Consider the following 228,546-nt stretch of genomic DNA (forward strand, 5'->3'; position numbering starts at 1 on the left):
CAGGGGTAATTGTTACGTTGAAAGTTATATGGTGATAATCCTCCTCAAGATGGGGTAGTTCTTTGCCAGCCTCGATCTCAAAGAAACGTTTTAAAAATTGATTATTATTCATAAAGACCCTTTCACCAAACTCTATAGCATACAATGAGTTTATAGCCGAGTTGCTCACTCATATATCTTAAAGCTACATAAACTTGCTAAGTAACAATTTGATTTAAAATTATTTTAAAGTTCTTTCAATTATATCTAACAACCTAACTTTCTCGAGAAGTAAATCTGAAATTGCATCCAGTCTATTTTCTGCTGAACACCAGTAAATACATAGCCAACGTTCGGTACCTCTACGATAATTCTCAACTTTCTGATCTAGATACCGCGCATCAGATTGGGTACCTAAAATAGAAAAGGCTTCTTTTTCTCGCTCAGGAGATAGATTTAAGATGTAAGTAATTACTTTTATGACCGTTTGTCCATCCTCTTGTTTGACAAGAATGGTAATTTTAACAGGTTATTGATTTATTTAATCTAATTTACAAAAATAAAAAGTTATAATAAAAGTTAAAGGATTTAGCTATAAATGCAAGCTACGAACCGATTGAAAAAGATCGGATCGACCTTCTTAAACTTTTCGAACTAACGTTTGAGTATAAGGCCGATATTTACTCTGGTTACGACTGCCCTTTACTTTTTAGTAACAATGGCAATATATAATGGCGACAAGTAAAGTTCGGTATGATTCCATCATGGCAACATGATCTTAAATTTTCTAAATACACTTACAATACAAGAACTGAGATTGTAGATAAAAAATCTAACTTTTATTAAAAAACCTAATTAAAAATTTTACCATTAAAATGCAAAAATAATGCAATTTACAGAAACATTATGCAAAAAACGCATTGGAAATAACTACATATTAATTAAAAAATTTTAAAATCAAAAGGTTATGCTTTATTTTCAAATTACTATAATAATTTATTATGCAATTTTCAGATTACTTATCTATTTTTCGCAATTTCATAAGATTTTTTTCTGTAAAGCTACACACATATGTTAGTTAAAGGAAATACTTATGAATAAACCAATAGGAATTTTAGGGGGGATGGGCCCTCAAGCCACTGTTGATGCTATGAGTAAGATTATTAAGAATACCATGGCGAAGTGTGATCAAGAACATATTCCTGTTATCACGGTTTCTATTCCAGATATACCTGATAGAACAGAATCTATTTTAAATCATAATGATAAACCTCTTAAAAAAATGAGTGAATACTTAAAGATCTTAGAAAATGCCAATGTGGGATGTATTATTATTCCATGTAACACTGCTCACTTTTGGTTTAATCAATTGCAAGAACGCACTCACACAAAAATGATCAGCATCATTGAGTCTGCTGTTAAGCACATTGAAAAAACTGATACCAGAGAAGTTTGTATTCTGGCAACTTCTGCCACTATCTCGACACAGCTTTATCAAAATAAATTTGCTGAAAATAATATGAAATTCTCAACTCCTTCTTCTGAAGTCCAACAAAAAATAATGGATAGTATTTATAAATACAAATCAGGAAACTATGAGGAGTCCAAAGAAATAATAAATCAAGTTATTAATTTATATGAATTAAATTCAGATAGAAAATTTTTACTTGCGTGTACGGAACTTCCTTTAATTTTAGAAGAATGGATTAAAAGCTATCCAGATTTATTCATTGATGCAACTGATCTCTTAATTCGTAATGCTATTTATTGGTATCAATACGAGCAAAAAATATGAACTTTTATATAGACCAACTCCTATGCACTTTATGCATAGGTGTTGGTCTATATGCATGAGGCTGCGATAAAAAGCTGTCATAACTAAAAAAGGACATTTTAGTTCTTAAGCAAATATGTAGGTAAAACATGAAAAAGGAAACCACTGTACGTTATGTATTCATAGCTATTTTTCTTGGTGCAATAATTGGATTTATTTGTCACAACTTAGCATCTACTCCAGAAGAGGCAAAGGAAATATCATCTTATTTCAATCTTTTGACGGATATATTTCTAAGATTGATTAAAATGATAATTGCACCATTAATTTTTTCAACAATTGTAGTTGGGATAGTGTCCATGGGCCGCTCTTCTTCTATTGGAAAAATTACATTCAAAGCTATGGCTTGGTTCATCTCAGCTTCCTTAATTTCTCTAGGACTGGGCATGCTATTTGCAAATATTTTTCAACCTGGTGCTGGATTAAACTTAACAACGGATCATGTGTCTAATGTATTACCAACTTCAATTAATACTGAAGGGTTTACACTAAGTGGGTTTATTACACATCTTTTTCCACGAAGCTTTGCTGAAGCTATGGCAAACAATGAAATTTTACAGATATTAATTTTTTCAATTTTTTTTGGTAAAGCTTTAAGTTTTGTGAACTCCCAGTATGCATCTATCATTTTTAAAATTGTTGAAGAACTCAGCAATATTATGTTTAAGATTACAGAATATGTAATGAAATTCGCACCTGTAGCTGCTTTCTCAGCTATTGCATCAGCTATTACAGTACAAGGTGTAGCAGTTTTCGCAAATTATGCGACATTCCTTGGTTCATTCTTTTTAGCATTGTTAGTGCTGTTATTCATTTTATTCTCTTTTTCTTATCTTTTCTTAAAGAAAGACACTTTCACTTTGGCTAAACTCATCCGCGAACCTGTTATGCTTGCTTTTGTAACTACAAGTAGTGAATCAGCATATCCTAAAACTATGGATGCATTAAATAAGTTTGGAGTTCCTAAACAAGTAACTAGCTTTGTTCTTCCATTAGGTTATTCATTTAATCTAGATGGTTCAATGATGTATGCTGCTTTTGCAATTTTATTTATTGCTCAAGCTTATAATATTGATTTGAGTATTATGCAACAAGTTTTAATTCTCCTAACACTTATGATTACAAGTAAGGGGATTGCAGGGGTATCAAAAGCTTCTATTGTTGTAGTGGCAGCAACATTAAGCTTATTTAAATTACCTGAAGCTGGTTTATTACTAATTTTAGCAATTGACCAATTTTTAGATATGGGACGTACAGCTACAAATGTTGTAGGAAATAGTATTGCTACAGCAGTTATCGCTAGAACTACGCAATTAGATGAACTTTCAGAAGAAGTCAACACTAGTACACAAGTGATCATGAGTACTGAGCAACAAACTTCTTAATAAAAGTTTAGTAAGAGGGAGATAAAAATTAATAATTTATCTCCCTCTTAAATTTAAACGATTGCCCAATCAATTGCTTTAATAAAGCTCCATAATCCTTCTGAGGCCGTATTTAATCGAGAACTACTTCTATAGAGATAAATATCAACTGATAACACGGATTCTTTTAATGGAATAATTATTAGTTCATTCTCTTTCAATTCTTCTTGAATACTGTAATCTGGTAACCACCCAACTCCATAGCCTCCCTTAATCATATCTTTTAATAAGATACTCATAGACGAAACAAAGGTTGTACTAAAATAAGTTGATTGATTATCTTGAAGAAATTTATTTACTTTTTTCCCCATGTAACTATCATCAGTATAATTCATTAATGGAAGAGAATTATCCTCAAGTGAAAATTTAGGGCGCCCTAAATGATTTGCAGCTGTTACTAAGTATAATTTAGCTGAAAAAAGCTTATGACATAAAAATTGTGGATTCATAAGCTCATCATCATAAAAAGAAGCAATAAAATCACATTTGCCATTTCTTAAATGATCAACTGTCTCATTTACATTAATCGATTCAACATGAAATATTTTTTCCTCATAGTTTTTTAAGTTTCCTAATATTTTTGGGAAAATAAAACCCGCTAAAGAATGTGCTGAAGCTATTGTAACTTTACTTCTTAAATCGTTAGTTCCTTTAATTTTATCTATATTGTATTCAAAATCATCTAGAAAACTTCTTACATGTAAAAGGAATAATTTACCCTTTTCTGTTAATTGTAAAGGAGATATATCTCTATCAAAAATTTCAAATCCTAAAGAATTTTCTAGTGTTTGAATACGTCTACTTAAGGAAGACTGTGAGATATTTCGTATATCAGCAGCAATAGTAAAGTTTCGATATTTTTCTAATATGATAAGATCATACAACCATTTTAACTCTATATTTTGTATCATTAAAATCCTGCCACTAATTTGAATCTAAATCAAAATTTAGAATAATAAATAATTATAAGCTTAACGTACCAACGCAAGGATTTTAAGATGAAATTGCACCATCCATCATCCAAATAAAACCATATCTACAAAATGGTATTGTTTTATCTGAGGACTTATCAATCAATGCAGCTTTACCTATGCATAACGACGACTACTCCAATTAAATCTTGAATGCTCATTGAGGGCACTGCTCAAACAGTGTCCCAAGATGAGCTTTGTCTAATTATCCAAAATACATCATCCAACTTGTAGGTATATATCTATGAACCACTGCATTACCAAACCAAACTTAGCGTCTGATGCCCTCGAAAGCATGATCAGTCGCACCTCAAGCTCTCTTCTGCCCCTTCTTAGCTGCATGTTGAGAGTGCATCTTCCCATCATGATCTTAGCCTTAGTCCGCCTAGAGAGGTCTAAGGCTGTTCAAGCCAACTTGTCCTTAAGTTAAACAATATTATGTTCCAGCTCTTGAAATAATTAAAAATAAAACAATATATTAATTTATAATACTTCTAAAAGAGCAGCAAATACATGGACATTGAAATAACAGACAAAGAACGCTTAATTCTTGCTAACCAATATGAAATCTTGGGTCTCCTTAAAAAAGAGGATTACTACCTAGATTTGGCAGAACAATTACGAGATGGGCACAAATGGCTCTATCGACAAAGTTTTGATACCTTTTCTGACAATCTTTCAGATGAAGATGCTGAATTAGTACTCAATATTCTTGAGGTATATGAAGCATTACAAGATAGCTATGATGCTTTAAGTGATACATCAGGCATCTCACCTCAAGATGTAAAGTTTGCTGGTTTTGACGGTAATAATGAATCAGAATTTATGCGCTTTGTTGATGCCCTCAAAAAATCGAATCGTTTTGTTGATGTCATTAACGATGGGGTAAGAAATTCCCACATGCCAAAAGTTGGCAGATATCAGAATATGATTCAGAAATGGCATGAGCTAGATCGCTCGTACTCCTTAACAAAGGACCAAATTTTATATATTTTAGGTCGATAAAACGCTCACTGAGTAAAGCCCTAGTTGGGCTTTACTCTAGGGTTAGACTATCTAGTTCGTCAGAATTTTTTTAAACATTTCAGATAGATTTTGCATTTTTGAATGCTAATCGAGCTTCAATATACGCAAATCTCGCGGCCCAAGTAAAAATTAAAATTATCCCCAACGCTAGGAACGTTTTATCAAGCGTAAGAACATTTTTTTTGAGTATAAACATTAAAACTGAACTTACTGAAAGTGCAGAAAAAATTAGACATCCATAAACTAAAGCGGCACCAACGGCATACGCACCAACCTTTTTGATTTTTCTATTTATTGTCCACGGCTCTATCCCATCCCGAAGTTGTACACTAGTACGCACTCCACTCAAAATTCCTTTAATAATTTTTTCAAATGAAAGTTTGTTCTCTGTTAGTTTCTGGAGACGCTCATTGCTATAAACTAAAAGAGCAAGAATAATAGACAAAGCAACTAACCAATCCATTACAGGCACTACACTCGTCGGAATTGTAACAAATGGAAGAATTTCTTTTAAAAAGCTCATAATTAACGATATCTCCTCGTGAAAACGCTAATTTATCAAAAAAATAAAAAATGCATTGAAATCCGTGGAAAAGTTAAAAAAATTATTAATTTTTTTGTTGAGCAGATCAAATCAGATAAAAATTTATGTAAAGGATTTACTAAAGTTCTTTTTTTTATGCACTCCACTTGAGTTTTTAAGTAACCCAACTCCACTATCAAAAATCCCATTAAACAACTAAAATTACGACATACTGACCAATATAAGAATAGCCTGCATCTAAGTGAATGATGTTTCACAAACATAAAAAATTCTTTTCTATTATAAAGTTAGTATTACTCTACTCATTATTATCGCTTATATTACTTACTTAACTTTTCATCAAATTATGATGCTTGAGAATAACGGTAATGAATAATAGCGAAACAGATCATCTCTATAGCCCCCCGCCATTTACAGGATTTGACCCAAGTCATTTTGAAGATATAGATGATGAAGAGAATGAGGAGAGCGATGATCTAACTCCTTACATCCTTGAACAGCTTGGTATCTATGAAAGCTTCGTTCTTTACTACTATAAGTGTCAGAAAGTAGGCAATAGTGATTTATTGCTAACTCATCCAGACGACTTTGCAATTGCAGCCGAAGATAAGGCTATTATGTATCAAGCCACTTATTGCATGTCAGAACAAATGGAGGTCTTGAGCCCTTATGATGACTATCTGTACCTCAGAGACGAGCTATCAAAAAACCCCTTTGAAATTGCTCAAAAACCTGAAGAGTTACTTTTAGCGTATATGTTCTGTCTTTGTAAGGATACCCGTAAAGAACTCTGGGATGGTGAGATAGAAAAATGTAAAAGCAATATTGAATATATCAAATATATCTTTATGAAATTACAGGACTTAACACGTAGTATTTATGAGCTATGGTCCAAAAATCCACATGAAATACCTACGACTCATAATGAAATAGCCTATAACTATCCAATTGCAAATGAGCTTCGGTATATCGTTGATCCTGACTATGATAAGAGTATCCATGTAGCCTTAGGTAAAAAGAAGACTTCTCTTTTAAGTGAATGGCATATTTTCCAATTCAAAGAACTCCTTAAAAAAAATGCTGCCAAGAAAGGAGGCTGGAAATCTGTACATGCAGCGGTTGAAGCAATGGCAAGTATTTTTATTTGTCAGTTAGAAAAACAAGTATTTCTAACAGCTGAATTATTTAAAATAGGCCGCAAAGAATTCATTAAATTGTATCAACATACTCACAATCGGCTACAAATAGAATTAGAAGATAATGCATGGCTTAATAGTCACCCCTCCAATCAAGAACGCCGTGAATTAGCTGAACAAAAGATGATTCACCTCGATATGTTAATCGAAGAGCAGCAAAACCTATGTGATGCCTTAAAACGAAAGAAATGGAAGCTAAATATTGATGGTTATAAAAATTTATTAAAAACGTATTATAGCGTAGATACCCTTTCTAATTGGATTCGGGGAGATAAAGTTCTTCTTGAACAAATTCTGCTAAAACCAAATTCAAGCAAGAAAAAAATATAATCTAAAAAAAGCAAATAATTTAAAGATTAAACTCAAAGCCCCTATCTTCGGATAGGGGCTTTGTTTTATGTCATAAATATTTAAAAATATAAAAAACAATAACTTAATAGGCAACCCGAAAAAATCCACTCTATCTTTCATTACTCTCTATCACATGTTCAGCCATACAGGATTTTAGGAATACGTATTAGAGAAGGATTTGCCAGCTCCTTCTCTAGTCTCAACAGAATGATGATGAGTTTCAGCATAGGACCCTTAACTCATGTCAAACACGGGTATGACAGAAATGATACAGCTAAGCAGGTATTTGCTTAGCTCAGCAGCAGTAGAGAGATGACGGAGTTTAAAGCTAAGAAATTGAGGACATTGATCTGTGAAAATCAGGTCACCCTTGCACCATCTGATGTTTATCAGTCACGGTTTTTATACAGTGACTTTCGGTTAGATCGGATGATGGATATCCCCTGCTTTGTTCAGGAATGTAATAAGACCCAGTTGCCAGCTGCAACGGTCAAACAGACAGATCAAGGGAGAGAATATTTTGAATATGAGGACTGGTTCAGACCATTCATCAAGAAGATTGATGACCTGATAAACACCAATCCTGATTTCTTAAAGCCTTTCGATGTATGTGTAGAGACTCAATGTTTCTTCAAAACATTAGATGCAATGAGTAGCCCTCCAAGCCTATACGGCTTGTTTGAAAGAAATTTGAGAGGAAGAAACCCAAGTAATTTGAAACAACGAATCGAATTACTTAATGAATTTATTGAATTGTTACGTAAGGAGCTAAACAGCCCAACCGTTAAAGATGTTATTCGGAAAAGAGAGGAGCAACACAAAGAGAACTTTACGTCATGTAAGTTGCTAGTAAGCAAGTTACTCCAGAAGTACGGTCAGCTAAGGGTTATACCTGTAGATTTTGCTTATACACCAGATCAGCAAGATTTACTGCACAGCAATCCAACCGACCTGAAACAGGAGTTTCATGGGTCTCATCGACTTGAGCTACTTAAACATCAGATAGCTCAACTCCTTGAGAACCGACGGCGTAATAAAACCCTGAAACAAATTGTAGGGTATCTCTTTAGCTTTGGACATAGCCTTAAAAAAGGCTTCTTTGTCAAAGTGATCTTTTTTCTGGATGGCAATTCTCATGGTCAGGCTAAGGATTACGTCGAGTACTTGTCTCAATACTGGAGCAGGCTGACGGATCAACAAGGCTGTACGTATTTCTGTGATGGTGACTTAAGCCAATCCCCTACTCTGGGGATTAGCCTGGTCAAAGAAACGGATAAAGAACAACGGGAGAATCTCATGTTGGGGATTCAATATCGCTGTCAGTTAGAACAGTTTTTTAGATTGAAATATTTAGCTACGAACTCTTATAGAAGACTACAGATGAGCCAACCTCCTGTAATCAATAAGAGAAAGCTTAAAACAAATGGTTTAAATCAGAATTTGAATGTGAAGAAGGGCAAATAGAATGTTAACCCAAAGTCAACGTATACAAAGTCAGGCAATTGCTGCTATAGCTCAAATGCCTTATAGCCCAACTACATGCATCAACAGCATCGTACACAGTTGCCAGGAAATATTGAAAACTAAATCTGTTTACTCACCACAAGTCGATGAAGATGGTGTGAAAAGGATGTATTTAAATCAATATGGGCATAAACTTGTTTCAACTATGCCAATCATCAAAGACTGCCCTTTTATAAATGGACGAATAGCTCATGCAAAAGTACATCCGTTCTTAGAAGCAATCTATCCCTTTTTAAGCCAGACAGGACTCATCTGCATCCAACCCAATCAGGAGCTTAACCAGAGTTTTATTCTGGAAAAGATTCAACAGTTCCTGAATTATCTGTTAACACGCCAATATGCTCAACTCATTCAAGACTGGAATGAGCTATTGCTTGAGGCTAAAGCACAATTTGATGCCTATATCAAATGTCTCAAAAAAATAGTGTCTGGCTATGATGTCCATGAATTGTTGTGTTACTACCCGATCAATCAAGACATGTACCCCAATGCTGCTTTAGCCAATCAGTCTGATTTTGCGAAATCAATGGATAAAGAAATCACCCGACTCATCTGCCAGAGTGAGGAAAATAAGGTGTGTGGCGTATTAGTCAAACGAGAGCTGACTATTCATCACCAACTCGTACACCGTTATTTAATCTTTACAGAATGTCAGTACATTGATGACCCATCTAGTTTTACCAATCTGGGATTTATGGAAGAGGTTAAACATTTGATAGAACCGAACAGCCAGAATCGTATTGGATTAACACCCAATCACCTCAATGGATTTTTATTGAGCAACCGATTCATTAAGAAATCCTCTGACTTCATAGAACAGATGAAACTATTGAAAGCATATGTGGTTAGTACAGATCAATTCATCAGAGTTGGTGGAATACAGCCTACTTTTGATGTTTTGTTTTCTAAAGCTCAAAAAGATTGATTATTGAACAACCCAAGAACTGAAAATACCATGGCTTATTTAACCTCAAAAGAAGTACGAGAGCGTTTAAAAGGTTGTTCAACAGCAACACTATGGCGCTATCAACAGCCGAAACAAAAGTTATTCGTGAAACCCATGCCCCCACCTGCAAAAAAGGGGGCTGGTTCCATGAGTTTATGGGATGAAGATACTTTTAACGAATGGGAAGAAAAGTACTTCAAAAACAATATGAAGAGTCTGGCTATGTAGCCAGACTCTTCAATTTATCCCACCACAATTGATATGCTTTAGCTTGAGGCTCAAGATAGTCATAAAGATCATATGTCCCCTGTTCTCCCGGCATAGCATGACCTACCATTAGCTCAGCAACATCACGAGATGTAAAAGCACTAAAATTGGTACGAGCCGTACGACGCAAATCATGTATAGACCAATGTGGCATATTGATATCATACTTTCTACGGGCATACTGCATAATGTTATATGGCAAACTTCCCGGACTCTTAAGACTCATCATCTCAGTCGTCCCGTCATTAACAAACATAAATTTTGAATCATTCAAGGACATAGCTTGTTCAATCAATGGCACTATTTCTGGAATAATAGGCCTTACCAAAGGAAGCCCTGTATTTTTACCAGTCTTATGTAATTCTGGTGGAACAGTCCAGATCATTTTGTTCAAATCAAAGAATGTCTTCTCTGATGTTCTTAATTCACCATTACGGCAACCAAAAAATAGACACAATTTTATAAAAAGTGCATTTTTCAAAGTCATTCTGGACTCATCACAAATACACCACGTCAGCGTAATTTCCTCATCTGTTAAAATTCGTGTTCCTCGACGCTTTTTAATACCTAAATCATTTTTCCCAGAAATATGACGAATAGGGTTATTTTCTATAAGTTTTCGTTTGATACCCCACTCTAAACACTGCTTCGTATTTACCAAAATACGTTCAGTAATAGATTCAGATTTCTCCAAGTGAGCTTCTAATAGCTCCAACCAAGCATGTAAAGTAATAGAATCCACAGGTAAAGCACCAAACACAGGAAATACATAAAGTTCAAATGTTCTATAAATTTCTTCAGCCTGCTTTTTTTCTCTTAAGCAGTATTTTTCATGCCACGTTTCATACAGTTCTTTAAATGTAACAGCTTCAGCAATTTTTACTTTCTCTACTTTTTTGTGAATCCGCGGATCATACCCCTGCTCCAATACAGCCTTCATTTTCAATAATTCAGCTCGGGCATCTTTTAAGCTCAATAACGGATAACTACCAAAATCTAAACGTGCTTGCTTTCCATTATAACGGAATCGCATTTGAAATGTAATTTTACCTTTAGGAGAAACTCGAACACTCAATCCATCTTGATCAGATTCAACAAGTGTATCTTCACGTTCTTTTCCTAAATTCTTCTTAAGCCATGTATCCGTAAGCGCCATAAGCAGACCTGTGTACAAATTTTTCACGATTCAATTCCAAATCTAAATTTTGTACACAACAATGTACACAAATTAGATGAATTAGCTTGAATAACGATGAAATGGGTTGAATGACTATATTCAATAATTATGATTCAGAATCAAATAAAAATATATATTTGCGATTATTATTCTAGGAAAATGAATGAAGATGAAAGGGGATGAATTGGACTCAAGCATTCGGGTGGGAAATGATGGCAAATGTGCGGCGTTGAGCAACCTGTGCCGCTAACTCATCTTTAAAACTCATGAAATACACCTACTGCGGAGATTGCAGTGCCAAAGACCTAAAGTCGATCAAAATAAAAATTGGCGTAATTGTAGCAGATTTATAGAACTGTTTAATGTTTGTTGATAAGCCATGAGTTACTCATAATCTTTTTTAAGAATGTAGCTTAACTTTTTAGAAATTTTACAATTAAAAAAGCCCACCTGTTTATAGATGGGGCTTGATTAAGACTTAACAGAATCTTTACGCCAATTTCTTTTCTTCAATGAATTGAACATCGGCAATTTGTGCATCCCAGAACTCATTCCATAAAGCACAGTAATCAATACATAGCTTGGTTAAGCTTTCATAATCATCTTTTGTAATTGCTTGTGCTAATGCAAACCACAAGTCATCTTCATGATCGTCATCAGCGGCCTCAGATGTTTCATCCGTAGATACCCCATGTACATGGTAATAACCACCACCTTCAACATCGATATTTACGAATTTAGTTGCTTGACGTAATGGAGGACTAAAAAGAATGACTTCCTCCTCTGCAACAGCTAATAATGCCACGACATTAATATAACTATCATAAGAAGATTCTAAAAATGATCTAACCTGATCTGCAAATTTTGATGGTTTATAATTACGACGGTCATGTTCCGTTAAACCATAATCATTAAGTAAATCTTCATATAAAGGATAATGAGCATATTCAGGATTACCCAGATAGTAATTATCTTTGTCTAAACCAGGGCGAAAGCCAAACTCATCAAGTATATTTAAACTTAATAATACCCGTGGATACATCTTCGCTCCAGAGTGGAGTTTAGGTTCCAATTGTTTTGTTAAAAATTGAGCCTTTAATAGAGCGTCAGTAAAAATTTGTACAATCGCATGACGATATTCTAAATGGATAAGAGTCAAACGTTGTTTATCAAGATATCCACCGTTTAACAGCTCAATAGCAGGATGATTACAAACTGGTAACTCTGCAATTGTTTTTCTTAACTGTTTAAGAAATTGTAAATTTTCATCCCATTGTTTTGCAGGAATACTATTTTTCATCCCCTGCAATGCTTTTTCTCTTGGATTATTAAAGTCTTCAAATTTTTTTAACATAATGATTCTCTGTAAAAAGTTTTTCTTATAGTTAAGTTATAGGCTCTGTCTTTATTACAATTTTGCATTCAATTGCTAAAATAAATTCCGCACACCCATACTTAACAAGTTGATACTATGTGTATTATCTCAACAAATCAACGGATTAATTAATAATATTTAAAAAAGTAAACTATTGCCAATTAAATATATAATATGTTGTTTTTTAAATTAACCAAGCTATTGAATAAATATAATTTTTTAAATACTATAAAATAAGTTTTATTTAAGCTTATACACTTTACAATAGCAAAGTTAATCAAAAAATATCCGCAACGGGGAACCCGATGACAAAAAGAGAAACTATTATAACAACTGCAACATCCCTCTTTAACCAAAAAAGCTATACTTCTATTGGTGTTGATCGCATTATTGCTGAGTCAAATGTTGCAAAAATGACTTTTTATAAATACTTTTCTTCTAAAGAAGCCTTAATTGAAGAATGTCTTTATAAAAGAAATTTAGAGATACAATATTCAATATTGGAAAAAATTAAAAATACCACTAACCCACTGATTAAATTAAAAAAAATATTTAATTGGTATATCGATTGGATTAATACAGATGACTTTAATGGCTGTTTATTTAAAAAAGCGACCATCGAAGTCATGCAATTGTACCCCTCTATTAAGCATCAAATTAATGAGTATCGGGAGTGGATTTACTCATTAGTTTTCTCAGCTCTTTCGGAGTTAGAAGTAGAAAACACAAAAATCCTAACAGGGCTCTTTCTTAACATTGTAGATGGAATCATTATTGATGGCACTATAAATAAAGGAAAGATTAATCCAGAACAAACGTGGTCTTATATAAACAAAATTATTGAACTAGAATCAGTTCAAGAGTATGCAACTATTTAATTTATAAATTAATTAAATATTTATATTTTAATAAAGATAAAAAGTATTCTTTAATTCGGTGGAGTCTACCCTCCAACTCCACCCAAAATCTATTCAATGCCTAAAAATTAATATATTTATATTTTATAAAAATTAATATTTTTATTTAGTTCTATCTTCATTAATTCTAATTATTATATAAACTTCACAATATTTTATAATAACCCTTTTAACTCGTTATATTTTATAAAATACAAACATCAATTTATTAGAATTACTTTATACTTACAGTATAAATTTATAAATTATTATATATTAAATACTCAACTAACTGAGAAACTAATACTATTCACTATTACAAATATATAGGTGTGTTTTAGAAGATAGATTTATTTTAATTAATTGTTCTTTAAAGAAAAAAAATAAAAAGGAAATGTTAGTTTTTAAAATCGATATAGAAAAGATTAAGCGAAGTGAGCGCCTTGAGATTCAATCAGTTGATCGACGTGAACAGGCATTCCTAATAAATAACCCTGAAATTGCTGACAACCTAAACGGGTTAAAATCTCAACTTGCTGTTGAGTTTCCACCCCTTCCGCTGTTACGGTTAAACCTAACTTTTTAGCTAAATGTATTATACTTTCTAATATAACTTCTTCTTTAGAACCTGGCTTTAAATCGACAATAAAGCCGCGATCAATTTTCAATTCATCTACTGGTAAATCTTTTAAATACAAAAAGCTCGAATGCCCTGTTCCAAAATCGTCAATTGCGACTCGAATACCCATATCACGTAGTCGCTCACAAGCACGAATACTTAAATCAATATGTCGCATTGCAGTTGATTCAGTAATCTCAACAATTAAGTGATGAGCTTGAATTTGATATTTTTTCAATAACGCTTCGAGTGTACTAAATAATTTTTTATTTTCGAACTGTAGTGCAGATAGGTTTACTGCGACTGGATAAAATGGAGTGTTACTGCGTTCCCACTCTTGAATTTGCAGGCAAGCTTGCTCAAGTGCCCAATATCCCATTGGAATGATCAAACCCGTTTTTTCTGCACCTTCTATAAACATATGCGGTGTGAGTATTCCTAAAGCTGGATGATTCCAACGGATTAATGCTTCAACACCACAGACCTCAAGATTCGTATTAAATTTTGGTTGGTAATATAGGATGAACTGCTTTTCTTCTACGGCCTTATAAAGATCATTGATCAGTTTTGACTGACTTCTCGTTTCTTGTTGATGGGTTGAATAACTAAAGATGGTGTAAGTATTTCGGCCTTGTTCTTTAGACATGAGCATCGCGGCATCAGCGTTCATGAGTAAGTCCTGAACATTTTGTCCGTGCTCAGGAAATAGTGCCACTCCTAAGCTTGCAGAGATATTAATTTCTTTACCAGAAATCTGATAACTCTCTTGAATCAGCTGTAAAACTTTCTCAGCCAAAATAACTGCTTCATCGGCATTTGTATTTTCGGCAATAAGCAAAAACTCATCACCGCCAATTCTAAGCAGTTTGCACTTCTCATTGAGTTGCCAATGTAAGCGGTTCGCCATCTGAATAAGTAATTGATCACCCACATGATGTCCAAATGCATCATTCACCGATTTAAATCGATCTAAATCAATGTATAAGAAAGCAATTTTCTGGTCTTTGTATCGATGATCTGAAAGTAATACTTCAGCATAATCCACTAAATAAAGGCGGTTAGGTAATTTGGTTAAATTGTCTTGTATAGATAGGTTAGCTAATTCTTTATTTGCCTTACGCAGCTCTAAATTCTGTTGAGTAAGGCGTTGCTCTAACATTGCAACAATAAAACTTGCTACGAGTACCAAACAGGTGACTAGAATAATTGTAAATAATAATAAGTCATGTTCAGCCTGATATTGGCTAATAAATTTATCAGTAATATTCGTCGCAATAAGCGCTGTGTAGTGCATCCCCATAATACTTAAGGTCATCATAACCGAAAATGCGATTTTTAAAGTTAAGCGATATCGTTCAGTGTCTTTTAATTTATAGGCTAATAAAAACGCTAGCCCTGAACCACTCATCGCAATTAATACAGAAAATAAAAGTAAAAACGAAGTGTAATCTTTTTTATAAACATTAATATTCCAGCCCAGCATGCTAATGTAATATGAAGCTGAAATTCCGATTCCCATAATAATCGAGCTCAAAATGAGTCTAAATAAAGGGAGTGTAAAACGCGAAGTCAACCACATCGCAATGCAAGATAACAATGCACTAATAGCATAAGATATTGCAATTAAAGGAATATTAGAGTGAGCTGTATCAAATAGATGATAAGCTTGTATACCAACAATATGGACGATGCTAATTGCTAAGGCGAGTAGCAGTCCATTAATCAATAAAATTAAGGACTCAAATTTCTTATAGACTTGCTTGAATATTAGCTGCTCCATGGAAATTACAATATAACAAATGAAGCCAGCTGCAATAAAAGAGCCGACGATCAATGTGCTATCGTAATCAACATGACCCATATTGGACTTCCATGATTATTCAATACTTTTTTTTATTTTGTTCAACTCATTGCCCAAAATACAATTAAACATGTTAAAGAAATTTTAGTAAATTTGACTTATTCAGTCAGTTATAAACAATAACATTATCTATCTTTTGGTCAAGTATTTTTTACTTTATAAATCAATAAAGTAAATAAAAATTAAGCAGCCAATTATATGAAAAATATAGAATTTATTTAATCTAGTCAAGTTGACCTAATCGCAATTTTCACATTCAAATAAAATAGTATAAATAAAGAACCCTGCTTAAAGCAGGGTTCTTTTAAAACATTAGATAAAGAAAATTAGTTCTTTTCTTTGTCTACGATTTTGTTTGCTTGAATCCAAGGCATCATTGCACGCAACTTATTACCAGTTACTTCAATACCATGTGCAGCATTTTGACGACGACGAGCAGTCATAGATGGGTAGTTTAACGCACCTTCTTGAATGAACATCTTAGCGTACTCACCAGATTGAATACGTTTCAATGCATTACGCATTGCTTCACGAGATTGTTCGTTGATTACTTCAACACCAGTTACATATTCGCCGTACTCAGCATTGTTAGAAACTGAGTAGTTCATGTCAGCGATACCGCCCTCGAACATTAAGTCAACGATCAATTTAAGTTCGTGTAAACATTCGAAGTAAGCCATTTCTGGTGCATAACCAGCTTCAACTAAAGTTTCGAAGCCCATTTTCACTAATTCAACCGCACCACCACAAAGAACTGCTTGCTCACCGAATAAGTCAGTTTCAGTTTCTTCACGGAATGAAGTTTCGATAATACCTGTACGGCCGCCACCTACGCCAGAAGCATAAGAAAGAGCAACGTTACGAGCATTACCAGAAGCATCTTGGTGAATTGCGATTAGGTCAGGAACACCTGAACCACGTTGGAACTCTGAACGTACAGTGTGACCAGGTGCTTTTGGAGCAACCATGATTACGTCTAAATCTTTACGTGGAACAACTTGGTTGTAAAGAACAGAGAAACCATGAGCAAATGCAAGAGTCGCGCCTTCTTTGATGTTTGGCTCAATCACGTCACGGTAAAGTTGTGATTGGAATTCATCTGGAGTCAAAATCATTACGAGGTCAGCTTGCTTAACAGCAGCAGGAACTTCTGCAACTTTAAGACCTGCATTTTCAGCTTTCTTCCAAGAAGCTGAATCTGCACGTAAACCTACAGTTACGTCTACGCCTGAATCTTTAAGGTTAAGTGCATGAGCATGACCTTGAGAACCGTAACCAATAATCGCTACTTTCTTGCCTTGGATGATTGATAAGTCACAGTCTTTATCGTAAAAAATTTGCATTTGTGTTCTCCGCTAAAATACTTTTTAAAAAATTAAATGGCTAATACTTTTTCGCCACGGGCGATACCAGATACACCTGAACGAACGACTTCTAGAATAGTGTTTTCTGCAAGCGCATCGATAAAACCATCTAATTTTTCAGTTGTCCCTGCTATTTGAATGGTATAGGTAGTTGGTGTCACGTCTACAATCTGCGCACGGAAAATATCCGCTGTTCGCTTAATTTCAGCACGTGAAGCACCTAACGCTTTTACTTTAATCAACATGAGTTCACGCTCAATATGTGAACCTTCTGATAAATCAACTACTTTTACAACTTCAACAAGTTTATTGAGCTGCTTTGTAATCTGTTCAATCTTATGATCATCACCATAAGTTGTTAATGTTAAGCGTGACAAAGTTGGATCTTCGGTTGGCGCAACATTCAGTGTTTCAATGTTATATCCACGTTGGCTAAACAAACCAACAAGGCGAGAAAGCGCACCAGCTTCGTTTTCAACGAGTACAGAAATAATATGTCTCATTATGTACGCTCCCCTTTCCCTAACCACATATCCTTCATAGACTGACCTGCGATCAGCATTGGATAAACATGTTCCGTGCGGTCAACCATGACATTAATGAATACACATTTATCATTAATCGCCATTGCTTCAGCAAGCTTCGACTCTAGTTCATCAGCATGATCAATTTGGATACCAACGTGACCATAAGCTTCCATTAACTTGCCAAAATCAGGCAATGATTCAACGTATGAGCTTGAGTGACGGCCCTCATAGTTCATATCTTGCCACTGCTTCACCATACCTAAAGCACGGTTATTCAAGCACAAGATCTTCACATTCATGCCATATTGCTTACACGTTGAAAGCTCTTGAATACACATTTGAATTGAAGCTTCACCAGTAATACAAACAACTTGTTGATCTGGGAAAGCGAGCTTCGCAGCCATTGCATAAGGTAAACCTACGCCCATGGTGCCCAATCCGCCTGAGTTAATCCATTGACGTGGACGTTTGTATTTGTAATACAACGCACCAAACATTTGGTGTTGGCCCACATCTGAAGTAATGATGGCATCACCGTTAGTGACTTTATATAAAGCTTCAACAACTTGCTGTGGCTTCATTGTTCCATCGGTCGGGGTTTCAAACTTTAAGCCATGAACTTTACGCCATTCATTAATTTGATCCCACCACGCAGCAATTGCTTCAGGGTTTGGCTTAGACACATTTAATTGTTTCAATTGCGTCAACATTTCCTGAAGTACAGGCTCAACTGCCCCTACAATTGGAATGTGCGCCATAATTGTTTTTGAAATGCTCGCCGGATCAATATCAATATGAATAACTTTAGCATTCACACAGAATTTTGCTGGGTTATTGGTTACTCGGTCATCAAAACGCGCACCAATTGCAAGAATGACGTCAGCATTATGCATCGCCATATTTGCTTCATAAGTACCGTGCATGCCTAACATGCCCACGAATTGTGGATCATCACCGGGGAAGCCACCAAGGCCCATAAGTGTGTTAGTCACCGGATAACCAAGTAAATGAGCGAGTTCAGTCAATAATGCTGATGCATTACCTTGAACAACACCACCACCCGTATAAATTACAGGGCGTTTTGCACTTAAAAGCTCATCAATCGCTTTACGAATTTGGCCAGAATGACCACGTGAAGGTGGCTGATAAGAACGCATCTTCACTTTTTCAGGATATTCGTACGCAAATTTTTCTGCAGGATTTGTTGCATCTTTAGGAATATCGACGACAACTGGACCAGGGCGACCACTTGCTGCGATATAAAATGCTTTTTTGATAATTGCAGGAATTTCGCTTGCATGACGAACTTGGAAGCTGTGCTTCACGATAGGACGTGAAATACCCACCATATCAGTTTCTTGGAAAGCGTCTTCACCAATAAGATGTGATGCAACCTGGCCAGACAAAATCACCATCGGGATTGAGTCCATATAAGCTGTTGCAATTGGAGTCACAGTATTAGTTGCGCCAGGTCCAGAAGTGACCAGTACTACGCCAGTCTTACCTGTAGCACGCGAGTAAGCATCTGCCATATGACCAGCAGCTTGTTCATGACGTACGAGGTAATGATTAATTTTGTCTTGTTGAAATAGCGCATCATAAATATGTAATACAGCGCCGCCTGGATAACCAAAAACATGTTCAACGCCTTCGTCCGCAAGAGCACGAACGAGCATTTCACCACCAGATAAAAGTTCCAACGTGATTCACCCTAAAATCTTTATCACTATTTATGGAAGGCACAAATAGTGTTTCATTCATTGAATTGTCTGCACTGTTATAGCACACATATTGTCTAGTTTTCGTTGCAATAGAAAAATTTCTGTTTTTCAGCCGTATAAGCTTTTTTAACATTAATAAAGCATGTCTGGATATACATACTTTAAGTAAAATCAATCTCTCGGCTAGAGAGAATGTCTATTACAAAACATGACGGTTATTCGAAGGGTGATCAAATAATCGCATATAAAACTAAAGGAAGCATTTTTGTTGTTTAATTCACTAAAGTCAAGATTAAAGAAACACTTTTCTATGATTATTTTTTAACTGACTATTTTTTCATCTTATTTGATTTTTCCACTTTTCTTTTTTTTATGATTACCCCGCTTTTTTCAGGTTTATTCTTGTTTAATTTTTAACGGAAAATAAATCCATCCCAAAACTGCATTTTTGTCGATTTTGCGCTATGCTGTGCAACAATCTTTAATATCAATTTTTGTTGTATAGCTTACGTCTATGACTATTTCTCACATTGACCCCGAATATCAAGCAAACACGATTGAACCATCAGTTCAACAAGATTGGGAAAATCGTAAAGTCTTTAAAGTTGCCGACACTGTCGAAGGTAAACATCGTTACATCCTGTCAATGTTTCCTTACCCAAGCGGCAAGCTGCATATGGGGCATGTGCGTAACTATACAATTGGCGATGTGATTAGCCGTTTTTACCGTTTAAAAGGTGAAACTGTATTACAACCTATGGGTTGGGATGCATTCGGTTTACCTGCGGAAAACGCAGCAATTGCCCATAAAGTTGCTCCGGCAAAATGGACATTTGAAAACATTGCCTACATGCGTGACCAATTAAAAAAATTAGGTCTATCTGTAGACTGGGATCGTGAATTTGCAACTTGTACACCAGAGTATTATCACTGGGAACAATGGTTATTTGTTCAGCTTTATAAAAAAGGCCTGATCTACCGTAAACTTTCAACAGTAAACTGGGATCCAGTTGACCAAACTGTTTTAGCAAACGAACAAGTTGAAAATGGTCGCGGATGGCGTTCTGGTGCATTGGTTGAAAAACGCGATATTCCAATGTACTACTTCCGTATTACTGACTATGCACAAGAATTATTAGACGACCTAGACACCCTACAAGACGGCTGGCCTCAACAAGTGTTGACCATGCAACGTAACTGGATTGGTCGTTCTACAGGCATGGAAATTACTTTCCCATCTGCCAATACCGAAATTTATGCTGATGGCTTAACTGTTTATACAACACGCGCCGACACACTAATGGGTGTAACATATGTTGCTGTTGCAGCAGAACACCCTCTTGCGCTTAAAGCTGCTGAAAAGAACCCTGAATTGGCTGCATTCATTGAAGAGTGCCGCATGGGTTCAGTTGCAGAAGCGGACTTGGCAACAGCCGAGAAAAAAGGCATGGCAACAGGCTTGTTTGTAAAACATCCTGTAACTGGTGAAGAGCTTCCTGTCTGGATCGCAAACTACGTATTAATGTCTTATGGTTCTGGCGCAGTAATGGCTGTACCAGCGCATGACGAACGTGACTTCGAATTTGCAAACAAGTTCAACTTGCCTATTAAGCAAGTGATTGATGCCAAAGGCGCTGACGATGCAGATTACTCTGCAACTGAGTGGCAAGAATGGTATGGTTCAAAAGAAGGTAAACTTGTTAACTCTGGTGAGTTTGACGGTTTAGAATTCCAAGCTGCTTTCGATGCATTCCTTGCAAAATTAGAACCACAAGGTTTAGCAAATTCTAAAGTTCAATTCCGTTTACGTGACTGGGGTGTTTCTCGTCAACGTTACTGGGGTTGTCCAATTCCAATGATTAACTGTGATACTTGTGGTCAAGTCACAGTTCCAGAAGACCAGCTTCCAGTTGTATTACCAACTGACGTTGTTCCAGATGGTTCAGGTAACCCGCTTAATAAAATGCCTGAATTCTATGAAACTAAATGTCCTTGTTGTGGTGGTGATGCACGTCGTGAAACAGATACATTGGATACATTCGTAGAGTCATCTTGGTACTACGCACGCTATGCGTCTCCAGACTTCACTGGCGGAATGGTGAAACCTGAAGCTGCTCAAAACTGGCTTCCTGTAAACCAATATATTGGTGGTGTTGAACACGCGATTCTTCACTTACTTTATGCACGTTTCTTCCACAAATTAATGCGTGATGAAGGTGTAGTACAAGGTAATGAACCATTTACCAACTTGTTAACTCAAGGCATGGTGCTTGCGGATACATTCTATCGTGAAGCAGAAAATGGTAAGAAAACTTGGTTTAACCCTGCTGATATCGAATTAGAACGCGATGAAAAAGGTCGTATTCTTTCTGCAAAATATTCAGGTGACGGTCAAGAAGTTGTGATCGGCGGACAAGAAAAAATGTCTAAGTCGAAAAACAACGGTATCGACCCACAAGCGATTATTGATCAATACGGCGCAGATACAGCACGTGTATTTATGATGTTCGCTGCTCCACCAGATCAATCTTTAGAATGGTCTGATGCAGGTGTTGAAGGTGCAAACCGTTTCTTAAAACGTGTGTGGCGCCTTGTAGCAAGCTTCCTTGAAAAAGGCAACCAAGCTTCTACGATTGATACTGCTAACTTGTCTAAAGATGCTCAAGATTTACGTCGCAAAACTCACGAAACTATTCAAAAAGTAAGTGATGATATCGAACGTCGTCATGCATTCAATACTGCGATTGCTGCTTTGATGGAATTGTTAAATGCGAGCAACAAGTTTGAAGCAAAAGATGACAACGACGTTGCTGTAGAACGTGAAGCGATCACTACACTGTTAACTTTACTTGCTCCATTTGCACCACATTTAAGTCAAACGTTATTGGCTCAGTTTGGTACAGATGTAACAGAAGCAAGATTCCCTGAAGTCGATGCTTCTGCATTAACTCGTAATACACAAACGATTGTTGTACAGGTTAACGGTAAACTTCGCGGTAAACTTGAAGTTTCGGTTGATATCTCTAAAGAAGATCTATTAGCTCAAGCTAAAGCCCTTCCAGAAGTTCAACAATTCTTAACAGGACCAACAAAGAAAGAAATTGTGGTTCCAAATAAATTAGTTAACCTCGTGGTTTAATTAAAGTTATTAATGAGAGGATCAAGCATGCACTTTGCCAAACGTTTAGCCGCTGTTGTTTTGACCTTAGGCCTTAGTGCAGGCTTAGTCGGGTGTGGATTTCATTTAAAAGGAACCAACCCGACTGCAACTCCGCTTGTTTATAAAAAATTAAGCCTTGAGTTACCAGCTAAAACTGATGATTTGGAAACCCAGCTAAAAGTTTATTTAGCTGCAAATGGTGTTCAATTCAGCAATGATAATGATGCCTACGTACTCCGTGTTTTAGAGTACACACCACGTCGTCAGCTTTTAAATGGAAAACTAACGGAAGTATTATTACGCTTAACCGTAACCTTCCAGATTGAAGACCGTCAGGGTAATAAAATTACTGAACCACGTTCATTAACTGCATCTCGTAGTTACCAATATGATCTTGCAACGGTTAACACCGAAAATCAGCAAGAATCTTATTTGCAACGTATTGTGATCGATGACATTGCACAGCAAATTACTCGTCAGATTTCAGCAAACCGTTTACCAAAAGCTCAGCCTTAATCTTTATTTTTACCAGCAATGAAAATTGACTATTTACAAGCCTTAAAACGCATTCCGGAAGCACGGGGTGCGTGGATTTTACATGGCCAAGAACCTTTGCTGGAACAAAATTTATTAGATGCTTTTCGTAAAAGTTGGCAACAACAAGAAGTTGAAAGACAGCGCTACGATATTAGTAGTGTAAGCGACTGGAAGAATGTTTTTAACGCTCTTAACAGCTTATCTTTATTTTCTCAGCAGCTTGCCATTGAAGTACATGGCAATATAAAGCCTGACGCAAATGGGCTAAAACAACTTAAAAGTTATATTCAACATAATGAAACTAACCTGCTTTTAATTGTTTTACCTAAGCAAGATAGTAGTAGCTTAAAGTCTGCTTTTTTCCAAGTTGTGGAAGCAAATGGTGTTGTCGTTGCCCTAACGGCAAACTATCCGCAAGACCGTCAAAGAATTTTATCTGCTGAAGCAGAGAAACTTGAAATTCAACTCGATAATGACGCATGGCAGTGGCTCATGCAGCATCATGAGCATAATCTGCTCGCAGCTAAGAATAGCTTGATGCGTGTAAGAGATACTTTCCCAGACCAACAACTAATTCAAATTGAACAGCTGTATGCTTGTTTACAAGATCAGTCTCGTTACACCACTTACGATTTAAGTGACGCACTGTTAGAAGGTAATCTCGCTCAATCTATTAAAATTTTTCAATATTTAATTGCTGCTGGCGAACCAGAAAGTCTGATTTTATGGACACTAAGCAAAGAAATGCGTTTACTGATGCAATTATTTGAACAGCCTCATAATGCATTACAACTTGGTATCTGGAAAACTAAAGTCAGTTTATATCAACAAGCTTTAAGAAGATTAAATCCTCAACAGTTTTTAGGATGGTCTACCCTTCTATTGCAAGTTGATGCAGCAATTAAAGGAATGTCGAACGAAAATGCAGAACATCTAATGCAGCAAGCGATTGCTGAATTATGTGGAAAAACATTATTTATACAGTAATTCGGCTGAATCATTTTTCTTCATTCTTGAAATATAATAAAAATTCACGTTTTATCCTCATTTCGCTTTTATACTAAATTAAATTTTAAACTTTTCGACCTCTCGCCATGCCAAAAATAAAGCCAATCAAACTTGTTATTATCATCGTCTGTATAGTCATTATTGCTCTTTTAGCCTGGAAGTTTTTCAAGCCAAAACAGCAACAGCCACAATATATTACTGCCGAGGTAACACGCGGGGATATTGAAAATAATGTACTTGCAACGGGTACACTTGATGCAACCAAACTGATTAGTGTCGGTGCACAGGTATCTGGTCAGGTTAAAAAGATGTATGTGCAACTTGGCGATCAGGTTAAGCAAGGTCAACTTATTGCACAGATTGACTCAACGACCCAAGAAAATAGTTTAAAAACCTCTGATGCAAATATTAAAAATTTAGAAGCACAGCGTCTTCAGCAAGTTGCTTCTTTGAATGAAAAACAACTTGAATACCGCCGTCAGCAACAAATGTATGCACAAGATGCAACACCACGTGCAGATTTAGAATCGGCTGAGGCAAGCTATAAAACAGCTCAGGCACAAATCAAAGCGTTAGATGCACAAATTGAATCTGCGAAAGTCACAAAATCTACGGCGCAAACCAATATTGGTTATACGCGTATTGTTGCTCCAACAGATGGTACGGTTGTTGCGATTGTGACCGAAGAAGGTCAAACAGTAAATGCCAATCAAAGTGCGCCAACAATTGTCAAAATTGCAAAACTACAAAACATGACGATCAAGGCTCAGGTCAGTGAAGCTGACATTATGAAAGTTGAGAAAGGACAACAGGTTTATTTCACTACATTAGGTGAAGACACTAAGCGTTATGCAACTTTACGTCAAATTGAACCTGCTCCAGATTCTATTTCTAGCGAATCAACAAGTACGACAAGCTCAACAACGAGTTCAGCTGTTTACTATAATGCCTTATTCGATGTGCCAAATACCGATGGTAAATTGCGTATTGATATGACTGCACAAGTTTATATCGTATTAAACTCAGCTAAAAATGCCCTACTCGTTCCATCATCAGCACTGAGTTCTAAACAATTTTCAGGTCAAAGAAAATCAGGCCAATCATCTGATAAAGCAAGCTCTACACCTGAAGCTGTTAAAAAATCTCAAGGAAATGGAGCTCGTTTGGAGCGTCTTAACCTGACTGCTGAGCAAAAACAGTTAATTGAACAAGGTAAATTAACGTTAAGTGTTGTACGCGTATTACAAGCTGATGGCACAACTAAACCAACTCAAATTTTGGTTGGCATTAACAACCGTGTAAATGCGCAAGTTCTTGCGGGCTTAAAACAAGGTGATCAAGTTGTCATTGCCGATAGCGCAGATACTTCTGCTGCATCAGCTAATAGTAGTAATAACCGTCGCCGTAGTGGCCCAATGGGAATGTAAGCATGACAAAACAAGCTTTGCTTGAAGTCAGCAATCTAGTCCGGGAATTCCCTGCTGGCGAAAGCACGATACAAATTTTAAAAGGCATTGACCTTACCATTTACGAAGGTGAACTGGTTGCCATTGTCGGTCAGTCTGGTTCCGGTAAGTCAACACTTATGAATATTTTGGGCTGTTTAGACCGCCCTACGAGTGGTAGTTACAAGGTTAGTGGACAAGAGACTGGTAAACTCGAACCGGATCAACTCGCTCGACTACGCCGTGAATATTTTGGTTTTATTTTCCAGCGTTATCATTTACTCGGTGACTTATCTGCCGAAGGTAACGTAGAAGTTCCAGCTGTTTATGCTGGTGTTACGCCTTCTGAGCGTAAACAACGTGCAACCGCTCTACTGACTGAATTAGGGTTGGGCACAAAAACACTCAATAGACCAAGCCAACTTTCTGGTGGTCAGCAGCAACGTGTTTCTATTGCCCGTGCGCTGATGAATGGCGGTGACGTTATTCTGGCAGATGAACCGACGGGGGCACTTGACTCTCATAGTGGTGTTGAGGTGATGCGTATTTTGCGTGAACTCAATGCCGCAGGTCACACTATTATTTTAGTCACCCATGATATGCAAGTTGCAAAAAATGCGACTCGTATTATTGAGATTAGTGACGGAGAGATTATTAGTGACCGCCCTAATGTTCCAGATCAAGCAGCTGAACCAATCAAGACTGATCCTGATGCGGCGCCTGCTTTACAAGGTAAACAGAAGAAAGGCAAAAGTATTTCTGCATGGCGTTCTACTTTAGACCGTTTATCAGAAGCCTTCCAAATGGCTTTACTGTCTATGAATGCCCACCGCATGCGTACTTTTTTAACCATGCTGGGGATTATTATTGGTATTGCTTCGGTTGTTACGGTGGTCGCATTAGGTAAAGGCTCTCAACAGCAAATTTTAAGTAATATTAGTAGTCTGGGAACAAATACGATTACGGTATTTCAGGGTCGTGGTTTTGGTGATAACTCTAAAACTGCAAGTTTTAAAACCTTGGTGCCTGCCGATGCCGATGCGTTAATGACTCAACCGTATGTTAGTGCAGTCAGCCCAATCGTCAGCACATCCAAAACCATGCGTTACCAACAAAATGAAGCAAACGCGACCATTAATGGTGTAAGTAACGATTATTTCGATGTGAAAGGTTTGGTCTTTAAAGATGGACAAACTTTTGATCAACGTAGTGTTCGTGATCGCTCACAGGATGTGGTCATTGATACCAATACTCAAAAACAATTTTTTAGTGACGGTACCAACCCTATCGGTCAAGTCGTACTGCTCGGTAGTGTACCTGCTCGTATTATTGGCATTGTAGAACCGCAAACGAGTGGCATGGGCTCAGATGACACTTTAAATGTCTATATGCCTTATACAACCGTGATGAGCCGTATGTTGGGGCAAACCCATGTTCGCAATATTGTGGTTCGTATTAATGACAAATATTCAACTGCTGCCGCAGAAAATGCGATTGTAAATCTATTAACCCAGCGCCATGGTGCACAAGATATTTTCACTATGAACAGTGACAGTATCCGCCAAACCATCGAGAAAACAACCAGCACAATGACCCTTCTGGTTTCAGCAATTGCCGTAATTTCATTGGTCGTTGGTGGTATCGGGGTAATGAATATTATGTTGGTTTCGGTGACCGAACGTACTCAAGAAATTGGTGTACGTATGGCCGTCGGTGCGCGTCAAAGTGATATTCTGCAGCAATTCCTAATTGAAGCAATTTTGGTGTGTTTAATTGGTGGTGTGCTTGGCGTCTTACTATCGCTTGGCCTTGGACAACTTATTAATAAATTTGCTGGCGGTAACTTTAGCGTGGCTTATTCAAGCACTTCTATTATTGCAGCATTTGTCTGTTCAACACTGATTGGTGTCGTATTCGGTTTCTTGCCTGCTAAGAATGCCGCGAAACTTGACCCTGTTGCCGCACTCTCTCGAGAATAAGGAAAATTGCATGTCTTTCTCTACGACTAAACTCAGCACAGCACTTCTTCTCACAGGTTCTCTTGTAGGATGTGCAGCTGTAGTAAAAACACCTTATGAAACGCCTGCGGTACAAGTTCCGGGTAGCTTTCAATATGACACAGCAAAAGCAAAAAACATGTCTGCCAATCAATATTCTGACCGTTGGTGGACACTCTTTAACGATGCACAGCTCAATCAACTTGTAAGTAATGTATTAGAACGTAATAGTGATTTAGCAGTTGCAGGTATTGCTCTAAAGCAAGCCCGTCTACAAGCTGACTTAACCGCTAACAAACAAGGCTTACGTACCAGTTCTAGTGTTTCTACAGGACATTCTTTCGATTTAAATTCGGGAGATGACAGTGCTAAAGGTCTTTCCATGAGTGCTGGGGTAAGCTATGAGCTTGATTTGTTTGGCAAGCTTGCCCGCCAAACCGAAGCAAGTAAATGGGAAGCTTTAGCGACAGAACAAGACTTACAAGCTACGGGACAAAGTTTAATTGCAACTACTGCCAAACTTTATTGGCAACTGGGTTATTTAAATGAGCGTTATACGACCGCACAGCAAAGTCTAGCAACCTCTCAAAAGCTTTATGACTTGGTACAGATTCAATATAAAGCTGGTGCCGTTTCAGGTGTAGATCTGACTCAAGCAGAACAATCAGTACAAAGCCAGAAAGCGAGTTTAAGCCAGATTGAACAACAACTGGTTGAAACTCGCACAGCCATTGCGGTGTTATTGCATGAACCATTGCAGCAATTAAATATTCAAGAGCCAAAGCGTTTACCACGCACTGCTCTACCTGCAATTGGTGCTGGCTTACCTGCCGACATTTTATCGCGCCGACCTGATTTGCAAGCAAGTGAGCTCCGCTTAAGAAAAGCATTAGCAACTAAAGATGCTACTAAGGCGAGCTACTACCCTTCGATTAGCTTAACCAGCAGTCTAGGCTCAAGCAGCACATCGTTAACGGAGTTGTTACGCAACCCTGCCCTGACGCTTGGTGCAAGTTTAAGCTTACCGTTTTTGCAATATAACGATATGAAAAAAGATATCGCGATTAGCAATCTAGATTATGAAAAAGCGATTATTCAATATCGTCAAACGCTTTATCAGGCTTTTGCTGACGTAGAAAATGCTTTATCGAGTCGTACCGAACTCGACAAACAAGTAGCGTTACAAGAGCGTAATGTTGAACTTGCAGAAAAAACTGAACGTCTAACCGAAGTTCGTTACCGTTATGGTGCTGTTGCATTAAAAACACTTCTCGATGCACAGCAAACCACACGTACTGCACGTTTAAGCCTCGTTGAAACCAAGCAAAGCCAATACAACGCGTATGTCACTCTCATGCAAGCTTTAGGTGGTTCACCTGTAAAAGAACTGCCGCAATAACTTGTACCAATTAAAAAAGCCGTAGTTGAAGGACTACGGCTTTTTTATGGCTGAATAAATTTTAAAACTTATTCATCATCCATCATAGATTGGCTCATACCTACAGTATTGAAACCAGCATCTACATATAGAATTTCACCAGTAATACCTGAAGCCCAAGGTGAGCATAGGAATAATGCGGCGTTACCAACTTCTTCAATCGTTACGTTACGCTTTAACGGCGCAACTTTTTCATTGGCATCTAACATTTTACGGAAAGATTTAATACCAGAAGCAGCTAAAGTACGGATTGGGCCCGCAGAAATCGCGTTTACACGGATACCATCAACACCAAGGCTTGATGCCAAGTAACGAACACCAGCTTCTAAAGAAGCTTTTGCCATACCCATAACGTTATAGTTAGGCATAACGCGCTCAGAACCTTGGTAAGTCAAAGTCAATAAACAACCTTGGCGAGCTTGTAATAAAGGTTTTGCAGCACGAGCCATTGCAATAAAGCTGTATGCACTGATGTCATGAGCAACTTTAAAACCGTCACGGTCAGTCACGTCAGTAAAGTCACCATCAAGTGTGTGTGCAGGTGCAAAGCCAATTGAGTGTACAACACCGTCTACACCATCCCAATGTTTTGCAAGTTCTGCAAATGCATTATCAATTTCAGCATCAACAGCAACATCACATGGAAACACAAGCTTAGAACCGAATTGCTCAGCAAATTCATCCACACGTTTTTTTAATTTTTCGTTTGGATAAGTAAACGCAAGCTCTGCACCTTCACGGTGTAATGCTTGTGCAACACCAAAAGCAATTGATAATTTACTAGCAACGCCTGCAATCAAAAAGCGCTTACCTGCTAAAAGTCCTTGTGTCATGCCGATCTCACTCAAAACAATTTCAAGCATAATGCCAATATTCGGCGGTTTTCGAAATTGCATAATGCATCTTTTTTCAAAAATCGCACGAAAAAAAATCGCTCCAGATGAGGAGCGACTTCTAAATGAATTCAATCTTAGTCGTCAGACAGTAAGCCCAGTAAACGTAAGAAAGAAATATACATCCATACTAAAGTTGCAAGTAATGCGATACCACACAACCATTCCATGAATTTTGGTGCACGATATGCTGCATTAGTTTCGATTAAATCAAAATCTAAAATCAGATTAAGCGAAGCAATGACCGCGACGAATGCAGCAAAACCAATGCCTAACCAGTTACTTTCAAAAATATAAGGAACACTTGAACCAAATGCTAAACGCATGATCATCTGCACAATAAATACAATAAAGATCGCCAAAGATGCAGAGATCACAACTGACTTAAACTTTTCAGTTGCGCGGATAATTTGGAATTTATACAAACCAAACATCACCAAAGTGGTGACAAAGGTCGCTAATAAAGCCTGAAGTGGAACTCCTGGGTATTTCAACTGGAAAGTAAACGAAATACCACCTAAAAAAGCCCCTTCAAATAAGGCATACGGAATTGCCAATGTTGGCGCGGTCGTTGGTTTAAACGTTGTAATTAAAGCTAAAACCAAACCACCAATTGCACCCACAATTGAAGCCGCGTAAGCAATACCAACATTTGCAGTAAAGGCTGCATAGAAAAATAAAGCGACACCCACAGCAGCTGCAATGACTGTCAACATAACAGTTTTTTGAATCGCACCTTGCACAGTCATCGGTTGACTATAGTCACTGACCGTTTCAACGCGCGTCAGTATCGGGTTATTACTTTGCATAAATGCTCTCTTTTTATAATAAAAATTTAAAACATCATTTTAAGCAAAATGAATATGAAAGCCAAATCAGGCGATCGGCATTATTGTAACAAGGTCCTTTAAGTAATAAAAAAGGAGGCAATAGCCTCCCTTTCATATCACGTCTACAACGCAATCAATCTTTACCATCTGTATTCATGATAAAGAAATATTCGCGGTAATATTTCAACTCTGAAATTGAGTCACGAATATCATCCATTGCCAAATGTGATGCATTCTTTTTCAGGCCACTCATAATTTCAGGGCGCCAGCGTTTTGAAAGCTCTTTTACCGTAGATACATCAAGATTACGATAGTGAAAATACTGCTCAAGTTCAGGCATAAGACGGTGTAAGAAACGGCGGTCCTGACAAATCGAGTTACCGCACATTGGTGAAACTTTTGGATTCACCCATTTTTTTAGGAATTCTAAAGTTTGTAACTCAGCATCACGAGCTGTTAATTTACTGCGACGAACTCGTTCAATTAGTCCAGACTGCCCATGTTGACGAGTGTTCCATTCATCCATTGCATTTAAAATACGATCAGGTTGATGAATAGCCAAAACTGGACCTTCGGCAAGTACATTTAAATGATCATCTGTAATAATTGTTGCGATTTCAATAATTTGGTCATTATCGGTATCTAATCCGGTCATTTCCAGATCAATCCAAATTAATCGTGTATTTAAAGTACTGCTCATGAATGTACGTTCTAAAATGCCGTAAAAACATCAATAGTAGCAAATTTCTTGCTTCCGCGCTGTAATTCTATAGCTGCTTCATGCTATTTTTGCGGTCTTCAAACAATGGTTTTTTTTGGGATATGAATGGCTTTAATTCGTAAGCGTCGTTTAACTGAACAACAGCAACGTCGTATTGAAAAACAGCATAAAACTCGCCAAGAAGAGATCGATACTTCACAGGATCTAGATGGACTCGTTGTACAACATTATGGCCGTCAACTTGAAGTACAAGCTCTCTCTGTACCTGAGCATCACCCAGAAAAACCACAAGTTGCCGAAGGAGAACCAGAACCATTCTGGAAGCCGATCGAACTTAATAGTGTTTGGCGTTGCCATACTCGAACTAATCTTGAGTTACTTGTAACTGGTGATCGTGTTAAATGGCAGGCAGACCCAAATACGGGTTTAGGCATTATTACAGCCATTCACCCACGTACATCTTTACTTACCCGCCCTGACCGCTATCACAAAGTTAAACCAGTAGCCGCGAATATCAGTTTGATTGTGATTGTATTTTCACCGCTTCCTGAACCAGCTCCAACGCTAATCGATCGGTATTTAGTTGCTTGTGCAGATGCAAATATTCCTGCTCTTTTGGTCCTCAATAAGTCTGATTTACTCACTGAAAATGACCCAATTCTTACCCTATTAGAAGAATATAAAACCTTGGGTTATGAGGTGATGATTTGTCAGTCGAAGAAGGGAGATATCTCGGCTTTATCTGAGCGTTTAGATGGTGAAACCGTAGCATTTGTAGGGCAATCAGGCGTAGGAAAAAGCTCTTTAATTAATGTGCTCATTCCAGATGCAGAGCAAAAAACCAATGTTATTTCTGAAAACTCTGCACTTGGACAACACACGACAACCTCTACGCGCTTAATCAACTTCGGTAAAAATGGTGCCTTAATTGATTCTCCAGGAATTCGTGAGTTTGGGCTTTGGCATCTCGATTTAGAAAAAATTCGTATGGGCTTTCCAGACATTGCAGCCCATCTAGGATCTTGCCAATTCCGTAATTGCACTCACACTCATGAAAAGAATTGTGGGCTTAAACAGGCCGTTGAAGCGGGTGAAATTTTGCCACGACGTTTAGATAGCTTTTTGCGTTTAATCGATGAGATTCAAGAAGCGCAGCAAAAAAACTGATTTTCTGCCCTATTTGCCCTTGAAGTGGTGATTTTGATCACCATCTATATACGCTATACTCTAGGTCAATTTTGTTTTTTAATTTTTTTAGGTGACTTGTGGAACGCTGGTTAGAGTTTATGGGGAATCACCCCATTTTGTTTGGTACGCTCGGAGTCTTGATCGTGTTGTTCTTCATTTTTGAAGGTCAACGTAATGGTCGTAAAATTTCTCCACAGTCGCTTGGGATTTTAGTGAAAGCGAAAAATGCTCTTTTGATTGACTTACGCGATAGCAAAGATTTCCGCGAAGGTCACATTAGTGGCAGTCGCAATATTCCGTATAGCCAAATCGCAAGTCATGCTGACGAATTAAAAGCAAGTGACCGTCCACTGGTATTTATTTGCAACTTGGGGCAAGTTGCTGGAAGTGCTTTGCAAAAAGTTGCTCACCACGATAGCTATCGTCTTGATGGTGGTATTAGTAACTGGAAAGCACAAGGCTTACCTCTTGTTAAAAGCAAACCAAAAGCTTAAGGAGAATTATCATGGCTGCAAATGTCATTGTTTACTCAACTTCTGTATGCCCGTATTGTGTTCGTGCTAAACAGTTACTTGAGCGTAAAGGTGTTGCTTATAAAGAAGTAAATCTTTCTGTTGAAGCACCAGAAGTACGTGTTGAATTAATGCAACGCACAAATCATCGTACTGTCCCACAAATTTTCATTAACGATCAGTTTATCGGTGGTTTTGACCAACTTTATGCTTTAGAGCGTGAAGGTAAACTCGACGAATTATTGGCTTAACATCGCATCCATATTAAGGAAAAAACAATGAGCGAAGAACAACAAGTTCAACCACAATTAGCTTTAGAGCGTATTTATACAAAAGATATTTCTTTTGAGGTTCCTGGGGCGCAGGTTTTCACAAAACAATGGCAACCTGAACTTAATATCAATCTTTCTTCTGCTGCAGAAAAGATTGACCCGACTCACTTTGAATTTTTTTAAAAAGTTGTGAAAAAAGCCGATAACGACAACGAAACAGCGTTCATTGTAGATGTAACTCAATCAGGTATTTTCTTGATCGACAACATTGAAGAAGAGCGTTTACCTTATATTTTAGGCGCATACTGCCCAAATATTTTGTTCCCGTTCTTACGTGAAGCTGTAAATGATTTAGTAACTAAAGGTAGCTTCCCACAGTTACTTCTTACACCAATCAACTTTGATGCAGAGTTTGAAGCTAACATGCAACGTGCTCAAGCTGCTGCTGTTGAAGGTCAAGCTTAATTTTTTAGCTTCTCCTTTTAATAGAAAACCGCGTATTACGCGGTTTTTTTATGTGTGCTATTTAGATTATTAAAGATCAAGTGAGTGAAGCTGAATAGACGGAAACTGGAAGCCACGGCAAGATAACTCTGAACGCCATGCTACAGTTAATATCATATTGCCAACAATAAAATTCTGATAAGCAAATGTCCCATTAAGTGGATGAGAACAGACTCCGCCATGATTGGTGGGGTGTGCCTGAGTATTTAGCGTATTTAAATCTAAACGTATGCCTAATCCTGAAGCTTTTAAAACCGCTTCTTTAATGGTCCAGACTTTGAACCAATATTCTCTATCTTGGTCCAAACTTAGCCACATTGCATATTCATCGGGATGAAAAGCATGTTTTGCTAATGCATCTAAGCGTACATTTCGATCAAGTTCCTCAACATCTACACCAATATCTTTAACATGTTCACTCATGGCTAAAGCGTAGAATTGTTGGCTATGTGAGTGATTAAAATGCAAAGTATGATTTAACAAATAAGGTTTACCATGTTCATGCTTGGCAAACTCCAATTCCGTTGAATTGAGTTGTAGTTTCTCTGCGATTAGTCTATTTCTGACACTCTGTATTTGTTGTTTTTTATAATGATTAAATGAACGGAAGTCTGGAAAATCTTGTTTAGACTTTAAAAGAAGCTGAGATAATGCCTGTGTATAGACTTCAATTTTGCGCTTAGACATTATCTCAACCTTACTAGAAATTATTAAAATTTAACGACATCACCTTTTAAAGCAACACCCGCCATCATGGTGCCTTTATAGCAATCGTAAGTTGTCGTACTCGTTGTTTCATTGGCTTTAAAATAGCTCACAATATTGGTAACGGCGTTTGCCCCTTGTGCTTTAGCATTGTTTTGCATTTGGATCAGTGCTGAACGCAAAACCCAGTCACAAGACGTTGCTGCCGACTTACCAAAACCATTGGTCTTTTTATTCGTCACCGCATCTTTTTGAATAACTTTACCACCAGATTTTGTCCCCTTTAAATAAAACTTTACCGAACCATCCAAAGTCCCATCGGCAACTGCACGGTCTACAGCTTCTTTAAAATTTAACTGATGTACTTCATCTCCAGCCTGAACAGTGGCAGTAAAACCCGCACTTAGCATTGCTACAAATAAAAGTTTTTTATTTAACATTGTTGTGTTCCTTATTGTTTAACACGTTTAAAAATAAGCGAAGTATTAATTCCGCCAAAAGCAAAGTTATTGCTCATAATAATGTCAGCATCCAAATTTCTCGGCTGCTGAACGATATAATCTAGTTCACCACATAGTGGGTCGATTTCATCTAGATTTAAAGTTGGAATAAAACGGCCACGATTCATCATTTCGATGCTTAACCAAGCTTCAATAGCCCCACACGCCCCCAGCGTATGTCCAAAATAACTCTTTAAAGAGCTAATTGGTTTATAGCCTAAAACTTTTGCAGTGGCTTGGCTCTCCGCCACATCGCCCTGATCAGTTGAGGTACCATGCGCGTTTACATAGGCAATGTCTTTAGCCTCTACAGATGCATCTTTAAGCGCTAACTCCATACAGCGCCCCATCATTTCTGATTCAGGACGAGTTACATGTTGACCATCGGTATTGCTACCATAGCCAATCACTTCTGCATAAATATGAGCACCTCGTGCTTTGGCATGTTCATATTCTTCGAGAATTAAACACCCTGCCCCTTCACCAATCACTAATCCATCTCGTTTAGCATCAAATGGTCGTGGTGTTTTTTCAGGTTGATCATTCATTCCACTGGTCGCGAACAATACATCAAAAACCGCTGCACCTGCCGCACTGAGTTCCTCTGCACCACCCGCAATCATGACTTGTTGTTTGCCATATTTGATTGCTTCATACGCTTGCCCAATTGCCATGGAACCAGAGGTACATGCACTTGAGGTAGGTAAAGTTAATCCTTTTAGGCCAAAATATACGGTCATGTTCACTGCACTGGTGTGGGCCATCATGCGAATATAAGTGGTGGCATTAATCTTACTCATGCTCTGGTGAAGCAACATGCTTGCAAACTCACCCACGGCATCTACGCTACCCGCAGAAGAACCAAAGGCAACACCCGCTTCACCACTAGACAAAATTTCATGCCCGAGCAAACCAGCATTTTGTAAAGCAGTTTCGGCACAAACCACAGACATGAGCGCTACACGTCCCATTCCACGGGTAACCTTACGGTTAAAATGTTTTGGAACATGAAATGTTTCAACAGGCCCAGCAAGCTTGGTCCGAAGGTCAACATATTGCTCCCACTCCGGCATGTAGCGAATACCGCTTTTAGCAGCTTCAAATCGCGCAAAGATGTCATCGGCAGTTTCACCTAAAGAGGTAATGCCTGCCATTCCTGTCACAACTACACGCTTCATCAGATGAGTCCTCCATTTACAGAGATCACCTGTCGGGTTACATACGAGGCTTCATCTGAGCACAAAAATTTCACTACGCTCGCCACTTCATCGACCTGTCCCATGCGTTGCAACGGAATCATTTTAAGCGCATGTTCTTTGACTTCATCGGTGACCATTTCAGTTTCGATCAACCCTGGTGCAACACAGTTCACAGTAATTTTTCGCTTCGCCAATTCGAGTGCCAAAGCCTTGGTCGCACCAATCAATCCTGCTTTTGCAGCGCTGTAATTGACCTGACCACGATTACCCATAATTCCAGATACAGAAGATAAAGTGACAATACGGCCACCTTTGCGTAAGTGAATCATTGGCATGATGAGTGGTTTTAAAACATTATAGAAACCATCTAAAGAGGTCGAAATCACTTCATCCCAATCTTGATCTGTTAACGCAGGGAAAGCACCATCATGAGTAAGGCCTGCATTCAATACAACGCCATAGAATCCGCCATGCTGCTCTACATCTTGCTCTAAAATTTGTTGTACCGTCTGGCGCTCATTTACATCAAACATTAAATAATGGCTATTTTGACCTAAGGCTTGAATCTCTTGTACGACTTGCTCAGCCTCTGCCTGACGAGAACGTGCATGTACAGTTACATCAAAACCAGCCTTTGCCAGCTGTAATGCAATCGCTTTCCCAATTCCTCGGCTTGAACCCGTTACTAAAATTCGTCTTGTCACAATGTATTCCTAATTCTTTGTGGTTATTCAAATGGTGTTTCTGTAGGTTCAAATACACTTAACGTTGCCTGAATGCAGTGCTCAGCATATTGAATTTCACAGGAAAATTGCCCAAGGCCTTCATGAAAATATTGTTGCTCTATTTGAATGATCAATCGTGAACCTAAGGCGAAATAAGGGATGGGTAAATTTAATTTACGCGTTCCCAATAAGAAACCGACTTTTGGTGCTTGTTTTGACTGCTGACCCTGCCAGCCTGAATAAGCACTAATTGTTTGTGCCATAATTTCAATGCTTGCCCATGTCGGCAAACCTTCTGCTTCACAAAACATGAGCTCTGCTGTAATCGTTAGTTCTGCTTGCGCCCGCCCTTCTGCAACATCCGTTAAATGGTCAATAAATACCATCGGTTGCTCATGAGGAATATATTGAATTGCATCCAGTTTCATTAGGGTTTTACTCCAAATACAAGACTAATATTACTTCCCCCAAAAGCGAAAGAATTACTCATGACATAGCGAATGGGCTGTGTTAGCTTGGCTTCTTGCACATAGTTTTGGTCGGCCAAATCTGGATCAATCTCAACATTTTGATGTAAAGGCAACCAGCTTTGATCCTTTAGAATCTGTTCACAAATAAAAGCTTCGATGGCACCCGCTGCACCAAGACAATGTCCAGTTTTATGTTTTGTACTACTTAAAGCAACTTGGTAATCACCAAAAACTTGTCTTACAGCCTTAATTTCCATTGTGTCATTTTGTGGAGTAGCTGTTCCGTGCAAGTTAATATAACCCACCTCTTGAGCGGAAATATGTGCCATATCTAATGCACGTTGCATAGCTAAAGCGGCACCTTTACCTTCAGGGTGCGGGGCTGAAATGTGCCATGCATCCATAGATTCACCCGCTCCCATTAACATGACAGGTGCTTGTTCTTTACTCAGTACAAAAAACGCAGCAGCTTCACCAATATTAATACCATCACGGCTTATGCCGCAGGGTTGGCAAATATGTTCAGATAAACTTTCTAGACTATTAAATCCATTTAGAGTCAACTTGCACAAGGTATCGACGCCACCCACCAGCACAACATCGGCTAAATCTGCATGAAGTAATCTCTGCCCTGCTGCTAATGCTTTAGCACTCGAAGAACAAGCTGTCGAAATCGTATATATAGGTCCTTCCCACCCTAAGTACTGCTGTAATGCTTTCGCTAAACAGCTCATTTCTTGAGGATGATGTGATATCGATAGATCTGTTTGCCCTTGAAAATATTGCTTAAGTAATAATTCATTATCTGCAATACCAGAAGTAGAGGTGCCTACCACAATGGCTAAACGTTTATTTTCAAAGGAAGCAGTATAAGCTTTTAACTCTGTTTCGATTTTAGATAATGCAGTTAATGCAAAACGTAGATTACGTGAATCTACAGACTGCAAAGCATCGGGTACGTACGAACATAATGGGTGCGTATATTGTCCCACCCAACCATCACGATCAGCGATTAAATCATCCCGCAAACTCAAGGTTTGCTGCGGCTGTTGTAATGCCTGTTTAATTTGATTAAGTTCGCAGCCTAATGCAGATAAACCAACACTAAATTGTATGCCTACTGCCATTGGAGCTGCATTTTCTGAAGGTAAATGTTTCATGGCGTAGGACTTTCTTCTGTCTGTAATGTGTTCTCAATCGAACTCAGCGTCATGGTATAAGGGACTTGCTCATTAATCAATTCAATGCCTCCTTGTCCCTGTTTAAGTTGCAACACAGGTTGCTTTTCAATATAAACAACCTGCTTGTCTGCTTGTTGTTTCATCTCTACAGCTTGCTGCCCTAAATGCGAAAACTGAGGGTATGTCGCAAACAAAAGGTCACGCACTACAAACTCAAAAGGCAATAAACGCATTTGATCAATACGTTGTTCAACATGAACCCGATGCCCATCAAACTTTAACTTAAATAATTGCTGGCCTGTCAAGCTCAAAGCGACCATATCTAGTACAGCCCCCTTTTGCTGTTGATATAGCAAGAAGCTAAAACTTTGCTGCTTCCACTGAACCTCAACCTGATCTTGCCTTTGATAAGTCTGAGCCTGCCATAGTGAACTTTGTAGCCCTTTGGCATGTGGCATAACCTGACAACCATTTAAAAATATAAAGCTACTGAGTAATATCGTTGCCCATTTGCGTTGCATGGTTATCCCTCAAGTACCTGTTCTTGCGCCAAGCCTTCACGACAATATTCTGCCAAGGTGCTGAGTCTACGTTTGGCATTTTTATGAATTGGATTTTTTTCATCCCATGCATAACCAGCCAATAATGAAGAAATCATACGGCGAATACCTTCATTCTGATTTTGTGAGAACACCACATCTTGGAACTCGCCTTCGTACCATGACTCAACATAGGCACGAAATACTTGAATGCCGCGGCGTAATGGTTTTTCATATTCTTCTAACCAGTCGACTTGCTGACCTTGCAAAACTCGTTCAACCAAAGGAACAGCCAAACTGGAAGATTTAAGAGCAATCGTTACACCTGATGAAAAGACTGGATCAAGAAACTCACCCGCATTACCTAATAGCGCATAGTTGCGGTCTGCCAAGTGTTTTACATTCGCTGAGTAGCCCACCAAAGTACGCACTGGTGTATCAAAGTTTGCACGGCGCAAGACATGTGACAAGCTTGGTTCATCAGCCAAAATACGCTTAAACATTGCCTCAGGTCCATTATCTTCAGCATTTTCGACCATGTATTTATCAAAAAAATCTTGCTCTGCAACGACACCGAAAGAAGCCCGTCCATCAGCAAATGGAATTAACCAATACCATGCACGGTGATCTTTTTCATGGACAGTAATTAAAATTTTATTACGGTCAAACTCTGAGTCATCTGTAATTCCATCTTCAATATGGGTAAACAACGCACGTCGTACCGGAAAATTTGATGGACTTTCTAGATCTAATAACTTTGGCAAAATTCGTCCAAAGCCACTCGCATCTAACAAGAATTTAGTTTGAATCTGATAACGCTGTTGTTCTTCATCAATTACTGTAAGTACAGGCTGTTCAGATGCAACATCAACATCTAAAACCTCATGCCCAAAGCGTATATCAGCACCATAGGCTTGAGCCTGTTTTGCTAGCAAATTGTCAAAATCTGCACGGCGAACTTGCCAAGTTGTTCCCGGGCCATCCGTAAATTTTTCTGTAAAGTCATAAAAACTACGCTGTTTGCCACGTAAAAAAGCCGCCCCGTTTTTAAATTGAAAAGCATATTGCTCAACATGCTCACGGACTGTTTCTAATAAGCCAGCCTCTTCTAAAAACGCCATAGACTGCGGTAATAATGACTCACCAATCGAAAAACGAGGGAAATACTGTTTTTCAATGACCGTAACGGTATAGCCCTTTTTTCGAAGAAGTGCAGCAGCAGAACTACCTGATGGCCCAGCCCCAATAATCACGACATCAATTTTTTCTATAGTGCTCATAGCACAACTTCCTTTTTAATTTATTCAAATTATGAATGGTCTTGTAAATTTACAATATGTTTTTCATCTGCGGGCGTTAACAAAGTCGCATAGATAAACGAGAAAATAACCCCGAATAAAACCGTTAAACCAAAACAATGAATTGCATAAGTATGGCTAAATGAAAGTAATCCAAAGCCGAGTAAGGTCGACATCATACATAAAAATAATGCCATTCCAACTACTTGTGGGTGATCATGTCCATGTCGGTAGAAAATTGCATAGTCAACGCCAATCCCGATAATCAGAAAAATCGCCATAATACTAAACAGGTTAATCTCGACACCTAACCATGCCTGAACAGCAAAAGTGCTCAGTAATGCCAAGCTGACTGGCAGGACCAAAGGCACAATCGAACTTAATCCATAAATAAGCGCCAAACCAATTGCTAGACCAATTAAGGCATAAATCAGAAGATGTTGAGCCTGCACTCGATGTTCAGCAAACATTTGCGACATTTCGGTAATCGGTTGTTGGAAATGTATATGCTCATTCTGAAGCTGCTTTAACACTTCAGGCTGTTTTGCCCCTGTCACCATCACTAATCGTTCATTGCTTTGAGGCTGTAAAAAAGCTAATGGGTGATCTTTAAATACAGAAAAATCTAATAACGGTTGTGTCGCCAGTTGCTGTTGCCACTGTAAAACATCAGCGACATTTAGCCCCATGCTTTGTGCATATTGCTGCAAAGTCGCTTTTGGAATATTTCTTAATAGTTGTAGATTATTTTGCTGCTCTGCCAATGGTGGAATCCATTGACCTAAAGCTTGAAATGCACTGATTTTTCCGTTTGTTTGCAACTGTTGTAATTGCCCTATCAGTTGCTGCTCTTGTTGCTGCATTTCATTTGCAGATGCTGCACGCACCACAAAATAATCACTACTTTGCTGCTGGCCAAATTGCTTACGAACAGCTTGGTCCTGCTGTTTTAAGCTCGCGTCCATACCTTGTAAATTACGAATATCATCGTTACTTTTAAGATAGAAAAGACTCGAAGTACCTACTGCTAAAATGACTGCAATCAAGCCATAACGAACTTTGGCACGCTGTTGAAACCATAAGCGTGCTTGTCCAATCCACGACAGTGCTTTTATTGCTGGCTGGGCATTGAGTGCGGGTAATCTTGGTAATAGCAGTACACTGCTGATCCACGCCGCAGTTAATCCTACAATTGAAAAGACCGCAATCTGCTTAAATCCTGGAAACGGAGTAAAACTCAAAAAGATGTAAGCAACCAATGTGGTCATTAAGCCCATAAACAAACTTGGTAATAGCGGTTTTAAAATTTGAAAACCACCAAGCTTTCTATGCTGCGATTGCATCGCCATAAAATAAAATGAAAAGTCGACACAGACACCAATCAGACTTGCACCAAAGACCAATGTCATCAGGTGAATTTCACCAAACACCCAATGTGTGACCGCAAACGCCACAAAGCTTCCAGTCGAAACTGCAATAAACTCGGTCGCCAAAGGTCGTAGTGAGCGAAAGCCGAACCAAACCAGAAAAATTAAGCCCAGTGTCGAGCCAACACCAATAGTTGATATTTCCTGTTTAGCGGATTGCGTCCCAAAATTTGAAAATAAAATAGTTCCAGTCCAATGAGATTTTAATCCCATTGCAGCTAACTTTTGCTTAGTTTGCTCAATCCAAGTAGAGGTCTGTTCTTGGTAATCAATATTGTATGGGCTTTGCGTCAACTGTAATACGAAAAGCCGAGAGATACCTTGCTCATGATGAATTGTGGCAAAACCCTGTTCCATTTCAATATCTTGTTGCGACGGGGTTGCCAACTGCATGGCATAACGAGGGAACAATAATAGCGGGTCTTGCTTAAGTGACTCAGCAGTGACAGGCATGCCTGGACTCATCATCTGCATCAAACTTTGTTCAGTCAGCGCAGCATAGTCCTTTTTTTGCAATAAGGCTTGATCTTGAGCACTCAACAAACCTGCTCGATGTTGATACAACTGTTTTGCAAATTGATCAAAATCAAGTTGTGGCTTCAGTGGCTGCCACAACTGGCTTTGCTTGGCCTGCGCTGTTAAGAAATGAGTCGCTTGTTGTATCGCAGCTTCATCTTTGGCATCGACCACCACAAATACTTTATTGTTGAGTTGCTCATTCATGTACTGCTGAGTACGTGCAAGTTCTGGGTCTTGCTGAACTTTAGGCAATAACGCAAAAATATTAGTTTGAATATGAATATCTTTATTCAGCCACGTCACACCAAGCCCCACAGCAACCAATAGCAGGGCAATTAACCAAAGCGCGGTGAACTTATTTTGCCAGTTGGAAAATCGCATGCTCAGCAGCCGTTAGAGTCGTCGGTTGAGAAGTCTGGTGACTAAAGCGAATGGTCGTTAAATTATTCGCTTTCTCGGTAATCACGATTTGGTTGACGTACTGTTGCCCTTGAGCATCAACACGCACAAATAACTTTTTAAACAAGCTACTTTTCGGAGTTAAGCTCATGCTCCAACCCGCTGGACTATAATTCGCACTTACCACATTAAAATTCTTTGCTAAGGCCTGTTCATTACCAGACATAAGCTGTAAGAATAAAGTCGCGACCGAACTATATGGCGATTGATCAACTTGTATTTGGCTAAATGTACGCTGAGTTTTCTGTACCAATTTGGTTGGGGTAACAATCAAATCTGCTTGCACAGGTCGTTTGATTTGCCATGCTACACCATAAGATTTTGAGAACAACAAAGAGCCGTTCGATACAAAAGTTTTATTTAACGATGGCAATTTTTTTTGCTGTTCAAAATCAGCACGAACCGTAGGAGACTGTGATAGTTGCTGAAAAATTTGAGTGATCTGTGTTGGCTCTGCATAGACCGCACTTAAACTGCTCATCCAAACAGCAGCACCTAAACCTAAAGTTTTGATGAATTGAGACATCACGCATTCCTCTTCGGTTGAAACTCAGACCATGCATTCAAGCGATCAAACAAAACCTGTGGCGATTGAAAACACATTTCACGAGCTTCAATATTCACCGCCACCTGTGTGGTATAACCCTTGGTTAAACGTTTCCCTGACTCAGCATCAAAAATCAAATAATCAATTTTCAAACGGTTTTCCCATTCTTTTAAAATGGCCCGAACCCGAATCTTTTGTTCAAACTCAATACCGTATGCATAGCGAACATGGCTTTCAATCACAGGCCATGCATAGCCTGATTCTTTCATCTGCATATAGTTATAATGAAATTGATCGAGCAATTTACAGCGAGCAATCTCAAAATATTTTAAATAGTGTCCATGCCAAACCACATTCATGGTATCGACATCATGAAATGGAATTTCAATGATTACATCTGCATGCATTGGCTCACCTTATCCCATAAATTCTGGTTGATTAAACAATTCAAGTTGGTCTAAACGATCAACAATCTGTTGTAATTCGGTTTGTAATGGTCGGTCTTCTTCGACAAATGCAAAGCTTTGTAAGGTCCATTGCATAAATGCCTGCAATGTTGGACTTAACTGTGTAGTTAAACCTTTCAGATGAATCGCCTGCACACTCGCACAGCAAAGAGCTGCAATAACTTGCTGTGTTAAGGTAATTACACGGCTCGCATCACGTGCAGCAATGGTACCCATGCTGACTTTGTCTTGGTTATGACATTCAGTTGAACGTGAAAAAATTGAAGCTGCCAAAGTATTTTTCAAGGCTTCAGCCGTCCACGCCGACACCCCAATTTGTACCGCTTTAAAACCATGATTCAGTGGTAAACGTTCAGCTGTCGCACCTGTTAAATTACGTGGCAAACCATGATTCATTTTATGGTCAACCAACTGTGCAATTTGTCTGTCCATCAAATCAGCAATATTGGCAATCATAATTTTTAAGCTATCCATTGCCTGTGCAATATGTCCACCGTAAAAATGACCGCCATGCAACACACGCATACCGACTGGATCAATCAATGGATTGTCGTTACTTGAATTCAGTTCATTTTCAATAAACTGACGTAACCATACTTTTGAGTCTTCAAACACGCCAATAATATGCGGTGCACAACGAAGCGAATAACGGTCTTGCAAACGTGGGCTTTGATGTGCTGTTTGTACTTCACTGTTCAGCCAATCACGTAATTGCTTGGCAATTTGCTGCTGCCCTGGATGAGGTTTTTGTGCAAACAAGACTTCATCAAAATGACTAGGATTACCTTCCAAGGCCAAAACATTTAGAGCAGTAATTAAAGTACTAGCAAGTGCAATTTGCTCTGCTTTTTTATAGTTTAGACAAGCAATTGCCGTCATCACCGCTGTACCGTTCATGAGCGCCAAACCTTCTTTTGGTCTGAGCGTTAAAGGCTGCAAGCCTTTTTCAGCATACACCTGAGCAACTGGAACAATATTCCCATCAACATACACATCACGCTCACCGACTAAAGTTCCCGCAATGTAAGACAAAGGCGTTAAATCCCCGCTTGCCCCGACTGAACCTTCAGAGGGAATGACTGGAATTACATTTTCGTTCAGCAACCAAACCAAGCGCTCAAGTAATGCTATCGACACACCAGAATAACCACGAGCTAACGAACATAAACGTGTCACAACTACTGCACGTGCAGTGAGGACATCTAAATTTTCACCTAAACCACAACCATGAAAACGTGAAAGATGCAGCGGTAGTTCATTGACCTGATGTAATGGCACTTCAACCAAACATGAGTCACCATAACCCGTAGTCACACCGTAGATAACCCCTTCTTCTTCAAGGAGTTGATCGAGAAAATCAGCGCCTTTCTGAATTAGTTCACGCCACTCAGACGTTTCAGGTAAAGCAACCTGACATTCGCCTCTGGCTACAGAAACGACATCTTCAATACTCAGTGGCTGTTCACCTACGGTTAGCACACGCATGTTATTTCGTCCAAAAATTATAAAAATTAAACCATTGATAAGGGGCACGCAGACAATGCTGTTCTAGAACGGCAACATACGTTTTAGTGATGGTTTGCATACTTTCAATACGGTTAGCACGGGGTAAATTGATCTGTTCAGCAATTGAATGAATATGCACTTGAAACTGCTGTTGCACCCGATAGCAAAACACCGCAATAACAGGCACTTTGAGTAAATTTGCTAAAATCCATGCACCTTGTGGGAAAGCTGCTGACTCCCCTAAAAAATCAACATGCTGTACACGATCTGACTGTACAGGAACTCGATCTGCCGCCACAATGACCCATTCACCTTGTTGCATCTTGTCTTGCAATAGCATGGCAGTTTCAATGCCCAGCTCATCAACTGATAAAAGACAAACATCTGCCTTATCATTTATTTTTTTCAAAAACTCATTAAATTTTGTCGCGTGCTTTTGGTAAACCAGCACATTAATTTTCTGCGGATGGTCTGACTTAATTGCCCGAAGCAATTCAATATTGCCAAAGTGAGAGACAATAATCAGAGCACCTTTTTGATAATGCTGAGAGAAGTTTTCATGTCCAAAAACTTGCAGTTCCTGTTCGGGAATATTGCCTAGCCAACCCTCAATCTTATCTAAAATACATTCGCCAAATTGCATGAAATGCGCGTAGCTATTTGTCCAATTTGGTTGGTGGCTAAACGGCGACTGTGATCCAGCAAAATGATGCAGTTTTTGTAAATAAAGTAAGGAAGCCTGTCTTGCTGTGACAGCAAATAACCAGTACCACATAATGACAAAGTACATCACAAACTTGCATAACCAACGTCCACCAAAACGGTAAAACCATAACATCAGCATGAGGGGCAGCATCCCGCCTCGCTCTTTAATGTCATTCCATTTTGGTGAAGCTGAATCTGTCATAATCAACCTTGCAGCTTTTGTTTTAATAGCTTCGGTAAGCGAATCAGCATCCCCATAAACAAGGTTGCATGCGCTTTGCTTAATCCTAAATTATCTCGCCAAGCATGAAAATGAGAAATACCCTGCTCTGGATAAACCACAGGCGTTGGTACATTAATAAAAGGGGTATTTTCCCATTTTAAACGTACTAAAATTTCACTATCAAAACCCATACGCGGCTGAAATCTAGCACTATTTAACACCTTTACCGTGCTCTCGAGCGGATATACGCGAAACCCGCACATGCTATCTTTAATTTCAAAAGATAAGCTATTTAACCAGACCCAAAAATGAGTAATGTAACGGCCATATAAGCGCTTTTTAGGAATAGAGGCATCAAAGTATGGCTGACCAATCACCATTGCATCGGGATGCTGGTGAGACTGCTCAATAAATTTTGGAATGTCATCCCAGCAATGTTGACCATCCGAATCGAGTTGTAATGCATGACTTAAACCAAGCTCATAAGCCTCACGTAATCCCGTCATGACTGCCTGACCTTTACCCTTATTCACCTCATGCTCAATAAGATGAATTTGGGAATATTGCTCTGCCAACTCTTTTAAAATTTGGCTACAAGCATCATCACTTCCATCATTGACCAACACAATCGGTAGATCAAAACTGTTCAGATAAGAAATTAAATCTGCTAAATAATGTGGATGGTTATAAACCGGAACAACAAAGCCGTAATTGGTCTGCATTTTAACCCTCTACTTCCGTTTGCAAAGCAAATAATAATCGCCCTGAAGCCAGAATTTGTTCTGAATCACGTAGTTCAAAACTCACTTTATGCTCTTTTCGAGAAAACTTGAGTTGTACTACAGCATAAGGGCGAATCAGGTTTTGAAATTTTAACTGCTCATATCCCTGACACCAGCTCAAATCAGACCAAATTGATTTAGCAAATTGTTGTAAAAAGCCTATTTGCCCAACCCCAGGATAAATCGGTTGTGTTGGGAAATGCCCTTTAAAACAAGCCAACTCAGGTGGAAATTCTAACTCCCAAATGTGATCATCTGAATTTTGAGACTGTGACAGCACCACGGGTTGCAACATAGGCTTAAATAGAGTTTTCAAATAGTTTTTATTGAGTTTGGACTGAGTATTTTGTGGTAACTGACTTAAGAACCGCCACTGACGTGGAATCGCAATCGTTTCCAAGCCGTCTTTCAACTGTTGTTTTAAATGGTTAACAAAAGCTGATTTACCCTGTTGCTGTAACTGTTCACGAGCTTGTTCTGTTAGAACGACAATACAACCCAACATTTGGCGTTGCTCATGTTCAAATACCAATACATGGCATTGCTTTACGACATCTAAAGCTTGGATGCTTTGCTCGATCGCATCTAAACTTAAACGCTTTTCTTCAAGTTTTACAATTCGATCTGTACGCCCCAGCAGCTTAAAGATCTGACATGTTGCATCTGTCCATGCCGCACCGTCACCTGTGGTAATCCAGTCATTCTCATAGGCATGATTACTCTTGACCATAAGCTGTTGGTCTTCAATACGAATAGCCACATTACTAAATGCAGTCCAAGCATCTTCATCTTTAGCGCGATGGGCAATACCACCAGTTTCCGAACTTCCCAAAACTTCAATAATCGGACGATTTAGTAAAGGACGAACACCACTTTCTAGCTTGCCCCCGGAACTAAAGACCATCTGGCAGTGTTGTAAAACAACATCGGTTGTCCAGCGTTTTAATAAAGCAGGACTTGAGATCAAATAATTACTTAACCCTATTGTTTCTAATTGTTTTTGGGCTTGTACCACATCTTCAGGGAATGCCATTTGAGGATTATAAAAACTTCGACCTGTAGCAAGTGGTAGTAGTAATTTAAACAGTAATCCATAAATATGTTGATGACTAACTGTTGCAATCGCAGTTGCATGTTCATCAAAGCTAAAACTCTGACTTAATCCCTGGACTTCGTTGAGTAATTGTCTAAGTGTTCTTGGAATTTTTTTAGGTTCCCCAGTTGAACCCGAAGTATAAAAATAGAGTTGAGCCTGCTCTAAAAAAGTATCATCTAAGGTTAAAGATAAAGGTACAACTTCTCCAATTTCTTGATGCTTTAAAAAATAAATCTGTTGTGCGGCAAAATCCTGTTCTAATTCACGCACTCGATTGGGTGGCAAAAGTATTTGCTTTTTCGCTAACAAGGCAGCAAAGAATAAAACCAGAAATTCATAACTATCTGCTTCCCATAAAGCCCAAGTTAGATTTTCCATTTGAGCAATTGCAGCAGCTTGTAACGCCACATCCTGCCAAAATTGATTAAAACTGGTCGAGTTTAGAGTACCGTCTATACAAAGTGGCTGAGCTGAATCGATGAATTTCTGAAAGTGGCAATACATAGTTTTTTAATTAATGATTTGAAGAATGTAAACGCTGATGTCGCTTACGCAAAATAAATTCACCAAGGAACAAAATGCCCATCAGCACATAAGAAATAAAGCCATTATAAATGACCCAAACCTGAGTTGAGGTAAAAAGCACAGTGCTTAAAGCAATCAGTGCATTACAAAAAAAGAAAACACACCAAACTTTGGTGACCTGTCTGGTCCACTGTACGCCAGAAGCAGGTAAATCAGGTTCAACAAGTCGGGCAAAGCGCTCAATCATAGACGGCGGCTTAATGAGCGTCAGCGCAAAAATAATTAATGCACCTAAACTCATACCCACTGGATATAGCTTTAGCCAAGCATGGTCATGTGACAATAAACTCAGGCTACCGCAAACGATGGCAAAACCCGTTAATGGCCATAATAACGAGTTGCCTTTGCTAAAAAGTCTGATCACACCCAACCCGATGAGTAAAGCACTCACCCAGACAAATTGGCCATGTGTCAAACTCCAGCCCACAATAAAGGGATACAGCACAAAAAGTGCCGTCATTATCCCTTTAAGAATAAACTTCATTCAGCAGTCATATTCTGAATAACCGTCACCACATCAAGTACGGTTCTCACATTTTTAAAGTCTTCAGGTTTTACTTGCTTACCTGTTAACTCTTTAATTTTTACAACTAAATCAACCGCATCAATACTGTCCACATCAAGATCAGAATAAAGGTTCGAATCGAGTTGAACAGTCTCTGGTTCAATCTCAAACAAATCTTCCATCCATTCGCGGAGTTTAGTTAGTACTCGCTCTTGAGATAACATCATCACGCTCCTTATGACTTCTGTTGTGCTTCAACTAAAGCAACCAAGCTCTGGATTGACTTAAAATGCTGTTTGGTTTCATCCGATTCTGCATTTAAATGAATGTTGTAACGCTTTTTCAAAGCCAGTCCCAACTCAAGTGCATCAATCGAGTCTAATCCTAAACCTTCTCCAAATAATGGAGCTTCTGTATCAATATCGGCAATAGTAATATCTTCTAGTGCTAGAACATCAATAATCATTTGCTTTAGTTCATCAGCAAGATTGCTCATTTCAAGATAACTCTTCATCAAAAATTTTATAAAAACTGCGACTTAACTGACGAACTTGTTTAGGTCCTACTGTTAAATCATCTAGCAGATCTGATACTTGCACAGCATCTAATACCTTGACCTCGATATGAAATGGTTGAGATGGTACGTGGTACCATTTTTCATTCTTGGTTAAAGTTGATGGTGTACAAGTAATAATTACTGGGCGAATTGGTACATTTGCACGAATGGCAATATTGGCTGCACCTCGCTGAAACTCGTTTAGGGTCATCCCTTTTTCAGTGCGCGTTCCTTCCGGAAAAATTAAAAGAGAAGCCGCATTATTTTCTTTTAGACGCTTTACACAGTCTTCAACAAACTGCTGAGAAACTGCATTTAAAATATAGCCTGCGCTTTGTACGGGTCCTTTGGTAAATGGGTTCGACCAAAGAGACTGCTTCACGACACAATTAGCCTGCTGCATCATACCAATTAGTACTACAACATCAATCAAAGTCGGATGATTGGCAATCACGAGCTCTTGGCGACTATTTTGTAGTTTTTCTAGCCCCTCTACCGAATAAGTCATGATGCCAAGTTTGACCATCATGTCGGTAAAGCCTTTGAAACTATGTTTAATCACATTTTGCGCACGTTGCTGTCGCTTTTGCGGATCAGAAGTAGTTGCATTGAGTACGGGTGCAATCACTGAGGCAATTGCCATACCACCCAGCCCAAAACTGGCAAAGCTAAAGCCAGTAGCAGCCACACGCCAGCAATAATTACTTTTTTGCTTGAGATTTTTAAGATTTAGCATTTGTTCCACCCAAATGCAGATGTTAACTGGTCAGCATCCTGCCAAAAATGAGCAAAAGCAGGAGCATCTGCTTCATCTATATGCGTCCACGCAGTAATTTGTAAATTAGGTTGCTCTAAAGTAACAACGGTAGCCATCGCATAGGCAGAAAAATCGACTGCCTCAGCATAAATATTAAGTAATGGCTCATCATAAGCGACGACTAAGACCCGCTTAATCTCAGGCATTGACTTTAAAAGTGCATAAGCCTCAATCAAACCTTCAGTCCATGAACAGCTTAAGCTTGTAGAGGGAGTATCATCCTGACATAAAATCGAGTAGAGGCCCGAAATTGCATTATGAACAGACGTTGAAAATTGTGTTGGCGATGGAGTTTGATCATTTAAAACGTCTTGCAAGATATTTAACGTTTTTGCCTCATCACCATATTTTGATACCCAAACAATATAATCGGCCTTATTACTTTCTAATGCACCGATCGCGCTATTTAAAGCAAGTTTAGCCAATGGTGATAAACGTCTACGCTGCATAGCTGGGATGCAGTCGAGAGCCGCATAGGAAGGCTGAGCATGTGTAAATATAAGCTGAGCAAGATGTAATGTTACCATGCTAAAAAATGAACCCTAAGCCGCGTTATTCTGTCGAAATATAAATTATTTTATAAAGATGCTGATTATAGCATTCGTTATAAAATTTACAAAAAATTACGTTTATCACTCACACTTTTTCATAACTCTTCGGAGTAGCTCATTTATTTGCAAAAAAAACCCAAAGAAAACTTTGGGTTTTTGAACAGTAAAAAACTTAACGGTTAAATTTTTTCTCTGCTTTCTTAAATTTCTGAATATAACGACGGCGACGTGCAGCAGTACGTTCATCAACCTGACTCTTACGACCTTCAAACGGGTTTTCAGAAGTTTTAAAGTCAATACGAACTGGTGTACCTTCAAGTTTATATACTTTACGGAACACGTTTTCTAAATAACGACGATAATCAGCAGGTGTCTTATCAACCTTATTACCATGGATCACAATAGTCGGTGGATTCTGACCACCCATATGTGCATAACGCATTTTAATACGACGACCGCTAATCATTGGTGGCTGATGAGCTTCTGTCGCATCACTCAAAATTTGAGTCAATTTAGCTGGTGATACTTTTAAGTTCGCAGACTCATAAGCACGGTGGATAGAAGGATATAAATCACCCACCCCAGTTCCATGTAAAGCAGAAATTAAATGGATTTTTGCCCATGGAATAAAGTCAAAACGACGTTCAACATCAAGCTTACACTGCTTGCGGTCGTATTCAGACATGTTATCCCATTTGTTGATGGCAATAACCATGGCACGACCAGCTTCAAGCGCATAGCCAATTAAATGCAAGTCTTGCTCAACAATACCTTCACGCGCATCGACTACAACCACTACAACATGTGCATCTTTCATTGCTTGCAAAGTTTTAACAATTGAGAACTTCTCAATCATTTCATCAACTTTACCTTTACGACGCACACCTGCTGTATCAATTAAGGTGTATTTACGGCCTTCACGCTCAAAAGGAATGTAAATCGAGTCACGAGTTGTACCTGGTTGGTCAAATGCCACCACACGGTCTTCACCAAGCAAACGGTTGACCAGTGTTGACTTACCAACGTTAGGACGACCAATAATTGCTAAACGTAAGCCAGTATCTTTGTCATGTTCTTCAGGATTTTCATCTTCTGGAACTTCCGCAAGTACATCTTCCAGCATTTGCTGTACACCACGACCATGGCTAGCGGCAACTTGTAATGGTTCACCCATACCAAGTTTGTAGAATTCAACCAAAGCTGCTTCGGCATGAACACCATCTACCTTGTTCGCAACAAGATAAATTTTCTTACCTAAAGTACGTAGTTCACGAGCAATTTGCTCATCAGAAGCTAACAATCCCGCACGAGCGTCAACTACAAAAATAATAATATCTGCTTCGTTGATCGCTGTTTTTGACTGCTCGGCCATGTAGTTATCGATACCGCCTTCACTCTCACCGATACCACCAGTATCAACAACAATGAAAGACTTATTTTGATAAGTCGCATCACCATATTTACGGTCACGAGTCAGACCCGCGAAGTCGGCTACAAGTGCATCACGACTCTTGGTAATCTGGTTAAATAACGTTGATTTTCCGACATTCGGACGACCAATGAGCGCAATAACGGGTTTCATACAATAACCTTAATTCAAGCCCAGCCATATCTCATGGCATGAGCATTAGAAACAATACAGGAGATATATTTTAAGGTCAGATATGACCATAATAAAAGACGGGGCTTTGAACTGATTTAATTCAAACACCCCGATATTTTTTTAACAGCGTAATTTGTTAAGCGGCTATTTTAGCACAAGCAAACGAAATTAACGATTCTGCCAAATACTTAAATCGCCTTTTCTGGTCGAAACGTAAAGTTGGTTCTCAATAACACGTAATGTATTGACCTCCCCACTTGTTTTTGAACGACCAATCAACTTACCTGTTGCAGGATCAACAAGATGTAATACGCCATCTAAATCACCAACAATAAGGTCCGATCCCAACACAACAGGGTTACTTAAATGACGGTTTAATAAACTATCATTTTGCCAAACTTGTTCGCCTGTCGTTAAATCATAAGCAGTTAACTTACCATCAGTTGATGAAACAAATACTTTATTGTCATAAACTTCTGGACGCTTCGTGCTGCTTGAGTCTTCACTCCAAACTACACGTTGCGAAGCTAGATCAGTTACAGTCACTTGCCCTTGGAAACTTGTAGTTACCATAAACTGTCCAGCAACAGTAGGATCACCATCGATATCAATCAAACGTTGAATATCAGAACGACCTTCACTTACCGCAACACGACGTTGGAAACGTGGAATACCACTAATCGTATCAATTGCATAAACATACGCATTCGCAGATGCGATTAATACGGTACGCGGATCAAGACTCACCGGTGACGCCTGACCACGTAAACTAAATTGGACATTTGGTAATTTATAAGCCCAAACTTGCTGGCCTGAAGCAGCATCATGCGCAAATACAGTACCGTCGTTTGCAATGGTAATCACGCGTCCAGACTGAACTAAAGAAGGACTTAATAGCGCACCAGATAACTGTGCAGTCCACTTTTGTTCACCTGTTGCCTGATCTAAAGCAAAAAGTTGACCTTTACTATTACCAACAACAACAATTCCTTCAGCAGCTTCAACACCAGAGCTCAAGCCTAATTTGCTGACTTTTTTCTCCCAAATGCGTTCCTTGCCACGATATGCAGCGACCTCACCTTTTGGGTCAAGCGTAAAGACCACGCCCTCACTTGCGTCAAGCTGCAAACGTAATGGATCTGCCTTATCAGTAGAAGAAACACTGCGCGAAAACACGGGTACTAGAGTCTTTTTCGACTCAGTCAATTTCGGTAGTGGATTTGGTTTTGCTTCTTTTACTTTGTTGCTAGAACATCCCACCAGTACAGCTGATGCGATTGCAATTGCCAAAGGCAGTTTGAATTTCTGATTCATTAAGACTCTTCCACCTGTGTTTCCAAAATTGGGCGCTCAATCTGTGGATCTTCAACTAAAACGCCAACACTTTCGAGTTTAATTTGTAAAATTTGTCGTTCTTGTTTACGTTCCAGTAACGAATCCCATGCTGTCTGATACGCTTTTTTAGCAGAATCAATATCTTTCTTGGCAACAAAGATATCACCACGTAACTCTTCTACTGTTGCTTTAAATGCAGGATCGACGTTACCAGACAAGGTTTTTAGTGCTTCATCATATTTGTTTTGCGCCAATTGTGCATCTGCTAAACGCAATTTTACAACCTGAATCAAACCTTCATCTTTTACTTTTGAATTTTCGACTTTCTTCAATGCTTTTTCAGCAGCGGCATAATCCTGTTTTTCATAGGCTAATTTTGCTAATACAAACTGAGTCTGTATCGCCTGAACAGAATCGATATCATCTTTTACGATTTTATCTGCCGATGCAGTGACCGAAGTTAAAGCATTAGGATTATCAACACTTGCATTTGCTTCATCCATTAACTGCTGTACTTTTGCAGTTTCTGTCTGGCTGCTCGTAAGATTTCTTTTTTGCCAATATTCCCACCCAAAAAAGGCAATCAATGCAATGAGAATCCCGCTAATCATGGCAGAACCATATTTTTTGGCGAACGACTTTAAGCTGTCGAATTGTTCTTCATCACTTACACTCATGTGATTGTCCTTTTCCAGATGTTTCAGTTTATTTTGTAAATTTTTCGATTAAGAATGGTACAAGCTCAGCCAGCGCAACTTGAGACTGCTCAGCTGTTGCTAACTCTTTGATAGCAAGTTGCTGTGCTTCCCATTCACGCTCACCTAAAATCATGGCGTAAACAGCCCCAGCCTGATCAGCTTTTTTCATCTGACTCTTCATACTGCCTTGTGAACCTGTTTTGATTCGAATACTGCTATTTGCAGCTTCTAACTGGTCACGTAATTGCTCCGCTAAAATCAAAGCTTTAGTTTGATAAGCAGGTTCTGCAACCAAGAATACTTCACAATCACGAATAACTTGAGCTTGTTCAACCTGCTCAAGTAGAAGCAATAAACGCTCCATACCCATCGCAAAACCAACAGCAGGTACAGATTGATCGGCCTTACCTTTTAGCTGACCAACTAAACCGTCGTAGCGACCGCCAGCACATACAGTACCTTGCGAACCAAGTGCAGTTGTTGTCCATTCAAAAACGGTTTTATTGTAGTAATCCAGACCACGCACCAATTTTTGATTAATGACAAATTGGATGCCAGCAGCTGTCAAATAATCTTGTAACTGCTTAAAATGATCCAAACTTTCTTCTTTCAAGAAGTCATGTAATTTTGGCGCATTTTCTAAAATTTTCTGAGTAGATTCAATTTTAGAATCCAAAATACGTAATGGATTCGTTGTTAAACGACGCTGTGAGTCTTCATCCAACGCATCTTTATGCTCGTTTAAAAATGCAACTAAAGCATTACGATACTCTGTACGCTCATCAGTTTCGCCCAAAGTATTTAACTCAAGCTGAACCTTATCAGCAACGCCCATTCGTTTCCATAAACGAGCGGTCAACATAATCAATTCAGCATCAATATCAGGAGTCGCAACACCGAAAGTTTCCACGCCAAACTGGTGGAACTGACGGTAACGCCCTTTTTGTGGTTTCTCATAACGGAACATAGGTCCCATATACCACACGCGTGGCGTAGCACCGCGCAACAAATTATGTTCAACCAAAGCACGAACACAACCTGCTGTACCCTCTGGACGTAAGGTTAATGACTCTGGTGGATTACCTTTGTCGAAAAAGGTATACATTTCTTTTTCAACAATATCGGTAGCATCACCAATAGCACGTTTAAACAAGCCCGTTTGTTCAACGATCGGCAAACGAATTTGTTGATATCCATAAGCATCCATTAAAGATGCTAAATGTTGCTCGAGACGTCTCCACGCTACTGTTTGCGTTGGCAAGATGTCATTAAAACCTTTGATTGCGACGATTGAACTCATGATGAACTACGAATAATTTCTTTAGATTTAGCTTCTTCAAGCTCTTGGACACGTTGACGAACCATAGTTTCGATTTCATCAACCAATTGATCGGTATCGATTAAATGGCTTTTTTCACCATTACGATAAACCAATGAGCGAGGCGCAGCCCCAACAACCCCGATGTCAGCTTCTTTTGCTTCACCTGGGCCGTTTACTTTACAACCAATTACCGACACATCCATTGGAGTACGAATATCTTCTAAACGCTCTTCCAATGCTTGCATTACCTGAATAACATTAAATTCTTGGCGAGAGCAACTTGGGCAAGCAATAAAGTTAATCCCGTTAGAGCGAAGCCCAAGTGATTTTAAGATATCAAAACCAATCTTGATTTCATCTTCTGGTTCGGCGGCAAGCGAAATACGCATCGTATCGCCAATACCTTCCATCAATAATCCACCAAGGGCAATCGCTGATTTCACAGTACCTGTACGGTAAATACCAGCTTCAGTTACGCCTAAATGTAATGGATTATCAATTTGCTGAGAAAGCAAGCGGTAAGCATCCATGGTTAAAAACACATTTGAGGCTTTTACACTGACTTTAAATTCATGGAAGTTGAGACGATCTAAAATATCAATATGCCGTAGTGCTGACTCAAGCAACGCCTCACCTGTAGGCTCGCCATATTTCTTTTGTAAATCTTTTTCTAAAGAACCCGCATTGACCCCAATACGCATAGAAATGCCATGATGACGTGCCGCAGCAACGACTTCACGCACTTTCTGATCTGAGCCGATATTACCTGGGTTAATACGTAAACAGTCTGCGCCATAGTCTGCAACTGCCAGAGCAATTCTATGGTCAAAGTGAATATCAGCCACCAATGGAACTGAAACACGTTTACGGATCGCACCAAATGCCTCAGCAGCCTCCATAGATGGGACCGAAACACGCATAATATCAGCACCTGCATCAACGCAACGCTCGATTTGAGCAACGGTTGCATTGACATCGCAAGTTTCGGTATTTGTCATACTTTGCACACTAATAGGTGCATCGCCACCGACATACACCGAACCAACACGGATTTTACGTGTTGGTCGACGTTTAATTGGGTTCTCTATCATTGTATCGCTCAACTCATGGTATTAGCGGGATAAACGGAATTCTGCTTTACCGTTTACCGTATATGGAGACAATGAAATCTGTTCTTGGTTTAGACTTAATGACACAGCCGTTGCATCATCAAGACGAATCTGGAATGGAGACTCACCAGTTAAGTTTAAAGTTGATGACTGACGACCTGTCGCCAAAACTTTACCTGTTGCATCAACAATATGAACAGAAGTTGGTCGGTTAAAGTTTAACACCAATTGATCACCCACTGTTGAGGTGGTAGCTCCTTGCATAGGTAAAACTTCAACATTCGATTGATTTACTTTAGGTAAATCAGCATCTTCTTTCTTTGAAGTCCATTTTTGGACACCCATAACAAGCAATGACACAACAGCAAGAATTACAACAGCAAGAAGTGCGCGCTTTAACCATTTCTTATTACGATCACTATTAGAACCTGGGAGTTTACCCATGATTTTAATTGGTGAATTATTTAAAGCATGATTTGGTAACAGCCCAGTATCATTTGCATAAATCTCATCGAAACGCTGAATAATTGCCGTCGCGTCCGTATTTAAATATTTTGCATATGAACGGTAATAACCCTTAATGAAAGTCGCTTCCGGCAATGATTTATAGTCGTCTTGCTCTAAAGCGGTCAAGGTCTTAACCGGCATATTTAAATCTGAAGAAACTTGCCCTAACTCTTTATTCTGAGCAACTCGAATTTGACGTAAATACTCACCAGGACGTTGAATATTTCCTAAAGCAGAAGTCGGTAAGCTTGAGCCAGTTGGCTGCTGTGAATTAGGATTTATTTCCATACGGCCTCAGTACTATACTGTAATTGCAAATAACGTTGATATTCTGGACTTTCTGGGAACAAAGCACGTAACTGGTTTACTAACACTTGCATTCCCATTTTATCCGCATTGGCTCGAGCCACTCTTACACCAATCCAAAGTGCTCTTGCACCCTGATTTTTCTGCCCCACTGTACGAACATATTGCTCATACATTTGTGTAGCAGCCGGAATCTGCTGCTGCAAATAAAAAATTTCCGCTAACTCTAACATTGAAATATAAGAGTCGCGGTTAGCAAGGAGTGCTTGTTTGAATGTTTTTTCAGCATTCGCAACATCACCCAATTTTAAATAAATACGCCCCAGATTTTCTAATGCCTGATAGCGTTGGTCATAACCTAATGTTGCGCCAGCAATACGAAATTGCTCAACCGCATCATTATAACGCTCCATTTGATATAAATAAGTACCATAATTATTATGTGCTTGAGCATTATCCGGTTCAGATGAAATTGCTCGTTTAAAATAATGTTCTGCTTTTTCTAAATTGGGTTTGCTACCTTCTTGCTGTAGCAAAATACCCATCATCATATTTGCAGTAGCATCGCGGCTATCTACACTTAAAGCTTGATCAAGAGCTCGCTTTGCTGAGTCCAAGTCACCCGAACGGATATGTTCAGCAGCAAGTTGTGTACGCACCTTTACCGCTTTCTCTGGATCTTTTTTTTGCGTATGCGTTGTCTGGCAACCACTTACCAGAAATGCAACTGCAATCCCCATACATAAGACCGTTTTTAACTTTGGAATACTCAAAGCCTGCCCTCAATTTATCCTTGTGTACGCAAAATCTCTTGACGCTGTGTGACTTTTTTCTGCCACTGTTCAGCACGACGGGTTCTATCAGCCACTTGACCCACTAACTGCCCACATGCAGCGTCAATATCATCACCACGTGTTTGACGAATCGTACACACAAATCCAGCATCAGACAAAGTTTTTTGGAACGAGATAATACGATTTCGGCTTGAGCGACCATATGGCGCATGCGGGAACGGGTTAAACGGAATCAAGTTAATTTTACTTGGTAAATTTTTTAATAATTTAATCATTTGCTGTGCATGTTCAGGCTGATCATTCACACCTTCTAACATTACATATTCAATCGTCACATGTTTACGCGTACTTTCATTACCATCTTTAGCAATATAACGCTGACATGCTGCAATTAACTGAGCCAATGGATATTTTTTATTAATAGGTACTAATTCGTTACGTAATTCATCGTTTGGCGCATGTAAAGAAATGGCTAAAGCCACATCAATGTCTTTCGCAAGCTGGTCAATTTTTGGTACAACACCTGACGTTGATAAAGTCACACGACGCTTTGACATGCCATAAGCAAAGTCATCAAGCATAATCTGCATTGAGCTTAATACGGCATCATAGTTGAGCAATGGCTCACCCATGCCCATCATCACAACATTGGTCACTGAACGTTCGCGCTCCGCAACAGGCACTTCTTCCATATAAGAATAGTTTGCCATCCAAAGTTGCCCAATAATTTCATCTGGCGTTAAATCACGTTGGAAACCTTGTTTACCTGTTGAACAAAATGAGCAATCTAATGCGCAGCCCACTTGAGAGGAAATACAAAGCGTTTTACGTAATCCAGTTTTATCTTCGGCAGGAATTAATACAGTTTCAACTAAAGAACCTGCACCCTCACCTACGCGAAACACCCACTTACGTGTACCATCTTTTGAGTAATGACGGTGAACCACTTCAGGGGCTTTAATTTCACAAATCTGTTCAAGCTTCGCACGTAATTTGCCTGAAATATTGGTCATTTCAGCAAAGTCAGTAACAAAGTATTGATGTATCCATTTCATGACCTGTCCGGCACGAAACTTCTTCTCACCAATATCTTCAAAGAATTTTTCTAACTCAGGACGAGACATGCCGAGTAAATTCACTTTATTTTCGGCAGCAGGGATTACCGGCGTGGACGAAGATTGCTGCTGTCCATCAAGATTTTCAGATGAAACGACCACTGCAGAACTCATGTGTATTTACCTAAACCATGTCAAAAAACTGAAGATATTGTTCAAGAATCAAACAATATTCTCTTAAGAGAATAAAAAAACCAGATAAGTAGTATACCACTTATCTGGTTTGAATGCTTTCGATTAACGAGTGCGTGGGCAGATCTCGTTGTCAGCAAAGAAGTAAGCAATTTCACGCTCTGCAGAAGCAACTGAGTCAGAACCGTGAGCAGCGTTTTCGTCGATGCTTACAGCGAAGTCAGCGCGGATAGTGCCAGGAGCAGCTTCTTTAGGGTTTGTAGCGCCTAAGATTTCACGGTGTGCAAGAACTGCATTTTCGCCTTCAAGAACAGATACTACAACTGGACCAGAAGTCATGAATGCAACTAAGTCACCAAAGAAACCACGTTCTTTATGCTCAGCATAGAAACCTTCAGCATCAGCTTGAGAAAGGTGTTTCATTTTAGTCGCAACAATTTTTAAACCCGCTTTTTCAAAACGAGCAAAAATTTCACCGATGTGGTTTTTAGACACTGCATCAGGTTTTACGATAGACAAAGTACGTTCAATAGCCATGAGTGGCTCCTTTATTTTAAGATTTAAACTTTAAAAAAATTTGCCGCATTATACCGATGTCATAGGCAATAATCAGCTTTGAATGTGTAAAAGTTGCGATTTTTCTACTATTTTTAGCGAACTTCGTCTATCCAGGCCATCTGAATGCCTTCTAGCAATCCTTCTGTCGATTTATTTGGGTCATCACTGAAGTCTGGCAATGCGCACACCCATGCATGTAAATCGGTAAAACGGATCCATTGCGGATCAACTTCTGGATGTGCTTCTGACAATTCAATGGCAATATCAATCGTATCTGTCCAACGTAAGCCCATAGCGGCTCCTATCTGTTTAATCTGCTAAATCACGAACTGTGTACTTTAGCAAATCCACAAACTTAATCGATAGCTTAAGCTGATAAAAATTACCGATGCTTATAAAGCGATGTTCAATAATGGCGCCACAAAAATAATCGTAGCCGCGACCGCTGCACCAATTAGCGCACCAACAATCACATCACTTGGATAATGAAGACCCAGTACCATACGAGACAAAGCGACAAGCACCATAAATGGGAACATAGCTGCAAGCAGAACTGGCTGGATGTAACCCAATACAATTGTCACCATGACCGCATGCAGCGTGTGACCTGATGGAAAACTAAAGTGATCAAGTGGTCTTTCACCAAGTACAATTACCTGATGCACCTGATAAGGACGTGGTCGCGTTGTTTTATGTTTTAAAAATTTATAGATTGCTGTGCCGACAGAACCACCTAGCAACAAGTAGATGATTTGCAAGCTATAGTTAATGCCTTGCATACCCCACACGATTGCCAACATTAGATACCAAAATGGACCATCACCAACACGACTGATAATTTTGAAAAAAAGGGCAACACGCTGTGAGTGAGAGAAATTGTTCAGATATAAACAGCCTCTCAAATCTAAATCGAGTATTTTTATTTTTGCATTCTTAAATTTCATGGTCATTCTCCTATCTTAGGATACTTAGGTGAAGTCCAACGAGGGCTCCTTCACTACCTGATAAAATGCCTGCTCCAATTGCTGAACCGGAAGTTGCCAACCGCTTTGCTGTACTTTATGACAGGCTTGTACGCCCATTTCTCTAAGTTGTTGTACTGAAGGAAGCTGATAAATTTGTTGTATAAAGTGGTTTTTTTGTCCAAGTGGGCTTAACCAGCCATTCACACCATGTGTTAAGTATTGATGTGCACATGCATAATCATACGCTATAACTGGTAAACCGCTTGCCATTGCCTCTAAAACTACGTTACCAAACGTTTCAACTTGACTCGCAAATACGAATACATCTGCACTCGCATAGGCAGCCGCCAAATCTTGACCTCTCAGACTTCCAGTAAAGATAACACCCTTCGCTTCAGGTAATGACTTTAAACGAGCAAAATCTGGGCCATCTCCTACAATTACTAATTTAGTTTTATGTGGCTGAATGGTTTGCAAGTTCGCATAACTTTCAATGAGAACTTGCACTTCTTTTTCGGGAGACAAACGCCCCACATAAAGCATAACGCGAGTATTCTCATCAGCATCCCATTGTTTTCGCAAATTTTCAGAGCGATGCTTCGGTGAAAATCTTGTTGTATCTACGCCACGCCCAACGACAACCAGTGGACAAGTAATACCGAAACCTCGTAATGCTTCTTGAGTATCTTTACTCGGCACACAAGTTACTTGAGTGTTATTGTGAAACCAGCACAGGTATTTTTGAATCGGTTTGACTAAAAAAGCCAAATCGAAGAATCGACTAAAATCTTGAAATGGCGAATGAAAGCCGCTCGAAACAGGAATAGCTTTTGCCTTAGCAGCCTGCATGGCGGTTAAACCTAACGGCCCTTCAGTCACGATGTGCACGACATCTGGCACAAACTTTTCAAAAGCTTTCGATACTTTTAAATATTGTGGCCAACCAAATTGTAAAGTTGGATATTTTGGAATAGCTTGTGACATCACCAGACATTCTTGCTCTGGCGTAAAGTCATGACATTTCGCTTTTTGCTCTGGGCGAATCAGTAAAATCTTATGCCCCTGTTTTTGTAAACCTTGGCATAACTGTAATAATGATAGTGCCACACCATTGATTTCGGGTGGCCAAGTTTCCGTCACAATCGCAATTTTTAAACGTGGGCGCACCAGATCATGCAATGAATGTGCATTAGATAGCTGCTGCTTTTGTTTAAAAAAGAATTGGAAGCTTTCAGGAAGTTGCTGTTGTTTTAATAGTGCTGTCGCATATGAACTTTGCATAGCGCCATCCATCAATGTATTTATTTTCATGCTTAAAGATTAAGCAGTTTTTTTGACATTTTGATGATAAATGCATGACAGTTTACTGACATGAAAAATAAAAAAAGCACACTGATGACAGCATGCTTTTTCTTAAATTCTAGTAACTCTTAGCGATTTTGCAATTTTGCATAATCCATGAGTACATTAGCAGCTTCAGTCACAAAAGTTTCCTCTTCTGGTAACGCTGGACGTTGCGATGCTTTCATTTTAGCGCGAGATTCAGCTAGAGCATCTAATGAAGCTTGATAGCTTTCCCAGTTTGCAAAAGGCTTTTGACCCGTTGCAGCACGGCGTTCATTCTCTGCATCTAAAGTTTGTTTCTCTAAACCAAGTAATTCAGCACGGCGCTTATCAATATCAAGTACAACTTGTTTTTGCTCACTTGTTACCTTAGCAATCGCAGTACGTTTATTTAGATATTTAAACTGAGCATCATTGCCAACACGTTGTTCAGAGAATTGAGACAACTTCGTAACATATGGCTGAACAGAACCTTCGCGCTTAAATGGTGCAGTAGGAATTGTGTCCCACTTCAACGCATTTTTCGATTTACGCTCACCAAACTCTTCGTTATAGATATCGACGAGTTTAATGTCTGGCACTACACCTTTATTTTGTGTACTACCACCAGTAATACGATAGAACTTACGCTGAGTTAAAGTCGCTTGACCATATGCCAGAGTATCAAGTTGTACCTGAGCTGTACCCTTACCAGTTGTTGTACTACCAATAATAATACCGCGCTCATAATCTTGAATTGCAGCAGAGTAAATCTCACTTGCCGATGCAGATGCCAAGTTCACCAATACCGCGAGTGGGCCTGTATAGATTTGCTGGCCGCCATCATTATCTTCAAAAACACTTACGTTGCCATTACCATCACGAATTTGTACCACCGGACCAGACTTAATCACCTGCCCCAACATACGTGCAACTTCTTCTAATGAGCCACCCGGGTCATTACGTAAGTCAATAATAATACCTTCTACTTTCTTCGCTTTTAGCGCTTCAAAAGCATTTGCAGTATCTTCAGAAACTGAACGGTATTGTTGACCTGCACGACGTGAACGATAGTCAAAATAGAATGATGGAATTTCAATTACGCCCAACACATGCTTTTTGCCATCACGTGTCACTTCAACTGTGCGCGAACGAACACCAGCATCTTCCTCTTGAATAACATCACGTACCAATGTCACGTTACGTGCCTGACTCATTGATGCGCCAGCGCCAAGAAGTTTTAATGTGACTTTTGTTCCGCGCTTACCACGAATAAGCCCAACAATTTCAGAACTTGTCCAGCCAATCACATCAACCATTTTTTCGCCTTCTTGGGCGACACCAATGATTCGATCTCCTGATTTCACTTGACCAGACTTACTTGCAGGACCACCTTCTACAATGGTTTCAATCTTGGTGTAATCTTCGTTGCCACGTTCTGGACGAATCGACACCCCAATACCTTCTAGTTGCAAGGTAGTTTGGCGATTAAGTTCGATCGCATCAATTGGCGGGTAATAGTTACTATGTGGATCATAGGTAGCCAACATTGCATTTAATGTTTTGTCCAAGACGTCATCGCTTTTCACACGACTAATTCTTTCAAGCTGACGCGTATAACGTTTAGTTAACGTTTGAGCTGGCGTTAAATCTTCTGGGCCAGTTAAGTCTTGACCATCAGCAAGTGAAGGATTTTCTTTAAGCGCTTTTTGTTTCGCCTGCTCTTCTTCACGGCTAATCGTTAAATTAATTAACTGTGAAACCAACATTTTGCGCCAATGATTTTGTTGCTCAGCAGTCGTTTTAAAATACGGTGCTTTTTCACGATCAACTTCAATATAACTATTCGGCTGCTTTAAATTTTGCTGTTGTTTTAACTCAGCTAACATGAACTCATAAAATTGTTTTAAGCGTTCACGATATTGCTGATGAATTGCAAACGGTCCAGTTAAATTCCCCGCTTTTAATGAAGCACCAAAATTTGAACCATATAGTTTTTTATAATTTTGAACTTCAGAATCTAGAAATAATGAGTGATCTGGATCAAGACTATCTAAATACATATCTAGAATACGATTTGATGTGGTCGCATCCAAACGCATATTTAAATAATGTTGACGATCAACTAAAGTTGCCAGTTGGCGAGCCACCAAAGCCTGTTCTTGCGTTGGCTGGATTGATTGAGAAACCGCAGCAGTATTGGTTGCCGCTCTCGCTTCATTCATCGTATGAGAGAAGAATAAACCGCCAGTCGCGATCGCTACTGCACAAGCTATAGTTTGAAGTTTCATAAATTTTTAATACTTCCTTGGGTGTTCCTATCTTACACGCTCTGTTTTCGATATGAACTAAGCAGATTCAAAATCTTAACCAACTAAATTGTTTATACCGTGTAGTTTTATCATATTCTGTACTGACAAAATGTAGCAAAACATTGCAAAATTCGCTTATTGTTTTTCAATCAAAATTCAAATGGAACCAATATGATTGGCGCATTGATGCTGGACATCGCCGGCACAGAACTTACTCAAGAAGATATTGAACTATTACGCGCTCCGCAAGTCGGTGGCATGATTTTATTTGCACGAAATATTGAATCTCCACAACAAGTCCGCGCATTAACGGACCATATGCGTCAAATTCGTCCAGATATTTTGATTGCTGTTGACCAAGAAGGTGGTCGAGTTCAGCGCCTAAGATCAGGTTTCACTCTATTACCAGCCATGGCCCGTTTCGGAGAGTTGTATTTAACTCAACCTCAAAAAGCACTTGAGCTGGCTGAACAGTGCGGTTGGTTAATGGCAACAGAAGTCCTTGCAGTCGGCATCGATTTTAGTTTTGCACCAGTTTTAGATCTTAATGCAATTAGTGACGTGATTGGCGACCGTGGCTTCTCTAAAAATATTGAAGATATTGCCCCACTTGCAGGCGCATTTATGCAAGGTATGAAAAAAGCTGGAATGGCAAATACGGGCAAGCACTTCCCTGGTCACGGCTCCGTGAAAGCAGATTCTCATGTTGCGGCCGCAATCGACAGCCGTAGCTATGACGAAATTTACAACCACGATATGCAAAGCTTCATTAAGCTTATGCCTCAGCTAGATGCACTCATGCCTGCACATGTGATTTATGATCAAGTTGATCCAAATCCAGCAGGTTTTTCACCTTTCTGGATTCAAGAAGTTCTACGCAAGCGTTTGAAGTTTGATGGTGTACTTTTCTCTGATGACTTAAGCATGCAGGCTGCATGTGTAGCAGGTGGTGCAGATGCACGTATTCAGGCTGCTCTAGCGGCTGGGGGTGACATGGGGCTGGTGTGTAATGACCGAAGTGCAGCCTGTACAGCACTTGAAGGTATTACAAACTTAGAACTACCAAACCAAGAGCGTTTAGAACGCATGCGCGGCCAAATTCCACAAATTCAGATTAGTGAAACTTTATCGCTTGGAAATGAGTGGCAAACTGTCAAAACAGCCATTGAAGAGTTTAAAAATTCGATTTAAGTTAGTAAAAATTTTAATTGGCTACAAAAACCTATTCACTATCTGATACGCGGTTAAGTCATACGCAACCTGCTCATCTGCTGAAGGATATTGATTGCTTCAATATATTTGATAGATTCAGAAAGTGAACAGGTTTTGCGTATGACAATGGTTTTGGTTACTTTTCCCGAAAGAAAAGTAACTCCAACTGAAAGTTCATCCCAAAATGCTAACCTAATTGACAGGACTCCGTCATGCAGGTTCATTCAACATCAATGCAGTAAAAATTCTTCATTTTTATAAATAATGAAGATCACACAAAAACAATAAATCGAGTTCAGGACGAATGACACAACAACTTTCAAAACACCGCCACATCTCTTTTACAGCCCACTATACGGGTTATATCTGGTATCAAATGGGGATCTCTCATGAAGCACTTGCCACAACCAAAGGCAAATCACTGGCTTATTTGGTTCATCCAATAGAATCATGGGCAGAGAAATATGTGGGCGGTAGTATGCGCACTACGCTCAAACAACGCCACACCATGCTTGACCATCATTTAGAACAACTCATTCAAGAAAGTCCTGATTTACAAGTTCTAGAAATAGCATGTGGCCTGTCTCCACGCGGTTGGTGGTTTAGACAGCATTACCCTTCTATTACCTATCGGGAGCTTGATTTACCCGATATGGCACAAATCAAACAAAATGCGTTACAGCAAATTGAAAAAAATGCACCTAAAATCTTATCAGTTGATTTATTTACAGAAGCTTTTGAACAAGCATTTGAAGTATTTGACCCTAACCGCCCATTGGTTGTAATCAGCGAAGGCTTGATTAACTATTTTGATAAAGATTTATTAAAACAGCTGATTCAATCGATTGCACACTATGGCGCTTCTTTTAAAAATTTTCATTATTTAACGGATCTCTACCCTGAACCAGTTAAAAACAAACTTGCCAGCATCATCTGGAATAGCAGTAAGTTATTGAAATTAATGTCTCGCAGTTCATTTAGTTTTCATTTCAAAAGTCCACAAGAAGTTAAAGACTTTTTTAAAGATACAGAGTTTGAGCAGATTACTATTGAACAGCCACAAATATTCTTTGGGCAAGTTTCTCAAGATAACCATGAAGAGCATTTAGGCGACTTAGTTTGGATTATTCACGCTCAAATAAAATAATAAATATAAAAAATGGAAGCTCGACATAAACGAGCTTCCATCTATAACTATATTATTAAGCTGCTTGTTTTTGACGAGCAATAAAACGGCTTAACCGATCAGCAAGCTCAAAACTACCATGTTTAAATAAAGCACGTATTCCTTGTTCAGTAGCTTCAAAGATTAAACACTCAATTGCAAAACGACCTTCTTCATCTTCTAAATGAAGTGCCAAATCACGTGGATGATCATTCACAAAATCAAGCTGCGAAACATCATCCATTTTTAAATACATCCCAAAGAAAGTCACGTCAACAATCATCACTGGCACTTCTGTTTTACATTCACGGTGGCTCAGTTGAGTGTTCGGTTGCAAAACTGGAACTCGCTCTTCACCACGGCGCTCCATGTTTTGCATTTGTTCACGTGTCATAGGAATAATCCCATCCAGATTTTGGATAGATTCACCCTTCAAGAATGAAGTGAACAAACTCATGGTTTCTTTACGACGCTGGAGCTGCGGTACATGATCAGCGTTTGCAATAAGTGCGAATTCCATATCAGGACATTGCAACGCAAAATTGGCATTTTCATGAGGCAAAGTAAAACTGTCGTACTGCCCTGCTGCTACTAGCGTTTTGCACTCTGGAATAGGTACATCTGTTAACCGTAAAAGGCGATTACAGTTAATTTCATAACGTTCTCGCTCAGTCCCCGTAAACTCGGCCATTTGTCTAAAAAATAACTTTTTAGCGGTTGGCGACATACGAGTTTTATCTAATTTTGCATGATTCACCAAATACAAAATAACAGCTTGCCCAAACTCTTCCATACGGTTTTCTTGCATGAGTTTGAGGGATTCTCCCAAAATCATTCGCCAACTTTTTCGAGTCTTTTGCATAACTCCCATCAAGATCATACGATCCATCAGGTCAGGGCGCTGATAGGCAAAACAAGAGGCAATCACGGAACCTAAAGACATTCCCATTACAGAAACTTTTTGTATTCCAACGATATCTAACCAACGTCCTAACATTTCAGATAAATCAGGAAGTTCTAAAGTACCCGCAGATACTCCTGTATCGCGATTGGTAATTTGCTGATTTGCACCCATCGAAGGTAAATCAATTAAAATAACCGGACCACTTTCAAACAATTGTTCAACACAATATTTATAAGAATTAAAATTCTGGAAAGCACCACCAACAATCACAATCGGTGTTTTGTGAATCGTTTTAGGATCGGCAATTGCCATATATTCAATTTTCCAACCGTCAATCCATGTTGTACGAGCAGGTTGTTTAAAACTATCTCTATGGTAGATATCGAAAAAGCCAAAACCGGCATAAGCTTGGTTGATCTCCGAATCCATTTGAATAATGGAATTCATATCCTTGCTTCCTCCTTGCTGTAATTTTTTTATGCTGCAAGAGTTCCTTCTTGAACACGTAATCTTTTATGCACAAAACTTTAAAATTTGTATTAGTTTGTATTGCACAATAACATTCTAAACAATTGTCTGAAATATACGCAATCGCTGAAATGACCGCTCATCTTGTTTAAGTCGCTAATAGTTTGCAAAATATTTAAATGTTTTTTTATGGCGGTCACATTTTTCAAAAAAAGCCATTCATTGTTCCGCATTTGACTGCTACTATCTTACTCATTGGTAAATGATTAAAAAATGCTATGCAAGATTCAATTGAACAATATATGCAAAAAGTTGGGCAACAAGCACGCGAGGCCTCACGCGTCTTAACAAGTGCTTCTACCTCACTAAAAAATCATGCACTCTCTGCTATTTATACTGCTTTGGAAAATAATCAAGAAGCAATCTTGGCGGCGAATCAAATCGACATGGATAAAGGTCGTAGCAACCAGCTCGACAGTGCCTTACTTGATCGTCTTGAGCTTACGCCCGCACGCTTTAAAGGGATGTTGCAAGGTTTAAAAGATGTGATCGCGCTTGTCGATCCAATTGGGGAAATTACTGATCTTGCATATCGCCCCACAGGCATTCAAATTGGAAAAATGCGTGTACCTTTAGGTGTCGTTGGTATGATTTACGAATCACGTCCAAACGTAACACTTGAAGCTGCATCTTTAGCGATTAAATCAGGCAATGCCATTATTTTACGCGGTGGTTCAGAAGCACTCGAGTCAAATAAAGCAATCGCAGAAGCAATTAAGCATGGTTTAAAAGTTGCCGGTTTACCTGAGCATTCAGTACAAGTCATTGAAACTTCTGACCGTGCAGCTGTTGGTCACCTCATTACAATGGCTGAATATGTAGATGTAATCGTTCCACGTGGTGGTAAAAGCTTAATTGAGCGCGTAACCAATGAAGCTCGTATTCCTGTCATTAAACATCTTGATGGTAACTGCCATGTATTTGTTGAAGCACAGGCCGACTTGCAAAAAGCTTTACCAATTACATTAAATGCAAAAACACATCGTTACGGTGTTTGTAATGCGATGGAAACACTGCTTGTTGATGAAAAAATTGCAGACGTTTTCTTACCACGCATTGCCGAACTGTATACTGAAAAACAAGTTGAATTACGTGGCTGCCCAGAAACACGCCGTATTTTGGGTGCCTCTGTAAAACCTGCAACAGAAGAAGATTGGTATACCGAATATTTAGGGCCAATTCTTGCTGTTAAAGTGGTTAGCGGTATTGATGAAGCAATTGACCATATCAACAAATATGGTTCACATCACACTGATGCCATTGTGACTGAAAACTATACTTTGGCTCGTCAGTTCTTGGCTCGGGTAGATTCAAGTTCAGTCGTGATTAATGCATCAACTCGTTTTGCTGATGGTTTTGAATATGGCTTAGGCGCAGAAATTGGTATCTCTACAGATAAAATCCATGCCCGCGGTCCTGTTGGCTTAGAAGGCTTAACTTCTCAAAAATGGATTGTGTTAGGTGACGGTCAAATTCGTCAATAATTAATTTATTTGTTCAAACAAAAACGCCTGATCAATATCAGGCGTTTTTTATTATTCAAGTTATTAATTAGAAAATAAAGTCAGTATTCACAAATTTAGAGTAGTGCTCAGATACCATAGAGGCCAACATGCCTTTGCTATCATCTGTCTGTTTAGCAGCAATCATAGAACGGATAGAGAATGCACGAAGAGCATCATGTACAGACAATGTACCTTCCGCGGAATCTTTACGACCACCGAACGGGAATACATCAGGACCACGCTGACATTGACAATTGATGTTTACACGACAAACCTGATGGACCAGCGGATCAACTAAATGACCAATTTGCTCAGGGTCACTACCAAAAATACTCACCTGCTGACCATGATCAGAAGTAGTAACATAATCCAAGACAGTTTCAATATCATCATAAACAGCAACTGGCACCACTGGACCAAACTGTTCTTCGCGATACAGTCTCATCCCCTCAGTCACTGGATAAACTACAGCTGGATAGAACATGGTTTTGCAGAATTCACCACCTTCCGGATTAACTACTTTTGCTCCTTTTGCCACAGCATCTTCAATCACTTCAGTCATGTAGGCTGTACGGTGCATGCCTGGTAGCGGCGTAATAGAGACACCTTTTTCCCACGGCATACCTACTCTCAGTTTAGCCAGCTCAGTCGTTAAACGGTTAACAAATTCATCGGCTATCGAACGGTGCACCATCAGCATTTTTAAAGCTGTACAACGCTGACCATTGAATGACAATGCTCCCAACAGACACTCTTTCACTGTCAAGCCCAAATCAGCATCTGGCAAAATGATAGCTGCATTCTTTGCATCCAATCCCAGAATCGCACGCAGACGGTGAGATTTAGGATGTTGTTTCTTCAAGTGATCAGCCACTTTACTAGAGCCAATCAGTGCCAGTACATTAATTTGCCCAGATGCTAATAGATGGGGTACCACTAGAGAGCCTGGTGCATAAATGGTATTGATCACACCTTTTGGAAATGAGTCACGGAACGCTTCTAGTAATGGTTCAAACAACAAGGTCCCAAATTGAGGTGGTTTAAAAATAATGGTATTACCCATCAGCATAGCGGGGATTAGGGTTGCGAAGGTTTCGTTCAGCGGGTAGTTATATGGTCCCATACACAACACGACACCTAGTGGAGTTCGACGGATTTGACCAATCGTACCTTCAGCAATTACAAAGCGGGAGTTGGCATTATCCAAATCTTTCAGGGCATCAATCGTTTGACGCATGTAGGTAATCGTACGGTCAAACTCTTTCTCTGAATCTGCCAAGCTTTTGCCAATTTCCCACATGATCAGCTTAATAATCAGATCTCGTTGCTCTACCATGCGCTGAATAAATTTTTGCATACATGCAATACGCTCACTCACCTTCATCATTGGCCATTCGCCACGACCATTGTTATAAGCCCGCACCGCTGCTTCTAATGCTTCATCGCTTTCTTTTTCACCCATGACTGGATAACTACCAAGTTCAACTTGCTGTAGGCTACCGTCAGGCTGCTGAATCCAGATCGGAGATAATGTTTTCTTGGTTGCACCAGCCCATAGCTTCAATTCACCATCCACTAATGAGACACGCTGATGAATTTGGGAAGGCAGACGCACACTTTCAGGAATACTGTCCACTACTGGGAATTTAAGCTGTAGATTATTTAACTGATTCATTCTTCTTAATACCTTATTATTCGTATGTCTTTTATATATTCCCGAACTCTCCACTGTAATCAGGTTTTATTCGGGTCAATATCACTATTATTATCAGTACTCACCTTGCTTGAACCGTAGACCACAAGGTGAATTCTTAAAGCATTGATAGTTTCGATATTTTTTAGATGAATTTACCCCCGACACACACTATCAGTTACCCCTAGCTTCTGGATAACTTGTTCAATGATCTGTTCTGGTGTGAGAGCAATATCAATAGCAATTGCTTCATTCACATCAGGTTCCTCTAATGTATCTAGCTGGGTTTGTAACAATGCTGGATCAAAAAAATGACCAGATCTTTCTGCAAGTCTTTGCTGTAATAGCTCATAAGAACCTTTTAGGTATACAAACTTAACATTCTGGTCCTGCCCTCTTAAAATATCGCGATACATCCGCTTTAAAGAGGAGCATGTAAATACAGCCGTTTCACCATCTCTTTGTTTGGTTTCAATGACCTGACGAATTGCTTGTAACCATGGCAAGCGGTCTTCATCAGTTAAAGGAATACCTTGACTCATCTTACTTTTATTTGCAGCTGAATGAAGCGTATCACCATCAAGGAACTCACAAGCCAAACGCTCTGATAACAACTCACCAATCAGCGTTTTACCTGTTCCACAGACACCCATTGCAATCACAATCATGGATTACTCACCTTTAATTATAAAATAGTGCTAAGCAGTAGCGTGAAAGATAAACCCAACACTGAAATGATCGTTTCTAATACTGACCAAGTTTTGAGTGTCTGCCCTACTGTCATACCGAAATATTCTTTGATTAACCAGAATCCTGCGTCATTTACATGTGAGAAAACTAATGAACCGGAACCTGTGGCAAGTACCAAAAGCTCGGGCCTAACTGCAACACCCGCCGTAGCTGCAATTGGAGCGACAATACTACACGCTGTAGCCATAGCCACCGTTGCCGATCCTGTTGCCAAACGAATTAATGCTGCAACAAACCAACCCAACAATAACGGCGACAGGTTTGCCTTCAACGCTGTAGAAACAATCTCATTAGAAATACCAGTGTCACGCAAAATACCGCCAAAACCACCACCAGCACCTACAATCAACATAATCCCAGCAATAGAAGCTAAACACCCACCGCAGAATTTTTCAATTTGTTCACGGTTAAAACCCTGCATCGTACCAAAGGTAATAAAGCTGACCAGCACGGCAATGAGTAATGCGATATCAGAAGTACCAATGAAACGTAGCAAATCATTTGCGAAAGTCTGTGGTGCAAAGAATAGATCAGCCCAGCTACCAACCAACATTAATACTACAGGCAGCATAATTGTGAATAAGGTAATCCCAAAGCTTGGTAGCTCACGAGTTCTATTGGTATCTGCTTCAATAAACTGCTTCGCTAACGGGTTATTCTCAGGCAATTTGACGTATTTGTTGATCCACAGTGCATACAGTGGTCCAGCAACAATTGCCGTTGGCACACCCACTATCAGACTATAAGCAATCGTTTTACCAATATCAGCATGGTAAGCCTGTACTGCCAACAGTGCTGCTGGATGTGGTGGAATTAAGCCATGCACAACTGACAAACCTGCAACCATTGGCAAACCCACAACCAGTAAGGATTTACCTGTTCTTTTTGCGATATTGAATGCAATTGGAATGAGTAGAACGAAACCTACTTCGAAAAATACGGGAAGACCAACAATAAGGGCAATAAACATCATGGCCCAGTGAATATTTTTCTCACCAAACCACTTAATTAAAGTAATTGCTATTCGCTCTGCGCCACCAGACTCAGCCATCATTTTACCGAGCATCGTTCCTAGTGCGATTACAATCGCGAGGTGACCTAAGGTTTTACCTGTACCGGCTTCATATGACTTAACAATATCACCCATTGGCATGCCAACAGCCAAGGCTAAACCGAGTGAAACAATAATGAGAACTAAAAATGGATAAATTCTAAACTTCGCGATCATGACCACTAAAGCAATAATCGCGATTACAGTGTAGATCAGTAACATGCCACCCTGAACCGTCTCCATGGGACACTTCTCCTTGGAATAATTATTTAGGCACACTGCCTAAACAAGGGTCTTCAACCACAGTAATTCCTACTGTTAAGACATTAAATTTTTATATTTAGGTGTGACCAGCAAAAACTGGTCACATCAATACAGCCTTTAAAGCACATAAAATGCACTTCATTTTTTATAAATATCGACTACATCTACAGTGCTCTCAACTGACTCGCAATTTGTGCCAAGCGAGTAATTTCAGCCCAGTCTTGGGCAGCTACAGTAGCTTTAGGTGTTAACCATGAACCACCTACACAAACCACGTTAGGTTGCTTTAAGAAGTCTGGTGCTGACTCTGCAGTAATTCCACCTGTAGGGCAAAAACGTAGGTTTGGAAATGGACCATAAAATGCTTTTAGCATCTCAACACCACCTGCCTGTTGAGCTGGAAAGAACTTCACAATGTCATAACCCAATTCAATCGCTTGAATCAGGTCACTTGGTGTCATTACACCCGGCAATAGAGGTAAGCCAGCATCTTGCGCAGCCAAATGCAAATCTTTAGTTAAACCAGGAGATACACCAAATTGAGCACCTGCTTTTTTGGCTTGCGCACAGTGTTCTGGTTTGGTAATCGTACCTACACCCACCACAATGTCATCGGCCAACTGGCTAGCACGCTCAATAGCAGCAAGACCTGCAGCGGTACGTAACGTAATCTCAAGAACTTTCACACCACCCGCATGTAAAGCACGTGATACCTCTTCACCTTGCTCGGCAGAATCAAATGCCAATACAGGAATGACTGGGCCTAATTTGACGATATCTTCAATTTTAATCATTATTTTTCAGTTCCTTTGATTCAAATCTGCTCTGGTGAATTTTCACCAACCAATGCACCAAATACAGATGCTCCATGTTCAGCTGGCGCAGCAGCAGCACGGAAAACACCAAATAATTCACGGCCAAAGCCAACTTCGTTTTCTGCCTGATGTTCTGGCTGTGCAACAGGGCGTGACTGCCATACATCGTCATCTATTTCAACATCGAGTCCGCCAGCCTCAGCATCAATGATTAACATATCGCCTGTTTGCACTTTAGCAATCGGCCCATTTAGTAAGGCCTCTGGAGATAAATGAATCACTGCAGGAACTTTACCTGAAGCACCAGACATACGCCCATCAGTGACTAAAGCAACGTGGAAACCTTGATCTTGTAAAACACCCAACACAGGCGTTAAACGATGCAATTCAGGCATACCATTAGCACGCGCACCTTGGAAACGAACAACTGCAATAAAGTCTCGATGTAATTCACCACGATCAAATGCAGCTTGCACTGCTTCTTGAGAATCAAACACAATTGCCGGAGCTTTAACTTTACGGTGTTCTGGCGCAACAGCAGAAATCTTGATCACACCACGGCCAAGGCGACCTTGCATTAAGCGCAAGCCACCATCTGGTTGAAACGGCGCATCAATACTTCGTAAAACTTTGTCATCGAGGCTTTGAACCACACCGTCAACCCAAGTGAGCTTACCGTCAATCAGTTTTGGTTCTTTGGTGTAGTGCTGTAACCCTTTCCCAGCCACAGTCGTTACGTCGTTATGCAACAAGCCAGCTTCAAGTAAGTTACGAATGAGGAAAGCTACCCCACCCGCAGCTTGGAAATGGTTTACATCGGCCTTACCATTTGGATAGATTTTTGCGAGCAAAGGAACAACAGCAGATAACTCATCAAAGTCATCCCAATCAATCAAGATGCCAGCGGCACGAGCAATCGCAATCAAATGCAAAGTATGGTTGGTTGAACCACCAGTCGCGAGTAAAGCCACAATACCGTTTATAATTGCTTTTTCATCGACCACATGACCAATCGGCGTGTAGTTTCCACGCTCAACTGTTAAATCAAGTACACGAATCGCTGCTTCTGCGGTGAGTGCATCACGTAATGGTGTATGAGGATGAACAAATGCGGCACTTGGCAAATGTAAGCCCATAACTTCCATCAGCATCTGGTTACTGTTGGCTGTACCGTAAAAAGTACAAGTCCCTTGCCCATGATAAGCAGCTGACTCAGCTTCTAGCAAAGCATCTCGGCCAACCTGACCCGTTGCAAATTGCTGACGAATTTTGGCTTTCTCATCGTTAGATAGACCACTGGTCATTGGGCCAGCTGGCACAAAAATAGTAGGTAAATAGCCAAACTGCAAAGCACCAATGAGCAAGCCCGGCACGATCTTGTCACAAACACCAAGACATAAAGCTGCGTCAAACATGTTATGAGACAATGCAATCGCTGTACTCATCGCAATGGTTTCACGAGAAAACAATGACAGTTCCATGCCAGCATTACCTTGGGTAATACCGTCACACATCGCAGGAACACCACCTGCAAATTGTGCTACTCCCCCATTTTCGCGAGCGGCATTTTTAATTAAATCTGGAAATGTTTTATATGGTGCGTGAGCCGACAGCATTTCGTTATATGAAGATACGATGCCAATATTTGGTTCACGGCCTACTTTAATAATTAATTTTTCATTATCGTCCATACTGGCAAAACCATGAGCCAGATTGGCACATGAAAGTGCTCCACGAGCAGGAAATTTGCCTTGTGCATGTTCAATACGTTGTAAATATGCAGAACGAGTTTTTTGACTACGTGCGATTACACGCTCGGTCACTTTTGCCAATACTGGATTCGGCAAGTCCATGCTGGACGCTCCTGTACAACCGGATAAGCCGGAACATAAAAATAGACCAAATGATATATTTCATCATCATTTGATAAGGGGAAGGAACAATATTATTAAGGCAAAAAGCGACATGCAAGCCCTAGTCAATTTTACGGTAATACCCGAGCATGGATATTAAATACAAATTATGTTTAAGTTTTAAACAAGAAGCTGGTTTTATTTTTGACTATATTTACTGGTATATTAGCTTCTAATAACTACGAGAAAATTCTCATAATATCAAAGCAATAAAATATTCTTATAAATGTATTAATACTGGCTTTTTTATACTAAGTTTTATATTAAAAATGTTTATGACTTATATATTTTAACCTATATATAAACGATTAAAATTTAATTTCATTTACGTATATTATTTGTAATACTCCCCTCTAGTTTGATTAAAATAACAGCACTTCTTTTTTCTTTAAAAATTTATACAAAATTATTTGAAAAATACATTAAATAGAAATTTACCTTTCATAAATATATACAAAAAACTCGTTTCTACACGTATAAAAAAACAAGGAATACAGTGGTTAAGCTTTATACTGGACAAATATTAGTTACAAATAATTTGATGGTCGATAGTGCTTAAGTCTAATGGGCTAAAGTCTATCTTGGACAGAAAAACAACACATGTTAAAACATGACAACCCGTTCAATCTGTATCGAAAAATAATACATGTTGAACAGGAAGTTAGGAAAACTATTTTAAATCAGGACTTGGGTATTTCAACGTGGCTACATCAGTATTAGTTATCAATTGCGGCTCTTCATCTATTAAATACGCACTGGTTTCAGAGCGTCGTGAAGATCGTATTTACGGTTTAGCAGAAAACTTGGGGGCAGCTGATGCTCGTATTAAGGGAATTACAGTAGGTGGTGAACCACTTGAACTCTCAATCCCTTATGCTGACCATGCCAAAGCTTTAGAAACTTTACTTGCACGTCTTGCCAACTACAAACCGCAAGCAATCGGACATCGTGTTGTACACGGTGGCAGTTTAACCAAAGCAGAATTACTCACTCCTGAAATTATTGAACGTATTCGTGCTGCGACACCTTTAGCTCCACTTCATAACCCAGCACATTTAATTGGTATTGACGCAACCGTACGTCTATTTCCTGAATTACCGCAAGTTGCCGTATTCGACACTGCATTCCATCAAACCATGCCACCGCATGCATACCGTTATGCAATTCCTAAATTTTTATATACTGACCACAACGTCCGCCGTTATGGCTTCCATGGTACAAGCCATGCGTATGTGTCTGATAAAGCGAGTGAGCTGGCAGGTAGCCTGAAAAAAGGTGGATGGTTAACAGCCCACTTAGGAAACGGCAGTTCAACTTGCGCAGTATGGAATGGACAAAGTGTTGATACTTCTATGGGTCTCACTCCACTTGAAGGCGTAGTGATGGGAACGCGTAGTGGTGACGTCGACCCAAGCTTACATAGCTTCCTTGCGAAAAACCTCGGTTGGGATTTAGCAAAAATTGATAAAGTTTTAAATAATGAAAGTGGTTTACTAGGCTTATCTCAACTGTCTAACGACATGCGTACAGTGATTGAAGCAGCCGAAAATGGCAATGAAGATGCTTGTCTTGCAATTGAAGTCTTTAGCTATCGCCTTGCAAAATCACTTGCTGCATTAAGCTGTGGTTTACCAACTTTAGACGGTCTAATCTTCACGGGTGGTATTGGCGAAAACTCAGCTTATATTCGTGAAAAAACCTTAGCGTATTTACCTCATTTTGGTTTGCAGCTTGATAAAGATCAAAACAACAACCTAAAACGTGGCACTGAAGGCCGAATCGACAACGGAACAGGACCTCAAATTTGGGTCATTCCTACAGATGAAGAAGGCCGTATTGCCAAAGAAACTCGTCAAGTTGTTGAAGCGGCAGAAAATACAGCATCCGTAGCAAGCCTTGCTTAATTAGAGCTTAGCGAAAACTCGATATTCGTTTATTTATAGGTTTATATGAATACAATTTTATTGATTCCTACAGGTGAAGGGGTTGGCTTAACCTCTGCCTGCTTAGGTATGATTTACGCTCTTGATTGCAACGGCATTAAAGCAGGCTTTTTAAAACCATTTTCTCAAGAAGACCAAGAGCATCTTGACCGAACCACTTCATTATTCGGTCATTTATTTCAAAGTAAAACCGTTCAATCTATTTCGCATGAAAAATTAACTCAGCTTATTGCCGCTGGGGAAGTAGATGAATTACTTGAAGAAGCGGTTAGCCTTCATCGTAGTGTTGCAGCAGACCACGATGTCATTATTGTGGAAGGCTTATTACCTAACGGACAAGACCACTTCGCCAGTGAGCTCAACGCAAGTCTTGCACAAGCGCTTGATGCAGAAGTTGTATTAGTTAGTACAGCAGATATTCAAAACCCGAAAAAAGCCGCAGAAAAAGTAGATGCTCATTTACGCCAGTTTGGTGGAGCAACATCAAATCGTACTGCTGGTGTACTGTTTATGCGTACCCGTGGATTAACCGAAGAAACAGCTCAAATTCCTGTTGCGTTTGATCCATCGTTACGACCGACTGAAGAAATCGCAAAATTTACGACTGAACTGCAAAAATATAATCGTTATTTTGGTTCTAGTGATTTACCGATTATTGGGCTGGTTCCATTTAGCAACACGTTAAGCGTACCAAGAACACTTGATATTGCAAATGTCATTGATGGGCAATGGATACATCAAGGTGAAGCTAAAACACGTCGTATTTTGCATTCGAGTTTAATTGCTTCAAGCATTGAATATGAACTGAATAAATTCATTGCAGGCGAATTAATTATTAGCGCATCTGAGCGTACCGACGTTTTACTTGCAAGTAGTTTGGCAACCAGCAATGGTATTCCTCTTGCAGGTTTAGTTCTTACCGAAAGAGAAGCGCCAGCACCAGAGCTTTTAGACTTTTGTCAAAGTGCAATTAAACAAGGGTTACCGATTTTACATACCCGTTTAAACACACTTGAAACTGCTCAGCGTTTATCTAATTTTGGCAATGAAATTCCAACAGATGATACCGAACGAGCTGAGCAAGTGACTCGATTTGTTTCAAGTCATATTGATGTTGAATGGCTTAAACAGCATAGCAATAATGCCACTACTCCTCGCCTGTCGCCATCGGCTTTCCGTCATGAATTGGTGCAAAAATCAATTGCAGCGAAAAAACGGATTGTGCTACCTGAAGGTGATGAACCGCGCACCATTCAAGCTGCGGCAATTTGTCAGGCACGTGGTATTGCTGACTGTATTTTGTTAGCTAAACCAGATGCTGTGCACGATGTTGCAAAAGCACGTGGTATTGAATTACCGGCCGAATTGGCAATTGTCGACCCTGATAGTATTCGTGATCAATACGTTGTACCAATGGTTGAGCTACGTAAAGGCAAACTCAACGAGCTGCAAGCGAAAGAACAGCTTCAAGATACCGTAGTGCTTGGCACCATGATGTTAGCCTTAGATCAAGTCGACGGTTTAGTTTCAGGTGCGGTACACACCACAGCAAATACGGTCCGCCCAGCATTCCAGCTCATCAAAACAGCACCTGAATATTCACTAGTTTCATCTATATTCTTTATGCTTTTACCAGATGAAGTTTATGTATATGGCGACTGTGCGATTAATCCAGACCCGACAGCAGAACAACTTGCTGAAATTGCAATTCAGTCTGCTGATTCAGCGAAAGCTTTTGGAATTGACCCGCGTATTGCCATGATCAGTTACTCAACTGGTACTTCGGGAACAGGTGCTGATGTTGAAAAAGTACAGCAAGCAACACAAATTGCTCAGCAGCGTCGTCCTGATTTACTGATTGATGGTCCACTTCAATACGACGCAGCTTCAGTTGAAAGTGTGGGACGTCAAAAGGCACCAGACTCACGCGTTGCTGGCCGTGCCAATGTATTTATTTTCCCAGACTTAAATACAGGTAATACGACATATAAAGCAGTACAGCGTGCTGCAAATGTTGTGAGCGTTGGACCAATGCTGCAAGGCCTAAACAAGCCTGTTAATGACTTGTCTCGTGGAGCATTGGTAGATGACATCGTCTTTACCATTGCGTTAACGGCAATTCAGGCAGAGCAGCAAGCCGCTGCCAAATAATTAATAAATTCACCTTTACTACCTCTCGCCATTTGATATCCGCTCAAATGGCTTTTTTTATTTTAGTCATTCAAAAATAATTAATTTTCCGATCTGTCTATTTTAAATCACATCAATATCTTCTTATGCGACTTTCGGTCAAAAGATTAACCAATCTCCCACAACGCTGTCTTTTTGTCATATAATTTAGCCCGCTAGCTAACAGCCCGCTCAAGAGATTTTTTGGTATGACAACGATTATCAAACAAGATGACTTGATTACATCGATCAAGGACGCCCTACAGTTTATTTCGTACTATCCCCCGCAAGACTTTATCCAAGCGATGAGCCGTGCTTATGATCGCGAAGAAAACAAAGCCGCAAAGGATGCAATAGCACAGATTCTAATTAACTCTCGCATGTGTGCGGAAGGTCATCGTCCAATTTGCCAAGATACTGGTATTGTTAACGTTTTCCTTGAAGTGGGCTTAGATGTTAAATTTGACTTAACAATGAGCTTAGACGATGCAGTAAATGAAGGTGTTCGCCAAGGTTACCTTGAAAACAGCAACGTTCTTCGTGCTTCTGTACTTGCTGACCCTGCATTTGGTCGTAAAAATACAAAAGATAATACCCCTGCTGTAATTCACTACAAACTCGTTCCGGGTAACAAAGTAGATATTACTGTTGCTGCTAAAGGTGGCGGTTCAGAAAACAAATCTAAACTTGCGATGCTTAACCCATCTGACTCGATTGTTGATTGGGTACTTAAAACTGTTCCAACTATGGGTGCAGGCTGGTGTCCTCCAGGTATGCTCGGTATTGGTATTGGTGGTACTGCTGAAAAAGCCATGATGCTTGCTAAAGAAGCACTCATGGAAGAAATCAACATGGACGAATTACTTCGCCGTGGACCAGAGAACAAAATCGAAGAACTTCGTATCGAAATCTTTGAAAAAGTAAATGCACTTGGTATTGGTGCTCAAGGTCTTGGCGGTTTAACGACTGTTCTTGATATTAAGATTAAAGATTACCCATGTCACGCTGCTGGTAAACCAGTAGGTATGATTCCTAACTGTGCTGCTACTCGTCATGCTCACTTCCAGCTTGATGGTACAGGTGTAGCTCATATTCAAGCACCAAAACTTGAAGACTACCCATCTGTAACTTGGGACTCTTCACAATCTAAACGCGTAAACCTTGATACCATTACTCAAGAAGAAATGGATTCTTGGAAACCAGGTGATACCTTACTTCTTAGCGGAACAATGTACACAGGTCGTGATGCTGCGCACAAACGTATGGTTGAAATGATCGACAATGGTGAAGAATTACCAGTTGATCTTAAAGGTAAGTTTATTTACTACGTTGGCCCTGTTGATCCAGTGGGTGATGAAGTCGTTGGTCCTGCTGGCCCTACAACTGCAACACGTATGGATAAATTCACCCGTAAAGTATTAGAACATACTGGCCTATTCGGTATGATCGGTAAAGCTGACCGTGGTCCTACAGCAATTGAAGCAATCAAAGACAACAAAGCAACTTACTTAATGGCAGTTGGTGGTGCGGCTTACCTCGTATCTAAAGCTGTTCGTGAAGCTGAAGTTGTTGCATTTGCAGACTTAGGTATGGAAGCCATCTACAAATTCGTAGTTGAAGATATGCCTGTTTCTGTTGCAGTTGATGTAAACGGTACTTCAATTCACGCAGTAGCTCCAAAAATCTGGCAAGCGAAAATTGGAAAAATTCCAGTAGTCGATGCAGCAGCTGGCTAATCAAGAAAAGCACCGAATTCGGTGCTTTTTTTATACATTCTTTTTTTATTTTAAAATCTGAAAAGAATTGTAACAATTACTTCGTCAATCTGTGCTATTAATGAAAGCACCCTCTCGCCAAATATTGAATATAGGTCATTTCATGACTATTCGCCCTATTCTTAAAAACCTCTCAATCAGCCTTTGCCTAAGCTGTATTACCACAAGCTTATTTGCCTCTCCTGCCAAATTAAGTTCAGTTAAAGAACTCATGCAAATGAGCCAAATTGATTACCTGCTTAAAGAATCAATTAATGAATTAACACCTTACTATGATCAACAGGCAGAACAGATCGTTAGTAATATCACGGGTATCAAAACTTTAGGTCCAAAAGAAAAAGAGGCCGCGAAGAAGTTAGGTTCTCTCCTAAAAGATTCGAGCAATCAGCTGATTAGCAACCCCAAAACAGCTCAAGCCTTACAGGATATTTATCTTAAGACTTATACTGAAGAGGAAATTCAGGCTAATCTGAAATTTTTAAAAACTCCAGAAGGCCAATCAATTACGCGCAAGAACGTACAGATTATGGGGCAAATTTCAGAATATATGATGGAGTTGGGACAGCAAACATTTAATGACCCTAAAGCACGAGATCATATGCAAGAAGAGATGCTTAAAATTCTTGCACCGTTGATGAAAGATAAAGAAAAGTCTTAAACTTTTCTTTATCTTTTGCAGCTCATTACCAAGTTAAAGGATTCCATAATTTAAATGGCTTAATCAGATGTACATCTGATTTTTCATCATATTTGGCTGGCTTTAATTCTTGTGGTTTATGACGGATCTTTCCTGAAGCATCTTCAGCCACAAAATTATAGCTAGAAGATTTCAACTCGGTAAATGCTATCTCTCTACGTCCAATATTGTCTTGCATTAACATAAATGGACCAGTATGTTCACTTCGGTCCATTTTATTTTCTTCATCATATTTCAAATAATAAGACGTTCCCGCCTCAACAGTGATATCAATATATTTTGGTTCTTGAAAATGGATACCAAGTAAAGGGCGACTCGCAGAAAGACGATACGTTCCTGCTGGCAACTCAATCCAGTAATAATGATTATGTAATAGACTTGGAATGCGTTTACCATTTACAAAGAGATTAATCGCTGCAATTTCCTGACGATTCCATTTCGTGTCTGGTCGATATAGATAAACTACAGCTGCCTGTTCATTTTGTGGTTTGATTGGCGCAAAAGTCTGACCCAATTTTTGGTTGACCCACCCTCCCACAGTAAAACCGCCTAAATGATATTGATCTAATAAACCAGGTTCTTTTTCAACATCAACTTTAGGTAGAGTCGCGGTCAATTCACTTGGATTTTTTTCTAAATGAGATGAACTTTGACAGCCCACAAATAGTCCTGCACAGCACAAAGATACGATTAAATAACGCATGGCATCCCTCAAAGCGTTTTGTTTTTGATTTATTTTTTACACCGCAAAACTATGCGTATTTTGTATTTTTAAGATTAACACTACCCATATAAATTGAAAACAAAAAAAGCATGAATCACTAACGCGATTCATGCTTTTTAGATGAATGAAATCTATGCAGACTTCGAATCAATAACCTTTAAATCTGCCTTAGCAACACTTTCATGCGTTGCAGCTTCTTTAGGTTGGCGTTCAGCCTGATAAACAGGTTCTGCTTCACCATTAATGACTGCTTCATTAATAATGACTGTTCCAACATCTGTACGACTTGGTAAATCATACATAGTTTCAAGCAGTACGTTTTCCATAATAGAACGTAGACCACGCGCACCCGTATTACGTTCAAGCGCTTTTTTAGCAACAGCACGTAATGCAGAGTCTTCAAAGATCAGATCAACATTTTCCATAGTGAAAAGATATTGATACTGGCGTGTTAATGCATTTTTTGGCTCAGTCAAAATTTGCATTAAAGCTTCTTCGTCTAGCTCTTCAAGTGTCGCAATCACTGGTAAACGACCAATGAATTCTGGAATCAAACCAAATTTCACTAAGTCAGTTGGCTCAACCTGACGGAACAATTCAGCAAGCTTTTTGGTTTCATCTTTGTTTTTAACGTCAGCTGTAAAACCAATACCGCCTTTCTCTTGACGCTGTTGTACAATTTTTTCCAAACCAGAAAATGCACCACCACAAATAAATAAGATATTTGAGGTGTCAATTTGGATAAACTCTTGCTGTGGATGCTTACGACCACCTTGCGGAGGAATCGAAGCAACTGTACCTTCAATCATTTTTAATAATGCTTGTTGTACACCTTCACCAGACACATCACGCGTAATTGATGGATTTTCAGATTTACGAGTAATCTTATCAATCTCATCAATATAGATAATGCCCTTCTGAGCCTTTTCTACATCGTAGTCTGCTTTTTGCAAAAGCTTTTGTACAATATTTTCAACATCTTCACCCACATAACCAGCTTCGGTTAATGTTGTTGCATCTGCCATCGCAAATGGAACATCTAAAAGGCGAGCTAATGTTTGTGCAAGTAAAGTTTTACCTGAACCAGTAGGTCCAATCAGTAGAATGTTACTTTTAGCAATTTCCACTTCTTTAGACACATGGCCATTATGACCAACTTTCAAGCGTTTATAATGGTTATAAACCGCAACAGAGAGTGTCTTTTTGGCAAGATCTTGACCAATAACATATTGATCAAGCGCAGCACGTATTTCATGTGGTTTTGGCAATGCCTTGCTCGCCCAGTCACCTGCTTCAACCTGTTGGCTGGTTTGTACAAGGTCTAAGCAGACATCCACACATTCATTACAAATATATGCGTCCTCACCCGCAATCAGTTTCCCGACTTCAGACTGCGTTTTACCGCAAAATGAACAATGTTTTTGTCCTTGAGGATGTTCGGACATATTCACTCCACAAATAGAATCTTAAATATTAGGGCAAGATGCACTGCATAAATAACTAAATGGAGATGTTTTTCAACATCTCAAGTTATTTATATAAGAAGGTCCTTATGGACGCTTACTTAACACCTGATCAACCAGACCATATTCTTTAGCAGCTTGGGCTGTCATAAAGTTATCGCGGTCAGTATCACGAGCAACGGTTTCATAGTCTTGACCACTGTGCTCTGCCATTAAGCGGTTCAAGCGCTCTTTAATAAAGAGAATTTCACGCGCATGGATTTCAATATCCGATTCTTGACCACGGAAACCACCCAATGGTTGATGAATCATGACACGGGCATTTTCTAAACAATAGCGTTTGCCTTTGGCACCCGCATTTAATAAGAATGCACCCATTGAAGCAGCTTGACCCATACAATATGTCACGACATCAGGCTTAATAAACTGCATCGTGTCATAAATGGCCATGCCCGCTGTCACAGATCCACCTGGAGAGTTGATATAAAGGTGGATATCTTTATCAGGATTTTCAGCTTCTAAAAACAACATTTGGGCAACAATCAGATTTGCCATGTTATCTTCAACTTCACCTGTCAAAAAAATGACGCGCTCACGTAAAAGTCGTGAATAAATATCAAAAGAACGTTCGCCGCGAGAAGATTGTTCAACCACAACAGGAACTAAAGCATTTTCAATTGTTGGAACATACATACGTTATTTATTCCTAAATTTTTTGTGACTTAACCTATGGCAACAATATGCGGGATAATTTCTCAAATTGCAAAAGGTTCGCACTGAAATATTATATTATTTATACCTAAGTACTTAATGCCGCACTCTAATTGACCACATAAAGAAAAACAAAAAAGGCGCCTCAGGCGCCTTTTTCTGACTTCTTAAAAGATTAGCCCATACGGCGAGCTTGTTGTTCTTTCAATAAGTCATCATAAGATACAGCTTTGTCAGTCACTTTAGCACCAGCTAAGATGTGATCAACAACTTGATCTTCTAATACAACTGCTTCGATTTGAGCACGTTGTTGAGCATCATTTTTGAAGTATTCGATCACTTCAGTTGGATCTTCGTAAGAAGAAGCCATGTCGTCAATGTAAGCATCAACGCGAGCTTGGTCAACTTCAAGTTTAGCATCAGCTAAAACTTTGCTTACCAATACGCCAAGCTTAACAGAACGCTCTGCTTGTTCTTTGAACAATTCGTCAGGAAGCATGCTCTTGTCAAAAGATTGCGCGCCTGCACCACCAAATTGTTGAGTGAACTGTTGAACCATTTGTTGACGTTGACGGTCAATTTCTTGAGCAACCATTGCAGTTGGAACTTCAACTTCATTCGCAGCAACAAGAGCATCAAAAGCAGCTTGTTTAACTTGGTTACGTAAACCATTGCGAACTTCACGTTCCATATTCTTACGAACGTCAGCTTTTAACTTCTCAACGCCTTCTTCTTCAGTTACACCGAAGATTTTTAAGAATTCAGCATCAATTTCTGGAAGTTTAGATTTTTCAACTTGCTTCACAGTGATTTTGAACTGAGCTGCTTTACCAGCCAAGTTTTCAGCTTGGTAATCTTCAGGGAAAGTAACATCAATTACTTTCTCTTCACCAGCTTTCATGCCAATGATGCCATCTTCGAAGCCAGGGATCATACGACCTGAACCTAACACAAGTTTAAAGTCTTCAGCAGAACCGCCTTCAAACTTCTCACCATCGATAGTGCCTTCAAAGTCAAAAGTCACTTGCATGTCTTTTTTCGCCATACCCTTGGTTACAGCCCAAGTTTGACGTTGTTTTTGCAAGTTTTCGATCATAGCGTCAACGTCAGCGTCTTTGATTTCAGCTGATTTACGTTCAACTTCTAAGCCGTCAAATGCTTTTACTTCAACTTCTGGATAAACTTCTACAGTTGCTTCAAAAACTAAAGCGTCTTCTTTATGTTCAACTTTCTCAATGTTCGGCATACCTACCGCATTGATTTTTTCTTGTTGAATTGCTTCAAAAACGCTATCACGAATGATGTCATTTACAACTTCTTGATAAATGCTTGCACCGTATTCGCGACGAACAACGTTTTCAGGTACTTTACCTGGACGGAAGCCGTTGATCTTCACAGTTTTGGCAGTGCGCTTCAAACGAGCTTCAAATTGCTCGTTAATACGGCTCGTCGGTACAGACACATTTAAACGACGGGCAACGCCCGAAACCGCTTCAGTCGTTACTTGCATGGCTTCCTCGATAAAAATTAGTTAGTAGGAACAGTTTTTAAAAAAGTGCTGTATTATATGACAACTTTCAAGATATACAAAATTAACCGATCACTTCATGTAAGTGAAGGACATTATTCTAGTAAATTTCACAGTAATTTTATGATTCTTTAAATTTTTTTTATAAGTACTTAAGTAAAACTAATTTTTTAGTTATTCTTTATAAATCTAAAATTACAATTAAACTTTGAATTTAATCGCTTTAATAAACAATTACCAATAATCAGTAGATTAGCTACATAAAAGTACATTTCCCCATTCAATCATTCACTTTTCCTTCACAATTCAATTGGCAAATCCAATTAACACAAACTGTACATATAAATAAGAATTATTATTATTCGCATAACCTTTTAGTTTTAGAGTCCTGAAGTTATGTCTTTGATTAGAACACGTAAAAAAATTGTTTCTTCTGCAATAGCTTCATCGCTATCAATGATTGCAACAACAGCCATGGCGCAAGAAACAGTTTCACAATTACCAACAATTCATACTAAAGCGACTCAAGAAGAATCTTTAAAAGTAGATCAGTCTGCAAACTCTAAATTCGTAGCTCCTCTCAAAGACACACCAAAATCAGTCTCTATTCTTTCTCAAAAATTAATTAAAGATACAAACTCTAATACCCTACTCGAAGCGTTACGCTATGAACCTGGTATTACATTAGGTGCTGGTGAAGGCGGCACACCTTTTACAGATATGCCTTACATTCGTGGTTATAGCGGTCAATCTTCTATTTATGTCGATGGCGTTCGTAATACGACTTCCCAAAACCGCGACATGTTTGCCATTGAACAAGTTGAAGTTATTAAAGGCTCTTCTTCTGCCCTTGGTGGTGGCGGTAGCGTGGGTGGAAGCATTAACTTAATCCCTAAAGTAGCTCATGAAGGTGACGTTTACCAAGGTAGTGTTCAAGGTGGTACTGACAACTATCGTCATATCCAACTTGATGCCAACAAAGACTTTGGCAACGGAGTTGCTGGTCGTGTTGTTATTATGGGTCACGAAAATGAAAAAGCTGGTCAAAGTAACGGTGCAGAATATGCCCGTGCCGGTATTGCCTCAAGTCTTGCATTTGGTTTAGATACGGCAACTCGTGGAACACTAAGCTACTACTATTTACGTAGTAACGATGAACCTGATGCAGGTATTCCGTTTAACAATGCAAACCCAACCAAACCTCCTGTTGGAGTTATTGTAACTCCTGGTGACGGCAAGCCTGTTGATGTAAAAGCTGGAACCTACTATGGCTGGAAAGCGCGTGATTTCGACAAACGCGAAAACCACATTGGTACGTTTAAGCTAGAACATGATTTTAATGAAAATCTTACCTTGTCTAATATAGCAACCTACAACAAATCTAAATCTGATTATGTTTATACGAATGCTGATGACTCTAAGGGTAATATTTACAGAGGCACAATCGCTCGCCGTGCGTTAAGCCGTATCTTAGATAGCGATGCTTATAGCGATCAGCTTTCTTTAAGAGGTAAATTCAACACAGGTAGCCTAAAGCATTCTTTTAATGTTGGTACCGAGTGGAGCTTCCAAGAAACTGATCAGGGTGTACATACTTTTACTAATGCTGCTGGTGAAACCACATCGACCATTTTAGACAGCAATATTCAAAACTGTACTTCAGCTGCTGCTGTGGCAAATGGCTGGGGTACGAGTTTAAATAATCCTGGAAATGGTGCCTTCACAGATAAGCGTGGATCTATCACTGCACAATCGACCACTCGTAGTCATAATGTAGGCGTGTATGCTTTAGATAGTATCGAATTTAATCCACAATGGTTACTTAACTTAGGTGTTCGTTGGGATAAATTTGAAACTGAGAAAAAATATAATAAGGACGTAAGTGGACGTACTCCTCATAAAGCTGGTGATAAATTAGAAAGCGATACAGATTACTTCTCTTACCAAGCTGGTTTAGTTTTTAAACCAACAGAAGATGGTAGTATTTATTTAAGCTATGCTACGTCAGCAAACCCAGTAGGCGTGCTTGCTGAAGGTGACACAGGTTCAGATTCTATTAGCGACTCAGGTGCTGCAAGTGCGAGTGCAAATGATCTAAAACCAGAAGAAGCTCGTACTTTCGAGTTAGGAACTAAATGGGATCTGTTTAATAACCGTGCTAATTTAACAGCAGCAGTTTTCCGTACTGAAAAGCAAAATACACGTATCCAAATTGATCCGAACACGACAGCCAATGCTGGTAAAAGTAAAGTTGATGGATTTGAAATTAGTTTGAACGGGAAAATTACCGACAAATGGGATGTTTCTACAGGCTATAGCTATTTAGATAGCGAAATCACAGAAGCTGCATATAATGCGGTTGCTCAAGAAGGTAAACCATTACCATTTGTAGCGAAAAACAGTGCTACACTTTGGTCTACTTACAGAGTAATGCCTCAATTGACTTTAGGCGCTGGTGTTGAATATCGTGATCAAGTCTTTGTAAACACAACCGCACCTAAATATTTGCCAACTTATACCATTTACAATGCTATGGCTAAATACGACGTGAACAAGAACGTAAACTTACAGCTTAATATTAATAATATTTCTGATAAGCGTTATTTCACAAGTGCACATGCAGCTCACTACGCGTTTGAAGGTAATGGCCGTAATGCTGTCTTAGCGATTAACTTTAAGTACTAAGGTTAAATTCCATAATTTATTTATGGAATTAATTGAAGTTCATATAAAATAGCCTCGTCATGAGGCTATTTTTACAAATGAAGTATCTATTAAAAAGGTGTTTGCCGTGATTCATCATATCCCCAATGTTTTAAACAAAGAGCAAGTTGCCGAGTTTCGTAAGCTCATGAAAGACGCCAATTGGGTAGGTGGGAAAGTGACTGCCGGCACCTTGTCTGCTTCTGTGAAAAGAAATCAGCAACTCTCAGAACAGGACCCGCTTACTCATCATTTAAGTGATCTTGTCATCAAAGCAATTTGGCAAAATCCAGTGTTTCAGGCTGCTGCTCTACCCCACAAAATTATTCCACCGCTTTTTAATCGTTATGATGAACATGAAAGCTTTGGTTTCCATGTAGATAACTCAATTCGCCTTATCCGTGGAACTTCTGAACAGCTCCGCACTGATTTATCTTGTACATTATTTTTAAGTGAACCCGATGAATATGAAGGTGGTGACCTAGTGATTGAAGATACTTATGGTTATCACGAAGTTAAATTACCAGCAGGTGATGTCGTGCTCTACCCGTCTACTAGCCTGCACGAAGTCAGTAGCATTACCTCAGGTACTCGTTTTGCTTCTTTTTTCTGGGTACAAAGTTTGGTCCGTGACGATAGTAAACGCCATCTTTTATTTAATCTTGATGAGAGCATTCGAGAACTACGTAAATCACACGGTGATAACTATCCAGAAGTCATGAAGCTGACCAACATTTATCATAATTTAATTCGTATGTGGTCAGAACTGTAACTATATTTATTTTTGCCTTTTTAAGACTGGATAATCTTTTTTACCTTAATAAGGCAAAAATATGAAAATTATTTCCCACAAAAAACAAAACAGCGCAAAATTAGAAAATTATTTTCTAAACAACTTAACTAAAATTATGATAAGAATTTTGCACAAGGTGTAATCATTGTTTAGATGTGATATATCTAAATAACAAGATTACCTGCAAACCACCAAACTTATTATTTCACGGTCTAGAGATGAAAACGAATTACTTGTTTGCCCCGCCTACTCAAGCAAGACATCATCTGCAACTCCTGATGCTGCGCCAAGCGCGCGTATAAAAATTTTGTCTGCTTTTTAAAGCAGCACTTTGAAATTCCCTTTAATTTTTTTGAATTAGATACCATATATATTAAGTAGAGACGTTGCCTTTTAAATATATCCAGAGCAACCGCGCTACGAGACAAGGAGTTTTCTCATGATGTTGGCTGACCCTAGCAAAAAATACCGCCGTATGTACCAGCGTGTGGATTTACCAGATCGCCAATGGCCAAATAACGAAATTACAAAAGCGCCAATCTGGATGAGTACGGATTTACGTGACGGTAACCAAGCAATTTTTGAACCGATGAACATGGAACAAAAATTTAAAATGTTCAAAATGCTTGTGAAAATCGGTTTTAAACATATTGAAATCGGTTTCCCTTCTGCATCTCAAATTGACTTCGATTTTACTCGTATGTTGATCGAAGAAAATCATATTCCTGATGACGTATACATTGAAGTTTTGGTTCAAGCACGTGACCATTTAATTGAACGTACTTTTGAATCTTTGGCAGGTGCTAAACGAGCGATTGTACATATTTATAACTCCAACTCTCCAACCTTCCGTCAAAAGGTGTTGAATGTAGATGTTGATGGCGCAAAACAATTAGCAATTAATGCTGCTCAAAAAGTTAAAGAGTATGCAGCTCAATATCCTCAAACAGACTGGATTTTCCAATACAGCCCAGAATGTTTCTCTGCAACTGAATTGGAAGTGGCTAAAGATGTCTGTGATGCCGTCACAGAAATCTGGGATGCACGTCCAGATCATAAAGTTATTTTAAACTTGCCAGCGACTGTCGAGGTTTCTACACCAAATGTTTATGCAGACCAAATTGAATGGATGCATCGTAATTTGGCACGTCGTGATGGTGTAATTATTTCTGTTCACTGCCACAATGACCGCGGCTGTGGTATTGCTGCATCAGAACTTGCCATTATGGCAGGGGCTGACCGTGTTGAAGGCTGTGTGTTCGGTAATGGTGAACGTACAGGTAACGTTGACGTTGCAGCAATTGCATTGAACATGTATACCCAAGGTGTAGCACCAGAGTTAGATTTTTCTAATATTAATGAAGTGATTGCAACGGTTGAAGAATGTACTGGTTTACCTGTACACCCTCGTCATCCATATGCAGGTGACTTGGTATTTACTGCATTCTCTGGTTCACATCAGGATGCGATTAAAAAAGGCTTCGAGTACCAGAAAAACGAAGAAATCTGGGATATGCCTTACTTACCAATCGACCCGAAAGATTTGGGCCGTGACTACGATGCTGTAATTCGTGTAAATAGTCAGTCTGGTAAAGGTGGTATCGCTTATTTATTAGAATCAAACTACAACGTTGTGTTGCCACGTCGTTTGCAAATCGAATTCAGTCAGGTTGTTCAACAATATGCTGATGAGAACGGTACAGAAATTAACGCTAAAGAAATCTGGACGTTATTTAAAGACGCGTATGTTGATGTGAAGAATCATCACTACACAGTCAAACACTACAAGTTATCTGACATTAATGGCACTCAAATTATCGAACTTGATATTGATGTCGAAGGTGAAACGCAACAACTTCGTGGTGAAGGTAATGGACCAATTTCTGCATTCTTAAATGCTCTTCAATTACCAATTGACGTATTGAACTATGAAGAACGTAGTATTAGTTCAGGTGCAAATGCGAAAGCATTAACCTTAATTGAACTTCAAGTAAAAGGTACAGGTAAAGGTTCGTTTGGTGCCGGTGTCCATGACAATACAGTCACCTCATCAATTGAAGCAATTATTGCGTGTACCAACCGTTTGATTGATCAAGGTGTTTTAAGTACAGATCAGGTTGTTGCCGCCGCTGTTTAATTAAAAAAAAGACTTTGGAAAGGATACCTAGCTTGGTATCCTTTCTTTTTATTCCTGAAAGATTTAAAAGGCGAAATGTTCCCGTGTCTTTTCCAGCTGATTCAGTGGGGTTAGTCACTCCGCAAAAGTTCCAATTTGAAGAACCATTACACCTTGAATGTGATCGTGTTTTGCCACGTTTTGAACTAATGGTCGAAACTTACGGCACTTTAAATGCTGATAAATCAAATGCAATTTTAATCTGTCATGCTCTTTCCGGACATCATCATGCAGCGGGTTATCACCACGAAGATGATAAAAAAGCTGGATGGTGGGATAGTTGTATTGGCCCGGGTAAGGCAATCGATACAAATAAGTTTTTTGTAGTTTCGCTAAATAATATTGGTGGTTGTAATGGCTCAACTGGCCCGACCTCACCAAATCCTGAAAATGACAACCGTCCTTATGGACCTGATTTTCCATTAGTAACGGTACGTGACTGGGTTAAAACTCAGGCCATGCTTTCTGACCGTTTGGGTGTAGATGTCTGGTATGCAGTGGTTGGTGGATCATTAGGAGGCATGCAAGCACTACAATGGTCCGTAGACTACCCTGACCGCCTACAAAAATGTGTGATTATTGCCAGTGCACCAAAGCTTTCAGCACAGAATATTGCATTTAATGAGGTTGCTCGTCAGTCAATCTTGTCTGATCCAGACTTCCATCATGGCCGTTATTTAGAAAATGATAGTTATCCGAAACGCGGACTAATTCTGGCTCGCATGGTCGGTCATATCACCTATCTTTCAGAAGAAGCCATGAAACAAAAATTTGGCCGTGATTTAAAATCTGGCAAATTTATGTACGGTTTTGATGTCGAGTTTCAGGTCGAAAGCTATCTACGTTATCAAGGTGAACAGTTCAGCCGTAACTTTGATGCCAATACCTATCTCATCATGACTAAAGCTTTAGATTATTTTGACCCATCTCGTGAGTACGGTCATTCTTTAACTGAAGCGATGGGTAAAACTAAATGCCAGTTCTTGATTGTCTCGTTCACAACTGACTGGCGTTTTGCACCAAGCCGCTCACAAGAAATTGTAGATGCACTGATTACCAATCATAAGCCAGTAAGTTATCTCGACATTGATGCTGAACAAGGCCATGACTCGTTCTTATTCCCGATTCCACTGTATGTCAAAACCATGCGCGCTTTCTTAGGCGGTGAAGAACACTTAAAATCGACATCACTGGAGGCAAGCTAATGCGTATTGATCAACAACTGGCAGAAAAGTGGATTAAACCCGGCTCAAGCGTACTCGACTTAGGGTGTGGTGACGGTGAATTACTCGCTCATATGAGCCAAAAGCATCAAATTCGTGCTTATGGCTTAGAAATTGATCAAGAAAAGATTGCAATTGCCGTCAGTCGCGGGTTAAATATTATTCAACAAGATTTGAATCTCGGCTTAAGCCGCTTTGCAGACCAGTCCTTCGACTATGTGGTTATGGCACAAGCTTTGAAAGCCGTAGATGCACCCGATGTTTTATTAAGAGACATGGTGCGTGTGGGTAAGCAGGCAATTATTACTTTTCCAAACTTTGCGCATTGGAAGACTCGCTCTTTTCTTGCATTAAAAGGAATGATGCCTGTATCGGATGCTCTACCATATATGTGGTATAACACCCCCAACATTCATTTATGTACATTTAAAGATTTCGAAGCACTATGTGCTGAAAATCAGATACAAATTATTAATCGACTCGCCGTCAATGGAAATCAGCAGGGAAGCCTGTTAAGCAAACATGTTCCGAATTTGTTTGGTGAAGTCGCTATTTATCGAGTGAGTGCACTATGAAAAAGACATTATTTAGCACACTATTTGCAGGACTGCTAAGTATGCAGGCTCATGCAGATTATATCGCCCAGCCACAATCGGTTGCGAGTCAGGCTGCACGTTTTTCAACAATGGGGATTAACGATCTTCAGAAAGCTGCAAAAGCTGGTCAAGCAGGCGCACAGTTTTATCTTGGTACGCATTATCAATATGGTAAAGACGTAGCAAAAGATGACAAACAGGCTTTCGCATGGTTTAAAGCAGCAGCGGATCAAGGTTTATCGCCAGCACAATTAAACGTAGGCCGCATGTATGCCGACGGTATTGGTGTTAAAAAAGATGAGTCTATGGCTCGTAAATACTTTGAAAAAGCAGCAAGCAATGGTGATAACCGTGCAAGCTATAACCTTGCGATGATGGAAGAGCAAAAGAAAAACTACGTTGGTGCTTACCAATGGTATGAGCTTTCAACTCGTGATGGCATGCTCGACAATAAAGTGATTAGCCTATCTGAAGGTAAGAAAACTGCTCTAGCAGCGAACTTAACTCAAGAACAAATCCGTACAGCACGTGACCGTGCGGACAAATGGATTCAAGCACAATAATAACGGTTCATCCGTAAAAAACCTTACTCGACTGAAGCCACATTGTATGCTCTACAAGGTGGCTTCAGTTTAGGTTATCCCATTTTATATTCTATTTGTTTTCCTCTATATCCCCTTCCAAAAAACACGTAACATAACTGATGTTCGATATTAGCTATAAAGTTTGGTTTTATTATGTCTACCCCACATTGGTTTGATCAGGGCAGTTTAGTTCTTGCCAGCAATAACAAAGGTAAAGTCGCAGAGTTTGAAAAACTTTTTGAACAGCTTAAGTTACCAGTAGAAATTATTCCTCAAGGTCGCCTTAATATTCCTGATGCAATTGAAGATGGTTTAAGCTTTATTGAAAATGCCATTATCAAAGCTCGTCATGCCTCTAAAATTTCAGGTAAACCTGCTATGGCTGACGACTCTGGTATTTGTATTCCTGTCTTAGGCGGTGCACCTGGCATTTATTCAGCACGCTATGCTGGAGAACATGGTGACGATGCAGCGAACAATGCCAAATTATTAAATGACCTTTTACCCTACCGTAAAAATGGTGAAGTGATTGAAGGTATGTTTGTGTGCGTACTTGCTTTAGTCACTCATGCAGAAGATCCATTACCACAAATTTTCCAAGGTATCTGGCACGGTGAAATTTTAGAAGCTGCACGTGGTGAAAATGGCTTCGGCTATGACCCATTGTTCTGGTTGCCTGAGCTACAAGTGTCTAGCGCTGAATTGTCTAAAGAAGACAAGAATAAGATTAGTCATCGTGGGCAAGCGATGCAGTTATTTAAAGAGAGCTTGCAGAAGTAAGCTGATCACATGGCCACAATATGCAGCGTTAGAATATATTAAACTTTGTATAGGCAGACCTTACTTTTCAAAGATGAAAAGTAAGCAAAAATCTTTTGTTAGACTGATGGTACGTTCATGTACCACCGTCTAACTGGCGGCATCCATGCCGCCTTCGTACAAGCAGATGTAGGGGAAAAATTTTTAAATTAATTATAGTGGGAAATGCAAAAAAACAGCATAAATCGCAATACACACACAACTTACAATCGTCCCCGAAGCAATATAAGCCGCAGATCTACCAGTTCCTTGATAATGTGTTTCTAGCGCTACAATATTGGCTGCTGGTGGCAGACAGAACATTAAAAACATCACTCCAATTTGCTGAGAAATATTTGGAATGGGTAAAAATCTATAAGTTAAGCCACAGAGAATAAATCCGCACACTACTTTAAATGCTTGAGCTTTAGTACTGTAAATTAAGTCTTTCAAATGCACTCGAGTACGGCGTAGCCACATTCCCAGCACACACATACCAGCAAAAGTCATGACAAACTTGGCAACTTCATATACCCAATGTATAGCAGGATGCTCGATATGTTGAGCACCTAACGACCTAAGTAAAAGTGCACAGAATATTGAAATACACGGTGGAGAAGTTAAAACCTTTTTTAATATATTGAGCTTACTTTGTGGTGCAGTGGTGACTGCCGTAACAGCCCATGCATTTCCAAAAAGAGACATACCAATATATAAAGCCACAATAGGTGCCGTAGCATCAGGGCCAAATAAAGCCATGGCAAAGGGAAAGCCAAGCCACCCCATGTTGGTATAACTCACGCATAGCGCTAATAATCTATCTTTAAATAGAGCTAAATAGGCAAAGAAAATAAGAAATGCTGAACCGAAGCTAAACAGCATCAAACTCAAACTACCTGGCTGATAAAATACCATGTTGTAAATAATAACAATTGGAATCAGGAGTCGTGCAAGCCAAGCTGAAAGAATAGGTTTTATGGTTTCTGCAATGGAAGTCTGAGCAAGTAAAAGTCCAGTGATAAATGCCAATATAGGCAGTAGTAGCGCCATGCTCTCTCCTCTTGCTCATTAAAACCAGCTTGCTATGCTACACCTTTTCAAAATGAAATGTATTCTCCATTTCAAGTAAATTAAGTGACTCTTTTCAAACTATGTATAAATAAAAAAAGAAGATATTCAGTTTATAAAATGAACTTTTTAGGTTTTGAAAGTCATTCATTGTCTTAAAAATGACATATAAATGTCACATTCCTGTCATGGCAACCTGTTGATATAAAGCAAACTGAAAAGAGGTATAAGATCATGGCCGGTTTATCTATTTGGCATGTCGTTATTTTTGCAATTGTCGTTATTTTATTATTTGGTACGTCGAAATTAAAAAATATCGGTAAAGACGTAGGCGGTGCAGTAAAAGACTTTAAAAAATCAGTTCGTGAAGAAGATGAGACTACTGCTCTTAATACTCCACGTACAATTGATGCCCAAGTCAAAACACCTGACAGCACATCAGTAAAAAGCTAAAGGTTTTCGACCATGCTTGATGTAGGAATGACAGAGCTACTCTGTTTTGCAATTATTGCAATTTTAGTTTTAGGTCCAGATAAACTTCCAGAAGCTGCACGCTTTGCTGGTCGTTGGTATGTTCGCCTAAAACGTTATATTACCAATTTGCAAAATGAGATTGATCAAGAGTTGCGTCTTTCTGAGTTTCGAAAAGAAATGCAAGAAGAACTCAACCGCATTGAAGCACTAGAACGAAAAGTACAACAACAGCTTGAAGAAATTCAAAAGCAGAATATTTCTGAAAATATAGATAAGACTGAGGCAACCAAATCAGTGCCCCAACCTATTCGGATATGTCTTCCTATATCAGGCCATTATAAAGTCCCATACATTAGAAAATTTATGCCTTTAGCATCATCAACTGATATTTCAGAGACATCACCTGTTAAATTGAAGATTGCCGTATGAACCAACTGCCTTCAACCACTGTAAATAATCAGGAAAATTTAGACCAAATGCCAATCATGAGCCATTTGGTCGTTTTACGACGTCATTTATTTAGGATTGTCGGAGTAACCTTATTTTTATTTTTTTGCTTATTACCTTTTAGAAATAATACTTACCAATTACTATCCGAACCTTTGAGGCTGCAACTTCCAACCTCCTCGTCAATGATTGCAACCGATGTCACTGCAACATTCATGGCGCCTTTTAAACTCAATTTATTTGTCGCACTTGTGCTGGCAATGCCATTTATTCTGTATGAAATCTGGTCATTTGTTCGTCCAGCGCTGTATCAAAAAGAACGTCATTTAGCACTACCATTACTCATCGGTAGTATTGTCTTGTTTTATGCGGGTGTTGCTTTTGCATATTACATTACTCTTCCAGCAATTTTACATTTCTTTATTAGTGTATCACCTGAAACTGTTGCACCGATGACGGATATTAATAGCTACCTAAGCTTCTGCTTAAAGTTATTTTTAGTATTTGGACTGACTTTTGAAATTCCAATCGCGACGCTCCTCCTTATTTTAATCGGTGTGGTAAATACAAAAAGCCTTGCTGAAAAGCGACGTTTTATCATTGTTGGATGCTTTTTTGTAGCGATGTTTATTACCCCACCAGATGCAATTTCAATGGTGATGTTAGCCATCCCAATGTGGTTGCTTTTCGAACTTGGCCTACTCTTTGGTAAAATTCTTGAGAAAAGAAAAAGCCATTCTGCTGAATAAAATGATTTCTAAGAAAAAGCCTGAGCCTACAAGTTCAGGCTTTTTTATATAGAACACTTTTTAATCTACAAAGCAATAAACTGTCTTCAAAGTGACTTAAAAATGTAAGAAAAGTGTCATTTTCAGTCCATAGAATCAACTCAACAAATATACCCACAAAATTTACGGATTTCTTATGACAACTGCTTCTACTCAACCAACGCGTCGCGAAATTTTAAAATGGTTTTCGGGGATTCCTTTTCTACCATTAGGAGCGATGGCTACGGCAGCAACATTAGCAGGTTGTAATGATAGTGATGACAGCTCAGTAGTCACTCCAACACCACAACCAAGCAAATTTAAAAATGCAAAATTCACAGCAATGCCAGCGCCAACAACTGCAGCTGATCGTGCAACAACTGTAGTGAATTCTAAATTAAAAATTGATTGGGAAAATTCAACCAGTACTGAATACCAACTCGCTTATAAACCTTTCTTTAAAACTGGTGATAGCGTACCAAAACTTGGTGGTGGGACGATTATCGCGGGTGGTTATTTTGATGTTAATGGCAATCCAATTATGGATAAGTCAGTTGCTGGTAAAGAACGTCAATTCTTTTCAGACTGTCCAGATGGTTCATCTCTAATTCAATTAGAAGGTGCGAAAGTTGATGGTGTAGCAAATCCTGTGTTCCATGTTGTTCAATTTGAATACAACTCTAAAGACCAAGCAGGTGGTGATACTTACGGTCAATTACCTTCACCAATCGCAATTTTGACTTTAGATCAAGACCAAAAAACAGGTCACCTAGAACTTAAAAAATACTTCAACGTTGATACTGCACCAGTACACGGTTTATGGATTACTTGCGGTGCTAGCCTATCACCTTGGAACACTCACTTATCAAGTGAAGAATACGAGCCAGATGCATTCAATCAAGGTATTGGCGGTACAGATCCAAAATATCTTGGTAAATACTTCTTTGGTGATGAAACTAAAGCAAACCCATATAACTACGGTCATTTGCCAGAAGTAACAGTTAACCTTGATGGTACTGGTAGCATTAAAAAACACTATTGTTTAGGTCGTATTTCTCACGAACTTATCCATGTTATGCCAGACAACCGTACAGCGCTTATGGGAGATGACTACACCAACGGTGGCTTCTTCATGTTCGTTGCAGATAAAGAAAAAGATTTATCAGCAGGGACACTATATGTTGCTAAATACATCAATACTCTAACTGAAACCTCAACTGCTAGCATTCAATGGATCAAACTTGGCCATGCGACTAGTAAAGAAATTGAGGATTTAGTTGCTGGTGGGATTAAGTCAACTGACATCATGGAAAGTTTAACAACCAATCCAAATGATGCGAGCTATACTGAAATCACTTTGGCAAAGAAACAGCTTTGGGTCAAACTTAAACCAGGCATGGAAAAAGCAGCAGCTTTCTTGGAAACACATCGTTATGCAGCACTAAAAGGTGCAAGTATGGCGTTCACCAAGATGGAAGGTACTAACGTAAATATTAAAGATAAAGTTGCTTACTCTGCTTTAGCTAATATTCAAGATTCAATGGTCATTGGCGGTAAAGGTTATGTCGCTGGACATAATGTCGCGTTCTCTAAAAAGATTACTGCTGGTGGCGTGCTTGCACACAAGTTAGGTAATAGCTTTACAGACAATGAAGGCAGCGCAATTAATAGTGAGTGGGTTCCTCTTTACTCATATATGCTGCTCATGGGTGAAGATCTTGCTGCGAAAGATAGTCTAGGTAATACAGCGAACCCAGACAAAATTGCTAGCCCAGACAATCTGAAGTTCTCTGAAACTTTACGCACATTATTCATTGGTGAAGACTCAGGTAACCACGTGAACAACTTCTTGTGGGCATACAATGTAGATACCAAAGAGTTAACACGTTTACTTTCTACACCGGCAGGTGCAGAGTCAACAGGTTTACATGCGGTAGATTCAATCAACGGTTGGACTTACATCATGAGCAACTTCCAACATCCAGGCGATAGTAGTAGTGTACCTGAGGATGTTAAGGCATTAATTAACCAAAATTACAACAATGGTTATAGTGCTAACGTCGGCTATATTACAGCTGACCCAATTGCCCCTTCAGTCACAACTAAATAATTTTTCATAATCTCTCTAAATATTAAAGCTGGCTAAGGTCAGCTTTAATATTTTTACATTCAACTTTTAATTTTTATGAAAATTAAATGAAAAATTACAGAACTTTTCATTAACTTATCATCAAAACGTCAACGCCTCGTCACATTCACAAACTAAGCTCATGAAGAATTTTAGAACAATCTCTTTATTTACTTAGGAATTTCCCATGACAGAGCTGACGCCATATCATGAAGACCAAGAATTGGATAATAATACTTCTGACAATATCCACTTCCGCGACATTTTAGAACAACACATCAGTCGCCGTAGTTTAATTACTAAAGCAGCAAGTGGTGCTGTAGCGTTAACTTTAGCCTCTACATTAACAGGCTGTAATGATAGCGATGATGATTCAGGTTCTAACAACGGTGGAACCACACCTGTAGATCCAAATAAAAAACCAGAAAAATTAACTTTTACCGCAGTTGCGAAAAACCATAATGATATTGTGACTGTACCTGAAGGTTACGAAGCGAATGTCATTTATGCATTGGGTGATTCAATCAACCCTAATTTTGGCGAATGGGACGATAATAATATTCCATCAGGCCCAAGCTTTCAGTTCCGTTCAGGCGACTGTCATGATGGTATGCATTATTTTGGTTTAAATACTTCAACAAACCGCTTTGACGAGAGTGCTTCAACGCAAGGTTTGTTGGTCATGAATCATGAATATATTAATCAGACTTTCCTTCACCCCAAAGGCCCAACAAAAGTTGATGGACACCGCCCTGAAGATGAAGTTATTCGTGAAACCAATGCGCATGGCGTTTCTATTGTTTACATCAAAAAAGATGCTGCAACTCAAAAAGTAACAATTGATAAAAATTCTATTTTTAACCGCCGTATTACAGCATCAACAGAAATGGATTTTGCAGGTGCTGCAGCTGGTTCTGGCTTGCTTGCAACTCGCTTCTCCCCGACTGCTCGTAAAACACGTGGTACCCATAATAACTGCGGTAACGGTTATACGCCTTGGGGCACATACTTAACCACTGAAGAAAACTTTATTGGTTACTTTGCTCGTAGTACGACTGATGACGCGTTACGTACTCCAGAAGAAATTATTGCACTGAAACGCTATGGCTTAAAAGCAGGATCTGGCTCACGTTATGGCTGGGAAACAGCAATTGGTCAAGTAGAGTCACAAGACTTATATGACCGCTGGAATGCCGACGTAAAAGCTGCACAAGCTACCCAAGATTATCGTAACGGTCCAAATACATTCGGCTGGATGGTCGAGATTGATCCGTTTGATGTTCGCCTAAATCCGGTTAAACGTACCTCATTGGGACGTTTTGCACATGAAGATAGTGCTTGTCGTGCCGTAGCAGGTCAACCATTAGCATTTTATATGGGCGATGATTCTCGCGGTGAGTACATCTATAAATTCGTCTCTACCGCAGTGTGGGATGTCAAAGATGTAAATCGTGGTTATGCGGCTGGCGACAAATACATGAACGCAGGTAAATTGTATGTTGCCAAGTTTAATAACGATGGTTCAGGTCAATGGATTGAACTTGCCTATGGCAAAAATGGCTTAAATGAAAGCAACACGACCTACCCATTTAAATCTCAAGCTGACGTTGTCACATTTGCACGTTTAGCTGCCGATGCAGTCGGTGCTACAAAAATGGACCGCCCAGAATGGTGTACGGTCAACCCAGTAAACGGTGAAGTCTATGTGACCCTAACCAACAACTCAAATCGTGGTAAAGATTACGCGACCGATGCTGCAAACCCACGTAACTACACAGACCTCTACAACGGCACTAAAGAGCAAAAGGGTAACGTGAACGGTCATATCATCCGTTTTAAAGAAACGGATGACAAAACCACTGCTGAAACCTTCAAATGGGATATTTACCTATTTGGTGCAGAAGCATCTATGGCTTCAAACATCAACTTATCAGGTTTAACAGACAACAATGATTTGTCATCTCCAGATGGTATGTGGTTTGACCCACGTGGCGTACTTTGGATTCAAACAGATGATGGCGCATACACTGATGTCACTAACTGTATGATGCTTGCTGCGCTGCCAGGCCAGATTGGAGATGGTGCTCCTGCAACTACGTCAAATGGTCAGCAAACTTTAGTCGGTGCTAAAGTTACAGACTCAACTTTGCGCCGTTTCTTAGTGGGACCTAAGCAATGTGAGATTACAGGTATTGCGATGACACCTGACTACAAAGCAATTTTCATTAATGTTCAACATCCTGGTGAAGATTCTGCAAGTTACTCGACACCAGAAAGTAACTGGCCAGCAACCCAAAAAGATCCAAGCAACAAAACTGCGCGTCCACGCTCAGCAACTGTTGTGATTACCCGTAAAGATGGCGGTGTGATCGTGGGTTAATTCTTAGATGATTAAAAATGCCGGTCGATTGATCGGCATTTTTATTATCATCGATTTAAGAGAACCTGCTGCTGAACAATTTGCCCACTATGCTCGCCTTGTTGGGTCTTTTCCAACCAAAGCCATTCGTTATTGGTCATTCTTAGAAAATTTGAACACCGTGTGCCATACACAGGGCTTTGAATAAAAGTCGATGACAATAACTCTTCCATCTCTGGCTGAATGCCGGTATTGGGTAATAATGCCGTTGTGACCTTACGTTCATCTTCAAGAATATCCCATGCAGCATGTTGCAAAGTTAACTCTTCCGTCTGGTGCTGAAGCATAGGCAAAAACTCTTGCGTAAAACGTGTTCTTAAATGTCTGGTTTTTTCCCAATGTTCAGACATTAAACCATTTGAAACCACATAAACACCATTTGCTAATACTTGCGGGGCTTCACCACGATTACTCATATAAACTGCTTGATCAGCATTTCCCATAAACAGGTTAAAGCCAGCAAAATTCTTTTGCTGCTGTTCTAATTGTTGAGCAAATCGAATCGGCAATAAATCTGACTCTAAAAAAGCCTGAACTAAGTGCCCCCGAGAAGTTTCATATGATTTTTGATCTCGTCCATCACGAAAATTGGTCAAGACAGCCCATCGGCCTTCAGGTGTAACGCCCATCCAAGTCCCACCCGACTGTAAATCTTGCCCAGCAATAATCGGTGTATGTTGCCACTGATGTAACAATGCTGTTGGTCGATGATAGAACTCATCCCGATTTGACATAAGACATAAGGGCATATCATCCAGAACATGCCATGCTAAAGCCACAATACACATCTTTTCTTATTCCCTATCTTTACACATTGAATGTACAACATTTTTCACATCATTCCGCTACAATCTGTCAAAACGTAAGATCAAGGAGCAGCAATGCTGACCTATCCTAATATCGATCCGGTCGCAATACATCTAGGACCTCTTCAAGTCCATTGGTATGGACTCATGTATTTATTGGCATTTTTATGTGCTTGGGGGCTTGCTTCCTACCGTGCCAAACAGCGTGATGGCTGGACATCAGAAATGGTTTCCGATCTGGTGTTTTACGGTGCTTTAGGTGTCGTTCTGGGCGGTCGTGTCGGCTATGTCCTTTTCTATGAGTTTGATAAATTCCTTGAAAATCCGATTTGGTTATTCCAAGTCTGGACAGGTGGTATGAGTTTCCACGGCGGCTTTTTAGGCGTCATGATTGCGATGTTATTTTGGTGTAAAAAATATCAAAAAACATGGTTCCAAACCCTCGACTTTATCGCCCCATGTGTACCGACTGGCTTAATGTTTGGTCGCTTTGGTAACTTCATTGGTGGAGAGTTATATGGTCGTGCAGTAACTGACCCAAATTATCCATTCGGTATGATCTTCCCAACTGACCCATTACAACTGGTACGCCATCCATCACAAATTTATCAAGCAATTTGTGAAGGCTTAATCCTATTTATTGTCTTGTGGTGGTTTAGTTCAAAACCACGTCCACGCATGGCAGTTTCTGCCCTATTTTTAATGGGCTACGGTGTTGCACGCTTCGTAATGGAATTCTTCCGTCAACCAGATGCCGACCAAGGTTTTATTTTGTTTGGCTGGATGACTAAAGGTCAGATCCTCACCGTTCCAATGCTATTAATTGGCCTTTGGATGATGTGGTATGCCTACCAAAAGAAAATCTATGACTGGGGCCCACAAAAGAACAGTTAATATGATAAATCAGAGGAGTTTCGGCTCCTCTTTTCTTTTTTATGCTACAGTTTTTACTCTCCAAAAAATGAAGATACGACATGCTGGAATTCTGGTTTAACACTCAAGTCCCGACATTTAAAAAATTAGTAATTTTAATTATTACACTGTTGATCTGTATTGGGTTATATCAGTATCAACCACTGCCTTTAGATACCATTCTAATGTTTACAGGAACTGGGGTTATTTTTTTAATCTGCCGCTATTTTAAATTGCATTTTGCTCAAAAAAATCCAACTGGCCTACTTTATCGCCTGCTGACGTGGATACCTATCGCTCTTTTATTTGCACTTATTTTTGTTAAAACAATGCCGAACTTGCTGATCTGGGGTGTGCAAGGAATCGCTTTTATGGCGCTTGCAGCTTTTATCTTTTCACCTCAATCACTTTTTAATAAATAGGCCCAATATATGTTGGCTTATTGGTACAACGCACCACGTCACATCAAACTTATCTTCATTATTGTTGTTTGTGTTGTAGTTTACGCTGCTAATCAAGTTCAGTCCTTATCTCCTATTTATACAATACTCAGCCTTCTTTTCGGGTTTGGTTTACATGTTGGGCATTACTTATATACCAAACTTTCAAATAACACATCAGGCAAATCGAGCTTGGGACTTTTAATCAAAACTTATCCTATTTTGATCATTATTATTTTGATGTATTTGCTTCCTGTTCAGCATAAATGGATTCATCTCATACAAGCTTTAGGCTTTGTACTGATTGGCTTTTTCCTTGTCTCGATTTATCAAAATCGCGCTAAACGATTTTAATTACAAACTATTGCTCGCTTTCCTACCTGTCATTAAACCATGTTATTATCTTCCACGGTTTATTGATCCAGAAACCATCTCCCCTTCTATTTTATGGAATTAATCCGAACTCGAGAGTGTTATGCGTGCATATTTAGACCTACTACAACATATCCTTGATAATGGCGGTGACAAAGGCGACCGTACAGGCACAGGAACCCGTTCTGTATTTGGTCATCAAATGCGTTTTGATCTCTCTAAAGGTTTTCCTTTACTCACCACAAAAAAAGTACATTTCCGCTCGATTGTGATTGAGTTACTTTGGTTTTTAAAAGGCGACACCAACGTCCAATATCTAAAAGACAATAAAGTTTCAATTTGGGATGAATGGGCAACAGCAGAACAAACTGCTCGCTTTGGCCGTCCAGAGCATGAACTTGGACCAGTCTATGGTCATCAATGGCGTAATTTCGGCGCAACTAAAAATGCTGACGGTACTTATAATCAAGATGGTTTTGACCAGATTAAATGGTTAATTAACGAAATTAAGACCAATCCAAACTCGCGCCGTTTAATTGTTTCTGGCTGGAACCCGAATGAAGCTGGACAAGTTGCCTTACCGCCTTGCCATACGCTCTTCCAATTTTTCGTACAAGACAACAAGTTGTCATGCCAGCTTTATCAACGTAGTGCCGACGTGTTTTTAGGCGTACCTTTTAATATTGCGAGTTATGCTCTACTCACCCATATGATTGCTCAAGTGTGCGGTTTAGGTGTAGGTGATTTTGTCTGGACTGGTGGTGATACGCATCTTTATGCCAACCATTTTGAACAAGCTAAACTTCAATTGACACGTGAGCCTTTACCGCTATGCCAATTGAAACTAAATCCAGAAATAACTGACTTATTTGATTTCAAATTTGAAGATATCGAGATTGTAGGTTACGAGTCACATCCGGCAATTAAAGCACCAGTTGCAGTATAACGACGGCTTAAATTTCATTAGATTACGGTTTAGAGAATAAGATTATGGCATGGCAAAATGTAGAAGTTGTCCACGTTGTGGCAATGGACAAAAATCACTGTATTGGTAAAGGCAATGCGTTGCCATGGCATATTTCTGCCGACTTAAAACATTTTAAAGAAATCACACAAGGTGGCGTGGTCGTGATGGGTCGTAAAACCCTTGAGTCTATGGGCCGTGCTCTACCAAACCGTGTGAACTGGGTGATTACCCGTGACATTAACTGGCAATTTGATGGCGTTAAAGTTGCGTATTCAATTGAAGATGCTTTAAATGCAGCTTTAGAAGATGTAAAGAATACCGAAAAACAAGCATTATTCATCATTGGTGGCGGCGAGATATTCAAGCAAACCTTATCGATTGCAGACCGTCTTGAACTTACTCATGTTGACTTAGATGTGCAAGGTGATGCACATTATCCAACAATACCGAGTGAATTTCATAAAATTGCGAGTGAACAGCAAGTTGATGAAAAATCAGGTACTTCATTCGAGTTTGCTACTTATAAAAAATAATTTTATGGATGCCTATGCACAATATCGGAACACGTGAATTTATTATTGCTCTACTTTTTGGGCTATTACATAGTTTATTCACGCTGTTTATAGTGTTCTCTAGCATTTGGGTATGCGTAGCGCTTTGGGTTCAACAACCTTTTGGCTGGTTAGGCAGCCGCATACTCATTGGCATTTGGATTGCTTTTGCACTCAGCATGGCTGGCTTATATGTTGAAGGTCATATTATTAGCCGCCGTACCGATATCCTGATTTATCTTTTAGCGTTTGCCTGCTCTCTTATTTGGTATTTTTCCATTACCGCACGTCAAGACCGTGACTGGAACCCTGAAGTTGCCAATATGCTGAGCTATGAAAAGCACGGCGATGTAATCACCTTACACAATATTCGTAACTTTAACTGGCATCCTGATGGAACCTATGATGTGCGATGGGAAACCCAAACATTTGATCTTAAGCAGTTGAATGGCATAAACATCATTGCCTCTTACTGGATGGGACCACAAATTGCTCATACACTGGTAAGCTTCGAATTTAAGAATCAGCAACCTTTGGTCTTCTCAATCGAGATTCGCAAAGAAAAAACCGAAGAGTTTTCGGCAATTGGCGGTTTTTTTAGAAAATATGAACTTAGCTTAATTGCTTCTGATGAAAAAGATATCGTCTACACACGCAGCAACATCCGTAAAGAGCAGGTTTATAATTTTCCAGTCAATATGCCGCGTAGCGAACAAAAAGCGCTATTTTTAGAATATCTTAAGAAATCGGATGAGCTACGTGCAGAACCGAAGTGGTACAATACGCTTACGAGTAACTGTACAACTTTAATTTTTGATATGGTTCAAGCAATTAACCCCTATGAACTTCCTAAAGATTATCGTTTAATCGCTTCAGGTTACTTACCTAATTATTTATATGATCTTAAAGCGCTTAATCAAAATATCAGTTTAAAACAGTGGTATCAAATTGCGCATATCAACCCAAGAACTGAAAATTTTGAACAGCTTTCAGATCAGAGTAGTCAACACTTCTCTCAAATCGTTCGACAAGGTTTACCTAAAGCTAAATGAAATAAGTAATCCACTTTTCTTTACTTTTTTATACATGCTTTACTTTGTATTTTAAATACATAAACCCTATTGTAATAGGCAGGAAATAGAGGGAAAAACAATGCAACAGGCATTATTTGGCGGCGGCTGTTTTTGGTGCGTCGAAGCTGTATTTTTACAAATACGCGGTGTAGAAAAAGTAACGAGTGGTTATGCAGGTGGACACACCACTAACCCTACCTACGAGCAAGTATGTCAAGGAGACACCCAGCACGCTGAGGTGATCTTAGTCGACTTTGATGAAGAACAAGTAACTTACTCCCAGTTACTCGACGTGTTCTTTGCGACTCATGATCCAACGACTTTAAACCGTCAAGGTAATGATATTGGCACGCAATACCGCTCTGTTATTTACTATTATAATGAAGAGCAAAAGCAGGCAGCGGAACACACGATTCAGACTCTAAAAAATGACGATCTTGATATTGTGACTGAGCTGTCCCCTGTTCCGACATTCTATCCAGCAGAAGAATATCATCAGAATTACTATGCAAAGAACCCTTCACAAGGTTATTGCAACTTTGCGATTCCACCAAAGCTGCTCAAGCTATATAGTAAATTCCAGCATCTGATGAAAGATCAATAAATCAGAACAATAAAAAAGCAACCAGTTTGGTTGCTTTTTTATTGAGTAAACTAAATTTTAGTTTTCACTTACAAAGGCAATATCGCTCAGTCCGGCTTCACTGGCGCGAGACATTACCTGAGCAACAGTATCGTACTTCGACTCTTTATCAGCACGAAGTTGAACTGTTGGTTTAACATCGCCTTGACCTACTTCTTGAAAACGTTTTTGAAGCTCATCTAGGCTAATTACTTGAGTATCCCAAGCCACTTCACCATTTGCATTGATACTAATCGTAATTGCTTTTGGTGGTGGATCAATAATTTCAGCAGTTGTTTTAGGAAGCGTTAATGGAATCGATGGGTTGGCAACTGTTGCTGTGACCAAAAAGATGATCATTAACACCAACATAATGTCGATTAGCGGAATGAGATTCATCTCATTCATGCCACTATCGTGGTCTTCACCCAATTGAAAAGCCATTAAGCTTGACCTCCAACGTAACTTTGCTGTGCAGTTTTAACATCAGACTTTACAGTTGAGTCTTGCTGCAACATCGTGTCAATTAACAAGCTGTGCGCTTGGTCTTGTAAGTCGTGAGCAAGACCACGGTTTGCACGTACACAAATGTTATAAGCCAATACCGCTGGAATCGCAACTGCAAGACCAAGACCAGTCATAATCAGTGCTTCACCTACTGGTGTAGCCACTTGAGCCAAACCTGCTTGTCCGCTTTTACCTACGGCAACAAGCGCATGGAAAATACCCCAAACTGTACCAAACAAACCTACGAATGGTGCAATTGAAGCAATCGTTCCTAAAACAGATATACCTTTATCAGCATTGGCCTTTTCAGCAGAAATCTGACGAAGTAATGCCTGCTCTGCAACCGCTTTACGCTGTTCAAAACTCAAAGGTTGTAACTTTGCTTTTAGCGAAGTGATAGCCTGAGAAAGTTGAGCATAAGCTTGTTGTTTTAGTTGGCGAGTCCCCATCAAACGTAAGATGAAAACTGTCCAGGTAGCAATCGACATTGCCAATAAGATGAAATACAGGGTTTTACTCACTGCATCTGCATGTTGCCAATAGATTGAAAAGTTCATATTGAACTCCTGATTAAGGTTAGCCGTTGGGACTCAAATTCATTTAAGGGGTTAAATCAAAGGGTTGCTCTGCTTTAATTGGATAAGCAACACCATTTTCCATATAAGGTTTAAATTTCGCACCGCGAACAGCACGTACAACTTTGTCATCTAGACTTGAAATACCACTACTTCTAGTCACTCGTACATTAATAATTTTGCCTTTCTCATCGGCTTCAATAAGTACCATGACAGAGCGTGCTTCGCCTTGTAAATCTTTTGAAGAAACTGTTAAACGTGGTGAGCGGCTCCACTGTACACCCGAACCACCAATTGAAACGCGTTTCGGTGATGGATCTGGGGCAGGTTGAGCTTTAGGCGCTTCTTGTACCACTGGTTTTGGTTTTTCGATAACTTTTTCAGTAACAGTTGTCGTTACCACTTTGGTTTCAACTTTAGGTTCTGTCTTTACTGTTTCTTTTGGTGTTTCAGCTTTTTTCACCTGTTGAATTTTTTCCACTTTTTTAGGTGGTGTCACAGGTTTTTCAACAACTTTAACTTCTTTTACCTCTTTTTTAGGTTCCGGCTTTTTAGGCGGTTCCTTTGGCTTAGGAGGTAGTGGTTTTGGTTGCTCTTGAATTTTTACGAAACGTACCTGTAAAGGCTTCTTCTCGATTGGCTTTAATTCAGCAGGCTTAATATGGCTGACCGCCCATAAGACCCCGATATGACCAATTGCAACCGCAATTAGTGCCGTGATGACTTTCTTTTTCATCGGATTGGGAGAGTTTAAGGCTGCGGAAGATTGACTCATAAGAATCTAATTACCTAATGGATGATGATTTCAGATTTCTATTTGTAGAAACGATTTCAAACATCGGATAGAACAATAAAGTGCCACAATAATAAATGAGAAGTGTTTTCATTTGCAACTATTTTTTGAGAAAAACATTTGCTCAATATCACTAATTTGTATCAGTTGAGTGTCTTTGCTTTTGTTTTCTCATAGTTACATGAACGCGTATCTCTTGTTCACAAAGTGTTTAATCTAACTTATATAGTTAGGCTAATTTCACTATGAAGAGATCGAATCCTACCATAAATTCATTCAATATTGTTACGTTATATCATTTCAATATTTTTTTTGATATAAAAAAACACGCATAAAGCGTGCTTTTTTAAAATAAGCGTTATTTAAAAAACAACCGTCTTGTTACCATCAACAATAATACGGTCTTCTAAATGCCATTTTACTGCACGAGCCAATACATTACGCTCGACATCTTCACCTAGCTCACGAAGTTGCTCAACATTATAGTCATGGCTTACACGCTCAACGTCTTGCTCAATAATTGGGCCTTGGTCTAGATCAGCCGTCACATAATGAGCTGTCGCACCAATCAACTTCACACCTTTTTCATAAGCTTGCTTGTATGGATTAGCACCCACGAAAGCTGGCAAGAAAGAATGGTGGATATTGATGATTTTCATTTCCCATTTCGCAACAAAATCTTCGCTTAAAATCTGCATATAGCGTGCAAGAACTAATAAGTCATTGCCCTGCATCATTTCATCAATTTGTGCATAAGCTTCAGCTTTATTGTCTTTAGTTACTTTAATTACAGTAAATGGAATACCGAAGTTCTCAACAGATTCACGTAAATCTTCGTGGTTAGAAATCACGTGTGTAATTTCACAAGGTAACGACCCACGTGCATGACGCCACAATAACTCAAGTAAAGCATGGTCGACTTTAGAAACTAAAATACCAACCTTTTTAATTTCATTTACGAAAGCAAGACGCCATTGCATGCCATAACGCTCAGCAACGTTGGCAGCAAATGTTTGAATTAATGCATCTTTACGTGACTGTAAATGGTCAAGTTCAAACTCAACACGCATGAAATAACGTCCACCCTGAGCTTCCGTCGCATACTGATCAAGCGCGGTAATGTTTGCACCTTGGTGGTACAAAAAGCTCGATACAGCCTGTACGATCCCAGGCTTGTCTTCACAAGTAATCAGTAAACGGGCTGTATTGGCAGTGGTCATATTCATTTGGTTAATATCACTTAATTGAGTCAAATTTTTAATAAGCCGAGTATTCTAGCGCTCTAAATAGGCAAGTACAACTATTCATCTTTTAATGACGACAAGCTGGCAAATAGATCAGAAGGCCCCAGTGAATCAAGCAACTGCTCGTAAGTTGCTCGGCTTTCCCCCATAAGATAAGGACCTTCAAGGAAAACCATTTGACGTAATGCCTGCCAAACCCATTTTTCTTCTAAGTGGTTATTGTCACTAATGTGGCCAGACATATATAAAAAGTTTGTCCAGTTTGTTAATACAATCCATAAGTTAATAATGAGCGCTTCAATTTCAGATGGTGTCATTTTCATAAGGCCGGCATCGACAAAGGCTTGATAAATCTTTTGCCCCTGTTGCATGACCTGTCCAGCAAACCGTGGATAAATCTTTTTAAAGTCTTCGTTACTTTCAACTAAATGATAGACATCACGATGGATAAAACGGTAACTCCAGAGTTGACCACTTAATACTTGAAAATAGTTGATTTTGTCATTGGTCGTTAATGGTCTGTCTTCAGGTAAAGAAAGCATGTCCAAAGTCTCAACCTGATATTGGTACATTAATTCTTTAATAATTTCATGCTTATTCCGGAAATGGTAATACAAGTTTCCAGGACTAATACCTAACTCCGCCGCAATATGATTGGTTGTAACCGACCGTTCACCTCGCTCGTTAAAAAGCTGCAAACTGATTTGTAAAATCCGGTCTTTTGTCTTCAGAGCTTTAGGTAGAGACATTTTAATAACCTTTAATAATTCACATGGTTAAGACTTAAACACATAAACCGACTTGACTATTTAGAGTATTTACTCTAAAAAATAAGTATATCAGTATATTTGGTAAGTACCGATGAACAGTCAAACAAAAACAAATCCAGAGACTCAGCTTCCTTATGATGTTAAGCATTTACATGATTTGCTTGAACAACAAAAGCTCGCTTATTTACGTCATCCGGTACCCACTGCTAAAGAGCGTATTGATCGTTTAGCTCGTCTTAAAAGAGTCTTGGTAAAATATCAAGATCAGATTGCCGAAGCAATTAACCTTGATTATGGCAATCGTGCAGTTATGGAAACAAAAATTGGTGAACTACTCACGAGTTTGGAACAAATCAAGTATTACAGTAAACATCTGACTGCGTGGATGAAACCATCAAAACGCCACATCAGTGTATTACATCAGCCAGCAAAAGGTTGGGTACAATATCAACCTATGGGCGTCATTGGTATTATTACACCATGGAATTACCCATTATTGCTTTCAGTGGGGCCACTAATCTGCGCACTAGCTGCGGGCAACCATGCCATGATCAAAATTTCTAGCGCCTCACCAAACTTTGGACGTGTCCTTGAAAGTGCATTGGCAGAAGCATTTCCACAAGAATTAGTTGCTGTTGTAAATGGTGGTGGCGTTATTTCAGATGCGTTTAGTCATTTGCCTTTTGACAAAATGATTTTCACAGGCTCAACTTCTGTTGGTAAAACAGTGATGGCAGCCGCAGCTCAAAACCTAGTTCCAGTAATTCTCGAGTTAGGCGGAAAATCTCCTGCCCTAGTACATGCATCAATGGACATGAAAGATGTGGCTCAACGTATTGCTGTAGGAAAATTATGGAATGCAGGACAAACTTGTGTTGCACCTGATCATATTTTCTTACCACGCGGCAAAACTGCCGAGTTCATCGAAAACTTTAAATTGATTGTAGCTGGAATGTACCCTCATTTCCGAAACAACCAAGACTACACTTCTATTATTAATGATAAACAGTACAACCGCATTCAGGGTTATCTTGAAAATGCCCGTGATCAAGGCGCACGTATTGTTGAAATTAATCCGCAAAATGAAATTTTAGATGATGTCCGTAAAATTGCACCGACTTTGGTCACTGGTGTGACAACTGCAATGGATATTATGCAAAATGAAATCTTCGGGCCTATTCTGCCAATTTTAGAATATGACCAAATAGAAGAAGTCGTCGAATTCATTAATAGTCGTCCACGTCCTTTAGCGATGTATTATTTTGACTATGATCAAGCGCGTGCTGACTATATTGCACAGCACACCCATTCAGGGCATTTTGGAATTAACATGGTGATTACTCATGTTGCACAAGATGATTTACCGTTTGGCGGAATTGGCGCATCAGGTATGGGTAAATATCACGGACCAGAGGGCTTTTTTAGCCTTTCTCATGAGCGTTCGGTGATGTCAAATCCAAAACTTTATAGCCTTAAATACATTCTTCCACCGTTCAATAAGCCGATTCATCGATTCATTTCGAAAACCTTGTTGCGCTAACTGATCAAGGCATGATCTGTTATACTAAATCATGCCTCGTTTTTACCAATTTCGCTTGTCTTTTAATCGTATTTTTGGTATAAAACGCCCCTTGAATGAATTCATCCGTTTACATTTAGTATGACTGGCCACAGATTTGCTGTTGGCTGAATCAATGGAGTTACACCATGTCTAAGGTTTGCCAAGTTACCGGCAAGCGTCCAGTCGTTGGTAACAACGTCTCACACGCCAACAACAAAACCAAGCGCCGGTTCGAGCCGAACCTGCACCACCACCGTTTCTGGTTAGAAAGCGAAAAACGTTTTGTACGTCTTCGTTTAACCACTAAAGGTATGCGTATTATTGACAAATTGGGTATCGAAAAGGTTGTTGCAGACCTTCGTGCTCAAGGTCAAAAGATCTAAGGAGTCTGAGCAATGCGTGATAAGATTCGCCTCGTTTCTTCAGCTGGTACAGGTTACTTCTATACCACGACTAAAAACAAACGTACTATGCCGGAAAAAATGGAAATCAAAAAATTTGATCCAAAAATCCGTCAACACGTGATTTTCAAAGAAGCTAAAATCAAATAATTTTAGCCTCGAAAAAAACGACTTCTTTATGAAGTCGTTTTTTTTTGCATTTTTTTTATACCTACCTTTTTGTTAAACTTTCTCTACATTCCGCCTTGGCATTTTTTATGCTTGTTTTTAGCCTAACTCACGTAAAAGGAGTTTTTAGTGCCGCATGACGTAGATTTAATTATTTTACTTGCTGTTGGTTTCGGCGTTGCCCTCATTTTTGGCTATATTGCAGCCCGATTACGACTCCCCCCTCTTATCGGCTATTTAATTGCCGGAATTATTATTAGCCCAAATACACCCGGTATAGAAGCAGATATCCACCTCGCCAACCAGCTTGCAGAACTCGGGGTCATGTTCCTGATGTTTGGTGTAGGGATGCACTTTTCATTAAAAGACTTATTACTGGTTCGTCGTATTGCCTTGCCTGGCGCAATTCTACAAATCGCTGTTGCAACCTTACTTGGTATTGGCGTTTCAATGCTATGGGGATGGAGTTTCGGGTCTGCACTCGTTTTTGGCTTAAGTCTATCGTGTGCGAGTACAGTTGTATTATTAAAAGCATTAGGAGACCGAGGTCTTTTAGACTCAGTTAACGGCAAAATTGCTGTGGGTTGGCTGTTAGTCGAAGATTTAGTGATGGTGCTAGTTTTAGTACTTCTTCCGGCTACAGCTGTTTTACTCGGTGGAAAAGCACCAGCAGGTGCAGACGGTAATATCTGGTTAACCCTTGGAATTACCTTATTAAAGGTGATTGGCTTTATTGCCTTTATGCTCATTGTAGGCAAACGCGTTGTGCCTATTATTATGCAATTTGTTGCTCGTTTAGGATCAAGAGAGCTATTTACGCTGACCGTCGTCGCTGCTGCTGTTTCGATCGCTTACGGTTCTTATGCCATCTTTGGGGTTTCAATGGCTTTAGGGGCATTCTTTGCGGGTATGGTCGTTAAAGAATCAGACTTCAGCCATCGTGCAGAGGAAGAAACTCTCCCACTACGTGAAATTTTCTCGATTTTATTTTTCGTTTCTGTAGGTATGCTGTTTGATCCACATATTCTTGTGGAGAGTCCGCTCCATATTTTAGCTGTTATCGCGATTATTATGGTGGGTAAGACACTTGCTGCAATGGCATTGGTTTTATTCTTCCGCTATCCAATCAATACAGCTTTAACAGTCGGGGCAAGCCTTGCACAGATTGGTGAGTTTTCATTTATTTTAGCGACACTTGGTGTTTCTTTAGGCTTATTAAGCTTAGAAGCTCAGAATCTAATTCTAGCAGGCGCTTTATTTTCAATTACGCTTAACTCTTTCATCTTCTCAGCAATTGAACCTGTACAACGCTGGATTCGTGAACGCTCTCACTTAGCTCGACTGCTTGAACGTAGTGGTGACCCATTGGCAATGTTACCCGATGAAGTTGATCAAGCTTACTTACGTGATCAGGTCGTAATTGTGGGATATGGCGGTGTAGGAAGACGCATCACTGAAAATCTAATTAATGAGAATATTAAGGTCGTTATTGCTGAAGAGAATCGTGAAATCGTAGAAAAACTACGTAATGCAAATATTGCTGCTGTGAGTGGTGTTGCTACTGAACCGAGTGTTTTAATTCAAGCACATATCATGCATGCACGTCTCTTAGTAATCTCACCTATGGATATTTTAGATATCCACCGTATTGTGACCATTGCCAAGCAATTAAATCCTCAGATTCAGGTGTTAATTTGCGCAGAAAGCAAAGAAGAAGCAGCGGTTATCCGTGATGAAAATATTGGCGAAGTGTTCTATGCAAAAGAAGAAATGGCAAAGAATATGAGTCACCACATCTTAAATCAGATCGAGCTTGCTCATCAGTCAACAATTCATTAACCCATATAAAAAGCGTACTCAAGAGTACGCTTTTTTTAACTCAAGAATTTAGGCTGTTCGTCTAATACCTCAGCCTGCCACTCGTTTACCTGCTTTTCCAGCAGTCCAAACAATGCAGCCTGAATCATATGCTGAGCAACAACTGGAGTCTGCTCACCCAAGATTGCTTTGACTTCATCGCTAAATTGAATTTTAACCAAGGGTTCATTCTCAGAACCTGCATTACGCAAGGCGAGTTCACCACCTTCGAGTTGAACTAATTCCAACACTGCTTCTTGATTTCCAAATAACTCTTTCAATTGCTGTATAGACATATACTTCCTCCATGTTTCAACATGGTGGCAAAGCACCCTTGCACTTTGCATCTCTTGTCTTATTTATATAGGCACACCTAGTCTAAATTTCAAGCATCTAGGCAGTTTAATTTTAGAACTCGACCATTTCGTTACGAAAACCATCAATTAAATGACTTAATTCTCGGTGCCATTCACGCAAGATTTTAACATCTGGCAACCAAGACTGAGGCCCTTGTGTCACTTTAATAATAAGGTTAGAAGAAGTTTCTTCTTCAGGAGTCGGTTCTTTGGGTTCTGGGGCGTATTGGCACATACGATAAGCTCGTTTTAATTCTGCAACAAAACCATCTTTTGCCAATTGCTGCAAAACGGACACTTCAGGGGAAACCTGTCCTTTTGCCGCCATATGTTCCTCAATAGATTTTAAGGTGGGTTGCAAATCATTTAAACGGTAATAACGTACCAATTCTTGTAAGAACGCTAACATTGCGCCATGTAAATGAAATACAGCTGCTTCACGGTAAGCTTGTACCTGCTGCACATGATCAGTCTGCTCTGCCTGTTGACACGCTAGACGTGCAAAATAGAGCTTCTGATTGGTACGATCGGCATGATAACGAGCAACACGTGACATAACTAAACTTTCCTGTTCTAAAATCGCCATTGCAATAGCTATTCTTAGCTTAACGACTCCATTGATAAAATCAACGTTATTTATGGTAAATCCAGCTCAACTTGATAAATTTTACGTTTAGCTAAAATTTTCACTGGCTGTTTTATAGGACGAACATTACTTAAGACCCAAGCAAAATAGCCTTCACTCCAAGCAGATGCGCAGGCTAAATTGACCTCGTCATTTCGCCAAGTATGAACTGAGTCGACATCAACTAAAGCGACAGCAACTCCCTCCTCTTCATCAGTATCTTTAACCAGAAAGTTCTAGTTTTCGACAATTAATAGATCTTTCACTGGTAACTGCGTAGGTATCCATGAACGCACTTCAAGTGTTTTTATACCTTCAGCAATACGAGTACCATTCGGCGTTACAATCGAGAGAGCTAAAAATTGTCTTTTCATCAGAAAAACTTATTCTTCGGCTGCTTTAACTCGAATTCCATAGCCTTTAACTTTAAGCGTATTTAAGCCTTTAATTGCCTTAATCGCTTCACGGGGATTAGGCATTTCAACAAAACCAAAGCCCTTCGATTTACCTGTATCTTTATCAGTCACCAGAACACATGTATCAACTTTACCATATGCCTTGAATAACTCTAAAACTTCAGCTTCACTTACAGCACGATCTAAATTACGAACTAATATCTTCATTTTCTAACCTTAATTGGCAATAAAAGGGAGGGCCAATATACATTTAAGTAATCACAGCGTCTTATACAGTAGTTTAGTCCAGATCGATACCAAAACCTAAATTTACTGCAGGAGATCTGTTCCATTGTTTTTTAGTAAATTGCTGATGTACTTGCCTATGAATTTTTGCTTGAACCAAGTGTGAAGGCAGATCATTTAAGAAATAACTCTCAATTTTACGACCTTGCTCATCATAGGTGTCTTGCGACCACGTATTAAGATTTTGCTTCGTCAAGATTAATTCATTTTCAGCACGCGTTAAGGCGACATACAGCACACGGCGCTCTTCCTCAACATCATCAAAATCACCCTGTGCTCTTGCATAAGGATATTGATTTGGCGATACGTGAGGTACATAACAAACTTTCTGTTCGGCACCCTTAGCTGAATGAATCGTAATTAAAGTTACCAAATCTTGATCAGCAGCTTTTTCAATTTCAGAAACTGAAATCGGCTCAAGTACATATTCTTCAAGGAATTCACCTAACGACGCATGTTTGCGTGCAAGTTGCTTAACCAAATCAAAGTCTTTTAAACGGCGCGACCAATCTTTAGTTTTATAATTTTGCTCTAGCTGTTCACCTAAAGCATCGAGGGCCAAGCCAATACTTGCCTCGACATGCTGCTGTAATACATCTAGTTGTTTTAAAATTAAAATCGCTTGTAGAGGTACCTTGCCATGACGTTCAAGTCGCTGACAGCGCTCCTCGACATCAACAATTCCCATCAGCTCTTGGGCTAACTTACTGGCACCAACATCACCGATCCCATCCCACAAGGTTAGAAAGCGCATCCAAGCCAAATCATCGTGAGGGTTACTCACAATACGTAGCAGGCTCAGTACATCTTTTACATGGGCCGACTCAAGAAGCTTTACCCCACCAATAAAACGATAAGGTATTTCAGCAGCAATAAAAGCCCCTTCTAGATATCGGGCACTATAACCAGAACGAACTAACACCATATGGTCATGCCAGTTTGCACCTTGCTGATGGCGCGTTATTAAATCTTGTGCAATCCAGTTTGCTTCTTCAAACTCATTACCAAACAAATGTAGCTGTGGCTTTTGCCCTTGGCCACGATGCGCTTGTAGCTGTTTTTGATAATCGATTGGGCTATGTGCCAACAACCAATTTGATAAATCTAGAATTTCTTGAGTCGAGCGATAATTTAAAGCAAGTGTAAGTACTTCTGCATCAGGTATTCGTTCTTTAAAAGAATGAATATTTTCAAAGTCTGCGCCACGAAAGCCATAAATGGACTGCGCATCATCACCCACGCAAAATAACTTCACTTTACCAATTAAGGGCTGCAATAAAGCCCATTGCAAAGGGTTTGTATCTTGCATTTCATCAACTAGCAATGCCTGACAAAAACCTGCAACCCAATTGGTTAACGCTTCTGAGTTTTGTAAATGAACAGCCACAATCGACAAGATATCGTCGTAATCTAAAAAATTACGCTCTCTTTTGCGTTGCTCATAAGTTTTCATCAACTCAGCAATTTGAGTTTTATGCTCATATGCATCTGGAAGCTGTTTGATTAATGCTTCAGAAAGCTTTGTTTGAGTATTTCTTGCATAGGAATATAGATCACACAGCTCTGCCGCTTTAGGTAAAACATTATCTTTGTCTTTACCTCTTAATAAACGGAACATCAGCAACTGATCATCACGATCAATAATACTAAATTGATTTAAGCCAAAAGCTTGTGGATTACGGCGCAGTAAATACATACAAAAAGTATGAAAAGTTGAAGCTCTTAGACCCTTTGCCTGTGCTCCTACATGCTGCTCTACTCTTGCAACAATTTCACTCGCAGCACGTCGAGTAAACGTTAAAATCTGAATTTGGTTTGCTGGTAAGCCTTGATCAATTAAATAGGCAGCACGGGCAACAATCGTCTTAGTCTTGCCACAGCCAGCACCTGCTAAAACTAAACAGTTCTGCGCAGACGTTGTGGCTGCTTTTTTTTGCTGAGCATTTAGTTCATTAATTAATTTTGCAAGACTCATAACACATATCGCTAAAACACCAAGACATAGTTTAACAGACCCAAACACTGATGCGTCTGCCCGTCCTAAAAACAAAAAGAGCACCTAAAGTGCTCTTTGATTCAATATTCTTATTTAAGATACTGTTTTTGAACTAGATGGCAGATGCTTAATCGCAGAAGCCAGACCTAGAAAATTAATTCCTTGAAATAAGATATCTATGGCAAGGAACATGCCTAACACCCAAAAAGGTGAATCTTTAGAAACCAAAATTAAAATACCCGTAGCGAGTGTTAATAATCCTGAGAATAAGGTCCAACCCCACCCAGTAATTGGTTTAAGTAAAATCGCGTTTACTGTACGTATAGCTCCAGCAATAATCAGCGCTATTGATAATAAGCTCGTCAAAACTACCGCTGTCGTTACGGGAGTAGAAAAAGCATAATAGCCCGCCATTAGATAAAGCGCACCAAAAAGTGCCCATAACCAACGGCTTGCACCTTTAAAGACACTAATGGCCGCGACAAGATGTAAAACACCTCCGACCATCATGAGTATTCCAAATAAAAAAACCACAGAAAAGGTCGCAAATGGCAATGAACTAAACAAAATTAGACCGAAGCCAATAAGCACAAAGCCTAATATCAAATACCACTTACGATCAGCATGTAACTGATTACGCACCAAATCATTACCGACAGTTTTCATCATGGCTACTCTTATTATCAGGTATTAGAATTTCATCTACCTAATAATAGTGATCCACTTCACATTTTTTGTCTGTATAAGATCTGCATCGTTTCTTATCAATTAATGTGGATAAAGCAGTATTTATCCACAATTTTATTTCACCCAACCAATTTCTTGAGCTGTAGGTAAACCTATTATTGTTTCATGTAAACCATTCGGCATTTTACTGCTCTGCTCAGATAATGGTGTTCGACCACCCATGATTTCAGCGTCAGTTTGCGGATATAAAGGCACTTTTTCAGGTTGCGCATAACCTAGAGGGTAAAGCGGTTGACCAGTTTCTAAATCATATTTGTCTTGTGCCCCAAAGCCATGTAATAGCTCATGAACAATCACAACCTGATTTTGGGAAGCTTGTGTTTTAGTCGCAAATAAATTCACACTACCAATACGACCTTTTTCCAAAGCAGTCGAATGGATCAAAACTTTTTGATAATTTGGGTCGTAATAGTTTAAGTAAAGTTTGAGTGATGCCCCATTGTCTTCAGATTGTTGATGTCGCCATGCATAAAAACGGAACTTTAAACTCCACCACATCACATGAAAGATATTGGCATTTTGAGGAACCTCAGGAGGTCGTTGCTGTAATGGCTGACCTAAACGAATTACAAAGTTTCCTGATTGACCACGATAGTGTTGCGACCATTCTGCCAAATAATTTCTTATTCCCTCAAAATCAGTGTATTGCAATTGATGAATATAGCTCTGCGTTGTCTGCAAACCATCTGCATTAATAGGATGTAAAACGACAACAATAGGTTGATTCCAGTCTTGGTTTTGATCTCGCCATGCCTGAACAGCAACAATCAATAAAATAATTAACAAACATAAAACTCGAATGTTTTTCCACATTCTTTTTCCCCATACATTTAAAATTTTCTTTTATTGTTTTAGATATAAAAAATGCTAGCTGAGCTAGCATTTTTTATTGTGGACTTAATTAGCCCTCAACCCATTTACCATTTTGATAAATTAGGCTCCATTTGGTTTGTTTACCTTCTGGAGTTTCCGAGCCTACATATTGTGATTGATTCTTACGACTGAATTTCACAACTGTCGGATTACCTTCAGGGTCTACGTCTGGTGCTTGTAAAATAAATTGATATTTAGGATCAAGCTGAGCGGCAACACTACGCAATTCCGCAACTTTTGGCGCACGTGTTTCACGAATTTTCGGGAATTTACTTGCAGCCAAGAATAAACCAGCAGCACCATCACGCAACACAAAATAGTCATCATGCTTTGTTGAGCGCAAATGTTCCATTTTGATCGGTTCTACACGTGGAGGTGCAGGCTGACCACTTTTCAAGACTTTACGAGTATTGTCACAGCTTGTACAAGCGAAATACGGACCAAAACGGCCAGTTTTAAGCTGCATTTCACCATCACATTTATCACACGGAATGGTTGGGCCATCGTAGCCTTTAATCTTGAACTCGCCTTCTTCAAGCTCAAAACCGTCACAGTCAGGGTTGTTACCACATACATGTAGTTTACGACCACCATCAATCACATAGCTGTCCATGGCTGTGCCACATTTTGCACAACGATGTTTTGACATCAAGTCTGCGGTTTCAGCACCATCATCATCAGAAAGAGCAGCTAAGGACTCAACAGGCGTTAAGTTCAAAGTACCTTTACAACGCTCTTTAGGCGGTAAGTTATACCCAGAACAACCTAAGAATACACCTGTTGTACCTGTACGAATCTGCATTGGACGTGAACATTCAGGACAATGTACCGCGGGCACTTCAACTGGTTGGTTACGGCGCATGCCGTGCTCGCCCTGAGCATTGGTAAGACGTTTCTTGAAGTCACCATAGAAAGTATCAAGTAACTCTTTCCAGTTACGCTCACCTGTTGCAACTTTATCGAGCTGCCCTTCAAGGTCTGCGGTAAAGGCATAGTTCATCAAGTTATTGAAACTTTCATCAAGTCGATCCGTGACAATTTCACCCATTTTTTCGGCGAAAAGACGGCGGTTTTCTAACTTAACGTAGCCACGTTCTTGAATTGTAGAAATAATCGCTGCATAAGTCGAAGGACGACCAATACTACGTTTTTCGAGTTCTTTAACCAAAGAAGCTTCAGTAAAACGTGCAGGTGGTTTAGTAAAGTGCTGACTTGGGTCTAACTTCTCTAATTTTAAAATTTCACCTACTTTAATTGCAGGCAAAATAATATCGTCATCAGACTTGTTAGCACCACGCACTCGTGTAAAACCATCAAATACAAGCGTACGGCCTTTTGCCTTCAATTCAACATTTGCAGCTTCAACCGTTAAAGTTGAAGATAAATATTCTGCTGGAGTCATTTGACAAGCAACAAACTGACGCCAAATCAAATCATACAAACGCTGAGCATCACGCTCTACACCTGCAAGTTGGTCACCTGTAAGTGCAACATTTGAAGGACGAATTGCTTCATGGGCTTCTTGAGCACCGGCTTTGTTACCATAGCGGTTTGGTTTTGCAGGTAAATACTTCTCACCAAATTGGCTTTCAATATGAGCACGTACCATGCTTACTGCATCATCACTCAAGAACGTTGAGTCAGTACGCATATAGGTAATAAAACCTGCTTCATATAGACGCTGTGCCAGCATCATGGTTTTCTTTACAGAAAAACCTAAACGTGTACTTGCAGCTTGTTGCAGCGTTGAAGTGATATACGGTGCACTTGGATTTACCTTAGTCGGTTTATCTTCACGCTGTGCAACTTTATATTCAGCACCTTTTAAAACATCCAATAAAGCATCAGTTTCAGCTTTATTTTTCAGTTTAAGGGTTTTACCAGCTTGCTTAACTGCTTCAAGACGAATGTCATCTTTCTTGGCTTGAGTATCTGCAAAAACTTGCCAGTATTCTTCCGGAATAAAAGCACGAATTTCTCTTTCACGCTCTACAACCAGTTTCACTGCTACAGACTGTACACGACCTGCAGATAAACCACGGGCAATCTTTTCCCACAGCAATGGTGAAACCATAAAGCCAACAACACGGTCTAAGAAACGGCGTGCTTGCTGAGCATTAACTCGGTTTAAATCTAGGCGCGTAGGTTGTTTAAATGCTTCTTGAATGGCATTTTTAGTAATTTCGTTAAATACCACGCGATGATAACGACTGTCATCACCACCAATAACTTCTCTTAGGTGCCAAGCAATGGCTTCCCCTTCTCTATCCAAGTCCGTTGCGAGATAGATTGCATCGGCATCTTTGGCGAGTTTTTTTAGTTCAGCAACAACATTTTCCTTACCTGGCAGAACTTCGTAATGAGCTTCCCAACCGTGTTCAGGATCAACCCCCATACGATTAACTAAAGCCTGACTGGCTTTTTGTTCTTTTTCTGCTTCAGTGAGTTTCGTCCGGGCAGCCGGCTTTTTCTCAGTTGATTTACTGCCACCTGTTGGCAAATCACGCACGTGACCTACAGAAGACTTTACAATGTATTGCGAACCCAGATATTTATTGATGGTTTTCGCTTTGGCAGGCGACTCCACAATCACTAAGGCACGTTTATGTGCAGCAGGTGCAGTAGATGCTGTGCTTTGAGATGCAGAGCGCGAGGTATTCGCCATATAAAATGTTATTCCTATACCAATAAATTTAAAAATCAGGCTTTAGCCAAGTTCAACAGATAAGCCTTCATCTCATCTAATTGTGTTGCTCTCAGGTCTGATTCCTCATCCCAATAAAGCCCTACACAGTTTGCCTGCATATCAATAGCATAAATCCCTTTTAATGCAATGGGAGAATCATTAAATTTCTCATCACCCTGAACCACTTTTAATTTGCCGTCTACAACACGAGCACGCATTAAAGATAAACGGGCATCGGGAATCAATACACTATAATAAGCAACCATGCTGGCACGCTTTTCAGTCGCCATTGGGACATGTGTCCATTCAGGTGCAACGATTACACGTGGGTGTAAACCCATTTTACGAGCTTTATCACGCATAATACCAAGTGCCTTTTCACGTGGACTCACTCTTAAACCAAAAATGGAGCCTAGTACGAAAAGAACAATGATAACGGTAACCCAAATTCCCATATTGTCCATAGCAAAACCTATTAATCTCTTTTATTAGAGTTGCATAAGCTGACCAGAAAACGCAAGTTTCATCATAAAAATAATGCCCGATACAGGGGCAAGCTTCAAAATAGTCAGATTTCACCATGCAAATTGCAATGAGTGGACTCAAATATCATTAAGGATTCGGATGTCCATCAACAAGTGTCAACTTTCCAAACTGGTCAATATGAGCATCCCCCCACTGTTTTAAAGCAAACAGAATTTTCTCAAGACTTTGTCCCAAATCAGTCAGGCAGTATTCTACTTTAGGTGGTACCTGAGGATAGACTTCCCGATGAATAATTCCATCTTGTTCCAATTCACGTAGCTGATTTGTCAGCATTCTTTGGGTAATACTTGGAACACGCTTTCGTATTTCATTAAACCTCAAGGTGCCTTCATTAAATAAATGCCAAAGAATGACGCATTTCCATTTTCCATCAATCAAGCTAATCGCTGCCTCCACTGAACAACCCGGAGAGCAATCAAAACTTGAATGTCTTGCCTTTGCCATTTTACAGTATCCTTTTTGACACTATGAGCGTTATTTGTCTGTAGTCACTTATTTTAAGCTTACGTTATGATCAAACTCTCAACAAGAGGAAGGATAATTATGAAAGCTGTGGCATATCAAAAAGCTGGTTCCATTACATCGCCAGAAGCACTCGTTGATATTGAACTCGATGCTCCTATTGCTGAAGGACATGATTTACTTGTTCGTGTACAAGCTGTCTCAGTAAATCCGGTAGATACTAAAATTCGAAAGAATGTAAACCCTGAGAATAATCAGTGGAAAACGCTTGGCTGGGACGCAGTAGGTGTAGTTGAAGCGATTGGAGATAAAGTTTCACAATTTAAGATTGGCGATATTGTTTGGTATGCAGGTGCTTTAAATCGTCAAGGTAGTAATAGCGAATTACAACTCGTTGATGAACGCATTGTTGGCCATAAACCAAAAACTTTAGAAGTAACCGAGGCTGCAGCTCTCCCTTTAACTGCAATCACGGCTTGGGAAATGTTATTTGATCGCCTGCAAGTTCCAAAGAACGCGCCAGAAAACACAACAATATTAGTGATTGGTGGAGCTGGCGGTGTTGGCTCAATCACCATTCAACTTCTTAAACAGCTGACTAACCTAACAATTATTGCAACAGCTTCACGAGCAGAAACTCAAGACTGGGTTAAGCAACTTGGAGCAGATTATGTGTTAGATCATAGTCAACCTTTAACAACACAAATCAAGCAATTAGGTTTAAATGCACCTTTATATGTGTTCTCGACTACCCAAACTGATCAACATTTATCAGACATCGTAGAGTTGATTGCACCGCAAGGCCATTTTGGCTTAATTGATGATCCGGCACAGTTAGACATTAAATCTTTTAAATCTAAGTCGGTATCAGTGCACTGGGAGTTTATGTTCACTCGCTCCATGTATCAAACCCAAGACATGGTTAAACAAAGTGAATTACTCAATGAGGTTGCCGAACTTGTTGACGCGGGTAAAATCAAAACCACAGTTACGCAAACTTTAACCCCGATTAATGCGCAAAACTTAAAGTTGGTTCACCAGCAAATCGAAAGTGGCACAACAAAAGGGAAGATCGTATTACATGGTTTTTAAGCAAAATTGAAAATATTCCCAAATAAAATGGCAAGTATTGAACTTGCCATTTTATTAATAGTGAGGAGGTTTATTGGTTAATGGGTCAAAAGGTGCTATGCCATCTGATAAATCCGATGATTCCACACGTTGATAAAGAAATTGCATTTGTTTTTTTAAATCAGCTATTTCTTGGGTCTGAATAGCGAGTTGTTGATTTAATTCTTCAACTAAATCATCCAAAAATGTAATTCGCACTTGCAAATCTTCAATGGGTGCGGACAATGACGCTTGATCATCATGATATGGTGGTTTAGTCATTTAAATCCTCATTTGAGATTCTGGAAAACATTATGGCCTATATTACCCTAAGGGATGTCCAACTTGCTTTTGGCGGACCTGCCCTGCTCGATGGCGCGAACTTTAATCTAGAACGTGGCGAACGAGTCTGTTTAATTGGGCGTAATGGTGAAGGTAAGTCTACTTTACTTAAACTGATCGAGGGAAGCCTATTACCAGATTCTGGTGAAGTTTCCATTCAAAATGGTCTAACTGTTTCAATGTTAGCCCAAGACGTTCCAATGGACTCTGGCAAAGTAGCCGACATTGTGGCAGATGGTGCAGGAGAAGCAGCAGAAGTACTCAGAGCTTATCATGAAGCGACTGACGCTTGTATGCTAGGAGATATGGAAGCCTGTGATCGTATGGGTAACCTTCAGCATAAGCTAGACCAACTAGACGGTTGGGCACTCGAAAATAAAGTAAATGCTCTTCTAAGCAAAATGGGTCTCGATCCAAATGCCGACTTAGCAGACTTATCTGGTGGACGTAAACGCCGTGTTTTATTAGCTCGCGCTCTTTTAACACAACCAGATGTATTACTTCTAGACGAACCAACGAACCATTTAGATGTTGAAAGTATTGAGTGGCTAGAAAAATTCCTACTCGATCAAAATAATTTAACTCTACTATTTATTTCGCATGACCGTTCTTTTGTAGATAGCATTGCAACTCGAATTGTAGAACTCGATCGCGGTATTTTACGAGGCTATGAAGGAAATTATTCTCGCTATTTAGAGCTAAAAGCTCAGCAAATGGAAGCAGAAGAAAAACAGAATGCTTTATTTGATAAAAAACTAGCTGAAGAAGAGGCTTGGATTCGCCAAGGTATTAAAGCACGTCGTACGCGTAATGAAGGCCGTGTTCGTGCCCTAAAAGCTTTACGAGAAGAATCTAAAGCACGCCGCTCACAACAAGGCAAAGTGAGTATGGCAACTCAAGATGCAAATCGTTCTGGTAAATTAGTATTCGATATCGAACATTTAAGCGTATCTTATGGTGACAATCTACTCATCAAAGATTTTTCTGCCCTTGTCATGCGCGGTGACCGTATTGGTTTAGTCGGCGATAACGGTGTTGGTAAAACAACCTTAATTAAAGCTATTTTAGGTACAATCGAACATGGCGGCTCAGTTAAAACAGGCACACAGTTAGAAGTTGCTTATTTTGACCAGTTGCGTAATGCCTTAGACCTTGAAAAAACGGTAATGGCAAACGTTTCAGAAGGCTCTGACTTCGTTGATGTGAATGGCAACCGTCGTCATATCTACAGCTATCTACAAGACTTCTTATTTTCACCTGAACGTGCACGTACTCCAGTAAAAGCACTTTCTGGTGGTGAACGAAATCGTATCTTACTGGCTAAATTGCTGCTCAAACCATCCAATCTAATTGTAATGGATGAGCCAACCAATGACTTGGATATGGTAACCCTTGAGCTACTTGAAGAAATGTTAGCTGAATACAAAGGCACTTTGCTTCTCATTAGCCATGACCGTGCGTTTATGGATAACGTAGTAACATCGACGTGGGTATTTGATGGTAAAGGTAACATTGCAGAGTACATCGGTGGATATCAAGACTATTTGCAACAGCGTCCAGATGATAAAGTTGTAGATCAGAAATCTGATGTAAAAAAAGCTCAGGCAAAAGCCGAAGCTGAAAAAGCCGCAGCTCAAAGTAACTTGAAAAAGGTCAAACTAAGCTATAAAGACCAACGTGAACTTGAACAACTGCCTGCCGAAATCGAGAAACTGGAAGTTGAACAAGCAGAGCTTTCTGACAAACTTGCAGATGGTTCATGGTTTGTCAGTAATGCCGATGAAGCAACCAAAGCAAGTCAACGCCTCGCAGAAATTGAAGAGGTATTACTTGAAAAATTAGAACGTTGGGATGAACTTGAACAAATGAGCAAAGGAAATTAATTCGCGTTCTTTCCTACAATTTAAATAACAAAAAAGCCTCCTTAAATTAAGGGGGCTTTTTTAGAATATATAAATTTTAAAAGCACAAAAATCTATAAAAAACACTTGATGAGTGATTAAGTTTAGTCAGCATTAATACTTCAAAATGTCACTCTAATTGAATATAAGACTTATAAAAATAATTATGTTATATCTACCAATATAATAATATTCGAGTATTTTTCATGCTAGATCTTTCTCAAATTTTAGCATTCGGATTAATCTGTTTGGCGATGGTACTCACCCCTGGCCCAAACATGATTTACCTTATTTCTCGTTCAATTTGCCAAGGAAAAACGGCGGGATTTATTTCACTCGCTGGTGTTGGCGTTGGCTTCGTATTTTATATGCTTTGTGCTTCTTTCGGGATTACAGCGCTTATTGTTGCAGTTCCTTATGCTTATGACACCATCCGTATTGCAGGAGCAATTTATTTACTCTGGCTAGCATGGAAAGCACTACGTCCCAATGCATCCCCAATTTTTGATGTAAAACAATTATCAATAGACTCCCCAGCTAAACTATTTTTAATGGGTTTCGCTACAAATCTACTTAATCCTAAAATTGCGATTATGTATTTATCGTTATTGCCACAGTTTATTCATCCACAGCAAGGCAGTATTTTATGGCAATCCATTCAGCTCGGTACTATTCAAATTTTTGTTAGCGTCTCGGTAAATGCGCTAATTGTGCTTTCTGCGGGTAGCATTGCCCTTTTTCTTCAACAAAAGCCTCTTTGGGCAAATATACAACGTTGGCTTATGGGCACAGTGCTAGCTGGGCTTGCTGTTCGTATTCTTTTAGAAAATCGTCGATAACCACGTTTTACTTCCTTATCTTAACCGCTCAATTCAACAGTGTATTACGACGATAAATTCAGTTCGTGATACACTTTTGCCAGTTTTAATTTTGAATTCTTTATATCGTTATGAGCCAAAAGCAGACTTATACGCCCGGTGAATTTCAATGGTCCTTTTTATTACCTAAATATTGGGGTATTTGGATTGCCATTGTTTTTTTAATGCTTTTGGCTATTTTGCCGTGGGCAATCCAATGGCGTCTGGCTCATGGCTTAGCAAATCTGGCTTGGAAATATTTAAAATCTCGCCGAAAAACGACTATTCGTAATTTAGAAGTCTGCTTTCCCGAATGGTCAGCCGAAAAAGTACAGCAACAAGCTAAGCAAGTTTTTGTAGATATGATGCTTGGTATTTTTGAGACATTAAACGCATGGTATAAGCCTTACTGGTTTAAAAACCGTGTCACCATTGAAGGCTTAGAACACATTACCAATGCTCAAGCTCAGGGCAAAGGCGTTTTATTATTGGGTACTCATAGTACGCTTCTTGATGCGGGTGGCTATGTTTGTGCTCAATATTTCGAACCAGATGTTGTGTACCGCCCTCAAAATAATCCATTGCTCGATATGCTGATTTATCGTTGCCGTGGCACCATTTATAAAGCACAAATCGACCATGATGATATGCGTGGTTTAATTCGCCACCTTAAAGATGGTGATGCAATTTGGTATAGCCCCGATCAAGACTTCGGACTCAAACAAGGCGTTATGGCACCATTTTTTGGTGTGCCAGCTGCTACAGTAACTGCTCACCGACGTTTATTAAAAATCTCGAAGGCAGTCGCAGTTCCTTTATATTTTTATCGTCACGGTGATGTACAAGACCCTAAATATCATATCTTGATTGAACCGGCGGTCGAAAATATGCCAAGTGAAGATGAAGTTGATGATGCAACACGTGTTAATAAGATTATTGAAAATCAGCTTCGTATCGCACCAACTCAATATATGTGGTTCCATCGTCGATTTAAGACACGTCCTGAGGGATATGAAGAGATCTATTAAGATAAAGCTGTGATAATTTTAAATTGATGACAGACACAGCCTTAATTTAAAGTGAAATTCAAATACTATCGAATAGGCAGACCTTACTTTTTAAGGATAAAAAGTAAGCAAAAATCCTTTGTTCCGCTGATGTTACTTCCTTGTAACACAGCGAAACAGCGACATCCATGTCGCTAGCACGATAGTAAATTCCGGATAATGATTTAGTTTGAAATGATGTATCTATGGATGGTCCATCTTTTATGAATGTATAAGGCAAAAAACAATGAAAGTGATGCAACTTCTCCCAGAACTTAATAGCGGTGGCGTAGAACGCGGCACACTAGAAATTGCACGCGCACTTGTTACACAGGGCCATCAATCTCTAGTTGTTTCAAACGGTGGACGGCTAGTATCTCAACTTGAAGCTGAGGGCTCTACTCACTTAACGCTGCCTATTCATAAAAAATCACTTTCAAGCTTGTGGCAAATCCGTCCTCTACGTCAGCTGATTGAACAGCATCAACCCGATATTGTTCATGTGCGCTCTCGTGTACCAGCTTGGCTTACTCACTTTGCCTTAAGAAAAATACCAGCAAACAAACGCCCTCACCTCATTAGCACAGTACATGGTTTCTATTCGGTTAATCGTTATAGTGCGATTATGACTCAAGCTGAAAAAGTAATTGCTGTTTCTGACAGCGTGGTTAAATACATCACTGACCATTATAAAAAATGTCCACCGCAAGATATTGTGCGAATTTATCGAGGCATTGACCCTGCCGCTTTTCCACATAATTACCAGCCCTCAGCACAGTGGTTTAACCAAGTTTTTAATGACTTTCCTGAGCTTGAAAATAAGTTTTTACTTTGCTTACCTGGTCGTATTACACGCTTAAAGGGGCATGAAAGTTTAATTGAACTGATGCAACAACTTCAGTCGCAATATCCTCAGCTACATGCGGTTGTTGTCGGTGGTGCTGATGCCAAAAAGCAAGCTTACTTAAGTGAATTGCAAAGTACTATTCAAAGTAAAGGGCTCGCAGATAAAATTACCTTCGTAGGTCATCGCTCAGATATTCGGGAATGGCTCGCTTTTAGCGATATTGTGCTCTCTCTATCCAATCAAGCCGAAACATTCGGTAGAACAGCCTTAGAAGCACTTTCAGTGGGTTCGCCAGTGGTTGGCTGGAACCGTGGCGGTGTTGCCGAGATTTTATCGAATGTATACCCCCAAGGTCTTGTTGAAGCAGAAAATGAAAAAGCATTAATCGAGACTGTGAAAAAGCATATTGAACAACCTCAAATCGTTGCTCCTGTCACTATGTTTAGCTTAAAAGATATGTGTGATCAAACACTAGAACTTTATCAACGCGTTTTGAAATAACCCAATAAAAAACCCGCGATATTCGCGGGTTTTTTTACAACTAAAAGAAAGCTATCTTATTTAAATGTTGCTTCATAAGCGGCAGCTTTTTCAGAGTCGTATTGTTTTTCCCATTTACTGATTACAAGTACAGCAAGTGCGTTACCAACAACGTTCAAAGCAGTACGAGCCATATCCATAATACGGTCAACACCAGCAATAAATGCTAAGCCTTCAAGCGGGATACCAACAGTATGTAAAGTTGCTAATAGGACAACAAATGATACGCCAGGAACACCAGCAATACCTTTAGAAGTAATCATCAAAGTAATAACCAAGATTACCTGTTGACCGATTGACATATCTATACCATAAAGCTGTGCAATAAAGATTGCTGCGATACTTTGGTAAAGTGTAGAACCGTCGAGGTTAAATGAATAACCTGTTGGGATCACAAAACTGGAAATTGCTTTTGGCGCACCGTAAGCTTCCATTTTTTGCATAATACGTGGTAAAACTGTTTCCGAGCTTGCTGTTGAGAATGCTAAAATCAATTCATCTTTTAAAATCTTAAACAAGATAAAGATGTTGATTCCAAACATTTTTGCGGTAATACCCAAAACCACAAAAGCAAAGAAAAAGATAGCGGCATAAACCAACACTACCAATTTAGCTAATGGAATGAGTGAAGTAAAACCGAAGTTAGCAACAGTTACTGCGATTAAACCAAACACACCCACAGGTGCATATTTCATGATGATGTGCGTTACACGGAACATCGTTTCTGAAACTGCATGAAACACATTTAACAATGGGTCTTTAGTAGTTGCTGGCAATGAAGACAGACCAATACCAAACAACACAGCAAAGAAAATCACAGGCAACATTTCACCGTGTGCCATAGAGTTAACAATATTGGTTGGAATCATGGACAAAATTGTCTGTACCAATCCATGTGACTGAGAACCAACTTCTTGAGCTGTATGCTGATATTGCGAAATATCAGTCGTCACTAACATCGCTTTATCTACACCAGCACCTGGTTGGAAAATATTTGCCGCAACCAAACCAACCAAAATAGCAATAGTCGTAATAATTTCAAAATAGAGAATGGTTTTAAAACCAAGTCGCCCTAAACTTTTCGTACTGCCAACACCTGCAATACCTAAAATCAAGGTAGAGAAAACGATTGGAATAACAATCATTTTAATCAGGCTAATAAATATCTTACCAAGTGGGGTAAGAACATTATTCACAATACTGTCTTTGATTTCAGGCTGGTTATGTAAAACAGCCCCGACAACTATCCCTAGGATTAAAGCAATTAAAATTTGCCAAGCAAGGCTAAATTTAAAATTCTTCATAAGACAATCCTTATGCACCGCAAAGTATCAAATATGAGAGGGAGAAGACCACTAACTAAGAGTGAAACCTCAACATGCACACTAATTTCCAAACAGAAATTTAAATGTACAAACAAATCACAACCCGCCGATCCGGCGAAGTAAAAAAACAATGCCTGTTGACGATCCAACATGTCAACGATCGGCACATTCTATTGAGATTTATTAATTAAACAACCCCAATTTATCTTTAAATAAATTAAAGCCTATATTTATTCATCAATAATCTATAAAAACAAAAACTTAGATAAAAAAAATTTTGTATCTTTTTTCATTAAAAATTGCGCAGATGTATATAAAAATTTATGAAGGCTTAACGCAAATTAAATAGATTTTAAAAATAAGATAATCTTGGAAATTTTTATATGATTTACAATAAATTTAATAAGGTATATAAAAATATCAACCCGAGTTCTGCGTCCTGCAAAACTCGGGTAAATGAGGTTGTGCTTTCAGGTTAATAATTATTTTTATCGTTTCCGTTCCAACATCTGATCCGTGATGCTATTCCATATCAGCGTTATGTATCCTTACTTGGGATTATCCATTCCCGGTTCCGTGTGCCGATGAATGTAGAATAAGGTTTTTATAACCCTCTGCCTATTCGCCCTAGACTCAAATCTTTGTACGATATTGCTTACATCACTTTTTATATTCTTTTTATTTATAAGGCTGTGCAATTTTATCAGTTACTACTTTTTCTTCAGCTTCAGCCTTTGCAATTCCTTCTTGGATGGCTCTTTGCGCTTCTTCTTCATCATCTTGAGTTTGTTCCAGCTCCTCTTGAATATGCTCAAATATTCGACCAGTCTGCAAAACCACATAGACAGGAAAATGATCAGATCCAATATGAGGTAAACGCTGCATCTTCACTAAACCGAAATCGGTACTATGGAAAATATGGTCTAAAGACCAGCGCAACAATGGATAATCTGCATGAAAAGTATTAATGAAATGTCGCCCAACACGCGGGTCAAGTAATCCACTAATTCGTTGAAATAACCGTGTAGTACGTGACCACGCTACATCGTTTAAATCACCCATCACAATACAGCTTTCATCTAGATCTTTAATTTGGTCACCCACAATTAAAAGTTCAGCATCGCGTAAAGTCGAATCCTTCGCCTCAGTTGGACTAGGGGGCTTAGGATGCAAACAATAGAGTTGAACCGGCATACCAGACCGTAAAGTCACAGTGGTATGAATAGAGGGAATTTCATCACTGAGAATAAATTTAACTTCAGTATTTGATAAAGGTAGACGACTATATAAATGCATGCCGTAGAGGTTATCTAAGGGTACAGGAACGCGATAAGGATAGTCACCTTCGATCTCCTTTAAAGCATTTTCCCATGTCTTATCGCTTTCCAATGTAAGCAGTAAATCTGGTTTTAATGTCCTGATCTGTTCAAGCAATAAATGATATTTATCATTAGGAGTGAGCACATTCGATACAATTAAGGAAATCTGCTTTTGTGGATCTAATTGAGACGGCTTCACCTGTTTAACCTGTTTTTTCCAAAACAAGGTATAAGGCAAAATCATTTTAAGCTGATAGGCAATGGCAGCAATGAGCGCAGCCAGCACGACTTCACGCCAGAGATTCCATTCGGTGGGCCAAAACAGCATTCCTATAAAGGCTAAAAGACCAACAAATAGAATCTGCAACCGAGGGAAGTCGGCACCACGAAACCACCACTCATCACGAGGAATAAGTGACCAGAAACTTAACCAAATCACCAGACCAGCTAGAACTTCGATATAAATCATTGAATTTTCTCTTTTAAGATGATTTGTTTTTTAAAGTTTTTGTCATCTTTATCAATTTTGTATGTAACATAAACAAGATATTCTACTCAATAAAGATGGTGTTTTGTTTCTGTAACGCTTGCAGTTGTGGACACTTTTGATACACTCAACTCCCCCTAACAATTTTAACGCACCGAGGCAAAATGACATGAAAGTAGGTCTGGTCGGTTGGCGCGGGATGGTCGGTTCCGTCCTTATGCAACGTATGGTTGAAGAGAATGATTTTGCTCATATTGAGCCATTTTATTTCTCTACCAGTAATGCAGGTGGTGAAGCTCCTTCATTTGGTGGTAAGACTGCCCCAGCACTTATGGAAGCTACAGACATTAATAGTCTGAAGCAAATGGATGTCATTATTACCTGTCAAGGTGGTGACTATACGTCTGAAGTTTTCCCACAGTTAAAAGCGACTGGTTGGGATGGCTACTGGATTGACGCAGCTTCAACTTTACGTATGTCAGATGATGCGATCATCGTTCTTGACCCAGTAAACCTTAACGTTATTAAAGACGGGCTGGTTAACGGCACCAAAACTTTCGTAGGTGGTAACTGTACAGTATCGCTTATGTTGATGGGTGTAGGTTCACTTTTCCAAAATAATTTGGTGGAGTGGATGACTGCTATGACTTATCAAGCAGCATCGGGCGCTGGCGCACAAAACATGCGTGAGCTACTAACTGGGATGGGCTACTTATACAACAATACTAAAACATTGTTAGATGATCCTAAATCTGCAATTTTGGATATTGATCGTCAAGTTGCCGAGTTACAACGTGGTGAAGGTTTCCCTTCTGCTAACTTTGGTGTGCCATTAGCGGGTTCATTGATTCCTTACATTGATAAGCAACTTGAAAACGGTCAATCAAAAGAAGAGTGGAAAGGTCAGGTTGAAACCAACAAGATCTTGGGTAACTCACAAATTGTTCCTATCGACGGTCACTGTGTCCGTATTGGTGCGATGCGTTGCCACTCTCAGGCGCTTACTATCAAGTTGAAAAAAGATGTGCCGCTTGATGAAATCGAAGATATGATTCGTACTTCAAGCCAATGGGCGAAAGTTGTACCAAACACTCGTGAAGCGTCTATGACTGACCTTACACCTGTTGCTGTAACTGGTACCTTAACTGTGCCTGTAGGTCGTCTACGTAAACTCAACATGGGTAAAGAGTATCTAGGTGCATTTACAGTCGGTGACCAGTTACTTTGGGGTGCTGCTGAGCCTTTACGTCGCATGTTACGTATTTTAGTTGAATACAAAAGCTCATAATTTGATTTGAATTATTCAGTCAAAATAAAAAGCCGATCACATTAGATCGGCTTTTTCGTAACTGGTTTGTGAAAATTTTACAATTTATTTACATTTCATTATTGTATAATTTTGAATGACTTTACGACTTATTAGGTCATGGATTGAGATGACTGTTTATAACAAATTAAAAATTGCCATTTTCACCATTATGTCTTCGCCTTCTATTTATGCGATTACATTAGACCCTATACAAATTCAGTCCGCACCTGGCGATTTGTTATATGCCGAAATGAATTTTCAACAAGCTGACCCCAACGCTACCCTACAAGTCAGTCTAGCGACTCCTGAAGATTTAAGCGCGTTAGGCGTAACTCATCAGCCGCCCGGAAATCTTAATTTTTATACACGCCAAAATGGTCAAGGCTCAGGGGTTATTGTGATTACCTCATCTCGCCCTGTGATTGATCCTGAACTAAATATTGTAGTAAAAATTAGTGAAGGTTCTGCTACACGTTTGCAGCATATCAAAACCGTAATTAAGCCTTCTTCTATAAAAAAGACTGAAAATAACGAAAGTACTTTGTCACCTCAGTTTATTGTCAATGAAAAAGACATTGCTCTAAATCTGCCAGAAAGTACTCGATATGCATCACCAACTTCGGCCTCAACTACAAATAATTCAAATGGTGAACACAGTCTTAATATTAACGTTGGAACTGCTCCAGCAATAAATACAAATTCATCCAATACACTTAGTGCAAATTCTTCTACTCAACTTGCTCAACAAGTTACAACAGCTACTACCCCAGATCAGACAGAAATTAAACCAACCAGCGCTAAGACACCTACAAATAATTCACCAAAAACTACGGTCAAAAATTTAACAGCGCAAAAGAAATCTGTACCTCAAAAAGCGCGTAACCAAAATCCTGCGAAGAAACAATCGTTAAGTTCCTACAAAGGACCAGTATCATCAGGTAAATATGTGGTACAGCGAAATGAGTCTTTATGGAGCATTGCTAATCGTATTGCAGCAAAAACAAAACAACCTGTTGCGAAAGTCATGCATGATATTCAAACACAAAACCGACATGCTTTTATTCAAGGTGATGTAAATCGTTTGCGTCAGGGAATCGCACTTAACCTAGCTCACTCTCCTGCTGCTAAACCTCAGCAAAACAAGTCAAAAACAGATATCGCACATACTGCAAAATCAACTTCTGGCAAAGCAAAATACCGTTTACAACAAGCCGAAATGAGTATTGTGGCTGAAAACAGTCAAAATTCTACGCATGGAAGTGCTAAAAAGAGCACACAACAAAGTCAAAACAATACTGAGTTAGCAGTAAAAGTTATGACAACAAGAGAAAAAACCGTTACATTACAAAGGAATGTAACCAAACTAAATCAAACTTTACGTTTAAAAGACCAACGTATTCAACTTCTGAATGCACGTTTGGCAGAGTTACAACAGCAGTTACAAGCACAGCAACAGACTCATAAGCAAAAGCATTAAGTTAAAACCAGAGTCAGCTCGCTTTATATTGCAAATATTTATTTTTTAAGGGGAAAGTAATGTTATATGTGATTCCATTCATCATATTGCTCGTGGTCGCTGTCATTTTAAAAAAACGCGAAAATAGCCAAAAGCAAGAGTCGAATTCCCCTAAAACAATAAATAGAAAAACCAATAAAAAAGCGAACTCTAAATCAAGTAAAAACTCGCGTGAAAAAACTAAAGTAAATGTAGTTGAAGAATCTATTCCCTCTACTCCACAAAGCAGTCCTGTTCCAGACGCTGTTCGTCAGAAGATTCAGCTACTTATTCAAGAAAAACAATTCTCAGCCGCTGAAGCTCAAGTCAATCAGGCGCTCAAAAAAGATAATACGCAACATGAACTTTATTTATTGCTACTTGAGATTCATATTGCACAAAAAGATGAGTTTGCAATAACTCAACTGATTAGCCATATTCGTAGCTTAGCGCTCAATGAAATAGCCATTCAAGCAGAAGCCAGACAAAAAGAATATGAGTCATCAAGACAACCAGATGCGATCGATTTTCCTCACGCTCAAACATACCAAGAGCCAAAAAATACATCTGATGCAACAGCTCAGTTTGACCAATTAACAACAAGTTCTTCTGAAACTTCTTTTGATGAATTGCAGCAAGACTATACCCCTGTAAAGCAAAAACCTGCTGTTGAAGTTGAACCTTTAGAGTTTAACTTTTCATTTGAGCAAACCACGACTACCGAAAATACCAGCCAACCAACACAGAAATCAGAGTTATCGCCATCTCAAGAAACAAATGAGCTAGCTGACCTAGAGTTTTCTTTTGACTTGGCACCTCTGCATGAATCTGAGGAAAAAAACCAGACAATAGCGGCACCAGCAGCTCAAGAGAACACCAATGCTTTGGATTTTAATCTTGAATTAACCCATGAAGATCCAGAAGTAAAACCTAATGAACAGATCTCATCATTAGATGAGCTTCAACTCGTAGAACAAGCTCCATTAGAGTCGAATTCAATAGCACCTATTGAGTTTTCGCTAGACGAGCCTGCATTAGTTACAGCACCAGAGATTGAAACTCAAAACCTTGTAGACCTAGTAGGCGAAGAAACTACCCCAAATCAAACTAAAGATCCCCTTGTAGAAGCTTTTCCAGAATTAAAACAGTTAGATGAAAATGAACTTGATTTAAAACTAGCTGAGCAATACATTAAGTTAGGAGCCTACCCAGCAGCTCAAGCCTTATTGGCAAGCAATGAGCAAAAATTCAACACAGAACAACAACAACGCGCGAAAAACTTACTTAATCGCATAGCTTCTTAGAACTGTTCGATTTACCATAAGCAGTCAGAGATGACTGCTTTTTTATGCCTGCAAAAATATGAAAAAAATAGCCTTATTTTATATGGGTGGTACTTTTGGTTGCATTGGTGAACCTCTAGCTCCTATGCCTTATGAGCAATTCTTACCTCAACTTGAAAAAGTGATTCCCCCACACTTAACAGTTGACTGCTTTGCTGCACCCAATATTGTTGATAGCAGTGCATGTACGGCACCTGACTGGTTACGCATGATTCAACGTATACAACAACTACAACTTGAAGGTTATCAGCATTTCGTTGTTATTCATGGTACAGACACGCTCAGTTATGCGGCTGCGACCCTAGCCCGCTTTTTGGGCCAAAGCTGTCATATTGTGATTACCGGTAGCCAATATCCGCTACTCAATATTCAAGGCGATAATACCCGTGAATTTACTGATGCAATTGAGAACTTATATCTTGCACTAGAACAAGTGATTGCTTTACCTGTGGGTGCTTATCTCGCATTCCACCATCAAGTATTCCACGCGCAGACTGCATTAAAAACGCATACGACTGAACTCGATGCATTTTCAGGGTTAAGTAGTGAAGCTGAGTTTACGCCTCAGCAAAATGAATTGATCGTACAAGATGCCCAAATTGAACGAGCTGCTTCCTTCCAGATTTTAAACTGGATGATGCAACCCATTGCAACACAGCACTTAGTACAACAATTACGCCACTTACTTTCAGCCCCACCACACTTTTTAGTGTTACAAGGTTTTGGTACTGGCAATATTGCAGTAAACCAAGAATTACTTGCAACATTAGATGAGCTTTACACACGTGGCTGTGTTCCGATTCTTACCACTCAGGTAACATTCGGTGGTATTGATCAACGTTATGCGATTAGTGCATGGGCCAAAACTGCAAAAATTGTCATCAGTGATGCACATAGCCATGCAGATCTCTATGCAAAAGCACTTCAAATCTATTTAAAATACCCAACCCCAGAACAATGGCTCAGCCATTGGAATGAAAATTAGCATTAAATAGAGGTGAAGCTATGCAACGTTATGCAGTCGGTATTGAATTTAGCGGAGTTCAATACCGAGGTTGGCAAACACAACAGCCAGGCGTTGCCAGCGTTCAGGAAACGATCGAGCGTGTACTGAGTAAAATTGCAGATGAACCCATTACACTTCACGGTGCGGGCCGTACTGATGCGGGAGTACATGCAACGAATATGGTGGCACACTTCGACACGAACGCTATTCGTCCAGAAACGGGGTGGTTAAGAGGGGCAAATAGTCAACTACCTAAAGATATTTCTATTCAGTGGATTAAACTGATGGATGAAAGTTTTCATGCCCGCTTTAAAGCGACTGCCCGACGTTACCGCTATATCATCTATAACGCACCGCATCGCCCAGCACTATTACATAAGCAAGTTACGCACATTTACCAAAAGCTAGACGTGCAAAAGATGATTAAAGCTGCTAGTAAATTTGAAGGAACGCATAACTTTGAAACTTTCCGTGCAGCAGCATGCCAGTCAAACCAGCCTGTTCGACATGTAAAACATTGCCGTTTATTTGAACATGGACACTATTTAGTTTTAGATATTCAAGCAGATGGTTTTTTACACCATATGGTGCGTAATATTGTCGGTTGCTTACTTGAAATTGGTCAAGGTATGTATGAGATTGATCATATCGATGCAATGTTTGCGGCGCAGGATCGTAAGGCAGCTGGGGTAACCGCCCCACCCGATGGCCTTTATTTTATTCAGTGTAATTATCCTGAACAGTTTGATTTGCCGCAGCCACCACTTGGGCCACATTGGCTAAACTTACCTGAGTAAGTTTAGCCAACTTTACATATACTTATCTAGCGATGCTGCTTACGCTTACGGTATTCCACAGGTGTTTCATTCGTCCAACGCTTAAATGCACGATAGAACGTACTTGGTTCAGAGAAGCCAGTTAAATACACAATACGTTCAACACTCTCATTGGTATTTGCCAAAAGCTTTTTAGCCAAACGACAACGATAGTCAGAAAGTATTTGTTGAAAACTGGTATTTGCCTCACTGAGCTGAGTACGTAAACGACGCGGCGTAATATTCAACTGAGCAGCAACCGTCTCTAAAGTTGTTTCTCCACTTTCAAGTGTCGAACCAATCGCACGACGAACCTCACCCACTAAATCATAGCGGGCCAATTCCTGCAATTTCTCAATTGCGAGCTGCTCATGCAATTGCAATAACTCAGGCTCTGCCTGCCAAAGCTGAAAATCTAAAATAGCTGGGTCAAAATATAAACGTGTCTCTTTCTGACCTAAGCTAACTGGGCAGCCAAATACACGGAAATATTCATCCTCAGAAGCTCCTTCGCTAAAATTAAAATCGATGAAGATAGGATGAAATTGTCCTTCAGTAATGAACTTAAAAAATCTAAGCACGCCCGAAATCGCACATTCAGAGAAATGACGATTGACGAGATTGTCAGCACCAATCTGTTCGCCATTGGTTAAATAACAACGTCCTTCTTCAACGACTAGTTTTGCATCAAATGCATCACTAATCAGTCGTTGATAAGCTAAGGCTCGTTTTAAGCCTTCACCAAAGGTTTCACTACTAATAAATAGATGTTCAATCACCTGCCCTCGATACAAAGGCAAATGTTCACCTAAATGCAGACCGATGTCTGGATCTTTACTGACTTCCTGAGCGGCAGTCCAAAAGGCGTACTGTGCACTTAACGGTGTACGTGCATTGGTATCGACCTGATTTAAAGCAACTCCCGCTTTGGTTAATATTTCTTCTGTTGGCAAACCCGCACGACGAATCGCTTGGTAGCCAAAGCGTAATACAACTGATGCATCTGTTAGCTGACCCACGCAGTGCCCTTCCATGTAGATACTTCATTGATATTTAGGGCTGTTGACCTTTATGCAATTAACAGTCCCTAATAACTATGATTTTAGATTAGCGTTGATTGACCAAACTGACAACAGAATTACACTTCTTTTGTGAAAAAAATTACATCTTTTTTTATTAGTCATACTTTAACCAGATGCTTTAGCAGAAGTGTGTCTATCTTGTTTTTTTTAAAAAAATTGACTATAATTTGCGCCTTTCCAATTTGATCATCAGGTAGGCTATGGCCAATAAAGAGGAACTCATTGAGTTCGAAGGCGTTGTCACCGAAACGCTTCCTAATACGATGTTCCGTGTACGTCTTGAAAACGGTCACGAAGTTATTGCACACATTTCTGGTAAAATGCGTAAACACTATATTCGTATTCTTACTGGCGACAGTGTAAAAGTCGAAATGACTCCATATGACTTAACTAAAGGTCGTATTACGTACCGTGCTCGCTAATTAGTGAATGCAAAAAAGCCACTTTATGATGTGGCTTTTTTATTGCGTTATTTATTCACTTAAGCGACTGGTTTTACATCCCACCGTTTGGCATTCACGCAATCTTTCTTGCAGCCAATGGTTTCTTTCTTGCGTTGTCTGTAAACGACATTGCACGTCTACACTATTCCTATTTGAATCTGTACACTCGGCATCACGTTGACGTATCCATGCAAGCTGAGACTTCTTAAGAATATTTTTCTGCGCGGTGTTTAACTTTACTCGCAGTGCTTGATAATTCTTATTCAGATCAGCATCAGCACTCGCATAAATTTTATTTGTACAGTAAATATCATCGTAAGTATTGCGGGCACTATCACAGTTATCTGCATAGACTGAAGTCACGCCAAAGCTGCATAAAAATGCAAAAAATATTTTTTTCATCATGTTTTCCTTAAGTTTTTTACAAAATAATTATAAAGCCTTTTGAATATTAGTATGAATCTCTAAATAAACTTATTCTCCATTTATCTTAATCCTCCTTTTTTGCTTTACAAGCTTGTAAATACAACCTATTGTTCTTTAATAATAAATATAATTTCATATAGTGAGAAAAATGAACATATATACCCGCTACCAAATTGGCTTATTATCTTTCATCATTATTTGTCTTAACGGTTGTGCTAGCCACCCACGTCAATCCGTAGATTTACAGGAATATTTAAAAGGCTTTTTAGGTAAATCCTCTGCGACCATTCAACAAGATATCAATCTACGTAGTCTTGGTTTTCAAGTCGCCAATACACCGCAAAAAACATCCAATCAGCTCATCTATACGATTTTGCGTCCTTTAAGCATTCCAATTCCGATGGTGAGTAATGTTGATATGAGAGGAAGCTCTATTCCTGTCCAATCAGGAAATCTGAGCGGTAATTCTTATGATATTAATTTCAATTGCAAAGTGATTTTCCAGCTTAAAAATGACATTGCCGAGTCAATTCAATATGAGGGTAAAGCCTGCTAAGACATCGGCACAAAAAAACGCAGCTCAACGCTGCGTTTTTTTATAATAAGCTTTTAAGCAAGAGCAGCTACAACAGCCTCACCCATTTCAGCCGTACCTACTTTTGTCATACCTTCAGACATAATATCAGCTGTACGCAAACCTTGATCAAGCACTTGACCTACTGCATCTTCAATTGCTTTTGCAGCAGCTTCTTCACGGAATGTGTAGCGAAGCATCATTGCAACTGAAAGAATAGTTGCTAATGGGTTTGCCACATTTTGACCCGCGATATCAGGTGCAGAACCATGGCAAGGCTCATACATACCTTTGCCATTTTCATCTAACGAAGCCGATGGCAACATGCCGATTGAACCTGTAAGCATTGCTGCTTCATCAGATAAAATGTCACCAAACAAGTTACCCGTTACGATCACATCAAACTGTTTCGGCGCACGTACAAGTTGCATGGCAGCATTGTCGACATACATATGTGAAAGCTGAATATTTGAATAATTTGCTTGCTGTAAATCAGTAACTGTTTGTTTCCAAAGCTCTGTAACTTCCAAAACGTTAGCTTTATCTACAGAACAAACCTTTCCACCACGTAGACCTGCAAGTTCAAAAGCTACTTTTGCAATACGCTTAATTTCGCTTTCAGAATAAACGTCGGTGTTATAACCTTGCTTTTCACCGTTTTCGAGTTCACGGATACCACGTGGCTGACCGAAATAGATACCGCCAGTCAATTCACGAACAATTAAAATATCTAAGCCAGCAACAATTTCAGGCTTCAAACTAGAAGCATCTGCCAATTGCGGATATAAAATCGCTGGGCGCAAGTTAGCAAACAAGTTAAGTTCACTACGAATTTTTAAAAGACCACGTTCAGGACGAATAGAACGCTCAATGGTGTCCCACTTTGGTCCGCCTACCGCACCTAATAAAATTGCATCAGCTTTTTTTGCTTGTTCACTTGTTACTGCTGGGTACGGTTCACCATGCGCATCAATTGCAGCACCCCCTAACAAGCCATGTTCCCAAGTTAACGATAAATTAAATTTTTCATTTACTGTATTTAATACTTTTTCTGCCGCCCCAACAATTTCAGGACCAATACCATCACCAGCTAAAATTAAAATCTGTTTAGACATGAACTTTTTTCCATTTTCCAAAGACAAGCAGTGCTACAACTACCGCGGTGTTAGTTTTTTCTGCTCAAGGAATTCACCTAGTCCTGTTGTAACATCAAATGGTCGACAAAAACGGCGAATGACATGCCCATCTTGTTCTAAATCGACACATAATGGATCTGGTACAGAAACATTCAGCAAACTACCCGAACGGTTAGATTTGTCTCGGTACATTTTAAATGTATAGCGATGGTTAGCATTAAACTGGTGAATCACATGAAATGTTTCTGCACGATCCGGAGAGATCGGATAGAAACGAATCACCACTTCATATTGTTTAGCAGGCACTGATAAATATAAGCTGTTAGTTTGGCTAAGCACTGAACCTTGTAATCTCACAATCCCTTGATGAATTGCCTGATTACTAATTCTTCGTGTTTGCGCATCCACTACAGTAATATCATTTAGTCGTTCAAATTCACAACTCTTCGCGCCCGAACAATATATTGCTGCATTCTGCCCCAAATTTTCTTGTTCAGCCTGCTTAATGCGGACAGTATCCACTACATTGTAAGTGCTTTGACAAGCACTGAGTGTTATTGCGCACAGGCTCAACAAAAAGCTATGAGTAACGTTCCTCTTCATTGTTCAAGCCCAATCCTCATCTAGTGCATAATTCTAAGGTGTTTTTATGCTTTAGCATGTTAGCAAGAGTTTGAACGCTACGCCATGGCTATGTTTAAAATGTACCGAAAGGTTAATTCAACTCTTGGAATACCCAAGGACGAACTTGTTTAGTTTTTTCTTCATAAGCACGAATTGCGTCTGCATTTTGAAGAGTTAAACCAATATCATCCAATCCATTTAACAAGCAGTGCTTACGAAACGGATCAACTTCAAATTTAAATGCTTCACCTGTTGGAGTACGTACTTCTTGAGCTGCTAAATCAATTGTTAATTGATATCCCTCATTAGCAGCACATTCTTTAAATAACTGCTCAACTGTTTCTTCTGGCAAAATGACAGGTAACATACCATTTTTGAAACAGTTATTAAAGAAAATATCAGCAAAGCTTGGTGCAATAACGGTACGGAATCCATATTCGTTTAATGCCCAAGGCGCATGCTCACGACTTGAACCACAACCAAAGTTAGTACGAGCAATTAAAACAGTTGCTCCTTGATAACGAGGCTGGTTTAAAACGAAATCCGGATTTTTTGGACGTACTGAATTGTCTTGTCCTGGATAGCCTTCGTCTAAATAACGAAGTTCATCAAATAAATTGTCGCCAAAACCAGTGCGCTTAATCGACTTTAAAAACTGTTTTGGAATAATTAAATCTGTATCAACATTGGCACGATCTAATGGTGCAACGATACCTTGTTCAACTGTATAAGCTTTCATGGTTTGCTCCAGACCGAATTAAAATGAACGAACATCAACAAAGTGACCAGCGATTGCAGCCGCTGCCGCCATTGCCGGGCTCACCAAGTGAGTACGACCACCATTGCCTTGACGGCCTTCAAAGTTACGGTTAGACGTCGATGCACAGTGTTCACCCGGTTGTAATTTATCTGCATTCATTGCTAAACACATTGAACAACCCGGCTCACGCCATTCAAAGCCAGCTTCCAAGAAGATTTTATCTAAGCCTTCTTTTTCAGCCTGTTGCTTAACTAAACCAGACCCCGGAACAATCATAGCTTGCTTAATGGTAGATGCCACTTTACGCCCCTTAACCACCTCAGCCGCAGCACGGATGTCTTCAATACGAGAGTTCGTACAAGAACCAATAAAGACACGATCAAGCTGAATATCAGCTAATGCTTGACCCGCATTTAAACCCATATATTGATAAGCACGTGTCCAATCATTACGTTGAACGTCATCTTTCGCTTGTTCTAAAGTTGGCACAGCTTCAGTAACAGGAATAACCATCTCAGGTGAAGTTCCCCAAGACACTTGTGGTTCAATCTCTGCGCCATTTAATTCAACAACTGCATCAAACACAGCATCTTCGTCTGAATGCAATGTGTTCCAGTAAGCAACTGCTTGGTCCCATTGCTCGCCTTTTGGTGCGTAGCTACGGCCTTTCACATATTCAATAGTTTTGTCATCAACAGCAACCATACCGACACGAGCACCTGCTTCAATCGCCATGTTACATACCGTCATACGCCCTTCAATCGACATATCACGGAAAACCTGACCACCGAATTCGATTGCATAGCCTGTACCACCAGCAGTACCAATTTTACCGATAATCGCCAACACAACATCTTTTGGTGTTACGCCTTTACCCAATACGCCATCTACACGAACTAACATATTTTTAGATTTTTTCTGAATCAAGCATTGTGTTGCTAACACATGTTCAACTTCAGATGTTCCAATACCATGCGCCAAGCAACCAAAAGCACCGTGAGTCGCTGTATGTGAGTCGCCACATACGACCGTCATGCCCGGTAAAGTTAAGCCCTGTTCAGGTCCAACCACATGCACAATACCCTGACGGATATCATTAATACTAAATTCAACAATATTAAAGGCTTTACAATTGTCATCTAAGGTTTGAACTTGAATACGAGATGTATCATCTTCAATACCAGCGATGCCTTGGTCACGTTCCTTTTTAGATGTTGGAACATTGTGGTCCGGTGTAGCAACGTTTGCACTTAAACGCCATGGTTGACGATCCGCAAGTTGCAAACCTTCAAATGCTTGTGGACTTGTCACTTCATGCAATAAATGACGGTCAATGTATAGTAAACATGAGCCATCATCACGCTGTGAAACAACGTGGTCATCCCACAATTTGTCATATAAAGTTTTGCCTGCCATGTCGTCTTGCTCCATTGGACTGGGTAATTCTGATCTTTATTCGATTATAGCCAGAGTTTTACATAAATCTAATTTATCATTTTTATAAATTAGAAAACTTTTTGGAATAAATTATAATTTCCATAAGGTACATCAAATTTAATAAATCGTTTTTGTTAATGATTATCATTTGCATAATCAATTTTTAATCTTATACTCTAATGCCTATACTAAAAATATCTAAAGTGGCTAAAGAGAATGATCATGGCTAATATCCAAAAATTCGTTATAAATAATCAACGTACCTTAAAGAAAACCTTAAGCTATTACATTATGCATATTACTGTAGCAATGCTAGTTGCATACTTTGTAACAGGTAATATCTGGATGGCTTTAACATTAAGTATGCTTGAACCAACCGTACAAGCTTTTGCTTTTTTCTTCCATGAAAAAGTTTGGGCTGCTAAAGATCGCCGCGTATCAGCCTTAGCTGAAAAAGAAACAACGGCTTAGGCTAAGATTAGTGCGGTAATTCACAACTTTCTCACTCGTTTCGCTGCAAGCATGATACGATTTTGGCTCGGCAACTTTAGCCCCTCGATTTTTCTATTCCAAGTTGAGTTGTATTATGAATCTTGCAGCCTTTGAAGCTTTTGTAAAAGTCATGGAAACAGGGTCTATCTCTGTGGCAGCAGATCAGTTATTTATTACTCAACCTGCTGTTACCAAACGAATTCACAGCTTAGAAGAATATTTTGGCGTAAAACTATTTGAATCTGCAGGCCGAGGTGTTCAGGCAACTCATGCCGCACATTCATTACTTCCTAAAGTTAAAAACTGGTTAAATGAGCTGGGTGATATTCACCATACGCTGAGCCATGAACAAACTCAGGTACAAGGCCGTTTAAAAGTCGGTACGAGTCACCATATTGGTTTGCACCATTTACCCGCACCACTTAAGCATTTTGTTCAGCAATTCCCTCAAGTTACCTTAGATGTGCATTTTGTTGATTCAGAGCAAGCCCATGAACAAGTATTGGCTGGTGATTTAGAACTAGCATTTTTAACGCTTCCTCCTTCAGGAGATGAGCGTCTTAACTACATTAGAATTTGGAATGATCCTTTAGTTTTTGTTGCTGCCCCTTTTCATCCGCTGGCACAAAAGAAGAATCTTACCTTACAAGATTTAATTGAATATCCAAGCTTATTACCCGCTGCACAAACTTATACTGCTCAAATCACTTTAGCTGAGTTTGAAAAACAAGGACTTAAACCAAAAATTACCATGAGCAATAACCCTCTTGAGTCTATTCGCATGTTAGTCTCGATTGGTTTGGGTTGGTCAGTTTTACCAAAAACTCTATTGAATCAGGATATGCAGCAGCTTGATTTAAATGTTGAGATGAATCGTCAATTAGGTATGGTATGGCATCCTGCACGTACTCAATCTAGAGCCATGCAGGAGTTAATTAAAATGATGCAGGATGCATAAAAGGCTCTTATTTAAGCATCTACTCTAATTTAATTTATCCAAGCTTTAAGAGGCTTCGAATTTGTTGCACCATTTGGTTTTCATCAAGCATATGATGTGGAATCGTCATCGTTAATAGCTGATCTGATCGAAAATGGCGGTCTACTTCAAGCATAACGTGAGTTTGATTAGGTTCCGCAACGAAAGAAACTTCAACCTCATTAAATCCGCTAAACATATGTGAAGAGACAAATTCAAGCTCTTGGTAACAACCAATCGTTGATCTAAAATTTCGCGCAGTCAGCTGCCCTTTTTCTACATCTACTGTCGATAAAACAAAGCCACATCGCTGCATAGCCTGTAGAAACATTTGCATGGCTGGAGTTGGCAGAACCTTTAGATAATCACGATCAGTTGCATCTAATCCCCAATCAACATCCATATGGGTTTGAATCCAAACACGTGCACCATTTCTTCGACAAGCAACCTCAGTAATTGGTGTCTCAAATGGTAGTTGAATACTAAAAGGGAAAGAATGTGCTTGATGTGCCGGCAAGAGGAATCGAGAGTTCACTAACCACTCTTGTAAAACTAAAGGTTGGTTAAACTCATGATCACCAGATTCGACTTCTGCCATCGTCACCAATTGCAAATAAAGACCATTAATCTCTTTATCAGATGATCCACCTTTAAAGCTAATTTCTCCATGCAATGTGCTGCCTGCTTGTAAGCTTGGGTTCTGTAAAACAGTTTCTACCGTCACACCTTGAAGACCCAAACCAGACATAATTTTACTAAACATTTTTTCTCTAACCTTTCGAATTATTTCATGTCATCTGTAGCAGCATACTTATTATTAAAGTGCATCATCTCCAGCGAGCTGAATCTTACCATCTGCAACTTCATTCATAAATTGGTTATAGTCATTTAGATTACGTTCTGCATATTCTTCTGCATACGTTTGTAATACTTCTACTATCGTATTACCTTCGCCCAGATATCCCATAAGTACATCTGCATTTCCAGATTTAGCGTGGGCATGAGCCAGGGCTAAACCGCAACTTTCAGCATACTCATAGAAATACTCATCATCCATGTCACTAAGATCAACCGAAATTTTCATATCACGTAACTGGCGTACATGAAAATGCTGATTTGATATTGAAGAGAACCCAAGAAATATATCACTTGCGGCCTGCATGAGCTGCTGACCATGCACTACACGCTCACCTTCGTGATTTACCTTGTCTACAAATAGCGGGCTGAGAATTGATGGATTCGCTTCTTTCATTTGTAAAATTAACGGTTCCCGATCTGCATCTTGAAATAATGCAATCGCTGATCGTGTACCAACACTTCCAACACCCACTACTTTCAAAGCTACATCTGTACGTTGATAACGATCAAAAAGCACTTGGCGATCATATTTCAAAGAATCACGGTATTTTTGAAAAAATACATCAACATCTTTACCAAATGGCTCATCTAGATCTGGATGCCATAATAACGGCGCATCATCCATAAAATGACGAAACCCTGTCTCTTGATCTTGCTGGGTAAGCTTCGGCAAAACAGAGTACGCAGTTCTTTTCTGTGCTGAATCGAGGTGCTTCTCGCGTTTCTTTCTTAGTTTTCGACACTCAGTATTTTCTAATAATGTACTGGCATCAACTTTTTCATACCAAACTTGGAGTGGTGAAAGTTCTGTAATTTCTAATAAGTGCTGACGATAACTATTCAGCATTATTTTAATTGCTTTTAACCCGACTTTCTCTGCAAGATGAATATCACGTGCCGCGATTACAAAACTGGTTGCTAAGCGCTTTACATCCCATTCAAATGGGGCAACTAAAGTTTCATCAAAATCATTAATTCCAAATAACAGGTTACGTTCGGGACTTGCAAAACCGCCAAAATTACTTAAATGACAATCCCCACAAATCTGTTGAAATAAGCCTGAATTTGCCTGCTCCCACGCTTGGTCAAATAGCATCAAAGAAGGCATGCCACGATAAAATGTAAATGGAGAAACACTCATCCGTTTTGCACGAATCGGCTTGAGCTTTTCTAAACGTCCTTGGTTACTCCAATCATAGACCGTTAAGGCAGTTGTACCTTTTGGTCGTTCAGAAAGCTTTGATAGGTGTTCACGTGGAACTTTTTTACGTTGAGCCTTACCTAATTTGAAGCCTTCGCTTTTATTTAGTAGTTTCCCCTGATAGCTATGACGTGTTAAATCAATACTTTCATCATTCCAAAGTTGTTTTGGTAATTTAATTGGTGTTGTTTTTGACATTATTCCCTCATTTTTAAATTAAAATTTTTTATATTCTGAAATCTTTACCAAGATAAAATTTATTTTATTAATCATAGCAATATCTTTTTTTAGCTAAGATTTATAAGAAATATTAAAAAATGATTTTAAATATAGTTAAGAGTTGGAAGACCTCAAAACTTTTCAAATTGTTCTTCCAACTCCACAATTTTAAATCGACCAGTCCTGAATGTCCCAATTGTGTTCTTGAGCCAGTTTTTCAAGGCGATCATCAGGATTTACTGCAATTGCATGCGTTGCATATTCAAGTAAAAAACGGTCATTAATTGAATCGGAATACGCCCAAGACTCAGACACGTTACGGCCTTCCAACCATGCATCTAGACGTGCAAGTTTGCCTTTTTGATAACACGCTAAACCAGCAACTTTACCCGTATATTTTCCGTCAGCCACTTCAGCATTGGTTGCTAAAATTTCGGTAATCCCAAATTCACGGAAAATCGGCGCAGTAATAAAATCACTCGTTGCCGTAATACCCACAATAGTATGGCCTAAATCTTGATGTTTTTTGATTGCGTCAAAACCTTTTGGACGCATTTGCGGACGAATGACTTTTTGCATGAACAATTGGTGGAGCTCAGTTAAGTAGTCGTTGTCATGCTGCGTTAAAAATCCGAAAACAAATTCATTATAAGCATACGGGTCAAGTTGCCCTGCTTTGTAATCTTCATAAAATTTATCATTCATCTGACGATGATGAACCGGATCAACCAAACCTTCATTGACTAAAAATTCACCCCAAGAATGGTCTGAATCGGTATTTAACAAGGTATGGTCTAAATCAAACAACGCCAGTTTCATGAAAATTCTCGTTTAAACTGAAATTTAAGAAAAAAAATGTAAATCTATCTCCGCTAGTCGATAGAAATTCGTTAAGATCGTAGCAATTTAAACATTTTACTTTGATCTTTTCGAGCTGGACATAAAAAAGTGTTTGTCCCCGTGATTAAAGTCAACGATATAGACAATATTTAGGTAGCCAAATGATCGACTCAGAAGGTTTCCGACCGAATGTCGGGATCATTTTGGCAAACGATGATGGACAGGTTTTATGGGCAAAGCGCATTGGTCACAATGCTTGGCAATTTCCACAAGGAGGCATCCAGTTTGGAGAAACCCCTGAACAGGCACTTTTTCGAGAACTGAGAGAAGAAATCGGCTTATTGCCCGAACATGTCCAGATTATTGCGCAAACCAAAGGATGGCTGCGTTATCGTTTGCCACATCGGTACATTCGGTCAGACTCTGACCCCGTATGTATCGGACAGAAACAAAAATGGTTTTTACTGAAGTTAACTGCGCCTGCAAAAAATATTCAGTTAAACCTCTCCGACCCGCCCGAATTCGATGAATGGCAGTGGGTTAGCTATTGGTATCCTCTTGGACAAGTGGTGAACTTCAAGCGTGATGTTTATCGTAAAGCCATGGTGGAGTTGTGTACACAGTTGCCGATGCAACAATTACCCTAAAAATCATTTATCTAGCAAATGATTTTTATTAAAAGTGCTGTTATAAATACATTCATAGTCTAAAAAAATACTGGAGTATACATCCATGTCAAACATGCAACTCGACACTCTACGGCGCATTGTCCAAGAGGTTAATGCGTCCGTCAGTTTGCATGAATCATTAGACATCATGGTTAATCAGGTTGCTGAGGCCATGAAAGTGGATGTTTGCTCTATTTATTTACTCGATGAACGCAATCAGCGTTATGTATTAATGGCCTCTAAAGGCTTAAATCCAGAATCTGTAGGTCATGTTTCTTTGCAACTCGGTGAAGGCTTGGTTGGTCTGGTCGGGCAGCGTGAAGAAATTGTTAACCTTGACAATGCGCCAAAACATGAGCGTTTCTTGTATCTACCAGAAACAGGCGAAGAAATTTATAACTCATTCCTTGGCGTACCAGTTATGTATCGTCGTAAGGTTATGGGTGTTTTGGTTGTCCAAAACAAACTTCCTCAAGATTTTAGTGAAGCTGCCGAGTCCTTTTTAGTTACGCTGTGTGCTCAGCTTTCTGGCGTTATTGCTCATGCTCATGCAGTAGGTAATATTGACGTATTTCGTAAGCCGAGTAATGGACCTGCCTATAAAACCTTCCAGGGTGCTTCAGGTGCAGGTGGCGTTGCTTTAGGTCGTGCTATTATTTTATATCCGCCTGCCGATTTGGGTTCTGTGCCTGATCGTGAAGCAGAAGATATTAGTGATGAACTTCGAATTTTAGATCAAGCCATTTCATCAGTACGTTCAGAGATTCGTTCTCTGGATGAAAAAATGCATGATTCACTCATGGCCGAAGAGCGCGCTTTATTTAGTGTTTTCTTAAGAATGCTAGATGAAAATGCATTACCAGCAGAAATTAAAGAACTTATCCGTGATGGACATTGGGCACAAGGTGCAGTACGTCGTGTCATTGAAAAACACACTGCCCTTTTTGCACAAATGGAAGACGACTATCTTCGTGAGCGAGTTTCTGATCTTAAAGATTTAGGGCGACGTATTTTAGCTTCTTTGCAAGAAGAAGACTCTAGCCATCGTGACCTGAGTCCGGACAGTATTTTAATTGGTGAAGAAATTAGTACTGCTGCTCTCGTTGAGTTGCCAGTAGACAATATTGCAGCGATTGTGACATCCGAAGGTGCAGCCAACTCACATATGGTGATTGTTGCTCGTGCATTAGGTATTCCAACCGTAGTTGGTGTAACTGAACTGCCAGTGAACACACTTGATGATGCAGAAATGATTGTGGATGCCTATCAGGGCCGTGTTTTTGTAAACCCTCCACGTCGTTTACGTCAACGCTATAAAGAAATTCAGAAAGAAGATGAACAAATCGCAAAAGATCTCAAACAATACGAGACCAAAGAAGCAATTACTCCAGATGGTGTGTCTGTTCAGCTCTATGTGAACACGGGCCTCATGATTGATGTTGTCCGCGGAGTACAACGTGGTGCTCAAGGCGTAGGTCTATACCGAAGTGAAATTCCATTCATGTTACGGGAACGTTTCCCGGGTGAAGAAGAACAACGCGCAATCTACCGTCAACAGTTGAGCCATTTCGCCAACAAACCTGTGGTGATGCGAACTCTCGATATTGGTGCTGATAAAGACTTGCCGTATTTCAGTATTGAAGAAGAAAACTCGGCATTAGGCTGGCGAGGTATTCGTTTCACGCTTGATCATCCCGAGATTTTTTCTTCACAAATTCGCGCCATGCTCAAAGCCAGTATTGGTTTAAATAATTTGCATATTTTATTGCCAATGGTCACTACAGTCAGTGAAGTCGAAGAAGTACTTTATTTACTTGAGCGTGACTGGATTGCAGTGCAAGAAGAAGAGCAAGTTAAAATTACCAAACCAAAAATTGGAATTATGGTTGAGGTGCCGAGCGTACTACTACAAATTGATGAGTTTGCCGAACTCGTCGATTTCTTCTCGGTCGGTTCAAATGACTTAACCCAGTATTTACTTGCAGTTGACCGTAATAATCCACATGTGGCAAACGTTTACTCACACTTTCACCCATCCATTCTACGTGCGCTAACCCGCTTAGTTAAAGAATGTCATGAATACAAAAAACCTATCAGTATTTGTGGTGAGATGGCAGGTGATCCATTATCAGCAATTCTGCTCATGGCGATGGGCTTCAATACCCTTTCGATGAGTTCGAGTAACATTTTGCGAGTAAGAAAAGCAATTTGTCATGTCCCTATGACAGATGCACAAAAATTGCTGGATGATGTCATGAAAATGAATAATCCACTCATCGTGAAAAGTTGGCTTGAGTACTATTTTAAAACTCACGGTTTAGCTGATATGGTGAAATCGAATCGAATCGTAAATGTTTAATATATAAACAATAAAGGAGAGCAATGCTCTCCTTTATTCATTTGAGATCACGTCTACTACAACTAAATATAAAAAATTTCATCTCACTATTGCCGCCATCTTAATCTATTAAATAAACATATAATCGGTTTTTTAAATCAATATTGACAATTTAATCCATTTGAAAAATAAGACTCCTACTCCTAGTATATTTACAGAGCGTTATTAAAAGATCTTACGTTGTTCCAACAATTGAAGAGGTAATTCTATGCATCGTTATTTACAAGTTTCATCTTATTTTTCCTCTTGTTTTTTAACCTTCATGCAGTAAATTGGAGGAATAACAAGTAAAGGAATCTGATGCATTATTAAATAAAAAATAATGGCCGACATCTCAGTGAAAAGACTTTTAAACGGTTTCTCTCACCATTTGTTCTTCCATTTCTTTATTTAGTAAACATGAGTTTTTAAACCAGAAGTCCAGGAAAATGAGCCCTAACATTTTTACGAAGAGCTCAATAATTATTACCCAGAGAGAATATAACCATGTCAGATGAATCAAAATGCCCTTTTTCAGGCCATAAATCAAAACCAGAAGTAACGGTCGGTGGTGGCACGCCTAGTTTACACTGGTGGCCAAAACAACTACGCGTCGACCTACTCAATCAACATTCAGAACGCTCTAACCCACTCGGTAAAGAATTTAATTACCGTCAAGAATTTAAAAAACTCGACTACTACACCCTCAAAGCTGATATCAAAAATGTATTAACCGATTCTCAAGATTGGTGGCCAGCCGACTGGGGAAATTATACAGGCTTATTTATTCGTTTAGCGTGGCATGCTGCCGGTACATATCGTATGGGCGATGGCCGTGGTGGTGCTGGTCGTGGTCAGCAACGTTTTGCGCCATTAAATAGTTGGCCTGACAATGCAAGCTTAGATAAAGCACGCCGCTTGCTATGGCCAGTTAAACAAAAATACGGTCAAAAAATATCATGGGCAGATTTATTTATTCTTGCTGGAAACATCGCACTTGAATCTTCGGGTTTCCGCACCTTCGGTTTTGGTGCAGGTCGTGAAGATGTTTGGGAACCAGACAACGACGTAAACTGGGGCGATGAAAAAGAATGGTTAGCTCATCGCAACTCTGAAGCATTGGAAGGCAGCAATCTAGCTGCAACCGAAATGGGTCTAATTTATGTAAACCCTGAAGGCCCACAAGCCAGCGGTGACCCTAAATCAGCTGCACCATTTATTCGCGCGACTTTCGGCAATATGGCAATGGATGATGAAGAAATTGTTGCCTTAATCGCGGGCGGTCATACTTTAGGTAAGACCCATGGTGCTGCCTCTGCTGACCATGTTCAGGCTGATCCTGAGGGAGCATCAATTGAACAAATGGGCTTTGGCTGGTCAAACAGTTTTGGCACTGGTGTTGGTAAAGATGCGATCACTTCAGGTTTAGAAGTGATTTGGTCACAAACACCAACACAATGGAGCAACTACTTCTTTGAAAACCTATTCAAATACGAGTGGGTACAAGAGCGCTCACCTGCTGGTGCAATTCAATGGGTAGCAGCAGATGCTGAGGCAATCATTCCAGATCCATTCGACCCATCAGTTAAACGTAAGCCAACAATGCTTACTACAGATTTGACCTTACGTTTTGATCCTGAGTTTGAAAAGATCTCTCGTCGTTTCCTTAACGATCCACAAGCCTTTGCCAATGCTTTTGCTCGAGCTTGGTTCAAGTTAACTCACCGTGATATGGGTCCAAAAGCACGTTATTTAGGTCCTGAGGTTCCGGCTGAAGATTTAATTTGGCAAGACCCATTACCTGCTGCTAGTGCTATACCGTCTACTGCCAGTATTGATGATGCAAAAGCAAAAATTGTTGCATTAGGACTATCTGCTGGTGAGCTAGTTTCCCTTGGTTGGGCTTCGGCATCCACGTTCCGTGGTGGAGACAAGCGTGGCGGTGCAAACGGAGCACGTATTGCTTTATCACCACAACGTGAATGGGACGTAAATAAAAAAGCAGTTGAGACTTTAACTAAAATTGAAGAACTCAAAGCTTCTACTCAATTATCATTAGCTGATTTAATCGTGCTTGCAGGTAACGTTGGTGTAGAACAAGCTGCTCAAGCGGCAGGTTTCAACATTAGCGTTCCATTTGCCCCTGGTCGTGTTGATGCATTACAAAGTCAAACTGATGTCGAATCTTTCCAATTACTTCTCGGCCTTGCTGATGGTTTTAGAAACTGGAAAAAAGAGGGTGTCAGCGCAACAACTGAGGCATTATTGATTGATAAAGCACAACAACTGACTTTGACTGCACCAGAGTTAACTGCATTGATTGGTGGCTTACGTGTACTGGGCACCAACTGGGATGGCTCACAACACGGTGTATTTACTCAGCAAGTTGGTGTACTCAGCACAGACTTCTTTACGAACTTACTCGACATGTCTACTGCATGGGCGCCTGTTGACTCAACAAGCGAAGTCTTTGAAGGCAAAGACCGTAAAACCGGCGCAGTAAAATTTACCGCAACACGTAATGATTTAGTCTTCGGTTCAAACTCAATCTTACGTGCATTAGCCGAAGTTTATGCTCAGGCAGATGGTAAAGAAAAATTTGTTCAAGACTTTGTTGCTGCATGGACTAAAGTCATGAATCTTGATCGTTTTGACTTAGCTTAATTTAAGTCAAAATGGTAAAAAGCCAGTTTAATTTGAACTGGCTTTTTTAATATCAAGCATCGTTTTTTAAACAGTCAGTTTGTGTCCTTCCCGAATGCAATAAAAAGGATTTGCAAGCTTTGAAGAAGCTTTAATTGCCTGTGCTAGAGCATGCTCTGGGTCTTCTCGGTCTTCATCAGTCAACTGGAAAGTTCGATAATGAATCGCAATAGAACGATGAGCCTGTAAATCGAAGTGCGCATGTAGCGCATCTTGCGGGTTCATATGAACATAGCTCATCAATTCACGTGGCTCATACGCACCTATTGGAAGTAAGGCAACTCGTGGTGCGCCATAACGAGCATGTATTTGCTTAAAATGACCCGCATAACCGGTATCACCCGCAAAGAAACAATGACCTGTTTTAGCCACAACCGAAAAGCCGCCCCAAAGTGCCTTATTCTGGTCGCGTAAACCACGGCCTGAACCATGCTGTGCAGGTGTATAGATTATTCTTAATTCGTGATAAGGAATTTCTTGCCACCAATCCATCTCAATGACATGGAACTCTTTAGGTAGATAAAAACCATTCCCGAGTCCAGTGTAAATTGGCATTGCGAATTTTTTATGTAGCCATTCAAGTGTCGCCAAGTCCATATGGTCATAATGATTATGGCTGAGCAAAACTCCATGAATCGTCGGTAATTGTTCTAGTGCAAAACCTGCTGGGCATACACGGCGTGGGCCGCGCCCTTGTGAAGGACTTGCATAATCACACCACACTGGGTCGGTAATAAAGTTATAAGGACCAATCTGAACCAATACCGTTGCATGCCCAACGAACCAGACTTGCCAATCATCCAGATCTGCCTGAGGTCGATTTTGCGGCAAAGCTACAGCCGTATTTACACGAGTTTCATATTCATTTTGAATATCCACTTTCCATGTAAAAGACTCACGCGTAACTAACCAACGCAATAACTCTTTTGAGCCACGAGCAGGTGACTTAGGCTGTTGATTATAAAAACGTGTATCCGTTTCATGCCCAGACTCGGGATGACAAAAAGGAGGTTTTATCCATGTATGCGTCCAACAGGACTGAGTCGGCAATTGATATGTTAATGTCGGCTTGTCTTTCATGGGCTTTTCTATGTTTTAGCATCAGCAGAATGGATGTGATCAGGTTTCTATCTTAACAATTAAAACAAATTAAGCTATGGCACTTACACTTATTTATCATATAAATATCCATTTTATCGTGGTCATAGCCAACCTAAGTTAAATTAGAGTGCCATAAAAAACACTTAGATGTGTTGAGTTTATGCGTCAGTAATTACCATTCTTACTAAGACTTCTTGTATAACATAACAATTAGAAGATGACGAAAAGCCGCCATAGAACCTGTCTATTTCATCTTTGTCGCCCGTAATTTTTAACTTAAGATTCTTCTGTGCAATGAAAACAATATATTTAGTAACAATTACATTTGGGTAGATCTTAGTGACCTCTAGGTTATAAATTTATTTTATTATTCTAGTTTTTGCATAATATGAGAATTTCTTAAATGAATATTTAAATCCTTTAGAAAATTCTTTGATTAATTATAAATAATGTATTTATTATTTAATTATTAATATATTTTATGAATTATTTGAGCTTATATTCCCATATTAAATCTTTAATGAAAATTAAAATTCCATTTATTTTATAAATACCTAAATCACCTTCACGCTATATCTATTTATGCTTTATACTTCACTTAAATCATAGTAAGACATTTTTTGGATTAGTCTTATGGAACTACGCCATCTCCGATATTTCATTACCGTTGCTGAAGAATTAAATTTTAGTAAAGCCGCTCTTAAACTTTTTACCGCACAGCCCTCTCTTAGCCAACAAATTAAAGATTTAGAAGAAGACGTTGGTGTACGACTTTTAAACCGCACAAAACGCAAAGTTGAGTTAACAGAAGAAGGCGAAGTATTTTTAGAACATGCTCGACTCACTCTCGCTCAGGCTGAAAAAGCGGTCGCTATGGCACGACAAGTTTCTAAGGCTAAACAGCAATTGTTACGTATCGGTTTCGTTCCCATCGCAGAAATGAAAATTTTCCCTTATGTACTTCCTAATCTGCGACTACAACACCCCGACCTTACTATTGAACTATCTAATTTAAACAATACTGAACAGCTTAAAGCCTTAAAAAAAGGAGAGCTGGACATTACGTTTACTCGTGAAAATACAGATAGTGATGAAATTCAAAGCCAATTTGTTTTAACTGAACCCCTGATTTTCTTACTTCCTAAAAATCATCCACTTGCTCAATATGATCGAATCCCAGTCCATGCTTTACAAGGTATTGACTTTATTATCCCGGCAGCCGAACAATCACAAACCTTACATAACACTATTTTAGATTTCGCTAAAACTCATAACATCGAACTGAATATTGTTCAAAAAGCAGACAGCATATTGTTCAACATTAACTCTCTTGGTTCTGGATTAGGCTGTACAATTTTACCTGCCTATGTTGCGCCTTTAGGCATCAAAAACACGATAGTTCGTCCACTTGATGTCGACTTACCAACACTTGATTTATTCGTAAACTATCGTAAAAACTCACAGTCTTTAGGCGTTCAAAAATTCATTGACCAGCTCACTAAAGTATTTCATTTAGATAAAAACTTAAACCACGCTTAATTATTACGAATAATTTTATTATTAAGCACATGATTAATAAGATCATCTTTATAAAAAAGTATAAATAAATATTCCTTCTATTTATTTTATACTTTTTATAAACAGTTTAATCCGCGGTAATATCCTATTTTATCTAATAGGTAAAATTAAATATCTCATGAATATAAATGAAAAGAATTGAAATAAAATCTATATAAAACCATATATTATTTTCACCATTTAATAAAAAATAATATATTTCCCGTGTAATAAAGGAGACTAGGAAAATGGTTGGCGTATTTCAACATCTAGGACGTAGTGTACAAAACCGCCCACATTTCTTTATTGCTTTATTCATAGGTATTGTCACAGCCGGTATTTTGACATGGTTAACGTCATGGAAATGGTCAACTATTTTATTAGTCAGCTGGAATGCTTCCGTTAGCATATATTTACTACATGTTTGGCAACTCATGAAAAGTGCCGACCATTCACAAATGCAACAGCAAGCAAAAAAACAAGATGAAAGCAAATGGGTCATTATGCTGATTGTTTTATTGGCATTAATCATGTGTCTGGTTGCTATTCTAATTCAACTGTCACAGCTCCCTTCTGACAGTTCTGCAAAGTTAGGTCATGTGGCTTTAGCTTTGCTCACCATTGTGTCTGCATGGCTTTTTATGCATACCGTTTTTGCTCTACATTATGCCCATGATTTTTATATGGCTTTATCTAGAAATGAGGAAAATGGAGGGTTAGATTTCCCTGGCACAAAACAGCCAACTTATCCTGATTTTCTATATTTTAGTTATATTATTGGTACTTCTGCTCAAACTGCGGACGTGTCAATTACCACCAAGCATATGCGTCTTTTAAACTTATTCCACGCTGTGTTGTCTTTTGGATTTAATACCACCATTTTAGCGATCTGCATTAACGTTGCTGCTGGCTTTCTTACCAATTAAAACCTTTAGTTAAAAACAAAAAAGCCACCCTTTTGGGTGACTTTTAGGAATATTAGGTTTACAGCAGTTGCCCCATAGTACTTTGTTTTAAGCCTTCACGCTGTTTGATCGTTTCAACATAACGGGTAATAGCAGGATGTGATTCAATCGCATTCATTTTTAACTGCCATAAAAGCATTGCTCCAACACTTACATCTGCTGCGGTAAATTGCTCACCACATACATACGGATTCGCTTCACTCAATCCCTGAACTAAAGCTTGATAAGCATCGTTGTAATCGCCATAGCCAACAAACATTTTTTGCTCAGGTGATACTTCTATTCCTAAAGCTTTATCAACACCCGCAGCTTCCCAAGGGCCCGCCATCACAAATAACCAACGGTAGTACAAACCACGTTTCGGATCATTCAAGGCTGGTGCCAAACCTTTATCACTAAACTTGTCGGCTAGATATGCACAGATTGCACCCAACTCATAAATAACCATATCGCCATCTACCAATACCGGTACTTTTCCAAAAGGATTAAGTTTTAGATATTCAGGCGATTTCATCTCGGTCTTATATGCGACTTCAATTCGTTCACATTCAACACCTAACTCGACTAAAAGCCAGTCAATAACTACACCACGTGACTCTTTGTTAGTATAAAGTTTAAGGCTCATTCTTATTGCTCCTTGTTTATCGTAGTTCCTAGTTTACAAATAACTTTTGTCAGTTTTTGTCAGTAGTCCTTTGCATTTCTTGTTTCCACCATCTTTGAAACAGATGTTTTTTAAATTCAGGATATATTTCCTCACTCATTTGCAAGTCATGGATACGATCTATCCGAAAATGGCGAAATGCCTGCCGCAATTCACACCAAGCAGCAAGTACAACTTTGTCATGTAAATACCCTAAAGCAAAAGGCCAAAGTGAACGTTCACTTAACCGTTTTTGTTCATCGCAATAATCGACTTTTATTTTTACTTGTTTACGAATCGCTAAACGTACTTGTTCTACTAAAGCTTCATCAACCGGATGCCAGTAATGTGTAACGCCTAGCGTCATGTCATCGATCAAATATTTCCGGTGCTCAGGTAGAACTGCATAAAGTTTAGAATAGATTGAAACGGCTGCCGATTTCATTGCCTGATCTGGAACGTCTTTCAACCACTCTAAAGCTAAAAATAGAGCTTCGGCTTCATTCTCATTAAAAGTAACCGGTGGTAATAAGATGTCTTCTTTAAGCTGAAAACCTAAGCCTGCTGAGGCATCAATTCTTACACCTTGCTCACGTAAGCTATCAATATCTCGATAGACACTTCGAACACTAATGTTTAGGCTTTCAGCCAAGACTTGTGCTGTGATTGGGTAACGGGCTTCACGGAGCTGTTGTAAAAGATTTAATAGACGAATTGAACGGCTCATTTTTCTCTTCTTATTGTTTTGTTATTCAGCTTAAAGAAAGAGGGAACGTATTCCCTCTTTAATACTATTTCAATTTAAGCGACATCTACAGTAGATAACTGAGCATACCCTCTCAAAAAGCTGTGAAGCTCTTGTACATTTTTAGCAATCGTTAAAGGTTGAAACTTTTGCAGAACTTCAACCGAATGTACGCCATAGCCTACTCCGATACGCGGCATCCCTAAACGCTGTGCCATCTCAAGGTCATAGCTACTATCACCAATCATGACTGCTTGCTCAACATTCACCCCAGTGACTGTTAATATTTCTTGCAACATGAGCGGGTCTGGTTTTGAACGCGTCTCGTTGGCAGCCCGAGTTACATCAAAAAGATGAGTACTCTGTGTTTTTGCGATTACACGGTCTAACCCACGACGGTTTTTACCCGTCGCTACGGCAAGTTTTAAACCTTGGGCTTTTAAATCATGGAGTAGTTCAGAAATACCCTCAAACCATGCATCACTAGTCGAGTTCGCGATATAGTGATCACCATATGCCTTTAAGATCGAGTCATGCAATTCCGGCGCTTCTGGAAATAAGGTCTGCATCACCTCAGGCAAGCCTAAACCGATAATACTTTTTGCGGCTTCATCGCTTAGAGGCAGTTCATGTTGCTCTGCTGCATGTTGTAAGCTGGCAACAATCTGGCCAACAGAGTTATATAAAGTTCCATCCCAGTCAAAAATAACTAATTCGGTTTTCAGACTCATTTTGCTACTCTCAAAGCCTTTAATAACTGGGTCATGTCTTCTGGTAACGGCGCTTCAATCGGTGGATAACCCGGAATATCTAAACGCATCGCGTGTAAACATAAACGTCGTGCCTGCGGACCTGCGTACTCAGTGGTGTGTCCATATTTATCATCACCCAACAAGGGATGTCCAATACTTAAACCATGGACACGAATTTGATGAGTACGGCCTGATAGCGGCGATGCATGCACCAAAGTGGCATTTTTAAAACGCTCTGCAATAACCCATTCGGTTTTACTTGGCTTACCTTCTTTAGATACACGTACACGACGCTCGCCATTGGCTAACTCATAACGAAATAAAGGAGCATCAATGAGTTGTTTATCGAGACTCACCTGACCTTTTACAATTGCCGCATAAGTCTTACGAATTTTGTGCTCACGCAACATGTCTTGTAGCAGCTTTAAAGTACTACGTTTCTTGCTAATCATAACCAGGCCAGAGGTGTCACGGTCGATACGGTGAATTAGTTCTAAATATTTTTTACCTGTCGCGGCGCGTAAAGCCTCAATCAAACCATATGCCACACCACTACCACCATGTACAGCAATACCTGATGGTTTATTGATGACTAACAGGCCTTCATCTTCATAAACCACACGGCTGAGTAGACTCTGTGCTACACTATCACTCACAGGAGCAGCGGTTTCATCCTTTTGTTCATAACGAATAGGTGCAACACGAATCTGATCTCCAATCTCTAATTTGGTCTCAGCTTTAATACGTTTTTTGTTTACTCGAACCTGACCTTCACGAATCAAACGATAAATACGACTCTTAGGTACACCCTTTAAACGCGAAAACAGGAAATTATCAATTCGCTGTCCTGCTTGATGTTCATCCACCTCAAACCAAGTGACACTTTGCCATTGCTGTGTAGAATTCATACTAATATTTAAACCTGAAATTTTGCTAAATTTGATTAATAAATGACCGATTAGCTTAGTTTTTTCACAAGAAATCTAAGCTTAGCCCATAGGCAGATGCTGCAAGGTTTGATATAGTCAGCGCACGGATACCGCCGTAAGTGAACATCTAATAGGGAATTTCCCTGATTGAAACCTCAATCAAAATGATGCTTTCATCACCAGCTCGGATTGGTCCTAAAGAATTATGCCGACGCCGAAGGCTTATTATATCGGCAAAATGACAAACTGTTGCGTTTAATTCAGTTTGTTCAAAAAAATATGTTACCAACTCTAGTTGGTTATGGAACGTAAACTGATACACATCAGACAAATCGCTCCTTAATGTTGCCTTCAGGCTAAAGCGTTGATGCATTGGAACTGCCGAAAGCACCGATACGATGAGCATTCCGTATCAAACTTCCAAAAAGAAGTCACTTCGCGCCCAATGACAGTGAAAGTCATTAACCAATGCACCGCTCCCCCGCCAGTGAAGCACTAAGGAAGTCCGATTTAAAGGTTGAAGCAGTATTGCCTACATCACAGACGAGAATCGAAGCTAAGGCTAAATGTAGCCGGTAACAGATGACTCAGACCACAAATATTTTGAGATCTGGGAAATGATCCGTCATGTTCGATGTTCGTTCAGAACCTTTAAGTTTGTGCGATATGTTTGTGTGGGTCACTATTAGGTGTCACACCCATGAAACGTATGTTGATTAATGCAACTCACGCAGAAGAAGTCCGCGTTGCACTTATCACTGGTAATCGTCTTTACGATTTTGATTTAGAGAATCGTACCCGAGAACAGAAAAAATCCAATATCTATAAAGGCCATGTAACCCGCGTAGAACCATCTTTAGAAGCTGTTTTTGTTGAATACGGCGCAGGCCGTCAAGGCTTCTTGTCTATGCGCGAAATTGCTAACAGTTATTTCCAAGCAGACCCACGACAAACTTCAAACATTCGTGAACTTATCACTGAAGGTACTGAATTACTTGTTCAAGTCGAAAAAGAAGAACGTGGCAATAAAGGTGCAGCCCTTTCTACCTTTATTTCACTTGCAGGACGTTATTTGGTTCTTATGCCAAACAACCCGAAAGGTGGCGGTATTAGTCGTCAAATTTCAGGTTCTGTACGTGAAGAATTAAAAGAAATTTTAGCTTCTTTAAATTTACCACGTGGTATGAGCGTTATTGTACGTACCGCTGGTATTGGCCGTACCCAAGAAGAATTACAGTTAGACTTACAGCATTTGCTTGACCTTTGGGCACAAATCCAAGGCACAGCGAGCTCTGGTCCTTCTCCAATGCTGGTTCATCAAGAAGCTGGTGTTGTTACTCGTGCTATCCGCGATTATTTACGTGATGATGTTGCAGAAATTTTAATTGATAGCGAACAGGCTTATAACGAAGCTTATAACTTTGTTAAAGCAGTGATGCCTCGTCAATTAGACAAACTTAAAACTTATACTTTAAACGAGCCATTATTTGCTCATTTTGGTATTGAAAGCCAAATTCAAACTGCTTATGAACGTGAAGTAAAACTTCCTTCTGGCGGTTCAATTGTGATTGACCAGACTGAAGCTTTAGTTTCAATCGATATTAACTCTGCGAAATCGACTCGTGGACATGACGTTGAAGAAACTGCGCTGAATACTAACTTAGAAGCAGCAGAAGAAATTGCTCGCCAACTTCGTCTTCGTGACATTGGTGGTTTAGTTGTAATCGACTTCATCGATATGACTAAAGAGCGCAACCAACGCATGGTTGAAGCAAAACTTCGTGAAGCAACTCAAAGCGATCGCGCACGTATTCAGTTTGGCCAACTTTCTCGTTTTGGCTTAATGGAAATGAGCCGTCAACGCTTACGTCCATCTCTTGAAGAAGCAACAGGTTATGTGTGCCCACGCTGTCATGGTACAGGCATGGTTCGTGACTTACGCTCACTTTCGCTTTCTATTATGCGTAAAGTAGAAGAGATCGCGCTTCGTGAACGTCATGGTGAAGTACAAGTAGAAGTACCTGTTGAAATTGCAGCTTTCTTGCTCAATGAAAAACGTCATAGTCTTGTTTATTTAGAACAAACTTCTAGTGTTCGTGTGACTGTTTTACCTCACCCGCACTTAGAAACACCTCACTACGAAATTCAGTACAATCCAGATGGATTTGCACCATCTAGCTACGAACGTACTGAAGCAACTCGTTCAAGTGAAAAAGAGTTAGGTTATGAATCTTCTGAATGGCATTTAGAAGAAGCTGATCATGGCCATACTCATGCTGCTCCTGCTGCCAATAACGCAGCTAATCAAAAGAAAGCAAATCAAGCGGCTCAACCTGCTGCTCAGGCAAGCGCTCAAAAAGCAGCAAGCCCTTGTGCATGGTTAGAAAACCTTTTTGTTCAAAAACAAGCTCAAACAGTTGATCAATCTCGCTCAGCACAAAATGCTGCTGCCGCAATTGAACAAATGGTGAATACAGGTGCTGTTAGCCGTGGGCAGTTTGGACAAGTCGTAGCACCAGCAGTTGCTGAAGTTACTTCGGCTCCATCTAACAATGCTTATATTTCTCAATCTCCTGTTAAGCAGGAAGCACGTGAGAATGTTGAAAAAGACGATAAAGTACAACAGCAACGTCCAAACAACAAAAAACGTAAGCACAAAGAGCAACGTGAACAACATCAGCACCACCACAATCAAGAACCACAGCAACAACAGGTTCATGAAGAGGTTGTACAGTTATCACGCCAAGAGCAACGTGAATTAAAACGTCAACAAAAGCGTCAACAGCAAGACCAGCCGCATGCACAACATCAAAATGATGGGCAACAAGCTGAACATGCTGTACCACGTCGTGACCGTAATAACCAACAACGTCCAAACCGTCCGAATCGCCACCGCGATCCAAGCGTATTAAATGAAAATCAAAATACGCCGGCACCAGCAGTTGTTGATGAAAAACAAATTAAGGTTGATTTGATTGATGCTCCACAGCATGAAGTCATGAATACAGCCTTAGTCATCAATGTTGATCAAGCACAAAGCGAAATTATTGCTTTAACGCCTGAGCAACCTGTTGAACGTACTGAAAAAGCACCTGTTGTTGAAGCTACTCAAGAACTAGCTCCAGCACCAGTTGTGGCAGTGGAAGAGACGGTAACCGCTGAAGCAGAAGCTCCTCAACCAAAAGCTGAGAAAACTCAACCGCAAGTTCAACGTGCAAGTAATGATCCTCGTATGCGTCGCCGTGAACAACGCAATGCAAAACGTGCTAAAGCTGCTGCACCATCAATTGCCCCATCGCAAATTCCAACGTTGGCGCAGTATACAATTGGCAGCTTGATCCGTCATGTTTACGGTGAAGACTGCACAGTACTGATTGAACAGTTTGGTTTAGTTCCAACATTCAATCGTGCATTGCAGAAATTTGCAGAGCAATACGCAAGTACTCTAGTGACTGAAGTCGCAGCTGAAGCTGAAGACAAAAAGCCTGTTACTCGTGATGCCGAGCTTCCAAGCAATAAGCCTTCACAAGAAGCAGAACCTGCGCCAGTACTTCCGTTGACGCCACCAAAAGAAGCGACACCACGTGTTGCTAATGATCCGCGTGAACGCCGTCGTTTAGCGAAACTTGCAGCTGAACAAGCTTTTGAGCAAGTTAAACAACAACATTCTGCACCAGAAGAAGCTGCCCCTGTAGCTGAGACTGTGGAAGAAGCCGTTGTTGCTCCTACTGCTGAAACACAAGCACCTGTTGAATCAAAACAACAACCGCTTGAGCTTGATCAGCAAGTTGAAGTAGTAGCTAATGTAGAAGAGACACCAGCGACAACTGTAGTAGAAGTTCCAGTTGCAAAACAGCCAAAAGCAGCTGCAAAAGCCAAAGCAGCTACAGAACAAGCTGTAGAGCCAACTGAAGCTTCTGCCGAGAGTGAATCAGAAGATTCTAAAGCTGATAAGGACAAACCAAGTCGTCCTCGTCGCCCTCGCGGCCGTCCACCAAAGAAAGCAAATCCTGTAGCTGAGTAAATCATTTGCTCAATTGCAGCTAATTTAAACAAACCTAGTCATTTCGATGACTAGGTTTTTTTTGTTATTTTTAACCAATTAGGTTGATTGCACTAGAAGAAAAGTTTTAAAAGCATGGTGAACCATGAAAAATACTGTACTTTTGCCAACGCAACCTTTTTTGGATTGATCGAAAAATAAATAGGATTGATATGAGCCAGACAACACAGACCGATATCATTACACTTGGGGATGTTGCCACTAGACTTCCTAGCTTCATTCCCAAAGTACCCCATATCCTGAATGGTCTTAAACAGGCTTATTTAAGAACAGCAAATACACCAACTGGATTAGGTGTAGCTTTTGAGAAAGCTGTTAAGCGAAATCCGAAAGGTATTGCTTTATTATTTGAAGATCAAAGTTACTCATACGAAGCTTTAAATGAATGGGCTAACCAGATTTCTCACTATTATTTATCTCTCGGCGCACGTAAAGGTGATGTGATTGCCGTAATGGTTGAGAACCGTTCTGAGCTTATTGCCAGTATTGTGGGCTTAGCTAAAATTGGGGTAACGATTGCGCTTGTAAATACATCTCAAGTCGGTAAAGTTCTCGCTCATAGTATCAATCTTGTAAAACCAATTGCAGTCATTGCGGGCGAAGAAGTTCATGCTGCAATTGATGAAATTCGTCAAGACTTAAACGTTCCTAAAGACCGTTTCCACTGGTTTGCAGATCAGGCTACTCGTCAAGATGCAGGAACAGCACCTCAAGGTTATGCCAATCTTGCAATAGAAATTGATCAATTCCCGAAATTCAATCCATCAACCACACATTCTGTTCATGGTAATGATGGTCTGTTTTATATTTATACTTCGGGTACAACAGGTTTACCAAAAGCAGTTATTTTTAAACATAGCCGCTGGACACTTGCCTACGGCACTTACGGCCACATTTTAAACCTTGGCCCAGATGATGTGATGTATGTTACTTTGCCGCTGTACCATGCAACAGGTGTGGTGGTTTGTTGGTGTGGGGTGATTGCAGGAAGTTCTACGCTTGCTATTCGACGTAAATATTCAACCAGTGCATTCTGGAAAGATGTTCAGAAGTTTAATGCGTCTGCAATCGGTTATGTAGGTGAACTTTGCCGTTACTTAATGGATGCTCCAACTACAGAACTTGACCGTGCTCACCGTGTAACCAAAATGATTGGTAACGGCATGCGTCCAAACATCTGGGATAAGTTCAAACAGCGTTTTGGTGTTCAAGAAGTTCTAGAGCTTTATGCTTCAAGTGAAGGCAATGTCGGCTTTAGTAATATTTTCAACTTTGATAATACGGTAGGCTTCTCCCCTATGCCGTATGCAGTCATTCAATTTGATAAAGAAAAGAATGAGCCTGTACGCGATAAAAATGGCTGGGGTAAAAAAGTTAAAGCAGGTGAAGTCGGTTTATTGGTAGGAAAAATTACCAGTCGCTCTCCATTTGATGGCTATACCGACCCAGAAAAGAATAAATCTGTGATTATGCAAGATGTCTTCAAAAAAGGTGACTCATATTTCAACACAGGTGATCTTGTTCGTAATATTGGTTTCCGTCATGCCCAGTTTGTTGACCGCTTAGGTGATACCTTCCGCTGGAAAGGCGAAAATGTATCTACCACCGAAGTTGAAAACATGGTGTGTGAATATGACAAGATCGCTGAAGCTGTCGTTTATGGTGTAGAAATTCCAAATACCAATGGTCGTGCAGGTATGGCAGCAATCACGCTTGCTGATGGTGCTGAATTAAATGACACTGACTTAACAGAAATGGTGACTGTATTTAAAAAATGCTTACCTGCTTATGCGGTACCAGTGTTTTTACGTATACAAGCTAAAGTTGAAACTACAGGTACTTTTAAGTACCAAAAGAATAAATTGAAGGAAGATGCGTTTAATCCAAGCAAAACTTCTGAACGTTTACTTGCTTTATTACCTGGTGCAAGCAGTTACTGTGACATCACAACTGAAATTTTTGACAACATTCAGGCATATAAATACCGTTTTTAGTTCATTTTTTAGCTAAACAAGAGGAAATCGTGCTTTTTATAGGCAATCATGCAAATGTTTTTAAATTTCCTCTTGTGTTAGTTGAATAACTTGCTAAAATACGCGACATCAAAACAAAGGTGGTGTTAGAAAACTTTTAGTTATCTTGCACTTCACATTCAAATGATATTTGAATGTTTGTTCAGGGTCGTTAGCTCAGTTGGTAGAGCAGCGGACTTTTAATCCGTTGGTCCCGCGTTCGAGTCGCGGACGACCCACCACTTATCTGTTTTGAACCTATTTGGGTCGTTAGCTCAGTTGGTAGAGCAGCGGACTTTTAATCCGTTGGTCCCGCGTTCGAGTCGCGGACGACCCACCAAATTCTAAAAAGCCTCTCAGTTCGAGAGGCTTTTTTATTGCTAATGTATTTTAGTTTTATGACTAAAAGATGACGATGCACTTCTTGTACAGAACATCCCTAGCCCATTCCATAAAGATTTCCAAACGTTTAGGAATATAACTCCGGTTCGGATATAAAATATTAAGTGGAAGTGATTGAGCAGTATAGGCGCTTAGTACTTCAACTAAAGTTCCCTGCTCGATTTTATCCTGAACATCGTAGTATGGAAGTTGAATAATTCCCAAACCTGCAATAGCCGCTGCAATATAGGCTTCCGTATTATTCACGCTTAAAGCACTATCCATCATCACAGTTCCATCTTGATATAAAAATACGCCCTGTTTTTCTCCTACGGCTCCTGCATAGTTAATGAGTTTGTGTTGAGATAGATCTTCTAATTGTTCAGGAATACCGTACTGTTCTAAATAGTCAGCACTTGCACAGTTCACCATAATCAAGTTTCCAACGAACTTCGCAATTAAACTACTATTATCTAGCTGCCCCACCCGAACAACACAATCGATTCCTTTCTCGATTAAGTCAGTGATGTCATCAGAGCTATGAATTTGTAAATGGATATCTGGATAGCGGCTATAAAAATCGGGCAGTTCAGGAATAATCACTTGATGCACGATTCGGCTGGGCATTGAAATTTTTAGCGTGCCACGATAATGCTGCTTTTGTGCCTGTATAAGCTGTTCGAGCTGTTCATAATCAAATAATAGATTTTGACACTCAGGTAATATTCGTTGTCCATCTTGGGTAAGGCTTACTTTACGCGTAGTACGATGAAATAAGCGTACTCCATAGTGAGTTTCTAGCTGTTGAATTGCGCTCGTCACTGTCGAACGAGGCAAATCAAGCTGATTCGCCACTTCACTAAAGCTTTGTCGTTTAGCGACTTCTGTAAAAATAAAAAATTGCTGCAACCGATCCATTTAATTGTTCGTATTTTTTGAATAGTTAAACCAAACTAGCATAATTGATCAAAAATTACCGCCAATCTAGACTAAAAACACATTAAAACAAGTCAGCATAGGAACAACCATCATGACAACTCATACTCTTAAAGATAAAGTTGTATTGATTACAGGCGGTGCAAAAAACTTAGGTGGACTGATTAGCCGTAAATTTGCAGAACAAGGCGCCAAAATCGCGATTCACTACAATAGCGCTGAAACTCAAGCAGATGCTGAACAGACGCTCGCAGATGTAAGAGCATTCGGTGTAGATGCCGTTTTAATTCAGGCAGACCTAACGGATATTGATAATATCGAAAAGCTATTCTTAGACACTAAGCAGCATTTTGGCGGAATTGATATTGCCATTAATACAGTTGGAAAGGTTTTAAAGAAATCTTTTTTAGATACCACAGAACAAGAGTTTGATAGCATGAGCGATATCAACTCAAAAATTGCCTATTTCTTTATTCAATCGGCAGGGCGTCATTTAAATGACGGCGGCAAGATTTGTTCAATCGTGACTTCTCTTCTTGCAGCCTACACTGGACTCTATTCAACCTATGAAGGTTTAAAAGCACCTGTTGAGCATTACACACGTGCTGCATCAAAAGAATTTGGTGATCGTCAGATTTCTGTGACTGCTGTTGCACCTGGGCCTATGGATACACCTTTCTTTTATGGTCAGGAATCTGCCGAAGCAGTGGCTTACCATAAATCAGCTTCAGCTTTAGGTGGACTCACCAAAATTGAAGATATTGAACCTCTAGTTCGCTTTTTGGTAACTGATGGTTGGTGGATTACAGGACAGACTATTTTTGCAAACGGCGGCTATACCACTCGCTAAAATCAAAAAGCCGCATCTCAATGTGCGGCTTTTTAATTTGCTTCTTTATAAGAACTCTTCTAGTACCGAATTTAAGAAAATATGTCCCTGCTCAGTACAAGCCAAACGACAATGATCATCGACCAATAGCTTTCTAGCTCGTAGTGAAGTGAGTACTTCATTTAAGTGATCTAGGCTTAAACCTGTGCGCTGCTCATATAACTCAGCTTTTACGCCATCATTTAGACGTAAAGCATTCATCATGAACTCAAAAGGTAACTCTTCTGCCTCAATCTTTTTCATTTGCAAATGTTCGGCTGGAACCTTAGCCAAATAGTCTTTCGGTAAGCGAGTTTTTTGGAAACGGTACACACCATCTGGTTGTGTGACTTTGCCATGTGCCCCTGCACCAATCGCAAGGTAATCACCAAATTCCCAATAATTTAAATTATGAGCTGAAGGCTGCTCTTTACGCCAAGCTGACACTTCATAATTTATAAAACCATTGGCTTTTAGATAAGCCTCACCCTGCTCTTGAATATCTTCTAGCACTTCATCTTGAGGTAAAACGGGCTGCGTACGGAAGAATACTGTGTTTGGCTCAATAGTCAGTTGATACCAACTGATATGTGTCGCGCCATGCTCTACAGCCATCTTTAAATCATAAAGTGCTTGCTCTAGCGTTTGCTCAGGTAGGCCATGCATTAAATCGACATTAACTCGCTTAAAGCCTGCTTGTCGTGCCTGCTCTATTGCATCCATAGCATTGTTGGCTGAATGAATACGCCCCAGTTTTTGCAAGTGCTCTGTATTGAAAGTTTGCACACCAATCGATAAACGATTAATACCTGCGTCTAAATAGCCTGCAAACGGGTCATGTTCTAGTGTTCCGGGATTTGCTTCTAGGGTGATTTCACAGCCATCTTCAAATTTGAGTAATGACTTAAGCTGTTCAAACAGCCACGCATAGCCTTTAGCAGAAATAAGTGAAGGCGTTCCACCACCAATAAATACACTATGAATTGAACGTCCCTGAGCCATCTCAACTTGAGTTTCAAAGTCGGCCACCAATGCTTTTAAATAGGTTTGCTCGAGTTCTGCCGAAAGCGCTCCATCTGGTACGGCATGCGAGTTAAAGTCACAATATGGACATTTACGCACGCACCAAGGCATATGGATATATAAAGATAAAGGAACAGAAGCAGGGTTTAATACGGCCAAGGAGCAGGTCCAATTTACACAATATTTCTATTTTAACATGACTGCATCAATGGGCTTATGAAAACATACCTTAATTGCTTTAGACTGTTTTTAAACATACTTAAATATTGATAAAAATGATGAAATTCTCTAGTCAACTTTTCCTGATCTTACCTCTAGCTATGGGAATCGGTGTTGCCATGGCTTTTCAAACTGCAATCAATGCTCAACTGCGCGAGCAACTACACTCACCGTTGCAGGCAGCTTTATTATCATTTTTCATAGGTACTATTGTTTTAGCCGTTATGGTTTTTTTCCAAAGTGCCGAAAAGCCCTCTTTAAGTGAAATAACAAATATTCCATGGCTTCTTTGGACAGGAGGATTCCTTGGGGTTTATGCAATTAGCATGAGCATTTATACTGCACCTAAACTTGGTTTTTTAACCTTTACAGGGCTAGTCGTTTTTGGGCAATTGCTCATTTCAATGTTGCTTGACCATTTTGGCTGGTTAGGTACAGAAAAGACACCTGTTACATGGCAACGGTTTCTTGGTGGCGTGATCATCTTTGTCGGTGTGTTACTCACTTTGCAACGTTAGCTTCATTTTTATATTTAAAAAGAGTACCTTTTGTGTCGAATGTCACATCTTTTCGGTCTGAATTAAAACAACTCTTCCACTTAATGCTACCGATTTTAATTACCCAGTTTGCTCAAGCGGGATTTGGGTTAATTGACACTATTATGGCTGGGCATTTATCTGCAACCGATTTAGCAGCAATTGCGGTAGGTGTGGGCTTATGGATCCCAGTCATGCTCCTGTTCAGTGGCATTATGATTGCAACTACACCTTTGGTCGCTGAAGCAAAGGGCGCAAGAAATACAGAACAAATTCCTGTCATTGTCCGTCAATCCTTATGGGTCGCCCTCATTTTAGGTGTAATGGCTATGCTCATTTTGCAGCTTATGCCATTTTTCTTGCATGTGTTTGGCGTACCGGAGAGCCTACAGCCTAAAGCAAGTTTGTTCTTACATGCGATTGGTTTAGGTATGCCAGCTGTGACCATGTACGCAGCCCTACGCGGTTATTCTGAGGCTTTAGGCCATCCACGTCCTGTAACGGTCATTAGCTTACTGGCCTTAGTGGTTTTAATCCCTTTAAACATGATTTTTATGCATGGATTAGGGCCAATACCTGCATTAGGTAGCGCAGGCTGTGGTTTTGCAACCTCCATTTTACAGTGGCTCATGCTAATTACTTTAGCTGGCTATATTTATAAAGCTTCGGCTTACCGTAACACGTCTATTTTTAGCAGATTCGATAAAATTAACCTGACTTGGGTAAAAAGAATCTTACAGCTTGGCCTACCCATCGGTTTAGCCGTGTTCTTTGAAGTCAGTATTTTTAGTACAGGTGCATTGGTACTTAGCCCACTAGGTGAAGTCTTTATTGCAGCGCATCAAGTTGCAATTTCAGTTACCTCTGTGCTGTTTATGATCCCGCTTTCACTTGCGATTGCCCTGACCATTCGTGTGGGAACCTATTATGGTGAAAAGAACTGGGCTTCGATGTACCAAGTCCAAAAGATTGGTCTAAGCACGGCAATATTTTTTGCCTTATTGACCATGTCTTTTATTGCTCTAGGTCGTGAACAAATTGTCTCGGTTTATACTCAAGATATAGATGTAGTTCCTGTTGCCATGTATTTACTCTGGTTTGCAATGGGTTATCAGCTGATGGATGCATTGCAAGTGAGTGCCGCAGGCTGTTTAAGAGGGATGCAAGATACGCAAGCACCGATGTGGATTACACTCATGGCATATTGGGTGATTGCTTTTCCTATCGGACTTTATTTAGCACGTTATACCCATTGGGGTGTAGCTGGCGTATGGTTAGGCTTAATTATTGGTTTAAGCATTGCTTGTGTTTTATTACTTTCAAGGCTTTATTTAAATACCAAACATTTAAGCAAAACCTAATAAAAAAGCCGATTATTCATCGGCTTTTTTATTTTATGCAGACTTGGCTCGCGGGCTTGCTCCAATTTGCCAGACAAAGGGCAAATCGGTACGGTTTACTTCCCAATCTCCAATCACCTTTTCTTTATAGATGAGCGGATTATGTGAAGACACCGTTCGAGCATTACGCCAGAAACGGTCGAGTTGTTTGACCTGACTACTTGCTGACGCGCCCAAAGCATTAAATAATTGGCTGGTTAAATCGAGTACCAAATTAGAAATCACCACCTGTCCTTGCGCCGACTCAAGCTCTGCATCTACATTAAACTGATGTTCTTTCACCTCTAACTCACTAAAGTGACTTTCATAAGCCTTCTGCAATGCTTCAGCTGTTTTAATCGTAATTGCTAGACTTCCGTAAGCTTGAGCAGAGGCTTTACCCACCACCTGTAAAACTTGTGGGTCATGACGAACAATGTCTCCATTACCATGACTAAAAATACGTTTTCTCTCACGAATCTCCTGACTAAAAGTTTCTACTGCCGCATGTGCAATACCCGTTAAAGTTGCAAGATGGACGACTTGATAAAAAGCAGTTTGATATTTAAAACGCTGGTCAAATGGAATAAGGTGCGAAGCCGGCAAGTGAACCTGATGTACTTTTAAAGTACCGCTACCCGTCGTCTTTTGACCAAAGCCATCCCAATCATCAATCACACTCACGCCTGTTTCATGGCGATAAATAGCAGCAATCACATGGCGGTCATTTACTTCATCGTAAGCAAATAAATCGATCCAGTCAGCAAAGATACTTCCCGTTGAATAGTACTTTTCACCATTCACTACCAAGTTGCCCGAAGCATCTTTGGTTACTCGTGTAACGACATCACCGATTTGCACATTTCCAACTTCGGTCCATGCATTCCCAACTAAATCACCTTGTACAAAACGCTGAAACCAAACCTCTTGTGAGTGCTCTTTATGGGCAACTAAGCGGTCTTCAACAAAAGCGAAGTGTCCACGCAAAGCTTGCACAATATTCGAGTCTGCTTGTGCTAACTCTGCTAAAAGCTGGAAAAGTTGCGGTAATGACACCCCATCTCCACCATATTTAACCGGAACACGTACCGCACCTAACTTGAGTTCTTTTAACCACTGAATCGGTTCAAAAGGCAAGATTCGTTCTTTTTCTCGCTGAATTGCACCTTGGGCAATTTTTTCAAAAACTGGGCGAAATCTACTTGCGACCTTTTCATAATCAGCGCCAACAGACAGTTCTTCTAATTCAATTTGGGTAATCGTCATCTTTTTTCTCCTAATCTTATTTTTTATTCACTTTAGCTCCATGCATGACGAGGTGGATGGATGCCATTGAGGTAGTAATTACCGACAATGTGATATTTCCAACGCACAGGATCATGCAAGGTATGAGTGCGAGCATTACGCCAATGGCGGTCCAAATTAAGCTCAGACAAGGTCGATCGTGTTCCCGACAATTCAAAAAGCTTATTCGCTGCTAAAATCGCAACTTCTGTAGTGAGTACTTTTGCTTCAGCAACCAGTAATGTCGCTTGGTTTACATGCTCTTCTGTCGTTTCGGCAATCGCCTGATCGATCGCATCTCCTGCTAAATCTAATACCGCTTCTGCTGCACGCAGCTTAATTTTTAAATCACCAATATTTGCAATTGTGTAAGGGTCATCGCTGGCTTTTTCCAAACCTGAGTCGACCCATGCACGACTATGATTTTTGACATAGTGAATTGTTTCTTCAATTGCACCACGTGCAATACCAGCATCCACAGCAGCTTGAATAAATTGTGAAATTGCACCTGCCGGTGTAGGGCGTTCGAAAGCCTGATAAATCGGGATTAGATATTCTTCACGTACTGCAACCTGATTAAGTTCAACGGTTCCACTGGCCGTGGTTCGTTGCCCAAAACCGGACCAGTCATTAATAATATTAACCCCTGAAGTCTCCCGAGGAACTAGCGCTGCATAAGGCTGCCCCTGTTCATTTACAGCGACAATGGGAACCCAATGTGCAAGCAATGCGCCTGTTGCAAAAAACTTCTTGCCATTAATTTCATAACCGTGCTCTGTCTTTTTTAATGTGGTAGTGAGGTCAGCCACCGTTTTGCTATGCTTTTCTGAAAAGGCATTTCCGAAACGAATCCCCCTCAACACTAAGTTAAAGAAAAATTGTTGTTGTTCTGGGCCTGCATCAAGGCGTAAATGTTCAATAAAAGCCAAGTGATTTTGGGGAAGCTGTGCAAGAGATGGATCAACACTCGCAATTGTTTTGATGACCTCAGCCAAGGTTCGATATTTGACTTGTGCACCACCAAATTGCTTGGGAACCGTAATAGCCCATAAGCCACTTTGTGAGAACTGTTGAATTTCGTTTAGAGGTAAACGGCGCTCTCTGTCTCGCTCAGATGCTTCTTGTGCAAACTCTTGAGCAAGTTGTTTGGCAAGCTCAATTGCTTCTTCATCAGAACGAATAATATGCGCATCTTTTGACTGCTCAAACACAGATAAAGGAACCGCCTGAGACCGCCCATGGGCCGAACTTAAACTTGTCATAACTTTTGTTATCTCTATTTTTATTTAACCTGTTATTCACATTACCACCAAAAAAACAGGCACTTTATAGATATTAAAGCTTTGTTTATGAAATGGATTTTCACAAGCTTTTCATTTTTTTTACTATAAAAATAACATTTTGTTTTTCGAAAAATTTCTTACATGAGATAAACAATTTCATATAGGCTTTTTAAGCTTTGTCACCTATGATCAAAACTAGGCAATATTATGTTGTAGTCAATGAGGTATCGAAGATATGGCAAAGAATGCAAGTTCACCCGGCAAACGATTTATGAAACTTGCAGGAATGACCGCGAGCATTGCAACGAAAACCGTTTCTAACTCGATTCGAAACTTGACCGCAGATGAAGAGCAAAAGCTGGCTTCAAAAACCAAGTTATTTCAGGATATTGGTTTGCAAATTGCCGACACCTTAGGCGAAATGAAAGGTGCCGTCATGAAAGTCGGCCAAATTGCATCGCAATATAAAGATATCTTCCCACCCGAAGTTGCTAAAGCGATTTCTAAGTTGCAGCGCCAAGCTCCCCCTATGCCCTTTGCTGCTATTCAGCAACAAGTTGAACGCGAGCTTGGCAAACCGCTGAATGTTGCCTTTAAATCTTTTGATCAAGAACCTTTTGCAGCTGCTTCAATTGGTCAAGTTCATAAAGCTACTCTACCTAGTGGTGAACAAGTTGTAGTGAAAGTTCAATATCCTGGTGTTGATGAGGCCTGTGAAAGTGACTTAAAACAAGTACGTTTGGCACTTCGCTTAATGGGTGTACTTAAAATTGATAAAAAGTTGCAAGATCAGCTTTTTGCAGAGATTCAAGATAGTCTGTCAGCAGAGCTTAACTATGAAATCGAGGCTCAAAACCTTGAAGTTTTCAAAACATTCCATAGCCAATTAGATGACAAAATTATCATCCCGACTGTTTATAAAGATTACTCTTCAAGACGTATTTTAACCTTGAGTCTCGAACAAGGTGACAGTATTGAAACTGCTAGCGCTTGGCCTATCGAAATTCGAAATACCATTGGACGCCGCTTGATTCGTGCTTTAGGTCAGGAAATGTTCTTTTTAAAACGTTTTCACTGTGACCCTCATCCAGGTAACTTTGCTTTCCGCCAAGATGGCAGTGTCATTATTTATGACTATGGCAGTGTTAAAACGCTTTCAAATGAAATCGTGCAGCACTTTAAACGCTTAGTAAATGCAGCTCGCCATGAAAATATCGATTTGATCGAAACAGAATTATTTGAACTACATTCACTTGCTGAAAAAGGCAAATTCCCGAGTGATCTATATAAACTCTGGATTGAAGTATTATTACGTCCGCTTACCACTACTTATGATTTCGCCGAAAACTCATCACACCATGATGGCATGTTACTTGTGAAAAAATCTTTGAAGTATTGGGATGTCTTTAAACCCTCACCAGATACTTTAATGGTCAACAGAACCATTTCAGGGCATTACTGGAACCTGATTCACTTAAAAGTTCATGACAATCTAAACGATCTATTTGAAGAGCTTGTACCGCCTTCTAACTAACTTAATTTACTGATCAATGTAGCCCTTTATGGGGTACATTGACTTTTTAATTGTTATGTTATAACATTTCTTTAATCAAAAATAATTTAGGACAATCTCTCATGCGTAAAGATATTCATCCTGCTTATCAACAAGTGTTATTTCATGACACCAATGCAGACGTGTACTTCTTAATTGGTAGTACTCTTCAGTCTAAACAAACCAAAGAATATCAAGGGAAAGTCTACCCTTATGTCACTCTTGATATTTCAAGTGCCTCACACCCTTTCTACACAGGTGAAGTACGTCAAGCAAGTAACGAAGGCCGTGTAGCAAGCTTCAATAAACGTTTCGCTCGCTTTAATCGTAAGAGTTAATCTTGCGTTAAGATTTGACCAATACACTTAAAACATTGGAAGCCTAAGACTATCTCCTCCACTTAGGCTTCTTTTTTTATGTGTATTTTTTCATCATTTCTAAACTGTGTATAAAAGAAAACTTATCCACAAGTTGTCTAAAAACTCTTCTGTTTTTTTTCAATAACCCCTCAATTTTTATAATTGCCAAGCTTCCAAAGCGCCTATTCGATGCTATGCTTAAGCCCTCATTTGTTAGGAAGTTTAAGATAATGGCACAAGAGTTACTTGCCCAATTACAAGCAGGCACAGCAAAATTTTCAGACGTTTTAGCTCATATTGAAGCACGTTACCAACATACTCCAACAGCTTTTCAAAATGGTGCACAGCAAAACGCTGCTACTGAAAATCAAGGCAGTGCAAAAGTTTTCTCTTTTGCCAAGTTACAAGGGTTAGACCAAGCACAAACTTTAAGTTTATTTGCAGAACACTACGCATCTGTATTGGCTACACCAGAAGGAACTGATCATCAAAATATTCGTCAGTTTATGCAAAATGGTTGGGATGGTGTGAAGTTTGAAGGTCAAGCTTTAACTGAAAAGTAATAGATTTAAATAAATAATAGAAACGACTTAATTTTTATTATGAGGATTGCCTTAAATGGAAGTGATATCCAAATGATGGATTGTATAGGCTAAGCTTACTTTTCAAGGATGAAAAGTAACAAAAATCCTTTGTTGCGCTGATGCTACATCCATGTAGCACAGCGAAACGACGGCATCCATGCCGTCTGTCACGATAGTAAATGCCTTATTTTTCTTAATTATTTTATTAGCCCCTTACATTCGATACGCGATAACGTCATTCGCAGCCTGCGTGGTGTCAATAAAAGATCGTTTTTGCAAAGCATAAGATAAATGGATTCAGTGAACAGGTTCTGCGAATGACAGATGCCTTTGGTTACTTTGGGCAAAACCAAAGTAACTTAATTAGCTGCTTCCATTAGATAACTCAACGATAAGACTCCGTCGTGAAAATCCTACCCAACACTCAACTTCGATGAGCTCTCACAACTTGAAATCATGGTCAATTCTTAAATATAAAAACTCAATGCCCCGCTACCCAATGATAAGTCGCTAACCCCAAACACGTAAAAATTAATGATCCAATTAAATGGATGGAGATCCCCAACATCGCCATTCCCAACTTACCACTTTGTAATAAAGTGACGATCTCAATCGAGAACGTTGAAAAGGTAGTTAAAGCACCACAGAAACCAGTAATCACAAAAAGCTTATAGTTCGGACTTAAATCACTTTGAGCAAAATAGGCAATTGCAAAACCAATAATAAAACCACCGACCAAATTAACAGTGACAGTACCCAGTGGAATCTGCGGGTAAATCGGGTTGAGTTTTAAACCTAAAAACCAACGCAACCACGCCCCTAGAACTGAGCCTAAAGCAATTGAAAGTAGAGAGTAATACATAGGACCACCCCTTTAGATAGACGCTAAAAGAGCAAAAAATAATGAAGGGAAATATGACACAGCGTACTCCAAGAATAAGCAGAGTACGCAATAACCTACGTACCCAGCGATATAAATACATGAGGGTAACGTAGGCATCATTAGCCAATATGGCGGTTTTTCAAGGGAGGAATGCCATCTCCCTGTTTTAAGTATATTAGATCATCTTGAATTTGATTTAAACATACTTTTTAAAATCATGGGCGTTCAGCAAATTGTGGTAAATCGTCACAAATACTTTCCCATTCTGCCTTAGAAGCAGCAAAAATATGCATAGTCGGTTTTTGGTCTAATGGTGTATCAAGTGTGCCAATTCTTAAGCGATATAATTCAGGCTGCGCATCACGAGAACTAATAAGCGGTGAACCACATTCGCTACAAAACCAGCGGTACACACCGTTCACAGCAAATTTTTTGACTAGGTCTTCACCTTGGGTAATTTTAAAATCTGTACTGTTGATAGGAGCATTCGTTGCAAATGCTGTTCCATTAGCTTTTCGGCATCTTTGACAGTGACACTGAATAATATCTCCGATATCGCCCTTAATTTCATAGCGAATACCCTGGCATAAACAACTTCCTTGATAAACTGTTGAAGCTTGAGACATGTGCTCGTAAATCCTATTATTATTGATCGCTCAAAAATAACACTTTTCACCTATCAAACATAGCATCAAATTATCCTGTTATTTCTCTAAGAATGAATGCACGCCTTCACCAGCCGCTCGCCCTGTAGCAAAGCATGCTGTAAGTAAATATCCACCTGTAGGAGCATCCCAATCCAGCATTTCACCACAACAGAATACACCTGAAGTTTGTTTAAGCTCTAAGCTTTCAGTTAGTGCATTCTGCTTAACACCACCAGCACAGCTAATCGCTTCTTCAATTGGTCTAAAGCCCTCTAACTTAATTTGAAGCGCTTTGATTCGCTGAGCCATAGCCTCTGGTTGGTTCCATAGTTCTTTATCAACAACTTCTCGAATTAAGTTAATCTTGGCCGTGTCTAAGCCTGCTTTACGCCAGATATTGGTGAGCGATTGTTTTTTACTAACCTGTAATTTTTTAACTAACGGTGTAAGCTCTACATCAGGCAATAAATCTAAAAACAAATTTAAGCTTTGCCCTTGTTTTTGCTGCTCTCGTAAAGCACGTCCAAGTTTATAAATAACACCACTTTCTAAACCATAGTGAGTAATCACAATATCGCCATGTGTAATCTGACTAGGATCAACCCACGCATTGATACGTTTTAAAGGCTCACCAAAACAACTTTCCATAAAAGCTGACCAAGTGTGAAGTACACCAGCATTACTTGGCTGGAAAGGCTCAATATTGGATTGATCCATCCATTGCTGCCATGCACCATCACTACCTAATTGTGACCAAGATACAGCCCCACAAGCCAACACGACCGCATCGTATTGCTGGGTAAAGGTTTCAGTGCTTTGATTATTTTGGTTTTCTAAAGTCACCGTTGTATCTTGTAAATTAATACAACGATGTCGATAAAAGAATTTAACTTGCTGTTCTGCCAAGTGTTTTAGCCAAGCACGCAGTAAAGGAGCCGCTTTCATTTCGACAGGAAAAATACGTCCTGAAGTACCAACGTAAGATTCAATTCCAAGATTTTTCATCCAGTTTTGAATCCAGACTGCATCCCATTTTTCAACCCACGGTTTGAGCCATTCTGCATGGTCATAGCGCTCAATAAACTGCACTAATGGTTCAGCATGCGAGATGTTTAACCCCGTTTTACCTGCCATCAGAAACTTACGTGCAGCTGAAGGTTTTTGCTCGTATACATCAATATCATAAGCATACTGGCTCAGCACCTCAGCTGCCATTAAACCAGCCGGACCCGCACCAATAATGGCAACCCGCTTATTCGCCATGCACTTGACCTTGTAATGGGGCAAACTCATCAAAACGTGTGCTATAACCTTCAGGTTTAGTGATCACAAGCTGTTGGCAAAGTTCTCCACGTTCTAAATACTTAATTTCAAAGTGAGTACGTGCAGATGTTTGAGCAATTTTTTCTTTTTGGTAAGGCAGCTTCCAGACATTAATTAATTGTTGTTCAGCTTCTTCAATATATTCAGGAATATTACTTGCCAAAGTAATAGTTCCACCTGTTTGCAGGCGTGAGATTAAGAACTCAAAAAATGGCATATTCAACCAGCGCTGTGCTGGATTATGGGGTTCTGGGTTTGGATAGAGAATAAAGAAATGTTCAACTTGAGCAGGATGTAGTGCATGTACCACCCACGGTAAAGCATCTGCATGTACAGGAATTAAATTATCTCTTGGTTCCAGACCGTGCTGTTTTTGCATTGCCAAGAATTTTTCTCGGGTTCGTTCAATTGCATACAATGTGTGCTGCGGCTGTTGCCCGCTAAAAAGCAAAGCATGTTTACCCTTGCCCGCTCCAATTTCTACACAAATTGGGGTATTTTCAATTGGGGTAAAATCGCGAGGCGCTTGCATACGTTGTGCTTGAAATTGACGAATCGGCATAATCACATCAAACTAAATAAAAATCGGCATAAGTCTAACAAGTCACCTGACTTTTGCCTAATCTATTTCTCTTCACTTTGAGGATATCGCTTTATGCCACGTACATTTCCCTGCCCACGTTGTGGTGAACCAAGTGTTTGGGAAGGTAACGAATTTCGTCCATTTTGCTCTGAACGCTGTAAATTAATTGATTTAGGTGCGTGGGCAAATGATGAATATAGACTGCCTACCCAAGATGCGCCTCAGCATAACAAGGGTAGTCAAAATGAAGATGATTATGAGGATTAACCAGCTTTACCCGCGACAAACGGGTTAAATTGTTTTTCATAGCCAATGGTACTCATTGGACCATGCCCAGAAATAAACTGAGTATCATCTGGCAAACTAAAGCATTCACGTTGAATCGATTCAATCAACTGATCATGGTTACCACGTGGGAAGTCTGTTCGCCCAATCGAACCTTTAAACAGAACATCGCCTGTCCAAAGTAAGCCATGGTTTTTATTATAGAAAACCACATGACCTGGCGTATGCCCCGGTGCAAAGCGTACTTCAAATTCATCTTCGCCCAGTTTTAGTACTTCACCACCTTCAAGCCATTGATCGACTTTGACAGGTTGTGGAATTGGAAAGCCATAACGTGCTGATACTTCTTGAATCATGTCTAGCCAGAACTGATCTTCTTTGTGTGGACCAATAACAGGAACGCTCCATTCTTTGGCAAGCTCGCCTACTGCTCCTGCATGATCTAAATGCCCATGAGTTAGCCACAGAGCCTTCACTTTTAGACCTAAGGCTTCAACTTCTTTTTTCAAAACAGCAGCATCACCACCCGCATCAATCAAAACTGCTTCTTTCGTTTCACTGTCCCAAACAAGGGAACAGTTTTGAGCAAATGCAGTAACTGGAACAATTTTGACTTGCAGCATAAGAACCTCTGGCTAAAACGCAATTAACGGTGGGCTAAGGTATAAGTAAGGGCATCAAGATTAGCCTGAACTAACCCTGCAAGCAAATCAATATGAGCTTGATCGCTATTTAAAGCAGGAATATAAGCATAGCTGCCACCACCAGCTTGTTGAAACAACTCAGCATTTTGTATGGCCAACTCTTCAAGTGTTTCCAAGCAATCAGCAGAAAAAGCTGGGCTTAATACCTGTACTGACTTAACACCTTGCTTCGCCCAATCTTGTAAAAGCTGATCTGTATAAGGTTTAACCCACTCTTGTTTTCCAAAACGTGACTGAAAGCTAATCGCCCATTCATCATCTTTCAAATGTAAGGCTTCAGCGACTAACTTTGCTGTGATGCGACAACGGTCTGCATACGGGTCGCCTTTGTCTGCATAAGGCTGTGGAATACCATGAAATGACATCAACAGTTTTTCAGGTTTCCCATGTTGCTCTTGGTAAGCTAAAACACTTTCTGCCAATGCCTGAATAAACATTGGATGCTGATAGTAGTCTTTAATAATTGTTAGACCCGGCAAGTTTCGCTGGGCTGGAATCCACTTGGCAAATGCATCGTATAGCGGTGCTGTAGAAGTGGCTGAATATTGAGGAAATAAAGGCAATAGAATGACATGCTCTTGCGGGTTAGCGGCCAGTTTTTCTAAAACTGCATCAATACCCGGATTACCATAGGTCATCGCCGGTATCACGGTTAAATCAAACTGATTATTTTCTCGCTGCAAATAAGCCTGAATACGTTGAGTTTGCTCAAACACAATTTCACGCATGGGCGAATCTTTTGACCATACCGAAGCATAGGCATGTGCTACCCTTTTTGGGCGAAAAGGTAAAACAAACAGATTTAAAATAATCCACCAAATGAATTTCGGTATTTCAATTACACGTGAATCAGATAAAAACTGCTTTAGAAAACGGCGAACCGCAGGAACAGTGGCCTCATCCGGTGTACCTAAATTCGCTAAAATGACAGTAACTTTCGGTTTTTGTTCAAACGACATGTGTAAATGCCTTTCAATTCATCTTATGTCACTAATGTAACAGCTTTTATTGTCATATATAAATTGAATCGCTCTAAGCTTTTAATCGAATGCCCCGATGGCTCCATTTATAGCTAAGTAATAACTTTTGAGCTTTAGCTGTGACTTTCCATAAGCTATAGGATTGTTCATTCTGAGTTGGAACAATCCAGCCCTGTGACTGCATTTGCTTTTTTATCCGAAACAATGCCTTATGGTTAATCTGAGCGCAGGCGACAGCATGAGCACGAGGTAACTCCTGACGAGCATCTTCTAGGCCAGCCTGATTTAAATATTCATTTAAACATGTCCCAAAATTCTCTTCTGGTGTCGCTCTTTCAAACTGCTTTGCCAATATACTTAACAACTGCGACCAAGTCATTTGTCGTTGTCGTTTCAGCTCTTTAAAATTGCCATCCTGAAATGCTTGAATTTGATATTCAAATGCAAAAACATCTTGAGGAGCAACTTCATTTACTTGAGTTGATGACTCTGTTAATTGCTGTTCTAACTGTAAAATTTTACTTTTTAATAGCTTAATTTCATCTTCTAAGTGATGAGCCTGATGAGCAGGAACCCAACCTTGTCCTATATGCTGTTCAACCATTAAAGGCATATTTAAACGAACAGCCAACTCTAGTTCACGTGGAGTTTTAAAGTAAAAAATATGATTCACATCAAGTAATAATTTTTTTCTAAATGCGAGAAATTTATCTTTAAGCTGTGGATGTGTTTCTTGTAAATGTATTTCACGACTTTCGGGCTGCTCATGCATGAACACAATAATGGGTTTAGCCTGACTTAACGCATATTCATATTCTAAAGATAAATAACTCACACCAGAAATCGACTGCTCTCCATACTGGCTGCCTAAAAGCAGGATTACATAATCACATTCATCAATTTGTCGACGTGCAAGCGTAGTGGTTAGGGGTGTTCGTTGTTCTAATCCCCAAGCAAAGAAACCCATCCCTACCAAGGTTTGAGACAGAACCATCCGCTCTGGCTGCATATCGCGGCCGGATGTTGAAATAAAAATCTGATAGCGTGTATCGAGCATAACAATACCCTTTCGCCCCATGATCTGTCCGTGACTTAATATCAGCCAAGATCATGAACCGCCCCAAATAAAATAATAAATCTAAAAAACACTAGTTTCTAAATGATGCTAAAAGATCAGTTCAGATTATGAAGTGTCCAAGTTAACTCTTGTGGAATCAAATGTTGTAAAACAGGTTGCAGTGCCTCAGCATTATTACCGCTGACATAACATTCAATACGTGCAACATTCTGACCTATTTGGTCACATAATAACTCATTTTTTATTAAAATACGGGCTGTTTGTCGGGCAACTGCCAATCCAGAATCAACCAGTGTGAATTGGTTATCAAAAAGATGATGAATTGCTTGATTTAAGAAAGGATAATGCGTGCAACCGAGCACTAAATAGTCGGCACCTTGCTCAGCAGCGGGTTGTAAAACTTCTTTTAATGCCTTTAAACATGCCTCACCCATTTGCTGGCCTGCCTCGACACAGGGAACAAGTTCAAGGCTAGTTAAAGTCATCACCTTAACGCCAGCCGGAATAGCAAACTTCTCGACTACATCTTTAATAAGCTGGCCGCGAAAAGTAGCAGGTGTGGCCAACACAGCAACCACTTTAGAGCGAGTCTGTAATACAGCAGGTTTTAATGCTGGAACCAATCCAACAATTGGAAAGTGTTCACCATAATGCTCACGCAAATGATCAAGGCTAAATGCGGAAGCCGTATTGCAGGCTACGACTGCAATTTTACAACCTTGACGATATAGCCAATCAACAGCACGAGCCGTGAGTTCTCTGATTTCTTCATCAGAACGAGGACCATAAGGAACATAGGCAGTATCGGCATAATACACAATACGTTCATTTGGTAAATATTTGGCAATTTCTGCTGCAACTGACATCCCTCCAATTCCCGAATCAAAAATACCAATTGGGGCATCTGCTGATGCTTTAGGCATAGGTTCTAGCTCGGAAAATAAAGGTTGTATGGCGGTCATAGCTGTACTGAAGTGTCAGAAAATTTCACTCCCTAAAGCTTAAACCTCAAGTGCCTAATTGCAAGAGCAAATTACCACTTTTTAGCTCTAAAATGGTTTCACCTTTATCGTTTTCAATTAGTGTTCCATAGCTCACCAAATGATAGAAAGCCTGACGTTGAATCAGCGCATTAATCCCAAAACGGACATGTACATAAGGACGCAACTCTCCTGCATATTCACGCATAAAAATAGGATGTTCTGCATCAACCAAAATTACATCTTGGTTGGTGGTGGTCAGTTGTAAAAACTGCTCACCTGAAATTTCGACCTGATCTGCCTGATTGACTAATAAAGGTTCATCTTCAACTTCGATTTCAATTTGTTCTACAGGGGTTTTCAGGTAGAATTTGCCTTCTTCTTTCCATAGGACTTTGGTAAACAGATCTAATAGAGCTTGGCGCTTGATTAATTGACCTTCGTGCCACCATTCTCCATTGGATTTCACCGTCAAATCCATTTTGCCGCAATGCTTTGGATGCCACTGCTCTAAAGGTGGAATTGACCTTTTGTGACTTTGCTGTACACCTTTTAAGTATTGTGCAATGTTCATTAAGTTTTTATCATCAGATAACGGTATTTTTCCCATATCCGATGGTGAATTATTTTGATTTACCATAGTTTATGCCTTGCTGACGAAAAATTGTTACGACTCAGCCAATTGGCTAGATCATGGTTTAAAACTATACTAGCCCAAACGATAAAAGGCACAATAGCATATTTGCGCCTATGGATTAAAACACTCACGGCAGCACCGAATTATCTGAATATGACGGTTGCCACCTTTAAGTATTGAGGAGTCCTACATGGAACACATCGAACGTGAATCGATGGAGTTTGACGTTGTCATCGTAGGTGCAGGACCTGCAGGTCTATCTGCTGCGATTAAGATCCGTCAATTAGCGATTGAAAAAAACTTACCCGATCTTTCTGTTTGTGTAGTTGAAAAAGGCTCTGAAGTAGGTGCGCATATCTTGTCTGGTGCTGTGCTTGAGCCACGTGCCATCAATGAACTTTTCCCAAACTGGAAAGAAGAAGGCGCGCCTCTTAATGTCCCTGTAACTGAAGACAAAACTTTCTTCTTACTTTCAGACACCACTTCTAAAGAAGTACCTCACTGGATGGTTCCTAAAACCATGCATAACGATGGTAACTATGTGATCTCTTTAGGTAACGTAGTTCGCTGGTTAGGGCAAAAAGCTGAAGAGCTAGAAGTTTCTATCTTCCCTGGCTTTGCCGCATCTGAAGTACTTTACCATGAAGACGGTACTGTAAAAGGTATTCAAACAGGCGACATGGGTATTGGTAAAGATGGCGAACCAACGCATAACTTTACTCCAGGCTATGAGCTTCACGCTAAATACACCCTCTTCGCTGAAGGTTGCCGTGGTCACTTAGGAAAACGCCTCATTGCGAAATACAACCTTGATAAAGATGCTGATCCTCAGCACTACGGTATCGGGATTAAAGAGCTTTGGGAAATTGACCCAGCAAAACATAAACCGGGCTTAGTCATGCACGGTGCAGGTTGGCCTTTAGCAGAAACAGCTTCTTCAGGTGGCTGGTGGTTATACCACGCTGAAAACAACCAAGTTACTTTGGGCATGATTGTGGACTTGTCTTATGAAAATCCACACATGTATCCATTTATGGAAATGCAGCGCTGGAAAACTCACCCACTGATTAAACAGTATTTAGAAGGTGGTAAACGTATTTCTTACGGCGCACGTGCGGTAGTGAAAGGCGGTTTCAACTCATTACCTAAATTAACTTTCCCGGGCGGTTGCTTGATTGGTGATGATGCAGGTTTCTTAAACTTTGCAAAAATCAAAGGCTCACACACTGCCATGAAATCAGGCATGTTATGTGGTGAAGCTGTATTTGAAGCGATTGCTGCGGGTGTAGAAAAAGGCGGTGATCTTGCGATTGCACGTGTTACTGAAGGCGAAGATTTATTCGTTAAAGAATTGACTTCATACACTGACAAATTTAACAACAGCTGGTTAAAAGAAGAGCTTTATAACTCTCGTAACTTTGGCCCAGCGATGCATAAATTTGGTCAATGGATGGGTGGTGCATTTAACTTTATCGACCAGAATGTCTTTAAAGTGCCATTCACTTTACATGACTTGAAGCAAGACTTTGCTGCATTGAAAACTGTTGATGCAACAAGCTTTAAGCCAAACTATCCAAAACCGGATGGCAAACTTACATTTGACCGTTTATCTTCAGTATTTATTTCAAACACTGTACATGAAGAAAACCAGCCAGCTCACTTGAAGCTTACTGATCCTTCAATTCCAGTGAATGTGAACTTACCGAAATGGGATGAGCCTGCACAGCGCTACTGCCCTGCTGGTGTTTATGAAATCATGGAAAATGATGATGGTTCTAAACGCTTTCAGATTAACGCAGCGAACTGTGTTCACTGTAAGACCTGTGATATTAAAGACCCATCTCAAAACATTACGTGGGTAACGCCTGAAGGCGGCGGTGGTCCAAACTATCCTAATATGTAATAAAAAAGCCCCGATTATTCGGGGCTTTTTTATTAGTATTCACTTATTGAAAAGGCGGTATTTTTGCTACGTTTAAATTAAAATTCTTTTTATAGAAAATAAATGTGCCTAATAAAAATAAGCCGAGAAAACCAAAGTTCCGCGCTAAATCGTAGTACCAAACCGATTTACCAAATAATAAATCAAGAATTAACATCAGCCCGAGAAACCTTGTATGCAAGATCAAACTCATCTTTATCTTTGGTTCAGGAGCAAAATATGTATTTCTATAACCGAGTAGAATTGAACCTAAAATAATAAGAATAGATATAATAATGATAGCAACAGTTTCAGATAGCCAAGAGATCTCTAAATGTAATAAACCAGCAATAGTGAAAAACCAAAGACAGATTAATAAGCTTCTTTTCACAAAATAATCATTCATTTTTATACGTCATTTATATACTTAATTTTATAAATTATATAACGATTCTTATTTGTAAAAAATTATCATTTCAAATTAAAGTTGAATTATTCATGGCTTCTAATCATCTTTATTAGAAGCCTTATTATTCTATTAACCTTTCTTCACTAAGTAATGAAATTCTTTATGACCATTTTCATCTAAGCGTTCTTCTTGTAACAACAACTCATGGCCTAAATGCATACAAAACTTAGGGATATCCCACGAGGTCGAATTATCAGTTGCGAAGACTTCAACCACATCCCCAGACTTAGATTTGCGGATGGCTTGATGCAACATCATGACAGGTTCCGGACAACGTAAACCACGCGTATTGAGTTGTACAGTAGGTGAAATGGGTTGCTCTGACATAACAAACTCGAACAAATAGAATTTTCACATTTTAGCATAAACAAATTACTGAGCTGTTAACTGTAACTGGCTTTTACATAACAATATACGTTTTGTCTTTTAGCTTGTTTTATAGATGCATAAGCATCTTTTCTTCGGTATGATCTGTGTATTCATTTGATACATTGAGTCTTTAGGAAAGATCATGCAAGAGGAACCAAGTCCGTCGTGGGGAATGCGAGGCTTACGAAAATGGTTAGGTACAGCGCCAGAAACCCGTGATGAATTATTAAAATTAGTCCAAAATTCACGCCGCTTTTTAGAACCAGATACTGTTGCTATGCTTGAAGGCGTTCTTGACCTTCCAGCTACAAAAATTCGTGAAGTCATGACGCCACGAACAGCAATGATCAGTTTACAAGAAGATGATCAATTACTAGATATTCTTGATGTACTGGTTGAGTCTGCTCACTCACGCTTTCCAGTCTTCTCTGCCGATCAGCCAGACAATGTTGTCGGGATTTTGCTCGCAAAAGATTTGTTGCCGTTTCTAACTGAACCGAATACCAAAGTCGATATTCGAGTTCTTATGCGCCAACCGTTATTTGTTCCTGAAAGTGCACGTTCCGATCAAGTACTACGCATGTTAAAACATACTCAGACTCACATTGCGATTGTGATTGATGAATATGGTTCAACAGCCGGTCTTGTTACGCTTGAAGATATTCTTGAAGAGATCGTTGGCGAAATTGAAGATGAGCACGACACGGTCGATGAAGATGCTCAGTACATTGTTCCTGACAATGACCATACGGTAGCAAATGCGTGGATGGTGCAAGCACTTACACCAATCGAACATTTCAATACTGTTTTAGATGCTGATTTTTCTGACGATGAAGTAGAAACTGTCGGCGGTTTATTGCTTCAAGAGATTGGTCTAGTAAGTGATTTACAAGGTCAAACTGTTGAGCTTGGAAATTGGTTATTTACAATTGTTGAAGCAGATGCCCGCACTATTCATCTGATTCGAGCTGTACGTCAATGAGAGCATACTTTGAAAAGCTGTTAGATTCTTCGCAACAACAAAAACAGCTTCCTTTAATTTTTCCTTTACTCATTGCTTTATTTTCAGGTGCCGTGTTCAGTTTTTCACTGGCACCTTATTATTGGTGGTGGTTGGCAATTTTATCTCCAGCCCTACTCTATGCATCACTACATAAACGCTCAGCAAAACAAGCATTTGCTATTGGCTGGAGCTATGGCTTCGGCTTATGGTTTGTAGGCGCTTTTTGGCTCTACACTTCCATCCATGTATATGGCGACACCAATGCTTTTCTAAGCGTGGGTATGATTGCTGTTATGGCCCTGCTTATGGGCTTATTTACCGCACTTCAGACTTGGGTTTACCGACGTTTCTTCCCTGAAACACCCCTGACTTTTGCGCCGCTCTGGATTGTTTTCGAGTGGGCAAAAACTTGGGTATTTACAGGTTTCCCATGGCTGTTTGTGGGTTACGCTTTTACTGAACGTTTACTTGATGGTTACGCACCTCTATTCGGTATTTACGCGATTTCCTTTGTTGTCATTGTATTAGCATGTGCTTTAGTTGAAGTTCTGCGTAAGCGTATTTTCTGGATTATCCCTGCTGCCCTATTGGTTTTGGGTGCATGGGGAGCATCATATATTCAGTTTGTACAACCTAAAGCGGCTAAACCGCTTAGCGTTTCGCTCATTCAAGGTAACATTCCACAAGATTTAAAATGGCTAACCGAATATCAAGTTAGAACATTAGAAATTTATGCTGGTTTGACACAATCTGAATGGGGCCGTGACCTGATTGTATGGCCTGAGTCTTCAATTCCGCTCTTCCAAACCGACATTGAACCGTTTTTGGATGCAATGGATGCACAAGCGAAAAAGAATCATACAGCTTGGGTAACCGGAATTCCCTACTGGGATGTTGCGAAATCACATCAAGTTGGTAGCCCACTGTATTACAACAGTATTATGGCCTCTGGTAGTGATTCAAGTGGACTCTATAAAAAGCAGCGTCTTGTTCCATTTGGTGAATACATCCCTCTTTCAGGTTTACTCTCTTGGGTGTTACCAGCCATGCAAAATGATATCAGCATGAGCGGTTTTACACGTGGTGAGAGTGACCAGAAGCCCCTCTTAATTAAAGGGCATGCACTTGCTGCTGCAATTTGTTATGAAGTGGCTTACCCGAACCTGACAAGACGTAATGCAGAAGACAGCGACTTTTTGGTGACTGTATCGAATGATGCTTGGTTTACGGGCACTGCTGGGCCTTGGCAACATTTACAAATGGTGCAGATGCGTGCGAAAGAAAATGGCCGCTGGTTTATTCGTGCAACCAACACAGGTGTAACAGCGTTTATTGATCAAAATGGTCATATCACTGAACAAGCACCAATCGATAAAGAGTTTGTCTTGAGAGGCGATTTACCTGCTATGCAAGGCCAAACTCTTTATAACCGTTTAGGTGATTATCCAATTTTAGGATTCGCGGTCTTACTGCTGATTTTAGGTTGGGTTTATCGTCCGCGTAAAGTTGACGTTTCTTTTAAATCTCGTCGCTAAATCATAATAACTTTGTACCCAGAGGAACTTCAAACTCTGGGATACAAAGTGCGACATCACCATCTGCGTTATGAAACCCTGTCACCAAACATTCCGACTGAATAGGCCCTATTTGTTTTTTAGGGAAATTCACTACAGCAACGACTAATTTACCCACCAAATCTTGTGGTTGATAGAGCTTGGTAATTTGTGCACTTGATTTACGTACACCTAATTCCTCACCAAAATCCACATGCAAAATATAAGCAGGTTTACGCGCTTTTTCAAAAACATCGGCTTGAATAATTTTACCAACGCGAAGCTCTACTTTTAAAAAATCATTCCACTCGATTTGTTCCATTTCATATTTCCCATATTCTTAAATTACTGATTTGAAGCATATAATATGTACAAATGAAGAAACACCCTGTTTTTAAGTCCAGTTAAAAAATAAAACGTAGATGTTTAGTCTACGTTTTATCTAAAAATTTGTTTTTAAAATATTATTAAAAAGCGATTGATAATTGCAAAGATAAATAAGCAACTAAACTCGATAAAAAGACCATAGGTACATAACGGTAAGCTTTAAAAAGAAATTGCTCATATTGAGTAGATAATTGTTTAGCTTTCCAGACACTCGCTTTTAATGCTGTAAAGAAGCTCACCATTAACCATGCGCTCACAATACTTAATGCGAAGAAACCAATCATAATTTGGCTACTTCCCTCTGTACTCAGCCATAACTTTAATGAAACTTCAGCAATCGGCAACAAACCCAAAATCAATAGGACAGACTTGAGCATTACCCAATGAAACTGCGTCATTTCATCTAATATGAGAAATGCTTTCATTTAATCTCTCCTTTTAATTGAATAAAGTGCTTTTTAATTATTATGCAAAGGTTTTATTTAAATATATAGCTTATTTTTCTCTACATTTTAACTTTCTTGTAACTATTAAATATGGGAATAATTCTTATTATAAATCTCAAACATCCATATTAACTTTAGTTTATATTTTTCAGTTAGTTATTATATTTTACTGATTGAGAGAGATTATCAATTCGTATTTATCATTTTATCTTTTAACTGAATTGATAATCTCCATTACATTTTAATTAAGGTTGATAATAAATATCTGCATCATTACCTTCACCGCCTTCTTTGCCATCTGCTCCAAATGAGTATAAGTCAAAAGCTCGACCATCTGCCCCAGGAATGACATATTGAATATCGTTTTTCCAACTATCTTTAGGATAACCACCTTTTACATAGCCACCTGGCATCCAGTTCTTCGCTGTAGCTGGCTGATTAACCAAAGCATCTAGCCCACCTTCTTGCATGGTTGGGAAATGGCCATTATCAAGCTTGTACTGATCTAAAGCACCCGCCACACCCTTTAATGCAATTTGAGTCGTATCAATTTTGGCTTTTTCACTACGCCCCATGACATTTGGTACGATTAAAGCTGCTAACACACCTAAAATTACAATCACGACCATGACTTCAATGAGAGTAAAGCCTGAGTGAGGATTAACAAAGCGAAGCTTTGTCCGAACGCAAGATGGAGAGCTATGCTCGGAATGGCACGATTGTGCAAGTCCGAAAGCTACGCTTGAGGTTTTTTGAGCATCCTTAACGTGCTCTTTTTGTTTCATGACCATCTTCATCATTATCTCTAATATCAAAGTTATTAAATCATATTGTTCATATTTACGATTGGCAGCATAACCGCAATTACAATAACCAGTACAATGCTTGCCATTAAAACCAGCATAAGCGGTTCAAGTAATGCCAGTAAGGTTGAAATAAATGTCGTCACCTCACGGTCTTGCATAGTCGATGCTCGTTCTAACATCCTGTCGAGCTCGCCTGATGCTTCTCCACTTCGAATCATTTGTACCATCATTGGTGGGAAATAACCACTGCGCTCCAGTTGCGTACCTAAGTTACCCCCCTCTGTCACTCGCTCAGCCGCATGAGCAATTGAGTCGCGGATAACCCAGTTGTTGGTCACTGCTGCACCAATTTTTAAGGCATCCACCAAAGGCACACCTGAACGGGTCAAAATAGATAAGGTACTAGCAAATCGTGCAGCATTAATACCACGTGATAGTTTACCGAATAATGGCAATTTGAGTGTTAATCGATCAAAAGCATAATGTCCAGCAGTGGTTTTTAAAAACCGTACGAATGCAACAACACCCACCACTGCAAAAAGAATAATAAACACCCACGCGTGGCGAATAAAATCACTGGCTTTCATTAAAGCGACTGTAATCCACGGTAAAGCATCTTTATTTTGATCAAAAGTTTTTACAATCTCTGGCACAACATAAGTCATTAAACCCATCACAATACCAAACGACATCAGCATTAAAATGATTGGATAAATCATTGCGCCCTGAACTTTCTTTTGCATGGCAAAGCGGTTTTCGGTGTAATCCGAAAGCTGATCTAAAATGAGATCTAAATGCCCCGAGCGCTCGCCAGCAGCCACCGTTGCAATATAAAGGTCAGGGAAACGTCCAGACTGCTGCATACCTTGTGCAAGTGAATGCCCTTCTAAGACTCGAGAACGAACAGATAATAAAAGATTTTGTACATGTGTTTTTTCACTTTGCCTACTCACGGCGCGTAAAGCTTCTTCAAGTGGAATAGCAGCGGCAACCAAGACCGAAAGTTGTCTAGTCATGAGTGCCAAATCGTAAGCACTGAACTTTTTTTGGAATAACCCCTGACTCTGATGTTTATCTTTTTGTTCAACAGGGTCAACGCTAATTGGTGTCCATGCTTTATCGCGTAATTGTTGGCGAATCTGGCGCGCTGAGTCTCCCTCAAGCACCCCTTTTTGCTGCTTCCCTGAAGCATCAATGGCAGTAAATTGATATGCAGGCATGGTAATGTTCTAATTTTCCAAAAATAATAGTCGCTGCTGTTGCATCTATGCTACGCAATCATTCATATTCGTTCTATAGCCTGTGTAGAATACCCAAGTCCTCTTCACGACGCTATGCCGTTTTTTTAAAATTGACGAAATGAGCCTCTATGACCATAACGCCAAAGCCTGATTCAGTTGTTTATCGTGTGCGTGTAGCCGTACCTGTACATCTGTACGACACTTTTGACTATACACTCACCCAAGCACAATATGAACGGGCTCACGTAGGCTCACGCATCGCTATTTCATTTGGACGCCAAAATCTGATTGGCATCATTACTGAAAAAGTTGATCCAAGTGAATCATTTACAGGCACCTTTCAGCTTAAAGCCATTTCTGACCTTTTAGACGAACAACCTATTTTAGATGAACAAGTTTTAAGTTTATTGACATGGTCAGCTCAGTATTACCAATTTCCAATTGGTGAGGTCATGCAAACCGCCCTACCTGCGTTATTGCGTCAGGGCAAACCGATGGATGTTTTGTTCCATCTTTGGAAAATCACACCATGTGATAATGTTGAAGCACTTCTTAAACGCTCTGTTAAGCAACAAGACGCGTATCAAATTTTAAAGTTACACCCTGCCGGAACTACAGAGAATATTCTTAATTTAAGTGGTGTAGAAACGGCTACGCTTAAAGCACTTCAAAAGAAAGGACTGGTTGACTGTACGCTTGAACCGCACGACTTTAGCCCATCGCCTGTTGAATTGGCACAAATGCCGCTCACGCTAAATGAAGACCAAAAGAAAGCAACCCAGCACGTCGTAAACGCACAGCATCAATACCAAGCATTTTTATTAGATGGTTTAACAGGAAGTGGTAAAACTGAAGTTTATCTGCACATCATGCACGAGGTTCTAAAGCAAGGTAAACAAGTACTGGTGTTAGTCCCAGAAATTGGTCTAACCCCTCAAACGATTTCTCGTTTTAAGTCTCGTTTTAACTGTGATATTGCTCTATTGCACTCAGGCTTAAATGACTCTAAACGCTTACAAGCATGGCAACAGGCCCAGACTGGCAAAGCATCTATTATTTTAGGAACCCGCTCAGCCATTTATACGCCACTGCCACGTTTGGGCCTCATCATCTTAGATGAAGAACATGATCTGTCTTATAAGCAACAAGAAGGCTTCCGCTACCATGCGCGTGATGTCGCTCTTTATCGAGGTCACTTACAAAGCTGCCCTGTTATTTTAGGTTCAGCAACTCCAAGCATAGATAGTTATTATTTAGTCGAAACTGGCAAATTAACTGCACTGCAACTCAACAAACGTGCTGGACATGCACTTTTGCCTAAAATGCATTTGATTGACCTTAAAATTGTCAAAAAACAGCATGGAATTAGCCAGCCCCTTATTGAACAAATCAAACATACATTAGCTAGAAAAGAACAGGTTTTAATCTTTTTAAACCGTCGTGGCTATGCACCTGTACTGGTTTGTGAAAGCTGTGGGTGGCAAGCAAATTGTCCACATTGTGATGCGCATTTTACGTTGCACACTCAGCCTTATTCTTATTTACACTGCCACCACTGCGGTACTGTTCATCGCTTGCCCGATCACTGCCCTGAATGCCAGCAAAAAAGCCTAAAAACCTTAGGTGCTGGAACGGCTAAGGTTGAAGAGCACTTACAAGAACTATTTCCAGACTATGATGTGATTCGGGTTGACCGTGACAGTACCAGTCGTGTCGGTAGCTGGCAAAAAATTTATGACCGTATTCACCAAAACAAACCAACAATTTTGCTTGGCACTCAAATGCTGGCAAAAGGTCATCATTTCCCACACGTGACTTTGGTTGCCATTTTAGATATTGATGCGGGGTTACTTAGTGTCGACATCCGCGCGCCAGAACGTACTGCGCAGTTAATTGTACAAGTCGCTGGACGTGCAGGTCGTGGTGAACACAAAGGCCATGTTTATTTACAGACCTTAAGACCAGATCACCCTTTACTAACCACGCTCATCGAAAAAGATTATCGGGCGGTTGCCAAACAAACTCTTGCGGAACGTAAAGTCGCATTGCTGCCACCTTATCGTTATGCAGTACTGATACGTGCAGAGTCCAAAGATCGTGACTATACCTTACATTTTTTAAATGAAGCGGCGGAACAATTACGCCAAATTGCAGGTGAAATTGTTGATATTTGGGGTCCGATTCCAGCACCGATGGAACGTAAAGCTGGGCGCTACCGCGCCCACATGGTGATTTTATCTGCTGACCGTGCTCGCCTACATTTTTACTTAAGACAATGGTGGTCACAATTGGTTCATGCACCACGGCAGCATCAACTTCGGCTATCAATTGATGTTGATCCGCAAGAATTTAATTAGATGATTTGAATATCATGGTGTGAAGAAGCCTTTTTGGCTTTACACTTAAAAGAGACTAATACATTCGAGGCAATGAATGTCATTCTTACTGCAAGCAACAATTTTTCTTGGAGCTTCTCTGATTTTAGTCCCTCTTGGCAAGCGCCTAGGGATAGCAACAGTTTTAGGTTATTTATTTACAGGAATACTTCTGGGCCCTAGTGTTTTAAATATTGCACATGACCCTGAAGCGATTATGGAACTTGCCGAATTTGGCGTTATCTTATTAATGTTCCTGATTGGTTTAGAGTTACGCCCCCAACGTTTATGGGAAATGCGTGACTCTATTTTTGTAATGGGAAGTCTGCAAGTCCTCATTAGTGGGGCTGTTCTTATGTTGATCGTACTATTACTCTTTCAACAGCAGCTTTCTGTCAGCTTTGTCATTGGTTTTGCCCTTGCGCTGTCTTCTACAGCTTTTGTATTACAACTTCTGACCGAAAAGCAGCAACTCAATACGACTTATGGTCAGCAGTCTTTTTCCATTTTACTTTTCCAAGATATAGCAGCTATTCCTTTACTTGCCATTATTCCATTATTGGCAGGAACAGAATCGACCCATCATGGGGGAGCTTATTTTGCGGCTATCATTGCAACGTTTACTGGTCTATTTCTGTTTAGTCGTTATGTAATGCGTCCATTCTTCCGCTTTGTTGCCAAAAGTGGGGCGACTGAACTCATTACAGCAGTAGGATTATTTATTATTCTTGCTGTTGTCTTGCTTATGGATACTTTAGGAATTAGCACAACATTAGGTGCTTTCCTCACAGGCGTATTATTAGCAGATTCAGAATTTCGTCACGAGGTTGAAGCGAGTATTGCACCGTTTAAAGGTCTACTGCTTGGCTTATTCTTTATGACCGTCGGCATGACCACACAGCTATCACTACTGATTGATATGCCTTTGCTTATTATTGGTGGTGCAGTCGGCTTATTGCTCATCAAAACGCTGATATTGACCGCCATCGCCCGCTATAAAAAATACAGTTGGAATAACAGCTTGCTTTTAGGTACTTGCTTGGCCCAAGGCGGAGAATTTGCTTTTGTGATTTTGAGCCTTGCAAAAAGTGAAAAGGTTTTAACTCAAGCTATATTAGAACCAGTGACCCTGATCGTAACATTGTCGATGGTACTTACTCCAGTAATTTACTGGATTATGGCAACTCAGGTTATTCCTTTGTTTAATAAAGAACGTCCACCTGAGTATGATGAAATTCCACAGCAGGATAATCCGATTATCATTGCCGGCTTTGGTCGATTTGGACAAATCATCGCGCGTATTGCCCGCCTACAGCATTTAGGCTTTACTGCAATCGACAACAATCTTTATCAAGTGGACTTTGTTCGTCGCTACGGCGGCAAGCTCTATTATGGCGATGTAACCCAGCCCGATTTACTGCGTTCTGCCGGTATTGAAAAAGCTAAAGTATTTATTTTAGCGATTGATGATGTTGAAGACTCTATGAATGTCGCGCGTCATCTTAGATTAAATTATCCAAACTTAAAGCTGTTGGCTCGTGCTCGTGACCGCCACCATGTCCATCTTTTAAGAGATTTAGGTGTTGAATATATTTGGCGTGAAACGTACTTATCTTCATTAGGTATGGCTTATCGTGCTTTACGAGAACTCGGAATCTCTGATAAACAAGCCTATAACAATATCGAAATCTTTCGGGATTATGATGAGAAATTGCTCATACAGCAGCAAAGTATTTATACTGATGAACAGAAGATTTTTGAAACACATCGTAATGCCTTAGCCGAGCTTGAACATTTGTTTGAAAGTGATGCGCAGCAACAGGCTACATCAAAACATGATGTTAATTTAAAGCGTCATTTACAACCAAATCGCATCGACATTACAAGAGATCATCTAGAATAACTTGAGATTTCAGAAAATGGCTATATTAAGGACTTATTCACATTGCCTAAATAATTGGACAATGGGCACAAAGCTGCCCCTGTCCGGCTTGCGGCTTAGCTGCATTTCCTGAGCTTGATTAAAACGAAATAGTTATACTCTGCTTAGGGCCCTGGAGAATATTATGTCTGATTTACGCCAACGCTTTTATATAGAGAACTTTCCAGTACGTGGAGAAGTAGTTCATCTAGAAGAAGCCCTACAAACTATCTTAGCTCAACGTGACTATATGCCTGCGGTTAAAATTCTGCTAGGTGAAATGTTGAGTGCGACTGCATTACTTGCAAGTACACTAAAAATCAAAGGCCGTATCAGCTTGCAAATCCAGGCTAGCGGCACCTTCAAATGGGCGATGGCTGAATGTAACCATTTAGGAGAGGTTCGTGCTTTAGCGGACTATGAAACCGACCCCCGCTTTGTTGAAGCAACAGACAGCAGCACAGTTCTTGGCGCTTTAGTTAATCCGGTTTTATTTATTAACATTGAACCGGAATTTGGCGAACGTTATCAAGGGATCGTGCCGCTTGATCAAGTGACTTTAGCGGGTTGCTTAATGCAATATTATGATTTATCTGCACAAATTCCAACTCGTATTGTGTTGGCAAGTACAGATAAGCGTTCTGGTGGTTTATTGATTCAACTCTTACCACGTCATGATGAAGAAGAGCAAAACTTGGTTGATGAAGATTTATGGCCACGTTTAACGATGTTGACTGAAACATTAAAAGCTGAAGAGCTTACCAATTTAGATGCAAATGAAATCTTATATCGTTTATATAACGAAGAAGAAGTTCGTTTACCAGAAATTGAAGCATTAAAATTTGGCTGTACATGTTCAAAAGAACGCTGTGCAAATGCCCTGATTCAAATTGGTGTAGACGCTGTTCATGAAACCCTAGAACATCAGAACCCGATTCGTATGGACTGTCAGTTCTGTAATACGCAATATACCTTTACCGCTGAAGAGGCTTTAGCGTTATTTGGTGAACATTTAAGTTAATCTTTTAACTTTATAAAAAGGCGGTTATACCGCCTTTTTATTTACCTGTATTTTTTGATGATAATTTTCAACATGTTAATTTAAATAGGATAATATAAGGCTACTTTATAGCCTAATAAATAAGATGCCTAAATACCATGAATTATTTTGATTATTTTCTCTTTATTTTTAGTGTAGTTATCATGATTGCGACCCCTGGCCCTGTCATGATTTTAGTTGCAAGCGCTGGACTTAAAGGGGGCTATAAAAAAGCACTACAAACCATTTTTGGTACAAACCTAGCATCCCTTGTTTTAATTTTTATATCAGTACTGGTTTTAAAAGGAGTACTGAGTGTTAATGATAGTTACCTCAATATCATTCGTATTTTAGGCTGCCTATATATTGGTTATTTGGGTTTTAGTATTCTCAAAGAAGTGATTCAGGCACCCCACCCAGAAGCCATACAAACAGTTTCAGCACAAAATGGTGGCTTTAAAAAGGGTTTTCTTGTCGGTATTTCAAACCCAAAAGATATTATCTTTTTCTCGGCTTTCTTTCCGCAATTTGTCTCTATTACCCCTCAGTTAAATTTAAGTTTAATCCTACTTACGCTGACATGGATTGTTTTAGATTTCCTCACACTATCTTTGGTTTATATCTTTTTCCGCCGCCTTGCTAACAGTCATTTATATCCCAAAATATTAGGCCTATGCGGTTTATTACTTCTACTTATTGCCCTGTATGGCTTATATCAAAGTTTCATCTAATTCATTAGAGGTATAGTCTAATTTTTCTATACCTCTTTAGGTTCCTCTGCATTTCGTAATAGAACAACTCTTATACAATCTAGCTTATTGAAAACTCTAAAAATCGTTTCATAATGAAATAAACAACACCATCGTGATAAAACATTATGGCAAAAAATTATTATGAAGAATTAGGGGTTACACGCAAAGCCTCTGCTGATGAAATTAAAAAAGCTTATCGAAAATTAGCCCGTAAATATCATCCCGACATCAGCAAAGAAAAAGATGCAGAAGAAAAAATGCAGGCCATTAATGTTGCCTACGACACATTAAGCAATGCAGATAAAAAAGCCGAATATGACCAAATGTTAGATCACCCTCAAGGTTTTAATAACTTTGGTCAAGGTGCTGCACAAGGTGGTTTTGATGGAGCACAGTTTTATCGTCAAGGTTTTACAGGCGGTGAACAAGCAGACTTTAGCGGTTTTGAAGATTTATTTGGTCGCTTTGGTGCAGGCTTTGGCGGTGGGCAACAACAATATCAAAGACAACAACGTAGTTATCGCGGTGAAGATCAACATGCCAGCATAGAGATTGATCTTGATATTGCCTATCATGGTTCAACCCAGCAAATTACTCTGCAAATTCCAACCATGAATGCTTATGGTGAGCCTGAAGTTCAACGCAAAACCTTACAGGTAAAAATACCAAAAGGCATGAAAGAAGGTCAGCAAATCCGCTTAACTGGGCAAGGCCAAAGTGGGATTAATGGTGGTGCTAACGGCGATCTTTATATTGAAATCCAGTATAAAGATACAGACCGTGTTCATGTCGAAGGCAGTGACGTATATCTGACTGTAGATGTAGCTCCATGGGAAGCAGCATTAGGCCAAGGTATTGAAGTAAAAACACCAGCAGGGCCTTTAAATGTTAATTTACCTAAAAATGCAAAACAAGGACAACAGCTACGTTTAAAAGACAAAGGGATACCAAATAAAACGCCAGGCCATCTCTATTTAATTTTAAATATTGTATTCCCGCCTGCAAATTCTGAAAAAGAAAAAGAAGCGTATCAGCAACTGGCAGAAGCATTTGCTTCATTCGAACCTCGTTCATCTCATTAGGGAGCAAGATCATGACAACCATTCACTATCGAGAAATTGTATATGACGGCCATACCTTTAGTGCAGAGGTCGTTGATGAACAATCGACATTTGATTTACAACAATTTGCCCAAGCTTGCGGCCAAAGTCCTGACTGGATTCTTCAGCTCATTGAATATGATATTTTATCAGTCGAGAACAAACCTGAAGCACACCAGTTTATGGGCGAAGATGTCGCACGCGCACGTAAAGCGTATCGTTTACAACGTGACTTTGACGCAAGTTTGGCGGCAGTTGCTGTGATGTTAGATTTGATTGATGAAGTGCAACAACTTAGAAAACAGTTGAAGCATTTTCATTAGATTAGATACTCACGACGGAGTCCTACTGGCACTCCCTATCTATTTCATCAGCTAATTACGTTACTTTTGTTTTGGCATGAGTAGCGAAGCTACGCAAGGCCAAAACCAGAGATATTGAAGTGCGTACTAAGATCAAATTTATATTTGAACACAAGCTACGCACTTCGTTTGTCTTGCGCTCGAAGCAAACGATGTTTGCTTTTTCTCGCTCAGGTTGTGGATGACGCTTAGCTCAAGCAAATTTGGGAAAAATTCAATAAAGATTGAAGAATTATTTCAACCGAGTAATCTTTTCCACTTCCTTCAAAGTCTGTTTAATCGGTTCATATTCCAAAAACCAGAACAAATTCATGCGATCTTGGCGATGTTGTTGAGCCAATAAATCAATCACACTTTTTTCACCTCGCCCGACCAAGTGTTGTCGATAAAAATAGTACAGCAATAAAACAGTACTGAGCAGCATGACACCCAGCATAATCCAGAAACCTACTGGTGACTTAAGCCCTGGAATAAACTCAAAGTTCATTCCATAAATACCCGTTAAAAGCGTAAGCGGTGCAAATACGGCAGTAATAATGGCAAGAATACGCATATTTTCATTGGTCTGGTTTGCAATTGCCGAGAAATGCAAATCAATCGCTGATTGAATAGCGCTACGTAAACGTAAAGTATGTTTTTGAATACGTTCGACATGACTCATTAAATCATTCAAACGAACTAACAAAAGATCTTGAGAACTATGCGTCTTCTCACCAATAACATGATGATAGTTTTCTACAATTTCATCTCGAAACTCTTGTAAGGTTTCGATTTGCTCTTCGCATAAATTTTCAACCTGCTGAAAGGCCATGTTTTCATGAAACAGTTGATGCCACTGTTTAAAACGACGATTACCTTGCAACAATTGTTGTTGCCAATGCTCAACCCTTCTAGTTAAAGGTGAACGGATATCAAGGTAGCCATCTACCATGCTATTCAGCAGACGTAAACATAAATCTACAGGCGAATTAGGCAGCTTACGGGTTTTGTTTTGTTCTTCCAAAGTTTTACATAAAATATTTTCGAGACGTTGAATATAGTTTTCAATCGACTTATTGCCCTGCTCACGAACACTAATCAGAACTTTAGGAGTAAAAATAAAGCTAATCGGCGTGGTTGCTAGGCCAAATACACTCTCATGGGATTCCCCATTTTTAATTTCATCATCAGGTGTAACGAGTTTTCTGAAAATAAGCAAATCATATTCTTCAAGCGTATCAAATGCACAAGGATGCTCAATATTCGCAATATCCCGCATATGAAATTCATTAATAAGCACGCCTGAAAGCTGTTGAATCTTTTGTTGCCATTCTTCGTTATGGTTCACCACATCAGCTCTGACACTATCAATCCAGAAAAACTCTAGAATGTGTTCATTATGCTGTTCACGGCTTAAAAAGACATAGCCGTCAGCTTGATGGCGATAAAAGTAATAAACCTGCATACCACAATGATCTGTTTTTGTATTACTTGCATCATGCCATAAAAAAAGTCCGCATCAAGCGGACTTTTTCATGTCACCAGAACAATTATGCTTGTTCAATGTCTTTCATAGTCAATTTAATACGACCACGATTATCAACATCAGCAACTTGTACTTTCACTTCCTGACCTTCTTTAAGAACATCAGTTACGTTCGCAATACGTTCATTTGAAATTTGCGAAATGTGAAGAAGACCATCAGTACCCGGCATGATATTTACAAACGCACCGAATTCTACGATACGAATTACTTTACCGTCATAGATCTTACCTGGTTCAACTTCAGCAGTAATTGCTTGAATCTTAGCAATTGCAGCTTTAGCAGCAGCTTTAGTTTCACCAAATACGCGAACAGTACCGTTGTCTTCGATATCAATTGCAGCTTTAGTTTCTTCAGTAATTTGACGGATAGTTGCGCCGCCTTTACCAATAACATCACGGATCTTGTCTGGGTTAATGTTAATCACTTCGAACGTCGGTGCATGAGCACTGATCTCAGCACGAGCACGTGAAATAACTTTGTTCATTTCGTTTAGGATGTGCATACGACCAGCAAATGCTTGGTTTAATGCAACTTCCATGATTTCTTCGGTAATACCTTCAATCTTGATGTCCATTTGAAGCGCAGTAATACCGTTTGCAGAACCTGCTACTTTAAAGTCCATATCACCTAAGTGATCTTCATCACCCAAGATGTCAGAAAGTACTGCGAAACGCTCGCCTTCTTTCACTAAGCCCATTGCGATACCCGCAACTGGAGCTTTAAGCGGTACACCTGCATCCATAAGTGATAATGAAGCACCACATACAGAAGCCATTGAAGATGAACCGTTAGATTCAGTAATGTCAGATACAATACGAATTACATACGGGAAGCGGTCAGCAGCAGGAAGAACTGCTTGAACACCACGACGTGCTAAACGACCGTGACCAATTTCACGACGCTTAGGACCAGATTCACGGCCTGTTTCACCTACAGAGTATGCAGGGAAGTTATAGTGCAACATGAAGTTGTCAGTTTTAGTACCAGCAAGGGTATCAACCATTAACGCATCACGAGTATTACCCAAAGTTGTTGTTACCAACGCCTGAGTTTCACCACGTGTAAACAATGCAGAACCGTGTGCACGATCTAATACGCCAACTTGAACGTCGATAGCACGAACAGTTTTAGTATCACGACCATCGATACGTGGCTTACCTGACAAGATGTTGTCACGTACTGTACGGTATTTAAGGTCTTCGAATAATTCGTTTACTTCATCAGCAATACCAGTTTCGTCATTTTCTGGAACGAACTGAGCTACAGCTTCTGCATAAAGTGCATCAAGTGCTGCATAACGATCTTGTTTAACCGCAATTGTATATGCTTCAGAGATTTTCGCTTCGAAAGCTGCTTTTAATTGCTCAAGAAGAGCTTCGTTTTTAGTTGGAGCAACCCAAGTTGACTCAACAGCACCAGCAGCGGCAGCAAATTCTTTAATCGCTTGAATTGCGATTTGCATTTCGTCATGACCGAAAAGAACAGCACCAAGCATTTGGTCTTCTGAAAGTTCTTTCGCTTCAGATTCAACCATCAATACAGCAGATTCTGTACCTGCAACCACAAGGTCAAGGTCACTTTCTTTCAACTGTTCGAAGTTCGGGTTAAGAACATATTCACCGTTGATTAAACCAACACGTGCGCCACCAATTGGACCACGGAAAGGAGTACCAGCAATAGACAATGCTGCTGATGTACCAAGCATTGCTGCAATGTCAGCATCCATAGTTTTGTCAGAAGAAACAACAGTTGCTGTTACTTGGATTTCGTTGAAGTAACCTTCTGGGAACAACGGACGAATTGGACGGTCAATAAGACGTGAAATTAAAGTTTCAGCTTCAGAAGCACGACCTTCACGCTTACCGTAACCACCAGGGATACGACCAGCTGCATATTGTTTTTCTTGATAGTTAACTGTTAACGGGAAGAAGTCTTGACCCGCTTTTGCTTTAGGTTGAGCAACAACTGCAACTAAAACAGTTACGCCACCCATAGTGATTAAAACTGTGTTTGCTTGACGTGCAACGCGACCCGTTTCTAAAACGACTTGATGTTGACCGAATTGGAATTCTTTACGAACGATATTAAACATTGACATGTATTGTATTTTCCTAATTTTATTCTAGTGAGACCCCTAAGGTTTGGCATTCAGACTACACCGATTGGTAGATAAATGACAAAGCTTAGAAGCCATCACACTAGATCAATTATTTAAAATAAGTTAAACGCAAAGAAGGAGCGCACAAGCGCCCCTTCTAAAAATCACTTAACCTAACATTAAGTGAAACTCTCTTTTCAGCGATAAAGCATTGCGACATGCGAAATAGCGAAAACAAAGTAAAAATCGAATTAACGACGTAAACCTAAAGCACCGATCAAAGCAGTGTAACGACCGTGGTCTTTACCATTTAAGTAGTCAAGCAATTTACGACGTTGGTTAACCATACGGATCAAACCACGACGGCTGTGGTGGTCGTGTTTGTGAGCTTTGAAGTGACCTTGTAAATCATTGATTTGAGCAGTCAATAAAGCTACTTGTACTTCTGGTGAACCAGTGTCATTTTCAGCGCGAGCAAATTTAGCAATGATCTCTGCGCGGTCTGCATTAGTTAAAGCCATTCGATTTCTCCGAGATGCTTAAAAAAGTAAACGATATGAATCAGTTGAGGCAACTGACTGCCGTGCATCACTACAGCAAGTCGCCTATTTTAAGGTATCTATAGGTGGATTGCAAAATAGTTTTCAGTAACTTGTCATTTTAGACACTGACATGAAGACCTTAACCCTGCACACTAGCCTCGAATAAAAAGAAAGAAGCGCGAGGGACGTGTGAAAATTTTTTCAACCAACACTTGTCCAGTACCGGACAATATTGAGCAAGTCATTCGACAAAAAGATGAAGTTGCTGCTGAACAGGGTGGAATGAGTGATCACCAGATTCAAAAAATCTGGAAAAGTATAGAAGCACTATATAAAACCGGAAACTATCCACTCATTACCTTTTGTTTACGCAGACAAGGTAAAATTTTGCTGAATCGAAGCATTGGATATGCCCAAGGAAACTCTCCGGCAGGACTTCAAAAAAATGCCCTGATTGCAACACCTAACACACCTGTTTGCCTATTTTCAGCATCAAAGATGATTACAGCCATGTTGATTCATCTATTAGATGAAAAAGGTGAAATCAATTTGCTTGATCCCGTGAGCTATTATGTTCCTGAATATGGGGTAAATGGTAAGCGCCGTGCAACGATCTTTCATTTATTAGCACATCGTGGCGGCATTCCTTATATTGATGGCGATGTCACACCAGATTTATTATTTAATAAAGACGAAATTTTAAAACGTTTATATGCTGCCCGACCTGTGTCTCCTGCTGGCAATCACCTTGCCTATCATGCGGTTACGGCAGGGTATATTTTAGGAGAAGTCATTGAACGGGTGACTGGGCAGGATTTACGTGAATTTGTTCATCAAACTATCGAAAAACCAATGGGGATGCCTTATTTCAATTATGGCTTAAAACCAGAATACCGTTCAGAAGTCGCCTTAAACTGTGCAACAGGTCTGCACCCACGCCTTGGTACCGATCACTATCTGAATCATGTATTAGGTGGCGGTTTACAACTTGCAGTTGATGTAACTAACAATAGTCGTTTTATGGACACCATTTGCCCAGCTGGAAACATCTATACCAGTGCAGAACAAGCTGGCCGCTTCTTTGAAATGCTTTTAAGTGGTGGAAGCTATGGCGGTCAGCAAATCTTTAGTGAGAAAACAATTTTCAGAGCAACACTGCCAACCACAGGCGTTAACATTGACCGTACTTTGTTAATTCCAATGCGCTATGCTTTAGGACCAATGTTAGGTAGCAATCCTGTAGGTCTTTTTGGCCCAATGACAGGACAAGCATTTGGTCATTTAGGATTCTCTAACATTTTATGTTGGGCCGACCCTGAAAGAGATATCAGTATTTCCTTATTAACAACTGGTAAATCTGTAGTGGGTACTCACCTACCTGCTTTAGCTAAAGTGCTCTATCAAATCTCAACCCAATGTCCACGTATACCGAGAGATCAACGCCGTTCGTTATTTGGTAGTGATTCTCATGAAACTGACTTAGTGTAGAAACAAATAAAAAACCCAAGCATTTCTGCTTGGGTTTTTTGCGCTGTAGTTTTTGTTTATCGTGTTATTACTGTTTTTATTGTCGTTGGTGAGATGCTAGTCACATCCTTCTTGTTGTTTTAACTCACTTCCGATGTTTTCGTTTCTATTTCCTTATGTGATGTATTGTGACATATCCAATTATGAAGAAAAGTAGTATTTTTCTTATCATCATGTAAGTGAAAACGTACAGGTCTGTATAATATTTGGTAAATAGCCATTTTTAACCTTTAACGTACAGTTCTGTATAACATATAACTTAACAATTCACAGGAAAAATGCCTGTTTTGAAATCATATTATAGATAAATATATTGATATTATTGATTTAAATCTTTAGACAAAAACAAAGTGGAGATAGCGCTAAAAACGAAATGTTGTAATGCTTTTTTAAACATAGTGAAAAGTAGAATATAAAAAAGCCCTGTAGTCTCTCCCAAAACTACAAGGCTTAGCGGCTGTAAGTTTCCTCTTTATACACCTACTTCATTGTAAGTTCGCAGTCTCTCGACTTAAGTTATTATTATTGTGCGATTTTGCCCGACATTCCGTGCCAAGCTCGTTGTGCGTTTATAATCTCAAAAACACGGGGTGTACTCTAGCAGCAAATATCTCGAATCTATGTAAGCTTTTTCTTACAAGGGTAAAAATATTAAGTTTGTCTTAACGAACTAACCGATTAACTTTTTTAACTAAACCGCTTTTTCGTGTAGTACGAACTGTAAATGCTTGTAATAAAGCCTCTTGATGCACTAAAAGACTGACTACTTTCTTAGCTCGTGTAATCGCAGTGTAAATAAGTTCTTGGCTTAATAAGTTCTTGGCAGCCTGATCTAAAACGACAGCAGTATGGGTAAATTCAGACCCTTGCGATTTATGAATCGTTAAAGCGAATGCACTTTGAATACTTTTAGGTAATCGATTTGCAGCGACCCATTTATTCAAACTTGGAAAATATACCTCAAACTGCTGTGGCTGAGTTCTGTGCTCAAAGCACAAACCAATATCGCCATTTGAAATACCGAGCTGATAATCGTTATAAGTCATCATTACAGGACGACCGACATACCATCCCCCTGCTGTCACTATTGAAAGTTGCTGCTGCAACCAACGCTGCGCATATTGGTTTAACTGCTGCAATCCAAACGGACCATGACGAATCGCGGTTAGAATCCGGTAGTCATCAAATGCTTTTACTACGTTTTGGACCTGTTCAATCGAGCGTTCTTCTTTTAAATAATTTTTTAGGCTTTTTACATATCCTTGGAAACCTAGCATGAGCTTCTGATAGTAAATTTCGACTTCTGCGTGATTCCCTTCTGGCAAATACTCAAGCTGAACCACATCGGGCATATCAACTTCTAAAGGAATTGAACGTAATTCTGAAACCTGAACAATGTCGATTTCAAACTGTTGCAAAACCTGCTCATGATTAATCTGACTGGTTTGCATTTGAATAAAACGTGCCACCTGCCCAATCAATGCCCCTTCAGCAAAACGGCGACTGGTTTGTAATTGTACTCTGTTGTCGGCGAGTGCCTGTATTTGTTGCAAGTCAGCAAGAACCGCTCCGACGTCGACGGAAGCGAGCTGATTTGCATCTCCTAATAAAATAATTCGACAAGACTCTGGCACCGCCTCAAATAGAAGAGTAGCTAGATTTAAATCCAGCATGGAAGCCTCATCCACAACAATCACGTCATAAGGCAAAGGCTGTTTTTGATTAAACCGTGGTGTTTGGCTATGTCCCATTCCCAACAAACGGTGAATTGTTTGTGTTCCCTGATTCCTTAGTTCTTCACTAATTAATCCAGACTCAAGCAATTTAGGGTCATTAAACGAGTTCTGTAAGGCTTCTTGCATGCGCTGTGCCGCTTTACCTGTTGGAGCAGCCATCGCCACACGAATATGCGGAATTGCTTGGCTCAGTACAGCAATAATACGTGCAAGCGTATAGGTCTTACCCGTACCTGGCCCACCCGTAATGATACTCAGGCTCTGCCGAGCAACCATTTGTAAAGCCGCCTGTTGATGCGGGTCTGTGAGTAAGTCTAAGTGGTCATCAAAAGATACAGGTTGAATTAATTGTTGTTTTAATCGACAAATTTGTTCTGCAAGTCGTTGCTCTAGGTGCCAATATCGGTATAATGCCAACCCCTGCTCATCGTAGACGCATGGGGCAACATTTGAGGTTGCTTGATCGGCAGATATAGCAAGCTGATCAAGTGCTGCAATTTGCTCAGAACTGACATCGATACAGCTATCGCCTTGTAAGCTCGCTTCAATAAGCTGCTGTAAGTAACAAGTGGCTTCTGACACTTGCGATTGCTCAGTAAATGGAGCCTGATTTAAGAAGTTACTCCACGTTGTTAACCAGCTTAAATCGGCCTGTTCAGAGCTATTTAGATTGTCCACACACTTATCCACCTAGTTTTCCACACGCTTGTCCACATGGTTATAGACAGGCTTATCCACATGCCAAATATTTGTTAATATTAAAATTACATACTTTATCAGCATTTTTCATGCAATTTTATCCTCAGCAAAATACCCTAAAATGGCATCAAGACGCAGAATAAACTCAATGCTAGGTTGCCAGTAATAATAGCCCTGCTCAGCTTCACCATTCATGCCACGTAAATAAAGATAAGTTGCCCCACCTAAGTGTTGCTCAATTTGGTAATCCTGCATTTTGACTTGCAAATAGCGATGTAATGCAACGAGATATAAGCCTGCTTGTAGCCAATAACTTGCTAAAGACATGCTTTGGGCAATGCTATCGCTACGATAATCTGCAAGATCATCACCTAAGTAATTACTTTTATAATCGGCAATGTGGTAACGCTGCCCATCAAAGTAAACCAAATCGATAGAACCATTAAGGTAACGCGCTGAACGAGCCTCAAGTAATTCCGGCATATTCAAACCATACTCAGCGAAAAGCTGCTGAATACGTGTCATCGCTAAAACTCGATCTGAGAGTGCTAAATAAAAAGGAAACTCTGACAAATACTGTTCTTGTTGAAGTTGATTTAGCCGGAAACCTTGATAAAGCGGTGTTCGCAAAATATCTTTCAGCCAGTCCGCAACTGACTGGTAAAGCAGATTCTCGGCGTCCTCTTGGTCTGGGAAGCTCTCGTTATATTTATTAAGTAAATCTTGCCAAAGGCTACTATAGTCATTTTTAAAACGACGACGTATTTCTATGATCCACTCATCTGAACATTGAAAATCGATATGCTCAAATATTTCATGTAAGAAATTACCAGCAAGCGTTCCTCGCGGGAAGTTACTCTTGATCCAGTCAATCGGCTGAGCACCGATTGCTTCAGCAGTGTTGATTAAATCCAGCTCATCTTCTGCTAATACAGCATCATTGCTCTGACTCGCCAATAAATCTGTGCCAGCCTTATGTTTTAAATGCTGTGCCAAATAACTGAAACTGGTTTTACCTCTCGAATAAAAACGTTGTTCAGGAAACCGTTGTGCTTGTATTTCAATAATACTTGTTTGTTTGGCTAAATGAATTGCCTGTGGAATCTGCTCCAAAACCATTTCATCCGTACAGCAACGGTGTTGAAAAGGCTCAGTCCTATTTTTCCAAAACGCGAGGCCTGATACTGATTTACCATCCCCATCTTGTAAAAGCGCATAGACGCGGTGGCTTGCTCGCGTTAAAGCGACATACCAAAGTCGATTCTGTTCAGCGAGCGCTCGTTCTTCGTGCTGCTTAAGTTCTATTTCATTCAAATAAGTCTTGTCAGCAATCGCAACGACACGTTGAGTCAAAGTCTGGTTTGAGTCCGGTTTGACAATATCTTGGGTCGAAAAATTGAGTGTTTTATTATTTTCTCGAAAGGGCTTATCTGCACCTAATAAAAATACAATCTTAAATTCCAGCCCTTTTGACTGGTGAATTGTCATGAGCTGAACACCAGCTTCACTCGATAATTTACGTTCTAACTCCCAATCACGGTCAAGAGGAGAACGCAACTGTTTGAGATACCAGTGATAAAGGTTCTGAGCACCTGAGTATTTCTCACTGTGCTGACTCAGAATTTCAGTTAAATGACGCAAGTTCACCACAACCCGTTCATTATCTTTACTTTGGGCAGAGACCAAATTTTGCCATATATCAAACTGGATGAGGCATTGTTGCCATGCCACTAAAAAGCCTTGAGCGGACCACAACTCTCTAATCGTGTCAAAACCAGTCATAAACTGGCTTAACCCTTCGGCTGTCTGCTCAAGTTGCAAGAGTTGTTTTAAATCCATGGCAAATAGACGGCTAATTAAAGCTCGCTTCACTTTTGCCTCATCGTAAGGATGAAGTATGGCGGTCAACAAAGCACCCACATCTTGAGCAATCGTGCAGTCGAAAACACTTCGTTTTGATGGCCTATTAACCCGAATTCCTAAACGCTCTAGCTCAAATTGAACTTTATCCAACCCATCATGATTACGAGACAATACCGCAATATCATCTTCGTTTAAGACTTGAGTCTGAGCATCTTTTTGAAAATATAGCTGTCCAGCATGTGACTGGTTAAGTAGATCTCGAATCTTCCATGCAACTTGCTGAGCCTCTGTTTCTTTATCTTTGAGCATTAACCAGCGCAAAGGGTGAGGATTATGATTGTTCTGCTCAATCAGTACAGGATGAGGTCGAGTGCCCGCTCGAATTGGGTCATATTGAACCTCTTCACCAAAGTCGATTTGCCTTTGAAATAAGGCGTCGACCACTTCAACCAGATCTGCAACGGAACGATGGTTATGAATTAACTTATATTCGCGGCCATGTTTGGCTTGAATATCTTTATAGGCATTTAAAAAGGTAAGCATATCCCCACCACGGAAACCGTAAATTGCCTGTTTACGGTCACCCACCATAATCATACAACCTTTTTGGTAGCGCTCTGGATGGCGCCAAATGCTCGCTAGCATGTCGTCTTGATCTTGGTTAGTGTCCTGAAATTCATCAACCAAAATTAAGGGATAACGTGCCTGAACAAATACAGCAAAACGCTGCCCCTGCTCACCTTTTAAAGCTTCAGAAAGTGTACGAATTTGCTGAGAAAAAGTAGTTTCACCTTTATTTTGCAAAACCTGAGGTAAACGTTTTTTCACCTCTACACATAAATAGGCTTTTAAAAAAATATGAAGCTGGTCGAACTGCTCGGCGTAGTTTTTTAACACACCAAATAACTGCTGAATCTGTTGAATACAAGGATGCTGATAGAAACCATCTGAAATTTCAGCAGGACATTTCTTAAAAACTTTCTGATCGGCAAGTTGACCTAAAAACTTAAAAACAAGTTCTCGTTGTGCGGCTAATGACCCATCAAAAACCAAAATGCTGTCGCTTTGCTTTAGAACTTGTAGTAGCTGCGGTAAACATTCACTAAATAGTTTATTAAATGCCCCATTTCTAAATACTGTCCCGCTCACATGTTTATAGTGCTCGCCATCAAGCGAGTAATATGGTTCTAGAAGACTGATATCAATTTCTGCTGCCAGCTTTTTGAGCTGAGCAAGCTGTTCAAACTGAATGGTAGGCTTTTCGGGGAGTTTAAAGTGAGCCGAACTAAAATTCAGTGAGTCTTCGACCAGTTTGACAAAACTATCGACACTTTTTAATTCACCCGCCAGATACAACGCATCAATCACGGTCTGAGGTTGAGACTGTATCCATTCACGCAGTACATCATGGATCAGTTGCCGACTATAAGTTTTGGCATCATCGGTGATTTGAGCGCGCTCAATTTTGCCACTCTCAAAAGCAAACTCACGTAATAGTTTTTGGCTAAAGCTATCGAGTGTCCCAACAAATAACTCATCTAATTGATCTATAACCAGTTTTAAACGTTCACACGCATAGGCAATACGCGTCGCAAAATGCTTTAGAATGTGCTGGAGTAATAAGTCAGGTTCTTGCTCTGCCTGCTTAAGTAATTCTTGTTCTGTAAAACTACGCTTGGCATCTAAATAACGGTACGTTTCAACCAAACGGGCACGAATACGGCTTTTTAACTCGGCAGCGGCTGCACGGGTAAACGTAGTCGCAATGACTTGTCTAGGCAAGTACTTTTCAAGAAAGATACGGACCATCAAACTTGATAAGGTATAGGTTTTTCCTGTACCAGCCGAAGCTTCAATTAAGTGTAAACCACTAAATTCAATATCAATAATAGGTTGATAAGACACCTGTACTCTTGAGTTCATGCCTTACTCCGAATGTTGAAATTGAAAAACTGGATGATACAAATCATATGCAAACTCATCACAAGCATGTTGAAGCAAAGCTTGCGCATCTTGTTCTTGTAAAATAAAGCTCCAGTCTTGATGCAACTTACAAGCTTCATTTTGAGTCATATCCATCGTGGTAAATGACCCTGTTTCATTCCAGTATTTTAGCAGCTCAGCATAGCTCTTCTCATCCAGTTTTGCTTTTTCTGTCTGATTTGTTGTTTCCCACTGATATGCTTTAGCTTTTTCTAGCGGCTTTAATAATAAGGCTGCTGGTAAAACCAATGGTTGTTGCTGTGCATGGCGCCAGATTTTAAACCATGGTTGTAAATATTGCCGAGCTTGCTCAGAACTAATCCCACTACAAATCACAGTTTGATCGCTAAAAACCACAATACGGCGCTTTTCAGCTCCTGCACTACCCTCATTCAAATAAGCTAACCAGAGCAGATATTCTAACCAGACTTTAGCACGTCTTTTTGCCCGAGCGCTTGAAGGTTCCATACTCACCCAGTCCCGAGTTTCAGACTTCGGAACGGTAATATTCATATGAAGCTGTTTAGCAATTCGCCAAATACGCTGAGTTGTTTGTGTCACTGCTGGTGCATAACGATGAAGGCGTTCAAGCAAACATTCTTGCTCGAACACACCTTGTTGCCATGCGCTATATTTGACTTTACCTACAGGCAACTGATCAATTAATACTTCAGGTTGTGCTTGCTGTTCAGATTGTTGTAAAAAATGTCGAATCGCATAACGCCCTAAACCATCTAATAGCAAAGGTTCATTTTGGTCGAGCACTCCGACACTTCCTAAGTTTTCTACCCCTAAAGTTTTTAAATAGAGGCGTGCAGGGAATGTTACATCCTGTATCCACTGTTGGCTCTCTAAAACCAACATGTCCGGTGCTTGTAGCGGATAGGTTGTGTTCGCCCAAGGTTGACGGTTTCCTGAAACTTGCTGAATTTGTGAAGCGACCTTAAACCAATGATCTTGATAGCGAATAACACTTTTTTCTAGGGTAAAACCTTTCGGGTCGAATGGCTGTAAATCATGTAAGTGATAGAGTTGTTTTAATTGTGATGGAATTTCAATCCCTTCAATAACGACACTTTCAGGTACACCGTCTTCAGCTTTCACGATCAAGGCAAGATGTTCACGGAACTCTTGAAGAATACTCGAAGGTTCTCGCACCTCGCCATCGTTCACATCAAAGCCGTTATAAAACAGCCATAAATTTTCTTGGGCTAATAATAAAGCATCTAAAAACGCCCCTTGATCATCTTCAAGTCGAGAGCGATCGCCTAACTGTTGACGCAGTGCATCCATTAAATCAAATGGAACATGGGTATCGCGGTTTGGAAATTGCCCTGCATCAAGATTTAGCATGACCATTAAACGATAAGGTAACGGTCGAATGTGTCCAATTTGGGCAAAAGTAATTTGCCCAGTCGGCTCAGCTTGCGCACTTTGACTTTCTAATGTCCGTTGAATTTCTTCAATAATATAAGGTAGTGGCAAGGTGATTTTGCGCAAAGTTCCTGTGTCTGTCTCGGCGTAATAGCTTGCGAGCGTCAACATTCGCTCTTGTTTTTTAACAATTTCCCTCACAGCTTTTAGAGCAGCAACACCGACCTGCTCAAATTCAACAATATCTTTGCCCAGCACTTGGAGCCAATATTCAACCGTATAGACTTTTCCTTGTTCATGCAGAGTCAACCAATCACGCCGTTCATTCAAATCTTGATAAATCTGAATGAGTGTACCCACCAACTCGAAATCGCTCGGTTGAACTTTGGCATAACTCAACACCTGATTAAATGTCGCATGCGCAGGCACAGCAATGCCAAGTGCCAATCGCTCTAAAGCAAATTTAAAGCTATATCGATAATCATCATCACCGTCACACAAACTACGTTTGAGATGCTCTGCGTCAAGCCCTCGTTTAAAGCCGGCATCGGCAAGTAAATTTAGAATTCGCTCAACCTGAACATACTCAAGTTCATAACGTTGCTGAGTCGCATGCAAACTTAACCAATCAGCAAAATCATCAAAGCTAAAACGGCCCTGCATCAGTTGAATACGCCCAATCACGGCACGCCAAGCATTCAGTGCATCAAGTGATGCAACACCTGCAATCTTTACTGGCAAATGCACACCCTGCTCAGTGGCAGTAGCAGGAAATACACTTCGAATTAAAGGCTCTATGTCGGCCAAATTAGGAACTAGAACTAAAATATCGTTTGGACGGCGCGGCTGTTCATGCGGTTTAGCCAACCAACAGATTAATTGCTCTTTTAATACTTCAAGTTGACGTAGAGTCGAATGACAAACATGAATCTGAATAGAGTCATCATCGGAAGCAAGCTCATATTGTTTAGCTTGAGGCTCCACTAAATGCAAAATATCTGACTGAACTTTACCAAGCAGACTTTCAGGGAAATCATCCACAAAAGCGTCAACCCACTTACCCTCTTCACCCGTAGATAAATTCGATAATAAAGAAAAGTGGTCGCGGGCTTGTTTACCCAATCGGGTTAAAAGCGGATGTCTGGACTCACGCGCTTCAGCATTAAAGTTGAGTGTAAATTTATTAAAGAAATCACTAATTTCAGCATCAGTAGCCTTTGGATTTTTCGCAATAAAACGCTCTTTTACCCCTAAGTCATAACGCTGTTTCCAGAGTGGATCGACACTATCGGCCCAATATTCTTGTGAAGGGTTATAGTGCAAAATCAGTACATCAACGTATTGGCCTAAACGGCGCAAGAACTGTAACTGGCTTGGCGGCAAATCTAATAACGTAAAGATCACCACCTGATTAGGTAATCTTGAAATAGCACGCTTACTGCGGTCTGGATGATCTAACTCTTGCCAAAACAATGCATCAATTTGCTGCATCTGCAAAAAGTCATCATGAAAATGTTGTTGCCATAACCAACGCTGCCAACGTTCTAGCTCCTCAGTTTGATGTAATGCAAAAGCAGTCACTTCTTCATCTTTTTGCACAATATATTTTTCAATATCTAGTGCTCGGCCCTGCCCCCAAGCAGACAACCAGTTTTCCGGACAGGTACAACTATTTTCACAACCACGCTGACACTGCCCACGATAAATCATATAGTTACTAAATAGATCGGCAACCTGCTCAGCGACCCAGTACAGCATTTTTTGTTTTTTTAATTGTTTGTCTATGCCTTGTTCGAGTCGATCTGCGCTGTCATAAATACGCTGAACAATAGAATGTAAAGGATGCGACGAATCTATACTTATCGTGTCAGGTTGAATGAACTCGTGCAAAGCTTGATGCACCCGCCATTTAAAAATTAAACGTGGGATGTTCGCTTTACGAACCTGTTCTTTATGCGCAGTTAAAACTTGCTGGTAGGCGTACCACTGGAAGCCACGTACCCGTTGGTGAAACTGGTAATTAGCACTCATGCCTTGCTGTTCTGCAAGTTTTTGTATCAGCCACTGCTCGACCGCAGGACTTGGAACAATAAAATGCTGGGTTTTCAAAACCTGTAATGGATGCGTTGAAGCTTGAGATGTAGACGTCAATACACCTTGCAACAACACATCAATACGTTGACTTTGAATAACATGAATCCCCATTTATTTCATATCCTGCTTGCATAATTTATGCACAAAATCATAAACATTCATTACTATACAACTGAATCTGACTATGTCACGTTGGTTTAAACACAGCATAATTTAACTTTAGGTGTCACTTACACTTGGTTTAAATGACGCCCTCAAGAAACTTATACAGGTAGACATTATGAAAATTGACAAGATTCCTGACTATATTGATCCTAGCCTAAATCTGGAACAAATTCGCGATGAGTGTCATGATCTCATCAAAAAAAGAGCTTACGTCTCAGCAGGAGCGGCAATTGTACCGATTCCTTTTTTTGACGTGGCAGTCGATTTGGGAATTTTGTCGTACCTTATTCCAGATATCAATTCCCGTTTTGGCTTAGCACCTGAACACGTGAGTGTCTACGACCCGAAAACTAAAACAATTCATTGGGATGAACTACGTAAACGCGGTTTTGAATTTTCAGGCTTTGTAGTAGCGCGTACTACAGTTAAAAAAACATTTAATGGCTTTCTTGGCAAAATCGTAACGAAACAGGTGACTAAATTTATACCACTAGGTGGGCAAATTGTAGCAGCAAGTTTGGGCTATTTCATGATGAAAAAAATAGCAGAAACTCATCTAAATGATAGTTATAACCTTGCAAAACGTATTCAGCAAAAAAGCCGTAGCACTATTGTAAATTAATGTTTGCCTTGTAGCTGAGAGCTTAGTCTGCTCTCAGCTGTTTTAAAATGGCCTTCAACACTTCTAAACGTGCCGTATATTTATCATCGGTTGCGACAATATACCAAGGTGCATATTCAGTACTAGTTCGCTCAAACATATCTGCGGCCGCTTTTAAATAATCGTCCCACTTATCACGATTACGCCAATCCTCTGCGGTAATTTTAAAGCGTTTATGCGGTGTTTCTTCTCTGGCCTTAAAACGCTGCTCTTGCTCATCTTTACTAATCGCCAGCCAAATTTTTACTACAATCGTTTGACTATCAAATAAATCTTTTTCAAAGCGGTTTATTTCATCATAGGCACGCTGCCATTCTAAAGGTGAAGCAAAACCTTCGACACGTTCAACGAGTACACGTCCATACCATGTCCGATCAAAAATCGTGATTTTTTCGGCCTCATTAATGCGGTTCCAAAAGCGCCATAAGTAAGGATGACGTGCTTCAAAACGTTCAGGTGCTCCAATACAGTGAATATCATATTCACGCGGGTCTAGGTTTTTAACGATTCGCTTAATGGCCCCACCTTTACCAGCAGCATCCATGCCTTCAAAAGCAATCACGACATTGCGTTTATCAAAACGCATGGCATCGGCAATTTTTTTACTCAGTTTATCGAGCTCTTTTTTATATTCAGCTTTTTCAAGTGGTTCATTAGAAGGTTTTAATAAACTCTCTGGAATTTTAGCTTGCTGCCATTTTCCTTTAACTTCAGTTTCATGCTCTGGAAGTTGACGCATGTGTTGTAAAAGATATTGAGCAAAAAACTGATCACGCTGCTTTTCATCTTCGCCATCAATAATGTACCAATCATCGGTAAAACGACGGCGTAACTTTTGCAAAGTGTCATATTGTTTTTTATTACGCCAGTCTAGACCATGCAGCTTATGCCAGTGTTGCTCTGACGGATCTATTTTATCTAAACGTTTTTGCAGCGATTTCCATGATAGATCGAACCAGACTTTAACCACATCGACATAGTTATTTTTTAAATCTTGCTCAAATGCCCGCATATTTTCAACGTATTCATCAAAACGCGAATCATCTAAAGGCTCGGAAACATGCGTTGCGGTGACGAGCAAATCGCTATACCAGTTGCCAAACATCACCACAATTTGTCCTTCAGTCGGAATAAACTCCGAGTAAGATTGCCAAAATGCTTCTGTATCTGTCAGCACACGTGGCGCGTCTGCTTTGACTCGTAAATATCGTGGATCTAGCCATTCACGAAGTTGTTTAACAGCCTCGCCTTTTCCAGCCAGTTCAATACCACTCATTAATATCAGTGTGCTTTTAGCGTTAGGTTTGCCCCGACTTTCTTTTAACGCATATTGTGCTTCAATCAAATCGACTGAAAGCTGTTCTTCATCACGAATCTCAAATTTTGGTTGTTGTTCACTCATAGTCCACGACTCTAATCTTTTATTGTTTAATTTCGATGATCTTTAACTTATGCGGTTAAATGATGAATTGCTATACAAATTATGTCATTGCAATAAAATTCTGTTTAAAAATTGACGCATGAATCATTTTTTTTACATCTACTCGCCATAGTACAAGGTTACAATGCCTTTTATGATTTTTTGCAAATAGCCCAATATTAGAGCCTTAAATGTCTAAACTCGCTGCTTTTGATGATCTTTTACAACAATATAAAACATTTAATTATCACGATAATCCTGTGCTTGCCCAACGTTTGCAAGATGTACAAACATGGTTAAAAGAGCGGATGAAAGATACGCATCATGACTTTTTTAATCTGCCAGCGCACAAGCTCATGTCAGAGTACTTTTTAAATCGTTTATATGGTGGCCCAGAATTTGATGCTCTTGCAGCTCAAATCGAACGCTTATTGAAATATGCGCATAAAGCAGAAAAAGTCTTACCTGAGAATGCAATTAAAACAGGTACTAAATCAGTAAGTTTGGCTGTACTTGCAACCCAACTTGATGAGCAAGTAGCAATGCAACTTCTTGAGGACTATCCGGCAGATACAGTACTCACTGATGAGATTATGCGTTTAACCTTAATCAAGCTCGATCAAGCAGAAGTGCGTTATCAACAGCTTGCCCTTCTTGATGATTTAGGAGCAGCGCTCGATAAATACATGCGCTCATTTATGATGTTTACTGCTTTTAAAATGTGTAAAGGTATTGCCCAAAAATATCACTTCGAATTGATGTATGATTTCATTCAAGATGGTTTTAGTGCGATGAAACCGTTAAAATCAGCCGAGATCTTTATCAAGACTTTTACTGAAAAAGAACGCCAGATTATTGAAAATGTACATTCAGGGCATCCGAATCCGTTTAGAGTGTGATAAGGTCGGCACATAGAAAAACTCAACCTCACGAAGTTGAGATTTTATTCATTATATTTGCATGATGATGCCTGTAAAAATAGACAAAATCTGTCATCATGCAGAACTTATTCCGTTTCACTTGAGTTTGAGTCTAGGAGAGACAATATGTCTAACGAAAACCAAAAGCCAACATCTCCAACTGAGCAGGCACAAAGTTCAGACAAAGTTAGCCCATTCCTAAGCTCACCTTTACCGCAAGGTACCCCTCAAGGGCAACAACAAACTTTACAGCAAACCTTAACAGACACGCCTGTGAATGGTTCTGTACCGAAATACAATTTACCTCGTGGTGCTGGTAATACTGGCAACGTTGGTGAAACCACACACTTTGGTTACTCAACTGTTAGAACTGAAGATAAAGCACAAAAAGTTGCAGAAGTTTTCCATTCAGTTGCAAGCAAATATGACTTGATGAATGACTTGATGTCATTTGGTATTCACCGTTTGTGGAAACGTTTTGCAATTAACATGTCTGGTGTTCGCCGTGGTCAACACGTGTTAGACATTGCGGGTGGTACAGGCGACTTAGCAAAAGTATTTAGCCGTGAAGTTGGTCCGCAAGGTCATGTTGTACTTTCAGACATTAACGAATCTATGCTCAATGTGGGTCGTGACCGTCTAATTGATGCAGGCTGTACCAATGTTGACTTCGTTCTTGCCAATGCAGAAACATTAGAACCTTTTGCAGACAACAGCTTTGACCTTGTAACAATCAGCTTTGGTTTACGTAACGTGACAGATAAAGACGCAGCACTTGCATCTATGTTCCGTGTGTTAAAACCAGGTGGCCGTTTACTGATTCTTGAATTTTCTAAACCTGTATTTGAGCCATTCTCAAAACTTTATGACCTCTATTCATTCACTGCTTTACCGATTATGGGTAAATTAGTTGCAAATGACTCAGAAAGCTATAAGTATTTGGCTGAATCAATCCGTATGCACCCAGACCAACGTACTTTAAAAGGTATGATGGAAAATGCTGGCTTCCAGAACTGTGACTATCACAACCTTACTGCTGGTATCGTTGCCGTTCACCGTGGCTTCAAACTGTAAGGGATAACGATATGTGGTCGATTCTGGCACTCGGTGCAGTCGAACGTATCATTCATCATCTGATCGATCTGGATGCGGTTACTCGTATTCAGCTTAATCAGTTACAGGGCAAAATGTTGCGTGTTGTGATTGATAGCCCGCAGCTTTCTGTCGATGTATTCTTTGACCAAGAAAAAGTACGTCTTGAACCTACTGCAACAGGGCACAGTGAAAAACCTTCTATTTTTGAACAACGCCCTTTTGATGCGCAATTCAGAATTTCTGAAGCAACTGCAACTTTGCATGTTAAAGATGTCATTGAACTGATTAAATTATTGGTCAGCGATCCAGACCAGATTGGCAATATCCCATTGCAAGGTGATTACCACCTCCTACAGGATATTCAAAAGATTATGCAGCAAGCTGAACCAGATTTAGCTGCGCATTTATCAAGATGGGTGGGTCCTCAACTCGCTCATGAAATTGGCAAGATTCAACTTGCACCAAAACATTTAAAACGCTCCGTGCAAAGCCATCTGTTTTTTGCTGAAGACGCATTAAAAGAAGATAGCGGCCTATTTGCCCCTCGCTGGGAAATGGACGACTTAACTCAAGCAACGCGCAAGCTTAATCAAGACATTGACCGTCTTGAAGCAAGATTGCAGCAACTCAATGCACAACTACAACCCTCTCAAGACTAGGTAAGACTGTATATGATTCCGCACGTTTCACGTTTACTCGAACTTTGGCGTATTGCAGCGCACTATAGACTCGATACGTTGTTCCCTGCGGATGAATTACCAGTTAAAGCTCAGCATGCATTAAATATTATTAAAATGCACCCTGCTGCATGGTCGAGTCGTGAACGTAAAAATCCTTTAAAGCTCAAAGAAGCTTTAGAAGATATGGGACCACTTGCAATCAAGCTCGGTCAATTACTGTCTACTCGTCGTGACTTGATTCCACCTGAGGTGCTCGCTCAGCTGGTTTTACTTCAAGATCAAGTAAAACCTTTTGATGGAGATGTTGCTAAACAACGTATTCAAGATTCGTTAAAAGCTGACGTTAATACATTATTTGCTCGCTTTGATGACCAGCCATTAGCTGCCGCATCAATTGCCCAAGTGCATACTGCTGCATTGCATGATGGTCGCGAAGTCGTTGTTAAAGTCACTCGCCCTGACATTCGCAATCAAATCTTACAAGATTTTGAAATTTTGGCATGGTTAGGCAATACGCTAGAAAGCCGCCTTGAAGCTGCCCGTGCGTTGCATCTCACCGAAATTATTCAAGACTATCGCCAGATCATTTTAAATGAACTGGACTTGAGTATTGAGGCAGATAACCCCCGCCGTATGCGCCATTACTTTACTGGCTCAACCATGATGTATGTGCCAGAAGTCTACATGGACACCAAAGATGTCATGGTGGCTGAGCGCATTACTGGTGTGCCTATTTCAGACACGGCAACCTTTGACCGTCTAGGTATGGACCGCGCACAACTTGCAGAAAAAGGTTTAACCATTTTCTTTACGCAAGTCTTCCGCGATAACTTTTTCCATGCAGACATGCATCCCGGTAATGTCTTTGTAGAAACCATTAATCCAAGCAATCCACGCTTTATTGCACTGGACTGTGCGATTATGGGTGAGCTATCTAAACACGACCAGATGACGGTTGCCCGCATGTTGCTTGCTGTCATGAACAGCAACTTTATGCAGCTTATTCAAATTGTGCATCAAGCTGGCTGGATTCCACCGGGTACTGACCAAGATGCTTTAGCACGTGAAATGCGCCGCACTGTTGGGCCAATGGTGTCTAAACCAATGGATCAACTTGATTTTGCGGGTATCTTAATTCAAGTCATGGATATTGCTCGACGCTTCCATCTTGAGATACCACCACAGCTCATGCTGCTACTCAAAACTTTAGTGCATGTAGAAGGCTTAGGTACTGATCTTTATCCGCAGCTCGACATCTGGAAATTGGCAAAACCAATTTTGACGGAATGGGTCAAATCCAACATGAACCCAGTCAAAAATGTAAAAGAGCTTGGCCAGCAATTACCTGACCTGCTTTTAGGCGCTCAAGATTTCCCAAGCTTAATTATTGATAGCTTAAATGGTTTAAAAAATCAGTCGGCTTGGCAAGACCGTCAGTTACGCGAAA

Annotated in this window: 204 protein-coding genes, 2 tRNA genes, 6 pseudogenes and 1 riboswitch (1 of these 213 cut by a window edge); of the genes and pseudogenes, 96 read left to right on the plus strand and 116 right to left on the minus strand. The window is 39.7% G+C overall.

The features are described 5' to 3' along the window. Positions 1–112: the beginning of a hypothetical protein gene (locus tag J690_RS08355; protein WP_032035320.1), read on the minus strand. The gene continues 221 nt to the left of window position 1, outside the view; the window shows 112 of its 333 coding nt (coding positions 1–112); the start codon lies at positions 110–112; its stop codon lies beyond the left edge, outside the window. 461 nt (positions 113–573) lie between these two features. Here J690_RS08355 and J690_RS24550 point away from each other — a divergent pair. From J690_RS24550 to J690_RS08365, 3 genes and pseudogenes are all read left to right on the plus strand, one after another. After that, positions 574–819, plus strand: a pseudogene (locus J690_RS24550) (SOS response-associated peptidase); the annotation flags it as partial. 253 nt (positions 820–1,072) lie between these two features. After that, positions 1,073–1,774 carry a cysteate racemase gene (cuyB, locus tag J690_RS08360; protein ID WP_032035321.1) on the plus strand — a complete coding sequence of 234 codons (702 nt, stop codon included), beginning with the start codon at positions 1,073–1,075 and terminating at the stop codon, positions 1,772–1,774. A gap of 128 nt (positions 1,775–1,902) precedes the next feature. After that, positions 1,903–3,198: a dicarboxylate/amino acid:cation symporter gene (locus tag J690_RS08365; RefSeq protein WP_032035322.1), complete on the plus strand. Its 1,296-nt coding sequence runs from the start codon at positions 1,903–1,905 to the stop codon at positions 3,196–3,198. A gap of 53 nt (positions 3,199–3,251) precedes the next feature. On the opposite strand, the gene J690_RS08370 is transcribed toward J690_RS08365, so the two are convergent. Continuing rightward, entirely contained in the window at positions 3,252–4,148 is an 897-nt protein-coding gene (locus tag J690_RS08370; protein WP_032035323.1) for a LysR substrate-binding domain-containing protein, read from the minus strand. Positions 4,149–4,240: 92 nt separating this feature from the next. Here J690_RS08370 and J690_RS24555 point away from each other — a divergent pair. Both J690_RS24555 and J690_RS08375 read left to right on the plus strand, forming a co-directional pair. Then, positions 4,241–4,327 (plus strand): annotated as a pseudogene (locus tag J690_RS24555) (LexA family protein); the annotation flags it as partial. Positions 4,328–4,721: 394 nt separating this feature from the next. Beyond that, positions 4,722–5,213: a YfbU family protein gene (locus tag J690_RS08375; protein WP_050688036.1), complete on the plus strand. Its 492-nt coding sequence runs from the start codon at positions 4,722–4,724 to the stop codon at positions 5,211–5,213. 79 nt (positions 5,214–5,292) lie between these two features. On the opposite strand, the gene J690_RS08380 is transcribed toward J690_RS08375, so the two are convergent. Next, positions 5,293–5,757, minus strand: a complete 465-nt coding sequence (locus tag J690_RS08380) for a hypothetical protein (protein ID WP_032035325.1) — start codon at positions 5,755–5,757, stop codon at positions 5,293–5,295. 389 nt (positions 5,758–6,146) lie between these two features. On the opposite strand from J690_RS08380, the gene J690_RS08385 reads away from it, so the two are divergent. The 4 genes from J690_RS08385 (at position 6,147) to J690_RS08400 (ending at position 10,023) form a co-directional block, all read left to right on the plus strand. Next, positions 6,147–7,304 carry a hypothetical protein gene (locus J690_RS08385; RefSeq protein ID WP_032035326.1) on the plus strand — a complete coding sequence of 386 codons (1,158 nt, stop codon included), beginning with the start codon at positions 6,147–6,149 and terminating at the stop codon, positions 7,302–7,304. A 333-nt stretch (positions 7,305–7,637) separates the two neighbouring features. After that, positions 7,638–8,789: a hypothetical protein gene (locus J690_RS08390; protein ID WP_032035327.1), complete on the plus strand. Its 1,152-nt coding sequence runs from the start codon at positions 7,638–7,640 to the stop codon at positions 8,787–8,789. A 1-nt stretch (position 8,790) separates the two neighbouring features. Then, complete coding sequence (locus J690_RS24375; protein WP_032035328.1) at positions 8,791–9,774, plus strand: hypothetical protein; 984 nt, start codon at positions 8,791–8,793, stop codon at positions 9,772–9,774. Positions 9,775–9,804: 30 nt separating this feature from the next. Beyond that, positions 9,805–10,023, plus strand: coding sequence for a hypothetical protein (locus tag J690_RS08400; RefSeq protein ID WP_032035329.1), 219 nt, complete (start codon positions 9,805–9,807; stop codon positions 10,021–10,023). Here the strand turns inward: J690_RS08400 and J690_RS08405 are convergent. From J690_RS08405 to J690_RS08410, 3 genes and pseudogenes are all read right to left on the minus strand, one after another. Further along, a complete protein-coding gene (locus tag J690_RS08405) occupies positions 10,016–11,218 on the minus strand; it encodes a tyrosine-type recombinase/integrase (RefSeq protein ID WP_032035330.1) in 1,203 nt (400 codons plus the stop codon). The genes J690_RS08400 and J690_RS08405 overlap by 8 nt on opposite strands. Before the next feature lie 214 nt (positions 11,219–11,432). Continuing rightward, a pseudogene (locus J690_RS24730) lies at positions 11,433–11,507 on the minus strand (hypothetical protein); the annotation flags it as partial. A 222-nt stretch (positions 11,508–11,729) separates the two neighbouring features. Further along, positions 11,730–12,593, minus strand: coding sequence for a hypothetical protein (locus J690_RS08410; RefSeq protein WP_032005577.1), 864 nt, complete (start codon positions 12,591–12,593; stop codon positions 11,730–11,732). Between the two features lie 326 nt (positions 12,594–12,919). On the opposite strand from J690_RS08410, the gene J690_RS08415 reads away from it, so the two are divergent. Continuing rightward, positions 12,920–13,492, plus strand: coding sequence for a TetR/AcrR family transcriptional regulator (locus tag J690_RS08415; protein ID WP_032035331.1), 573 nt, complete (start codon positions 12,920–12,922; stop codon positions 13,490–13,492). Positions 13,493–13,935: 443 nt separating this feature from the next. Here the strand turns inward: J690_RS08415 and J690_RS08420 are convergent, their stop codons facing one another. The 4 genes from J690_RS08420 to J690_RS08435 form a co-directional block, all read right to left on the minus strand. Then, on the minus strand, positions 13,936–15,990 hold the full coding sequence (locus J690_RS08420; RefSeq protein ID WP_032035332.1) for a putative bifunctional diguanylate cyclase/phosphodiesterase: 2,055 nt from the start codon (positions 15,988–15,990) through the stop codon (positions 13,936–13,938). Positions 15,991–16,316: 326 nt separating this feature from the next. Beyond that, positions 16,317–17,333, minus strand: a complete 1,017-nt coding sequence (ilvC, locus tag J690_RS08425) for a ketol-acid reductoisomerase (RefSeq protein ID WP_002115094.1) — start codon at positions 17,331–17,333, stop codon at positions 16,317–16,319. Positions 17,334–17,365: 32 nt separating this feature from the next. Beyond that, positions 17,366–17,857, minus strand: coding sequence for an acetolactate synthase small subunit (ilvN, locus tag J690_RS08430; RefSeq protein ID WP_002114824.1), 492 nt, complete (start codon positions 17,855–17,857; stop codon positions 17,366–17,368). Further along, a complete protein-coding gene (locus J690_RS08435; RefSeq protein ID WP_005079103.1) occupies positions 17,857–19,581 on the minus strand; it encodes an acetolactate synthase 3 large subunit in 1,725 nt (574 codons plus the stop codon). Before J690_RS08435 ends, ilvN begins: the two co-directional genes overlap by 1 nt. Before the next feature lie 535 nt (positions 19,582–20,116). On the opposite strand from J690_RS08435, the gene leuS reads away from it, so the two are divergent. From leuS to J690_RS08465, 6 genes are all read left to right on the plus strand, one after another. Further along, entirely contained in the window at positions 20,117–22,741 is a 2,625-nt protein-coding gene (gene leuS / locus J690_RS08440; RefSeq protein WP_032035333.1) for a leucine--tRNA ligase, read from the plus strand. A 27-nt stretch (positions 22,742–22,768) separates the two neighbouring features. Beyond that, on the plus strand, positions 22,769–23,278 hold the full coding sequence (locus J690_RS08445) for an LPS-assembly lipoprotein LptE (protein WP_002115142.1): 510 nt from the start codon (positions 22,769–22,771) through the stop codon (positions 23,276–23,278). Positions 23,279–23,296: 18 nt separating this feature from the next. Further along, positions 23,297–24,286, plus strand: coding sequence for a DNA polymerase III subunit delta (holA, locus tag J690_RS08450; RefSeq protein ID WP_005079106.1), 990 nt, complete (start codon positions 23,297–23,299; stop codon positions 24,284–24,286). Between the two features lie 107 nt (positions 24,287–24,393). After that, positions 24,394–25,734: a MacA family efflux pump subunit gene (locus J690_RS08455; RefSeq protein WP_032035334.1), complete on the plus strand. Its 1,341-nt coding sequence runs from the start codon at positions 24,394–24,396 to the stop codon at positions 25,732–25,734. 2 nt (positions 25,735–25,736) lie between these two features. Next, positions 25,737–27,731, plus strand: a complete 1,995-nt coding sequence (locus J690_RS08460) for a MacB family efflux pump subunit (RefSeq protein WP_032035335.1) — start codon at positions 25,737–25,739, stop codon at positions 27,729–27,731. Positions 27,732–27,741: 10 nt separating this feature from the next. After that, complete coding sequence (locus J690_RS08465) at positions 27,742–29,148, plus strand: efflux transporter outer membrane subunit (RefSeq protein ID WP_032035336.1); 1,407 nt, start codon at positions 27,742–27,744, stop codon at positions 29,146–29,148. A 68-nt stretch (positions 29,149–29,216) separates the two neighbouring features. Here J690_RS08465 and J690_RS08470 read toward each other — a convergent pair whose 3' ends face one another. The 3 genes from J690_RS08470 to orn all read right to left on the minus strand — a co-directional run bounded on the left by J690_RS08470 (position 29,217) and on the right by orn (position 31,610). Further along, on the minus strand, positions 29,217–30,020 hold the full coding sequence (locus tag J690_RS08470; protein WP_032035337.1) for an enoyl-ACP reductase FabI: 804 nt from the start codon (positions 30,018–30,020) through the stop codon (positions 29,217–29,219). 137 nt (positions 30,021–30,157) lie between these two features. Beyond that, positions 30,158–30,889 (minus strand): Bax inhibitor-1/YccA family protein, encoded by a 732-nt coding sequence (locus J690_RS08475; protein ID WP_032035338.1) that lies wholly within the window; start codon positions 30,887–30,889, stop codon positions 30,158–30,160. A gap of 154 nt (positions 30,890–31,043) precedes the next feature. Next, positions 31,044–31,610 (minus strand): oligoribonuclease, encoded by a 567-nt coding sequence (gene orn / locus J690_RS08480; protein WP_000099436.1) that lies wholly within the window; start codon positions 31,608–31,610, stop codon positions 31,044–31,046. Positions 31,611–31,736: 126 nt separating this feature from the next. Between orn and rsgA the strand changes: the two genes are divergently transcribed. From rsgA to secB, 4 genes and pseudogenes are all read left to right on the plus strand, one after another. Next, a complete protein-coding gene (gene rsgA / locus J690_RS08485; protein WP_005066188.1) occupies positions 31,737–32,798 on the plus strand; it encodes a ribosome small subunit-dependent GTPase A in 1,062 nt (353 codons plus the stop codon). 98 nt (positions 32,799–32,896) lie between these two features. After that, a complete protein-coding gene (locus J690_RS08490; RefSeq protein WP_000443006.1) occupies positions 32,897–33,313 on the plus strand; it encodes a rhodanese-like domain-containing protein in 417 nt (138 codons plus the stop codon). Positions 33,314–33,324: 11 nt separating this feature from the next. Then, positions 33,325–33,582 carry a glutaredoxin 3 gene (gene grxC / locus J690_RS08495; protein WP_002114715.1) on the plus strand — a complete coding sequence of 86 codons (258 nt, stop codon included), beginning with the start codon at positions 33,325–33,327 and terminating at the stop codon, positions 33,580–33,582. 27 nt (positions 33,583–33,609) lie between these two features. After that, positions 33,610–34,068 (plus strand): annotated as a pseudogene (secB, locus tag J690_RS0104160) (protein-export chaperone SecB). Positions 34,069–34,137: 69 nt separating this feature from the next. Here secB and J690_RS08500 read toward each other — a convergent pair. The 33 genes from J690_RS08500 to J690_RS08660 form a co-directional block, all read right to left on the minus strand. Then, positions 34,138–34,794 (minus strand): 4'-phosphopantetheinyl transferase family protein, encoded by a 657-nt coding sequence (locus J690_RS08500; protein WP_016144320.1) that lies wholly within the window; start codon positions 34,792–34,794, stop codon positions 34,138–34,140. A 23-nt stretch (positions 34,795–34,817) separates the two neighbouring features. After that, a complete protein-coding gene (locus tag J690_RS08505) occupies positions 34,818–35,252 on the minus strand; it encodes a hypothetical protein (RefSeq protein WP_016144319.1) in 435 nt (144 codons plus the stop codon). Between the two features lie 11 nt (positions 35,253–35,263). Continuing rightward, positions 35,264–36,490 (minus strand): beta-ketoacyl-ACP synthase, encoded by a 1,227-nt coding sequence (locus J690_RS08510; RefSeq protein ID WP_014208361.1) that lies wholly within the window; start codon positions 36,488–36,490, stop codon positions 35,264–35,266. Further along, a complete protein-coding gene (locus J690_RS08515) occupies positions 36,490–37,215 on the minus strand; it encodes a 3-ketoacyl-ACP reductase FabG2 (protein WP_000198397.1) in 726 nt (241 codons plus the stop codon). The genes J690_RS08510 and J690_RS08515 overlap by 1 nt, the downstream gene beginning before the upstream one ends. Positions 37,216–37,238: 23 nt before the next feature. Further along, a complete protein-coding gene (locus tag J690_RS08520; protein WP_032035339.1) occupies positions 37,239–37,664 on the minus strand; it encodes a hotdog family protein in 426 nt (141 codons plus the stop codon). Further along, positions 37,664–38,866, minus strand: coding sequence for a beta-ketoacyl-[acyl-carrier-protein] synthase family protein (locus tag J690_RS08525; protein WP_032035340.1), 1,203 nt, complete (start codon positions 38,864–38,866; stop codon positions 37,664–37,666). The genes J690_RS08520 and J690_RS08525 overlap by 1 nt, the downstream gene beginning before the upstream one ends. After that, positions 38,863–39,408, minus strand: a complete 546-nt coding sequence (locus J690_RS08530; RefSeq protein WP_032035341.1) for a DUF3261 domain-containing protein — start codon at positions 39,406–39,408, stop codon at positions 38,863–38,865. The genes J690_RS08525 and J690_RS08530 overlap by 4 nt, the downstream gene beginning before the upstream one ends. 2 nt (positions 39,409–39,410) lie before the next feature. Beyond that, on the minus strand, positions 39,411–40,706 hold the full coding sequence (locus J690_RS08535; protein WP_032035342.1) for an NAD(P)/FAD-dependent oxidoreductase: 1,296 nt from the start codon (positions 40,704–40,706) through the stop codon (positions 39,411–39,413). Between the two features lie 29 nt (positions 40,707–40,735). Then, positions 40,736–43,051, minus strand: coding sequence for an MMPL family transporter (locus tag J690_RS08540; protein WP_032035343.1), 2,316 nt, complete (start codon positions 43,049–43,051; stop codon positions 40,736–40,738). Then, positions 43,026–43,655, minus strand: coding sequence for a LolA family protein (locus J690_RS08545; protein ID WP_032035344.1), 630 nt, complete (start codon positions 43,653–43,655; stop codon positions 43,026–43,028). The genes J690_RS08540 and J690_RS08545 overlap by 26 nt, the downstream gene beginning before the upstream one ends. Then, on the minus strand, positions 43,655–44,083 hold the full coding sequence (locus tag J690_RS08550; protein ID WP_000542808.1) for an acyl-CoA thioesterase: 429 nt from the start codon (positions 44,081–44,083) through the stop codon (positions 43,655–43,657). Before J690_RS08550 ends, J690_RS08545 begins: the two co-directional genes overlap by 1 nt. A 9-nt stretch (positions 44,084–44,092) precedes the next feature. Beyond that, positions 44,093–45,628 (minus strand): HAL/PAL/TAL family ammonia-lyase, encoded by a 1,536-nt coding sequence (locus tag J690_RS08555; protein WP_032035345.1) that lies wholly within the window; start codon positions 45,626–45,628, stop codon positions 44,093–44,095. A gap of 1 nt (position 45,629) precedes the next feature. Beyond that, positions 45,630–46,556, minus strand: a complete 927-nt coding sequence (locus J690_RS08560) for an LpxL/LpxP family acyltransferase (protein ID WP_032035346.1) — start codon at positions 46,554–46,556, stop codon at positions 45,630–45,632. 2 nt (positions 46,557–46,558) lie between these two features. Next, on the minus strand, positions 46,559–47,299 hold the full coding sequence (locus J690_RS08565; RefSeq protein WP_032035347.1) for a glycosyltransferase family 2 protein: 741 nt from the start codon (positions 47,297–47,299) through the stop codon (positions 46,559–46,561). A gap of 1 nt (position 47,300) precedes the next feature. Beyond that, positions 47,301–48,959 (minus strand): ApeI family dehydratase, encoded by a 1,659-nt coding sequence (locus J690_RS08570; protein ID WP_032035348.1) that lies wholly within the window; start codon positions 48,957–48,959, stop codon positions 47,301–47,303. A gap of 10 nt (positions 48,960–48,969) precedes the next feature. Then, positions 48,970–49,524, minus strand: coding sequence for a COG4648 family protein (locus J690_RS08575; RefSeq protein ID WP_000668778.1), 555 nt, complete (start codon positions 49,522–49,524; stop codon positions 48,970–48,972). Further along, on the minus strand, positions 49,521–49,775 hold the full coding sequence (locus J690_RS08580) for an acyl carrier protein (RefSeq protein WP_171073724.1): 255 nt from the start codon (positions 49,773–49,775) through the stop codon (positions 49,521–49,523). The genes J690_RS08575 and J690_RS08580 overlap by 4 nt, the downstream gene beginning before the upstream one ends. Positions 49,776–49,780: 5 nt before the next feature. Then, the gene (locus tag J690_RS08585) at positions 49,781–50,041 is read right to left on the minus strand and encodes a phosphopantetheine-binding protein (RefSeq protein WP_000067033.1); all 261 of its coding nucleotides are present in this window, start codon (positions 50,039–50,041) and stop codon (positions 49,781–49,783) included. A gap of 1 nt (position 50,042) precedes the next feature. Continuing rightward, positions 50,043–50,846, minus strand: a complete 804-nt coding sequence (locus tag J690_RS08590; protein WP_081405106.1) for a lysophospholipid acyltransferase family protein — start codon at positions 50,844–50,846, stop codon at positions 50,043–50,045. Beyond that, entirely contained in the window at positions 50,831–51,445 is a 615-nt protein-coding gene (locus J690_RS08595) for a beta-ketoacyl synthase chain length factor (protein ID WP_032035351.1), read from the minus strand. The genes J690_RS08590 and J690_RS08595 overlap by 16 nt, the downstream gene beginning before the upstream one ends. A 196-nt stretch (positions 51,446–51,641) precedes the next feature. Then, positions 51,642–53,051: a ribosome biogenesis GTPase Der gene (gene der / locus J690_RS08600; protein WP_005066184.1), complete on the minus strand. Its 1,410-nt coding sequence runs from the start codon at positions 53,049–53,051 to the stop codon at positions 51,642–51,644. A 189-nt stretch (positions 53,052–53,240) separates the two neighbouring features. Next, positions 53,241–54,386: an outer membrane protein assembly factor BamB gene (bamB, locus tag J690_RS08605; RefSeq protein WP_002115136.1), complete on the minus strand. Its 1,146-nt coding sequence runs from the start codon at positions 54,384–54,386 to the stop codon at positions 53,241–53,243. After that, on the minus strand, positions 54,386–55,084 hold the full coding sequence (locus J690_RS08610; RefSeq protein WP_032035352.1) for a YfgM family protein: 699 nt from the start codon (positions 55,082–55,084) through the stop codon (positions 54,386–54,388). The genes bamB and J690_RS08610 overlap by 1 nt, the downstream gene beginning before the upstream one ends. Positions 55,085–55,112: 28 nt before the next feature. After that, positions 55,113–56,405, minus strand: a complete 1,293-nt coding sequence (gene hisS, locus J690_RS08615; protein WP_017385736.1) for a histidine--tRNA ligase — start codon at positions 56,403–56,405, stop codon at positions 55,113–55,115. Further along, entirely contained in the window at positions 56,402–57,517 is a 1,116-nt protein-coding gene (ispG, locus tag J690_RS08620) for a flavodoxin-dependent (E)-4-hydroxy-3-methylbut-2-enyl-diphosphate synthase (RefSeq protein ID WP_032035353.1), read from the minus strand. The genes hisS and ispG overlap by 4 nt, the downstream gene beginning before the upstream one ends. A 21-nt stretch (positions 57,518–57,538) precedes the next feature. Continuing rightward, the gene (locus J690_RS08625) at positions 57,539–58,330 is read right to left on the minus strand and encodes a helix-turn-helix domain-containing protein (protein ID WP_002114935.1); all 792 of its coding nucleotides are present in this window, start codon (positions 58,328–58,330) and stop codon (positions 57,539–57,541) included. Next, on the minus strand, positions 58,321–59,121 hold the full coding sequence (gene pilW / locus J690_RS08630) for a type IV pilus biogenesis/stability protein PilW (protein WP_002114699.1): 801 nt from the start codon (positions 59,119–59,121) through the stop codon (positions 58,321–58,323). The genes J690_RS08625 and pilW overlap by 10 nt, the downstream gene beginning before the upstream one ends. A 14-nt stretch (positions 59,122–59,135) precedes the next feature. Beyond that, a complete protein-coding gene (gene rlmN / locus J690_RS08635; protein WP_002115097.1) occupies positions 59,136–60,371 on the minus strand; it encodes a dual-specificity RNA methyltransferase RlmN in 1,236 nt (411 codons plus the stop codon). Between the two features lie 123 nt (positions 60,372–60,494). Next, positions 60,495–60,926, minus strand: a complete 432-nt coding sequence (gene ndk / locus J690_RS08640; protein ID WP_000963851.1) for a nucleoside-diphosphate kinase — start codon at positions 60,924–60,926, stop codon at positions 60,495–60,497. 113 nt (positions 60,927–61,039) lie between these two features. Next, positions 61,040–61,240, minus strand: a complete 201-nt coding sequence (iscX, locus tag J690_RS08645) for a Fe-S cluster assembly protein IscX (protein WP_004698764.1) — start codon at positions 61,238–61,240, stop codon at positions 61,040–61,042. A 99-nt stretch (positions 61,241–61,339) separates the two neighbouring features. Next, positions 61,340–61,891, minus strand: a complete 552-nt coding sequence (locus J690_RS08650) for a phosphatase PAP2 family protein (RefSeq protein ID WP_005066176.1) — start codon at positions 61,889–61,891, stop codon at positions 61,340–61,342. A 24-nt stretch (positions 61,892–61,915) separates the two neighbouring features. Continuing rightward, complete coding sequence (locus J690_RS08655; protein ID WP_081405107.1) at positions 61,916–63,205, minus strand: glycosyltransferase family 4 protein; 1,290 nt, start codon at positions 63,203–63,205, stop codon at positions 61,916–61,918. A 137-nt stretch (positions 63,206–63,342) separates the two neighbouring features. Then, positions 63,343–65,526, minus strand: coding sequence for a carboxy terminal-processing peptidase (locus tag J690_RS08660; RefSeq protein WP_002114787.1), 2,184 nt, complete (start codon positions 65,524–65,526; stop codon positions 63,343–63,345). A 192-nt stretch (positions 65,527–65,718) separates the two neighbouring features. Between J690_RS08660 and nagZ the strand changes: the two genes are divergently transcribed. Both nagZ and J690_RS08670 read left to right on the plus strand, forming a co-directional pair. Next, positions 65,719–66,738, plus strand: coding sequence for a beta-N-acetylhexosaminidase (gene nagZ, locus J690_RS08665; RefSeq protein ID WP_032035355.1), 1,020 nt, complete (start codon positions 65,719–65,721; stop codon positions 66,736–66,738). Positions 66,739–67,063: 325 nt separating this feature from the next. Continuing rightward, positions 67,064–67,906, plus strand: a complete 843-nt coding sequence (locus J690_RS08670; protein ID WP_032035356.1) for a class I SAM-dependent methyltransferase — start codon at positions 67,064–67,066, stop codon at positions 67,904–67,906. Between the two features lie 55 nt (positions 67,907–67,961). Here J690_RS08670 and J690_RS08675 read toward each other — a convergent pair whose 3' ends face one another. After that, the gene (locus J690_RS08675) at positions 67,962–69,275 is read right to left on the minus strand and encodes an alpha/beta fold hydrolase (protein ID WP_032035357.1); all 1,314 of its coding nucleotides are present in this window, start codon (positions 69,273–69,275) and stop codon (positions 67,962–67,964) included. Between the two features lie 299 nt (positions 69,276–69,574). Between J690_RS08675 and J690_RS08680 the strand changes: the two genes are divergently transcribed. Next, a complete protein-coding gene (locus J690_RS08680) occupies positions 69,575–70,840 on the plus strand; it encodes a glutamate-5-semialdehyde dehydrogenase (RefSeq protein ID WP_032035358.1) in 1,266 nt (421 codons plus the stop codon). A gap of 67 nt (positions 70,841–70,907) precedes the next feature. Here J690_RS08680 and J690_RS08685 read toward each other — a convergent pair whose 3' ends face one another. From J690_RS08685 to edd, 5 genes are all read right to left on the minus strand, one after another. Further along, positions 70,908–72,536 carry an NADP-dependent glyceraldehyde-3-phosphate dehydrogenase gene (locus tag J690_RS08685; protein WP_032035359.1) on the minus strand — a complete coding sequence of 543 codons (1,629 nt, stop codon included), beginning with the start codon at positions 72,534–72,536 and terminating at the stop codon, positions 70,908–70,910. Positions 72,537–72,709: 173 nt separating this feature from the next. Next, positions 72,710–73,222, minus strand: coding sequence for a gluconokinase (locus tag J690_RS08690; RefSeq protein ID WP_009390752.1), 513 nt, complete (start codon positions 73,220–73,222; stop codon positions 72,710–72,712). Between the two features lie 17 nt (positions 73,223–73,239). Continuing rightward, positions 73,240–74,598: a GntT/GntP/DsdX family permease gene (locus J690_RS08695; RefSeq protein WP_002115035.1), complete on the minus strand. Its 1,359-nt coding sequence runs from the start codon at positions 74,596–74,598 to the stop codon at positions 73,240–73,242. A gap of 185 nt (positions 74,599–74,783) precedes the next feature. Further along, entirely contained in the window at positions 74,784–75,413 is a 630-nt protein-coding gene (gene eda, locus J690_RS08700) for a bifunctional 4-hydroxy-2-oxoglutarate aldolase/2-dehydro-3-deoxy-phosphogluconate aldolase (RefSeq protein ID WP_032035360.1), read from the minus strand. Between the two features lie 20 nt (positions 75,414–75,433). Next, positions 75,434–77,287 (minus strand): phosphogluconate dehydratase, encoded by a 1,854-nt coding sequence (edd, locus tag J690_RS08705; RefSeq protein WP_032035361.1) that lies wholly within the window; start codon positions 77,285–77,287, stop codon positions 75,434–75,436. Between the two features lie 660 nt (positions 77,288–77,947). On the opposite strand from edd, the gene J690_RS23735 reads away from it, so the two are divergent. The 5 genes from J690_RS23735 to J690_RS08725 all read left to right on the plus strand — a co-directional run bounded on the left by J690_RS23735 (position 77,948) and on the right by J690_RS08725 (position 83,892). Then, complete coding sequence (locus tag J690_RS23735) at positions 77,948–78,067, plus strand: hypothetical protein (RefSeq protein ID WP_005804223.1); 120 nt, start codon at positions 77,948–77,950, stop codon at positions 78,065–78,067. Further along, a complete protein-coding gene (locus J690_RS08710) occupies positions 78,049–79,251 on the plus strand; it encodes an acetate/propionate family kinase (RefSeq protein ID WP_032035362.1) in 1,203 nt (400 codons plus the stop codon). Before J690_RS23735 ends, J690_RS08710 begins: the two co-directional genes overlap by 19 nt. A 45-nt stretch (positions 79,252–79,296) precedes the next feature. Beyond that, the gene (gene pta, locus J690_RS08715; RefSeq protein ID WP_032035363.1) at positions 79,297–81,441 is read left to right on the plus strand and encodes a phosphate acetyltransferase; all 2,145 of its coding nucleotides are present in this window, start codon (positions 79,297–79,299) and stop codon (positions 81,439–81,441) included. Between the two features lie 227 nt (positions 81,442–81,668). Further along, positions 81,669–83,195 (plus strand): fumarate hydratase, encoded by a 1,527-nt coding sequence (locus J690_RS08720; protein ID WP_032035364.1) that lies wholly within the window; start codon positions 81,669–81,671, stop codon positions 83,193–83,195. A 142-nt stretch (positions 83,196–83,337) separates the two neighbouring features. Beyond that, positions 83,338–83,892 carry a DUF2059 domain-containing protein gene (locus J690_RS08725; RefSeq protein ID WP_002114716.1) on the plus strand — a complete coding sequence of 185 codons (555 nt, stop codon included), beginning with the start codon at positions 83,338–83,340 and terminating at the stop codon, positions 83,890–83,892. Positions 83,893–83,917: 25 nt separating this feature from the next. Here J690_RS08725 and J690_RS08730 read toward each other — a convergent pair whose 3' ends face one another. The 4 genes from J690_RS08730 to tig all read right to left on the minus strand — a co-directional run bounded on the left by J690_RS08730 (position 83,918) and on the right by tig (position 88,339). Further along, a complete protein-coding gene (locus J690_RS08730) occupies positions 83,918–84,634 on the minus strand; it encodes a DUF2846 domain-containing protein (RefSeq protein WP_002115030.1) in 717 nt (238 codons plus the stop codon). A 152-nt stretch (positions 84,635–84,786) separates the two neighbouring features. Beyond that, positions 84,787–86,100, minus strand: a complete 1,314-nt coding sequence (gene clpX / locus J690_RS08735; protein ID WP_002114726.1) for an ATP-dependent Clp protease ATP-binding subunit ClpX — start codon at positions 86,098–86,100, stop codon at positions 84,787–84,789. A gap of 105 nt (positions 86,101–86,205) precedes the next feature. Then, positions 86,206–86,811, minus strand: a complete 606-nt coding sequence (clpP, locus tag J690_RS08740; protein WP_031968652.1) for an ATP-dependent Clp endopeptidase proteolytic subunit ClpP — start codon at positions 86,809–86,811, stop codon at positions 86,206–86,208. 193 nt (positions 86,812–87,004) lie between these two features. Next, positions 87,005–88,339: a trigger factor gene (tig, locus tag J690_RS08745; protein ID WP_002114878.1), complete on the minus strand. Its 1,335-nt coding sequence runs from the start codon at positions 88,337–88,339 to the stop codon at positions 87,005–87,007. A 414-nt stretch (positions 88,340–88,753) separates the two neighbouring features. Here tig and J690_RS08750 point away from each other — a divergent pair, with 414 nt between their 5' ends. From J690_RS08750 to rdgB, 7 genes are all read left to right on the plus strand, one after another. Further along, entirely contained in the window at positions 88,754–91,042 is a 2,289-nt protein-coding gene (locus J690_RS08750; protein ID WP_032035365.1) for a TonB-dependent receptor, read from the plus strand. 106 nt (positions 91,043–91,148) lie between these two features. After that, complete coding sequence (locus J690_RS08755; RefSeq protein ID WP_032035366.1) at positions 91,149–91,832, plus strand: Fe2+-dependent dioxygenase; 684 nt, start codon at positions 91,149–91,151, stop codon at positions 91,830–91,832. Between the two features lie 460 nt (positions 91,833–92,292). After that, a complete protein-coding gene (gene leuA, locus J690_RS08760) occupies positions 92,293–93,990 on the plus strand; it encodes a 2-isopropylmalate synthase (protein ID WP_005066113.1) in 1,698 nt (565 codons plus the stop codon). Between the two features lie 83 nt (positions 93,991–94,073). Continuing rightward, positions 94,074–95,234, plus strand: a complete 1,161-nt coding sequence (metX, locus tag J690_RS08765) for a homoserine O-succinyltransferase MetX (protein ID WP_002114709.1) — start codon at positions 94,074–94,076, stop codon at positions 95,232–95,234. Continuing rightward, positions 95,234–95,827: a methionine biosynthesis protein MetW gene (gene metW, locus J690_RS08770; RefSeq protein WP_031953612.1), complete on the plus strand. Its 594-nt coding sequence runs from the start codon at positions 95,234–95,236 to the stop codon at positions 95,825–95,827. Before metX ends, metW begins: the two co-directional genes overlap by 1 nt. Next, positions 95,824–96,411, plus strand: coding sequence for a tetratricopeptide repeat protein (locus J690_RS08775; protein WP_005804213.1), 588 nt, complete (start codon positions 95,824–95,826; stop codon positions 96,409–96,411). The genes metW and J690_RS08775 overlap by 4 nt, the downstream gene beginning before the upstream one ends. Before the next feature lie 174 nt (positions 96,412–96,585). Next, positions 96,586–97,212 carry an RdgB/HAM1 family non-canonical purine NTP pyrophosphatase gene (rdgB, locus tag J690_RS08780; RefSeq protein ID WP_032035367.1) on the plus strand — a complete coding sequence of 209 codons (627 nt, stop codon included), beginning with the start codon at positions 96,586–96,588 and terminating at the stop codon, positions 97,210–97,212. A 192-nt stretch (positions 97,213–97,404) separates the two neighbouring features. On the opposite strand, the gene J690_RS08785 is transcribed toward rdgB, so the two are convergent. Next, entirely contained in the window at positions 97,405–98,280 is an 876-nt protein-coding gene (locus J690_RS08785; RefSeq protein WP_032035368.1) for an AEC family transporter, read from the minus strand. Positions 98,281–98,532: 252 nt separating this feature from the next. On the opposite strand from J690_RS08785, the gene J690_RS08790 reads away from it, so the two are divergent. The 5 genes from J690_RS08790 (at position 98,533) to J690_RS08810 (ending at position 104,494) form a co-directional block, all read left to right on the plus strand. Next, a complete protein-coding gene (locus J690_RS08790) occupies positions 98,533–98,751 on the plus strand; it encodes a Sec-independent protein translocase subunit TatA (RefSeq protein WP_002114991.1) in 219 nt (72 codons plus the stop codon). Positions 98,752–98,763: 12 nt separating this feature from the next. After that, complete coding sequence (gene tatB / locus J690_RS08795; RefSeq protein ID WP_032035369.1) at positions 98,764–99,201, plus strand: Sec-independent protein translocase protein TatB; 438 nt, start codon at positions 98,764–98,766, stop codon at positions 99,199–99,201. After that, the gene (gene tatC, locus J690_RS08800) at positions 99,198–99,968 is read left to right on the plus strand and encodes a twin-arginine translocase subunit TatC (RefSeq protein ID WP_032035370.1); all 771 of its coding nucleotides are present in this window, start codon (positions 99,198–99,200) and stop codon (positions 99,966–99,968) included. Before tatB ends, tatC begins: the two co-directional genes overlap by 4 nt. A gap of 175 nt (positions 99,969–100,143) precedes the next feature. Next, complete coding sequence (locus tag J690_RS08805; RefSeq protein ID WP_032005166.1) at positions 100,144–102,096, plus strand: PhoX family protein; 1,953 nt, start codon at positions 100,144–100,146, stop codon at positions 102,094–102,096. A 205-nt stretch (positions 102,097–102,301) separates the two neighbouring features. Continuing rightward, the gene (locus J690_RS08810; RefSeq protein ID WP_032035371.1) at positions 102,302–104,494 is read left to right on the plus strand and encodes a PhoX family protein; all 2,193 of its coding nucleotides are present in this window, start codon (positions 102,302–102,304) and stop codon (positions 104,492–104,494) included. 47 nt (positions 104,495–104,541) lie between these two features. Here J690_RS08810 and J690_RS08815 read toward each other — a convergent pair whose 3' ends face one another. Continuing rightward, positions 104,542–105,321 carry an NRDE family protein gene (locus tag J690_RS08815; RefSeq protein ID WP_032035372.1) on the minus strand — a complete coding sequence of 260 codons (780 nt, stop codon included), beginning with the start codon at positions 105,319–105,321 and terminating at the stop codon, positions 104,542–104,544. A 93-nt stretch (positions 105,322–105,414) separates the two neighbouring features. Here J690_RS08815 and lgt point away from each other — a divergent pair, with 93 nt between their 5' ends. From lgt to msrA, 7 genes and pseudogenes are all read left to right on the plus strand, one after another. Beyond that, complete coding sequence (gene lgt, locus J690_RS08820) at positions 105,415–106,233, plus strand: prolipoprotein diacylglyceryl transferase (protein WP_005066098.1); 819 nt, start codon at positions 105,415–105,417, stop codon at positions 106,231–106,233. An 80-nt stretch (positions 106,234–106,313) separates the two neighbouring features. After that, positions 106,314–106,673: a hypothetical protein gene (locus tag J690_RS08825; protein WP_002115133.1), complete on the plus strand. Its 360-nt coding sequence runs from the start codon at positions 106,314–106,316 to the stop codon at positions 106,671–106,673. A 9-nt stretch (positions 106,674–106,682) separates the two neighbouring features. After that, positions 106,683–107,148: pseudogene (locus J690_RS08830) on the plus strand (hypothetical protein). An 18-nt stretch (positions 107,149–107,166) separates the two neighbouring features. Next, complete coding sequence (gene thyA / locus J690_RS08835) at positions 107,167–108,009, plus strand: thymidylate synthase (protein WP_005079164.1); 843 nt, start codon at positions 107,167–107,169, stop codon at positions 108,007–108,009. Positions 108,010–108,053: 44 nt separating this feature from the next. Further along, complete coding sequence (locus tag J690_RS08840; RefSeq protein ID WP_032035374.1) at positions 108,054–108,563, plus strand: dihydrofolate reductase; 510 nt, start codon at positions 108,054–108,056, stop codon at positions 108,561–108,563. Positions 108,564–108,577: 14 nt separating this feature from the next. Next, positions 108,578–109,633 (plus strand): DUF4105 domain-containing protein, encoded by a 1,056-nt coding sequence (locus tag J690_RS08845; RefSeq protein WP_032035375.1) that lies wholly within the window; start codon positions 108,578–108,580, stop codon positions 109,631–109,633. Between the two features lie 100 nt (positions 109,634–109,733). After that, positions 109,734–110,258 (plus strand): peptide-methionine (S)-S-oxide reductase MsrA, encoded by a 525-nt coding sequence (gene msrA / locus J690_RS08850; RefSeq protein WP_004794799.1) that lies wholly within the window; start codon positions 109,734–109,736, stop codon positions 110,256–110,258. 57 nt (positions 110,259–110,315) lie between these two features. On the opposite strand, the gene J690_RS08855 is transcribed toward msrA, so the two are convergent. The 5 genes from J690_RS08855 to J690_RS08875 form a co-directional block, all read right to left on the minus strand. Next, the gene (locus J690_RS08855) at positions 110,316–110,720 is read right to left on the minus strand and encodes an ExbD/TolR family protein (RefSeq protein ID WP_032035376.1); all 405 of its coding nucleotides are present in this window, start codon (positions 110,718–110,720) and stop codon (positions 110,316–110,318) included. Next, entirely contained in the window at positions 110,720–111,340 is a 621-nt protein-coding gene (locus tag J690_RS08860) for a MotA/TolQ/ExbB proton channel family protein (RefSeq protein ID WP_001011664.1), read from the minus strand. The genes J690_RS08855 and J690_RS08860 overlap by 1 nt, the downstream gene beginning before the upstream one ends. A 43-nt stretch (positions 111,341–111,383) precedes the next feature. Further along, positions 111,384–112,133: an energy transducer TonB gene (locus J690_RS08865; protein WP_002114938.1), complete on the minus strand. Its 750-nt coding sequence runs from the start codon at positions 112,131–112,133 to the stop codon at positions 111,384–111,386. A gap of 380 nt (positions 112,134–112,513) precedes the next feature. Further along, positions 112,514–113,377: a formyltetrahydrofolate deformylase gene (gene purU, locus J690_RS08870; RefSeq protein WP_005066088.1), complete on the minus strand. Its 864-nt coding sequence runs from the start codon at positions 113,375–113,377 to the stop codon at positions 112,514–112,516. Between the two features lie 74 nt (positions 113,378–113,451). Further along, on the minus strand, positions 113,452–114,144 hold the full coding sequence (locus J690_RS08875) for a TetR/AcrR family transcriptional regulator (protein ID WP_005066087.1): 693 nt from the start codon (positions 114,142–114,144) through the stop codon (positions 113,452–113,454). Between the two features lie 112 nt (positions 114,145–114,256). Here J690_RS08875 and J690_RS08880 point away from each other — a divergent pair, with 112 nt between their 5' ends. The 4 genes from J690_RS08880 to J690_RS08895 all read left to right on the plus strand — a co-directional run bounded on the left by J690_RS08880 (position 114,257) and on the right by J690_RS08895 (position 118,134). Beyond that, positions 114,257–115,705: a coniferyl aldehyde dehydrogenase gene (locus tag J690_RS08880; RefSeq protein WP_032035377.1), complete on the plus strand. Its 1,449-nt coding sequence runs from the start codon at positions 114,257–114,259 to the stop codon at positions 115,703–115,705. A 167-nt stretch (positions 115,706–115,872) separates the two neighbouring features. Then, complete coding sequence (rpmB, locus tag J690_RS08885; protein WP_000048256.1) at positions 115,873–116,109, plus strand: 50S ribosomal protein L28; 237 nt, start codon at positions 115,873–115,875, stop codon at positions 116,107–116,109. Between the two features lie 12 nt (positions 116,110–116,121). Next, entirely contained in the window at positions 116,122–116,277 is a 156-nt protein-coding gene (rpmG, locus tag J690_RS08890) for a 50S ribosomal protein L33 (protein ID WP_001205031.1), read from the plus strand. Positions 116,278–116,424: 147 nt separating this feature from the next. Continuing rightward, entirely contained in the window at positions 116,425–118,134 is a 1,710-nt protein-coding gene (locus J690_RS08895) for a cation:proton antiporter (protein WP_005066082.1), read from the plus strand. Between the two features lie 35 nt (positions 118,135–118,169). On the opposite strand, the gene J690_RS08900 is transcribed toward J690_RS08895, so the two are convergent. From J690_RS08900 to J690_RS08945, 10 genes and pseudogenes are all read right to left on the minus strand, one after another. After that, the gene (locus J690_RS08900) at positions 118,170–118,448 is read right to left on the minus strand and encodes a hypothetical protein (protein WP_002114792.1); all 279 of its coding nucleotides are present in this window, start codon (positions 118,446–118,448) and stop codon (positions 118,170–118,172) included. A 112-nt stretch (positions 118,449–118,560) separates the two neighbouring features. Continuing rightward, positions 118,561–119,064, minus strand: coding sequence for a DUF6586 family protein (locus tag J690_RS08905; RefSeq protein WP_005066079.1), 504 nt, complete (start codon positions 119,062–119,064; stop codon positions 118,561–118,563). Positions 119,065–119,144: 80 nt separating this feature from the next. Further along, positions 119,145–119,507 (minus strand): annotated as a pseudogene (locus J690_RS24560) (ASCH domain-containing protein). Between the two features lie 9 nt (positions 119,508–119,516). Continuing rightward, positions 119,517–119,756, minus strand: coding sequence for an RNA recognition motif domain-containing protein (locus tag J690_RS08915; RefSeq protein WP_002115113.1), 240 nt, complete (start codon positions 119,754–119,756; stop codon positions 119,517–119,519). 73 nt (positions 119,757–119,829) lie between these two features. Continuing rightward, positions 119,830–121,809: an ATP-dependent helicase gene (locus J690_RS08920; protein WP_032035379.1), complete on the minus strand. Its 1,980-nt coding sequence runs from the start codon at positions 121,807–121,809 to the stop codon at positions 119,830–119,832. A gap of 114 nt (positions 121,810–121,923) precedes the next feature. Beyond that, on the minus strand, positions 121,924–122,496 hold the full coding sequence (locus tag J690_RS08925) for an HdeD family acid-resistance protein (protein ID WP_032035380.1): 573 nt from the start codon (positions 122,494–122,496) through the stop codon (positions 121,924–121,926). A gap of 135 nt (positions 122,497–122,631) precedes the next feature. After that, the gene (locus J690_RS08930) at positions 122,632–123,390 is read right to left on the minus strand and encodes a hypothetical protein (RefSeq protein ID WP_032035381.1); all 759 of its coding nucleotides are present in this window, start codon (positions 123,388–123,390) and stop codon (positions 122,632–122,634) included. Positions 123,391–123,478: 88 nt separating this feature from the next. Continuing rightward, positions 123,479–126,115: a type I DNA topoisomerase gene (gene topA, locus J690_RS08935; protein ID WP_002115027.1), complete on the minus strand. Its 2,637-nt coding sequence runs from the start codon at positions 126,113–126,115 to the stop codon at positions 123,479–123,481. A 35-nt stretch (positions 126,116–126,150) separates the two neighbouring features. Beyond that, positions 126,151–126,600, minus strand: a complete 450-nt coding sequence (locus J690_RS08940) for a hypothetical protein (protein WP_002114763.1) — start codon at positions 126,598–126,600, stop codon at positions 126,151–126,153. 148 nt (positions 126,601–126,748) lie between these two features. Next, positions 126,749–127,126, minus strand: a complete 378-nt coding sequence (locus J690_RS08945; RefSeq protein ID WP_032035382.1) for a winged helix-turn-helix transcriptional regulator — start codon at positions 127,124–127,126, stop codon at positions 126,749–126,751. Positions 127,127–127,225: 99 nt separating this feature from the next. On the opposite strand from J690_RS08945, the gene J690_RS08950 reads away from it, so the two are divergent. Continuing rightward, positions 127,226–128,236 (plus strand): zinc-binding alcohol dehydrogenase family protein, encoded by a 1,011-nt coding sequence (locus J690_RS08950; protein ID WP_032035383.1) that lies wholly within the window; start codon positions 127,226–127,228, stop codon positions 128,234–128,236. 54 nt (positions 128,237–128,290) lie between these two features. On the opposite strand, the gene J690_RS08955 is transcribed toward J690_RS08950, so the two are convergent. Continuing rightward, the gene (locus tag J690_RS08955) at positions 128,291–128,536 is read right to left on the minus strand and encodes a SlyX family protein (RefSeq protein WP_004641012.1); all 246 of its coding nucleotides are present in this window, start codon (positions 128,534–128,536) and stop codon (positions 128,291–128,293) included. Positions 128,537–128,568: 32 nt separating this feature from the next. On the opposite strand from J690_RS08955, the gene J690_RS08960 reads away from it, so the two are divergent. The 4 genes from J690_RS08960 (at position 128,569) to J690_RS08975 (ending at position 133,748) form a co-directional block, all read left to right on the plus strand. Continuing rightward, positions 128,569–130,479, plus strand: coding sequence for an ATP-binding cassette domain-containing protein (locus J690_RS08960; protein WP_032035384.1), 1,911 nt, complete (start codon positions 128,569–128,571; stop codon positions 130,477–130,479). Positions 130,480–130,703: 224 nt separating this feature from the next. Continuing rightward, positions 130,704–131,336, plus strand: coding sequence for a LysE family translocator (locus J690_RS08965; RefSeq protein WP_032035385.1), 633 nt, complete (start codon positions 130,704–130,706; stop codon positions 131,334–131,336). Between the two features lie 110 nt (positions 131,337–131,446). Continuing rightward, positions 131,447–132,382, plus strand: a complete 936-nt coding sequence (gene lpxL / locus J690_RS08970; protein WP_032035386.1) for an LpxL/LpxP family Kdo(2)-lipid IV(A) lauroyl/palmitoleoyl acyltransferase — start codon at positions 131,447–131,449, stop codon at positions 132,380–132,382. Between the two features lie 265 nt (positions 132,383–132,647). Continuing rightward, positions 132,648–133,748, plus strand: a complete 1,101-nt coding sequence (locus J690_RS08975; protein ID WP_032035387.1) for a glycosyltransferase family 4 protein — start codon at positions 132,648–132,650, stop codon at positions 133,746–133,748. Positions 133,749–133,804: 56 nt separating this feature from the next. On the opposite strand, the gene gltP is transcribed toward J690_RS08975, so the two are convergent. Continuing rightward, a complete protein-coding gene (gene gltP, locus J690_RS08980; protein WP_002114864.1) occupies positions 133,805–135,091 on the minus strand; it encodes a glutamate/aspartate:proton symporter GltP in 1,287 nt (428 codons plus the stop codon). A gap of 699 nt (positions 135,092–135,790) precedes the next feature. Beyond that, positions 135,791–136,900: an endonuclease/exonuclease/phosphatase family protein gene (locus J690_RS08985; protein ID WP_032035388.1), complete on the minus strand. Its 1,110-nt coding sequence runs from the start codon at positions 136,898–136,900 to the stop codon at positions 135,791–135,793. A 187-nt stretch (positions 136,901–137,087) separates the two neighbouring features. Between J690_RS08985 and asd the strand changes: the two genes are divergently transcribed. The 5 genes from asd to truA all read left to right on the plus strand — a co-directional run bounded on the left by asd (position 137,088) and on the right by truA (position 142,868). Then, positions 137,088–138,206 carry an aspartate-semialdehyde dehydrogenase gene (gene asd, locus J690_RS08990; RefSeq protein ID WP_032035389.1) on the plus strand — a complete coding sequence of 373 codons (1,119 nt, stop codon included), beginning with the start codon at positions 137,088–137,090 and terminating at the stop codon, positions 138,204–138,206. 148 nt (positions 138,207–138,354) lie between these two features. Further along, on the plus strand, positions 138,355–139,704 hold the full coding sequence (locus J690_RS08995) for a type IV pilus assembly protein FimV (RefSeq protein WP_032035390.1): 1,350 nt from the start codon (positions 138,355–138,357) through the stop codon (positions 139,702–139,704). A 59-nt stretch (positions 139,705–139,763) separates the two neighbouring features. After that, the gene (locus J690_RS09000; protein WP_032035391.1) at positions 139,764–141,026 is read left to right on the plus strand and encodes a hypothetical protein; all 1,263 of its coding nucleotides are present in this window, start codon (positions 139,764–139,766) and stop codon (positions 141,024–141,026) included. A gap of 58 nt (positions 141,027–141,084) precedes the next feature. Continuing rightward, complete coding sequence (locus J690_RS09005; RefSeq protein WP_032035392.1) at positions 141,085–142,050, plus strand: asparaginase; 966 nt, start codon at positions 141,085–141,087, stop codon at positions 142,048–142,050. Positions 142,051–142,070: 20 nt separating this feature from the next. Continuing rightward, complete coding sequence (truA, locus tag J690_RS09010; RefSeq protein ID WP_032035393.1) at positions 142,071–142,868, plus strand: tRNA pseudouridine(38-40) synthase TruA; 798 nt, start codon at positions 142,071–142,073, stop codon at positions 142,866–142,868. A 26-nt stretch (positions 142,869–142,894) separates the two neighbouring features. Here the strand turns inward: truA and J690_RS09015 are convergent, their stop codons facing one another. After that, complete coding sequence (locus J690_RS09015; protein ID WP_005066032.1) at positions 142,895–143,905, minus strand: AraC family transcriptional regulator; 1,011 nt, start codon at positions 143,903–143,905, stop codon at positions 142,895–142,897. 263 nt (positions 143,906–144,168) lie between these two features. Between J690_RS09015 and infA the strand changes: the two genes are divergently transcribed. Continuing rightward, a complete protein-coding gene (infA, locus tag J690_RS09020) occupies positions 144,169–144,390 on the plus strand; it encodes a translation initiation factor IF-1 (protein ID WP_001284370.1) in 222 nt (73 codons plus the stop codon). 51 nt (positions 144,391–144,441) lie between these two features. On the opposite strand, the gene J690_RS09025 is transcribed toward infA, so the two are convergent. After that, the gene (locus tag J690_RS09025) at positions 144,442–144,816 is read right to left on the minus strand and encodes a lysozyme inhibitor LprI family protein (RefSeq protein ID WP_002114916.1); all 375 of its coding nucleotides are present in this window, start codon (positions 144,814–144,816) and stop codon (positions 144,442–144,444) included. A gap of 169 nt (positions 144,817–144,985) precedes the next feature. On the opposite strand from J690_RS09025, the gene J690_RS09030 reads away from it, so the two are divergent. Next, a complete protein-coding gene (locus J690_RS09030; RefSeq protein ID WP_032035394.1) occupies positions 144,986–145,393 on the plus strand; it encodes a hypothetical protein in 408 nt (135 codons plus the stop codon). Positions 145,394–145,446: 53 nt separating this feature from the next. Here J690_RS09030 and leuB read toward each other — a convergent pair whose 3' ends face one another. From leuB to leuC, 4 genes are all read right to left on the minus strand, one after another. Further along, complete coding sequence (leuB, locus tag J690_RS09035; RefSeq protein WP_002114882.1) at positions 145,447–146,526, minus strand: 3-isopropylmalate dehydrogenase; 1,080 nt, start codon at positions 146,524–146,526, stop codon at positions 145,447–145,449. 39 nt (positions 146,527–146,565) lie between these two features. Then, positions 146,566–147,150 carry a hypothetical protein gene (locus J690_RS09040; RefSeq protein WP_005066026.1) on the minus strand — a complete coding sequence of 195 codons (585 nt, stop codon included), beginning with the start codon at positions 147,148–147,150 and terminating at the stop codon, positions 146,566–146,568. Positions 147,151–147,262: 112 nt separating this feature from the next. After that, entirely contained in the window at positions 147,263–147,910 is a 648-nt protein-coding gene (gene leuD / locus J690_RS09045) for a 3-isopropylmalate dehydratase small subunit (protein ID WP_002114814.1), read from the minus strand. Between the two features lie 18 nt (positions 147,911–147,928). After that, positions 147,929–149,347 carry a 3-isopropylmalate dehydratase large subunit gene (gene leuC, locus J690_RS09050; RefSeq protein ID WP_017482005.1) on the minus strand — a complete coding sequence of 473 codons (1,419 nt, stop codon included), beginning with the start codon at positions 149,345–149,347 and terminating at the stop codon, positions 147,929–147,931. 237 nt (positions 149,348–149,584) lie between these two features. On the opposite strand from leuC, the gene J690_RS09055 reads away from it, so the two are divergent. Both J690_RS09055 and J690_RS09060 read left to right on the plus strand, forming a co-directional pair. Then, a complete protein-coding gene (locus tag J690_RS09055; protein WP_017482004.1) occupies positions 149,585–149,839 on the plus strand; it encodes a DUF2061 domain-containing protein in 255 nt (84 codons plus the stop codon). Positions 149,840–149,954: 115 nt separating this feature from the next. Continuing rightward, the gene (locus J690_RS09060) at positions 149,955–150,818 is read left to right on the plus strand and encodes a LysR family transcriptional regulator (protein ID WP_032035395.1); all 864 of its coding nucleotides are present in this window, start codon (positions 149,955–149,957) and stop codon (positions 150,816–150,818) included. Between the two features lie 34 nt (positions 150,819–150,852). Here the strand turns inward: J690_RS09060 and J690_RS09065 are convergent, their stop codons facing one another. The 3 genes from J690_RS09065 to J690_RS09075 all read right to left on the minus strand — a co-directional run bounded on the left by J690_RS09065 (position 150,853) and on the right by J690_RS09075 (position 153,933). Further along, on the minus strand, positions 150,853–151,599 hold the full coding sequence (locus J690_RS09065; protein ID WP_002115100.1) for a sporulation protein: 747 nt from the start codon (positions 151,597–151,599) through the stop codon (positions 150,853–150,855). A gap of 54 nt (positions 151,600–151,653) precedes the next feature. Continuing rightward, positions 151,654–153,093 (minus strand): DUF2252 domain-containing protein, encoded by a 1,440-nt coding sequence (locus J690_RS09070; RefSeq protein ID WP_032035396.1) that lies wholly within the window; start codon positions 153,091–153,093, stop codon positions 151,654–151,656. A 189-nt stretch (positions 153,094–153,282) separates the two neighbouring features. Next, positions 153,283–153,933: an HAD family hydrolase gene (locus J690_RS09075; protein ID WP_002115098.1), complete on the minus strand. Its 651-nt coding sequence runs from the start codon at positions 153,931–153,933 to the stop codon at positions 153,283–153,285. A 182-nt stretch (positions 153,934–154,115) separates the two neighbouring features. Between J690_RS09075 and J690_RS09080 the strand changes: the two genes are divergently transcribed. The 3 genes from J690_RS09080 to katG all read left to right on the plus strand — a co-directional run bounded on the left by J690_RS09080 (position 154,116) and on the right by katG (position 159,663). Further along, positions 154,116–154,601, plus strand: a complete 486-nt coding sequence (locus J690_RS09080) for an RNA pyrophosphohydrolase (protein WP_000567255.1) — start codon at positions 154,116–154,118, stop codon at positions 154,599–154,601. Between the two features lie 85 nt (positions 154,602–154,686). Then, a complete protein-coding gene (gene ptsP, locus J690_RS09085) occupies positions 154,687–156,981 on the plus strand; it encodes a phosphoenolpyruvate--protein phosphotransferase (RefSeq protein ID WP_005066019.1) in 2,295 nt (764 codons plus the stop codon). 525 nt (positions 156,982–157,506) lie between these two features. Continuing rightward, positions 157,507–159,663, plus strand: a complete 2,157-nt coding sequence (gene katG / locus J690_RS09090; protein ID WP_032035397.1) for a catalase/peroxidase HPI — start codon at positions 157,507–157,509, stop codon at positions 159,661–159,663. Positions 159,664–159,729: 66 nt separating this feature from the next. On the opposite strand, the gene J690_RS09095 is transcribed toward katG, so the two are convergent. Next, positions 159,730–160,782 (minus strand): MBL fold metallo-hydrolase, encoded by a 1,053-nt coding sequence (locus tag J690_RS09095; protein ID WP_005066015.1) that lies wholly within the window; start codon positions 160,780–160,782, stop codon positions 159,730–159,732. Between the two features lie 654 nt (positions 160,783–161,436). On the opposite strand from J690_RS09095, the gene hcaR reads away from it, so the two are divergent. Both hcaR and J690_RS09105 read left to right on the plus strand, forming a co-directional pair. Further along, positions 161,437–162,342, plus strand: coding sequence for a DNA-binding transcriptional regulator HcaR (gene hcaR / locus J690_RS09100; protein ID WP_005066014.1), 906 nt, complete (start codon positions 161,437–161,439; stop codon positions 162,340–162,342). 266 nt (positions 162,343–162,608) lie between these two features. Next, positions 162,609–163,286 (plus strand): DUF1345 domain-containing protein, encoded by a 678-nt coding sequence (locus tag J690_RS09105; RefSeq protein ID WP_002115060.1) that lies wholly within the window; start codon positions 162,609–162,611, stop codon positions 163,284–163,286. 58 nt (positions 163,287–163,344) lie between these two features. Here J690_RS09105 and J690_RS09110 read toward each other — a convergent pair whose 3' ends face one another. From J690_RS09110 to J690_RS09125, 4 genes are all read right to left on the minus strand, one after another. Next, entirely contained in the window at positions 163,345–163,950 is a 606-nt protein-coding gene (locus tag J690_RS09110) for a glutathione S-transferase family protein (protein ID WP_032035398.1), read from the minus strand. Between the two features lie 49 nt (positions 163,951–163,999). Next, complete coding sequence (locus J690_RS09115) at positions 164,000–164,695, minus strand: helix-turn-helix transcriptional regulator (protein WP_002114898.1); 696 nt, start codon at positions 164,693–164,695, stop codon at positions 164,000–164,002. A 74-nt stretch (positions 164,696–164,769) separates the two neighbouring features. After that, a complete protein-coding gene (locus J690_RS09120) occupies positions 164,770–165,444 on the minus strand; it encodes an HAD-IA family hydrolase (RefSeq protein ID WP_017398768.1) in 675 nt (224 codons plus the stop codon). Continuing rightward, complete coding sequence (locus J690_RS09125) at positions 165,441–166,373, minus strand: RluA family pseudouridine synthase (RefSeq protein WP_032035399.1); 933 nt, start codon at positions 166,371–166,373, stop codon at positions 165,441–165,443. The genes J690_RS09120 and J690_RS09125 overlap by 4 nt, the downstream gene beginning before the upstream one ends. Before the next feature lie 721 nt (positions 166,374–167,094). Between J690_RS09125 and J690_RS09130 the strand changes: the two genes are divergently transcribed. The 4 genes from J690_RS09130 (at position 167,095) to J690_RS09145 (ending at position 172,809) form a co-directional block, all read left to right on the plus strand. Beyond that, entirely contained in the window at positions 167,095–170,418 is a 3,324-nt protein-coding gene (locus J690_RS09130) for an Rne/Rng family ribonuclease (protein WP_032035400.1), read from the plus strand. Between the two features lie 191 nt (positions 170,419–170,609). Then, the gene (locus J690_RS09135; RefSeq protein ID WP_032035401.1) at positions 170,610–172,451 is read left to right on the plus strand and encodes a long-chain-acyl-CoA synthetase; all 1,842 of its coding nucleotides are present in this window, start codon (positions 170,610–170,612) and stop codon (positions 172,449–172,451) included. 184 nt (positions 172,452–172,635) lie between these two features. Next, a tRNA-Lys gene (locus J690_RS09140) sits at positions 172,636–172,711 on the plus strand. Between the two features lie 22 nt (positions 172,712–172,733). Then, a tRNA-Lys gene (locus J690_RS09145) sits at positions 172,734–172,809 on the plus strand. A gap of 62 nt (positions 172,810–172,871) precedes the next feature. Here J690_RS09145 and J690_RS09150 read toward each other — a convergent pair. Next, complete coding sequence (locus tag J690_RS09150) at positions 172,872–173,768, minus strand: LysR family transcriptional regulator (protein WP_032035402.1); 897 nt, start codon at positions 173,766–173,768, stop codon at positions 172,872–172,874. Positions 173,769–173,880: 112 nt separating this feature from the next. On the opposite strand from J690_RS09150, the gene J690_RS09155 reads away from it, so the two are divergent. Beyond that, positions 173,881–174,636, plus strand: a complete 756-nt coding sequence (locus J690_RS09155) for an SDR family oxidoreductase (protein ID WP_032035403.1) — start codon at positions 173,881–173,883, stop codon at positions 174,634–174,636. A gap of 45 nt (positions 174,637–174,681) precedes the next feature. Here J690_RS09155 and hemW read toward each other — a convergent pair whose 3' ends face one another. Continuing rightward, on the minus strand, positions 174,682–175,836 hold the full coding sequence (hemW, locus tag J690_RS09160) for a radical SAM family heme chaperone HemW (RefSeq protein ID WP_032035404.1): 1,155 nt from the start codon (positions 175,834–175,836) through the stop codon (positions 174,682–174,684). 116 nt (positions 175,837–175,952) lie between these two features. Here hemW and J690_RS09165 point away from each other — a divergent pair, with 116 nt between their 5' ends. Beyond that, positions 175,953–176,414 (plus strand): DMT family transporter, encoded by a 462-nt coding sequence (locus tag J690_RS09165; RefSeq protein ID WP_031946700.1) that lies wholly within the window; start codon positions 175,953–175,955, stop codon positions 176,412–176,414. A 32-nt stretch (positions 176,415–176,446) separates the two neighbouring features. After that, complete coding sequence (gene abeM, locus J690_RS09170) at positions 176,447–177,793, plus strand: multidrug efflux MATE transporter AbeM (protein WP_032035405.1); 1,347 nt, start codon at positions 176,447–176,449, stop codon at positions 177,791–177,793. A gap of 33 nt (positions 177,794–177,826) precedes the next feature. Here the strand turns inward: abeM and J690_RS09175 are convergent, their stop codons facing one another. Further along, positions 177,827–179,077, minus strand: coding sequence for an acyl-CoA dehydrogenase family protein (locus tag J690_RS09175; protein WP_002115020.1), 1,251 nt, complete (start codon positions 179,075–179,077; stop codon positions 177,827–177,829). Positions 179,078–179,109: 32 nt separating this feature from the next. Continuing rightward, on the minus strand, positions 179,110–180,357 hold the full coding sequence (locus J690_RS09180) for an SfnB family sulfur acquisition oxidoreductase (RefSeq protein ID WP_032035406.1): 1,248 nt from the start codon (positions 180,355–180,357) through the stop codon (positions 179,110–179,112). A gap of 256 nt (positions 180,358–180,613) precedes the next feature. Here J690_RS09180 and J690_RS09185 point away from each other — a divergent pair, with 256 nt between their 5' ends. The 3 genes from J690_RS09185 to J690_RS09195 all read left to right on the plus strand — a co-directional run bounded on the left by J690_RS09185 (position 180,614) and on the right by J690_RS09195 (position 182,852). Beyond that, entirely contained in the window at positions 180,614–181,912 is a 1,299-nt protein-coding gene (locus tag J690_RS09185) for an ABC1 kinase family protein (RefSeq protein WP_032035407.1), read from the plus strand. 101 nt (positions 181,913–182,013) lie between these two features. Further along, positions 182,014–182,268, plus strand: a complete 255-nt coding sequence (locus J690_RS09190; protein ID WP_002114896.1) for a type B 50S ribosomal protein L31 — start codon at positions 182,014–182,016, stop codon at positions 182,266–182,268. 251 nt (positions 182,269–182,519) lie between these two features. Continuing rightward, entirely contained in the window at positions 182,520–182,852 is a 333-nt protein-coding gene (locus J690_RS09195) for a HopJ type III effector protein (RefSeq protein ID WP_017398759.1), read from the plus strand. Positions 182,853–183,354: 502 nt separating this feature from the next. Here the strand turns inward: J690_RS09195 and crcB are convergent. The 4 genes from crcB to J690_RS09215 form a co-directional block, all read right to left on the minus strand. Then, positions 183,355–183,735, minus strand: coding sequence for a fluoride efflux transporter CrcB (crcB, locus tag J690_RS09200; RefSeq protein ID WP_005065982.1), 381 nt, complete (start codon positions 183,733–183,735; stop codon positions 183,355–183,357). 124 nt (positions 183,736–183,859) lie between these two features. After that, positions 183,860–183,926, minus strand: a riboswitch (Fluoride riboswitch). A 45-nt stretch (positions 183,927–183,971) separates the two neighbouring features. Continuing rightward, positions 183,972–184,382 (minus strand): GFA family protein, encoded by a 411-nt coding sequence (locus J690_RS09205; RefSeq protein ID WP_032035408.1) that lies wholly within the window; start codon positions 184,380–184,382, stop codon positions 183,972–183,974. 78 nt (positions 184,383–184,460) lie between these two features. Then, entirely contained in the window at positions 184,461–185,666 is a 1,206-nt protein-coding gene (locus J690_RS09210; protein ID WP_032035409.1) for a TIGR03862 family flavoprotein, read from the minus strand. Next, positions 185,656–186,294, minus strand: coding sequence for a class I SAM-dependent methyltransferase (locus J690_RS09215; protein WP_078220089.1), 639 nt, complete (start codon positions 186,292–186,294; stop codon positions 185,656–185,658). Before J690_RS09215 ends, J690_RS09210 begins: the two co-directional genes overlap by 11 nt. Positions 186,295–186,381: 87 nt before the next feature. On the opposite strand from J690_RS09215, the gene J690_RS09220 reads away from it, so the two are divergent. Then, positions 186,382–186,576, plus strand: coding sequence for a DNA gyrase inhibitor YacG (locus tag J690_RS09220; RefSeq protein ID WP_002114956.1), 195 nt, complete (start codon positions 186,382–186,384; stop codon positions 186,574–186,576). On the opposite strand, the gene J690_RS09225 is transcribed toward J690_RS09220, so the two are convergent. The 5 genes from J690_RS09225 to J690_RS09245 all read right to left on the minus strand — a co-directional run bounded on the left by J690_RS09225 (position 186,573) and on the right by J690_RS09245 (position 190,976). Further along, on the minus strand, positions 186,573–187,217 hold the full coding sequence (locus J690_RS09225; RefSeq protein WP_032035411.1) for an MBL fold metallo-hydrolase: 645 nt from the start codon (positions 187,215–187,217) through the stop codon (positions 186,573–186,575). The genes J690_RS09220 and J690_RS09225 overlap by 4 nt on opposite strands. A gap of 23 nt (positions 187,218–187,240) precedes the next feature. Then, the gene (hemH, locus tag J690_RS09230) at positions 187,241–188,257 is read right to left on the minus strand and encodes a ferrochelatase (protein ID WP_032035412.1); all 1,017 of its coding nucleotides are present in this window, start codon (positions 188,255–188,257) and stop codon (positions 187,241–187,243) included. Between the two features lie 73 nt (positions 188,258–188,330). Continuing rightward, positions 188,331–189,335, minus strand: a complete 1,005-nt coding sequence (locus J690_RS09235) for a DUF4062 domain-containing protein (RefSeq protein ID WP_032035413.1) — start codon at positions 189,333–189,335, stop codon at positions 188,331–188,333. A gap of 116 nt (positions 189,336–189,451) precedes the next feature. Next, on the minus strand, positions 189,452–190,318 hold the full coding sequence (murI, locus tag J690_RS09240; RefSeq protein ID WP_017481978.1) for a glutamate racemase: 867 nt from the start codon (positions 190,316–190,318) through the stop codon (positions 189,452–189,454). Positions 190,319–190,364: 46 nt separating this feature from the next. Then, on the minus strand, positions 190,365–190,976 hold the full coding sequence (locus tag J690_RS09245; protein WP_014208256.1) for a DUF1285 domain-containing protein: 612 nt from the start codon (positions 190,974–190,976) through the stop codon (positions 190,365–190,367). Positions 190,977–191,163: 187 nt separating this feature from the next. Between J690_RS09245 and J690_RS09250 the strand changes: the two genes are divergently transcribed. Next, a complete protein-coding gene (locus J690_RS09250; RefSeq protein ID WP_005065953.1) occupies positions 191,164–192,876 on the plus strand; it encodes an electron transfer flavoprotein-ubiquinone oxidoreductase in 1,713 nt (570 codons plus the stop codon). A gap of 43 nt (positions 192,877–192,919) precedes the next feature. Here J690_RS09250 and J690_RS24460 read toward each other — a convergent pair whose 3' ends face one another. Both J690_RS24460 and tusA read right to left on the minus strand, forming a co-directional pair. Continuing rightward, positions 192,920–193,300: a hypothetical protein gene (locus tag J690_RS24460; RefSeq protein WP_032035414.1), complete on the minus strand. Its 381-nt coding sequence runs from the start codon at positions 193,298–193,300 to the stop codon at positions 192,920–192,922. Between the two features lie 132 nt (positions 193,301–193,432). Continuing rightward, positions 193,433–193,690: a sulfurtransferase TusA gene (tusA, locus tag J690_RS09255; RefSeq protein WP_002053527.1), complete on the minus strand. Its 258-nt coding sequence runs from the start codon at positions 193,688–193,690 to the stop codon at positions 193,433–193,435. Positions 193,691–193,874: 184 nt separating this feature from the next. Between tusA and J690_RS09260 the strand changes: the two genes are divergently transcribed. Together J690_RS09260 and lnt are read left to right on the plus strand one after the other, a co-directional pair. Beyond that, complete coding sequence (locus J690_RS09260) at positions 193,875–194,714, plus strand: HlyC/CorC family transporter (RefSeq protein WP_002114976.1); 840 nt, start codon at positions 193,875–193,877, stop codon at positions 194,712–194,714. Next, positions 194,711–196,270 carry an apolipoprotein N-acyltransferase gene (lnt, locus tag J690_RS09265; protein WP_032035415.1) on the plus strand — a complete coding sequence of 520 codons (1,560 nt, stop codon included), beginning with the start codon at positions 194,711–194,713 and terminating at the stop codon, positions 196,268–196,270. Before J690_RS09260 ends, lnt begins: the two co-directional genes overlap by 4 nt. A gap of 1 nt (position 196,271) precedes the next feature. Here the strand turns inward: lnt and J690_RS09270 are convergent, their stop codons facing one another. From J690_RS09270 to gspF, 4 genes are all read right to left on the minus strand, one after another. Continuing rightward, positions 196,272–196,610 carry a tRNA-binding protein gene (locus tag J690_RS09270; RefSeq protein ID WP_032035416.1) on the minus strand — a complete coding sequence of 113 codons (339 nt, stop codon included), beginning with the start codon at positions 196,608–196,610 and terminating at the stop codon, positions 196,272–196,274. 145 nt (positions 196,611–196,755) lie between these two features. Next, positions 196,756–197,100 carry a hypothetical protein gene (locus tag J690_RS09275; protein ID WP_032035417.1) on the minus strand — a complete coding sequence of 115 codons (345 nt, stop codon included), beginning with the start codon at positions 197,098–197,100 and terminating at the stop codon, positions 196,756–196,758. 266 nt (positions 197,101–197,366) lie between these two features. Then, entirely contained in the window at positions 197,367–197,921 is a 555-nt protein-coding gene (gspG, locus tag J690_RS09280) for a type II secretion system major pseudopilin GspG (protein ID WP_080612969.1), read from the minus strand. 20 nt (positions 197,922–197,941) lie between these two features. After that, complete coding sequence (gspF, locus tag J690_RS09285) at positions 197,942–199,147, minus strand: type II secretion system inner membrane protein GspF (protein ID WP_032035418.1); 1,206 nt, start codon at positions 199,145–199,147, stop codon at positions 197,942–197,944. A gap of 149 nt (positions 199,148–199,296) precedes the next feature. Between gspF and J690_RS09290 the strand changes: the two genes are divergently transcribed. The 6 genes from J690_RS09290 to J690_RS09315 all read left to right on the plus strand — a co-directional run bounded on the left by J690_RS09290 (position 199,297) and on the right by J690_RS09315 (position 206,678). Next, positions 199,297–201,525 carry a primosomal protein N' gene (locus J690_RS09290; RefSeq protein WP_032035419.1) on the plus strand — a complete coding sequence of 743 codons (2,229 nt, stop codon included), beginning with the start codon at positions 199,297–199,299 and terminating at the stop codon, positions 201,523–201,525. A 76-nt stretch (positions 201,526–201,601) separates the two neighbouring features. Further along, positions 201,602–203,446: a monovalent cation:proton antiporter-2 (CPA2) family protein gene (locus J690_RS09295; RefSeq protein WP_032035420.1), complete on the plus strand. Its 1,845-nt coding sequence runs from the start codon at positions 201,602–201,604 to the stop codon at positions 203,444–203,446. Positions 203,447–203,609: 163 nt separating this feature from the next. Next, on the plus strand, positions 203,610–204,485 hold the full coding sequence (gene hslO, locus J690_RS09300) for an Hsp33 family molecular chaperone HslO (protein ID WP_017481969.1): 876 nt from the start codon (positions 203,610–203,612) through the stop codon (positions 204,483–204,485). A gap of 137 nt (positions 204,486–204,622) precedes the next feature. Further along, positions 204,623–205,234: a LysE family translocator gene (locus J690_RS09305; RefSeq protein WP_032035421.1), complete on the plus strand. Its 612-nt coding sequence runs from the start codon at positions 204,623–204,625 to the stop codon at positions 205,232–205,234. A gap of 146 nt (positions 205,235–205,380) precedes the next feature. Then, positions 205,381–206,337 carry a DnaJ C-terminal domain-containing protein gene (locus J690_RS09310; protein WP_032035422.1) on the plus strand — a complete coding sequence of 319 codons (957 nt, stop codon included), beginning with the start codon at positions 205,381–205,383 and terminating at the stop codon, positions 206,335–206,337. A gap of 11 nt (positions 206,338–206,348) precedes the next feature. Continuing rightward, positions 206,349–206,678 carry a chaperone modulator CbpM gene (locus tag J690_RS09315; protein WP_016142348.1) on the plus strand — a complete coding sequence of 110 codons (330 nt, stop codon included), beginning with the start codon at positions 206,349–206,351 and terminating at the stop codon, positions 206,676–206,678. Between the two features lie 271 nt (positions 206,679–206,949). Here the strand turns inward: J690_RS09315 and J690_RS09320 are convergent, their stop codons facing one another. The 3 genes from J690_RS09320 to rpsO all read right to left on the minus strand — a co-directional run bounded on the left by J690_RS09320 (position 206,950) and on the right by rpsO (position 210,861). Further along, positions 206,950–208,161, minus strand: coding sequence for a magnesium transporter CorA family protein (locus J690_RS09320; protein WP_032035423.1), 1,212 nt, complete (start codon positions 208,159–208,161; stop codon positions 206,950–206,952). Between the two features lie 85 nt (positions 208,162–208,246). Then, positions 208,247–210,334, minus strand: coding sequence for a polyribonucleotide nucleotidyltransferase (pnp, locus tag J690_RS09325; RefSeq protein WP_170814194.1), 2,088 nt, complete (start codon positions 210,332–210,334; stop codon positions 208,247–208,249). Positions 210,335–210,591: 257 nt separating this feature from the next. Beyond that, positions 210,592–210,861 carry a 30S ribosomal protein S15 gene (gene rpsO, locus J690_RS09330; RefSeq protein WP_002114951.1) on the minus strand — a complete coding sequence of 90 codons (270 nt, stop codon included), beginning with the start codon at positions 210,859–210,861 and terminating at the stop codon, positions 210,592–210,594. 210 nt (positions 210,862–211,071) lie between these two features. On the opposite strand from rpsO, the gene J690_RS09335 reads away from it, so the two are divergent. Beyond that, a complete protein-coding gene (locus tag J690_RS09335) occupies positions 211,072–212,370 on the plus strand; it encodes an EstA family serine hydrolase (protein WP_032035424.1) in 1,299 nt (432 codons plus the stop codon). 701 nt (positions 212,371–213,071) lie between these two features. Here the strand turns inward: J690_RS09335 and recD are convergent. The 3 genes from recD to J690_RS09350 form a co-directional block, all read right to left on the minus strand. Next, complete coding sequence (recD, locus tag J690_RS09340; RefSeq protein WP_032035425.1) at positions 213,072–214,823, minus strand: exodeoxyribonuclease V subunit alpha; 1,752 nt, start codon at positions 214,821–214,823, stop codon at positions 213,072–213,074. 108 nt (positions 214,824–214,931) lie between these two features. Beyond that, the gene (locus J690_RS09345; RefSeq protein WP_032035426.1) at positions 214,932–218,630 is read right to left on the minus strand and encodes a UvrD-helicase domain-containing protein; all 3,699 of its coding nucleotides are present in this window, start codon (positions 218,628–218,630) and stop codon (positions 214,932–214,934) included. 3 nt (positions 218,631–218,633) lie between these two features. Beyond that, positions 218,634–222,269, minus strand: a complete 3,636-nt coding sequence (locus tag J690_RS09350) for an exodeoxyribonuclease V subunit gamma (RefSeq protein ID WP_032035427.1) — start codon at positions 222,267–222,269, stop codon at positions 218,634–218,636. A 169-nt stretch (positions 222,270–222,438) separates the two neighbouring features. Between J690_RS09350 and J690_RS09355 the strand changes: the two genes are divergently transcribed. Next, positions 222,439–222,945 (plus strand): hypothetical protein, encoded by a 507-nt coding sequence (locus tag J690_RS09355; protein ID WP_005079307.1) that lies wholly within the window; start codon positions 222,439–222,441, stop codon positions 222,943–222,945. A gap of 22 nt (positions 222,946–222,967) precedes the next feature. Here J690_RS09355 and pap read toward each other — a convergent pair whose 3' ends face one another. Next, positions 222,968–224,386: a polyphosphate:AMP phosphotransferase gene (gene pap / locus J690_RS09360; protein WP_005065911.1), complete on the minus strand. Its 1,419-nt coding sequence runs from the start codon at positions 224,384–224,386 to the stop codon at positions 222,968–222,970. 209 nt (positions 224,387–224,595) lie between these two features. Between pap and J690_RS09365 the strand changes: the two genes are divergently transcribed. The 4 genes from J690_RS09365 to J690_RS09380 form a co-directional block, all read left to right on the plus strand. Then, complete coding sequence (locus J690_RS09365; RefSeq protein WP_032035428.1) at positions 224,596–225,303, plus strand: DUF8198 family protein; 708 nt, start codon at positions 224,596–224,598, stop codon at positions 225,301–225,303. Between the two features lie 147 nt (positions 225,304–225,450). Next, positions 225,451–226,398 (plus strand): bifunctional demethylmenaquinone methyltransferase/2-methoxy-6-polyprenyl-1,4-benzoquinol methylase UbiE, encoded by a 948-nt coding sequence (gene ubiE, locus J690_RS09370; protein ID WP_002114829.1) that lies wholly within the window; start codon positions 225,451–225,453, stop codon positions 226,396–226,398. An 11-nt stretch (positions 226,399–226,409) separates the two neighbouring features. Then, positions 226,410–227,078 (plus strand): ubiquinone biosynthesis accessory factor UbiJ, encoded by a 669-nt coding sequence (locus J690_RS09375; protein ID WP_032005102.1) that lies wholly within the window; start codon positions 226,410–226,412, stop codon positions 227,076–227,078. A gap of 12 nt (positions 227,079–227,090) precedes the next feature. Beyond that, on the plus strand, positions 227,091–228,546 hold a 1,456-nt coding region (locus tag J690_RS09380; protein WP_032035430.1), incomplete at its 3' end, for an ABC1 kinase family protein.

It is taken from the genome of Acinetobacter sp. 742879 (assembly GCF_000588535.1).
GTDB classification, from domain to species: Bacteria; Pseudomonadota; Gammaproteobacteria; order Pseudomonadales; family Moraxellaceae; genus Acinetobacter; species Acinetobacter pittii.

Coding starts and splice junctions, on each gene's coding strand:
- J690_RS08900 (WP_002114792.1), bottom strand. CDS start 118,448: ATGTCTATACAGCAATTGAAAGAGTTATTTGGAAATCAAGAAGCAGTG.
- J690_RS08695 (WP_002115035.1), bottom strand. CDS start 74,598: ATGGAGACGGTTCAGGGTGGCATGTTACTGATCTACACTGTAATCGCG.
- leuA (WP_005066113.1), top strand. CDS start 92,293: ATGATGTTGGCTGACCCTAGCAAAAAATACCGCCGTATGTACCAGCGT.
- J690_RS09105 (WP_002115060.1), top strand. CDS start 162,609: ATGGTTGGCGTATTTCAACATCTAGGACGTAGTGTACAAAACCGCCCA.
- lnt (WP_032035415.1), top strand. CDS start 194,711: ATGAGAGCATACTTTGAAAAGCTGTTAGATTCTTCGCAACAACAAAAA.
- crcB (WP_005065982.1), bottom strand. CDS start 183,735: ATGTATTACTCTCTACTTTCAATTGCTTTAGGCTCAGTTCTAGGGGCG.
- pnp (WP_170814194.1), bottom strand. CDS start 210,334: ATGTTTAATATCGTTCGTAAAGAATTCCAATTCGGTCAACATCAAGTC.
- J690_RS08465 (WP_032035336.1), top strand. CDS start 27,742: ATGTCTTTCTCTACGACTAAACTCAGCACAGCACTTCTTCTCACAGGT.
- J690_RS09120 (WP_017398768.1), bottom strand. CDS start 165,444: ATGAGTCTGAAAACCGAATTAGTTATTTTTGACTGGGATGGAACTTTA.
- J690_RS08510 (WP_014208361.1), bottom strand. CDS start 36,490: ATGAAGCGTGTAGTTGTGACAGGAATGGCAGGCATTACCTCTTTAGGT.
- J690_RS08670 (WP_032035356.1), top strand. CDS start 67,064: ATGACACAACAACTTTCAAAACACCGCCACATCTCTTTTACAGCCCAC.
- J690_RS08825 (WP_002115133.1), top strand. CDS start 106,314: ATGCTGGAATTCTGGTTTAACACTCAAGTCCCGACATTTAAAAAATTA.
- J690_RS09185 (WP_032035407.1), top strand. CDS start 180,614: ATGGCAAAGAATGCAAGTTCACCCGGCAAACGATTTATGAAACTTGCA.
- J690_RS24460 (WP_032035414.1), bottom strand. CDS start 193,300: ATGAATGATTATTTTGTGAAAAGAAGCTTATTAATCTGTCTTTGGTTT.
- J690_RS09130 (WP_032035400.1), top strand. CDS start 167,095: ATGAAACGTATGTTGATTAATGCAACTCACGCAGAAGAAGTCCGCGTT.
- J690_RS09375 (WP_032005102.1), top strand. CDS start 226,410: ATGTGGTCGATTCTGGCACTCGGTGCAGTCGAACGTATCATTCATCAT.
- clpP (WP_031968652.1), bottom strand. CDS start 86,811: ATGTATGTTCCAACAATTGAAAATGCTTTAGTTCCTGTTGTGGTTGAA.
- J690_RS09150 (WP_032035402.1), bottom strand. CDS start 173,768: ATGGATCGGTTGCAGCAATTTTTTATTTTTACAGAAGTCGCTAAACGA.
- J690_RS23735 (WP_005804223.1), top strand. CDS start 77,948: ATGTTAAAACATGACAACCCGTTCAATCTGTATCGAAAAATAATACAT.
- J690_RS09365 (WP_032035428.1), top strand. CDS start 224,596: ATGTCTAAACTCGCTGCTTTTGATGATCTTTTACAACAATATAAAACA.
- lgt (WP_005066098.1), top strand. CDS start 105,415: ATGCTGACCTATCCTAATATCGATCCGGTCGCAATACATCTAGGACCT.
- J690_RS08790 (WP_002114991.1), top strand. CDS start 98,533: ATGGCCGGTTTATCTATTTGGCATGTCGTTATTTTTGCAATTGTCGTT.
- thyA (WP_005079164.1), top strand. CDS start 107,167: ATGCGTGCATATTTAGACCTACTACAACATATCCTTGATAATGGCGGT.
- J690_RS09155 (WP_032035403.1), top strand. CDS start 173,881: ATGACAACTCATACTCTTAAAGATAAAGTTGTATTGATTACAGGCGGT.
- J690_RS08550 (WP_000542808.1), bottom strand. CDS start 44,083: ATGCATGCAGATGTAATCATTGAAATTCCATTTCATGATGTCGATACC.
- gspG (WP_080612969.1), bottom strand. CDS start 197,921: ATGATGAAGATGGTCATGAAACAAAAAGAGCACGTTAAGGATGCTCAA.
- bamB (WP_002115136.1), bottom strand. CDS start 54,386: ATGAATCAGAAATTCAAACTGCCTTTGGCAATTGCAATCGCATCAGCT.
- J690_RS08845 (WP_032035375.1), top strand. CDS start 108,578: ATGCACAATATCGGAACACGTGAATTTATTATTGCTCTACTTTTTGGG.
- nagZ (WP_032035355.1), top strand. CDS start 65,719: ATGATTGGCGCATTGATGCTGGACATCGCCGGCACAGAACTTACTCAA.
- hisS (WP_017385736.1), bottom strand. CDS start 56,405: ATGAGTTCAATCGTCGCAATCAAAGGTTTTAATGACATCTTGCCAACG.
- tig (WP_002114878.1), bottom strand. CDS start 88,339: ATGCAAGTAACGACTGAAGCGGTTTCGGGCGTTGCCCGTCGTTTAAAT.
- J690_RS08445 (WP_002115142.1), top strand. CDS start 22,769: ATGCACTTTGCCAAACGTTTAGCCGCTGTTGTTTTGACCTTAGGCCTT.
- J690_RS08385 (WP_032035326.1), top strand. CDS start 6,147: ATGAATAATAGCGAAACAGATCATCTCTATAGCCCCCCGCCATTTACA.
- J690_RS08505 (WP_016144319.1), bottom strand. CDS start 35,252: ATGTTAAATAAAAAACTTTTATTTGTAGCAATGCTAAGTGCGGGTTTT.
- J690_RS08680 (WP_032035358.1), top strand. CDS start 69,575: ATGCAAGATTCAATTGAACAATATATGCAAAAAGTTGGGCAACAAGCA.
- J690_RS09000 (WP_032035391.1), top strand. CDS start 139,764: ATGTTATATGTGATTCCATTCATCATATTGCTCGTGGTCGCTGTCATT.
- J690_RS08725 (WP_002114716.1), top strand. CDS start 83,338: ATGACTATTCGCCCTATTCTTAAAAACCTCTCAATCAGCCTTTGCCTA.
- J690_RS09305 (WP_032035421.1), top strand. CDS start 204,623: ATGAATTATTTTGATTATTTTCTCTTTATTTTTAGTGTAGTTATCATG.
- J690_RS08380 (WP_032035325.1), bottom strand. CDS start 5,757: ATGAGCTTTTTAAAAGAAATTCTTCCATTTGTTACAATTCCGACGAGT.
- J690_RS08540 (WP_032035343.1), bottom strand. CDS start 43,051: ATGCGATTTTCCAACTGGCAAAATAAGTTCACCGCGCTTTGGTTAATT.
- J690_RS08545 (WP_032035344.1), bottom strand. CDS start 43,655: ATGTCTCAATTCATCAAAACTTTAGGTTTAGGTGCTGCTGTTTGGATG.
- gspF (WP_032035418.1), bottom strand. CDS start 199,147: ATGCCTGCATATCAATTTACTGCCATTGATGCTTCAGGGAAGCAGCAA.
- J690_RS08945 (WP_032035382.1), bottom strand. CDS start 127,126: ATGGCAAAGGCAAGACATTCAAGTTTTGATTGCTCTCCGGGTTGTTCA.
- J690_RS08650 (WP_005066176.1), bottom strand. CDS start 61,891: ATGAAATTTAAGAATGCAAAAATAAAAATACTCGATTTAGATTTGAGA.
- J690_RS08805 (WP_032005166.1), top strand. CDS start 100,144: ATGACAACTGCTTCTACTCAACCAACGCGTCGCGAAATTTTAAAATGG.
- J690_RS08655 (WP_081405107.1), bottom strand. CDS start 63,205: ATGGATGGCGCTATGCAAAGTTCATATGCGACAGCACTATTAAAACAA.
- J690_RS08535 (WP_032035342.1), bottom strand. CDS start 40,706: ATGAGCACTATAGAAAAAATTGATGTCGTGATTATTGGGGCTGGGCCA.
- J690_RS09080 (WP_000567255.1), top strand. CDS start 154,116: ATGATCGACTCAGAAGGTTTCCGACCGAATGTCGGGATCATTTTGGCA.
- ispG (WP_032035353.1), bottom strand. CDS start 57,517: ATGATAGAGAACCCAATTAAACGTCGACCAACACGTAAAATCCGTGTT.
- J690_RS08625 (WP_002114935.1), bottom strand. CDS start 58,330: ATGGAAATAAATCCTAATTCACAGCAGCCAACTGGCTCAAGCTTACCG.
- tusA (WP_002053527.1), bottom strand. CDS start 193,690: ATGTCAGAGCAACCCATTTCACCTACTGTACAACTCAATACGCGTGGT.
- J690_RS08390 (WP_032035327.1), top strand. CDS start 7,638: ATGACGGAGTTTAAAGCTAAGAAATTGAGGACATTGATCTGTGAAAAT.
- J690_RS08875 (WP_005066087.1), bottom strand. CDS start 114,144: ATGTCTCTACCTAAAGCTCTGAAGACAAAAGACCGGATTTTACAAATC.
- J690_RS08470 (WP_032035337.1), bottom strand. CDS start 30,020: ATGACACAAGGACTTTTAGCAGGTAAGCGCTTTTTGATTGCAGGCGTT.
- J690_RS09220 (WP_002114956.1), top strand. CDS start 186,382: ATGCCACGTACATTTCCCTGCCCACGTTGTGGTGAACCAAGTGTTTGG.
- J690_RS08920 (WP_032035379.1), bottom strand. CDS start 121,809: ATGAGTCTTGCAAAATTAATTAATGAACTAAATGCTCAGCAAAAAAAA.
- leuB (WP_002114882.1), bottom strand. CDS start 146,526: ATGTCTAAACAGATTTTAATTTTAGCTGGTGATGGTATTGGTCCTGAA.
- J690_RS08660 (WP_002114787.1), bottom strand. CDS start 65,526: ATGAAACTTCAAACTATAGCTTGTGCAGTAGCGATCGCGACTGGCGGT.
- leuC (WP_017482005.1), bottom strand. CDS start 149,347: ATGGCAGGCAAAACTTTATATGACAAATTGTGGGATGACCACGTTGTT.
- J690_RS08525 (WP_032035340.1), bottom strand. CDS start 38,866: ATGAAACATTTACCTTCAGAAAATGCAGCTCCAATGGCAGTAGGCATA.
- J690_RS09195 (WP_017398759.1), top strand. CDS start 182,520: ATGGCACAAGAGTTACTTGCCCAATTACAAGCAGGCACAGCAAAATTT.
- murI (WP_017481978.1), bottom strand. CDS start 190,318: ATGACCGCCATACAACCTTTATTTTCCGAGCTAGAACCTATGCCTAAA.
- J690_RS08410 (WP_032005577.1), bottom strand. CDS start 12,593: ATGTTAAAAAAATTTGAAGACTTTAATAATCCAAGAGAAAAAGCATTG.
- eda (WP_032035360.1), bottom strand. CDS start 75,413: ATGATTAAAATTGAAGATATCGTCAAATTAGGCCCAGTCATTCCTGTA.
- J690_RS08960 (WP_032035384.1), top strand. CDS start 128,569: ATGGCCTATATTACCCTAAGGGATGTCCAACTTGCTTTTGGCGGACCT.
- rlmN (WP_002115097.1), bottom strand. CDS start 60,371: ATGAGTTCTGCAGTGGTCGTTTCATCTGAAAATCTTGATGGACAGCAG.
- J690_RS08915 (WP_002115113.1), bottom strand. CDS start 119,756: ATGAAGATATTAGTTCGTAATTTAGATCGTGCTGTAAGTGAAGCTGAA.
- J690_RS08595 (WP_032035351.1), bottom strand. CDS start 51,445: ATGGTAACATTACATCTTGCTCAGCTTATATTTACACATGCTCAGCCT.
- J690_RS09350 (WP_032035427.1), bottom strand. CDS start 222,269: ATGGGGATTCATGTTATTCAAAGTCAACGTATTGATGTGTTGTTGCAA.
- J690_RS09125 (WP_032035399.1), bottom strand. CDS start 166,373: ATGAATTCTACACAGCAATGGCAAAGTGTCACTTGGTTTGAGGTGGAT.
- J690_RS08400 (WP_032035329.1), top strand. CDS start 9,805: ATGGCTTATTTAACCTCAAAAGAAGTACGAGAGCGTTTAAAAGGTTGT.
- ubiE (WP_002114829.1), top strand. CDS start 225,451: ATGTCTAACGAAAACCAAAAGCCAACATCTCCAACTGAGCAGGCACAA.
- ilvC (WP_002115094.1), bottom strand. CDS start 17,333: ATGCAAATTTTTTACGATAAAGACTGTGACTTATCAATCATCCAAGGC.
- J690_RS09310 (WP_032035422.1), top strand. CDS start 205,381: ATGGCAAAAAATTATTATGAAGAATTAGGGGTTACACGCAAAGCCTCT.
- J690_RS09295 (WP_032035420.1), top strand. CDS start 201,602: ATGTCATTCTTACTGCAAGCAACAATTTTTCTTGGAGCTTCTCTGATT.
- J690_RS08810 (WP_032035371.1), top strand. CDS start 102,302: ATGACAGAGCTGACGCCATATCATGAAGACCAAGAATTGGATAATAAT.
- J690_RS09290 (WP_032035419.1), top strand. CDS start 199,297: ATGACCATAACGCCAAAGCCTGATTCAGTTGTTTATCGTGTGCGTGTA.
- tatB (WP_032035369.1), top strand. CDS start 98,764: ATGCTTGATGTAGGAATGACAGAGCTACTCTGTTTTGCAATTATTGCA.
- grxC (WP_002114715.1), top strand. CDS start 33,325: ATGGCTGCAAATGTCATTGTTTACTCAACTTCTGTATGCCCGTATTGT.
- pap (WP_005065911.1), bottom strand. CDS start 224,386: ATGAGTGAACAACAACCAAAATTTGAGATTCGTGATGAAGAACAGCTT.
- J690_RS09095 (WP_005066015.1), bottom strand. CDS start 160,782: ATGAAAGACAAGCCGACATTAACATATCAATTGCCGACTCAGTCCTGT.
- J690_RS08925 (WP_032035380.1), bottom strand. CDS start 122,496: ATGAAAACTGTCGGTAATGATTTGGTGCGTAATCAGTTACATGCTGAT.
- J690_RS09275 (WP_032035417.1), bottom strand. CDS start 197,100: ATGAAAGCATTTCTCATATTAGATGAAATGACGCAGTTTCATTGGGTA.
- J690_RS08855 (WP_032035376.1), bottom strand. CDS start 110,720: ATGGCTTTTCAATTGGGTGAAGACCACGATAGTGGCATGAATGAGATG.
- J690_RS09165 (WP_031946700.1), top strand. CDS start 175,953: ATGATGAAATTCTCTAGTCAACTTTTCCTGATCTTACCTCTAGCTATG.
- leuS (WP_032035333.1), top strand. CDS start 20,117: ATGACTATTTCTCACATTGACCCCGAATATCAAGCAAACACGATTGAA.
- J690_RS08365 (WP_032035322.1), top strand. CDS start 1,903: ATGAAAAAGGAAACCACTGTACGTTATGTATTCATAGCTATTTTTCTT.
- J690_RS08940 (WP_002114763.1), bottom strand. CDS start 126,600: ATGGACAATATGGGAATTTGGGTTACCGTTATCATTGTTCTTTTCGTA.
- J690_RS08995 (WP_032035390.1), top strand. CDS start 138,355: ATGACTGTTTATAACAAATTAAAAATTGCCATTTTCACCATTATGTCT.
- J690_RS09315 (WP_016142348.1), top strand. CDS start 206,349: ATGACAACCATTCACTATCGAGAAATTGTATATGACGGCCATACCTTT.
- rpmB (WP_000048256.1), top strand. CDS start 115,873: ATGTCTAAGGTTTGCCAAGTTACCGGCAAGCGTCCAGTCGTTGGTAAC.
- J690_RS09115 (WP_002114898.1), bottom strand. CDS start 164,695: ATGAGCCGTTCAATTCGTCTATTAAATCTTTTACAACAGCTCCGTGAA.
- J690_RS09250 (WP_005065953.1), top strand. CDS start 191,164: ATGGAACACATCGAACGTGAATCGATGGAGTTTGACGTTGTCATCGTA.
- hslO (WP_017481969.1), top strand. CDS start 203,610: ATGTCTGATTTACGCCAACGCTTTTATATAGAGAACTTTCCAGTACGT.
- J690_RS08570 (WP_032035348.1), bottom strand. CDS start 48,959: ATGTATTGCCACTTTCAGAAATTCATCGATTCAGCTCAGCCACTTTGT.
- J690_RS08720 (WP_032035364.1), top strand. CDS start 81,669: ATGACAACGATTATCAAACAAGATGACTTGATTACATCGATCAAGGAC.
- J690_RS08880 (WP_032035377.1), top strand. CDS start 114,257: ATGAACAGTCAAACAAAAACAAATCCAGAGACTCAGCTTCCTTATGAT.
- rsgA (WP_005066188.1), top strand. CDS start 31,737: ATGGCTTTAATTCGTAAGCGTCGTTTAACTGAACAACAGCAACGTCGT.
- msrA (WP_004794799.1), top strand. CDS start 109,734: ATGCAACAGGCATTATTTGGCGGCGGCTGTTTTTGGTGCGTCGAAGCT.
- J690_RS08785 (WP_032035368.1), bottom strand. CDS start 98,280: ATGGCGCTACTACTGCCTATATTGGCATTTATCACTGGACTTTTACTT.
- J690_RS08865 (WP_002114938.1), bottom strand. CDS start 112,133: ATGAGTCAATCTTCCGCAGCCTTAAACTCTCCCAATCCGATGAAAAAG.
- J690_RS09055 (WP_017482004.1), top strand. CDS start 149,585: ATGATCATGGCTAATATCCAAAAATTCGTTATAAATAATCAACGTACC.
- J690_RS08405 (WP_032035330.1), bottom strand. CDS start 11,218: ATGGCGCTTACGGATACATGGCTTAAGAAGAATTTAGGAAAAGAACGT.
- tatC (WP_032035370.1), top strand. CDS start 99,198: ATGAACCAACTGCCTTCAACCACTGTAAATAATCAGGAAAATTTAGAC.
- edd (WP_032035361.1), bottom strand. CDS start 77,287: ATGGACTTGCCGAATCCAGTATTGGCAAAAGTGACCGAGCGTGTAATC.
- J690_RS08905 (WP_005066079.1), bottom strand. CDS start 119,064: ATGTCACGTGTTGCTCGTTATCATGCCGATCGTACCAATCAGAAGCTC.
- J690_RS08370 (WP_032035323.1), bottom strand. CDS start 4,148: ATGATACAAAATATAGAGTTAAAATGGTTGTATGATCTTATCATATTA.
- J690_RS09260 (WP_002114976.1), top strand. CDS start 193,875: ATGCAAGAGGAACCAAGTCCGTCGTGGGGAATGCGAGGCTTACGAAAA.
- holA (WP_005079106.1), top strand. CDS start 23,297: ATGAAAATTGACTATTTACAAGCCTTAAAACGCATTCCGGAAGCACGG.
- clpX (WP_002114726.1), bottom strand. CDS start 86,100: ATGTCCGAACATCCTCAAGGACAAAAACATTGTTCATTTTGCGGTAAA.
- rdgB (WP_032035367.1), top strand. CDS start 96,586: ATGTCTACCCCACATTGGTTTGATCAGGGCAGTTTAGTTCTTGCCAGC.
- J690_RS09075 (WP_002115098.1), bottom strand. CDS start 153,933: ATGAAACTGGCGTTGTTTGATTTAGACCATACCTTGTTAAATACCGAT.
- J690_RS08565 (WP_032035347.1), bottom strand. CDS start 47,299: ATGCAGACCAATTACGGCTTTGTTGTTCCGGTTTATAACCATCCACAT.
- J690_RS08975 (WP_032035387.1), top strand. CDS start 132,648: ATGAAAGTGATGCAACTTCTCCCAGAACTTAATAGCGGTGGCGTAGAA.
- truA (WP_032035393.1), top strand. CDS start 142,071: ATGCAACGTTATGCAGTCGGTATTGAATTTAGCGGAGTTCAATACCGA.
- pta (WP_032035363.1), top strand. CDS start 79,297: ATGAATACAATTTTATTGATTCCTACAGGTGAAGGGGTTGGCTTAACC.
- J690_RS09060 (WP_032035395.1), top strand. CDS start 149,955: ATGAATCTTGCAGCCTTTGAAGCTTTTGTAAAAGTCATGGAAACAGGG.
- J690_RS09355 (WP_005079307.1), top strand. CDS start 222,439: ATGAAAATTGACAAGATTCCTGACTATATTGATCCTAGCCTAAATCTG.
- J690_RS09205 (WP_032035408.1), bottom strand. CDS start 184,382: ATGTCTCAAGCTTCAACAGTTTATCAAGGAAGTTGTTTATGCCAGGGT.
- J690_RS08815 (WP_032035372.1), bottom strand. CDS start 105,321: ATGTGTATTGTGGCTTTAGCATGGCATGTTCTGGATGATATGCCCTTA.
- topA (WP_002115027.1), bottom strand. CDS start 126,115: ATGGCGAATACCTCGCGCTCTGCATCTCAAAGCACAGCATCTACTGCA.
- J690_RS08375 (WP_050688036.1), top strand. CDS start 4,722: ATGGACATTGAAATAACAGACAAAGAACGCTTAATTCTTGCTAACCAA.
- ilvN (WP_002114824.1), bottom strand. CDS start 17,857: ATGAGACATATTATTTCTGTACTCGTTGAAAACGAAGCTGGTGCGCTT.
- lpxL (WP_032035386.1), top strand. CDS start 131,447: ATGAGCCAAAAGCAGACTTATACGCCCGGTGAATTTCAATGGTCCTTT.
- der (WP_005066184.1), bottom strand. CDS start 53,051: ATGAAACCCGTTATTGCGCTCATTGGTCGTCCGAATGTCGGAAAATCA.
- J690_RS08610 (WP_032035352.1), bottom strand. CDS start 55,084: ATGAGTGTAAGTGATGAAGAACAATTCGACAGCTTAAAGTCGTTCGCC.
- J690_RS08690 (WP_009390752.1), bottom strand. CDS start 73,222: ATGATTGTGATTGCAATGGGTGTCTGTGGAACAGGTAAAACGCTGATT.
- asd (WP_032035389.1), top strand. CDS start 137,088: ATGAAAGTAGGTCTGGTCGGTTGGCGCGGGATGGTCGGTTCCGTCCTT.
- J690_RS08750 (WP_032035365.1), top strand. CDS start 88,754: ATGTCTTTGATTAGAACACGTAAAAAAATTGTTTCTTCTGCAATAGCT.
- J690_RS08585 (WP_000067033.1), bottom strand. CDS start 50,041: ATGAGCAATCTTGCTGATGAACTAAAGCAAATGATTATTGATGTTCTA.
- J690_RS09270 (WP_032035416.1), bottom strand. CDS start 196,610: ATGGAACAAATCGAGTGGAATGATTTTTTAAAAGTAGAGCTTCGCGTT.
- J690_RS08420 (WP_032035332.1), bottom strand. CDS start 15,990: ATGGGTCATGTTGATTACGATAGCACATTGATCGTCGGCTCTTTTATT.
- J690_RS09065 (WP_002115100.1), bottom strand. CDS start 151,599: ATGTTTAGTAAAATTATGTCTGGTTTGGGTCTTCAAGGTGTGACGGTA.
- J690_RS08460 (WP_032035335.1), top strand. CDS start 25,737: ATGACAAAACAAGCTTTGCTTGAAGTCAGCAATCTAGTCCGGGAATTC.
- J690_RS09040 (WP_005066026.1), bottom strand. CDS start 147,150: ATGAAGAGGAACGTTACTCATAGCTTTTTGTTGAGCCTGTGCGCAATA.
- J690_RS09025 (WP_002114916.1), bottom strand. CDS start 144,816: ATGATGAAAAAAATATTTTTTGCATTTTTATGCAGCTTTGGCGTGACT.
- J690_RS09005 (WP_032035392.1), top strand. CDS start 141,085: ATGAAAAAAATAGCCTTATTTTATATGGGTGGTACTTTTGGTTGCATT.
- J690_RS08775 (WP_005804213.1), top strand. CDS start 95,824: ATGAAAAAGACATTATTTAGCACACTATTTGCAGGACTGCTAAGTATG.
- J690_RS08455 (WP_032035334.1), top strand. CDS start 24,394: ATGCCAAAAATAAAGCCAATCAAACTTGTTATTATCATCGTCTGTATA.
- orn (WP_000099436.1), bottom strand. CDS start 31,610: ATGAGCAGTACTTTAAATACACGATTAATTTGGATTGATCTGGAAATG.
- J690_RS09175 (WP_002115020.1), bottom strand. CDS start 179,077: ATGACGATTACCCAAATTGAATTAGAAGAACTGTCTGTTGGCGCTGAT.
- rpmG (WP_001205031.1), top strand. CDS start 116,122: ATGCGTGATAAGATTCGCCTCGTTTCTTCAGCTGGTACAGGTTACTTC.
- gltP (WP_002114864.1), bottom strand. CDS start 135,091: ATGAAGAATTTTAAATTTAGCCTTGCTTGGCAAATTTTAATTGCTTTA.
- J690_RS08575 (WP_000668778.1), bottom strand. CDS start 49,524: ATGAAGTTTATTCTTAAAGGGATAATGACGGCACTTTTTGTGCTGTAT.
- J690_RS08530 (WP_032035341.1), bottom strand. CDS start 39,408: ATGCAACGCAAATGGGCAACGATATTACTCAGTAGCTTTATATTTTTA.
- J690_RS09110 (WP_032035398.1), bottom strand. CDS start 163,950: ATGAGCCTTAAACTTTATACTAACAAAGAGTCACGTGGTGTAGTTATT.
- J690_RS08415 (WP_032035331.1), top strand. CDS start 12,920: ATGACAAAAAGAGAAACTATTATAACAACTGCAACATCCCTCTTTAAC.
- J690_RS09030 (WP_032035394.1), top strand. CDS start 144,986: ATGAACATATATACCCGCTACCAAATTGGCTTATTATCTTTCATCATT.
- J690_RS09135 (WP_032035401.1), top strand. CDS start 170,610: ATGAGCCAGACAACACAGACCGATATCATTACACTTGGGGATGTTGCC.
- J690_RS08930 (WP_032035381.1), bottom strand. CDS start 123,390: ATGTGGAAAAACATTCGAGTTTTATGTTTGTTAATTATTTTATTGATT.
- J690_RS09225 (WP_032035411.1), bottom strand. CDS start 187,217: ATGCTGCAAGTCAAAATTGTTCCAGTTACTGCATTTGCTCAAAACTGT.
- J690_RS08860 (WP_001011664.1), bottom strand. CDS start 111,340: ATGAACTTTTCAATCTATTGGCAACATGCAGATGCAGTGAGTAAAACC.
- J690_RS08950 (WP_032035383.1), top strand. CDS start 127,226: ATGAAAGCTGTGGCATATCAAAAAGCTGGTTCCATTACATCGCCAGAA.
- katG (WP_032035397.1), top strand. CDS start 157,507: ATGTCAGATGAATCAAAATGCCCTTTTTCAGGCCATAAATCAAAACCA.
- J690_RS08560 (WP_032035346.1), bottom strand. CDS start 46,556: ATGACAGATTCAGCTTCACCAAAATGGAATGACATTAAAGAGCGAGGC.
- J690_RS08965 (WP_032035385.1), top strand. CDS start 130,704: ATGCTAGATCTTTCTCAAATTTTAGCATTCGGATTAATCTGTTTGGCG.
- ndk (WP_000963851.1), bottom strand. CDS start 60,926: ATGGCTATTGAACGTACTTTGTCTATCGTAAAACCTGATGCAGTGTCT.
- J690_RS08985 (WP_032035388.1), bottom strand. CDS start 136,900: ATGATTTATATCGAAGTTCTAGCTGGTCTGGTGATTTGGTTAAGTTTC.
- J690_RS08475 (WP_032035338.1), bottom strand. CDS start 30,889: ATGCAAAGTAATAACCCGATACTGACGCGCGTTGAAACGGTCAGTGAC.
- leuD (WP_002114814.1), bottom strand. CDS start 147,910: ATGAAAGCTTATACAGTTGAACAAGGTATCGTTGCACCATTAGATCGT.
- J690_RS08520 (WP_032035339.1), bottom strand. CDS start 37,664: ATGAAACTGGATGCAATTCAATATATTCCTCATGAGCAACCGATGGTA.
- metW (WP_031953612.1), top strand. CDS start 95,234: ATGCGTATTGATCAACAACTGGCAGAAAAGTGGATTAAACCCGGCTCA.
- J690_RS08955 (WP_004641012.1), bottom strand. CDS start 128,536: ATGACTAAACCACCATATCATGATGATCAAGCGTCATTGTCCGCACCC.
- J690_RS09180 (WP_032035406.1), bottom strand. CDS start 180,357: ATGACAAGTTTAAGTTCGGCCCATGGGCGGTCTCAGGCGGTTCCTTTA.
- J690_RS09320 (WP_032035423.1), bottom strand. CDS start 208,161: ATGCAGGTTTATTACTTTTATCGCCATCAAGCTGACGGCTATGTCTTT.
- hemH (WP_032035412.1), bottom strand. CDS start 188,257: ATGTCGTTTGAACAAAAACCGAAAGTTACTGTCATTTTAGCGAATTTA.
- rpsO (WP_002114951.1), bottom strand. CDS start 210,861: ATGGCTTTAACTAATGCAGACCGCGCAGAGATCATTGCTAAATTTGCT.
- infA (WP_001284370.1), top strand. CDS start 144,169: ATGGCCAATAAAGAGGAACTCATTGAGTTCGAAGGCGTTGTCACCGAA.
- J690_RS09190 (WP_002114896.1), top strand. CDS start 182,014: ATGCGTAAAGATATTCATCCTGCTTATCAACAAGTGTTATTTCATGAC.
- J690_RS08500 (WP_016144320.1), bottom strand. CDS start 34,794: ATGTCTAAGCGCAAAATTGAAGTCTATACACAGGCATTATCTCAGCTT.
- J690_RS09210 (WP_032035409.1), bottom strand. CDS start 185,666: ATGGCGAATAAGCGGGTTGCCATTATTGGTGCGGGTCCGGCTGGTTTA.
- J690_RS24375 (WP_032035328.1), top strand. CDS start 8,791: ATGTTAACCCAAAGTCAACGTATACAAAGTCAGGCAATTGCTGCTATA.
- J690_RS09345 (WP_032035426.1), bottom strand. CDS start 218,630: ATGAACTCAAGAGTACAGGTGTCTTATCAACCTATTATTGATATTGAA.
- iscX (WP_004698764.1), bottom strand. CDS start 61,240: ATGGGCTTACGTTGGACAGATACGATTGATATTGCCATTGAATTGTCA.
- J690_RS09235 (WP_032035413.1), bottom strand. CDS start 189,335: ATGCTCGATACACGCTATCAGATTTTTATTTCAACATCCGGCCGCGAT.
- J690_RS08685 (WP_032035359.1), bottom strand. CDS start 72,536: ATGAATCAGTTAAATAATCTACAGCTTAAATTCCCAGTAGTGGACAGT.
- J690_RS09070 (WP_032035396.1), bottom strand. CDS start 153,093: ATGTCAAAAACAACACCAATTAAATTACCAAAACAACTTTGGAATGAT.
- J690_RS08840 (WP_032035374.1), top strand. CDS start 108,054: ATGGCATGGCAAAATGTAGAAGTTGTCCACGTTGTGGCAATGGACAAA.
- purU (WP_005066088.1), bottom strand. CDS start 113,377: ATGAATATGACCACTGCCAATACAGCCCGTTTACTGATTACTTGTGAA.
- J690_RS08675 (WP_032035357.1), bottom strand. CDS start 69,275: ATGAATTCCATTATTCAAATGGATTCGGAGATCAACCAAGCTTATGCC.
- J690_RS08555 (WP_032035345.1), bottom strand. CDS start 45,628: ATGCGTGTGCTAACCGTAGGTGAACAGCCACTGAGTATTGAAGATGTC.
- hcaR (WP_005066014.1), top strand. CDS start 161,437: ATGGAACTACGCCATCTCCGATATTTCATTACCGTTGCTGAAGAATTA.
- J690_RS08730 (WP_002115030.1), bottom strand. CDS start 84,634: ATGCGTTATTTAATCGTATCTTTGTGCTGTGCAGGACTATTTGTGGGC.
- ptsP (WP_005066019.1), top strand. CDS start 154,687: ATGTCAAACATGCAACTCGACACTCTACGGCGCATTGTCCAAGAGGTT.
- J690_RS09245 (WP_014208256.1), bottom strand. CDS start 190,976: ATGGTAAATCAAAATAATTCACCATCGGATATGGGAAAAATACCGTTA.
- cuyB (WP_032035321.1), top strand. CDS start 1,073: ATGAATAAACCAATAGGAATTTTAGGGGGGATGGGCCCTCAAGCCACT.